The organism is Streptomyces sp. NPDC027185, assembly GCF_055567035.1.
In genome coordinates this window covers 225,765-451,994 of the sequence record NZ_JBVHRF010000006.1, presented here as the reverse complement: position 1 = coordinate 451,994, position 226,230 = coordinate 225,765, and the positions used below count along the sequence as shown (strand labels likewise).

The window sequence follows — 226,230 nt, the reverse complement described above, 5'->3', positions numbered from 1 at the left end:
GGGGAAAAGGGGTCGGGGAACATACCGGGCACAGGGCTGGTCGGCTGCCGATGGGGTTCGGGGGGCGGGCGCTCACGGTGATCGAACTGGGACCGGATACGCTGGCGGGCGGTGGAGACAGCGACAGATCGACATTCCGTTTGATCGTCAGCAGACAGGAGTACCCCTCGTGACCGTCGTCGGGCCCTTCGGGCTGAGCGTGCGGGACCAGGCTCTTGAGGCCGATGTCCAGGCCGGGTTGGCGGCTGTCGAGGAGGGCCTGCTGGAGGCCACCAAAAGCGACGTGCCGTTCATCACCGAGTCCGCACAGCATCTCGTCCGCGCGGGCGGCAAGCGGTTCCGGCCGCTGCTCGTCACGCTCGCCGCGCAGTTCGGCGACCCGTACGCGCCCGGTGTGGTGCCCTCGGCCGTCGTCGTGGAGCTGACGCATCTGGCGACGCTGTACCACGACGACGTGATGGACGAGGCGGACGTACGCCGCGGCGTGGCCAGCGCCAACGCCCGCTGGGGCAACTCCCTCGCCGTCCTGACCGGCGACTTCCTCTTCGCGCGGGCCTCGCACATCCTCGCCGACCTCGGGCCCGAGGCGGTCCGGATCCAGGCCGAGGCGTTCGAGCGGCTGGTGACGGGCCAGATCCTGGAGACCGCGGGGCCGCGCGACGGGCACGACCCGGTGGAGCACTACCTCGACGTCCTCGCCGGGAAGACCGGTTCGCTGGTCGCCGTGGCCTGCCGTTTCGGCGCGATGATGTCCGGTGCCGACGAGAACACCGTCGACATCCTCACCCAGTACGGCGAGCGGCTCGGCACCGCTTTCCAGCTGGCCGATGACGTCCTCGACATCGCCAGCGACTCCCACGAGTCAGGCAAGACACCCGGCACCGACCTGCGGGAAGGCGTCGCCACCCTGCCGGTGCTGCACCTGCGGGCCCGCGCCGAGAGCCCGTCCGGCACCGCCGAGGACCGCGCCCTGTGCGAGCTGCTCGCCGGTGACCTCACCGACGACGCCCGCCACGCCGAGGCGCTCGCCGGGCTCCGTGCCCACCCCGCGCTGGAGCAGGCCCGCCGCGACACCGTCCGCCACGCGCAGGAGGCCCGCGCCGTGCTGGCGCCGCTGCCGGACTGCATGGCGAAGACGGCGCTGGAGAGCCTCTGCGACGCGGTGGTCCACCGCGCGGGCTGACCCGGAACGGATGCTTCCCCGGGGTACGGCCACTACCGGTCCCGCTCCTGGTCGTGGACGGTCCCCGGGCGCCGGACGGCGCCGGGTGCGGGCCGTCTGCCACCACGGTCCCAGGGGCCGTGTCACCCTCCTGGTGTAGGAGGGCCGTTCCGCGCTGACCGGATGTCATACCCCAGCAGGAGGACGGGTTGGCTCTGCGGGTTGACGCGGTACCACGGCCGGTTTGATGGGATGAGAGTCACCACAACGCGGCGGGTACGGCCACGATGGGGCCCGGGGGGACCGGTGCGCAGCGCGGGTCCGCCGCTCACGACGGAGGTAGGCACATGCCACGGAACGAACCGACAGACGCCACCGCGGGCGCCCCGGACCTGGCGGGGGACGTCCCGGTGAAGCGCAGCAAGGCCGTCCGGTACGGAATCCCGGCCGCGGTGGTGGGGGTGGTGGCGACGGTCGGCCTGGTCCCGGCGTTCGCCGGCGTGGGCTCCCCCGATCTGCCGAAGATCACGGCGCAGCAGCTTCTCACCAAGATGGCCGGGTCCGAGACCCAGCAGCTGTCCGGCACGGTCCGCGTCACCACGGACCTGGGCCTGCCGTCGCTGCCGGGCGCGGACGGCGCCTTCCCGGGCTTCGGCGGCGCGGACGGCCCCGGAGCGGGCGACGGCGGCGCCTCGAAGTCGCCGCGGAACAAGCTGATGGAGCTGGCCTCCGGCTCCCACACCCTGCGCGTCGCGGCCGACGGCCCCGCCAAGCAGCGCGTCACCTTCGTCGACGGCGGTTCCGAGTACAGCCTGATTCACGACGGTGCCCACGCCTGGGCGTACGACAGCGGCACCCACACCGCCGTCCGCTCCGAGCGGCCCGCGGACGCCGCGCACGGTCCGCGGCACGGCGCGAAGCCGCCGCGTGACCTGGCCGGGGCCACCCCGCAGGAGCTGGCCCGGCAGGTGCTGGAGGCCGCCGGGGACAGCACCTCCGTCACCGTCGGTGACACCGCGAAGGTCGCCGGGCGGGACGCGTACCAGCTGGTGCTGACGCCGAAGCAGAAGGGATCGACGGTCGGGTCGGTGCGGATCGCGGTGGATGCCGCCAACGGCGTGCCGCTGAAGTTCTCGCTGCTGCCCCGCGGCGGGGGCGCCCCCCTCGTGGACGCGGGTTTCACCACCGTCGACTTCGCCCGCCCGGCCGCCTCGTCGTTCGCCCCGCCCCGCGGCGCGAAGATCACCGATGCCCCGCGGACGCACCCGGGGAAGGACGGTCTCCACGGCACCGAGGGGTTCAAGGGGTTCAAGGAGTTCCGTGACGGTAAGGGCGCGCGGAACACCAAGGGCCCGGAGAACATCACGGTCCTCGGCAAGGGCTGGGACCGCGTCGCCGTGCTGAAGGGCGCAGGTGGTCAGCTGCCGACCGGTAAGGGCGGGGTGGGCTCCTTCCTCGACAGCCTCGGCGACAAGGTCCACGGCGACTTCGGCACCGGCCGGGTCTTCACCACCCGCCTGGTCAACGCCCTGATCACCGACGACGGCACGGTCTACGTCGGCGCCGTCGACCGCCGGACCCTGGTCAACACGGCGAACACCGCCCACGCCGCCGAGTAGGCCCTCCGGCCCCAGGGACGCCCGGCACCGACCGGCGCGCCCCTGGGGCGGGGGCGTCCGGGCCGCGCAGCACCGGCGGCCTCGGCACCCGTCGCCGCAGCCGCCGCCCGACCCTGATCGGTCCGGCCCTGACCGGCGCCGGGCGGCGCCCCCCGGGGCTGCCGGGCCCGCCGCCGTCAGTTCGTACGAGCCCGCGGGGCGCCTCAGCTCCCCGGGGAACACCTCGGGGTGCTGAGGTCTCAGTGCTGAGCGGCTTCAGAGCCGCACCGAAGCCACAGCATCCCGGAAGCCGCAACATCCCCGAAGCCGAACGCCTCCCCGAAGCCGCAGCGACCCCGGCCCTCAGGCCACCCGTTCAGGCCATCGGTTCCTCCCCGGCCCCCGCCGCAAGCGGAGCCCCGGGCTCCCGGGCAGCGGGGCTCCCGGCCGCCCCGTTCTCGACCGCACTGCGACTGACCGCACCGCCACCGGCCGCACCGCCACCGGCCGCACCGCCGCCGACCGCGCTCTCCCGGGCCGCCGTCGCGGCGGCGGCGCGGCGTCCGGCGGCCGCCACGGCCGCTCGGGCCGTACGGGCGGTCCGCAGCGCGTCCCAGGTCAGCAGGGCCAACGCCAGCCACACCAGGGCGAAACCGGCCCACCGCTCCGGCGGCATCGACTCGTGGAACACCAGCAGGCCCAGTGCGAACTGGAACGTCGGCGCCAGGTACTGGAGCATCCCGATCGTCGTCAGCGGCAGCCGGACCGCCGCGGCGCCGAAGCAGATCAGCGGCACCGCCGTCGCGACCCCGCAGCCCACGAGCAGCAGCGCCGTGCCGGTGCCGCCGCTCACGAACGCCGAGTCGCCACGGACGCCGAGGAAGATCAGGAAGCCCACCGCGGGTACGAACTGCACCGCTGTCTCCGCGGCGAACCCGTCCACACCGTCGAGCTTGATGCCCTTCTTGAGCAGGCCGTACGTGGCGAACGAGAAGGCCAGGACCAGCGAGATCCATGGCACCCGGCCGTAGGCGACGGCCATCACCAGCACCGCGAGGGTGCCCACACCCACCGCCGTCCACTGCAACGGCCGTAGCCGCTCGCGCAGCACCAGCACCCCGAAGGCGATGCTGACCAGCGGATTGATGAAGTACCCGAGCGACGCCTCCAGCACGTGTCCGGCGTTCACCGCCCAGATGTACAGGAACCAGTTGACGGAGATGACCGCCGCGCACGCCGCGACCAGTGCCATCCGGCGCGGCTGCCGCAGCAGCGGACGCACCCACGACCAGCGCCGCAGCACCACCAGGATGAGCCCGGCGACCGGCAGCGACCACGCCATGCGGTGCGCCAGGATCTCGGCCGGCGCCGCGGCGTCCAGCAGATGCCAGTAGAGCGGCAGCAGCCCCCACATGCCGTACGCGGCGAGACCGTACGCGAGCCCTGTGCGCTGCGTGTTCCCAGAGTCCAAGGAGCCCTCCCGATGCTGCCCGGCCTACCCCGGGCGGGCGATGCCGACCCTGCGACGGTAGCGCCGCACCGCCCGCCTGTCATGTGCGTACCGGCATACGGTCATGACCATCGGACGGTCCGGCGACGTACCACCCCGCACCGCCGGAACGCCCTGGTCACAGCCGTGGAACGCACCGGTGCCCCCACCGGACGAGCCAGGTGGGGGCACCGGGAGGAGCGTGCGGGGGCGGTGCTCAGCCGACGACCGTCCAGGTGTCGTTGCCGGCCAGGAGGGCGCCGAGGTCACCCTTGCCCTTCTGCTCGACGGCGGCGTCGAGCTGCTCGGCCATGAGGGTGTCGTAGACCGGGCGCCGGACGTCCCGCAGCACACCGATGGGGGTGTGGTGGAGGGTGTCGGGGTCGGCGAGGCGGGTGAGGGCGAAGGCGGTGGTCGGCGACGGGCTGTGGGCGTCGTGGACGAGGACCGCGTCGGTGCCCTCCTCGGTCACGTCGATGATCTTCAGATCGCCGGTGGCCGGGTCGCGGACGACGCCCTGGGAGCCGAGGCCGTCGGGAGCGGGGGTGCCGAAGCGGATCGGCTGTCCGTGCTCCAGCCGGATGACGGCCTGCTGGGCGCGGTCCTTGTCCTTGAGCGCTTCGAAGGCGCCGTCGTTGAAGATGTTGCAGTTCTGGTAGATCTCCACCAGCGCGGTGCCCGGGTGGTCGGCGGCGGCACGCAGCACCGAGGTGAGGTGTTTGCGGTCGGAGTCGACGGTGCGGGCGACGAACGACGCCTCCGCCCCCAGCGCCAGCGACAGGGGGTTGAACGGCGCGTCCAGCGACCCCATCGGCGTCGACTTGGTGATCTTGCCGACCTCGGACGTCGGCGAGTACTGGCCCTTGGTCAGACCGTAGATCCGGTTGTTGAACAGCAGGATCTTGAGGTTGACGTTGCGGCGCAGCGCGTGGATGAGGTGGTTGCCGCCGATGGACAGCGCGTCGCCGTCACCGGTGACGACCCACACCGACAGGTCGCGGCGGGCGGAGGCCAGGCCGGTGGCGATGGCGGGGGCGCGGCCGTGGATGGAGTGCATCCCGTAGGTGTTCATGTAGTACGGGAAGCGGGACGAGCAGCCGATGCCGGAGACGAAGACGATGTTCTCCTTCGCCAGGCCCAGGTCGGGCATGAAGCCCTGGACGGCGGCGAGGACGGCGTAGTCACCGCAGCCGGGGCACCAGCGGACCTCCTGGTCCGATTTGAAGTCCTTCATGGACTGCTTGGCCTCGGCCTTGGGGACCAGCGCCAGTGCCTGCGGCCCGGAGGCGGCGGGGCCGGGGATCGTCTCAGTCATCGATGGCCTCCTTGAGAGCCGTGGCGAGCTGCTCGGCCTTGAACGGCATGCCGTTGACCTGGGTGTAGGAGCGGGCGTCGACCAGGTACTTCGCCCGGACGAGGGTGGCGAGCTGGCCGAGGTTCATCTCGGGGATGACCACCTTGCCGTAGGCGCTCAGGACGTCGCCGAGGTTCTTGGGGAAGGGGTTGAGGTGGCGCAGATGGGCCTGGGCGATCGGGGTGCCGGCGGCGCGCAGCCGGCGGACGGCCGCGGTGATGGGGCCGTAGGTGGAGCCCCAGCCCAGCACGAGGGTGGTGGCGGTGCCGGTGGGGTCGTCGACCTCCAGGTCGGCCACCTCGATGCCGTCGACCTTGGCCTGGCGGGTGCGGACCATGAAGTCGTGGTTGGCCGGGTCGTAGGAGATGTTGCCCGTGCCGTCCTGCTTCTCGATGCCGCCGATCCGGTGCTCCAGCCCCGGCGTGCCCGGCACCGCCCACGGACGCGCGCGGGTGTGCTCGTCGCGCTTGTAGGGCCAGAACACCTCGGTGCCGTCGGCCAGGGTGTGGTTGGGGCCGGTCGCGAAGTCGACGCGCAGATCGGGCAGTTCACCGGTCTCCGGGACGCGCCACGGCTCGGAGCCGTTGGCGAGGTAGCCGTCGGACAGCAGGAACACCGGGGTGCGGTAGGTCAGCGCGATCCGGGCCGCGTCCAGCGCCGCGTCGAAGCAGTCGGCGGGGGTCTTCGGCGCCACGATCGGCACCGGCGCCTCACCGTTGCGCCCGTACATCGCCTGCAGCAGATCGGCCTGCTCGGTCTTGGTCGGCAGCCCCGTCGACGGCCCGCCGCGCTGGATGTCGACGATGACCAGCGGCAGTTCGAGGCTGACGGCGAGTCCGATGGTCTCCGACTTCAGCGCCACACCGGGGCCGGACGTCGTCGTCACCGCCAGCGAGCCGCCGAACGCCGCGCCCAGCGCCGCGCCGATACCGGCGATCTCGTCCTCCGCCTGGAAGGTGCGCACACCGAAATTCTTGTGCTTCGACAGTTCGTGCAGGATGTCGGAAGCCGGCGTGATCGGATACGAGCCCAGATATACCGGCAGCTCCGCCTGCACACCGGCGGCGACCAGTCCGTAGGACAGGGCCAGGTTTCCGGAGATGTTGCGGTACGTCCCCGTCGGGAACGCCTTCGTGGCGGGGGCGACCTCGTAGGAGACCGCGAAATCCTCGGTCGTCTCCCCGAAATTCCAGCCCGCCCGGAAAGCCGCGACATTCGCCTTGGCGATATCCGGCTTCTTCGCGAACTTCGCCGCCAGGAACTTCTCCGTGCCCTCCGTCGGACGGTGGTACATCCACGAGAGCAGACCCAGCGCGAACATGTTCTTGCTGCGCTCGGCCTCCTTGCGGGAGAGCCCGAAGTCCTTCAGCGCCTCGATCGTCAGCGTCGTCAGCGGCACCGGATGGACGCGGTACGCCTCCAGCGAACCGTCCTCCAGCGGGCTGGTCGCATAACCGACCTTCGCCATCGGCCGTTTGGTGAATTCATCGGTGTTGACGATGATTTCCGCACCGTGCGGCACGTCCGCCAGATTCGCCTTGAGGGCGGCGGGGTTCATCGCCACCAGCACATCGGGAGCGTCGCCCGGGGTGAGGATGTCGTGATCGGCGAAATGCAGCTGGAAACTCGAAACGCCCGGGAGGGTTCCGGCAGGAGCACGGATCTCGGCGGGGAAGTTCGGCAGCGTCGACAGGTCATTACCGAAAGTCGCGGTCTCGGACGTGAACCGGTCACCCGTGAGCTGCATGCCATCGCCCGAGTCGCCCGCGAAACGGATGATCACCCGGTCCAGGCGCCGGACCTCCTTGCCTGTGCCTCCGTCACCGAAGGAGCGCTGTTCCCCGACGTGTGCTCCGTCGGCCTGTTCGGCTGTGCTGCTGACCTGGCTGGTCACTGCTTCGGACCTCCCTAGAGGGGTACGGCTCCCCGCCGGAGGCGGGCTCGGGACGTGTCATGCCGACCGGACGGTCCCCTCACCATCGTACGGGGGTAAGGGTCACCTTCCCTGGGCCGATCACATGATGGACGCTCTCGTGAGACGGCTGCTGCTTGCGAATTGTCATGAAAACACTGGTTACATCCCTGCTCTCCCGAGGCGCTCCGGACTCTGTAGGTGCTCCGGCAATGGTGCTAGGGCTCCGGACCTACGTCCCCCGGGGTGCACGGCGTGCGCCTGGGCCGGAGGAGAGCGGTGCGGTCGTTCTGGGAAGAGTGGGGCACGACTGACGGGTGGGGAAAGGTGATCCCTGTCACTCCGGGGCGGGGTGGCCGCCTCGGGCGGAGGCGCCGGCCGGAGGGTTCGGTGCCGGGCGCGGGCGCTTGCCGGGCGCGCTACCGGGGGCGGAGGCGGAGCGGCCGCGGGCTCCGGGATTCGCGGGGTGCGGCCCCGGGCTCGTCGGTGGTGTTCGCGCCCGGATGTACCCGTCACCGTCGGGGCCCCTTCGGGGTGACCGTTCCGCGGGGCCCGGGGTGGCCGCCCTCGGGTGCGCCGGGGTGTCCGAGACCCCCTCGTGCCGACTTGCCCCTGTGCGGGACGCTCGCCCCGCTACCGGCTCTGACCTGCCCTTTTGTCGGTTCCGGCGGGGTCCACGATCGGGGTGTCCGGGGCCGGTGCGCGCGGGAGTGACCGTAGGGTGTCGCCGTGCGTACAGGGGAGGGGTGACGGGCGATGACGCGGGACGAGGGTGGTCGGTCGCCGGAAAGGGGCGCCGCTCGGTCGCGGCAAACCCGGCATGTATCCCTGGACGGGGGCAAAGCGCTGACGGTTGAGGGCTGTTGGGCGGGTCGCCGCCGGACGGAGGTCCCGGCGTGAGCGCGACCGTGAGCGCCCCCGAGGGGCGGTGCACCCCCCTGGGCCGGGCCGCCCTCATCACCGAAGGGGATCGGCGCACCGGCCTGGTCGTCCCGTCCGGGGAACCTGTAGGGGCGCCCCTGCCGGAGCTGCTGCGGCTGCTCGGCGCGCGCCCGGCCGGGCCCGGGGCGCGATGGCCGGTCACCGACGACGGCACCGTCCGCGCACCGATCGTCCCCCTCGCCGCCGGGAGAGGCGTCGACGACGTCGAACTCCACCTGATCCAGGACCCGTTCATGCCCGGCGTCCGCCCGGACGACGGCCGTGCCGCCGAGGTCGCCGCCCCACGGGAGATGCGGAGCCGGCGCGCGCGGAGCGCCGTGGTGACGGCGGGCGCGGCGAGCGGTCCGCGCGGCGCCGTCGCGGGCCCCGGCGCCGGTCGCCGGTACGGCGGTGGGGTGAGCGCCGCGCTGTGGCCGGGCGTCGCCGGGGTGCTGTCCGGCGTCGCGGGCGCCGCCCTGGCCGCGCCTCGGGCCGCCCGACGCGCCACCGGAGCGGCCCTGTCGCTCCCCGGCTGCACGCTCGGGGCGCACGCCTCCCGGTACGCGCCCCCGGGCGGCGCGCCCCGCCTCGCCGGGACCGCCGCCCTCCGCGCCCTGCGCACCACGGCCCCGCAACCCGGCCCGGGGTGCGCCGCCGTCCGCGCCGAGTCGGTGGCGGTCGTGCCCCTGACCCCGGCGACGGCGGGCGCCCCGGGCGCGTACGCCCTGCCCGGGAACGCGTTCTGACGCGCGGCGGCGGAGGAGGAACGGACCAGCGGATGAACGGTACGGAGCGGACGCCCGGGGCGCGGCGGCCACCGGCGGCGGAGACGGCCGCGCAGGGCGCGTCCGCTCTCCCGGAACCGCCGGACACCTTTGAGCGGTCGGAAGAGTCGACGGCGTCCGAACGGCCGGGACGGTCGGTCCCGGAGGAACGGCCGGAGGAGAGGGAGCGGCCGGTCCGGCCGGAGACACCGGGGACACCGGAGGAAGAGGGGCGGCGGAGCGTGGCGGCAGGGGAAGGGATGAGGGACGCATCGGAGGCTCCCGGAGCGGACGCCCCCGAGGGATCCGACGCGAACGTCCCGGGGGCGCCCGGAGCGGATGCCGCGGGGGCGCCCGCGGCGGAACCGGGGGCGCCCGCGCAGACGGCGCGCGCCGGGGGTGAGGCGGGGCCCGCGACGGTCCCGGGCCCACCGCCTGGCGGTCCCCACCCGCGGCCGGGCGCCGGTGCGGACCCGGCGCCGGGCGGAGCGCCGTCCCCGCCCGATGCCGCGCCCGCACCCCCGGGGCAGGGCCGTGCCCCCGCCGCTCCCGCGCCTTTGGACGAGGTACGGGAGCCGGCCGCTCCGATGGCTTCCGCCGCAGGTCAGGCCCTGCCCGCACCCGCCGCCGACGCGGCACCGGACCCGGCTGCTCCTGCGGCCCCCGGCCCGGCCGCGGGCCCGCCCGTATCCGCCGGCCCGGCCCCGGGCCCGGCCGCTCCCGGCGCTCCCGGTGAGGCGCGGCCCCCGGCCGCACCGGCCCCGGCCCGGACCGCGCCCGCACCCGTCGACGGTTCGGCGCGGGCCTTGCCCGCACCCGTCGCGCCTACGGACGCGGCGCCCGTCCCCGCGCGGTACGGACGTCCCGGGGTTCCGTCGCGGACGCCCGTGTCCGTACCGCTGCTGCCGCCCGAACTGGCCGGCGGGCGGCGCGAGCCGCGGCGTGGTGATCCGCTCGGGCGGCGGGCCGGGCGGGCGCTGCGGAAGGTGTTCGCGTCGTCGCCCGCCTCCGGGACGGCGGCGGACACGAAGGAGGCATCCGCCATCGGGCAACCGGTCGTCACCGGGCGGCAGATCGCGGTCTCCAGCATCCGGGGCGGCGCGGGCAAGTCCACCGTCGCGGCGCTGCTCGCGCTGATCTACGCCCAGCACCGGCCCGATCCGGTGCTGGCCGTCGAGGCCGATCCGGCGCTCGGCACGCTGCCGCACCGGCTGGGCGCGCGCGAGGTGCGCTGGTCGGGCAGCGATCTGGCGGAGATCGTCGACCCGGCGATGCCGATCACCGACCTGACCGGCTATCTCCTGCCGTTCGCGGGCGGCGGCTGGCTGCTGCCCGGCAGTCAGGGCGCGATCGGCACCCGGCTGGACCTCGACACGTACCGCACCGTCATGACCTCGCTGCGGCGGCACTTCGCGGCCACCGTCGTCGACTGCGAGACCCTGCCCGCCGAGGTGGCCCGTACCGCGCTGGTCACCACGCAGGCCCGGGTGCTGGTCACCCCGGCCACCCGGGAGGGCGTCGCGGCCACCCGTTCCGTACTGGACTGGGTCGGCGGGCTGCACCCGGGGCTGCTGCCGACCACCGTCGTCGTCCTCACCCATCCGGCGCCCGACAGCGGCGTCGACGCCCGTACGGCCACCACCCACCTCGGCGCGGGCGGCGCGGCGGTGCTGCCGCTGCCCTACGACCGCCATCTGGCCGCGGGCGGCGCGATCCGTACGGAGCTGCTGGGCGCCCGGACCCTGGCGGCCGCCGCCCGGATCGCCGCCGAGGTGATGAACCGCGCGGTCTCCCGCGAACCCGGCCGCCGCCCCTCCGACCGGCCCGCGCCCGGCGGCGCACCGTACGTCGCCCACGGCGTCGTCCGCCCCGCCGGTTCCGCCGCCGCCCACCCGCGCCCGGTGCCGACGGTCGTCCCCGGCACCGCCGACCCTGCCGGGCCGGTCGCGGGGCCCGCCACGGTGGTTCCCGCCGGGCCCGCCACGGGCGCGCCCGCCGGATCGGCCGCGGTCCTTCCCGCCGGGCCGGTCGCCGCCTCCGCCGCGGGGGCGCAGCCGCCCGCCCCGGCCGGTTCGCCGCAGCCGCAGGGACAGCCCGCGCACCAGCCGAACCTTCAGCACCCCCTGCCGCACCAGGGCCTGCCTCCGCACCAGGTGCAGGCGCCCCAGCAGCCCCACGGGCCGTATCAGGGGCATGTACCGCACCAGACCCAGCTCACCCACCAAGGACAACCGACGCAGCAGAGCCGGGCAGCTCAGCAGAGCCAGGCATCCCAGCAGGCCCACACTCCACAGGGCACCTACGCACCGCAGCAACCCCTCACTCCCCAGCAGCCCCTGCCTCTCCCGCATCCCCTGCCGCCGCAGGCACCCGGTGCGGCTCCTCTTCCCCCGCAGCCCGGTCCCGCACCGCAGCACCCCGTATCGCCGTACGACAACCCGTACATGCAGCCCCGTCCACCACAGGAGACGCAGCCGCCGCCTTCGTCGCCGCACCCCCAGGCGGCCCCGTACGGACAGCCGCAGCAGCCCGGCGCCGTCCCGCCGGGGCAGCCGGAACCGCTGCGTGCCACCCGGCACCCCCAGGCGGCGTCCCCGGAGGCGGGGCGGCCGGGCGGTGGCGAGCGGAGCCCCTTCGATCCGCCTCCCGACGAGCGGAGCCCCTTCGACGGCGGTCCGCTGCCCCGTCCGGACGGCGCCGGGGGCTGACCGCCGGGTACGGCTCCCGGCCGGACGCCGTACGGACAGGGCCGCGCCGCTTCCCGGCCCTGTCCGTATGGCGGGCAGGACCGTCCGGCAGGCGGCCGCGGAGCCGGGACGAAGTGGGGTCAACCCCACCGGCGGCGCGACGCGGCTGCTCAGCGCGGGAAGAGCAGGGCCTAGACTCCGTGCGTACAGATCGTCGAAGTCGTTGAACAAGCGCAGTCAGGGAGCGAGGGGCGGACGTGCCGGACGACACGACCGTGCGCACCATCACCAGCGCCGCGGAGTACTTCCAGGGGTATTCCTTCGTCGGCCTGGTCGCCGTCGTCGGTGTCCTCTTCGTGGCCGTGGCCTTCGGCGCCGGGCGGCTGCTGCGGCCCGTGGTGCCGACGCCCGAGAAGCTGCTGACGTACGAATGCGGTGTGGACCCGGTCGGCGAGGGCTGGGCGCACACCCAGGTCCGCTACTACGTCTACGCGTTCCTCTACGTGATCTTCGCCGTCGACTCGATCTTCCTGTTCCCCTGGGCGACGGTCTTCGCCGCCCCCGGCTTCGGCGGCGTCACGCTCGTGGAGATGTTCATCTTCCTGGGCTTCCTCACCGTCGGCCTGCTCTACGCATGGAAGAAGGGCGTCCTGGAATGGACGTGACCCCCGCCCCCGACGGCGCGTCGGCAGCGGCCGAGGGCTCCGCCCCCGCCGATCTGCCGATGCCGCGCCGCCTGGGCACGCTCGCCCGCCTGGCGCCCGAACCGATGAAGGTGGTCCTCAACTGGGGCCGCCGCTACAGCCTCTGGGTCTTCAACTTCGGCCTCGCCTGCTGCGCCATCGAGTTCATCGCCGCGTCCATGGCGCGCCACGACTTCATCCGGCTCGGCGTCATCCCGTTCGCGCCCGGCCCGCGCCAGGCCGACCTGATGGTCGTCTCGGGCACGGTCACCGACAAGATGGCCCCGGCCGTCAAGCGCCTCTACGAGCAGATGCCCGAGCCGAAGTACGTCATCTCCTTCGGCGCCTGCTCCAACTGCGGCGGCCCGTACTGGGACTCGTACTCGGTGACCAAGGGCGTGGACCAGATCATTCCGGTGGACGTGTACGTACCGGGCTGCCCGCCCCGCCCGGAGGCGCTGCTCCAGGGCATCCTCAAGCTCCAGGAGAAGATCGCCCGCGAGTCGCTGGGCGAGCGGTACGGGACCGCCAAGACGCCCGCGGCGCCGGTGAACGCGCTGCGCAGCGGCCTGGTGGCGCCCCCGGCGCCCGGCACGTCCGCCGCGCCGGAACCCGGCGGCCCGGGGGAGGAGCCCCGATGAGCGAGCCGACGAACGAGCCGACGGGCGAGCCGGTGGACACGTCGGCGGAGGCACCGGCGGACGAGGCGGCCGAGCCTGTCGTCGGCTGGCTGCCCGGCCCGGCGAGCGCTCTCTTCGGCGCGGGCGCCACCGCGGAGAGCGCCTACGACCTGCTGACTGTCGACGTACCGGCCGACCGCTGGGTCGAGGCCCTGACCGCCGCCCGCACCGCCCTGAACTGCACCTACTTCGACTGGCTGAGCGCCGTCGACGAGCCCGGCACCGGCTTTAGGATCTGCGCGCACCTCGCCGACGTCTCCCGCCCCGGCACCGTGCGGCGGCTGCTGGTCCGTACGACCGTGCCGCACGACGCGCCGGTGCTGCCCACCGCCACCGGCGTGTACGCGGGCGCCGCCTGGCACGAACGCGAGACGCACGAGATGTTCGGCGTGGACTTCACCGGCCATCCGCACCTCGCCCCGCTGCTGCTCCCGGAGAACTTCGAAGGCCACCCGCTGCGCAAGGACTTCGTCCTCGCCGCGCGGGTCGCCAAGGCGTGGCCGGGCGCCAAGGAACCGGGCGAGTCCGAGCACGGCGGCCCCAAGCGCCGTCAGATGCTGCCGCCCGGTGTCCCCGACCCGAACGAATGGGGCCCGCTCAAGGGTCAGCTGCCTCCGGCCCCGGCCCGCCCGGCGCGCGGCGCCCGCGCGGCCGGCGGGGCGCGGGCCGCCGGTGCGGGGCGGGCGGCCGGTGCCGGCCGCGCCGCCGCGGAGCGCCCGGCGGCGGGCGAACGCCCCGCCCGCCGCACCCGCTCGGCGAGCGCCGGCTCGGCCAGCCAGCGCACGACCCCGGCCACGGATTCCGCGCCTGCGGGAGGCGAGACACCGACTGCTCCGGTCGCCCCGGCCACACCGCCCGGACCGGCCGGGCACGAGGCCCCGGCCGCTCCGGCCGGACCTGCGACTCCGGCCGGGTCCGCTGCTTCGGCCGAGCCGGGGGCGTCCGCGGGAACGGCAGCGTCCGCCGAGCCTGAGACGTCCGCGAAGCCTGAGACGGCGGTCAGGCCCGAGGCCGCGGCGAAGCCCGGGGCGACGGCCGGACCGGAGACGTCCGCCGGACCCGAGGCGTCCGCCGAGCCCGAGGCGCCCGCGAAGCCGGACACGTCGGCGGGCGGCGCGGCCTCCCGCCCGTCCAGGCCCACCGCCACCTCCTCGGACGCCCCCTGGCACCACGCCCGCCCGGCCTTCGAGGAGCCCGGCCCCGCCCCGGCGGACGCGGCTCCCGACGGCACCGGATCCGGTACGGACGACAGGACCGGCCCCGGCGGGGAAACCGGCCCGGAGGAGAAACCCGGCCCCGCCGAATCCGCCGGCACCGGCGAGGAATCCGGCCCCGGCCAGGATCTGGCCACCGGCGGAACCGCCGGCACCGGCGAGGCCACCCCCCACCAGGACCCGGCAGGAGGCGACACCCCATGAGCGACGCTCTCGACATCGTGGTGCGCCTGCTCGCCGTCTTCGTCGCCTTCCTCGTCCTCCCGCTGGTCGTCGGCCAGACCGAACACAAGGTCATGGCCCATATGCAGGGCCGTCTCGGACCGATGTACGCGGGCGGGTTCCACGGCTGGGCGCAGCTCGTCGCGGACGGGGTGAAGTTCGCGCAGAAGGAGGACATCGTCCCGGCCGGTGCCGACCGGCGGATCTTCCAGCTCGCGCCCGCCGTCGGCCTGCTGCCGTACCTGCTGGTCCTCGCCGCCGTCCCGATCGGACCGGGCGACGCCGTGGGCCAGAGCCTCGACGCGGGCCTCTTCTTCGTCCTCGCGGTGATGGGCGTCGGCGTCCTCGGCTCGATCATGGCGGGCTGGGCGTCGGCCAACAAGTTCTCCCTGCTCGGCGGCTTGCGCACGGCCGCCCAGCTGCTCGCCTACGAACTGCCGATGCTGCTCGCCGCCGCCTCCGTCGCGATGGCGGCCGGCACCCTCTCGCTGCCCGGGATCCTCGACTCCTTCCACTGGTGGTGGGTGCCGTGGCAGCTCATCGGCGGTGTGGTCTTCTTCGTGGCCGGCCTCGCCGAGCTGCAACGGCCGCCGTTCGACATGCCGGTCGCCGACTCGGAGATCATCTTCGGTGCGTACACCGAGTACACCGGCCTGCGGTTCGCGCTCTTCCTGCTCGCCGAGTACGCGGGCATCGTCGTGCTCTGCGCGCTGACCTCCGTCCTCTTCCTCGGCGGCTGGCACGGCCCGTTCGGCGCCGACGGCCTCGGCTGGCTGTGGACGCTGCTCAAGACCGCCGTCCTCGCCTTCGTCATCATCTGGCTGCGGGTCACCTATCCGCGGCTGCGCGAGGACCAGCTGCAGAAGCTCGCCTGGACCGTCCTCATCCCGCTCGCCCTCGTCCAGATCGCCCTCACCGGCGTCGTCAAGGTGGTGACCTCCTGAGATGGCCGCCGACAAGAAGTCCAAGCCGTCCGGCTTCCCCGGCTCCGGGCTCGCCAAGGGCCTCGCCGTCACCCTCCGGACGATGACGAAGCGCACCACCACCGCGCAGTACCCCGACGCCCAGCCCGACCTCGCGCCGCGCACCCGCGGCGTCATCGGACTGTTCGAGGAGAACTGCACCGTCTGCATGCTCTGCGCCCGCGAATGCCCCGACTGGTGCATCTACATCGACTCCCACAAGGAGACGGTGCCGCCCGCCGCCCCGGGAGGCCGCGAGCGCAGCCGTAACGTCCTCGACCGGTTCGCCATCGACTTCTCCCTCTGCATGTACTGCGGTATCTGCATCGAGGTCTGCCCCTTCGACGCCCTCTTCTGGTCACCGGAGTTCGAGTACGCCGAGACCGACATCCGCGAGCTGACCCACGAGCGCGACAAACTCCGCGAGTGGATGTGGACCGTGCCCGAACCGCCCGCCCTCGACCCCGCCGCCGAGGAGCCGAAGGAGATCGCCGCCGCCCGTAAGGCGGCCGACAAGCTCGCCGCCCAGCAGGCCGCGGCCGACACCGAGGCCCCCGGGGAGGACGCGTGACGCTCGCCGCCGCGAACCACGGCTTCCTCACCCCCACCGGCGTCGAGATCGCCTTTCTCCTCGTCGGTCTCGTCACCCTCGGCGCCGCGGTCGTCACCGTCACCACCCGGCAGCTCGTGCACGCCGCGCTCTGGCTGGTCGTCGCCCTCGGCGGCACCGCCGTCGAGTACCTGCTGCTGACCGCGGAGTTCATCGCCTGGGTCCAGGTCCTGATCTACGTCGGCTCCGTCGTCGTCCTCCTGCTCTTCGGGCTGATGCTCACCAGGGCGCCCATCGGCCGGTCGCCGGACGCCGACTCCGGCAACCGCTGGGCCGCCGTCGCCGTGGCCGCCGCCTCCGCCGTCGCCCTGGTCTGGGTCGTCGTCGACGCCTTCCGCGCCACCTGGATCGAGCTGGGCACCCCGCAGGGCACCACCGAGACCACCGGCCGCAGCCTCTTCCAGTACTGGGTCCTTCCCTTCGAAGCCCTCTCCGTCCTGCTGCTCGCCGCCCTGGTCGGCGCGATCGTCCTTTCCCGCAAGGGCACCGGCACGGCCGGCCCCGGCGGGGGCGGTACGGCCACGGCCACGGCACCGGGCACGTCGGGTACCCCGGTCGGCGCGGCCCCCGCGGACGTCTCCGAAGGCCCCGGCCCCGCCCCGCGGGAGGAGCAGCGCTGATGCATCTCGTCTATCCGGCCGTCCTCGCCGCCCTCCTCTTCTGCACCGGGCTGTACGGCGTGCTCGCCCGCCGCAACGCGATCCTGGTGCTGATGTCCGTCGAGCTGATGCTCAACGCCGTCAACCTCAACCTCGTCGCCTTCGACGCCTGGCTGCGCGACACCCTCCACGCCGGTCAGGCACTGACCCTCTTCACCATCGCCGTCGCCGCCGCCGAGATCGGCATCGGCCTGGCGATCGTGCTGCTCGTCCACCGCCACCGCGGCACCTCCGACATCGACCGGCTGCGCGAACTCGCCGACACGCCGGACGCCCCGGACGCCGACGGCACCACGGACCCGCAGCCGGACACCAAGGCGGAGGCCACCGCGTGACACCCACGACCACCGCCGTCCTCGTCCCCCTCCTGCCGTTCCTCGGCGCGGTCGCGGGGTTCTTCCTGGGCCGCCGCGCCCCCGGCTTCGTCCGGCCGCTCGCCGTGCTGCCCACGCTCGCCGCCGCCGTGCTCGCCGTCGTCACCGCCGCCGGGGTGGGCACCGGGCCCGCCACCGACGTCGCCACCCGGCTCACCCCGACCGGCTCCGTCCCCATCGACCTGGCCCTGCACCTCGACGGTTTCGCCGTCCTCATCGCCGTCCTCGTCGGCGTGGTCGCGACCTGCGTGCAGATCTACTCCACCGGCTATCTGCGCGACGACCCGCGCTACCCCTCCTACGCCGCGCTGGTCTCGCTCTTCACCTCCGCGATGCTGCTCGTCGTCTACACCGGCGACCTGATGGTGCTGCTCGTCGGCTGGGAGATCATGGGCATCTGCTCGTACTTCCTCGTCGGCCACTACTGGGAGACCGAGGCCGCCCGCGCCGCCTCCCTCAAGGCGTTCCTCGTCACCAAGCTCGGCGACGTCCCCTTCCTCTTCGGTATCTTCGCGCTCGCCGCCGACACCGGGACGTTCCGCATCACCGGCATCCTCGGCTCCGTCGCCCGCGACGGTCTCGACCACCCGACGCTGATCGCGCTGCTGCTGCTCGCCGGTGTCGCGGGCAAGTCCGCGCAGTTCCCGCTGCACACCTGGCTGCCCGACGCGATGGCCGGCCCCACCCCCGTCTCGGCGCTCATCCACGCCGCGACGATGGTCGCCGCCGGTGTCTACGTCGTCGCCCGGCTCCTCCCCGTCTTCGCCGCCTCCGCCGCGGCGCTGGTCGTCCTCGCCGTCATGGCGGCGGTCACGATGATCGGCTCCGGTCTGGCCGCGCTCGCCCAGGACGACGTCAAACGCGTCCTCGCCTACTCGACCATCGGCCAGCTCGGCTACATGACCGGCGCGCTGGCCGTCGGCGACCGCGGCGCCGCCGTCTTCCACCTCCTCTCCCACGGCGCCTTCAAGGCGCTCCTCTTCCTGGGCGCCGGGGCGCTCATCCACGCCGCCGGCACCAACTCGCTCTCCGCCATGTCCCGGATGAGCGGCCTCGACCGGCGCGTCCCGGACGCCTTCTGGACCGTCACCGTGGCGCTCCTCGCGCTCGCCGCGATCCCGCCGTTCTCCGGTTTCTTCTCCAAGGAGGCCGTCCTCGGCGCCGCCGAACACGCCGCCACCGGCGGGGCCGCGGGCATCCCCGGCGCGGCCGGCTGGACCGTCCTGGTCTCCGGACTGATCGCCGCCCTCCTCACCGCCGGATACGCCACCCGGCTGTGGCTGCTCGCCTTCCGCGGCAGCGGGCCCGAGGCCCCCGACCACGGCCCGCAGCCCCTCGCCATGAAGGCCGTGCTGTGGGTCCTCTTCGTCCCCACCGCCGCCTTCGGCCTGGCCGCTCCGCTCCTGCCCGACCGGTTCGACGGACGCTCCCTCACCCCGGCCCTCACCACCTCCGTCCTGGGCACCGGCATCGCCCTCGTCGGCGGCCTCGTCACCTACGCGACCTGGCGCCACACCACCGCCCCGGCCACCCGCACCGCGGCGGACGACGCCGCCACCGACCCCGGCCGGGTGCTGCTCGGACCGCTGTACCGCCCCGCGGCCGCGGGCTTCCATCTCGACGCCGTATACACCGCGCTGTTCGTGCGGCCCGTCCGCGCCGCCGCGGTCCTCGTCCGCTTCCTCGACCGTGAGGTCGTCGACGCCTACGTCCGCGCCGCCGGAACCGGGCCCCGCTGGCTGGGCGCCGCCGTCCGCCGCGCCCAGACCTGCAATGTGCAGACCTACCTCGGCGCACTGCTCGCGGGCGCGCTCGTCCTGGCCGTCGCCGCCGTCCTCGTCGCCACGGGCACCGGAGCCTGACCATGAATCACACCGCTATGCAGCTGCTCCTCGCGGCCGTCGTCGTGCTCCCGCTGCTGGGCGCCGCCGCCGCGCTGCTCCCGGCCCCGCCCGGCCTCCGCGGCCGCGGCCCGGACCAGGCCGTCCTGCGCCACGGCGTGACCGTCACCGGTGTCGTCCTCGCCGCGGCCGTGGCCCTGGCCATCGGCTTCGACCACGGCCACCCGGCCACGATGCAGGCCACCACGGACCTCAGCTGGATCCCCGCGCTGGACATCCGTGTCCACCTCGGCATCGACGGCATTTCGCTCCCCCTCGTCGTCCTGACCGCGCTGCTGACCTTCCTCTGCGCGCTCTACAGCTACTTCTCGATGCCCAAGGGGCCGTCCCCCAAGGCGTTCGTCGCGCTGCTCCTCCTGCTGGAGTCCGGCACCCTCGCCACCTTCGCCGTCCTCGATCTCGTGCTGTTCTTCCTCGCGTTCGAGATGGTGCTCATCCCGATGTACTTCCTCATCGCCCGCTGGGGCGGCAATGCCGGCGGCGCGGTGTCCGGCGCTCCGTCCGGCCGGGAGCCGGGCGGCCGGCAGGCGGCCGCCTGGAAGTTCATCCTCTACACGCTGCTCGGTTCCGTCGTCATGCTGCTCGGCCTGCTCCTCGTGGGTGTGAAGAGCGGCACGTTCGACATGGTGGCACTCGCCACTGACAACGGCCCGAAAGCCCAGCTCAGCCACACCGTTCAGCTTGTCGCGGTGCTCGCGATCGGCATCGGTCTGGCCGTGAAGTCGCCGCTGTGGCCGCTGCACAGCTGGCTGCCGGACGCTCACACCGCCGCCCCGACCGTCGGCTCGGTGCTGCTCGCCGGCGTCCTGCTGAAGATGGGCACGTACGGCTTCGTACGGATCGCGCTGCCGATCGCGCCCGAGGGCATGCACACCTTCGCGCCCTACCTCGCGGCCCTCGCCGCCGTCGGCATCGTCTACGGCTCGCTCGCCTGCCTCGCACTGGTCCGCAAGGGCGCCAAGGGCGATCTGAAGCGCCTGATCGCGTACAGCTCCGTCGGCCACATGGGCTTCGTGCTGCTCGGCATCGCCTCCATGACGCCCACCGGCGTCAACGGCGCGCTCTTCGCCAACATCGCCCACGGTCTCATCACCGGCCTGCTCTTCTTCCTGGTCGGCGCCCTCAGGGACCGCACCGGTACCACCGACCTCGACACCCTCGCCGGAGCCACCGGCGCCGCCCTCTACGGGCGCGCGCCCCGCTTCGGCGCCTTCCTCGCCTTCGCCGCCGTGGCCTCCCTGGGCATCCCCGGGCTGGCCGGGTTCTGGGGCGAGATGCTCGCCATGTTCGGCGCGTTCCACCCGGCCCCCGGGCTCAGCCGCCCCGCGTTCCTCACCTTCATGGCGCTGGCCGGACTCGGCACCCTGCTGACCGCCGCGTACCTGCTGCTCGTCGTCCGCCGCGTCTGCATGGGCGCCACCCCGGGGGCCGACGAGCCCGCCGCCGCGGTCGAGGAGGGCACCGCCTCCCCGGAGGAGGCCGCGCACCGCGCTGCCCCGGGCAGGCGGCCCGCCACCGGGCGGCCCGCGGGCGGCGCCGTGCTCCCCGACATCGCCCGTCACGAATACGCGGCCTGGTTCCCCCTCGCCGCCCTCACCGTCCTCGCCGGACTGTGGCCCGCGGCCCTCCTCGGCCTCACCGACCCGGCCGTCCAGCAGCTCCTCGGAGGCGGCAAGTGACCAGCCCGATGATCCCGACGGCCGCGAGCGGTGCGGCCTCCCTGGTGCAGTCCGTCGACTGGGCCGCCCTGGCGCCGCCGGTCATCACCGCCGCCGTCGCCCTGGTGGTGCTCGTCGCGGACCTGTTCCTCCCGGTGGCCCGTAAGCCGCTCCTGGGGTGGCTCGCCACTGGGGGTCTCGCCCTGGCCGGGCTCTCGCTGCTGCCGCTGATCGGCGGCGACCGCCGTACCTTCTGCATCGGCGGCGGGGACGTCTGCAGCTATGTCGCGGACCCGTTCGCCCTGGTCATCCAGTTCCTGGTGCTGGCCGGCGCGCTGCTGACCGCGCTGCTGTCCATCGACACCGTGCGGGACGGCGGCCTGCCCGCGGGCGAGTACTGGTTCCTGCTGCTCTCCTCGGCCGCCGGCGCCGCCCTGCTGCCCGCCTCCCGCGACCTGGCGACCCTCGTCCTGGCCCTGGAGGTGGCCTCGCTGCCCGCCTTCGCCCTGGTCGGCCTGCGCCGCGGCGACCGGCTCTCCTCCGAGGCGGCCCTGAAGTTCTTCCTCTCCTCGGTGGCCGCCACCGCCGTGATGCTCCTGGGCGTCAGCTTCCTGTACGCCGCCACCGGGAGCCTGCACCTGACCCGCGTCGCCCACGGGCTGGCCCACCTCCCGGACCCGCGCCTGGCCACCCTCGCGAGCGCCGGCGTCGCCCTCACCCTCGTCGGCTTCGCCTTCAAGACCGCCGCCGCGCCGTTCCACTTCTGGGTCCCCGACACCTATGTGGGCGCCCCGCTGCCCATCGCCGCGTACCTCTCCGTCATCGGCAAGGCCGTCGGCTTCTCCGGCCTGATCCTCGTCACGGTCGAGGGCTTCCCGTCGTACGCGCACGTCTGGGGCCCGGCGCTGGCGGTGCTGGCCGCGCTGACCATGACCGTCGGCAACGTCGCGGCCCTGCGCCAGGACCCGGACCGTGCCCACAGCGCCGTCCGGCTGCTGGCCTGGTCCTCCGTCGGCCAGGCCGGGTACCTGCTGGTGCCGATCGCCGCCGCCGCGTACGCCGACGCCCCCGGGCGCGCCATCGGGTCGACCGTCGCGTACGCCCTGATGTACGCCGCGGTGAACCTCGGCGCGTTCGCCGTCGCCGCCCTGGTGGCGCGCACCAGCCCGGCCAACCGCCTCACCGACTACCGCGGTCTCGCCGCCCGCCGCCCCGTGGTGGCACTGGCCCTCGGCTTCTTCCTGCTCTGCCTGGCGGGGCTGCCGCCGGGCGTCATCGGCCTGTTCGCCAAGGTCACGGTCTTCTCCGCGGCCGTCGACGCGGGCCTGGGCTGGCTCGCCGTCGTCATGGCCGTCAACGTGGTGATCGCGCTCTACTACTACCTGCGCTGGACGGCGGTGCTCTTCCGCGGCGCCCCCGAGGACACCGCGGCTTCCGTGGAGGTCACGGCCGGGGGAGCGGCCGCGGCGCGTCCTGCGGCGGCCCGGATCCCCGTCCCGCTCGCCGCCGCGCTCACCCTGGCCACCGTCCTCGGTGTGGCCCTCTCCGGCGCCCCGCAGCTCGTCCTGCGCTTCGCCGCGAGCACCCTCCTGTAGCTGCGGCCCGGCGCCGCTCCCCGGCCGGAACCCACCGCTCCGCGCCCGCCGTACGGACCCGCCCGGCACCCCGCGGCCACCCCGACCGGCCCTCCCCGGGTGCGGAGGGCCGGGGAACCTGCCTTCCTCATCCCGCGTTGACCAGTGAGGAAGGATCCACCGAAGGGTGGAACGCGCAGCACAGGGTTCCCCTGCCGGATCGCTTGGAGGGCGTACGGTGCACCGCCGGCACAACGGGCTCAGAACCGCCGTACTCCTCGGCGGCCTGTCCGCCCTCATCCTCGTCATCGGCGGCTTCTTCGGGCGTACGGGCCTGATTGTCGCCGTGCTCGTCGCGGTGGGGACGAACGCCTACGCCTACTGGAACAGCGACAAGCTCGCGCTGCGGGCCATGCGGGCCCGCCCGGTGAGCGAGTTCGAGGCGCCCGGTCTGTACCGCATGGTCCGTGAGCTGTCGACCGCCGCCCGCCAGCCCATGCCGCGCCTCTACCTCTCCCCGACCCAGGCGCCGAACGCCTTCGCCACCGGCCGTAACCCCCGTAACGCCGCGGTCTGCTGCACCGACGGCATCCTCCAGCTGCTGGACGAACGGGAGCTGCGCGGGGTGATCGGCCATGAGCTGAGCCATGTCCACAACCGCGACATCCTCATCTCCTCGGTGGCCGGGGCGCTGGCCTCCGTGGTGATGTTCCTGGTGAATTTCGCCTGGCTGCTCCCGGCCGGCCGCTCGGACGACGACGACCGCCCCGGGGCGTTCGGCATGCTGCTGATCATGATCCTGGGGCCGCTCGCCGCCTCCCTGATCCAGCTCGCCGTCAGCCGCTCCCGTGAGTACCAGGCCGACGCGTCGGGCGCCCGGCTCACCGGCGATCCACTCGCCCTGGCCTCCGCGCTCCGTAAGCTGGAGGCGGGCACCCAGCAGCTGCCGCTGCCACCGGAGCCCCGGCTGGAGACCGCGGGGCACATGATGATCGCCAACCCGTTCCGCGCGGGCGAGGGCATGTCACGCTTCTTCGCCACCCACCCGCCGATGCGCGAGCGCATCAGCCGTCTGGAGCGGATGGCCGGCCCTCACATATGACCGCCGGGCCGCCCCCGCACCCCGGGGAGGCCGCCTCGCAACGTTCCCCACCGGCCGCCGCGTCTACGAGGGCGTACGCACCCGTCGTCCCGCCCGTGGAAGGCTGTCGATCATGAAGCTCCTCCTCAATGTCATCTGGTTGGTCCTCAGCGGCTTCTGGATGGCGCTCGGCTATGTCCTCGCGGGCATCATCTGCTGCGTCCTGATCGTCACGATCCCGTTCGGTATCGCGTCCTTCCGCATCGCGGGCTACGCGCTCTGGCCCTTCGGCCGCACCACCGTCGAACGCCGGGACGCGGGCGCCGGATCCACGATCGGCAACATCGTCTGGATCATCTTCGCGGGCTGGTGGCTGGCGCTGGGCCACATCTTCACCGGCATCGCGCTCTGCATCACGATCATCGGCATCCCGTTCGGCATCGCCAACTTCAAGATGATCCCGATCTCCCTGATGCCGCTCGGCCGCGAGATCGTGCCCACGGACGAGCCGTTCGCCACCCGCTGACCACCTACGGGCCACGGAGTGGGAGCGACGGGCCCGCACACGCCGGTGGGGCGGCGCGCCCACGGCCCGCCGCCCCACCCGGTCGTCGCGTCTGCCCGCGGCGCGGTGCCGCTCCGCGGGCCCGCACCGCCGTACGCCGGTGACTACCGGTAGTTCACGAACTGGATCGCGAAGTCCAGGTCCTTGCCCTTCAGCAGCTGCTGGACGGCCTGAAGGTCGTCGCGGCTCTTGGAGCTGACCCGCAGCTCGTCGCCCTGCACCTGCGCCTTGACGCCCTTCGGGCCCTCGTCGCGGATGGTCTTGGCGACCTTCTTGGCGTTCTCCTGCGAGATGCCCTCCTGGATGGAGGCGAAGATCTTGTACATCTTGCCGGAGAGCTGCGGCTCGCCCGCGTCCAGCGCCTTCAGCGACACCCCGCGCTTGACCAGCTTGGACTGGAAGATGTCGAGGACGGCGGCCACCCGGCTCTCGGCGTTGGCCTTCATCTCGATCTTCTCGCCCGACCACGCGATCGACGCGTCCACGCCCTTGAAGTCGTAGCGCTGCGAGATCTCCTTGGCGGTCTGGTTGAGGGCGTTGTCGACCTCCTGCCGCTCGACCTTCGAGACGATGTCGAAACTGGAGTCGGCCATGGTGAGTTGGCTCCTCGTGGATAGGTCCGTCAGGGAAACGGCCCGTCCCGGACCGCCCCGCCAGCCTAGAGGAGGCGCCCCCGCCACCTGCGACCCCGGCCACGGAACCGAGTGGCGGAGCACCCCCTGCCATCAGGTATGGTTTACGTCGTTGCCACGGAGCGCCGCAGCAAGCGGATCTCCCGGCAGCAAACCCTGGCGGTGTGCCCGAGCGGCCAAAGGGAGCAGACTGTAAATCTGCCGGCTTCGCCTTCCCAGGTTCGAATCCTGGCGCCGCCACAGTTGGGGAACGGCCCGTGATCAGCGGAAACGCGATCACGGGCCGTTTTCGTTGCCCGGGTGAAGCGGCCCCGGGGTGGCTGTTCACCCGGCGGGCGGCCGGGGCCCCACCGCTTTCACCTGGGCGCGGAACCAGCGGTGCGCCGGGTCGGCGGCGTGGCGTGGGTGCCAGGCCATGCCGAGGTCGAGCGACGGCAGGTCGAGCGGGATGGGGAAGGTACGCAGGCCCAGCGCGCCGGTGGTGTCCGGGAGCCAGCCGGGGAGCGTCAGGGCGACGAGGTCGGTGTCGCGGGCCAGGTGCATCGCGCTCATGTGGCTGGGCACGACGGCGGCGACGCGACGGCGCAGGCCCAGGTCGGCGAGGGCGCGGTCGATGGGGCCGTGGCGCCGTCCGCGCCGGGAGATGCCGATGTGGTCCGCCGCGGCGAACCGGCGGGCGGTCAGCGGCCCGTCGAAGAGCGGGTGACCGGCGCGGGCGACGCCGACCAGGGTCACCCGCGCGAGCGGTTCCGTACGGGTCTCCGGGTCCAGGTGGTCGAGGACGCCCAGCTCCACGTCGACCCGGCCCTCGCGGAGCGCCGGGCCGTCCTCCACCGCCTCGGGCAGGAAGACGAGATCGACGTGCGGGGCGGCCGTGCGCAGCCGGTCGGTCAGCGGGCCGGCCAGCCCGGCCAGCAGGATGTCGCTGGCCTGGAGTGTGAAGGTGCGGTCCAGGTCGGCGGCGCGGAACGGCGCCGACGGGCGGAACAGCCGCTCGCAGTCGCGCAGGACGCCGCCGACCTGGTCCCGCAGTTCCAGGGCGCGCGGCGTCGGCACCATCGTCTGCCCGGCGCGGACCAGCAGCGGATCGCCGACGGCGCGCCGCAGCCGGGCCAGCGTGCGGCTGACCGCGGCGGGTGAGGTGCCGAGCCGTTCGGCTGCCCGGGTCACGCTGTTCTCCTGGAGCAGCGCGTCGAGAGTGTGCAGCAGATTGAGATCCATAACCCCCGGAACCTTCCTGACCTGCATTTTTGCTCATTGCGTCAATGAGGTGGTGCCTATTTTTGCATTGCTGCGTAACGCTGTCGGCGCCGAGAGTGAGGGGGTCGCCGCGTCCGCGGGGACACCTCTTCGCCAAGGAGCGCGTCATGCCGCAGTCCGCCCGTGCCGGTCGTGAAGGTGACGTCCTGGCCGTGGTCAGCCAGACCGGGCCCACCGTCTCGTTCCACGACGCCGCCACCGACCGGCACCTCGGGACCACCGAACTCGCCGCCGAACCGCACGAGTTGTGCTTCGACCCCTCCCAGCGCCTGCTGTGGTGCACCACGCCGTACCTCTCCGGCGTCTACCACGACAACAGCGGGCGGCGGACCGAGGTGACCGTCCTCGATGCCGACACCCGCCGCGTCGTCGAGACCGTCGATCTTGCTCCGGAGCACGGGCCGCACGGTCTGGCGCTGGACGCGGCGCGCGGGCGGCTCTACGTCAGCGTCGAGGGCTCCGCGGACCGGCCGGGCGGCGTCGTGGTGATCGACACCGCGACCCGGCGCCCCCTCGGGCGCATCGACACAGGCGCGCCCGGCCCGCACTGGTTCGTCCTCTCCCCGGACGGCACGACCGGTTACGCCACCAACAAGGAGGCGCCGTTCGTCTCCGTCGTGGACCTCGGCAGCGGCGCGCTCACCGCGAAGATCGAGGTACCGGGGAGCGAGGGGCTGGCGGTCTCACCGGACGGGTCGCGTCTCTACGTCGCCGCGCCCTACGGAGCGTTCGGCGCGCCCTCCGCACCCGGGGCGGAGCGGCCGGAGCCCGGGGTGCGGGTGATCGACACCCGTACGCTGCGGGTGACCGCCACCCTGCCGGCCGGGGATGTCGTCCTGCCGGTGCACACCACGGCGGACGGAACGCTGCTCGTGGGGGAGACCCGCCGGGGGCCCGGGGGCGAGCCGGCGCCGGGGCGCCTCACCGTGTTCGCCGCCGGCGACCACCGCCGGCTGGGTGAGGTGGAGGTGGGGGCGCTGCCGCTGAGCCTCACCTCGTCGCCCGACGGCCGGATCGGCTACGTGGCCGCCACCGGCTCCTCCACCGTCGACCTCGTCGATCTGGTGACGCTGGAGCGGCTGGCCCGGCTCGACGTGCCGCGCCGCGGCGGACCGGGCGCCCACGGGCTGGCGTACCTGCCGCGGGCCGCCTGAGCGCCCGGGGCCCGGCGGGCTCCCGTCAGGTCAGCCAGAACGCCGCCCGGTCCCGCCACAGGGTGAGCAGGCCCCGGTCGCCGGTGATGCTCAGGGCGCCGTCGGGGACCGGGCGTCCGTAGAGGAAGAGCAGCAGGGCCGTCGGGGTGGCGCGGACGGTGACGGTGGCCGGGGCGGCGGTGCGGTGGAGGACGGGGGTGTCGCCGGTCAGGTCGACGAGCCAGCGGGCGGGGGCGACCGGTGCCGGATCGCCGCAGGCCAGAGACCGGTCGACGGGGGAGGGGGCGCTGACGGGGGAGGGGCTGCCGCTTGCTGTGGGGGCGCCGTCCGCCGGGGAGGTGCCGCGCGTGGGGCGGTCGCCGTCCGCCGGGGCGTCCGGTGCCGTGTCGAAGGCCAGGGTGCGCCCCGGGCCGAGGACGGCGGGGGAGCCGGGCAGCGGTGCGTACGCCTCCGGGTGGTCGCAGAAGGACAGCCACTCGTCGACCGCGTCGCGGACCGCGTCGTCGTCGGCGGTGAACTCCGCGCCGACGGCGAGCGCCGCGTCCGCGCGGTGGACGAGGGTCTCACCCGCCATCCGCCGGGCCCAGAACGCCGGGGACGTCACCCCGGGCAGCACCGTCCACACCCGGGCGCCGGGCCCGGCCGCGCGCAACTCCGCGACCAGGCGCCCGGCGCCCTCGTCCAGCCAGGCGCCCAGGGCGGCCATGTCCTCGGCCCGGCGCGGCGCGACCTCGTTCACCGCGTCGTCCGGGACCTCCCGGGCGGCACGGGTCCGGACGATCTCCTCGACCCAGCGGTGCGCGCCCCCGACGTGCCGCACCAACTGCCCCAGATGCCACCCCGGGCAGCCGGGTACGGGCGCCAGCGCGTCGGCCCCCTCGACGAGGTCCCGCAACTGCGCGCTCTGACGGGCGATTTCGGCGCATCGGCGCTCGAAGTCCGGTGTCGTCATGGCCGGATCGTACGGCGGGCCGGAGAGGGACGCCACGCGGTTACGGGGCGGTGCGGCGCCCCGGAAGCGGCGGGGCGCCGGGTCTGTTCCGGGGCCAGGCGCGCCGGGGCGCGGTGGTGTAGGGGGGCGGGGCGCGGCGACGGCCCCCGGCGGGCCTGGGGGCCGTCGCCGCCCCGGACGCCACGGACGCCCGGGGCGGAAGTTCCGGGGCCCGGAACGCACGGCTCCGGGACTCGGTGGGTGGCGCGTACGCGCTGGGCCCGGGGCGGTGTCCGTACGGTCCTGGGTGGGTCCCGCCCGCTCCGGCGTCCGGGCCGCTGCCGCCGGGCACGTCCGCCGCCCCGTGCGGCGGCGGTCGCCCGTCAGCCGCCGCGTACGTCCGCCGTACCCGCGCGGCACGTACGCGGCCGCACCTCACCGCGCGTCCGCGTACACCCGCCCCGCGAACTCGGCGACCTGGGCGTCGCTGAGGTTCTTGGCGAGATCCGCCTCGGTGATCATCCCGATGAGGCGGTGGCCGCCGCGGACGTCGATCACCGGGAGACGCTTGATCCGGTGCTGTTCCATGGTGTCGAGGACCTGCCGGGCGTCCGCCGCCGCGTCGATCCAGTGAAGCGGGCCGTCCAACGTGCCGGCCTGCACCGTCGCCGGGTCGATGCCCTCGGCGCAGCAGCGGATCACGATGTCGCGGTCGGTGACCATGCCGATCAGGCGGTTGTTGTCACCGCAGATGGGCAGGCAGCCGACGCCGAGATCGCGCATCATCCGCGCCGCCGCGCGCAGCGAATCGTGGGCCCCGATGCAGTGTGCCCCGCCGGTCATGATGTCCTGGGCGCGCAGCGGGCCGGCCGTGCCGGATGTGCCGGGCATGACAGTCTCCTTCCGGATGGCGGAGCGCCACGACACCCCCCGGCGGCGCCCCGGGAACGGCTCCCCTTCCGCCCCTTTCGTGCCGTCTTCTCTCCCTCCATCACACCACCGATGTCCGGGCCCCGCCGCCCGCCCCGGACGTGCCCCGCGAGCGGGCCGCGACCCCTCGGGGAAAACCCTGGGAATTCCCTGAACTTCACATAAAGTGTGTGGCTTTCGCGCGCCGCGCCTTATCGTCGGAGGAAGCCGTGAGCGACGTTCCGGGGGAACGCGTCGAGCCAGCGAAGGGGGGCGGCCGGCCGTGCGACCGAGCCGTGGGTCCGAGGCAGAAGTGGAAGCGCGCCGCAGGACGGTGCTGCGTCACGTCGCCGACGAGGGCGAAATACGGATAGCCGATCTCGCCGAGCGGCTCGGCGTCAGCGTGATGACGATGCACCGCGACCTCGACAACCTCACCGAACGCCAACTCCTCCACAAAGGACGCGGAGTGGCCACCGCCTTCCCCGTCGTCACCATGGAGAGCGCGGTCCGCTTCCGTGAGCACGCCGACCTCGACATCAAGACGGCGCTCGCCGACGCGCTCGTCGCGGAGGTCACCCCCGGCAGCACCGTTCTCGTCGACTGCGGCTCCACCCTCTTCCCGCTCGCCCGCCGCCTGGCCGCCGTCGAGGGCGTCCACGTCATCACCAACTCCCTGCGCGTCGCCTACCTCCTGACCGGCTCGTCCGCCGAAGTCACCCTGCTGGGCGGCCGGTTCCACGAGGACTTCGAATCCTGTGCGGGCCCCCGCTCCCGGCGTGAGCTGCGCGCGCTGCGCGCCGACCTCGCCTTCGTCACCGCCACCTCGATCAGCGCCGGGCAGCTCTACCACCCGGTCCGCCAGTACGCCGACAACAAACGCGCCTACGCCCAGGCCGCCGACCGGTCCGTACTCGCCGTGGGCCACCGCAAGTTCGGCCGCACCGCCACTCACTGCTACGGCGACGTCGGCGCGTACGACCTGCTGCTCACCGACGACCGCGCGCCCGCCGACGAACTGCGCGCCGCCCGGGAGCTGGGCACCGAGGTCCGCACCGTCACCCCCGCCGCCCCACGGACCTGAAAGCCCCGCACCCACTTGCCACCCACGCACCACCGCACCCGGAACCGCAACGAGAAAGGCCGATCCATGCGCGCCGTCGTCGTCGAAAAGCCCGGCACCCACACCCTCACCACCGTCGCGGACCCGACCCCCGGGCCCGGTGAGGTCGTCGTGGCGCCCGCGGCGGTCGGGATCTGCGGGACCGATGTGCACATCGTCGAGGGCGAGTTCGCCCCCACGCCGTACCCGATCATCCCCGGGCACGAGTTCACCGGCGAGGTCGTCGCCCTGGGTGAGGGGGTGACCGGACTGCCCGCGGGCACACAGGTCGCCGTCGACCCCTCACTCTTCTGCGGCGCCTGCCACTTCTGCGCCATCGGCCGCGGCAACCTCTGCGAGCGGTGGGGCGCCATCGGCGACACCGTCGACGGCGCGATGGCCGAGTACGTCACGGTGCCCGCCGCCAACTGCCACCGCCTCCCGGAGAACGTCGACACCGTCCAGGGCACCCTCATCGAACCGCTGTCCTGCGCGGTCCGCGGCTTCGACGTCCTGCCGCGCCGCCTCGGCGACCACTACCTGATCTACGGCGCCGGGACCATGGGCCTGCTGATGCTCCAGCTCGCCCGCACCGCCGGAGCCGCCTCCCTCTCGGTCGTCGATGTCAACGAGGACCGCCTCGCCGTCGCCGCCCGCCTCGGCGCCGACGCCACCGCCACCGCCGCCGACGCGCTGGAGCGCCCCGGCGGCTGGGAAACGGTCATCGACTGCACCGGCGCCGTCCCCGCCATCGAGGACGGCCTCACCCGGGTGCGCCGCGGCGGTACGTTCCAGCAGTTCGGCGTCGCGCCGTCGGCGGCCAAGGCGTCCATCTCCCCGTTCCAGATCTACAACGACGAGATCACCATCGTCGGCTCGATGGCCGTCCTGCACAGCTTCGGCCGCGCCGTCGACCTCATGGCCAAGGGCGTCATCGACGCCGGCACGATGCTCACCCACCGCTTCCCCCTGGCCGATTTCACCACCGCCCTGAACACCTTCCGCGCGGGAACGGGCCGGAAGATACAGCTCCTTCCGGGAGCCTGACCGGGGAAGGGGCGCCTCGGCGTCCGGCGGCGGGCCGGGCCGCCGGGGCGCGACGGCCCGGCCCGCAGGCGCGGGAGCGGGGCCCCGGCAGTGCCTGTTCCGGCCGTCCGGGGCCACGGCCCGGTGATGCTCCCCGATCGCCGCCGCCGCTCCGGCCGGGCTCCGACCAGGCCGGACACGGCTCGGCCGGACAGAGCGACGGCTTCGTACGACACCCGGCCCGACGGCTTGCCCGGCCCTGGCCCGACGTCTGCGGACGTCCCGCTCCGGTGCCCGCCCCGGAGAGGTGGCCCGACGCCGGGAGCGGGGCGGGCACGGGCCGGGCGGGACGGTCCGCCCGAGGACCCGCCCGACGGCGCGGCGGCCCGCCCCGGAGCCGGCAGCGCGGAACCAGCCACCCACGCACCCGGGCGGACCTTCCACCGACCGGCCCCGCCGAAGGCCGCCGGATCAGCCCCCGGCCACCGCCCGTACCGCCTCGTCCACCGGCGTCCCGCCGTTGATCAGCTCCAGCGTGCGGCCCGCGGTGGCCGGGGTGTCCAGCAGGGCCAGCAGCGTGGCCGCCACGTCGTCGCGGGTCACCTCGGCCCGGCCCGTCGCCTCCGCCAGCGTCACCAGGCCCGTGCCCGCGTCGTCGGTCAGCCGCCCGGGGCGCAGGACCGTCCAGTCGAGCCCGGCCCGCGCCCGTACGTCCGCGTCCGCGGCGCCCTTGGCCCGCAGATACGCGGCGAACACCGGGTCGGTGCCCTCCGACGGCTCCCGGTCCGCGCCCATCGAGGACACCACCACGAACCGCCGGACGCCCGCCGCCTCCGCCGCGTCGGCGAACAGCGACGCCGCGCCGCGGTCCACCGTGTCCTTCCGGGCGGCGCCGCTGCCCGGCCCCGCGCCCGCGGCGAACACCGCGGCGTCCGCGCCCTCCAGATGCCGCGCCACATCCGCGACGGACGCCGACTCCAGATCGCACACCACCGGCTCGGCACCCGCCGCCAGCAGGTCACCCGCCTGCTCCGGCCGGCGGATGACGCCGGCCACCTCGTCCCCGCGCGCGGCGAGCAACCGCTCCAGCCGCAGCGCGATCTGACCATGTCCACCTGCGATGACAATGCGCATGCCGCCGACCGTAGACGACCCCGCCCCGAATCCCGCCCGCCGCGACGGACCCACTCCCGCCCCGGGCCCGCACGGCCGACACCACGCCCGCTACCCGCCCCCCGGCCCCCGCCAACGCGCCCCGACCCGCAGCCACCCCGAAACCGCCCCTTACGGGCCCGCCCGGCGCACCCACGCCCCCACCGGGATCAACCCCGCACCGCACCGCCGAACCCCCGGCTCCCCGCCCCCGCGGCCGCCTCCGACCAGCCCCGCGAACCCTGCCCCGAGCGGCCGGGGCGTCCCGGTGTCCCACGGACCGCCCCGCTCACCGCTGCGACTGCCGCGGCAGATCCAGCGCCACCGCCACCGCCGCGTCGCAGTACTCCCGCACCGCGCTGGTCCGCGCCACCACCCGCCCCCGGTGGATCACCACCCGGCTGTACGCCAGCGACAGCACCCCCGCGATCCGCTCACCCCGCACCGCCAGCAGCTCCGCCGGGAAACCCGCCTCGACGCGCACCTCCGGCAGCCCCTGGACCGCCCGCGCCGCCCCGCTCACCGCCTCGTACGCGGCCTCCGGCGTGGCCTCCCCCAGGGACGCCAGCAGGTACGCCGCCTCCAGCGGGTCACCGCGGCCCACCGGGTTCGCCGCGTCCCGCAGCGCCCCGCTGCCCGCCGCCACCCGTACGCCCGCGTCCCGCAGCAGCCGCACCGGCGCGGGCCTGGCCACCCGGGACCCGTACCGCTCCAGCGCCGCGCAGTCGCCCTGGGGCAGACAGACGACGGTCACGTCCGCCGCCGCGAGCTGCTCGGCGACCCGGCCCGCCACACTCCGCGGCATCCGGGCCATCCCGGCGCACGGCCCGATCGCCACCCCGGGCCGCAGCCCGCCCGCCATCGCCGCCAACCGGGCCAGCCGGGCCGGATCGTCCCCGTCCGTGTGCAGATCCACCGGGGCGCCGTGCTCCGCGGCCACCGCGAGCACCGCCTCGACGTGCCCGGCGGGGTCCGGGTCCAGGTCCGGGCAGCCGCCGACCACGGACGCACCCATCGCGACCGCGTCCCGCAGCATCGCCAGCCCGTCCGCGCCCGCCACCCCGGTCAGCACCCGCGGCACCGCCACCGCCGACAGATCCGCCAGCCCCCGCAGCGACCGCCGCGCCTTGAGCACCGCCTCCAGCGCCCGCAGCCCCCGCACCCCGCCGACCCGCACATGGGTGCGCGAGGCGGTCGCCCCGTGCCCGAGCTGGAGCAGCGCCGCCTCGGTGGTGCGCCGCTGGACGTCGTCGGGGGAGTCGGACGCCGGACCCGCCGCGTCCGCGGTCAGCGCCGTGTCGCAGTGCGCGTGCGGCTCCGCGGGCGCCGGCAGCAGCAGATAGCCGGAGAGGTCCACCCGGGTGCCCTGCCAGGCCAGCGCCCCGGCCGTCCCGACCGCCTCGATACGGCCACCGCCGAGCCGTACGTCCACCGCGCGGCCGTCCGCGAGCCGTGCGCCGCACAGCGCCAGCGAGCCCGCTTCGGAATGCGCGGACGCGCCGCCGTCCGGCCTGCCCGGCCGCGGGGGCGGCTGCGGTGAACTGCTGTCGGACATCGCGCTCCTCGAAGCCACGGGCGTGCAAGATCACGCAGCGTGCTCCGAGCCTAGGACGCGCCCCCGGGCGCCCCGCGCAGGCGCGGAATAGTCGTACCGGCGTGGTGCGGACCGCCACGGCGGGCGCCACCCGGATACGGATTTCACGTTTGGCGGCGGGCCGTGTAATGTCTTCATCGCTCGCCCCAATAGCTCAGTCGGCAGAGCGTCTCCATGGTAAGGAGAAGGTCTACGGTTCGATTCCGTATTGGGGCTCTGGTGTGAGGATTCCTCGCCTTCGGGCGAGGTTCCCCCGCATCGCAGCGGTGTAGCTCAGTCGGTAGAGCAAGCGGCTCATAATCGCTGTGTCACCGGTTCAAGTCCGGTCACCGCTACTGACAGTAGCCGATTGTGGGGTCGGTCCTTCGATCGGCTACTCTTTTATGCGTTCATCCGTCCGTCCGTCCGTCAAGGAGCACTCACGTGGCTGCCACCGACGTCCGCCCGAAGATCACGCTGGCCTGCGTGGAGTGCAAGGAGCGGAACTACATCACCAAGAAGAACCGGCGTAACAACCCGGACCGTCTTGAGATGCAGAAGCACTGCCCTCGTTGCAACTCGCACACCGCGCACCGCGAGACGCGATAACTCAGGCTCGTTCGTGAGGCCGTCCCCAGATAATGGGGGCGGCCTCACGGCGTTATCACCCCAGTAGTCAGGGAGGTTGCGAGCCAATGGCGCTCGACCCGTCATTCATCGGTCGTACGTACCCGCCCACCGACCCGTATGAGGTCGGCCGGGAAAAGATCCGGGAATTCGCCGAGGCGATCGGTGATCCGAATCCTGTGTACACCGATACCGAAGCGGCCAAGGCGCTCGGCCACCCCGAGGTGATCGCCCCGCCGACCTTTGTGTTCGCGATCACTTTCCGGGCCGCGGGCCGGGTGATCGAGGACCCGCAACTGGGCCTGGATTACAGCCGCGTGGTGCACGGCGATCAGAAATTCGCCTACTCGCGCCCGGTGCGCGCCGGTGACCGGCTCAGCATCACCTCCACCATCGAGGCGATCAAGACGATGGCCGGCAACGACATCATCGACATCCGCGGCGACGTCCACGACGAGAATGGCGAGCACGTCGTGACCGCGACCACCAAGCTCGTCGCCCGCGCCGTCGAGGAGGCGTCCTGACATGACCGCGAAGATCTCCTACGACGACGTCGAGGTCGGCACCGAACTCCCGGCGCAGTCCTTCCCGGTGACCCGCGCCACCCTCGTCCGCTACGCGGGCGCCTCCGGCGACTTCAACCCGATCCACTGGAACGAGAAGTTCGCCAAGGAGGTCGGACTGCCGGACGTCATCGCGCACGGCATGTTCACCATGGCCGAGGCCGCCCGCGTCATCACCGACTGGGCCGGTGACCCGGCGGCCGTCGCCGAGTACGGCGTCCGCTTCACCAAGCCCGTCGTCGTCCCCAACGACGACACCGGCGCGCTCATCGAGGTCAGCGGCAAGGTCTCGGCCAAGCTCGACGACGAGGCCCGCACCGTCCGCGTGGACCTCACCGCGAAGAGCGGCGGCCAGAAGGTGCTGGGCATGTCCCGCGCCGTCGTCCGCCTCGCCTGAGCGGACACCCGCCGAGCGGGCACCTGCGGGGGCGGCCGGTTCCGGCCGCCCCCGTACCCTTGGGCGCGTGCAGGAACGCCACGAGGAAACCCAAGCCCCGCTCGCCCCGCTGACCACCTTCCGGCTCGGCGGCCCGGCGAACCGACTGATCACGGCCGTCACGGACGACGAGGTGATCGCCGCCGTCCGGGAGGCCGACACCGCCGGGACCCCGCTGCTGATCATCGGCGGCGGCTCCAACCTCGTCATCGGCGACAAGGGCTTCGACGGCACCGCCCTGCGGATCGCGACCCGCGGCCTCACCCTCGACGGCACCCGCCTGGAACTGGCCGCCGGCGAGAACTGGTCCGACGCCGTCGCCCGCACCGTCGAGGCCGGACTCGCCGGCATCGAATGCCTCGCCGGCATCCCCGGTTCGGCCGGCGCCACCCCGATCCAGAACGTCGGCGCGTACGGCCAGGAGGTCTCCGCGACGATCACCGAGGTCGTCGCCTACGACCGGCGCGCCGAGGAGACGGTCACCCTCACCAACGCCGAGTGCGGCTTCGCCTACCGGCACAGCCGCTTCAAGGTCGAGCCGGACCGCTACGTCGTGCTGCGCGTCCGCTTCGCGCTGGAGGACGCGGGCGGCCTCTCCGCCCCGCTGAAGTACCCCGAGACGGCCCGAGTGCTCGGCGTCGAGGCAGGTCAGCGCGTTCCCGCGGCCACCGCCCGCGCCACCGTCCTCGCCCTGCGCGCCGGTAAGGGCATGGTCCTCGACCCGGACGACCACGACACCTGGTCCGCCGGTTCCTTCTTCACCAACCCCGTCCTCACCGAGGCCGAGCACACCGCGTTCGTCGCCCGCGTCCACGACCGCCTCGGTCCGGACACCGCCCCGCCCGCCTTCCCCGCCGGCGACGGCCTGGTCAAGACCTCCGCGGCCTGGCTGATCGACAAGGCCGGTTTCACCAAGGGCTACGGCACCGGCCCCGCCCGCATCTCCACCAAGCACACCCTCGCCCTCACCAACCGCGGCGCGGCCACCACCGAGGACCTCCTCGCCCTCGCCCGCGAGGTCCGCGACGGCGTCCACGCCGCCTTCGGCATCACCCTCGTCAACGAGCCGGTGACGGTCGGCGTCAGCCTCTAGCCCGTACGCTCCGGCCCTTACGCCGGCTTCCGGCCCTTACGGCATCGGTTTCCGGGCCGTACGGCGCCGACTCCCGGCCCGTACGGCGCCGGCCGTCCGGACCCGGGAAACCCGGCACCGGACGGCCGGGCCCAAGGCGCCGACGCATCCGCAGCCGTTACGACGCCACCGGCCTCCGGCACACCATGGACGGGCCGCGCGCCCGGCCCCGCGCCCCGTACGCCCTCAGCCCGCCAGCCAGGCGTCGATCCCCGCCAGCAGCCGTCCGCGCTCCGGCTCCGGCGCCCGGGAGCCGCGGACCGACTGCCGGGCCAGCTCCGCCAGCTCCGCGTCGGTGAAGCCGTGCACGCGCCGCGCGATGTCGTACTGCGCGGCCAGCCGCGAGCCGAACAGCAGCGGGTCGTCGGCGCCCAGCGCCACCGGCACCCCGGCCTCGAAGAGCGTCCGCAGCGGCACGTCCTCCTGCTTCTCGTACACGCCCAGCGCGACGTTGGACGCCGGACACACCTCGCAGGTCACGCCGCGCTCCGCCAGCCGCCGCAGCAGCGCCGGATCCTCCGCGGCGCGCACCCCGTGGCCGACCCGCCCGGCGTGCAGATCGTCCAGACAGTCCCGCACACTCGCCGGCCCCGACAGCTCCCCGCCGTGCGGCGCCGCCAGCAGCCCGCCCTCCCGCGCGATGGCGAAGGCCCGGTCGAAGTCCCGTGCGAACCCCCGGCGTTCGTCGTTGGAGAGCCCGAACCCGACGACGCCCTGCCCCGCGTAGCGCACCGCGAGCCGGGCCAGCGTCCGGGCGTCCAGCGGATGCTTCATACGGTTCGCCGCGATCACCACCCGCATCCCCAGACCGGTCTCCCGCGAGGCGGCCCGCACCGCGTCCAGGATGATCTCCAGCGCCGGGATCAGCCCGCCCAGCCGGGGCGCGTACGACGTCGGGTCGACCTGGATCTCCAGCCACCCCGACCCGTCCGCGACGTCCTCCTGGGCGGCCTCGCGCACCAGCCGCTGGATGTCCTCGGGGGACCGCAGACAGGACCGGGCGATGTCGTACAGCCGCTGGAAGCGGAACCAGCCCCGCTCATCCGTCGCCCGCAGTTTCGGCGGCTCCCCGCCGCGCAGCGCCTCGGGCAGATGGACGCCGTACTTGTCGGCCAGCTCCAGCAGGGTCGTGCTCCGCATCGACCCCGTGAAGTGCAGGTGCAGATGGGCCTTCGGCAACAGACGCACGTCACGAACGCTCTCCATTCACCGATCTTGCCGCACACACCCGCCACGCCGGTAGCCCGGCCCCCGAACGAGCTGACCGGGGAAAACGCGTACGGGCCACCGGGAGGACCCCGATGACCCGCACGGACGTTCCGCGGACGGCTACCGCGCCTCGGCCAGCAGCCGCTGGATCCGCGTCACGCCCTCGGCCAGATCGTCGTCACCGAGCGCGTACGACAGCCGCAGATAGCCGGGCGTACCGAACGCCTCGCCCGGCACGACCGCGACCTCCGCCTCCTCCAGGATCAGCTCCGCCAGCTCCGCACTGCTGCCCGGCCGCCGCCCGCGGATCTCCTTGCCCAGCACACCCTTCACCGACGGGTAGGCGTAGAACGCGCCCTCCGGCTCCGGGCACACCACCCCGTCGATCTCGTTGAGCATCCGCACGATGGTGCGCCGCCGCCGGTCGAAGGCGGTCCGCATCTCCTCGACGGCCGTCAGATCACCGCTCAGCGCCGCCACCGCCGCCGCCTGCGCGACGTTCGCGACGTTGGACGTGGCGTGCGACTGGAGGTTGGTCGCCGCCTTGACCACGTCCTTCGGCCCGAGCACCCACCCCACCCGCCAGCCGGTCATCGCGTACGTTTTCGCCACGCCGTTGACCACCACGCACCGGTCCCGCAGCTCCGGCACGACCACCGGCAGCGAACAGAACTCCGCGTCGCCGTAGACCAGATGCTCGTAGATCTCGTCGGTCAGCACCCACAGTCCGTGCCGCGCCGCCCACCGGCCGATCGCCTCGACCTGCTCACGCGGGTACACCGCCCCGGTCGGGTTCGACGGCGAGACGAACACCAGCACCTTGGTCCGCTCCGTACGCGCCGCCTCCAACTGCTCGACGCCCACCCGGTACCCGGTCGTCTCATCGGCGACCACCGGCACGGGCACGCCCCCGGCCAGCCGCACGGACTCCGGGTACGTCGTCCAGTACGGCGCCGGGACGATCACCTCGTCGCCCGGGTCGAGCAGCGCCGCGAACGCCTCGTAGATCGCCTGCTTGCCGCCGTTGGTCACCAGGACCTGGGCCGGTTCGACCTCGTACCCCGAATCGCGCCGGGTCTTCTCGACGATCGCCGCCTTCAGTTCGGGCAGCCCGCCGGCCGGGCTGTAGCGGTGGTACTTCGGCAGACGGCAGGCGGCGACGGCCGCCTCCACGATGTAGTCGGGTGTGGGGAAATCGGGCTCCCCGGCGCCGAACCCGATCACCGGGCGGCCGGCGGCCCGCAGGGCCTTGGCCTTGGCGTCGACGGCGAGCGTGGCGGACTCGGAGATGGCCCCGACGCGGGCGGAGACCCGGCGGGACCCGCCCGCGGAACCGGTCGTTTCTGAGTAGGAGACAGCGCTCATGACGGCATCGTCGCAGACCCCGGGCGGCCCGGCCGGGGGCTTTCCCGGCGCCGCCCGGGACGTTTCTGTTCGACGCCCGGCCTCGGAACACGTACACTCGCTGACCGTTGGCTCCCAACCGGGCAGCGCGTTCCACGCACTTGGTGCGCCGGACACATGAGGTAGGTTGGGGGACGCACAAAGGGTCGTAGCTCAATTGGTAGAGCACTGGTCTCCAAAACCAGCGGTTGGGGGTTCAAGTCCCTCCGGCCCTGCTACACGCACTTCTTCACCGCAGTGCGTGCACGCGTACGTACTGAAATGCACCGCCGTGCGGCCGGGCCGGACGCTGTACGGCCACGACCCGGATTCAGGTGAGGACGAGTGACGGACGCCCTGGGCTCCATCGACATGCCTGAGCGCGGTCGTTCCGAGGACGACACCGCGGAGTCGAAGAAGAAGCCCCGTCGCGGCGGTAAGCGCGGCAAGAAGGGCCCGCTCGCACGTATGGCGCTCTTCTACCGCCAGATCGTCGCGGAGCTCCGCAAGGTCGTCTGGCCCTCCCGCAGCCAGCTGTCGACGTACACCACCGTGGTGATCGTCTTCGTCGTCATCATCATCGGTCTCGTAACCGTGATTGACTTGGGGATCAACCGAGTCGTCGGGTACGTCTTCGGCTGATCCCGCGGAGGGCACCTCAGCGGGGTGCCCTTTCGCATGTTCAACCCCTTGAAGCCAGGAAGAAGCAGCCACGTGTCTGACCCGAACCTGAACGACGCCGCCGAGCCCGTCACGGCCGCTGAGGCCGACGTGGACGCGGCCGTCCCGGCCGAGGTCGAGGGCGACGCTGCCGCCGTCTCCGATGGCGAGGGCGCCGTCGACATCGTCGAGGACGCCGACGGCGCCGACGAGATCGACGCCGAGGACACCGAGGCCGGCGAGCCCGCCGAATCCGCCGCCGTCCACGTCGAGGACGAGGCCGAGGAGACCGCCGAGGACGAGGCGGAGCCGGTCGACCCGATCACCGCCCTCCGCGACGAGCTGCGCGGCCTGCCCGGTGAGTGGTACGTCATCCACACCTACGCGGGCTACGAGAAGCGCGTGAAGGCCAACCTGGAGCAGCGCGCCGTCTCGCTCAACGTCGAGGACTTCATCTACCAGGCCGAGGTCCCCGAGGAAGAGATCGTCCAGATCAAGAACGGCGAGCGGAAGAACGTCCGCCAGAACAAGCTCCCGGGCTACGTGCTCGTGCGCATGGATCTGACGAACGAGTCCTGGGGCGTCGTCCGCAACACCCCCGGCGTCACCGGCTTCGTGGGCAACGCCTACGACCCGTACCCGCTCACGCTGGACGAGATCGTCAAGATGCTCGCCCCGGAGGCCGAGGAGAAGGCCGCCAAGGAAGCCGCCGCGGCCGAGGGCAAGCCGGCGCCGCAGCGGAAGGTCGAGGTCCAGGTGCTGGACTTCGAGGTGGGCGACTCCGTCACCGTCACCGACGGCCCGTTCGCGACGCTCCAGGCCACGATCAACGAGATCAACGCCGACTCGAAGAAGGTCAAGGGCCTCGTCGAGATCTTCGGCCGCGAGACCCCGGTCGAGCTGAGCTTCGACCAGATCCAGAAGAACTGACGCTCTTCCGGACACCCGCTTCCGATCAGGTCAGACCGGCTCTCGCAGCCTGTCTGACCTGCTCGGTTTTCGGCCGCGCGACTATACCCGTTATCGTTGTGCGGTATGCCTCCATCCGGATGACCGGATAGCGGGGCGAACCACCTCTCACTAGGACCCGGAGAGAGCATGCCTCCCAAGAAGAAGAAGGTCACGGGGCTCATCAAGCTCCAGATCCAGGCCGGTGCCGCGAACCCGGCCCCGCCGGTCGGCCCCGCGCTGGGTCAGCACGGCGTGAACATCATGGAGTTCTGCAAGGCCTACAACGCCGCGACCGAGTCGCAGCGCGGCATGGTCGTGCCGGTGGAGATCACGGTCTACGAAGACCGTTCCTTCACCTTCGTGACCAAGACCCCGCCGGCCGCGAAGCTGATCCTTAAGGCCGCCGGTGTGGACAAGGGCTCCGGCGAGCCCCACACCAAGAAGGTCGCGAAGATCACCGACGCCCAGGTGCGCGAGATCGCCACGACCAAGATGCCCGACCTCAACGCCAACGACCTGGACGCCGCCGCGAAGATCATCGCGGGCACCGCCCGGTCCATGGGCGTCACCGTCGAGGGCTGACAGCTCGTACCGGCGTAACCGCCACCCGTGGCAGGGCCAGGCGCTGGCCCGCACCACGACTCCATCCTCCGCGCGGTGAGAACCGCACGGTCGCACCTGTTCAGGAGCAGCAGTGAAGCGCAGCAAGACTCTTCGCAACGCGGACGCGAAGATCGACCGGGAGCGTCTGTACGCCCCGCTCGAGGCCGTCCGTCTCGCCAAGGACACCTCGTCCGCCAAGTTCGACGCGACCGTCGAGGTTGCCATGCGTCTGGGTGTCGACCCGCGCAAGGCCGACCAGATGGTCCGCGGCACCGTGAACCTCCCGCACGGCACCGGTAAGACCGCCCGGGTCCTGGTCTTCGCGACCGGTGACCGTGCTGCGGCCGCGGAGGCCGCGGGCGCCGACATCGTCGGCTCCGACGAACTGATCGACGAGGTCTCCAAGGGCCGTCTGGACTTCGACGCCGTCGTCGCCACCCCGGACCTCATGGGCAAGGTCGGCCGCCTCGGCCGCGTGCTCGGTCCCCGTGGTCTGATGCCGAACCCGAAGACCGGCACCGTCACCCCGGACGTCGCCAAGGCTGTCACCGACATCAAGGGCGGCAAGATCGAGTTCCGCGTGGACAAGCACGCGAACCTCCACTTCATCATCGGCAAGGTCTCCTTCGACGAGTCCAAGCTGGTGGAGAACTACGCCGCGGCGCTCGAGGAGATCAACCGCCTCAAGCCGTCCGCCGCGAAGGGCCGCTACATCAAGAAGGCGACCATCACCACCACGATGGGCCCCGGCATCCCGCTGGACGCCAACCGCACCCGCAACCTCCTCGTGGAGGAAGAGGCCGTCTGATCCGCGTGATCGACGTGCCTCCAGCGCGCGCAGCATGACGCAGGCCCCGTGTCCGGAACCGGACACGGGGCCTGTTGCGTGCTGTGTCGGTGGGGTGCATTAGAGTCACCTCCGCATTCCGCACAGCGATTTCCTAGGGGGAGCCTCAGATGCGTAGCACGCGAATCACCGCCGCAGTGGCGGGGGTTGTTCTGCTGGTGGGCGGTCTCAGCGCCTGTAACAACGGCGCCAAGGGGTCCGGCAGCGGCGGCGGTGACGCCGCGGGCGGCGACAAGGCGGCGCAGGGCCCGGCGGACGCCCTGAAGGCGGCCAAGGAGGCCACGGCGGCCAAGAACTCCGCGAAGTTCGACGGCACGACGGAGACCACCAACGCCAACGGCCGGTTCAAGCAGACCACCAAGGGCGGTCTCGACTGGTCGCAGGGCATGCAGATGAACGTCGAGAACACCCTCTCCGGTGCCAAGAGCCCCACCGGCGGCAAGCCGATCAAGGCGCTCTACACCCAGGACGCGGTGTACATGAACATGGGCTCGGCCATGCCCGGCGCGGGCGGCAAGCCCTGGGTCAAGTACTCCTACGAGGCCCTGTCGAAGCAGATGGGCGCGTCCGGCACCGCCGTCAAGGACGTCCTCAACAACGCCAACCCGAGCATGCCGATCGAGCTGCTGATGGCCTCCGGCACCGCCAAGGTCGTCGGCAAGGAGCAGGTCAACGGCGTCGAGGCGACGCACTACACCGGCACCGTCACCATGGCCGACCTGAGCAAGAACCTCAGCAAGGAGATCCGCGACGCCGTCCAGAAGCAGCTGGAGCAGGGCGGGGCGAAGAGCGAGAAGCTCGACCTCTGGATCGACGGTGACAACCTCCTGGTGAAGAAGGAGGAGCACGTCTCCGGCAAGATGCCCACCGACGCGACGGCGTTCTACACCGACTACGGCACCAAGGTCACCGTCGAGCCGCCGCCGGCGAGCCAGACGATGACCGCCCCCGGCGCCTGACCGAGGCGCGGAACCGCAGGCGAGGGGCGTGACGGCGCCCCTCGCGGCGGATTTGCCTGCGCGTGGGCCGTTCGCGTACCGTACCGAGGAAGCCAAAGACCGCTGGTTGTCTCTGCGCGTCCTTCTCGGGGCGCGTGGTGGCCGAAGGATCCGCTAGCTGCGGACGGCCTGCGCAGGTATGTGTGGATGAACTCCCGGACGCTCCGTCGGACGGTTGAGTCACGCCCCGTGCGCCTGCGCCGGGGCGTTTGTTTTGCCCAGCCCCTTCTGCGCGGTCCTCATCACCCGGAAGGAGGCCGAGGCTCATGGCAAGTCCCGACAAGGTCGCAGCTGTCGAGGAGATCACGGACAAGTTCCGTAACTCCAACGCTGCTGTCGTCACCGCGTACACCGGACTTACCGTCGCGCAGATCAAGGATCTGCGCCGTTCGCTCGGTGACAACGCTCAGTACCGTGTGGTGAAGAACACGCTGACCAAGATCGCGGCCCAGGAGGCCGGGATCTCCGTGCTGGACGAGCACCTTCAGGGCTCGACGGCCGTCGCCTTCGTCACCGGTGACCCGGTCGAGGCGGCGAAGGGTCTTCGTGACTTCGCCAAGGAGAACCAGAACCTCGTCATCAAGGGCGGTGTCTTCGAAGGGAAGGCGCTCTCTGCTGACGACATCAAGAAGCTTGCGGACCTCGAGTCCCGCGAGGTTCTGCTCAGCAAGCTGGCCGGTGCCATGAAGGGCAAGCAGTCGCAGGCTGCCTCTGTCTTCCAGGCGCTGCCGTCGAAGCTCGTCCGCACCGTGGACGCGCTCCGTGCCCAGCAGGCCGAGCAGGGCGGTGCCGAGTAATTCGGCTCGCACATTGGCGGCTTCCGTCTAGGCGTGCCTAGGCGGAGCGGCCACAGCGGGCCCGACGTACGCCCGCCTGACATGTACATCCGGCACCAGCCGAATTAGTGGAAGGACCGCCACCATGGCGAAGCTCAGCCAGGAAGACCTGCTCGCGCAGTTCGAGGAGATGACCCTCATCGAGCTCTCCGAGTTCGTGAAGGCGTTCGAGGAGAAGTTCGACGTCACCGCCGCCGCTGCCGCGCCGGTCGTCGTTGCCGGTGGCGCCGCCGCCGGTGGCGACGCTGCCGCCGCCGAGGAGCAGGACGAGTTCGACGTCATCCTCACCGGTGCCGGCGACAAGAAGATCCAGGTCATCAAGGTCGTGCGTGAGCTGACCTCCCTGGGTCTGAAGGAGGCCAAGGACCTCGTGGACGGCACCCCGAAGCCGGTCCTGGAGAAGGTCGACAAGGCTGCCGCCGACAAGGCCGCCGAGGCCCTCAAGGGCGCCGGCGCCTCCGTCGAGGTCAAGTGACCTCACTGAGTCTCCGACTCGCGTCCTGAACGCCCTCGCGGCGTAGCGGGACCAGCGAAGGGCGATCACCCAAGCGGGTGGTCGCCCTTCGGCGTGCTCGTCACGGCTGCGGCGCCCCCGCCGACGTGCGAGTATGGTGATCTTCGTCGTCCGGACGTGGGCCGTGTGACGTTCCCGCCGGGGCAGGGGGCCTTGACGAACCGCACGTGGCGCGCAATTCTCGGGACGCGATGCGAAGCGGTCCGAGCTCCGAGGCATGGATCGCGGGCGAAGAGGGAAGCATCGATGTGCGCCACAGGCGCGGGGCTTTCGGCAGGCGCAGGGCATTGAACGCACAGCAGAACAACGAGGGGTTCCTCCGGTGTGGAGGTGCCACCTCCCGGAGGGAGAAGAGCGGTATCACGGCGTTGAACCGGTCTTCCGGAAACTCGCTCTGGACATCAGTGGGCCAAGTGGCTACACTGACCCTTTGCGCTGCCTGTTAGCTGCTCCCTGCCCGTCACCAGGGGCATACCCGAAGTAGAACATCACTGATCGAACCGCTCTGACCTGGGCTTTCCCTCAGTCTGTTCCTCTCGGGACCGGTACGCGCGTAGTGAGTCCGAGCCCTCGGAAGGACCCCCTCTTGGCCGCCTCGCGCAACGCCTCGACTGCCAATACGAACAACGGCGACAGCACCGCCCCGCTGCGCATCTCCTTTGCGAAGATCAAGGAGCCCCTCGGGGTTCCGAACCTCCTTGCGCTGCAGACCGAAAGCTTCGACTGGCTGCTCGGCAACGCCGCATGGAAGGGTCGCGTCGAGGCTGCGCTGGAGAGTGGGCAGGAAGTTCCCACCAAGTCCGGTCTGGAAGAGATCTTCGAAGAGATCTCCCCGATCGAGGACTTCTCCGGGTCGATGTCGCTGACGTTCCGCGACCACCGCTTCGAGCCCCCGAAGAACAGCATCGACGAGTGCAAGGAGCGCGACTTCACGTACGCGGCTCCGCTCTTCGTCACCGCCGAGTTCACCAACAACGAGACCGGCGAGATCAAGTCCCAGACGGTCTTCATGGGCGACTTCCCGCTCATGACCAACAAGGGCACCTTCTGCATCAACGGCACCGAGCGTGTCGTCGTCTCGCAGCTGGTCCGCTCGCCGGGTGTCTACTTCGACAGCTCCATCGACAAGACGTCCGACAAGGACATCTTCTCCGCCAAGGTCATCCCCTCCCGTGGTGCCTGGCTGGAGCTGGAGATCGACAAGCGCGACATGGTCGGTGTGCGCATCGACCGTAAGCGCAAGCAGTCCGTGACCGTCCTGCTCAAGGCGCTCGGTTGGACGACCGAGCAGATCCTTGAGGAGTTCGGCGAGTACGAGTCCATGCGCGCCACCCTGGAGAAGGACCACACCCAGGGCCAGGACGACGCGCTGCTCGACATCTACCGCAAGCTGCGTCCGGGCGAGCCGCCGACGCGCGAGGCCGCGCAGACGCTGCTGGAGAACCTCTACTTCAACCCCAAGCGCTACGACCTCGCGAAGGTCGGCCGCTACAAGGTCAACAAGAAGCTCGGCGGCGACGAGCCGCTCGACGCCGGTGTGCTCACCACCGACGACATCATCGCCACGATCAAGTACCTGGTGAAGCTGCACGCCGGTGAGACCGAGACGATCGGTGAGAACGGCACGGAGATCGTCGTCGAGACCGACGACATCGACCACTTCGGCAACCGCCGTCTGCGCAACGTCGGCGAGCTGATCCAGAACCAGGTCCGTACGGGTCTCGCCCGTATGGAGCGCGTCGTGCGTGAGCGTATGACCACCCAGGACGTCGAGGCGATCACGCCGCAGACCCTGATCAACATCCGGCCGGTCGTCGCCTCCATCAAGGAGTTCTTCGGCACCAGCCAGCTGTCGCAGTTCATGGACCAGACGAACCCGCTGTCGGGCCTGACCCACAAGCGCCGTCTGTCCGCGCTGGGCCCCGGCGGTCTCTCCCGTGAGCGGGCCGGTCTGGACGTCCGTGACGTGCACCCCTCGCACTACGGCCGTATGTGCCCGATCGAGACGCCCGAAGGCCCGAACATCGGTCTGATCGGCTCGCTCGCCTCCTACGGACGGGTCAACGTCTTCGGCTTCATCGAGACGCCGTACCGCAAGGTCGTCGACGGCCAGGTCACGGAGGAGGTGGACTACCTCACCGCGGATGAGGAGGACCGCTTCCTGATCGCGCAGGCCAACGCGAAGCTCACCGATGACATGCGCTTCGCCGAGCAGCGTGTGCTGGTCCGCCGCCGTGGCGGCGAGGTCGACCTCGTCCCCGCCGACGAGGTGGACTTCATGGACGTCTCGCCGCGCCAGATGGTGTCGGCCGCGACCGCCATGATCCCGTTCCTGGAGCACGACGACGCCAACCGCGCGCTCATGGGATCGAACATGATGCGCCAGGCCGTTCCGCTGATCAAGGCGGAGTCGCCGCTGGTCGGCACCGGCATGGAGTACCGCTGCGCGGTCGACGCCGGCGACGTCATCAAGGCGGAGAAGGACGGTGTGGTCCAGGAGGTCTCCGCGGACTACATCACCGTCGCCAACGACGACGGCACGTACACCACGTACCGCGTCGCCAAGTTCACCCGTTCCAACCAGGGCACCTCCTTCAACCAGAAGGTCGTCGTGGACGAGGGCGCGCGGGTCATCGAGGGCCAGGTCCTCGCCGACGGTCCGTCCACGGACGAAGGCGAGATGGCGCTCGGCAAGAACCTGCTCGTGGCGTTCATGCCCTGGGAGGGTCACAACTACGAGGACGCGATCATCCTGTCGCAGCGCCTCGTGCAGGACGACGTCCTCTCCTCGATCCACATCGAGGAGCACGAGGTCGACGCCCGTGACACCAAGCTCGGCCCGGAGGAGATCACCCGGGACATCCCGAACGTCTCCGAAGAGGTCCTCTCCGACCTCGACGAGCGCGGCATCATCCGGATCGGTGCCGAGGTCGTCGCCGGCGACATCCTCGTCGGCAAGGTCACGCCCAAGGGTGAGACCGAGCTGACCCCCGAGGAGCGTCTGCTCCGCGCGATCTTCGGTGAGAAGGCGCGCGAGGTCCGTGACACCTCGCTGAAGGTGCCGCACGGTGAGATCGGCAAGGTCATCGGCGTCCGCGTCTTCGACCGCGAGGAGGGCGACGAGCTGCCCCCGGGCGTGAACCAGCTGGTCCGCGTCTACGTCGCGCAGAAGCGCAAGATCACCGACGGTGACAAGCTCGCCGGCCGCCACGGCAACAAGGGCGTCATCTCGAAGATCCTGCCGGTCGAGGACATGCCGTTCCTGGAGGACGGCACCCCGGTCGACATCATCCTCAACCCGCTGGGTGTCCCGTCCCGAATGAACCCGGGTCAGGTCCTGGAGATCCACCTCGGCTGGCTCGCCAGCCAGGGCTGGAAGGTCGAGGGCAGCGAGGACTGGCAGCAGCGGCTGCAGGCGATCGGCGCCGACGACGTCGCGCCGCGCACCAACGTCGCCACCCCGGTCTTCGACGGTGCGCGCGAGGACGAGCTGGCGGGTCTCTTCGACTCGACGCTCCCCAACCGCGACGGCGAGCGGATGGTGAAGTCCTCCGGCAAGGCCCAGCTGTTCGACGGCCGCTCCGGCGAGCCGTTCCCGGACCCGATCTCGGTCGGGTACATGTACATCCTCAAGCTGCACCACCTGGTCGACGACAAGCTGCACGCCCGCTCGACCGGTCCGTACTCGATGATCACCCAGCAGCCGCTGGGTGGTAAGGCCCAGTTCGGTGGCCAGCGCTTCGGTGAGATGGAGGTGTGGGCGCTGGAGGCGTACGGCGCCGCGTACGCCCTCCAGGAGCTGCTCACGATCAAGTCCGACGACGTCACCGGCCGCGTGAAGGTCTACGAGGCCATCGTCAAGGGCGAGAACATCCCCGAGCCCGGCATTCCCGAGTCCTTCAAGGTGCTCATCAAGGAAATGCAGTCGCTCTGCCTCAACGTGGAGGTGCTGTCCTCGGACGGTATGTCCATCGAGATGCGCGACACCGACGAGGACGTCTTCCGCGCGGCGGAAGAGCTCGGTATCGACCTGTCCCGGCGCGAGCCGAGCAGCGTCGAAGAGGTCTGACGGGTCTGGCCGGGGCCTCCTTGCGGGGCCCCGGCCAACCCCGGACCCCGTCAGACCAAGATTGAGACTCGTCCCTGACAGCAACAATTGTCGGGGCAACCCCCGAAGGTGGGATTGACGACAGTGCTCGACGTCAACTTCTTCGACGAGCTGCGGATCGGCCTCGCCACCGCTGACGACATCCGTCAGTGGTCGCACGGTGAGGTCAAGAAGCCGGAGACCATCAACTACCGCACCCTCAAGCCCGAAAAGGACGGACTCTTCTGCGAGAAGATCTTCGGTCCGACGCGGGACTGGGAGTGCTACTGCGGTAAGTACAAGCGCGTCCGCTTCAAGGGCATCATCTGCGAGCGCTGCGGCGTCGAGGTCACTCGCGCCAAGGTGCGCCGTGAGCGGATGGGCCACATCGAGCTGGCCGCTCCCGTGACCCACATCTGGTACTTCAAGGGCGTGCCGAGCCGGCTGGGCTACCTGCTGGACCTCGCGCCGAAGGACCTCGAAAAGGTCATCTACTTCGCCGCCTACATGATCACCTGGGTGGACGAGGAGCGTCGTACGCGCGACCTGCCCTCGCTGGAGGCGCACGTCTCCGTCGAGCGCCAGCAGATCGAGCAGCGCCGCGACTCCGACCTGGAGGCCCGCGCCAAGAAGCTCGAGACCGACCTGGCCGAGCTGGAGGCCGAGGGCGCCAAGGCCGATGTGCGCCGCAAGGTGCGCGAGGGTGCCGAGCGCGAGATGAAGCAGCTGCGCGACCGCGCGCAGCGCGAGATCGACCGTCTCGACGAGGTCTGGAACCGCTTCAAGAACCTCAAGGTCCAGGACCTGGAGGGCGACGAGCTGCTCTACCGCGAGCTGCGTGACCGCTTCGGCACGTACTTCGACGGTTCGATGGGCGCCGCCTCGCTGCAGAAGCGTCTGGAGACCTTCGACCTCGACGAGGAGGCCGAGCGCCTCCGCGAGATCATCCGTACCGGCAAGGGCCAGAAGAAGACCCGTGCGCTCAAGCGCCTCAAGGTCGTCTCCGCCTTCCTGCAGACCCGCAACAGCCCCAAGGGCATGGTGCTGGACTGCATCCCGGTCATCCCCCCGGACCTGCGTCCGATGGTGCAGCTGGACGGTGGCCGCTTCGCGACCTCCGACCTGAACGACCTGTACCGCCGCGTGATCAACCGCAACAACCGCCTGAAGCGGCTTCTCGACCTCGGCGCCCCCGAGATCATCGTGAACAACGAGAAGCGCATGCTCCAGGAGGCCGTCGACGCGCTCTTCGACAACGGCCGCCGCGGCCGCCCGGTGACGGGCCCCGGCAACCGTCCGCTGAAGTCGCTGTCCGACATGCTCAAGGGCAAGCAGGGCCGCTTCCGTCAGAACCTGCTCGGTAAGCGTGTGGACTACTCCGCGCGTTCCGTCATCGTCGTCGGCCCGCAGCTCAAGCTGCACCAGTGCGGTCTGCCGAAGGCCATGGCGCTGGAGCTCTTCAAGCCGTTCGTGATGAAGCGCCTGGTGGACCTGAACCACGCGCAGAACATCAAGTCGGCGAAGCGGATGGTCGAGCGCGGCCGCACGGTCGTGTACGACGTCCTCGAAGAGGTCATCGCCGAGCACCCGGTGCTGCTGAACCGTGCGCCCACCCTGCACCGCCTCGGCATCCAGGCCTTCGAGCCGCAGCTGGTCGAGGGCAAGGCCATCCAGATCCACCCGCTCGTCTGCACCGCGTTCAACGCGGACTTCGACGGTGACCAGATGGCCGTCCACCTGCCGCTCTCCGCGGAGGCGCAGGCCGAGGCCCGCATCCTGATGCTGTCCTCGAACAACATCCTCAAGCCGGCCGACGGCCGTCCGGTCACCATGCCGACGCAGGACATGGTCCTGGGTCTGTTCTTCCTCACCACCGACGAGGAGGAGCGCAAGGTCATCGGTGAGGGCCGCGCGTTCGGTTCGGTCGCCGAGGCGATCATGGCGTTCGACGCCAAGGAGCTGTCGCTCCAGGCGAAGGTCGACATCCGCTTCCCGATCGGTACGGTCCCGCCGCGGGGCTTCGTCCCGCCGGTCGCCGAAGAGGGCGAGCCGGAGTGGCAGCAGGGTGACTCGTTCCGTCTGCGGACGACCCTGGGCCGCGCGCTCTTCAACGAGCTGCTGCCCGAGGACTACCCGTTCGTCGACTACTCGGTGGGCAAGAAGCAGCTCTCCGCGATCGTCAACGACCTCGCCGAGCGCTACCCCAAGGTGATCGTGGCGGCGACGCTCGACAACCTGAAGGCGGCCGGCTTCCACTGGGCGACCCGTTCCGGCGTCACCGTCGCCGTCTCGGACATCGTCGTCCCGGAGGCCAAGAAGGGCATCGTCGCGGGCTACGAGGCCCAGGACGAGAAGGTCCAGAAGCAGTACGAGCGCGGTCTGATCACCAAGGACGAGCGCACTCAGGAACTGATCAACATCTGGACCAAGGCGACCAACGAGGTCGCCGAGGCGATGAACGAGAACTTCCCCAAGACGAACCCCATCTTCATGATGGTTGACTCGGGTGCCCGAGGAAACATGATGCAGATGCGGCAGATCGCCGGTATGCGTGGTCTGGTGTCGAACGCGAAGAACGAGACCATCCCGCGTCCCATCAAGGCCTCGTTCCGCGAGGGTCTGTCCGTGCTGGAGTACTTCATCTCCACGCACGGTGCCCGTAAGGGTCTGGCGGACACCGCCCTGCGTACCGCCGACTCGGGTTACCTGACCCGTCGTCTGGTGGACGTCTCGCAGGACGTGATCATCCGCGAGGAGGACTGCGGCACCGAGCGTGGCCTCAAGCTGAAGATCGCGACCCGCGGCGCCGACGGCTCCCTGCGCAAGACGGACGACGTGGAGTCGAGCGTCTACGCCCGGATGCTGGCCGAGGACGTCGTCGTCGACGGCAAGGTCATCGCCTCCGCCAACGTCGACCTCGGCGACGTGCTCATCGACCAGCTGGTCGCGCACGGCGTCGAGGAGGTCAAGACCCGCTCGGTCCTGACTTGTGAGTCGGCGGTCGGCACCTGCGCCTTCTGCTACGGCCGCTCGCTGGCCACCGGCAAGCTGGTCGACATCGGTGAGGCGGTCGGCATCATCGCCGCCCAGTCCATCGGTGAGCCCGGCACCCAGCTGACGATGCGTACCTTCCACACCGGTGGTGTGGCCGGTGACGACATCACCCTGGGTCTGCCGCGTGTCGTCGAGCTCTTCGAGGCGCGTACCCCCAAGGGTGTCGCCCCGATCTCGGAGGCGGCCGGCCGCGTCCGCATCGAGGAGACCGAGAAGACCAAGAAGGTTGTCGTCACCCCGGACGACGGCAGTGACGAGACGGCGTACGGCGTCTCCAAGCGCGCCCGTCTGCTGGTGGGCGAGGGCGACCACGTCGAGGTCGGCCAGCCGCTGACCCTGGGTGCCATCAACCCGCACGACGTGCTGCGGATCCTCGGCCAGCGTGCCGTCCAGGTCCACCTCGTCGGCGAGGTCCAGAAGGTCTACAACAGCCAGGGCGTGGCGATCCACGACAAGCACATCGAGATCATCATCCGGCAGATGCTGCGCCGCGTGACGATCATCGAGTCCGGCGACGCGGAGCTGCTGCCGGGCGAGCTGGTGGAGCGCTCGAAGTTCGAGGGCGAGAACCGTCGCGTCGTGGCGGAAGGCGGCCACCCGGCCTCCGGCCGTCCGCAGCTGATGGGTATCACCAAGGCTTCGCTGGCGACGGAATCCTGGCTGTCGGCCGCCTCCTTCCAGGAGACGACCCGAGTGCTGACGGACGCGGCGATCAACGCCAAGTCCGACAGCCTCATCGGCCTCAAGGAGAACGTCATCATCGGTAAGCTCATCCCGGCCGGTACGGGCCTGTCCCGCTACCGCAACATCCGGGTGGAGCCCACCGAGGAGGCCAAGGCCGCGATGTACTCGGCCGTCGGTTACGACGACATCGACTACTCGCCCTTCGGCACCGGCTCCGGCCAGGCGGTCCCGCTGGAGGACTACGACTACGGTCCGTACAACCAGTAAGGGCCCGGTCCGCACGACGCCACAGGGCGGTCATCCCGTACGGGGTGGCCGCCCTGCGGCGTTGCCGGCGGATGCGCCGCGGACCACGGAACTCGCGCTCCCATTGCTGCGTCTGTGATGAGAAGATGGGCATCAACTGTCGAGCGGGGGAGGATCGCGCATGGCATTCCAGCCCTGGCAGGGTGGGCAGCCCGCTCAGCCGCATCAGGTACCGGCGATGCGTGCCTCGCACGCGGACCGTGAGCGTACGGTCGACGTGCTGAAGGCCGGGTTCGCCGAGGGGCGGCTCGCGCAGGGGGAGTACGAGCAGCGGATCGGCCGTGCCTACCAGGCGCAGACCCACGCCGAGCTGCAGATGCTGGTGGCGGACCTGCCGACGGGCCCGGTGGCCCCGTCGCAGTTCGAGCCGCGGCCGGTCCCGGCGACGTTCATGCCGGTCGCACCGATGCCGGTGCCGCCGCAGACCAACAGTTCCGCCACCGCCGCGCTGGTGTGCGGCATCCTGACGCCGGTGACGTGGGGGGTGACCGCGATCCCCGCGGTGATCCTCGGCCACAAGGCGCGCGCGGAGGTGCGGCGGACCGGTGAGCGCGGCGACGGCCAGGCGCTGGCCGGGCTGGTCCTGGGCTGGCTGGGCATCGGCGGCTGGGCGCTCTTCATCGGGCTCATGATGATCGCGTTGGTGGCCGGCGGCTGATCCGCCGGCCCGTGCGGCCCCGCGGAGGGTGACGGGCGGGTGACGCCCGTTGAACCGTATGGGTGACGTTCCGTGAGCACTCCGACCGGTTGCGCCCGGCGTGTCGGCCGCGGAGCATTTGTTTTGACCGGAGTCGGTGAGGTAGGTACGCTCAGACCTTGTGCCTGGGGTGTGCCCTGGCTGCCATGCGTGTCTTCAACCGTATGGAGCCACTACCGGCCACGCCGCAATCTGTGCCCGTTTTCCGCCTCGCGGAGAGTGCTGCAGTGTTCGACACACCCGACCTCGTGGGTCGGTAGGTGTTCCAGGTTAGCTTTACCGTGATCGGCACACAGAAACCGGAGAAGTAGTGCCTACGATCCAGCAGCTGGTCCGTAAGGGCCGGCAGGACAAGGTCGAGAAGAACAAGACGCCCGCACTTGAGGGTTCGCCCCAGCGCCGTGGCGTCTGCACGCGTGTGTTCACGACCACCCCGAAGAAGCCGAACTCGGCCCTGCGTAAGGTCGCGCGTGTGCGTCTGACCAGCGGGATCGAGGTCACTGCTTACATTCCGGGTGAGGGCCACAACCTCCAGGAGCACTCGATCGTGCTCGTGCGTGGCGGCCGTGTGAAGGACCTGCCGGGTGTTCGGTACAAGATCATCCGCGGCTCCCTCGACACGCAGGGCGTCAAGAACCGCAAGCAGGCTCGCAGCCGCTACGGCGCCAAGAAGGAGAAGTAAGAATGCCTCGTAAGGGCCCCGCCCCGAAGCGCCCGGTCATCATCGACCCGGTTTACGGTTCTCCTCTGGTGACCTCCCTCATCAACAAGGTTCTGCTGAACGGCAAGCGCTCCACCGCTGAGCGCATCGTTTACGGCGCCATGGAGGGCCTGCGCGAGAAGACCGGCAACGACCCGGTCATCACGCTCAAGCGCGCGCTCGAGAACATCAAGCCGACCCTCGAGGTCAAGTCCCGCCGTGTCGGTGGCGCGACCTACCAGGTCCCGGTCGAGGTCAAGCCCGGCCGCGCCGCCACCCTCTCGCTCCGCTGGCTCGTGGGCTACTCCCGCGCCCGTCGCGAGAAGACCATGACCGAGCGCCTCATGAACGAACTGCTCGACGCCTCCAACGGCCTCGGCGCTTCGGTCAAGAAGCGTGAGGACACGCACAAGATGGCCGAGTCCAACAAGGCCTTCGCGCACTACCGCTGGTAGTCGCAACCCCCATCGAGACCGAGAGAAGACTGAGCCGATATGGCTACCACTTCGCTTGACCTGGCCAAGGTGCGCAACATCGGCATCATGGCCCACATCGACGCGGGCAAGACGACCACCACCGAGCGGATCCTGTTCTACACCGGTGTCTCGTACAAGATCGGTGAAGTCCACGACGGCGCTGCCACGATGGACTGGATGGAGCAGGAGCAGGAGCGTGGTATCACCATCACCTCCGCTGCCACCACCTGTCACTGGCCGCTCGAGAACGTCGACCACACGATCAACATCATCGACACCCCTGGGCACGTCGACTTCACCGTCGAGGTGGAGCGGTCCCTGCGTGTGCTCGACGGTGCTGTGACCGTGTTCGACGGCGTGGCCGGCGTTGAGCCCCAGTCCGAGACCGTTTGGCGCCAGGCGGACCGCTACGGCGTGCCGCGCATCTGCTTCGTCAACAAGCTCGACCGCACCGGCGCCGAGTTCCTGCGCTGCGTCGACATGATCGTGGACCGCCTGGGCGCGGTGCCGATCGTGATGCAGTTGCCGATCGGTGCCGAGGCCGACTTCGAGGGCGTCATCGACCTGGTGCGCATGAAGGCCCTGGTCTGGTCCGCCGAGGCGGCCAAGGGCGAGATGTACGACGTCGTCGACATCCCGGCCGACAAGGCCGAGCTGGCCGAGGAGTACCGCGGCAAGCTGCTCGAGACCGTCGCCGAGAACGACGAAGAGATCATGGAGCTGTACCTGGAGGGCCAGGAGCCCACCGAGGAGCAGCTGTACGCCGCGATCCGTCGTATCACGATCGCCGCCGGCAAGGCCGAGAACACCACCGTCACCCCGGTGTTCTGCGGTACCGCGTTCAAGAACAAGGGCGTGCAGCCCCTGCTCGACGCCGTGGTCCGTTACCTGCCGTCGCCGCTCGACGTCGAGGCCATCGAGGGCCACGCGGTCAACGACCCGGAGACGGTCGTCACCCGCAAGCCCTCCGAGGACGAGCCGCTCGCGGCCCTGGCGTTCAAGATCGCCAGCGACCCGCACCTGGGCAAGCTCACCTTCATCCGTGTGTACTCGGGCCGCCTCGAGGCCGGCTCGCAGGTGCAGAACTCGGTGAAGGGCAAGAAGGAACGCATCGGCAAGATCTACCGGATGCACGCGAACAAGCGTGAGGAGATCGAGTCGGTGGGCGCCGGTGACATCGTCGCCGTCATGGGTCTGAAGCAGACCACCACCGGTGAGACCCTCTGCGACGCGGGCAGCCCCGTGATCCTTGAGTCGATGGAGTTCCCGGCCCCGGTCATCCAGGTCGCCATCGAGCCCAAGTCCAAGGGCGACCAGGAGAAGCTGGGTGTCGCCATCCAGCGTCTCGCCGAGGAAGACCCCTCGTTCCAGGTGCACACCGACGAGGAGACCGGCCAGACCATCATCGCGGGTATGGGCGAGCTGCACCTCGACGTGCTGGTCGACCGTATGAAGCGTGAGTTCCGCGTCGAGGCCAACGTCGGTAAGCCGCAGGTCGCGTACCGCGAGACGCTGCGCAAGCCGGTGGAGCGTCTGGACTACACGCACAAGAAGCAGACCGGTGGTTCCGGTCAGTTCGCGAAGGTCCAGATCGCCATCGAGCCGCTTGAGGGCGACGGCTACGAGTTCGAGAACAAGGTCACCGGTGGCCGTATCCCGCGGGAGTACATCCCGTCCGTGGACGCGGGCTGCCAGGAGGCCATGGAGTTCGGCGTGCTCGCCGGCTACCCGCTGACCGGCGTCAAGGTCACCCTTCTCGACGGTGCCTTCCACGACGTGGACTCCTCCGAGATGGCGTTCAAGATCGCCGGTTCGATGGCCTTCAAGGAGGCCGCCCGCAAGGCCAGCCCGGCCCTGCTGGAGCCGATGATGAAGGTCGAGGTGACGACGCCCGAGGACTACATGGGTGACGTCATCGGCGACATCAACTCGCGTCGTGGTCAGATCCAGTCCATGGAGGACCGCGCCGGCGCCAAGCTCGTCACGGGCCTGGTTCCGCTTTCGGAGATGTTCGGCTACGTCGGAGACCTCCGCAGCAAGACTTCGGGTCGCGCAAGCTACTCGATGCAGTTCGACTCCTACGCCGAGGTTCCCCGGAACGTCGCCGAGGAGATCATCGCGAAGGCCAAGGGCGAGTAGCTCCGTTAGCCGGAACACGCTTTAGGCTTGACACCGTCTGCCGGGGCAAACCCCGCAATCCGTGAGGAATGCCCCGGCGGTCGGCATCCCAGCAAAGATCACCTGGCGCCGATGAGTAAGGCGTACAGAACCACTTCAGGAGGACCCAGTGGCGAAGGCGAAGTTCGAGCGGACTAAGCCGCACGTCAACATCGGCACCATCGGTCACATTGACCACGGTAAGACGACCCTCACGGCCGCCATTACCAAGGTGCTGCACGACGAGTACCCCGACCTGAACGAGGCCTCGGCCTTCGACCAGATCGACAAGGCTCCCGAGGAGCGTCAGCGCGGTATCACGATCTCCATCGCGCACGTCGAGTACCAGACGGAGAACCGTCACTACGCCCACGTCGACTGCCCCGGTCACGCGGACTACATCAAGAACATGATCACCGGTGCCGCCCAGATGGACGGCGCGATCCTCGTGGTCGCCGCGACCGACGGTCCGATGCCGCAGACCAAGGAGCACGTGCTCCTGGCCCGCCAGGTCGGCGTTCCCTACATCGTTGTCGCCCTGAACAAGGCCGACATGGTGGACGACGAGGAGATCCTGGAGCTCGTCGAGCTCGAGGTCCGTGAGCTCCTCTCCGAGTACGAGTTCCCGGGCGACGACGTCCCGGTCGTCAAGGTCTCGGCGCTGAAGGCGCTCGAGGGCGACGCCGAGTGGGGCAAGTCGGTCGTGGACCTGATGAAGGCCGTCGACGAGGCGATCCCGCAGCCCGAGCGTGACGTCGACAAGCCGTTCCTGATGCCGATCGAGGACGTCTTCACGATCACCGGCCGTGGCACCGTTGTCACCGGTCGTATCGAGCGTGGTGTCCTCAAGGTCAACGAGACCGTCGACATCATCGGCATCAAGCCGGAGAAGACCACCACCACGGTCACCGGCATCGAGATGTTCCGCAAGCTGCTCGACGAGGGCCAGGCCGGTGAGAACGTCGGTCTGCTGCTCCGCGGCATCAAGCGCGAGGACGTCGAGCGCGGCCAGGTCATCATCAAGCCGGGCTCGGTCACGCCGCACACCTCCTTCGAGGGCCAGGCGTACATCCTGTCGAAGGACGAGGGTGGCCGCCACACCCCGTTCTTCAACAACTACCGCCCGCAGTTCTACTTCCGCACCACGGACGTGACCGGCGTCGTGACCCTCCCCGAGGGCACCGAGATGGTCATGCCGGGCGACAACACCGAGATGAGCGTCGAGCTCATCCAGCCCGTCGCCATGGAGGAGGGCCTGAAGTTCGCCATCCGTGAGGGTGGCCGGACCGTCGGCGCCGGCCAGGTCACCAAGATCAACAAGTAAGTCGTTGATCGGGGTAACCCGGTAGCTCCCTGCGAGCGTTCGAGCCTCGGCTCACGGAAGCGCCCGTACGGCTTCGGCCGTGCGGGCGCTTTCCGCTGCCCGGAATCGGGCCGGCGCGGGCCGGATGGCGCGCCCGCCCGCGCGGCGGCAGGTGTAAGTGATCGTCGCGTGGGATAGGCTCTACGGCTCGATTGGCCTCGGCCCTCGGCCGTATGGCACACTGTCCAGGTTGCTCGGTTGAGTGCCGATGCTGCGCGCCTCCCGCCGGGGGGACCGGAAGCGAGTCCTAGGTATTCGTCGCCTCTTATCAGGGGCGGAAGTACGGGAATCTTCCGGGAAGCGTCAGCGGGGTGCCTCAGCCAGGCGCTCGGTGGGTGTTCTGCCCCCCACGTCTCCTTCTCGAAGGATTTCCGTACGGAAATTTCTCCGGTGGGAGTGCGACACGCCCGACCGCGTGGGTCGGAGGCGGAACGCGTACGCACCGAGTCCCAGAGCGTTACGAGAGACAGGACTACGAAGTAGCCATGGCGGGACAGAAGATCCGCATCCGGCTCAAGGCCTACGACCACGAGGTCATCGACAGCTCGGCGAAGAAGATCGTCGAGACGGTGACCCGCACTGGTGCGTCGGTCGCGGGCCCGGTGCCGCTGCCCACTGAGAAGAACGTGTACTGCGTCATCAAGTCGCCGCACAAGTACAAGGACTCGCGCGAGCACTTCGAGATGCGCACGCACAAGCGCCTGATCGACATTCTCGACCCGACGCCCAAGACCGTTGACTCGCTGATGCGCCTGGACCTTCCGGCCGGCGTTGACATCGAGATCAAGCTCTGAGAGGCGCGGAAGAGATGGCTAAGCAGATCAAGGGCATCCTGGGCGAGAAGCTCGGCATGACCCAGGTCTGGGACGACAACAACCGTGTCGTTCCGGTGACCGTGGTGAAGGCCGGCCCCTGTGTCGTTACCCAGGTGCGCACCAATGACCAGGACGGCTACGACTCCGTCCAGATCGCCTTCGGCGAGATCGACCCGCGCAAGGTGAACAAGCCCCTCAAGGGCCACTTCGCGAAGGCCGACGTCACCCCCCGCCGTCACCTCGTCGAGGTCCGTACCGCCGACGCCGGCGAGTACACCCTCGGCCAGGAGCTGACCGCTGAGACCTTCGAGTCCGGCGTCAAGGTGGACGTGACCGGCAAGAGCAAGGGCAAGGGCTTCGCCGGCGTCATGAAGCGTCACGGCTTCCACGGCGGCAAGGCGTCCCACGGTGCCCACCGCGTGCACCGTAAGCCGGGCTCCATCGGTGGCTGCGCCACCCCGGGCCGCGTGTTCAAGGGCATGCGGATGGCCGGTCGTATGGGCAACGAGCGGGTCACCACCCAGAACCTGACCGTCCATGCCGTTGACGCGGAGAAGGGTCTGCTGCTCATCAAGGGCGCAGTTCCTGGTCCGAACGGCGGCCTCGTCCTGGTCCGTACCGCGGCCAAGGGGGCCTGAGGTAACCGATGAGCACCATTGACATCCTTTCGCCGGCAGGCGACAAGGCCGGGACCGTCGAGCTCCCCGCGGAGATCTTCGACGCGAAGGTCAGCATTCCGCTGATCCACCAGGTCGTTGTCGCGCAGCTGGCCGCTGCCCGTCAGGGCACGCACAAGACCAAGACCCGTGGCGAGGTCCGCGGCGGTGGCAAGAAGCCGTACCGCCAGAAGGGCACCGGCCGCGCGCGCCAGGGTTCGACCCGTGCGCCGCAGTTCGCCGGCGGTGGCGTCGTCCACGGCCCGGTGCCGCGTGACTACTCGCAGCGGACGCCCAAGAAGATGAAGGCCGCCGCCCTGCGCGGTGCCCTCACCGACCGGGCGCGCAACAGCCGTATCCACGTCGTCTCCGGCGTGGTCGACGGCGCGATCTCCACCAAGGCCGCCAAGGGTCTCCTCGGCAAGGTCAGCGAGCGGAAGAACCTGCTCCTGGTCGCCGAGCGCTCCGACGAGGCCGCGTGGCTGTCCGCCCGCAACCTGCCCCAGGTGCACATCCTGGAGCCGGGCCAGCTGAACACGTACGACGTGCTCGTCTCCGACGACGTGGTCTTCACCACCGCCGCTCTGGAGTCCTTCGTGTCCGGCCGGAACGCTGAGACCGAAGGGAGCGACGCCTGATGACTGAGGCCGTCGTCACCAGCAAGACCTTCTCGGACCCGCGCGACGTTCTCGTCAAGCCCGTGGTCTCGGAGAAGAGCTACGCGCTGCTGGACGAGAACAAGTACACGTTCATCGTCGCGCCCGGCGCGAACAAGACCCAGATCAAGCAGGCCGTCGAGGCGGTCTTCTCGGTCAAGGTCACCGGGGTCAACACGATCAACCGCCAGGGCAAGCGCAAGCGCACCCGCACCGGTTTCGGCAAGCGTGCCGACACCAAGCGCGCCATCGTGACCCTCGCCGAGGGCGACCGTATCGACATCTTCGGCGGTCCGACCGCCTAAGGGCGGTCTGGATCGTCCGGAATCGGACGAGGACTGAGAAATGGGTATCCGCAAGTACAAGCCGACGACCCCGGGCCGTCGTGGCTCCAGCGTCGCCGACTTTGTCGAGATCACGCGGTCCACGCCGGAGAAGTCGCTGGTCCGCCCGCTGCACAGCAAGGGCGGCCGTAACAACGCCGGTCGTGTGACCGTTCGCCACCAGGGCGGTGGCCACAAGCGCGCCTACCGAGTGATCGACTTCCGTCGTCACGACAAGGACGGCGTGCCGGCCAAGGTCGCGCACATCGAGTACGACCCCAACCGCACCGCGCGCATCGCGCTGCTGCACTACGCAGACGGCGAGAAGCGCTACATCATCGCGCCCCGTGGCCTGTCGCAGGGTGACCGGATTGAGAACGGCCCCGGCGCCGACATCAAGCCCGGCAACAACCTGCCGCTGCGCCACATCCCCGTGGGTACGACGATCCACGCGATCGAGCTGCGTCCGGGCGGCGGTGCGAAGTTCGCCCGCTCGGCCGGTGCCTCCGTGCAGCTGCTGGCGCGTGAGGGCTCCATGGCCCACCTGCGTATGCCGTCCGGTGAGATCCGCCTGGTCGACGTCCGCTGCCGCGCCACCGTCGGCGAGGTCGGCAACGCCGAGCAGTCGAACATCAACTGGGGCAAGGCCGGCCGTATGCGCTGGAAGGGCGTCCGCCCGACCGTGCGTGGTGTCGTGATGAACCCGGTCGACCACCCGCACGGTGGTGGTGAGGGCAAGACCTCCGGTGGTCGCCACCCGGTCTCGCCGTGGGGTCAGAAGGAGGGTCGTACGCGTTCGCCGAAGAAGGCTTCGAACAAGTACATCGTCCGCCGCCGCAAGACGAACAAGAAGCGCTAGGAGCGGGTTTAGATGCCGCGCAGTCTCAAGAAGGGGCCCTTCGTCGACGACCACCTCGCCAAGAAGGTGGATGTTCAGAACGAAGCCGGCACCAAGAACGTCATCAAGACCTGGTCCCGCCGCTCCATGATCGTCCCGGCCATGCTCGGCCACACGATCGCGGTGCACGACGGCCGCAAGCACGTCCCGGTGTTCGTCACCGAGTCGATGGTTGGCCACAAGCTCGGCGAGTTTGCGCCGACCCGCACCTTCCGCGGCCACGAGAAGGACGACCGCAAGTCGCGGCGTCGTTGATCGGCGGAGTGCGAAGACTATGACTGACACCGAAGGGACAACCATGGAAGCCAGGGCCCAGGCGCGGTACATCCGCGTCACGCCCATGAAGGCCCGCCGCGTGGTGGACCTTATCCGTGGCATGGATGCCACGGAGGCTCAGGCGGTCCTGCGTTTCGCCCCGCAGGCCGCGAGCGTGCCGGTGGGCAAGGTGCTGGACAGCGCCATTGCCAACGCCGCGCACAACTACGACCACACCGACGCCGACAGCCTCTACATCTCCGAGGCGTATGTCGACGAGGGCCCGACCCTGAAGCGGTTCCGTCCGCGTGCCCAGGGCCGTGCCTACCGGATCCGCAAGCGGACCAGCCACATCACCGTGGTCGTCAGCAGCAAGGAAGGAACCCGGTAATGGGCCAGAAGGTAAACCCGCACGGGTTCCGGCTCGGCGTCACGACGGACTTCAAGTCCCGCTGGTACGCCGACAAGCTGTACAAGGACTACGTCAAGGAAGACGTCGCCATTCGTCGCATGATGACGAAGGGCATGGAGCGCGCCGGTATCTCCAAGGTGGAGATCGAGCGCACCCGTGAGCGCGTCCGCGTTGACATCCACACCGCTCGTCCGGGCATCGTCATCGGCCGCCGTGGCGCCGAGGCCGACCGCATCCGCGGCGAACTGGAGAAGCTGACCGGCAAGCAGGTCCAGCTGAACATCCTCGAGGTCAAGAACCCCGAGACCGATGCTCAGCTCGTGGCCCAGGCCGTCGCCGAGCAGCTGTCCTCCCGCGTCTCCTTCCGTCGCGCCATGCGTAAGAGCATGCAGTCGACGATGAAGGCCGGCGCCAAGGGCATCAAGATCCAGTGCGGTGGCCGTCTCGGCGGTGCCGAGATGTCCCGCTCGGAGTTCTACCGCGAGGGCCGTGTGCCCCTGCACACCCTCCGGGCCAACGTCGACTACGGCTTCTTCGAGGCCAAGACCACCTTCGGCCGCATCGGCGTGAAGGTCTGGATCTACAAGGGCGACGTCAAGAACATCGCCGAGGTCCGTGCGGAGAACGCCGCCGCCCGTGCGGGTAACCGCCCGGCCCGCGGTGGCAACGACCGCCCGCGCCGCGGTGGCGAGCGTGGCGGCCGCGGCCGCAAGCCGCAGCAGCAGAACGCCGCTGCCGAGGCCCCCAAGGCCGAGGCCGCAGCAGCTGCTCCGGCTGAGAGCACCGGACAGGAGGCCTGACCGACATGCTGATCCCTCGCAGGGTCAAGCACCGTAAGCAGCACCACCCGAAGCGCAACGGCATGGCCAAGGGTGGCACCGAGCTGGCCTTCGGTGAGTACGGCATCCAGGCCGTCACCCCGGCGTACGTGACGAACCGTCAGATCGAGTCGGCTCGTATCGCCATGACCCGTCACATCAAGCGTGGCGGCAAGGTCTGGATCAACATTTACCCGGACCGCCCGCTCACGAAGAAGCCGGCCGAGACCCGCATGGGTTCCGGTAAGGGTTCTCCGGAGTGGTGGGTCGCGAACGTCAAGCCCGGTCGGGTGATGTTCGAGCTGTCCTTCCCGAACGAAAAGGTTGCCAAGGAGGCGCTGACCCGCGCCGCCCACAAGCTTCCGATGAAGTGCCGCATCGTGCGGCGCGAGGCAGGTGAGTCGTGATGGCGGCCGGTACCAAGGCGACCGAGCTGCGCGAGCTGAACAACGAGGACCTCGTTGCCAAGCTTCGTGAGGCCAAGGAGGAGCTGTTCAACCTCCGCTTCCAGGCGGCGACCGGACAGCTTGAGAACCACGGTCGGCTCAAGTCCGTCCGTAAGGACATCGCCCGGATCTACACCCTGATGCGTGAGCGTGAGCTGGGCATCGAGACGGTGGAGAGCGCCTGATGAGCGAGAAGAATGTGACTGAGACGAACGACCGCGGCTTCCGCAAGACCCGTGAGGGTCTCGTCGTCAGCGACAAGATGGACAAGACCGTCGTCGTCGCCGTCGAGGACCGCGTCAAGCACGCGCTGTACGGCAAGGTCATCCGCCGTACCAACAAGCTCAAGGCGCACGACGAGCAGAACGCCGCGGGTGTCGGCGACCGCGTCCTCCTCATGGAGACCCGGCCGCTGTCCTCCTCGAAGCGCTGGCGCATCGTCGAGATCCTCGAGAAGGCCAAGTAGGCAGTTCCCGTAAGGGAACGCCACGAAATACCGCCTGAGGGTTCCCCCTCAGGTCAGTTCCGCCAGGCTCGGCGGGGCCCCGCCTCACCGCGGGGCCCCGCCGGGAACCGGCAGACGATCAGGAGATAGACGTGATCCAGCAGGAGTCTCGGCTTCGCGTCGCCGACAACACGGGTGCGAAGGAAATTCTCACCATCCGTGTTCTCGGTGGCTCGGGCCGGCGCTACGCGGGCATCGGTGACGTCATCGTCGCCACCGTGAAGGACGCGATCCCCGGTGGCAACGTGAAGAAGGGTGACGTCGTCAAGGCCGTCATCGTTCGCACCGTCAAGGAGCGCCGCCGTCCGGACGGCTCGTACATCCGCTTCGACGAGAACGCGGCCGTCATCCTCAAGAACGATGGCGACCCCCGCGGCACCCGTATCTTCGGCCCCGTGGGCCGTGAGCTGCGCGAGAAGAAGTTCATGAAGATCATCTCGCTCGCGCCGGAGGTGCTGTAACCGATGAAGATCAAGAAGGGCGACCTGGTCCAGGTCATCACCGGTAAGGACAAGGGCAAGCAGGGCAAGGTCATCGCGGCCTTCCCCCGCGAGGACCGTGTCCTGGTCGAGGGTGTCAACCGGGTCAAGAAGCACACCAAGGCCGGCCAGACCGCGCGCGGCTCGCAGACCGGCGGCATCGTCACCACCGAGGCCCCGGTGCACGTGAGCAACGTGCAGCTCGTCGTGGAGAAGGACGGCAAGAAGGTCGTCACCCGCGTCGGCTACCGCTTCGACGACGAAGGCAACAAGATCCGCGTTGCCAAGCGGACCGGTGAGGACATCTGATGACTGCCACCACCAACGCGCCGCGTCTCAAGCAGCGCTACCGCGAAGAGATCGCCGGGAAGCTGAAGGACGAGTTCTCGTACGAGAACGTCATGCAGATCCCCGGTCTGACCAAGATCGTGGTCAACATGGGTGTGGGCGACGCCGCCCGCGACTCCAAGCTGATCGACGGTGCCATCAAGGACCTCACCACGATCACCGGCCAGAAGCCGGCCGTCACCAAGGCCCGGAAGTCCATCGCGCAGTTCAAGCTGCGTGAGGGTCAGCCGATCGGTGCCCACGTCACCCTCCGCGGTGACCGCATGTGGGAGTTCCTGGACCGCCTGCTGTCGCTCGCGCTGCCGCGCATCCGCGACTTCCGTGGTCTGTCGCCGAAGCAGTTCGACGGCCGGGGCAACTACACCTTCGGTCTCACGGAGCAGGTCATGTTCCACGAGATCGACCAGGACAAGATCGACCGTACCCGGGGTATGGACATCACCGTGGTCACCACGGCGACCAACGACGATGAGGGCCGTGCCCTTCTCCGTCACCTCGGCTTCCCGTTCAAGGAGGCGTGAGCGAGATGGCGAAGAAGGCTCTGATCGCGAAGGCTGCTCGCAAGCCCAAGTTCGGTGTGCGCGCCTACACCCGCTGCCAGCGTTGTGGCCGCCCGCACTCCGTGTACCGCAAGTTCGGCCTCTGCCGCGTGTGCCTTCGTGAGATGGCTCACCGTGGCGAGCTGCCGGGCGTGACCAAGAGCTCCTGGTAATCCCCTAGTTGGGATGACCTGGAAGCTCTCGGTAAGCATCCGGTCGGCAGGCGCCCCGCCCTTCGTCCCGTAGGGTAGAAGGGTTGGGCGCCCCGCCGCCCGAGACCGACCGCGGGCAGCTCGTCCGCATAACGTCGCTTACTACGCCGTAGGTCCCCGTGCCGCACCCGTCCCGACTCTGATCGGGGAGAGGGATGGCGCATATAGGAAACCCCGGCGAGAGAGGCCGAAGGCCAATTCATGACCATGACTGATCCCATCGCAGACATGCTGACCCGTCTGCGGAACGCGAACTCGGCGTACCACGACACCGTCGTGATGCCGCACAGCAAGATCAAGTCTCACATCGCGGAGATCCTCCAGCAGGAGGGCTACATCACCGGCTGGAAGGTTGAGGACGCCGAGGTCGGCAAGAACCTCATCCTCGAGCTGAAGTTCGGCCCGAACCGCGAGCGCTCGATCGCCGGCATCAAGCGCATCTCGAAGCCGGGCCTGCGGGTCTACGCAAAGTCCACCAACCTGCCGAAGGTCCTCGGCGGCCTGGGCGTGGCGATCATCTCCACGTCCCACGGTCTCCTGACCGGCCAGCAGGCCAGCAAGAAGGGCGTGGGTGGGGAAGTCCTCGCCTACGTCTGGTAATCAGGGAACGGAGGAAAAGCTAATGTCGCGTATTGGCAAGCTGCCCATCCAGGTTCCCGCTGGTGTGGACGTCACCATCGAGGGCCGCACGGTCAACGTGAAGGGTCCCAAGGGCTCCCTTTCGCACACCGTCGCCGCGCCCATCGAGGTCGCCAAGGGTGAGGACGGCGTCATCAACGTCTCCCGCCCGAACGACGAGCGTCAGAACAAGGCCCTTCACGGCCTGTCCCGCACGCTGGTGGCGAACATGATCACCGGCGTGACCGCGGGCTACAGCAAGGCGCTCGAAATCAGCGGTGTCGGCTACCGCGTCCAGGCCAAGGGCTCCAACCTGGAGTTCTCCCTGGGCTACAGCCACCCGATCCTCGTCGAGGCGCCCGAAGGTATCTCCTTCAAGGTCGAGTCCCCGACGAAGCTCAGCGTCGAGGGCATCGACAAGCAGAAGGTCGGCGAGGTTGCGGCGAACATCCGCAAGCTGCGCAAGCCTGACCCGTACAAGGCCAAGGGCGTCAAGTACGCCGGCGAGGTCATCCGCCGCAAGGTCGGAAAGGCTGGTAAGTAAGCCATGGCATACGGTGTGAAGATCGCGAAGGGTAACGCCCGTAAGGGTGCCGCCCTCAAGCGGCGCCACATCCGCATCCGTAAGCGGATTTCGGGTACGCCGGAGCGTCCGCGTCTGGTCGTGACGCGCTCCAACCGCGGTATCACCGCTCAGGTCATCGACGACATCGCGGGCCACACGCTCGCGTCGGCGTCGCACCTGGACGCGTCGATCCGTGGCGGCGACGGCAGCAAGGGCGACCAGGCCAAGCAGGTCGGTTCCCTGGTTGCCGAGCGCGCCAAGGCCGCCGGCGTCGAGGCCGTCGTGTTCGACCGCGGTGGCAACCAGTACGCCGGGCGCATTGCCGCTCTGGCGGACGCCGCCCGCGAAGCCGGGCTGAAGTTCTAAGCCCCGGTTCCGGAGCTAGCGGACGTAACAGAGAGAGGTAAATCCAATGGCTGGACCCCAGCGCCGCGGAAGCGGTGCCGGTGGCGGCGAGCGGCGGGACCGGAAGGGTCGCGACGGTGGCGCTGCCGCCGAGAAGACCGCATACGTTGAGCGCGTTGTCGCGATCAACCGTGTCGCCAAGGTTGTCAAGGGTGGTCGTCGCTTCAGCTTCACCGCGCTCGTCGTGGTGGGTGACGGTGACGGCACCGTAGGTGTCGGTTACGGCAAGGCCAAGGAAGTTCCGGCTGCCATCGCCAAGGGCGTGGAAGAGGCCAAGAAGAACTTCTTCAAGGTTCCCCGTATCCAGGGCACCATCCCGCACCCCATCCAGGGCGAGAAGGCTGCGGGCGTCGTCCTGCTCAAGCCGGCTTCCCCCGGTACCGGTGTGATCGCCGGTGGCCCGGTGCGCGCCGTTCTGGAGTGCGCGGGCATCCACGACGTCCTGAGCAAGTCGCTCGGCTCGTCGAACCCGATCAACATCGTGCACGCCACGGTGACCGCGCTTCAGGGCCTTCAGCGCCCCGAGGAGATCGCGGCCCGTCGTGGCCTGCCGCTGGAGGACGTTGCTCCCGCAGCTCTGCTGCGTGCGCGTGCCGGGGTGACTGCGTAATGCGCATCAAGATCACCCAGACCAAGTCCTACATCGGTAGCAAGCAGAACCACCGTGACACGCTCCGTACGCTCGGCCTCAAGCGGCTGAACGACAGCGTCGTCCGGGAGGCCCGTCCCGAGGTCGTCGGCATGGTGCACACCGTGCGTCACCTCGTGACGGTCGAGGAGGTCGACTGACATGGCGGAGCAGAACCCGCTGAAGGTCCACAACCTCCGTCCTGCCCCGGGTGCCAAGACCGCCAAGACCCGTGTCGGTCGTGGTGAGGCGTCCAAGGGTAAGACCGCTGGTCGTGGTACCAAGGGCACCAAGGCCCGTTACCAGGTTCCGGAGCGCTTCGAGGGTGGGCAGATGCCCCTCCACATGCGTCTCCCGAAGCTGAAGGGCTTCAAGAACCCCGCTCACAAGCAGTTCCAGGTCGTGAACCTGGAGAAGCTGGCCGCGCTCTACCCGCAGGGTGGCGAGGTCACGGTGGCCGACCTGGTCGCCAAGGGCGCGGTGCGCAAGAACGAGCTCGTCAAGGTCCTGGGCCAGGGCGAGGTCTCCGTGGCGCTGCAGGTGACGGTTGACTCCGTCTCCGGCTCCGCCAAGGAGAAGATTGCCGCTGCCGGCGGCACCGTCACCGAACTCCTCTGAGTTCGTTGGTTCAACTGACCGGGGATGCCCATCGTTTGGGGCATCCCCGGTCGGTCGTTCCACGGGGGTACGGTCGCCGGTAAGGTGGCCTGCCGGTGCAACTTTTCAAGGGGGATGCACCGGGACCCCCGCCGCACGGCTCGCCCGTGCGGCGTTTCAGGCCGCTTTTATTCGTCGATCCTCAAGACCGTCACCTCTCGCCCGTCCGGCGGGGGGCGCAGGAGGCACCGTGCTCACCGCGTTCGCCCGAGCGTTCAAGACGCCCGACCTGCGCAAAAAGCTGCTGTTCACGTTGGGCATCGTGGTGCTCTACCGGATCGGTGCCCACGTCCCGATCCCCGGGGTGAACTACACGAACGTCGAGACCTGCATGAAGAGTCTCGGCGGGAACAACGGATTGTTCGCCCTGGTGAACATGTTCAGCGGTGGTGCGCTGCTGCAGGTCACGATTTTCGCGCTGGGGATCATGCCGTACATCACGGCGAGCATCATTCTCCAGCTGCTGACCGTGGTGATTCCCCGGCTGGAGGCCCTCAAGAAGGAGGGCCAGACCGGCCAGGCGAAGATCACCCAGTACACCCGTTATCTGACCATCGCGCTGGCGATCCTGCAGGGCACCGGCCTGGTGGCCACGGCCCGCAGCGGTGCGCTCTTCAACGGCTGCCCGGTCGCCGGCGAGATCGTGCCGAGCGACTCGATCTTCACCACCATCACCATGGTCATCACGATGACCGCCGGTACCGCGGTCGTCATGTGGCTCGGTGAACTGGTCACCGACCGCGGCATCGGCAACGGCATGTCGATCCTCATGTTCATCTCGATCGCCGCCGGTTTCCCGGGCGCGCTGTGGCAGATCAAGACCACGGGCAAGCTCGCGGACGGCTGGGTCGAGTTCTTCGCGGTGATCGCCGTCGGACTCGCGATGGTGGGTCTGGTGGTCTTCGTCGAGCAGGCGCAGCGCCGCATTCCGGTGCAGTACGCGAAGCGCATGATCGGCCGCCGTTCTTATGGCGGTACGTCCACGTACATCCCGCTCAAGGTGAATCAGGCGGGTGTGATTCCCGTCATCTTCGCGTCGTCGTTGCTCTACATTCCGGCCCTGGTCGCACAGTTCAGCGGGTCGAATGCCGAGTGGGCCCGGTGGATCGAAACGAACTTCACCAAGGGAAACCACCCGGTTTACATCGTTACGTACTTCCTGCTGATCGTCTTCTTCGCCTTCTTCTACGTCGCGATCTCCTTCAACCCCGAAGAAGTTGCCGACAACATGAAGAAGTATGGTGGCTTCATCCCGGGTATCCGGGCTGGTCGCCCGACGGCCGAGTACCTCAGCTACGTGCTCAACCGGATCACGTGGCCGGGCTCGCTGTATCTGGGTCTGATCGCACTCGTGCCAACAGTGGCGTTGGTGCTGTTCAACGCGAACCAGAACTTCCCGTTCGGCGGGACGAGCATCCTGATCATCGTGGGTGTGGGCCTGGAGACCGTGAAGCAGATCGAGAGCCAGCTTCAGCAGCGCAACTACGAAGGGTTCCTCCGCTGATGCGAATCGTCCTCGTCGGACCCCCGGGAGCCGGTAAGGGTACGCAGGCCGCGTACCTCGCCCGGAACCTTGAGATCCCGCACATCTCCACGGGCGACCTGTTCCGCGCCAACATCAGCCAGGGGACGCCCCTGGGTGTGCAGGCGAAGTCCTACATGGACGCCGGCAACCTGGTCCCCGACGAGGTCACGATCGGCATGGCCGAGGACCGTCTGGAGCAGGCGGATGCCGCCGGCGGCTTCCTGCTCGACGGCTTCCCGCGCAACCTCAAGCAGGCCGAGGCGCTCGACGTCTACCTCAAGGGCAAGGGCATCACGCTGGACGCGGTGCTCGACCTGGAGGTCCCCGAGGACGAGGTGGTCAAGCGGATCGCCGGCCGCCGTATCTGCCGGAAGAACTCCGCGCACGTCTTCCACGCCGAGTACAGCAAGCCGAAGACCGAGGGCGTCTGCGACGTCTGCGGCGGCGAGCTGTACCAGCGCGACGACGACCACGAGGACACGGTGCGCAAGCGCCTGGAGGTCTACCACTCGGAGACCGAGCCGATCATCGACTACTACAAGGCGCAGGAACTCGTCGTGACGATTCCCGCCCTCGGCAAGGTCGAAGAGGTCACGCAGCGGGCGATGTCCGCTCTCGGACGCGGCGAGTAACTTCCGCGTACGCTTCGCATACGGCCGCGGTGCCCGCCCTGGGCACCGCGGCCGTATCGTATGGAGGGGCGGGCGCGCCCGCGCGGTGGTCGGCCGTGCGAATGACGCGGTTGTCGGCACAGTCGGTTCAGGAAGGCGTTACCCGCCATGGTGGAGATCAAGACCCCTCAGCAGATCGCGAAGATGCGCGAGGCGGGGCTGGTGGTCGCCGCCATCCACGCCGCGACCCGCGAGGCGGCGGTGCCGGGCGCGACCACCCGTGATCTGGACCAGGTGGCCCGTAAGGTCCTCGCCGACCACGGCGCGAAGTCGAACTTCCTCGGGTACGGCGGCTTCCCCGCCACGATCTGCACGTCGGTGAACGACGTCGTCGTCCACGGCATCCCGGACGACGAAACGGTCCTCCGCGACGGCGACATCATCTCCATCGACTGCGGCGCGATCATCGACGGCTGGCACGGCGACGCCGCGTACACCGCGTTCGTCGGGTCCGGGCACTCCGCGGAGCTGGTCGAGCTGAGCCGGGTGACCGAGGAGTCCATGTGGGCCGGGATCGCCGCGGTCGCGAAGGGCAACCGGTTGATCGACATCTCCAAGGCGATCGAGGGTTACATCCGCCGCCAGCCGCGCCCGTCGTGCGGCAAGTACGGCATCGTCGAGGAGTACGGCGGCCACGGCATCGGCTCGCAGATGCACATGGACCCGCACCTGCTGAACTACGTCGACCGCAAGCGCGGCCGCGGCCCGAAGCTGGTGCCGGGCTTCTGCATCGCGATCGAGCCGATGGTCAACCTCGGCACGCACAAGACGCACGTCCTCGACGACGAGTGGACGGTCAAGACGAACGACGGCGGCTGGTCCTCGCACTGGGAGCACTCGGTGGCGCTGACCGAGGAGGGGCCGCTGGTGCTGACCGCGGTCGACGGCGGCCGAGCGAAGCTCGCCGAGCTGGGTGTGACGGTGGCGCCGGATCCGGCCGCGGGCGCCTGACGGCCCGCGCGCCGGCTGCCGTCGTGCGGTGCCGGTGAGGCGCCCGTGCGGAGGAACGGTGACGGGCCGCGGGGTGGGGGAGTAAGGATCTCCCCGGGTGGGCAATAATCGTGGATTCGTCTTTTCGGGGCCTCTGACGTAGACTGACGCGTCGGCTCTCGTGCATCCGCCTGCCCTTGGCGTGGTGGCTCTCGCGGGAGAGCCGATCAAGGTAGCCGATTCGAAAGGCGAAGCGTGGCCAAGAAGCAAGGTGCCATCGAGATCGAGGGCACCGTGATCGAGTCTCTGCCGAACGCGATGTTCAAGGTGGAGCTCCAGAACGGTCACAAGGTCCTCGCGCACATCAGCGGCAAGATGCGGATGCACTACATCCGTATTCTCCCGGATGACCGGGTCGTGGTGGAGCTCTCTCCGTACGACCTGACGCGTGGCCGGATCGTCTACCGCTACAAGTAGATCTTGTCGGCGCCCCGCTCCGCCGGGGTGACGGCACTGACCCGGAGAACCTCACACCCATGAAGGTCAAGCCGAGCGTCAAGAAGATCTGCGACAAGTGCAAGGTGATCCGCCGCCACGGCCGGGTCATGGTCATCTGCGACAACCTGCGCCACAAGCAGCGCCAGGGCTGACGCACGACCACCTGCATTTCGCAGTTCGCGCGACGCACGTAATTCGTACATACGCAGACACCCGACCCCGCGTCTTTCGCGTGGGACGAAACCCCCGGCTCGGAGGCCGGGGCCCGGCTCGTAATTCAGCTGAGTCTTACGGGAACGGTGCTGCGGAAGACCTCCGAATAGCCATCAGGAGCCACATCAATGGCACGCCTCGCAGGCGTTGATCTCCCGCGCGAAAAGCGCGTGGAGGTCGCCCTCACCTACGTCTTCGGTATCGGGCGCACGCTGTCGCAGCAGACCCTCGCCGCCACCGGCGTGAACCCCAACACGCGGGTTCGCGACCTGGCCGAGGAAGACCTGGTCAAGATCCGCGAGTACGTGGACAACAACCTCAAGACCGAGGGTGACCTCCGTCGCGAGATCCAGGCCGACATCCGCCGCAAGGTCGAGATCGGCTGCTACCAGGGTCTGCGTCACCGCCGCGGCCTTCCGGTCCACGGCCAGCGCACCAGCACGAACGCCCGCACCCGCAAGGGCCCGCGTCGCGCGATCGCCGGCAAGAAGAAGCCGGGCAAGAAGTAGTCCTCAGCAGGACGCACTGCGGTTCCGTTTTCCCGGGCCGCGGAAGTCAGCGGTCTTCGCTGTAGGACCGACCACCTCCATTAGGAGAATTTCATGCCTCCGAAGGGCCGTACGGCCGGCGCCAAGAAGGTGCGCCGCAAGGAGAAGAAGAACGTCGCCCACGGGCACGCTCACATCAAGAGCACGTTCAACAACACGATCGTTTCGATCACCGACCCGACCGGCAACGTGATTTCCTGGGCCTCGGCCGGTCACGTGGGCTTCAAGGGTTCGCGTAAGTCGACTCCGTTCGCCGCGCAGATGGCCGCCGAGTCGGCTGCCCGCCGCGCGCAGGAGCACGGCATGCGCAAGGTCGACGTGTTCGTCAAGGGTCCCGGCTCCGGCCGTGAGACCGCGATCCGCTCCCTCCAGGCCACCGGCCTCGAGGTGGGTTCGATCCAGGACGTCACCCCGACCCCGCACAACGGCTGCCGCCCTCCCAAGCGCCGCCGCGTCTGACCCACTGAAGTAGGAGACAACTAGACAATGGCGCGTTACACCGGGGCCGACTGCAAGCGTTGCCGTCGGGAGAAGCAGAAGCTCTTCCTCAAGGGGAGCAAGTGCGAGAGCGCGAAGTGCCCGATCGAGATCCGTCCTTACCCCCCGGGTGAGCACGGTCGCGGGCGCACCAAGGACAGCGAGTACCTGCTCCAGCTTCGTGAGAAGCAGAAGTGCAGCCGTATCTACGGTGTCCTTGAGAAGCAGTTCGTGAACTACTACAAGGAAGCGAACCAGAAGACCGGCAAGACCGGTGAGAACCTTCTGCGCATCCTTGAGACCCGCCTCGACAACGTGGTCTACCGGGCCGGCTTCGCCAAGTCCCGCGACCACGCCCGTCAGCTGGTGCGTCACGGACACATCAACGTGAACGGCCGCAAGACCGACATCCCGTCGGCCCGCGTCTCCGTGAACGACATCATCGAGGTCCGCGAGGGCTCCCGGAACCTGACCCCCTTCGAGGTGGCCAAGGCCGAGGCCGGCGAGAAGACCGTTCCGGCGTGGCTGGAAGCGATCCCGTCGAACCTCCGGATCCTCGTGCACAGCATGCCTGAGCGCCAGGTGATCGACACCCAGGTGCAGGAGCAGCTGATCGTTGAGCTCTACTCCAAGTAAGTAGGGCGACGGGCTCGGGCGGCACAGGTTCTCCGGAACCGCGTGCCGCCCGTACCCTTGTCAGCAGAGGGCGTCAAATAGCGGGCGCCCACGACTGAAGGAACACACATGCTTATCGCTCAGCGTCCGTCGCTGACCGAAGAGGTCGTCGACGAGTACCGCTCCCGGTTCGTGATCGAGCCCCTGGAGCCGGGCTTCGGTTACACCCTCGGTAACTCCCTCCGCCGTACGCTCCTCTCCTCGATCCCGGGTGCGGCGGTCACGTCGATCCGTATCGACGGTGTCCTGCACGAGTTCACCACCGTGCCGGGCGTCAAGGAGGACGTCACCGACCTCATCCTCAACATCAAGCAGCTGGTCGTCTCCTCGGAGCACGACGAGCCGGTCGTGATGTACCTGCGCAAGCAGGGCCCGGGTCTGGTCACCGCCGCCGACATCGCGCCCCCGGCCGGTGTCGAGGTCCACAACCCGGACCTGGTCCTGGCGACCCTGAACGCCAAGGGCAAGCTGGAGATGGAGCTGACCGTCGAGCGCGGTCGCGGCTACGTCTCCGCGGTGCAGAACAAGCAGGTCGGCCAGGAGATCGGCCGGATCCCGGTCGACTCGATCTACTCGCCGGTCCTCAAGGTCACCTACAAGGTCGAGGCGACCCGTGTCGAGCAGCGCACCGACTTCGACAAGCTGATCGTCGACGTCGAGACCAAGCAGGCCATGCGGCCGCGCGACGCCATGGCGTCCGCCGGTAAGACCCTGGTCGAGCTGTTCGGTCTGGCGCGTGAGCTGAACATCGACGCCGAGGGCATCGACATGGGCCCGTCCCCGACGGACGCCGCCCTCGCCGCCGACCTGGCGCTGCCGATCGAGGAGCTGGAGCTCACCGTTCGGTCGTACAACTGCCTCAAGCGTGAGGGCATCCACTCGGTGGGCGAGCTGGTGGCCCGCTCCGAGGCGGACCTGCTCGACATCCGCAACTTCGGTGCGAAGTCGATCGACGAGGTCAAGGCCAAGCTCGCCGGCATGGGCCTGGCGCTGAAGGACTCGCCCCCCGGGTTCGACCCGACCGCCGCCGCGGACGCCTTCGGCGCGGACGACGACGCGGACGCCGGTTTCGTGGAGACCGAGCAGTACTGAGTTTCACCGGCCGGGCCCGGGGCGCACCCCGGGCCCGGCCGTGCGTGATCTTCCGCGGGGCGTCCGCCTCGCGGGAACTGACACCGGTACCTGATACGGCCGGTGCAGCGATGGAGGAGAAACACCATGCCGAAGCCCACCAAGGGTGCCCGTCTGGGCGGTAGCGCGGCGCACGAGCGTCTCATGCTGCGCAACCTGGCCACCGCGCTCTTCGAGCACGGCCGCATCACGACGACCGAGGCCAAGGCCCGCCGTCTGCGCCCGTACGCCGAGCGACTCGTGACCAAGGCGAAGAAGGGTGACCTGCACAACCGTCGTCAGGTCATGCAGCTGATCTCGGACAAGAGCGTCGTGCACACGCTGTTCACCGAGATCGGTCCGCGGTTCGAGAACCGCCCGGGTGGTTACACCCGCATCACCAAGATCGGTGCGCGCCGTGGCGACAACGCCCCCATGGCCGTCATCGAGCTGGTGGAGGCGCTGACCGTGGCCCAGCAGGCCACCGGTGAGGCCGAGGCCGCCACCAAGCGTGCGGTCAAGGAAGACGCGCTGAAGAAGGACGCCGCCGAGGCGACCGAGGTGCCGGCCGAGGAGTCCAAGGACGCCTGAGGCCGCTGAAGCCCAAGCGGTCGGGCCCGTTCCCTCCGGGGAGCGGGCCCGTTCCGTTTGCCGCGCTCTGAGAGGATCGACGGGTGAGCGATGAGGTGGAGCCCGGGTTCGTCCGGGTGCGGCTGGATCTTTCGTACGACGGCGCGGAGTTCTCCGGCTGGGCGAAGCAGCGCGAACGGCGCACCGTCCAGGGCGAGTTGGAGCAGGCGCTGCGGACGGTGACCCGTTCCGGAGAGACGTACGAGCTGACCGTGGCGGGGCGGACGGACGCCGGGGTGCACGCGCGCGGGCAGGTGGCGCACGTGGATCTGCCCGAGGAGCTGTGGGCCGAGCACGGGGAGCGGCTGCTGCGGCGGCTGGCGGGCCGGCTGCCGAAGGACGTCCGGGTGTGGCGCGCCGCCGAGGCGCCGTACGGCTTCAACGCGCGGTTCTCGGCGATCTGGCGGCGGTACGCGTACCGGGTCACCGATCACCCCGGGGGTGTGGATCCGCTGCTGCGCGGCCATGTGCTGTGGCACGACTGGGCGCTCGACGTGGACGCGATGAACGCGGCGTCGCGGGCGCTGCTGGGGGAGCACGACTTCGCGGCGTACTGCAAGCGGCGTGAAGGGGCGACGACGATCCGTACGCTCCAGGAGCTGAGCTGGGTGCGGGGCGCGGACGGGATCGTCACGGCGACGGTGCGGGCGGACGCGTTCTGCCACAACATGGTGCGCTCGCTGGTGGGCGCGCTGCTCTTCGTCGGGGACGGGCACCGGCCGGTCGACTGGCCGGGGAAGGTGCTGGCCGCGGGCGTGCGGGACTCGGCGGTGCATGTGGTGCGGCCGCACGGGCTGACGCTGGAGGAGGTCGGCTATCCGGCCGACGACCGGCTGATGGCGCGGAATCTCCAGGCACGGAACCGGCGGACGCTGCCGGGGGCCGGGTGCTGCTGAGGACGGAGCGGGTGGGCGCGGGCGGGGCCGTCGCCCCGCCCGCGCCTGCCGTCAGGACTGCTGCTCCCGCGCGGCCTTCGCCGCCTGGTCCTTGCCGCGCTGGATGATGCGGGCGAAGGCGTAGGACTCGCCGTCGCGGCCGATCTGGAGGGCGGGGACGGACTTCTCGGTGACGCGCTCGCCGTCGAGGTAGCCGGCGATGGTGAAGTACGCGTACCGGCCGGTGGCGTTGGCGGTCATCCGGCAGGCGGTGCCGCGGCAGAACTCCGCGCCGACGTGGCCGCCGGCGAGCGGCGCGAGGTTGCCCTTGGCCTTGGCCTTGACGCGTTCGGCGGCGTCGGCGGAGTCCAGCGCGGCGATGCCGACGGTGACCGCGACGCCGCCCTTGGCGTAGGTGGCGCGCAGCAGCGCCTGGCAGCCGTTGTGCTTCAGCAGGGAGCCGAGCGCGCCCTGGGTGCCGGCGGTGCAGTCCTTCGTCGCGGACTGCGCGGTGCGCGGGTAGGTGTGCTCGCCGATGACCATGGCCTTGTCGGGGAAGAGGGTGGCCGTGGTCAGGGGGGCGCGGTCCTTCGCCGGGTCGGTGATGTAGTCCCGCGGGTCGGGCGGCGGGGGGACCGAGACGTCGGAGAACGACGGGTGCGGTTCGGGGGCGGCGGAGCCCGAGGCGGCGATGCCCTTGGGCGGCTTGTTGTCGCTGCCGCCGCTGACGACCATGGCGGTCGCGACGATGCCCGCGACGACGAGGGCGGCCACCGCCCCGCCGCCGATCATCAGCCAGCGCTTGCGCCGGGCGCCCGCCTCGCTCTGCTCGGCGAGTGCCTCCCAGTCCGGGGTGGAAGAGGTTCCCCCTGGGCCGTCGAACGGCCCCCCATGCCCAAAGCTCATGCCGCGCATCCTAACGACCGCGGGTAGCCGCGCGGCCACTGCTCCGGGCCGTGATCGGGTTGGGGAATGCGGCGTCGGGCGGCGACAATCCGGTCCATGGGACATGTGGAGGCCGGTCATCTGGAGTACTACCTGCCGGACGGGAGGGTGCTGCTCGGGGATGTCTCCTTCCGCGTCGGCGAGGGCTCGTCGGTCGCGCTGGCGGGGGCCAACGGCGCGGGGAAGACGACGTTGCTGCGGCTGCTCGCCGGGGAGCTGACGCCGCACGGCGGCGCGGTCACGGTCAGCGGCGGCCTCGGCGTGATGCCGCAGTTCGTGGGCTCGGTGCGGGATGAGCGGACCGTGCGTGACCTGCTGGTCTCCGTCGCGCCGCCGCGGCTGCGGACGGCCGCGGCGGCGGTGGACGCGGCCGAGGAGGCCGTGATGACGGTCGACGACGAGGCCGCGCAGATGGCGTACGCGCAGGCGCTCAGCGACTGGGCGGAGGCGCGCGGCTACGAGGCCGAGACGGTCTGGGACATGTGCACCACCGCCGCGCTGGGGATGCCGTACGAGAAGGCGCAGTGGCGGCTGGTGCGGACGCTCTCCGGCGGGGAGCAGAAGCGGCTGGTGCTGGAGTCGCTGCTGCGCGGCGGCGACGAGGTGCTGCTGCTGGACGAGCCGGACAACTATCTGGACGTGCCGGGCAAGCGGTGGCTGGAGGAGCAGCTGCGGCAGACGAAGAAGACGGTGCTCTTCGTCAGCCACGACCGGGAGCTGCTGGCGCGCGCCGCCGACAAGATCGTCAGCGTGGAGCCGGGGCCCGCCGGGTCGGACGTGTGGGTGCACGGCGGCGGCTTCGCGACGTACCACGCGGCGCGCAAGGAGCGCTTCGCCCGCTTCGAGGAGCTGCGGCGGCGCTGGGACGAGAAGCACGAGCAGCTGAAGAAGCTGGTGCGGAACCTGCGGCAGGCGGCGGAGAACAGCCACGACATGGCCTCGCGCTACCACGCGGCGCAGACCCGGCTGCGGAAGTTCGAGGAGGCAGGTCCCCCGCCGGAGCCGCCGCGGGAGCAGGAGATCACCATGCGGCTGCGCGGTGGCCGCACCGGCGTCCGGGCCGTGACCTGCGCGGACCTGGAGCTGACGGGGCTGATGAAGCCGTTCTCGCTGGAGGTCTTCTACGGCGAGCGGGTCGCGGTGCTGGGCTCGAACGGCTCCGGCAAGTCGCACTTCCTGCGGCTGCTGGCCCAGGACACTGAACGGCCGGTCGCGCACACCGGGCAGGTCAAGCTGGGCGCCCGGGTGGTGCCGGGGTATTTCGCGCAGACCCACGCCCATCCGGAGCTGACCGGCCGCACCCTCCTCGACATCCTGTGGACGGAGCACGCCAAGGACCGGGGCGCGGCGATGAGCGCGCTGCGCCGGTACGAGCTGGAGCGCCAGGCGGAGCAGCGGTTCGAGCGGCTGTCGGGCGGGCAGCAGGCGCGGTTGCAGATCCTGCTCCTGGAGCTGGCGGGCGCCACGGCGCTGCTGCTGGACGAGCCGACCGACAACCTCGACCTGGAGAGCGCCGAGGCGCTCCAGGAGGGGCTGGAGGCGTTCGACGGCACGGTGCTGGCGGTGACGCACGACCGCTGGTTCGCCCGTGCCTTCGACCGCTTCCTGGTCTTCGGCGCGGACGGCGTGGTCCGCGAGACGACGGAGCCGGTGTGGGACGAGGGGCGCGTGGCGCGGGAGCGGTGAGCCGGCGCGGGCCCGGCGCGTACGGGCGCGGGCACCGCGCGGCCGGCCGGTCCGCAGGGCGCCGGTCGGGTACGGATCCGGGCCTTCGCGGGGCCGGGACCGTCCCCGGTCGGGGCGGTGGTCCGGGGCTCGCGGGTTCGTCCACCGGTTCGAGGCGCGTTTTGACCCGGCCGGGGGCGGGCCGGTATTCTGCCAGTTCGTTATGCGTATTGGCTTGCTCTATCTCACGTGAGGGGCCCTTACGCCGGCCACCGGGCCGATGAACCGGCGGCGGACGATCGGGTTGCGTCACCCGTAGCGCCGCACTGCCGGTCCGATCGACCGAGGTGCCAGTACAGGACCCCGTCTCCTGCGTCTCCTCCGGGAGGCATGGGTGACCCCATCACTGAAGAAGCGAAGGCTACGACCGTGCGTACGTTCAGCCCCAAGCCCGGCGATGTCCAGCGCCAGTGGCACGTCATTGACGCGCAGGACGTTGTCCTGGGCCGTCTGGCCTCTCAGGCCGCGTCCCTTCTGAGGGGCAAGCACAAGCCGGTGTACGCGCCGCACGTTGACACCGGTGACTTCGTCATCATCGTCAACGCCGACAAGGTGCACCTCTCCGGCAACAAGCGCAGCCAGAAGCTGGCCTACCGCCACTCCGGTTTCCCCGGTGGTCTGCGCTCCGTCCGGTACGACGAGCTGCTCGACAAGAACCCCGAGAAGGCTGTCGAGAAGGCCATCAAGGGCATGCTCCCCAAGAACACCCTCGGCCGTCAGATGCTCTCGAAGCTGAAGGTCTACGCGGGCGCCGAGCACCCGCACGCTGCGCAGCAGCCGGTCCCGTTCGAGATCACCCAGGTCGCGCAGTAAGTCCGGCCACCCCCTAAGACGAAGAGAATCTGAGGAGCATCGTGGCCGAGACCACTCCCGAGAACGTCATCGAGAACGAGGACGTCGTCGAGGAATACACCACCGAGACCGAGGTCGTGGAGGGTGAGTACACCTCCGAGTCCCTCGCCTCCCGCTTCGGCGACCCGCAGCCGGCCGCCGGCCTGGGCCGTCGCAAGAACGCCATCGCCCGCGTCCGGATCGTTCCGGGCACCGGTCAGTGGAAGATCAACGGTCGCACCCTTGAGGGCTACTTCCCCAACAAGGTGCACCAGCAGGAAGTCAACGAGCCCTTCAAGGTGCTCGAGCTCGACAACCGCTACGACGTGGTCGCCCGCATCTCCGGCGGCGGCATCTCCGGTCAGGCCGGTGCGCTGCGTCTGGGCGTCGCCCGTGCGCTGAACGAGGCGGACGTCGAGAACAACCGCGGCACCCTGAAGAAGGCCGGGTTCCTCAAGCGTGACGACCGTGCGGTCGAGCGCAAGAAGGCCGGTCTCAAGAAGGCCCGCAAGGCGCCGCAGTACAGCAAGCGCTGATCGCGCTCGCTGCGCTCGCAGCACCTTCCCGTACGCCCCGGTGGCACTTTCCGTGCAGCCGGGGCGTTCGGCTATCCGGGACCGGTGCGTTATTCGGGCGTCCGGGAGGCGTATACCTGGACGCAATGCCTGGTTCAAGCTCATCTATGCGGAGGACACCAGTGGGACGACTCTTCGGAACGGACGGGGTGCGCGGTGTCGCCAATGCGGATCTGACGGCGGAGCTGGCGCTCGGTCTGTCGGTCGCTGCGGCGCACGTACTCGCAGAGGAGGAGTCGGGGCACGGCCGCGCCCTGGAGGGACGCAGGCCGGTGGCGGTCGTCGGGCGTGATCCGCGGGCCTCGGGTGAGTTCCTGGAGGCGGCGGTCGTCGCGGGGCTGGCGAGCGCCGGGGTGGATGTGCTGCGGGTGGGCGTGCTGCCGACCCCGGCGGTGGCGTATCTGACGGGGTCGCTCGGCGCGGACCTCGGGGTGATGCTCTCCGCGAGCCACAATCCGATGCCCGACAACGGCATCAAGTTCTTCGCCCGCGGTGGCCACAAGCTCGCCGACGAGCTGGAGGACCGTATCGAGCGGACGTACCGGGCGCACGCCTCGGGCGAGCCGTGGGAGCGGCCGACCGGCGCCGGGGTGGGCCGGGTCACCGTCTACGACGAGGGGTTCGACAACTACGTCGCGCATCTCGTCGGGGTGCTGCCCAACCGGCTCGACGGGCTGAAGATCGTCATCGACGGGGCGCACGGCGCGGCGGCGCGGGTCTCGCCGGAGGCGTTCGCGCGGGCGGGGGCGGACGTCGTCACCATCGGTGCGGACCCGGACGGCCTCAACATCAACGACGGCTGCGGGTCGACGCATCTGGGGCTGCTGCGCGCGGCGGTCGTCGAGCACGGCGCCGATCTGGGTGTGGCGCACGACGGCGACGCGGACCGCTGCCTGGCCGTGGACCGGGCGGGCAACGAGATCGACGGGGACCAGATCCTCGCCGTGCTGGCGCTGGGGATGCGCGAGGCGGGGACGCTGCGGAAGAACACCGTCGTCGCGACCGTCATGTCCAATCTCGGCTTCAAGCTGGCGATGGAGCGGGCCGGGATCGACATGGTGGCGACCGCGGTCGGCGACCGGTACGTGCTGGAGGAGATGAAGGCGCAGGGCTTCGCGCTCGGCGGTGAGCAGTCCGGGCACGTCATCGTGCTGGACCACGCCACCACCGGCGACGGCACGCTCACCGGTCTGATGCTGGCCGCGCGGGTCGCCGCGACGGGCCGGGGACTCCACGAGCTGGCCGCCGTGATGGAGCGGCTGCCGCAGGTGCTGATCAACGTCCCGGACGTCGACAAGTCGAAGGTCGCGACGTCCCCGGCGCTGTCCGCGGCGGTCGCCGAGGCGGAGCGGGAGCTGGGGTCGACCGGCCGGGTGCTGCTGCGGCCGTCCGGTACGGAGCCGCTGGTGCGGGTGATGGTGGAGGCGGCCGACATCGAGCAGGCGCGGGCGGTCGCGGAGCGGCTGGCCGACGCGGTGAAGTCGGCGCTGGGCTGAGCCCGCCGCGTACGCATGACGTGCCCCCGGTCGCGAGTCGCGGCCGGGGGCACGGACGTTGGTGGGTCAGAGGGCCGGGCCGTAGTCGCGGCACTCGGGGGTGAAGTGCGGGTCGTTCGGGCCGAGGGCGTTGACGACGTTCTGGAGGGTGGGGCTGTCGAGGAAGAGGCCGACGTGGCCGGCCTTGTCGTCGGGGCACTGGTCCTGGAGCGTGATGTTGGTGACGCCGTCGCCGTGCAGGAAGCCGTTGGTGTACGGGGTGACGACCTTGTCCTGAGTGGTGCCGATGACGACGTAGCGCACGCCGGGCACGGTGTCGCCGTCCTTCCACAGGTCCTTCTGGAAGTCGGAGTCGACCTCCTGCTGCTTGAGTCCGGTGAGCCCGGCGAAGTCGAAGAAGTTGTTGACGAAGCCGAGGGCGTTCATCTGTTTGCCGAGGCCGACCAGACCGTCGAGGGTGGTGCCGTGGTTGCTGGGGGCGATGCCGACGAGGGTGCGGATCTTCGCGGCGCCGCCCAGCCGCTTGAGGTAGTGGTTGGGCATCATGCCGCCCTGGGAGTGGCCGACGATGTCGGCCTTCTGCGCGCCGGTGGCGGCGAGGACCTTGTCGACGAAGGCGCTGAGCTGACCGGCGGAGTCGCCGATGTCGGTGAGGCCGCCGACCCGGCCCGCCGACAGATGGTTCATGCCGTAGTTGAACGCGTAGACGCAGTAGCCCTGGTTGGCGAGGGTGGGGGCGAGGGCGACCCAGTTGGCGCCGGCGTTGGCGAAGGTGCCGTGGGAGAGGATCACCGGGTAGGGGTGCTCGGCGCTCGGTTTGCAGCTCCAGTCGTTGGCGCCGGCGACGGCGTCCGGGCTGGTCAGGAAGTTGTGGACGGCGGTGCCGAGGTCGCCGACGGGCAGGTCGGCGGCGCGTGCGGGGGCCGTGGCGGCGGGCGCCGGGGCAGGTGCGGCCTCGGCGGGGGCGGTGAGGGCGAGGCCGGCCGCGCCGAGGCAGAGCGCGGCGGCGGCAGCGGCCAGGCGGCGCCGCGGGCGGCGGTGGCGGACGGGCCGACGGGGTGCGGGTGTCATGGGGGCTCCTGGTGAGAGGGCAGGCCGGATCCGGGCAGGCCGGACCGGTCGGCGGACTGTCAACGAGGGGGGAGCGCGCGGGGCATGCCGCGGCGCGGCCGGCGGGGCCGGACGGGGTACGGACGGCGGGGGCCGGACGCGGGCGGGTGCGCCCCGGTGGTGCGGGTGACGGGACGGGTCAGGGGCCCCGGCGGCCGGGGTCGGGGGGACGCGCCATGGCACCTGCCTGCCTCGTCAGGGACGCGGTCCGGGTTCGGGGTGCCGGTACGGGCCGCGTGCATCGCCGGTGTACGTCGTGCGGGACGCGGCCCGGAAAGCTCTGTGCCCGGACCGCGTGTTACCTGACGGTAGGGGGGCGGTAACGCCGGCGACAAGACGTGGGACGCGGGCAAATTACGGGGCGTGCGGGTGGCGTGCGGCCCGTGGGTCCGGGCGGGGCGGGCGCGGATCGGGGGTGCACGGAGGGTTTTCGGGGAGACGCGGGCCCGCCGGGCGGGGGCCGCGGGCGGGGTGGCCGGGCGGCGGTCCGGCCCGGTGCGCGCGGGGGCGGTGGCGGAGGTGCCGGGCGCGGGGCGGGCCGTCGCGCCGGGCCGGGCTCAGGGGTGTCCGGCCAAGGCGGCAGGGAGTTCCGTCGCGCCGGGCCCGGGGGCGTCCCTGCCGGGCCCGGGGGGGCAACCGGGCCGGACACGTGGGTGTCCGGCCGGGCCGGGCGTGCGTCAGAGCTTGCGCAGGGAGAGGCGCTGGACCTTGTGGTCGGGGCCCTTGCGCAGGACGAGGCCCGCGCGGCCGCGGGTGGGGGCGACATTCTGTTCCAGGTTGGGCCGGTTGACGGTGCGCCAGATCTGCCGGGCGTAGTCCAGGGCCTCCTCCTCGGAGACCTGGGTGTAGCGGCGGAAGTACGAGGACGGGTCCTGGAACGCGGTCGCCCGCAGTTTGCGGAAGCGGCCGAGGTACCACTTCTCGATGTCCTCGGTGCGCGCGTCGACGTAGACGGAGAAGTCGAAGAAGTCGGCGAGGCCGAGGCGGGTGCGGCCGTCCTTGCCGGGCAGCGCCGGCTGGAGGACGTTGAGGCCCTCGACGATGAGGATGTCGGGGCGGTGCACGGTGAGCCGTTCGCCCGGCACGATGTCGTAGATCAGGTGCGAGTAGACCGGTGCGGTGACCTCGGCGCGGCCGGACTTCACATCGGCGACGAAGCGGGTCAGCGCCCGCCGGTCGAACGACTCGGGGAACCCCTTACGGGACATCAGCCCGCGGCGGTGCAGCTCGGCGTTGGGGTACAGGAAGCCGTCGGTGGTGACCAGTTCGACCCGGGGGTGTTCGGGCCAGCGGGCCAGCAGCGCCTGGAGCAGGCGCGCGGTGGTGGACTTGCCGACCGCGACGCTGCCCGCCACGCCTATGACGAACGGGGTGCCCGGCTGTGAGCCGTGGCCGCCGCCCGCGTCGCCGAGGAAGGTGTTGAGCGCACCGCGCAGATTGCTGGTGGCGCCGACGTAGAGGTTGAGCAGCCGGGAGAGCGGGAGGTAGACGTCGCGGACCTCGTCGAGGTCGATGACGTCGCCCAGTCCGCGCATCCGCTCGACCTCTTCGGCGGTGAGCGGCAGCGGGGTCTTCTCCCGCAGCGCGCTCCATTCCGTACGCGTCAGATCGACGTACGGGGAGCGCTCGGCGCGGCGTCGTTGCTGCGGATCGGTCGTCGGGGCCACGGGTTCATTGTGCGCGGGCCTCCCGGGGCGGCGACCCCGGGGTCGGCCGGGGGCGCGGGTGGCCGGAAGTGGGCGGGCGGGGCGGGAACGGCTGGGAGCCTTGCGCCGTCTTCGACCGTGGACCGGGGTACCCGGGGCGGACCGTGCAGGGCCCGGGAGCGGGCCGGGGAGGGGTGGTCGGAATGGGCGGACGGCAGAGCAGGGGCGTACTGCGGCGGCGCCGGGGCGGGACGGCGCTGGCGGAGCGGGAGTCGTTCGCCGCCCTGGTCCACGCCGAGCTGGCCGAGGAGCTGCCGGACGTGGACCTGGACCTGGACGAGGACCTCGACGGTTTCCTGGAGCGGTACGCCTCCCCGGCCTGCACGGACGCGGAGGCCGAGGAGGAGTTCCTGGAGACGGTCCGGCAGGCGGCGGAGCGGCTGGAGCGCGGGTACTGAGAGCGGGGCGCGGCGGGCGCGGGGCCGTCCGGGAGCTGTCCCGGGGGCAACATCTGTCGTCCCGCGGGGCGCCGCGACGGCTCCGCCGGGGCCTTGCGGGGCGCGGCCGGTCCGGTGCTGGAGGGGCGCACGCGCGCCGTTGTGCGCCGGGCCCGGACCCGTTCGCGCGGGCCGGATCCGGCCGCGGCGCGCCGGATGCGGCCCGGCGGCTGCCGGGCACAGGGGCGCGCGGCACCGGCGCGTACGCTGCCCCCATGTGCGGAATCGTGGGTTATGTGGGCGGGCAGAGCGCCCTGGACGTCGTACTGGCCGGGCTGCGCCGACTGGAGTACCGCGGGTACGACTCGGCGGGCGTCGCGGTGCTGGCCGACGGCGGACTGGCGTCGGCGAAGAAGGCCGGCAAGCTCGCCAATCTGGAGAAGGAGCTGGCGGCGCGGCCGCTGCCGGCGGGGTCGACGGGCATCGGGCACACCCGGTGGGCCACCCACGGCGGGCCCACGGACGCCAACGCCCACCCCCACCTGGACAACGCCGGGCGGGTCTCGGTCGTCCACAACGGCATCATCGAGAACTTCGCCGCGCTCCGCGCCGAGCTGACCGACCGCGGCCACGAGCTGACCTCCGAGACGGACACCGAGGCCGTCGCCCATCTACTGGCCGAGGCGTACTCGTCCTGCGGTGAGCTGGCTGAGGCGATGCGGCAGGTGTGCCGCCGCCTGGAGGGCGCGTTCACCCTCGTCGCGGTGCACGCGGACGCGCCGGACGTGGTCGTCGGGGCGCGCCGCAACTCCCCGCTGGTGGTCGGCGTCGGCGAGGACGAGGCGTTCCTGGCGTCCGATGTGGCGGCGTTCATCGCGCACACCCGTGAGGCGATCGAGCTGGGCCAGGACCAGGTCGTCGAGGTGCGCCGGGACGGGGTGACCGTCACCGACTTCGACGGGGCGCCGGCGCAGGTGCGCGCGTACCACGTCGACTGGGACGCCTCCGCCGCCGAGAAGGACGGCTACGACTACTTCATGCTCAAGGAGATCGCCGAGCAGCCGAAGGCGGTCGCCGACACCCTGCTGGGCCGGATCGACGGCTCCGGGGAGCTGTCGCTGGACGAGGTGCGGATCCCGCCGGAGGTGCTGCGGGAGGTCGACAAGGTCGTCATCGTCGCCTGCGGGACGGCGTACCACGCGGGCATGATCGCGAAGTACGCCATCGAGCACTGGACACGGATCCCCTGCGAGACCGAGCTGGCCAGCGAGTTCCGCTACCGCGACCCGATCATGGGGCCGCGGACGCTGGTCATCGCGATCAGCCAGTCCGGCGAGACGATGGACACGCTGATGGCGCTGCGGCACGCCCGTGAGCAGGGCGCCAAGGTCCTCGCCATCTGCAACACCAACGGCTCGACCATCCCGCGCGAGTCGGACGCGGTGCTCTACACGCACGCCGGTCCCGAGGTCGCGGTCGCCTCGACGAAGGCGTTCTTGACGCAGCTGGTCGCCTGCTACCTGGTGGCGCTCTATCTCGGGCAGGTCCGCGGGACGAAGTGGGGCGACGAGGTCCAGGACGTGGTCCGGGAGCTGGCCGCGATCGGTACGCAGGTCGAGCAGGTGCTCGGCACGATGGAGCCGGTGCGGGAGCTGGCGCGGAGCCTGGCGGACAAGAACACCGTGCTGTTCCTGGGGCGGCACGTCGGCTACCCGGTGGCGCTGGAGGGCGCGCTCAAGCTGAAGGAGCTGGCGTACATGCACGCCGAGGGCTTCGCGGCGGGTGAGCTGAAGCACGGTCCGATCGCGCTGATCGAGCAGGACGTGCCGGTCGTGGTGGTCGTCCCGTCGCCGCGCGGCCGTTCCGTACTGCACGACAAGATCGTCTCCAACATCCAGGAGATCCGGGCCCGCGGCGCCCGCACCATCGTCGTCGCGGAGGAGGGCGACGAGACGGTGGTGCCCTACGCCGACCACCTCGTGCGGATCCCGCGCACCCCGGTGTTGCTCCAGCCGCTGGTGTCGGCCGTCCCGCTCCAGGTCTTCGCCTGCGAGCTGGCGACCGCCCGCGGCAACGAGGTCGACCAGCCGCGCAACCTCGCCAAGTCGGTGACGGTGGAGTGAGCGGACGTCAGCGGTGGGCGGCGCGCCCCGGGGGCGGGGGGCGCCGGTGATCATCGGGGTGGGGATCGACGTCGCCGAGATCGACCGGTTCGCGGCGGCGCTGGAGCGTACGCCGGAGCTGGCGCGGCGGCTGTTCATCGACGCGGAGCTGGTGCTGCCGAGCGGGGAGCGGCGCGGCACCGCCTCGCTGGCGGCCCGTTTCGCCGCGAAGGAGGCGGTGGCCAAGGCGCTCGGCGCGCCCGGCGGGCTGCACTGGACCGACGCCGAGGTGTACGTCGAGGACAGCGGCCAGCCCCGGCTGCGGGTCCGCGGCACCGTCGCCGCCCGCGCCGCCGAACTGGGCGTCCGCGCCTGGCACGTCTCGCTCAGCCATGACGCGGGCGTGGCGTCGGCGGTGGTGGTGGCGGAGGGCTGAGCGCCGGGGCGCGCGGGCCGGAGGCGGCGCGCCCGGGGGGGGGATCTCGCGTACGGGGACCGGCTCCCTCCCGTAGCGGCGGCCGGACTCCCGGGCGGTGCTGACGATCGGTGACACCGGCGCGGCGGGCGGGCCCGTCCCTCCCGCGCTTCCCTCATGAGGGCCGGGCCGTCCCTTACGGGGCGGGACCGGCCCTTACGGGTTCCGGCCTCCCTCAGGGGGCTGTCCCTCACGGGGCTGTCCCTTACGGGTTCGGCCCTTCCTCTGCGGGCCCCACGCCCTCGACAAGCCCCATGCCCTCCACGGGCCCGGTCTCCCCTACGGGCCCGGCCTCCCCTACGTACGGGCACGCGTCCCGTACGGGCCGGGCCGGCCCGCACCGTCCGTGCCCGCTCCGTCCCCCGGGCCGCCCCGTAGCCCGTGCCGCGTCGGCGGGCCGGTGTGAGACTGGGGCGCATGAGGACTGCGTACAGCGTGGCGGACGTGCGGGCGGCGGAGCGGGAGTTGATGGCGCGGGTGCCCGAAGGGGCGCTGATGCAGCGGGCGGCCGCGGGGCTCGCGGCGGTCTGCGCGCGGCTGCTGAGCGGGGGGCGCGGGGTGTACGGCTCCCGGGTCGTGCTGCTGGTCGGCAGCGGTGACAACGGGGGTGACGCCCTGTACGCCGGGGCGCGGCTGGCGCGCCGGGGCGCCGGGGTCGGCGCGGTCCTGCTGACGCCGGAGCGGGCGCACGCCGGGGGACTGGCGGCGCTGCGGGCGGCCGGCGGCACCGTCGCCGACGACGCGGAGCGCGCCGTGGCCCGCGCCGATCTGGTGGTCGACGGCATCGTCGGGATCGGTGGCCGCGGCGGGCTCCGCCCCCGCGCCGCCCAACTCGCCGCGCTGGCCGCCGGATCGGCCACCGTCGTCGCCGTGGATCTGCCGAGCGGTGTGGACGCGGACACCGGCGAGGTCGCGGGGGAGGCGGTCCGGGCCGATGTGACGGTGACGTTCGGGGCGTACAAGCCGGGGCTGCTGGTCGATCCGGCGCGGGAGCGGGCCGGAGTGGTGCACCACGTCGACATCGGGCTGGCGCCGTCCGCGTCGCCCGCCGCCGAGGCGCTGCAACACGCGGACGTGGCGCGGCTGCTGCCGGTGCCGTCGCCGGAGAGCGACAAGTACCGGCGCGGGGTGGTCGGCGTGGTCGCCGGCTCCGCGCGCTACCCGGGCGCGGCGGTGCTGGCGGTGGCCGGTGCGCTGCGCGGCGGCGCGGGCGCCGTCCGGTACGTCGGTCCGGCCGCCGACGCGGTCCTCGCGCGTTTCCCGGAGACGCTGGTGCACGCCGGGCCGCCGCACCGCGCGGGCCGGGTCCAGTCCTGGGTGATCGGCCCCGGCATCGGCGACGAGTCCGGCGCCCTGGACGACGTCCTCGCCGCCGACGTACCGGTGCTGGTGGACGCCGACGGGCTGCGGTTCCTGACGCCGGAGCGGGTACGGGCCAGGACCGCGGGCACGCTGCTGACCCCGCACGCCGGGGAGGCCGCCGCGCTGCTGGGCACCGACCGCGCCGAGGTCGAGGCGGGCCGCTGGCGGGCGGTCGCCGAACTGGCCGCGAGGTTCGGCGCGACGGCGCTCCTCAAGGGCTCGACGACGCTGGTCGCGGACGGCTTCGGACCCGTACGGGTCAACCCCACCGGGACCGGCTGGCTGGCGACCGCCGGCAGTGGCGATGTGCTGTCGGGCCTGGCCGGATCGCTGCTCGCCGCGGGGCTCGTCCCGCGTGACGCGGCGTCGGCGGGCGCCTATCTGCACGGTCTCGCGGCCCGCTTCGCCGCCGGTCCGGACGGTGCGCCCATCACCGCCGCGCAGGTCGCCGCCCGCCTCGCGGCCGCCTGGCGGGACGTCGGACGGCACACCCCGCACCCCGGCGGGACGGCACGCTGAAACGCCGCCGTGGACCGCTGCCCGCCCGCCGCGCGGCCACCGTCCCCGGGGCCGGACCGGTCCCCGCGTACCGGCCCGCGTCCCGGCGGCACGGCGCGCCGAACGCCCGCCGCGGGCCCGGCACCGTGCCCCGCGTGGGCGCCGTCCCCGGGCCCGGGGCGGGCCCCGGGGACGGCGTCCGTCCGGGTATGCCCCGGGTCCGCCGGGCGGCGCCTGAGACACTGAGGGGGATGAACGAGAGAGCAACGCGGGCCCGCGCCGTCATCGACCTTGCCGCCGTGCGGTCGAATGTCCGAGCGCTGCGCGGCCGCGCACCCGGGGCAGAGCTGATGGCCGTGGTCAAGGCCGACGGTTACGGACACGGCGCGGTGCCCTGTGCGCGCGCCGCCCGCGAGGCCGGCGCGAGCTGGCTGGGCACCGCGCTGCCCGAGGAGGCGTTCGCGCTGCGCGCCGCCGGGGACACCGGGCGGCTGATGTGCTGGCTGTGGACGCCGGGCGGCCCCTGGCGCACCGCCGTCGAGCAGGACATCGACGTCTCCGTCAGCGCGCTGTGGGCGCTGCGCGAGGTCAGCGAGGCGGCCCGCGCCGCCGGGCGTCCGGCCCGCGTCCAGCTCAAGGCCGACACGGGCCTGGGCCGCAGCGGCTGCCAGCCCGCCGACTGGCCGGAGCTGACCGCCGCCGCCCGCGAGGCCGAGCGCGCCGGACTGCTCACCGTCACCGGTGTCTGGTCCCACTTCGCCTGCGCCGACGAGCCGGGCCACCCCTCGATCGCCGCGCAGCTGACCGCCTACCACGCGGCGCTGGCCGTCGCCGAGGCCGCGGGGCTGCGCCCCCAGGTGCGGCACATCGCCAACACCCCGGCGCTGCTGACCCTGCCCGAGTCCCACTTCGACCTGGTCCGCGCCGGCATCGGCATCTACGGCGTCTCGCCCGCGCCCGAGGTCGGCACCGCCGGGGAGCTGGGGCTGCGCCCCGCGATGACGCTCCAGGCGTCGCTCGCCTCGGTCAAGGGCGTCCCGGCCGGCCACGGCGTCTCGTACGGCCACCACCACACGACGGCGGCCGAGACCACGCTCGCGCTGGTGCCGCTCGGCTACGCGGACGGCATCCCGCGCCACGCCTCCGGCAGCGGCCCGGTGCTCGTCGCCGGGAAGCGGCGGACGATCGCCGGGCGGGTCGCGATGGACCAGTTCGTCGTCGACCTGGACGGTGACACCGCGCTGCCGGGCGACACCGCGGTGCTCTTCGGGCCGGGCGATGACGGGGAGCCCACCGCCGAGGACTGGGCGCGGGCCACCGGCACCATCGCGTACGAGATCGTCACGCGGATCGGCGGCCGGGTCGCCCGCGTCCACCGCGACGGCGCGGCGGAGCCGGGTGTGCCCGCGGCGCTGGCCAGCCGCGGCGTCGGGGGTACCGGATGACGGACGGCCGGGACGCGGCGGCCGGGGCCACGGCCGTCGGCAACTGGGCGAAGGCCGGGCGCCACGCGGGTCTGGCGGGTGCCGCGATCGGCGTCGTCGCCGCGGGCGCCGCCGCCGGGGTGGCGATGGAGCGGATGACGGTCGGCCGCGGGATGCGCCGCCGCGCCCGCGCCGCGCTGGACGCCGTAGGCCCCTACGGCACGCTGCGCGGCGTCCCGGGCACCGCCGTCGCCGAGGACGGCACCCCGCTGTACTACGAGATCGACGAGGCCGGGGACGCGGCGCCGCGCCCCCGGAGGGCCAAGGGCGCGGAAGGGTCGGGCAGCGCCGAGCGGGCCGCCGCGCGGCAGGCCGCCGAGATCCGCCGCCGGCTGGCCGGACCGCGCCGCCGCTCGCCCGCCCCCACCGTCGTCTTCTGCCACGGCTACTGCCTCAACCAGGACTCCTGGCACTTCCAGCGCGCCGCGCTGCGCGGCGCGGTCCGCACCGTCCACTGGGACCAGCGCAGCCATGGCCGCTCCGGCCGCTCCCGTCCGCCCGCCGACGGCGGTGCGCCGGTCACCATCGATCTGCTGGGCCGCGATCTGAAGGCGGTGCTGGACGCGGCGGCGCCCGAGGGGCCGCTGGTGCTGGTCGGGCACTCCATGGGCGGGATGACGGTGATGGCCCTCGCCGATCAGTACCCGGAGTTCGTCGCCGAACGGGTCGCGGGCGTCGCGCTGATCGGCACGTCCGCCGGGCGGCTGAGCGAGGTGGCGTTCGGCCTGCCGTCGTTCGGCGTGAAGGCGTTCCACCGGCTCGCCCCCGGTCTGCTGAAGGTGCTGGGCGCGCAGAGCGACGTCGTCGAGCGGGGCCGCCGCGCCACCGCCGATCTCTTCGCCGGGATCATCAAGCGGTACTCCTTCGGCACCCCGCAGGACGTCGACCCGGGCGTCGCCCGCTTCGCCGAGCGGCTCATCGAGGCCACCCCCATCGACGTCGTCGCGGAGTTCTACCCGGCCTTCGCCACCCACGACAAGGCGGCGGCGCTGGTGGCGTACGACACGGTCGCCTCGCTGGTGCTCGCCGGGGAACGCGATCTGATCACCCCCGCCGACCACAGCGAGGCCATCGCCGAACTGCTGCCCGCCACCCGCCTGCTGAAGGTGGACGGCGCCGGCCATCTGGTGATGCTGGAGCGTCCCGAGCTGGTCACCGAGGAAGTGGTGACGCTGATCGAACGGGCCGCGTCGGCCGGCCGGAAGGGCCGCCCGGCCCGGCCCTGACCGTCGCGCCCGTACCATTTGCGGCATGAGTGCCACCGCCACACAGACCCGTGTCACCGTCGAAACGCCCGAGCGGATGCAGGAGTTGGGACGCCGGCTGGCCGCGCTGCTGCGCCCCGGCGACCTGGTGCTGCTCACCGGCGAGCTGGGCGCGGGCAAGACGACGCTCACCCGCGGCCTCGGCGAGGGCCTGGGCGTACGCGGCGCCGTCACCTCTCCGACCTTCGTCATCGCCCGGGTGCATCCGTCGCTGACCGGCGGCCCCGCGCTGGTCCACGTCGACGCGTACCGCCTGGCCGGCGGGCTCGACGAGATGGAGGACCTGGATCTCGACGTCTCGCTGCCGGAGTCGGTGGTGGTCGTGGAGTGGGGCGACGGCAAGGTCGAGGAGCTGTCCGACGACCGGCTGCACGTCGTGATCGAGCGCGCGGTGGGCGCGGACGCCCCCGCGGACGCCGGGTGGGAGAGCGACGCCGCCGACGTCCGCACGGTGACGGTCACCGGGATCGGCGCCCGCTGGACGGACGCGGGCGTCGCGGAGCTGACCGCGGGCTGACCGGTCCGGCGGGCATCCGCCGAAGGCGCGGGGCCACGGGTGCGTGTGCGTTTTCCGACAGGCCGTCGGTAACGTGTTGCGCCGGTGGCCTCTGCCGTGGTGACATGGGAGGAGGGGAAGAACTTAGGCTTGCCTAAGTTCGCTCTCGTCCGCCGCTTGCCCCAGGAACCCGGGAGGCGACCATGACAGCCCACGAGCCCGCCGCCGTACCGCCCGCCCACGAGCCGTGCGACGCGCCGCCCACCATGCGCCAGCTCCTCGCCTCCTGCGCCGCCGCGAGCGCCGTCTCCACACCCCCCGAGCCCCCGGTCACCGCACCGGCGGCCGAGCCCGACCACCCCGCCCCGTCAGCCCCGGAGCGCGACGCGGCATAGCCCGTACGGGGGAGCGGCCGGACCTGTGACACGTACGGGCCGGCCGTCACTCGTGTACGCGGCACTGAACCCCGGTGCCGTGGTGAGGGGGAAGCGGGAGCCCCGCGGGCGCGGCGGAGCCCGGCCGGACGGGAGCCGACCCGGGAGAGCGCCGCACGCCGTGCGCGGGCGGCGCCGTCAGGCGACCACGACCACCTTCGTGCCGTTGACCGCGAAGTTCCACATCGCGGCGCCGTCGGCGCGCGATTCGCGGATACCGCCGGTGCGCTGCGAGGCGTCCGGGTTGGGTGACGAGCCGTCGACCGCCGCGCTGAAGCCGATGACCACACCGTCCACACCGGCGAACCGCACGACGTGCTCGATGGCGATGCCGTCCGACCCGGTCACGCTCACCGACCGCGAGGACACCGCGTAGGTGCCCATCGGCGGGGAGACCGTGCTCGGCGCGACGGTGAAGGTACGAAGGGCGGTGTCGTCCGCGCCGACCAGCCAGACCCGCTTGGCGCCGAGCGCGTACACGACCCGCTTGCCGGTGCCGGACGCCTCGGGCACCTTCGGCGCCGCCGGGCGGTGCTCCTTCTTACCGCCCCCGGGCTGCGCGGGGTGCTTGCCGGCGGTGTCTGCGCCCTTGTGGTGCGGGCGCAGATCGGCGGGGGCGGACGCCGACGCCTGGTAGCCCAGGAAACCGACCGCGACCAGCGCCGCCGCGGTGAGCGCGGTGACGATCGTGCTGCTCCTGGCGGGCATCGCTGTGCCACCTTCCGCTGTGCGCGCTTCCGTTGTGCTCGCCCGCCGGGGCGGGACGGGCCGCCGTCCTCGCGGTCCGATTGCCGTACAAAGGGCGACCGTAGCACCGGAAGGGGCACCGTCCGGCGCGCCGTACGCTTGAGGGCGTGCTGCTCCTAGCCCTAGACACCGCCACGCCCGCCGTCACCGTCGCCCTCCACGACGGTGAGCGGGTCCTCGCCGAGTCCCGCCAGGTGGACGCGCGCCGCCACGGTGAGCTGCTGCTGCCCGCCGTCGACCGGGTGCTGGCCGAGGCGGGCGTGAAGCTCGACGCGGTCACCGATCTGGTGGTCGGCGTCGGCCCCGGCCCCTACACCGGCCTGCGCGTCGGCCTGGTCACCGCCGCCTCCTTCGGCGCCGCGCTCGGCATCCCGGTGCACGGCCTGTGCTCCCTGGACGGCCTCGCCCACGCCGCCGGTCTGGACACCCCCTTCGTCGTGGCGACCGACGCCCGCCGCAAGGAGGTCTACTGGGCCCGCTACGACGCCGACGGCCGCCGCCTGACCGAACCGGCCGTCGACCGCCCCGCCGACCTCGCCGAGCAGGTCGCCGGTGTCCCCGCCGTCGGCGCCGGCGCGCTCCTGTACGACACGGTCTTCACCGGCGTCCGGCGCGACGGGCCCGAGCACCAGTCCGGCGCCGCACTCGCCTCCGCCGCCGCCGCGCGGCTCGCCGCCGGTGCGGAACTCCTGGAGCCCCGGCCGCTCTACCTGCGCCGCCCCGACGCCCAGGTCCCGGCCAACTACAAGGTGGTCACGCCCCGGTGAGCGCGACCGCCCCCGCGGACGCCCCCGTCCTGCGCGAGATGCGCTGGTGGGACCTGGACGCGGTGCTCGACCTGGAGCGGGCGCTCTTCCCGGAGGACGCCTGGTCGCCCGGGATGTTCTGGTCCGAGCTGGCGTACGCCCGCGGTCCGGCAGCCAATCGCCGCTACCTCGTCGCCGAGAGCGGCGGGCGGATCGTCGGCTACGGCGGGCTCGCCGCCGTCGACGGCACCGGCGACATCCAGACCATCGCCGTCGCCCGCGCGCACTGGGGCACCGGCCTCGGCGCCCGGCTGCTGACCGCGCTGCTGACCGCCGCCACCGCCTTCGAGTGCCACGAGGTACTGCTGGAGGTCCGTGTCGACAACCACCGCGCCCAGCGCCTGTACGAACGCTTCGGCTTCGTCCCGCTCGGCTTCCGCCGCGGCTACTACCAGCCCGGCAACGTCGACGCCCTGGTCATGCGGCGCGCCGCGACCGACCCGGACACCGAGGCCCCGGACCCCCCTCCGGCCACCGTTCCCGCCCCCGAAGCCCCCCGTTCCAAGGAATCCGATCACCATGGCTGACTCCCGCGGCGGACCGCTGGTCCTCGGCATCGAGACCTCCTGCGACGAGACCGGCGTCGGCATCGTCCAGGGCCACACCCTGCTCGCCGACGCCGTCGCCTCCAGCGTCGACGAACACGCCCGCTTCGGCGGCGTCGTCCCCGAGGTCGCCTCCCGCGCGCACCTGGAGGCGATGGTCCCCACCATCCAGCGCGCCCTGAAGGACGCCGGTGTCGCGGCGAGCGACCTCGACGGCATCGCCGTCACCGCAGGTCCCGGCCTCGCCGGCGCCCTGCTCGTCGGCGTCTCGGCGGCGAAGGCGTACGCGTACGCCCTCGGCAAGCCGCTGTACGGCGTCAACCACCTCGCCTCGCACATCTGCGTCGACCAACTGGAGCACGGCGCGCTCCCGGAGCCGACGATGGCGCTGCTGGTCTCCGGCGGCCACTCCTCGCTGCTGCTGGCGCCCGACATCACCTCCGACGTCCGGCCGCTCGGCGCGACCATCGACGACGCGGCGGGCGAGGCGTTCGACAAGGTCGCGCGGGTGCTGCACCTCGGCTTCCCCGGCGGCCCGGTCATCGACCGCTACGCCCGCGAGGGCGATCCGGAGGCGATCCGCTTCCCGCGCGGTCTGACGGGGCCGCGCGACGCCGCGTACGACTTCTCGTTCTCCGGTTTGAAGACCGCGGTGGCGCGCTGGATCGAGGCGAAGCGGGCGGCCGGTGAGGAGGTGCCGGTGGCGGACGTCGCGGCGTCCTTCCAGGAGGCGGTGGTGGACGTGCTGACCCGCAAGGCCGTCCGTGCCTGCAAGGACAACGGCGTCGACCACCTGATGATCGGCGGCGGTGTCGCGGCCAACTCCCGGCTGCGGGCGATGGCCGCCCGCCGCTGCGAGGACGCGGGGATCACCCTGCGGGTGCCGCGGCCCAAGCTGTGCACCGACAACGGCGCGATGGTCGCGGCGCTCGGCGCGGAGATGGTGGCCCGCGGCCGCGCCGCCTCCGACTGGGACCTCCCCGCCGACTCCTCCCTCCCGGTCACCGAACCCCACGTCCCCGGCGCGCACGCCCACGGCCACGGTCACACCCATGACCACGACCACGTCCACGAGCTGAGCAAGGAGAACCTCTACGGCTGACCGGACGGGCGGGGGCCCTCGCTACCCTGGCAGCGGCCGAACGACCGGCGGCGCGCGGGGAGGCGGGCATGGACTGGTTCTGGTGGGTCTTCATCTTTTTCCTGGCGGGTGGCTTCGCGAAGGTCGCCGACCTGGCGCGCGGTGCGCTGCGCACCCGCCACGAGCGCCGGATGGAGCGCCTGGAGACCGACCGCGCCCGCCGCGCCGAACTGGCCGCCGCCCAGGAGCCGCCCAAGCCGGTCTGCGGCTGCACCCACCATCTCGCCAAGCACGACAAGAGCGGCAAATGCCACGAGCCGGTGGAGCGGCCGGTCGCCTGGGACGCCGACCACCGGCCGGTGCGCTACGAGGCCGGCCCCTGCGCCTGCCAGCAGTACATCGGCCCGCAGCCGCTCGCCCAGATCTACGCCGAGGACCTCACCGACCGGGCGTGACCTGCGCGTTCGCCGGGTGCCCGAGCAGCATCGCGGGCGCCCCGGCGACCCGGGTGAGGAAGACCGTGCAGCTGTTCCGTCCGCTGAGCTTGAGCTTCTTGCGCAGCTCCTCCGGCTCCACCGCCGACCCGCGCTTCTTGATCACCGCGACGCCGACCTCCCGCTCCCGCAGCAGCGCCCGCAGCTTCTTGACGTGGAACGGCAGGACGTCCGTGATCGCGTAGGAGGTGGCGTACGGCGTCGGGACCAGGGTGTCCGCGGTGATGTAGGCGATCGTCGGGTCGATGAGCCGTCCGCCGACCTGCCGGGCGACGTCCGCGACGAGATGGGCGCGGATCACCGCGCCGTCCGGTTCGTGGAGCCAGCCGCCGACCGGTCCCGGCTCCGGGTCGGGCAGGCCCGCGCCGAGCAGTGACTCCCCGGCGGGCAGCAGCGTCGCCCGGCGGCCGCCGGGCCGGACCGCCCCGGGCGCGGTGTCCCCGGCGGGCCCGAACCACAGCACCGCCTCCTTCACGTCGCCGCCGTCGGAGATCCACTCGGTCTCGGCGTCCTCGGGCAGTGCCTCGTGCGGTACGCCCGGCGCGATCTTCAGCGCCGCGTACGGGGCGGTGCGGGCCGCGCCGATCGCCCAGGACAGCGGCGGCGAGTACGCCTCGGGGTCGAAGATCCGCCCGCCGCGCGCCTTGGTGCGCCGTGCCGGATCGACGAAGACCGCGTCGTAGCCGGCGGTGTCGGTCCCCGTGACGTCCGCGCAGCGGACCTCGATCAGCCCGTCGAGCCCGAGCGCCGCGGCGTTGGCGCGGGCCGCGGCGCAGGCCAGCGGGTCCCGGTCGACGGCCAGCACCCGGATCCCGGCGCGGGCCAGCGCGAGCGCGTCCCCGCCGATGCCCGCGCACAGGTCGGCGACGGAGCGGACGCCGAGCGCCGCGAGGCGGGCGGCGCGGTGCTCCGCGACGGCGGTCCGGGTGGACTGCTCGACACCGTTCGGCGTGAAGTACATCCGCCGGGCATCGTCCCCGAACTTGGCCGCGGCGCGCTGGCGCAGCCGCGCCTGCCCCAGCGCGGCGGAGACCAGCTCCGCCGGATGCTCCCGGCGCAGCCGGGTCGCGGTGGCCAGCTCATCGGCCGGGTCGTGGTCGTGCAGGGCGTCCAGCAGCGCCTGCCCCTCGGAGGTCAGCAGCGCGGCGAAGGAGTCGGGATCGGTCACACCCCCATCATTCCTCGCCGCGCCGGGAGGCCGGCGAACGGGCGGGGGAGCCCCGTACGGGAGCTTCTACGCGAGCCCTCACGGGGTGTTCCCCGGGTCCTTACGGGCCGGCCGGGCCCGGAGGGGGCAGAACCGGAACCCGTACGGGGCGAGCCGGAGTCCGCACGAGCCGGGCATGGAGCCGGCCGAGCCGGGCCCGGAACCCGTACGGGAGCGGCCGTGGCCCGCACGAGCCGGGTGCGGAGCCCGTACGGGAGGGACCAGGACCCGTACGGGACGTGAGCGGAGCCCCTACGGGACCGCCAGGACCCGTAGGGGACGGAACCCGGGCCCGTACGGAACCGGTGATACGCCCCTGGTCTGCCCTGACCCGCTCGGCGTACGGCGGGTGGGGCCGTCGGGCGGACGGCGCGCCGGGGGGCGTGGGCCGGTCGCCTGACTCTGCCGCGTGGCGGGCGGCGGCGCGGCGGAGGGCGCTGCCACGATCCGGCGTTATGCAGCTAATCAGACTTTTCTCGCGATCCGGGTGTCCCGGGCCGGTCCGGCCGGCGCCCCGCCCGGTGGCGCACCGCACCCGTTCCCTGGCCGCGTTCGGCGCCCTTGGCCTGCTCGCCGTCGGCTGCTCCGCCGCCGCGACGCCCTCCTCCCAGGACAACGTCCCCGCCCACGGCCGCCCCGCCGTGGCCCCCGCCGCCCGCGCCCTGCTCACCCAGGCCAAGCTGATCGAACGGGCCCAGGCCCGCCGCGACGCCGTGGCCGCCCGCTGGGGCCTGGACGAGGCGCCGCTGGAGCCCCCCGAGCCACCCGCCGCCAAACCGCACGTCACCACCGAGCCGGTCTTCTCCCGTGGTGACGACCCGAAGCTCCCGGTCGCCCTCTCCCGCGTCCCGACCGACCGGAAGATCGTCTTCCTGACCCTGGACGACGGCTACGACAAGGACCCCGAGTTCCTCCGGATGACGAAGGAGCTCCACATCCCCTACAGCGCGTTCCTCAGCGACTACCTCGCCAAGGACGGCAAGGGCTACGGCTTCTTCCGCACCGTCCAGCAGCAGGGCAACGGCGTGCACAACCACACGCTGCACCACCCCTACCTGCCCGGTCTCGGCGTCGAGGAGCAGCGCAAGGAGATCTGCGGCCAGCAGGAGAACCTCACCCGCGAGATGGGCCGCACCCCGCGGCTCTTCCGCCCGCCCTACGGCGACTACACCCGCGAAACCCTGGAGGTCGCCGCCTCGTGCGGGATCAGCGTGGTCCCGCTGTGGGCCGAGGAGTTCTTCCCCGACCGCATCGACTACAGCCGCGGCGACGGCAAGCTCCACCCCGGCGACATCATCCTGAGCCACTTCCGGGGCCGCGACGACTGGCAGGCCACCATGCCCGACCTGCTCCGCAACGTCCTGCGCACCGCCACCGAACAGGGCTTCGCCCTCGCCCGCCTGGAGGACTACGTCTGAGCCGGCCCCGTACGGACGGCGCCCGGCGCGCGCCGCTCCCGACCACCGCGTACGAGGCGGTCACCGGGTCCGTACCGTACGGGCGGCCACGGCGCGGCGCACCGCCCCGGTCGTCAGCGCCCCGGCGGCCGGGGCGCGCCCGTCAGCGTCCCGGCGCGCCCGCGCGCGGGGCGGGTACGCCGCCGCGCCGGGCCGCGCGCCGCCGGGTGCGCCGGGCGAAGGCGCCCACCGGCTCCCGGCGCCGCTGTGCCGCGTCGCTGATCCGGAGCAGGACGGCGACCATCATCCAGTTCGCGACCAGCGACGATCCGCCCTTGGCGAGGAACGGCAGCGCCTTGCCGGTCAGCGGGATCAGCCCCGTCACGCCCCCGGCGACCACGAAGACCTGGAGTATCAGCGCGCCCGACAGCCCCACGGCGAGCAGCTTGCCGAACGGGTCGCGGGCGCTCACCCCGACCCGGAACCCGCGCTGCGCGAGCAGGGTGTAGAGCAGCAGGACCGCCATCACCCCGGCCATGCCCAGCTCCTCGCCGACGGTGGTGAGGATGAAGTCGCTGTTGCCCGCGAACCCGACCAGCTCGGGGTGGCCCTGACCCAGCCCGGCGCCGCCCACGCCGCCGCTGCCGAAGCTGAACAGCGACTCCGCCGACTGCGCGGAGATCAGCCCCGGTGGCCGCTTCTCCGGCGGCAGGAAGATGTCCATCGGGTGCAGCCAGGCCATCACCCGGCCCTTGACGTGCGGCTCCGCCGACCCGACCACCGCCGCGCCGACCGCCGCCATCAGCAGACCGCAGACCACCCAGCCGGTCCGCTCGGTCGCCATGTACAGCATGATCACGAAGACGCCGAAGAAGATCAGCGACGTCCCCAGATCGCGTTCGAAGACCAGCACCAGCAGGCTGATCACCCAGATCGTGAAGATCGGCCCGAGCTGCCGGCCGGGCGGCAGCTGCACCCCCATCACCCGCCGCCCGGCCAGCGCCAGCGCGTTGCGGTTGACGGTGAGGTATCCGGCGAAGAACACCACGATCATCAGCTTCACGAACTCGCCGGGCTGCAACGACAGCGGCCCGATCAGGATCCACCGCTTGGCGCCGAACTGGTCCGCGCCGAAGAACGCCGGCGCCATCAGCAGCACCAGCCCGACCGCCATCGTCACGTACACGTACCGCTGGAGCACCCGGTGGTCGCGCAGCAGGAGCAGGATCGCCACGCAGACCGCCGCGCCGAGCCCCGTCCACAGCAGCTGCCCGTCGGCCGCCTGCGCGGTCTGCAGGCGCGGCAGCCGTTCGTAGGTGATGTCCAGCCGGTTCAGCAGGACGAGGCCGATGCCGGTGAGCAGGGTGGCCAGCGGCAGGATCAGCGGGTCGGCGCGCTCGGCGACGCGGCGGACGACGAGATGCGGGACGAACGCGATCAGCACCATCGCGCCGGCGAACCACGGCAGTCCGCCGGGCAGCCGACCCTCCATCGACAGGCCGGTGTAGACGTAACCGCCGACGGTGATGGCGACGGCGAAGGCGAGCATCCAGGCCTCGGTCCGGCGCCGGTCGGGCGCCTGGGCGAGCGCGGCGAACGTCATCGTGCGCTCGACGTCGCTCTCCTCCCGGGCGGCGCGCGCCGCACTCCTCGCTCCTCGCACCTGTTTCCTCCGTCGTCCGGGAAGCCGCCCGCCCCTGTGGCCTGCTCGGCAACCCTGAGGGAAGACCGGAGCCCGTGGTGCCAGGTTGCGGCGGCCGCCCCTGATGTGTCCGGTTCGGCACGGTATCCGGCCGGAGCGGCGCGGGGTATGGCGCACCGGGACCGGGCCCGGGGCCCGCCGTCCGCCGCGCCGACCCGTTTCCGGCACGACTGGCACTCCACTTGACCGAGTGCTAACCGCGTCATAGTGTCGGCGTTGGCACTCTCCGAAGGGGAGTGCTAAGCACGGCGATGGGCTGGTCCGGCACCCGCGACGACGGATCCATCTGCTCGCCACCTCAGACAGTTAACCCCGTGAGATCTCCGAAGGGGGAGGTCGGATCGTGACGACCGCCAGCACCAAGGTTGCCATCAAGCCGCTTGAGGACCGCATCGTGGTCCAGCCGCTCGACGCCGAGCAGACCACGGCCTCTGGCCTGGTCATCCCGGACACTGCCAAGGAGAAGCCCCAGGAGGGCGTCGTCCTGGCCGTCGGTCCGGGTCGCTTCGAGGAGGGCAACCGTCTTCCGCTCGACGTTTCCGTCGGCGACGTCGTGCTCTACAGCAAGTACGGCGGCACCGAGGTGAAGTACAACGGCGAGGAGTACCTCGTCCTCTCGGCTCGCGACGTTCTCGCGATCGTCGAGAAGTAAGTCACCCAGCATCCTGCTGTGATCTGCGCCCCTGGTTCCCGCGTCCAAGCACCGGGGCAGGGGCGCAGTTCGTTGAGAGCACGACGTTAAGGACACGTAACTCATGGCGAAGATCCTGAAGTTCGACGAGGACGCCCGTCGCGCCCTGGAGCGCGGCGTCAACAAGCTTGCCGACACGGTGAAGGTGACGATCGGCCCCAAGGGCCGCAACGTCGTCATCGACAAGAAGTTCGGCGCGCCGACCATCACCAACGACGGCGTCACCATCGCGCGTGAGGTCGAGGTCGACGACCCCTACGAGAACCTCGGCGCCCAGCTCGTCAAGGAGGTGGCGACCAAGACCAACGACATCGCGGGTGACGGCACCACCACCGCCACCGTGCTGGCCCAGGCGCTGGTCCGTGAGGGTCTGCGCAACGTCGCCGCCGGCGCCTCCCCCGCCGCCCTGAAGAAGGGCATCGACGCCGCCGTCAAGGCCGTCTCCGACGACCTGCTCGCGACCGCGCGTCCCATCGAGGACAAGACCGACATCGCCGCCGTCGCGGCCCTGTCCGCCCAGGACAAGCAGGTCGGCGAGCTGATCGCCGAGGCGATGGACAAGGTCGGCAAGGACGGTGTCATCACCGTCGAGGAGTCCAACACCTTCGGTCTGGAGCTGGACTTCACCGAGGGCATGGCCTTCGACAAGGGCTACCTCTCGCCCTACATGGTCACCGACCAGGAGCGGATGGAAGCGGTCCTGGAGGACCCGTACATCCTCATCCACCAGGGCAAGATCTCCTCGATCCAGGACCTGCTGCCGCTGCTGGAGAAGGTCATCCAGGCGGGTGGCTCCAAGCCGCTGCTGATCATCGCCGAGGACGTCGAGGGCGAGGCCCTGTCGACCCTGGTCGTCAACAAGATCCGTGGCACCTTCAACGCCGTCGCCGTCAAGGCGCCCGGCTTCGGCGACCGCCGCAAGGCGATGCTCGGCGACATGGCCACCCTCACCGGTGCCACCGTCATCGCCGAGGAGGTCGGCCTCAAGCTCGACCAGGCCGGTCTGGACGTGCTGGGCACCGCCCGCCGCGTGACCGTCACCAAGGACGACACCACCATCGTCGACGGTGGCGGCAACTCCGAGGACGTCCTCGGCCGCGTCAACCAGATCAAGGCCGAGATCGAGACCACCGACTCGGACTGGGACCGCGAGAAGCTCCAGGAGCGCCTCGCCAAGCTCGCCGGCGGCGTCTGCGTCATCCGCGTGGGTGCGGCCACCGAGGTCGAGCTGAAGGAGAAGAAGCACCGCCTGGAGGACGCCATCTCCGCGACCCGCGCCGCGGTCGAGGAGGGCATCGTCTCCGGTGGTGGCTCCGCGCTCGTCCACGCCGCCAAGGTGCTGGAGGGCGGCCTGGGCAAGGAGGGCGACGAGGCCACCGGTGTCGCCGTCGTCCGCCGCGCCGCCGTCGAGCCGCTGCGCTGGATCGCCGAGAACGCCGGCCTTGAGGGCTACGTCATCACCTCGAAGGTCGCCGAGCAGGACAAGGGCCAGGGCTTCAACGCCGCCACCGGCGAGTACGGCGACCTGGTCAAGGCCGGCGTCATCGACCCGGTCAAGGTCACCCGCTCCGCCCTGGAGAACGCCGCCTCCATCGCCTCGCTGCTCCTGACGACCGAGACCCTGGTCGTCGAGAAGCCCGCCGAGGAGGAGCCCGCCGAGGCCGGCCACGGCCACGGCCACGCCCACTGACCCGGCCCTCAACAGGCCGCGCCGGTAGCGCGACGCGAGGCCCGGTCCCCGATGGGGGGCCGGGCCTCGCGGTGTGTCCGGAGGCGCCGAGCGGGTACGGGATCGGGTCCCGCGTCAGGCAGCTGAAGCGCCGCCCCCGCCGCCGTCCTCCGCGTCGAGGTCGTCCGCCATCTGCCGCAAGCGGCCACCCCGGCTCTCCGACACCCGGTGCACCTTGGTCAGCGCATCGCTCAAGTCGTAGGCCAACAGGTGGATTTCGCCGGGCGTCCACGCACAGGAGCCGAGCGTGCGGCGGGCCTCCTCGATGAGCGCCGCCGCCGCCTCCATCTGCTCCGCCTCCATCCGGTCGGCGAGCCGCGAGACGTACCCGGTCCCCGTGCCGCCGATGAGGTAGGACGGCTTTCCGTCGGGACTGGTCCACGGCAGCAGCCGGGCGTGGTCCATGGAGTTCATCGGGCGGTCACCGCCCCTCCGCGGAGCAGGTTCGCTCCGACGGCACCGTGCGCCGTCGACCACAGCTGGCGCCGCCGTGTCCGCTGTACGCGGTGTTCCTGCCGCCGCTCCGAGGGAGTGAGGACGTAGGGGCGTACCAGGGGGACGTCCTCGCAGCGCGGTGCGGGGGAGGGTACGAGCGCAGGATGTGCGGGCGGAGCCTCAACCTGGTGCCTCACGGGACACGGGTCTGCGGCCCGGTGGCAGCCCTGGGCGGGCAGTAGTCGGGCCGTCAAGGTTTCGAAGATCGTTCGGATAAGGTGCAGCACTGTCGTCAACCTCCATGGGGTTGAGGGCCACGCCCCCGGACGGTCGCCGCTCAGCAGCGTCGCGGGGGTCTTCTCATGCGGCGAGTTCTGTTTCGCAGTGCTCGGAGGCGTCGCCGTTCTCTGGAAGCTTTACGGCGCCAGCCAGCGAGGGGGGAGGCGCCATGGTCACTGGCTGCTTTCCGGCCCGCACCCGCTGTGCTCCTTTTGGCGGTCTGAATGCAACAGTGGCGCACGCATTGCCAAAAGGGTGGAACATCTGTCTCAGTCGCCAGCGTGGTCAACGACGTGCCAAACTGCGACCATGGCGCAGAAGCGAGCGACACCGACTATCAAACGGCGCAGAGTTGGCGGTCAGTTGCGTCGCTGGCGTGGCTCCATGAAGTCCGGCGATGCGGCCAAGCTCATGGGTTGGGACACCACCCGCCTCAGTCGCATCGAGCGCGGCACGTACCGGATCTCGGGTGATGAAGTGCGGAGCCTGTGCGCCAAGTTGGGCGTCGGTGACCCGGCTGGTGTGGAGGAAGTCGCTAAGGCGGCTGAGGAGCCGATCGGCGGAGGCTGGTGGGCGGCCTACGCCGACCGCATCGGTCAGAACTACCTCGACTTCATCGAGCTGGAAGCCGAAGCGCAGACGATCCGCATCCAGCATCCGGTGGTCGTGCCCGGTCCGCTTCAGTCGCCCGGATACGTTCGGGAGATGATCACGCGGGCCCCTACCACGGAGTCCGCGGCGCACGCTGAGACGCTGGTTTCGATCCGGATGGCACGACAGGCCGTCCTCAGTAGTGCAACCAAGCTCCACGCGCTTGTTCCCGAGTCAGCGCTGCACGCTCAGTTCGAGTCAGGGCCTGCGGTCATGCGGGACCAGATTCGCAAGCTCCTCGATGCCTCGGAGATGTCGAACGTCGAGCTTCAGCTCATCCCGCTCACCGCGCACCCGACGTATGGGGCCAGCGGCATGGCCATCCTCTCGTACCGACACCCGTGGGCAACGGTGGCCAGCATCGACAGCACTTTGGGCGGTAGTCACACGGATGATGCGAAGCAAGTCGACCTGCTGAGTACGGAGTTCAACGCCATAGCTTCCATCGCGCTCTCCGTCGACAAGTCACGGGATCTCCTCAACGAATATCTGGAAGGACTGCACAAGTGACCACGAAGAACGGACGCGCCCTCATGGCCCTAGCGCTCGAAGGAGCCGTCTGGAAGAAGTCCTCCTACAGCGCAGGCGGCGAATCACAGTGTGTGGAGACCGCTGACCTGACCGGCACCGTGTACGCGGCCATCGCCGTCCGAGACTCCAAGGCTCCGCAGGGGCCCGCGTTGGTCTTCCCGGTCGGCGGTTGGTCGTCGTTCGTTTCCGCCGTCAGGGGTGGGGAGTTCCCGGTTATCTGACGGGCGTTGCGCAGTCACCCAAGCAGACGGGCGGTCCCCGGAAACGGGGGCCGTCGTCGTACTGTCGGGACCCATTCCCCAGCGATCAGCGAGGAGCGCGTATGACCGTCAACGGTGACGGCCGCCGGCCGGAGGGGCAGCGCGGCGCCGAGACACCCCGCTTCCGCCCCCTACGCCGCCGCGGCGTCCAGCGGCTCGCGCGGGAGCAGTGGGGTGAAGGGCGCTCCATCTGGTCGGCCGACGCCGAAGGGCGGGAGCTGGTCGTCGATCAGCTCGTCGTCGGCGAGGAACCGGCGCCCGCCGCCGTCACGGACGTGCTCGGGATCGAGTCGCACGAGGCGGTGTGCGTGCGCCGCCGCCGGTTCGTCCTCGACGGCAAACCGGTACTGCTGGCCACCAGCTATCTGCCCGCCGCTCCGGTGGCCGGTTCGGCGATCGTCCAGGAGGACACCGGGCCCGGCGGCGTCTACGCCCGCCTGGCCGAACTGGGCTGTGAACCGGTGCGCTTCCGGGAGGAGATCCGCAGCCGGATGCCGTCCCGGGACGAGGCGGACCGGCTGAGCCTCGGCGCCGGGACGCCCGTGATCGTCATCGTCCGCACCGCCTTCACGGACGGCGGCCGTCCCGTCGAGGTCAACGAGATGATCCTGGACTCGTCCGCGTACGTCCTGGAATACGACATCGAGGCGTAACGGCGACGCGCGGAACCGCGGTGCGCGGGGCCCGCTGATCCGGTGGCGGCCGCGCCCGCCGGGCCGGAGCGGCACGCACGCCCCCGCACCCGCCGGCCCGGCCGGAGCGCGAGCCGTCGCGGCGTACCCCGGTCCCGGCCCGCCGTGTCCGCTACTTCGGCCCGAACTTCCGGCCCGTACGCGAGGTCAGGCCGCTCAGGACGCTGCGCGGGGTCAGCTTCACGGCGCCCATCAGGGCCTTGTAGCGGGGGTCGGGGATGGAGAGAGCGCGGCCGCGGGCCAGGTCCTGCATCGCGGCGTCGACCAGCTTGTCCGCGTCCAGCCACATCCAGCCGGGGATGTTGTCGGTGCGCAGTTCGGCCCGCTGGTGGAACTCCGTCCGGACGAAGCCGGGGCACAGCGCCATCAGCCGCACCCCGGTGCCCGCCAGGTCCCGCGCCGCGCCCTGCGTGAACTGCACCACCCACGCCTTGCTCGCCCCGTAGGTGCCGCTCGGCACGAACGCCGCGACGGAGGCGACGTTGACGACCCCGCCGCGCCGCCGCTCCCGCATCCCGCGCACCGCCGTCGTGGTCAGCCGCAGCACCGCCTCGCAGTGCACCTTGAGCATCGCCAGCTCATCGGCCATCGGGACGTCCAGGTACTCGCCCTTGTTGCCGAAGCCCGCGTTGTTGATCAACAGGTCCACGGGGTGCGTCCGGTCGCCGAGCCGCTCCTCGACCGCGGCGATGCCGTCCTCCGTGGCCAGATCGGCGCTCAGTACGCTCGCCTCGATTCCGTGCAGGTCGTGCAGTTCGGTCGCCTGCCGGTGCAGCCGCTTCTCGTCGCGTGCCACCAGGACGAGGTTGTGGCCGTCGTGCGCGAGGCGCCGGGCGAACGCCGCCCCGATGCCCGAGGTCGCTCCCGTGATCAATGCAGTCGTCATGCGGGCACGCTATCCGCCCCGGATGACATGAACGCACCCGTCCGGCCACCCGTACGAATGCCTGTCACCCTCGCCCCGGACCCTTCCGCCCAAAGCCCTCGTACGGCATTTCCCGGGCCGGAACGGGAGCGGAGGGCGGGAACGGGCGCGGCGCACGCCTTCAAAGGCGCATCTCTTATTTTCCTCTTACCTCCAAGCGTGACTTATACTGGCTCCATGATCGAGGCTCGCCATCTCCGCGTGCTGCGGGAGGTCGCCCGTACCGGTTCGTTCTCCGCCGCCGCCCGTGAGCTGGGCTGCACCCAGCCGGCCGTCAGCCAGCAGATGAAGGCCCTGGAGCAGTCGGCGGGCACCCCGCTGCTGATCCGTACCGGCCGCGAGATGCGGCTGACCCAGGCGGGCGAGGCGCTCGTACGGCACGCCGTCGGCATCCTCGCCGGGCTCACCGCGGCGGAGGAGGAGGTCGCCGCCATCGCGGGGCTCCGCGCCGGCCGCGTCCGCCTGGTTTCCTTCCCCTCCGGCAGCTCGACGCTGGTGCCCACCGCGCTGGCCGCCATGCGCGCCGCCCACCCGCGCACCCGCGTCTCCCTGGACGAGGCCGAGCCGCCCCGCTCGATCGAGATGCTGCGCAACGGTGACTGCGAGATCGCGCTGACCTTCCGCTACCCGGAGGCGCGCGCCGCTGCCCCGGAGGGCTGCGCCGACTGGGACGACCTCGTCGTCCGCCCGGTCCTCACCGACCGCCTGGTGGGCCTGGTACCCGAGGGCCACCGCCTCGCCGCCACCGGCTCCGCCGCCTTCGGCGACCTCGCCGACGAGCCGTGGATCGCCGGCTGCCCCCGCTGCCGTACGCATCTGGTCGAGGTCTGCGAGAACGCCGGTTTCACCCCGCGCATCGACTTCGCCACCGATGACTACCCGGCGGTGATCGGCCTGGTCGGCGCGGGTCTCGGCGTCGCCGCCCTGCCCGAGCTGACCCTCGCCTCGGTCCGCCCCAAGGGCGCGCGCACCCTCCGCCTGGAGCCTGCCGTGCACCGCGAGATCGTCGCCCTCACCCTGCCGGACCTCGCACGGGTCCCGGCCGTCGGCGCGATGCTCGATCAGCTGGAGCGCGCTGCGGCCCGCTGACGGCACGGCGGTACGCGGCCGGGTTTCCGCCCTCCGGCCGCTGGTACGCGGCATGACCACACCCCTGGCCGAGGCGAGGCCACGCCCATGGAGGAACGTTTCTGCTGACCGGTTCCGCCGTCCGGTGTCAGCCGCTCCGGGTGCTCGCGTGGCCCACCAGCGTGGTCGCGGGGACCATCCGGTGCCGCGCCCGGCCCATCAGCTCCTCGCGTTCGTCCTCGGTCAGGCCGCCCCAGACCCCGTAGGGCTCGCGGACGGCCAGCGCATGCGCCGCGCATTCGGCCCGTACGGGGCAGCGCATGCAGACCTCCTTCGCCGATGTCTCACGCGCACTGCGGGCGGCACCGCGTTCCCCTTCGGGGTGGAAGAACAGCGAACTGTCCACGCCGCGGCAGGCTGCCAGCAGCTGCCAGTCCCAGAGGTCTGCGTTCGGGCCCGGGAGGCGGGAGAAATCTGCCATTGCGTGTCCCCTCGAAGCGATTGCTGTATCGGGCTCGGTGGTGACGACGGTACATCTACTGTGTAAGTAGATGTAAATATGACTCATTGCGAATCTAGCCGCAGATCGCCGGAAAATGGAAGGAAGAGAGCCAAATAGGGCATAGGGTTCATGCGGGGCGGATGGTCGCTCGCGAAGAACCGTGTCCGTCTGCGTATCCGGACCCTCACGCAGCGTGCCGAATTCGATGCTCGAACCCGTAACTCTTTCGAGTGACCGTCGTTGAGTGTGCGAAAGCGGTTGGCGGAGTAGTGGTCGGGCAGGTGTCCGAGCCCGTCAAGCGCACAGGTGACGATACGTACCAGCCTGGAGGCTCAAGGTGACGCGCAGCAGCTGTGAGAGCCGCGGGGGACAGTCATGACTTCTGTCCTCGTCTGCGACGACTCCCCGCTTGCCCGAGAAGCGCTCCGCCGGGCGGTTGCGACCGTTCCCGGCGTCGAGCGCGTGACGACGGCCGCCAACGGCGAGGAAGTCCTCCGCCGCTGGGGTGCCGATCGCTCGGATCTGATTCTGATGGACGTGCGCATGCCCGGTCTGGGCGGTGTGGAGACGGTGCGCCGGCTGCTGTCCGCCGACCCGGGCGCCCGCATCATCATGCTCACGGTGGCCGAGGACCTGGACGGTGTGGCCCTCGCGGTCGCCGCCGGTGCCCGCGGCTATCTGCACAAGGACGCCTCCCGCGCCGAGCTGCGGGCCACGGTCACCCAGGCGCTCGCGGACCCGACGTGGCGGCTCGCGCCGCGACGGCTGCGCTCCGCCGAGATGGGGGCCGCCCCGACGCTCACCGCCCGGGAGATCCAGGTGCTGGAGGGCATGAGCCACGGCCGGTCGAACGCCGAGATCGGCCGCGAGCTGTTCCTCTCCGAGGACACGGTCAAGACCCACGCCCGGCGGCTGTTCAAGAAGCTCGGCGCCTCGGACCGCGCCCATGCGGTGGCCCTGGGGTTCCGCTGGGGTCTGGTGCGCTGACCTACCGGTGATCGGGGTCACGGCGGCTTCTCCGGCAGGAGAGGTGAGCGCCGTGGCCCTCTTGCCACATGTGCGGCGGATGGCGCGGTGCGGGCCGTGCGGGGGAGCGCTGCCGTACGGGCGGCGGCTCGCGCCGGGCTTCGGGGGCGGTCGTCGGCCGGTGCCCTGTACCTCGGGCGGCGGGGTGGTCCGTGAGCGGTGTGGGCAACCCTTGGACGCCGAAACGTCACGGGATGCCGCATCCTTGACGTGTGACTCCTCCCCGGCGGAGGCCGGGGCTTCTCACTCGGCCAAGAAGAGACCTCATGACGGACAAGCCTTACCCGATGCCTCACGGCACGGATACACGCTACCGGCGAGGACTCGACGTCGGCATGGGCACAACCCGATCGGGGGAGGCGTGGGACGTGCGTGCTAACGCGGCGGCTCGTAACGGTTCAGTGCACAACGACGAGGGCGGTGCCAAGGGCGGTCCCGCGCCAGGGCACCATGGACCGATGCGCGATGACGGCAAGCAGGAGATCGGTGATCTCGTTGCACGCGCAGTCGAAGGGGACCAACGGGCCACGCACGATCTGCTGGCCCATGTGCATCCGCTGGCGCTGCGCTACTGCCGGACACGTCTCTCCCGGTTGCCCGGGGACGCCCGGCACTTCGTCGAGGATCTGGCGCAGGAGGTCTGTGTCGCGGTGCTCTGCGCGCTGCCGCGCTACCGCGACACCGGGAAGCCCTTCGAGGCGTTCGTCTTCGCCATCGCGGGGCACAAGGTCGCCGATCTCCAGCGGGCCGCGATGCGCGGGCCCGGGAGTACGGCGGTGCCGTCCGACGAGATGCCCGAGCAGCCGGACGATTCGCTGGGGCCCGAGGAGCGGGCGCTGCTGAGCAGTGATGCCGCCTGGGCGAAGAAGCTGCTGGCCAATCTGCCGGAGAATCAGCGGGAGCTGGTGTTGTTGCGGGTCGCCGTCGGGCTGACGGCGGAGGAGACCGGGCAGATGCTCGGGATGTCGCCGGGCGCGGTGCGCGTCGCGCAGCACCGGGCGCTGAGCCGGCTGCGGGCGCTCGCCGAGCAGTAGGCCCGTGCGCGGCGGGGCGAACCGTACGCCAATGGCCGGATGTGGACGTAGGAATGTACGGGTGACGAGGCCCTCATCTCTCGTGGAATGAGACACCACTCCAGGCCGTTAGCATGGACGTCCGCGCTGAGGCAAGAGCATTGGGGAAGGTGTCATGAGTGACAACGTCGACGGTATGCCCGCCAAATTCGCCATGCTGGGGCTGACGTACGACGACGTTCTGCTGCTGCCCGGCGCGTCGGAGGTGCTGCCCAACGCGGTCAGCACCGCCTCCCGGGTCTCGCGGAACGTACGCGTGAACATTCCGCTGCTCTCGGCGGCGATGGACAAGGTCACCGAGGCGCGGATGGCGATCGCCATGGCGCGTCAGGGCGGCGCCGGTGTGCTGCACCGCAATCTCTCCATCGAGGACCAGGCCAACCAGGTCGATCTGGTCAAGCGCTCCGAGTCCGGCATGGTCACCGACCCGATCACGGTCCGGCCCGACGCCACGCTCGCCGAGGCCGACGCGCTCTGTGCGAAGTTCCGGATCTCGGGTGTGCCGGTGACCGACGCGGCGGGGAAGCTGCTGGGCATCGTCACCAACCGCGACATGGCCTTCGAGATGGACCGCAGCCGTCAGGTCCGTGAGGTCATGACGCCGATGCCGCTGGTCACCGGCAAGGTCGGCATCTCGGGCGAGGACGCCGTCGAGCTGCTGCGCCGCCACAAGATCGAGAAGCTGCCGCTGGTCGACGACGCGGGCGTCCTCAAGGGCCTGATCACGGTCAAGGACTTCGTCAAGGCGGAGAAGTACCCGAACGCCGCGAAGGACGCCGAGGGCCGGCTGGTCGTCGGTGCGGCGGTCGGCGTGGGCGACGCCGCGTACGAGCGGGCGCAGGCGCTCGTCGAGGCCGGTGCGGACTTCCTCGTCATCGACAGCGCGCACGGTCACAGCCGCGGCATCCTCGACATGATCGCCAAGGTGAAGTCCAACATCAGCGTCGACGTCGTGGGCGGCAACGTCGCGACGCGGGACGGCGCGCAGGCGCTGATCGACGCGGGTGCGGACGGCATCAAGGTCGGTGTCGGCCCCGGTTCGATCTGCACCACCCGGGTGGTCGCCGGTGTCGGCGTGCCGCAGGTCACCGCGATCTACGAGGCGGCGCAGGCGGCGCACGCGGCCGGGGTGCCGCTGATCGGCGACGGCGGTCTGCAGTTCTCCGGTGACATCGCCAAGGCGATCGCGGCGGGCGCGGACACCGTGATGCTGGGCTCGCTGCTGGCCGGTTGCGAGGAGTCGCCCGGCGAGATGGTCTTCATCAACGGCAAGCAGTTCAAGTCGTACCGCGGTATGGGCTCGCTGGGTGCGATGCAGTCGCGTGGCCAGGCGCGTTCCTTCTCCAAGGACCGCTACTTCCAGGACAACGTCCTCTCCGAGGACAAGCTGGTGCCCGAGGGCATCGAGGGTCAGGTGCCCTACCGCGGCCCGCTCGCCTCGGTGGCCCACCAGCTCGTCGGCGGTCTGCGCGCCTCGATGGGCTACGTCGGCTCCGCCGACATCCAGGAGCTGAAGGACAAGGGCCACTTCGTCCGCATCACCGCCGCGGGCCTCAAGGAGAGCCACCCGCACGACATCCAGATGACGACGGAAGCGCCGAACTACTCGCGGCGCTGAGCGGGCCCCGGCCGGGGGTCCGGGGGTCGTCCCCCGGGGGATGGAGTCAGATGACGACGGAAGCGCCGAACTGCTCGCGGCGCTGACGCCCCTACCGTGAAACCCGCGGCCGGTGCCCCGGCCGCGGGTTTTGCCGTGTCGGGGATACTTGAACCGCATACGTAGAGGGAAAGGCCACACACGTGACTGAGATCGAGATCGGGCGCGGCAAGCGCGGCCGCCGGGCATACGCCTTCGACGACATCGCCGTCGTACCGAGTCGCCGCACCCGCGACCCGAAGGAGGTCTCGATCGCCTGGCAGATCGACGCCTACCGTTTCGAGCTGCCGTTCCTGGCGGCGCCGATGGACTCCGTGGTCTCGCCGCGGACCGCCATCCGCATCGGTGAGCTGGGTGGCCTGGGCGTGCTCAACCTGGAGGGTCTGTGGACCCGCTACGAGGACCCGGAGCCGCTGCTCGCCGAGATCGGTGAGCTGGACGGTGACGCGGCCACCAAGCGGATGCAGGAGATCTACGCCGCGCCGATCAAGGAGGAGCTGATCGGGCAGCGCATCAAGGAGGTGCGCGACTCCGGTGTCGTCACCGCCGCCGCGCTGTCGCCGCAGCGCACCGCGCAGTTCTCGCAGGCCGTGGTGGACGCCGGGGTCGACATCTTCGTGATCCGCGGGACGACGGTCTCCGCCGAGCACGTCTCGTCGGCGGCGGAGCCGCTCAACCTCAAGCAGTTCATCTACGAGCTGGACGTGCCGGTGATCGTCGGCGGCTGCGCCACGTACACCGCGGCGCTGCACCTGATGCGGACCGGCGCCGCCGGTGTGCTGGTCGGCTTCGGCGGCGGGGCGGCGCACACCACCCGTAACGTGCTGGGCATCCAGGTGCCGATGGCGACGGCGGTGGCGGATGTCGCGGCGGCGCGGCGGGACTACATGGATGAGTCCGGCGGCCGGTACGTGCACGTCATCGCCGACGGCGGGGTGGGTTTCTCCGGCGACCTGCCGAAGGCCATCGCCTGCGGTGCGGACGCCGTGATGATGGGCTCGCCGCTGGCCCGTGCGACGGACGCGCCCGGTCGCGGCCACCACTGGGGCATGGAGGCGGTCCACGAGGACGTGCCGCGCGGCAAGCGGGTGGACCTCGGTGCGGTCGGCACCACCGAGGAGGTGCTGCTCGGCCCGTCGACCACGCCCGACGGTTCGATGAACTTCTTCGGCGCGCTGCGCCGGGCGATGGCGACGACCGGCTACTCCGAGCTGAAGGAGTTCCAGCGGGTCGAGGTGACGGTCGATCCGTCGCAGCGCGGCCGGCGCTGACCCGTACGGCGGACGCGAAGGGCCCGGACCACCAGCACGGTGGGCCGGGCCCTTCCGCATGTCCGGGGGCGCGGCGCCGGCCCGGTCAGAGCCGGTGGGCCGCGCCGGCGGGGGTGGCGCCGCGGGTGTCGAGCAGGAGTTGCGCCTTCACGGACAGGCCCTGGAGGTCGTAGGTCCGGTGCGGCTGGAGCAGGACCGTCAGATCGGCCGCGGCGGCGGCCTCGTGGAGACAGCCGGCGCGGGGGACGGGGTGGTCGAGGACGGTCCAGTGGGGGACGTACGGGTCGTGGTACGTGAGGTGGGCGCCGAGTTCCCGCAGGCGGGCGGCGATCTCGCGGGCGGGGGCGCCTTCCTGGTCGCCGATGTCGGGTTTGTAGGTGACGCCGAGGAGCAGGACGCGGGCGCCGCGGGCGGATTTCCCGTGCTCGTTGAGGAGGGTGGCGCAGCGCCGGGCGATGTAGCCGGGCATGCGGTCGTTGACCTCCTGGGCCAGTTCCACCATACGGAGCGGGTAGCCGAGGGAACGGCCCTGGTAGGCGAGGTAGTTGGGGTCGACGGGGGCGGCGTGGCCGCCGACGCCGGGGCCGGGGCGGAACGCCTGGAAGCCGAACGGTTTGGTCTCGGCGCAGCGGATGACGTCCCAGAGGTCGACGCCGATGTCGTGGCAGAAGACGGCCATCTCGTTCATCAGGGCGATGTTGAGGTGGCGGTAGTTGGTCTCCAGCAGGCCGGTGGTCTCGGCCTCGCGGGGGCCGCGGGCACGGACGACCTTGTCGGTGAGGCGGCCGTAGAAGGCGGCGGCGGCTTCGGTGCAGGCGGGGGTGAGGCCGCCGATGACCTTGGGGATGTTGGCGTACCGGTGGGTGCGGTTGCCGGGGTCGTGGCGGGCGGGGGAGCAGGCGAGGTGGAAGTCGCGGCCGGCGGTGAGGCCGGAGCCGTCCTCCAGGAGGGGGCGCAGGACGTCCTCGGTGGTGCCGGGGTAGGCGGCGGATTCGAGGATGACGGTGGTGTGCGGGCGCAGGTGGGCGGCGAGGGTGCGGGCCGCGTCGGTGACGGCGGTGAGGTCGATGGCGCGGTCGGGGCCGAGCGGGGTGGGGGCGCAGATGACGGCGGTGCGGACCCGGCCGAGGGCGGCGGGGTCGGTGGTGGTGCGGAATCCGGCGGCGGTCAGCCGGCGGAGTTCGGTGGCGGTGAGCGGGCCGTCGGTGGTGGGCGGGGCGGTGCGCGGACCGGGGGTGTAGCCGACGGTGGTGACGCCGGCCGCGGTGGCGGCCTGGGCGAGGGGGAGTCCGAGGTGGCCGAGGCCGATGACGGCGAGGTCTGCGGGCATGCTGCTGCCGCCCTTCCCGAGCGATTCGGATTGACGCATAAGTAGACTAAGTGGACATTTGCCGCAGAATGGGAATTGGTGGATCAAGGTGGCGGGGTGTTGCCGCCGGTGGCGGCAGGGGCCGCGTCGGGATCCCGTCGTTCACCCGGACGCCGCGCGGCGTCCGGCCCTTCCGGTGCAGGCGCGCGAGGGGACAGCGGCGCGCCGCGCGGACAGAATCGACCGACGGGGGTGTGGCCCCGATCACAGTGGGAGGCAGTGGTGAAGACAGCGACCCTGGGACCGGTGCAGCGCGCCGAGGCGCTCGCCCGGATGGCCGAACGGGAACTCGACATTCTGGTGGTCGGCGGCGGCGTCGTCGGCGCCGGCACCGCGCTCGACGCGGCGACCCGCGGGCTCGCCACCGGGCTCGTCGAGGCACGCGACTGGGCGGCGGGCACCTCCAGCCGCTCCAGCAAGCTCATCCACGGCGGACTGCGGTATCTGGAGATGCTCGACTTCGCGCTGGTCCGCGAGGCGCTCAAGGAGCGCGGGCTGCTGCTGGAGCGGCTCGCCCCGCACCTGGTCAAACCCGTGCCGTTCCTCTACCCGCTCCAGCACCACGTCTGGGAGCGCTTCTACGCCGGCTCCGGTGTGGCGCTCTACGACGCGATGTCGCTCTCGTCCGGCCACGGTCGCGGGCTGCCCGTCCACCGGCACCTCTCCCACAAGCGGGCGCTGCGGGTCGCGCCCTGTCTGCGCAAGGACGCGCTGGTGGGGGCGTTGCAGTACTACGACGCGCAGATGGACGACGCACGGTTCGTCGAGACGCTGGTGCGTACCGCCGCGTCGTACGGCGCGGCGGTCGCCAACGGCGCGCGGGTGGTGGCCTTCCTGCGGGAGGGCGAGCGGGTGGTGGGCGCGCGGGTCGAGGACGTCGAGTCGGGCGGGACGTACGAGGTGCGGGCCCGGCAGGTCGTCAACGCCACCGGGGTGTGGACCGACGACACCCAGGGGCTGATCAACGAGCGCGGGCAGTTCCACGTCCGCGCCTCCAAGGGCATCCATCTGGTCGTCCCCAAGGACCGCATCCACTCCACGACCGGGCTGATCCTGCGCACCGAGAAGAGCGTGCTCTTCGTCATCCCCTGGGGGCGGCACTGGATCATCGGCACCACCGACACCGACTGGGACCTCGACAAGGCGCATCCGGCGGCCTCCAGCGCGGACATCGACTATCTGCTGGAGCATGTGAACTCCGTCCTCGCCACCCCGCTGACCAGGGACGACGTCGAGGGCGTCTACGCCGGTCTGCGGCCGCTGCTGGCCGGGGAGTCGGATGCGACGAGCAAGCTCTCGCGGGAGCACACCGTCGCGCACCCGGTGCCGGGGCTCGTCGTGGTGGCGGGCGGTAAGTACACGACGTACCGGGTGATGGCGAAGGACGCGGTGGACGAGGCGGTGCACGGGCTCGACCAGCGGGTGGCGGAGTGCGTCACCGAGGACGTGCCGCTGCTCGGCGCCGAGGGGTACAAGGCGCTGTGGAACGCGCGCGCCCGGATCGCGGCCCGCTCCGGACTGCACCCGGCCCGCGTCGAGCATCTGCTGAACCGTTACGGCTCGCTGACCGAGGAGGTCCTGGAGCTGGTGGTGGCCGATCCGACGCTGGGCGAGCCGCTGACCGGCGCGGAGGACTACCTCCGCGCCGAGGTGGTGTACGCCTGCACCCACGAGGGCGCCCGCCACCTCGACGACGTCCTCACCCGGCGCACCCGCATCTCCATCGAGACCTTCGACCGCGGCACCCGCTGTGCCCGCGAGGCGGCGGAGCTGATGGCCCCGGCGCTGGGTTGGGACGCCGCCCAGGTCGACAAGGAGGTCGCGCACTACGAGAAGCGGGTCGAGGCGGAGCGCGAATCGCAGCGTCAGCCCGACGATCTGACGGCCGACGCGGCGCGGCTGGGCGCACCGGACATCGTGCCGCTGTAGACGGCGTGCCGGGGCGCTCCCGGGGCGGTTCCCCGGGCGGTGGCTCTCCGGGCTCCGGCGGCGGGCGCGGCGGAGGGCCCAGGTACGGGCGCGGCGAGGGCGGCGGCCCGCGGCGCGCCCGTTGCCGCGCCGGGAGCTCTGTCCGCGCCGGGGGCCCTGTCCGTACCGGTGGCGGCGTCGTCCGCTGCCGTGCCCGGATCCTGACTCGGTGTCGGGCTCGGCTCCGCGCCGGAGCCCGGTCCCGTCCCGGAGCCGGCCCCCGCGCCCGGTTTCGGGCAGAACTCCGCGGACAGAACGGTGCCGTCGTCGGCCCGGGGGCCGAGGGCGTCGGTGTTGAGGTGGTAGCTGACGAGGTGGCGGCCGTCGGCCGAGGCGGCGGTGCGGGCGTACGAGCCGGGGATGTCGCCGCTGTGGCCCCAGACCGTCACCCCGCAGGGCAGCCGGGTGGGGTAGAGGCCCAGACCGTAGGCGCCCCGGGTGGCGCGCTCGTCGCGGAGTTCGGCCATCTCGCGGGCGGGGAGCAGCCGGCCGCCGAGGAGCGCGGCGAAGAAGAGGTTGAGGTCGTCGAGGGTGGTGACCATCTCCCCGGCGGGCCCGGCCCAGCTGGGGTTGAGGTCGGTGGCGTCCGTCCGCCGGGGGCCGGTGCCGGCGTAGCCGCGGCCGTGCGGGCGGGGCAGGGCGGTACGGGTACCGGGGAAGCTGGTGCCGGTCAGGCCGACGGGGACGAGGATCCGGCGGCGGATCTCGTCGGCGTAGCGGTGCCCGGTGACCGCCTCGACGATCAGGCCGAGGGCGAGGTAGTTGGTGTTGGAGTAGGCGTAGCGGGCGCCGGGGGCGGCGGTCGGCGGGTGGCGCAGGGCGCGGCGCAGCAGCTCGGCCGGGGTGTGGGTGTCGTAGCGGTGGGCGGCGAAGCCGGGGCCGCTCAGGTCGCGGGCGAGGGCCGGGTCGGCGGTGTAGTTGAACAGGCCGCTGGTGTGGGCGAGGAGCTGGCGGACCGTCACCCGGGAGAGCGGGGCCGGCGCAGAGCGGGGCAGGCCCGGCGGCGGTCCGTGGCCGGTCGTCAGCAGCCGGGCCGCGGTGTCGTCCAGGGCCAGCCGCCGCTCGGCGGCGAGCTGGAGGACGACGGTGGCGACCAGCGTCTTGGTGAGACTGCCCGCCCGGAAGCGGTCGTCGCGGTTCATGGGGCGGCGGGTGCGCAGGTCGGAGACGCCGGCGGTGGAGTAGCGGGCGGCGGCGAACGTCCCCCGCCGGGTGACCAGGGAGGCGGCGCCGGGGGCGCCCGCGGCGACCAGGGCACGCAGCGCCGGGCCCGTCGTGTCGGGCGGGCGGGGCACCGTGAGCGGCCCCAGCAGGTGGTAGTGGCGCGGCGTACAGGCGGTGAGCAGCAGACAGGCCAGGGCGAGCGCCGCCGCGAGGAGGGGGCGCGCGGCGGGCGGGCGGCGGCGCGCGGGGCGTGCGGGCGGGCGCCGGGCGGCGTCCACGGGGGTGGGGCGCGGCCGTCGCGTCGTCATCGGGACTCCCGTCCGTCGGGCCGTCAAGGCGGGTGCGCGCGGCACTGTACGTCACGGCCCCGGGCCTTCCGCACCCCCGCGGATGAGAGAGAATGAAGGCTCTGCCAGGGTGGGTTGTCCGAGTTGACCAGTTTGGCGCCGATGGGAATCGGGGCTGCCAACTCGGCTGGATTGCAGAGGGGATTCAGTGGGCGACGAGGTCGAGATGGACGGCAAGGAGGGCAGGCTGCTCGCCGGCCGGTACCGGCTCGCCGGAGTCCTCGGCCGCGGCGGCATGGGCACCGTCTGGCGGGCGCGCGACGAGGTGCTGGGCCGCACGGTCGCGGTCAAGGAGCTGCGCTTCCCCGGCGGCGTGGAGGAGGACGAGAAGCGCCGCCTGATCACCCGCACGTTGCGCGAGGCCAAGGCGATCGCCCGGATCCGCAACAACGGCGCGGTGACCGTCTACGACGTGGTCGACGAGGACGACCGGCCGTGGATCGTCATGGAGCTGGTCGAGGGGCGTTCCCTCGCCGAACTGGTGCGCGACGACGGTCCGCTCACCACCCGCCGCGCCGCCGAGGTGGGCCTCGCCGTCCTCGACGTGCTGCGCGCCGCGCACCGCGAGGGCATCCTGCACCGCGATGTGAAGCCCTCCAACGTCCTGATGTCGGACGACGGCCGGGTGGTGCTGACCGACTTCGGTATCGCGCAGGTCGAGGGCGACCCGTCGGTGACGTCCACCGGCATGCTCGTCGGCGCCCCCTCGTACATCTCACCGGAGCGGGCCCGCGGCCAGAAGCCGGGCCCGCCCGCCGACCTGTGGTCCCTGGGCGGTCTGCTGTACGCCTGCGTCGAGGGCGTACCGCCGTACGACAAGGGGTCGGCCATCGCGACGCTGACGGCGGTGATGACCGAGCCGGTCGAGCCGCCCAAGCACGCCGGCGCGCTGGCGGACGTGATCCTCGGACTGCTGGTCAAGGACCCGGACGGGCGGTTGGACGACGCCGGGGCGCGGGTGCTGCTGGAGAAGGTCGCGCACGGCCCGGAGGAGAGCGAGCCGCCGCTCGACGCGACGCGGGCGATGACGCTGCCGGTGGTGCCCGAGGAGGCGCCGCCGCGGCCGGTGGCGAAGCCGAAGGCGGCGCCGAAGCCGGCCCGTCCCAGGCCGAAGAAGCCGAAGGCCCCGCCGAAGGCGGCCGCGTCGCCCGCCTCGCCCGCGTCGGCTCCGGCCGCGGCGAAGCCGGCCGCCGGGAGCGGTACGGCCAAGGGCGGCGCGCCCGGGAAGACGGCGGGCGACCGGCCGGGCTTCGACAGCGAGGCGGCCAAGGAGCGGATGCGTGACGCGCTGAAGACGGTGCGCGCGGCCGCGGCGTCGGCGGCGTCCTCGGCTTCGTCGGCGGCTTCATCGGCGGCGTCGAAGGCGGCCGCGGCACGGAACGGCGCGGGGTCCGGCGCGGGTTCCGGTACCGGCGCGGGCGGCGGTCGGCCGCCGCGGGCCTCGGTCACCGATGTGGTGCCGCGCCGCACGCTCGTCATCATCGCGGTGGTCGTGGCGCTCGCCGTGCTGGCCGCGATCCTCGGGTTCGCGCTGTCCGGCGGCGACTCCGGCAAGGGCGCGGCCGCGGGCAAGGACATCGAGGCGACGGCGGCGCAGACGCACGCCTCGGGCGGCGGGACCCCGGACGGCGGCAAGGGCTCCCCGTCCGGTGACGCGCCGTCAACGCCCGGCTCCGGCGGCGCGAAGGACGACGGCAAGGACGGCGGCGGGAAGGACGCGCTGCCCGACGGGTACGCGAACGTCACCAACGGCGACTTCCACTTCCGGGTGGCGATGCCCGAGGGCTGGCGCCGTATCGCCACCGCGGGGCAGAACTCCGGCGCCATCTTCGGCAAGGACTCCGACGGCTTCCCGCGGATCCAGATCGACTACAACGCCTCGCCCGGCAAGGACGCGGCGGCCGCCTGGCGGAGCCAGGAGTCCGCGGTGCGCGGTTCGACGCCCGGCTACCACCGCATCGCCATCAAGCCGGTGGACTGGCGGGGTTACCCGACGGTCGCCGACTGGTCGTTCACCCGCAGCTCGCACGGGCAGAAGGTGCGGGTGCTCAACCGCGGTTTCCGCGCGGACGACGACCACGGCTACGCGATCATGATCACCTGCGAGGCGGACGCCTGGTCGGACGCGGAGTGCAAGAAGCTGCGGGACACCGCCTTCGCGACGTTCGCCATCAAGGACTGACGGCGCGGCGCGTTCGCCCGGAGCGGGCCGCGGCCCCCGCCCCGGGCACGTATCGTGAGATTCACAAGGCTGTTCGGGCCCGCGGGGTGCGGGCCCGGGGCGGGCGGTCCGGCGGGCGCCCGTGGGGGTACGCCGGGCCCGTGCGGGTCCGGCGCGGCACATACGCAGGGGAGGCGTCGTGGAGCGGTACGCGGGGCAGGTGCTCGCGGAGCGTTACCGCCTGCCGCCGCGGCCCGGGGGCGGCGACGGCGCCACGGCGTTCCGCGCCCTCGACACGCTCAGCTCGCAGGAGGTGCTGCTGCGTCAGGTGCCGCTGCCCGAGGTGGTGGAGGCGGAGTTCGCCGACGCGGGCTCGGGCGGGTGGCCGGGCCCCGGGCGGCCCGGCGCGGCGCGGGAGGCGCTGCGCGATCCGCGGGACCCGGTGGCGCGCCGCGCGTTCCTGGCGGCGCGGCGGGCCGCGGAGCTGCCCGACCATCCGCTGCTCGACCAGGTCTTCGACGTCTTCGTGGCGGACGGTTCGCTCTGGATCGCCGGTGAGCTGATCGCCGCCCGGCCGCTCGCCGCGCTGCTCGCCGAGGGACCGCTGCCGCCGCAGCGCGCCGCCGAGATCGGCGCGGACGTCCTCACCGCTCTGCGCGCCCTGCACGCCCGCGGCTGGGTGCACCGCAATGTCACCGACCGTACGGTCCTGATCTGCGACGACGGCCGCGCGGTGCTGAGCGGTCTGGCGGTGGGCGCGGCCCAGGAGGCGCTGTGCGGGACGGAGCCGATGCCGGCCGCGGCGCCGGCCGTGGCGGTGCCCCCGGCGCGGGGCCCGGAGCCGGAGGACGGCGCGGGGGAGACCGCCGGAGCGTCCACGGGTTCCGCCGAGGGCGGCGCGTCCCGTACGGCTGCGGCCCCCGCGGTGCTGACCAAGGGGGGCGCGGCCCCCGCGGATCCGGCCGGAGGCGGCCCGGCTCCGGTGGGCCCCGCCCCCGTCGGGTCCGCCCCCGCGCTCCCCGTCCCCGTGGACGCCGGTCCCGGGGCGGGCGGGCTGCTCGCGGAGCGGGTGCGGGAGATGAGATTGGCGGTCGTCGGGCCGGTCACCGAGCGGTGGGCGCCGGAGCAGGCGGCTCCGGCCGGGTGCTCCGGCGCCGTGGGCAGCGGTACCGACCTGTGGGCGCTCGGCGCGCTGCTGTTCCGGTGTGTGCAGGGCCGTCCGCCGTACCCGGAGGAGAGCGCGGCGGAGCTGGCGCGGATGGTGTGCGCGCACCGTCCGGCGCCCGCCGGGGCCTGCGGCCCGCTGCGGCCCGCCGTCGAGGCGCTGCTCGGCCCGGACCCGGCCGCCCGGCCCGCCCCCGGACCGCTGCTCGCGGTGTTGCGCGAGGTGACCCGCGGCGCGGCCGAACCGGAGCGGGACGGTGGCCTCGTCATCCTCCCCGCACGCGGTGCGGGCGCCGATCAGCGGCGCCTTCCGGTGGTCCGCCGCCGCGGTGAGCTGGTCCGCAAGGAGAAGAGGGGCCGGGGCGCCGCGCCGGCACGGACCGCTCCGGCACCGAAGCGTCCCGGGCGTACGCCCCGCGCGGTGGCGGCCGGGCAGGAACCGCCGGGCCTCGCGGCGCCCGCGCCGGGCCGGTCGCCGAAGCCGCCGCGCGCCCGTGGCCCGCGCCATCTGGGCCGGCTGCTGCTGGTGGCGATCTTGCTGTTGGTGGTGGGCGCGGTGGCGTTCGCCGTGCTGTTCCTGCCGAAGGCGGGGGAGGAGGGCCGTGGTCGTACGGGCGCGGGCGCCCCGTCGCCGTCGGCCACCGTCCCGGACGGCGGGCGTGGCGGGCCCGAGGCGGGCAGCCCGCAGACCACCACCCCCGCCGGGCTCGCCACGGGCTTCGCGGTCCGCAAGGACCCGGCCGGTTTCCAGGTCGCGGTGCGCGCGGACTGGCGGCGCCACGGGCGGGACGGCCACGGCCGGATCCGGTACACCGGCGGCGGCTACGCACTGCTGGTGGTGCCGGGCCGGGACACCGTCGCCGCGTTCGGCGCCGATCCGCTCGCCTACCAGCAGGACAAGGAGCCGGAGCTGGCGGCGTACCGCGCTTCCTCCTGGGCGACGGCGTCCGGGCTGCGGCGGATGGACGTCGGGCGGACGGCGATGGCCGAGGGCGGCTTCAGCTGGAAGGACGGCGGCGGCCGCGAGGTCTACGCCCGCAATTTCGTCATGATCCACCAGGGCCGCTACCACCTCGTCCAGGTGAGCGGCCCGAAGTCCGGCAGCCGCACCGTCGACCGTCTCTACGACCAGGCCACGGGCACCTACCGGCCCAACTGACCTTCCCGGCGGCCCTTTCACGGCCCGGCTCCCGTGCGCGGGGCCGGGCCGCCGTGCGTCCGCGCGCCCCGTCCTTGAGCCTTGTCGCCCTCGTACGGCCGGGGCTAGCCTCATATCTGACGGAGCATCAGATATGGCGGATCGGGCAGCGGATCCCGCCGGTCCGGGTGAGGGGATTTGGGTGGAACTACCGCGCATCATCAGCGTCGACGACCACGTGATCGAGCCCGCGCACCTCTTCGAGACCTGGCTGCCGCGCCGCTACCGCGAGCGCGGCCCCAAGCCGCACACCGCCGGCATCGGCGAACTGGCGTACACCGGCGGCAAGTACGTCATCACCATGGACCCCGACGGCCCGCCGACCGACTGGTGGCTCTACGAGGACCTCAAGTTCCCGTACAAGCGGAACATCGCCGCCGTCGGCTTCGACCGCGACGACATGACGCTGGAGGGCATCACCCGCGCCGAGATGCGGCGCGGCTGCTGGGACCCGAAGGCGCGGCTGGCGGACATGGACCTCAACCACGTCGAGGCGAGCCTGTGCTTCCCGACCTTCCCGCGCTTCTGTGGCCAGACCTTCGCCGAGGCACGTGACAAGGAGGTCGCCCTCGCCTGCGTACGGGCCTACAACGACTGGATGGTCGAGGAGTGGTGCGGGGACAGCGGCGGGCGGCTGATCCCGCTCTGCCTGATCCCGCTGTGGGACGTGGAGCTGGCGGTCGCCGAGATCCGGCGGAACGCGGCGCGCGGCGTCCGGGCCGTGACGTTCTCCGAGATCCCCACCCACCTCGGGCTGCCGTCGATCCACTCCGGGTACTGGGACCCGTTCTTCGCGGTGTGCGAGGAGACCGGGACCGTCGTCAACATGCACATCGGCTCGTCGTCCCAGATGCCCGCCGCCTCCCCGGACGCGCCCCCCGCCGTCCAGGCGTCGCTCTCCTTCAACAACGCCATGGCGTCGATGATGGACTTCCTCTTCAGCGGCGTCCTCGTGCGACACCCGCGGCTCAAGCTCGCCTACAGCGAGGGCCAGATGGGCTGGATCCCGTACGCCCTGGAGCGCGCCGACGACGTATGGGAGGAACACCGGGCCTGGGGCGGTGTGCGCGAGCTGATCCCCGAGCCGCCGTCCACGTACTACTACCGGCAGATCTTCTGCTGCTTCTTCCGCGACAGGCACGGCGTCGCCTCGCTGGACACCGTCGGCGTGGACAACGCGACCTTCGAGACCGACTACCCGCACGTCGACTCGACCTTCCCGCACACCAAGGAGGTCGCCCTCGACCATGTGAAGGGCCTCGACGACACGACCGTGTACAAGCTGATGCGCGGTAACGCCATCCGCATGCTCGGCCTGGACCTGGACCGGTAGGCCGCCCGTGGACCTCACGTACACGGACGAGGAGGAGGAGTTCCGCGCCGGACTGCGCCGCTGGCTGGCCACGGCGCTCCCGGCGCTCCCGCCGCCGGCGGACCCGCACGACTGGCCGGGCCGCCGCGCCTACGACACCACCTGGCAGCGGATGCTGTACGACGCCGGTTACGCCGGACTGCACTGGCCCGCCGACGCGGGCGGGCGCGGCGCCACCCCGACCCAGCACCTGATCTTCCTGGAGGAGACCGAACGCGCCGGGGCGCCGTACGTCGGGGCGAACTTCGTCGGGCTGCTGCACGCCGGGCCGACGCTCGCCGCCGAGGGCACCGCGGCCCAGCGCGCCCGCTGGCTGCCGCCGATCCTGCGCGGCGACGAGATCTGGTGCCAGGGCTTCAGTGAACCGGACGCCGGATCGGACCTGGCGGCACTGCGCACCCGAGCGGTCCGCGACGGCGACGCCTACGTGGTCACCGGCAGCAAGATCTGGACCTCGCACGCCGAGGTCGCCGACTGGTGCGAACTGCTGGTCCGCACCGACCCCGGCGCTCCCCGCCACCGCGGCATCACCTGGCTCGCCATGCCGATGGACGCGCCCGGGGTGACCGTCCGGCCGCTGCGCACCCTCGCCGGGTCCACCGAGTTCGCCGAGGTGTTCCTCGACGGTGTCCGCATCCCGGCGGCCCACCGGGTCGGGGCGGAGAACGACGGCTGGCGGGTCACGATGGTCACGCTCTCGTTCGAACGCGGCACCGCCTTCGTCGGCGAGGTCGTCGCCTGCCGGCGGGTGCTCGGCGAACTGGCCCGCACCGCACGGGAGAACGGCCGCTGGGACGACGCGGTGCTCCGCCGCCGGCTGGGGCGGCTCACCGCCGAGTTCACCGCGCTGTGGCGGCTGACCCAGTGGAACGTCAGCGCCGCCCAGCGCGGCGGCGGCGTCCCGGGCGCCGGCGCGTCCGTCTTCAAACTCCGCTACTCCCACGCCCGCCAGGAGCTGTACGACACGGCGGCCGAGGTGCTGGGCGCCGGGGCGCTCGACGCGGACCACGAATGGGTCGCGGCCCGCCTGGCGTCCCTCTCGTACACCATCGCGGCCGGCACCTCGCAGATTCAGCGGAACATCGTCGCCGAGCGGATCCTCGGCCTGCCGAAGGGGCGGTGAGACGGGCCGTGGACTTCCAACTCACTGCAGAACAAGGGGAGTTGCGGGACGGTATGCGGGCGCTGCTGGCCGGGCGGTTCGGCCCGGAGCGGCTGCGCGCGGCCGTCGCGGCACCGGCCCTGGACCGCGCGCTGTGGCGGGAGCTGGGCGCCGCCGGACTCTTCGCCCTCCGGCTCCCGGAGTCCGACGGCGGCGTCGGCCTCGGCCTGCCCGAGGCGGCCCTGCTCTTCGAGGAGACCGGCCGGGCCCTGCTCCCCGGCCCGCTGATCGCCTGCCATCTGCTCGCCGGCCACCTCGACGGCGTCGCCACCGGCGACCGGATCGCCGGCCTGACCGAGTCCCCGGGCGGCCCCGGACTCTGGGAACACCCAGACGACTGCACGGAGTTGGTGGTCCTGCCGGGCGCGGGGCGGCGCGGCGCGGACGGTGACGCGGACGCGGCTCGCGGTGGGCCGGGCGCGGGACCCGACGACGCGGGCGCGGTACGGAGCGGGCCGGGCGGGGCCGGAAGCGCCGGTGCCGCCGTGGCCGGCGCTCACCCGGCCCGCGTCGCAGAGGTGCGCGACCCCGCCCCGGTACGGGTGCTCCGCCCGGCCCCCGGCGCCGGGGGCCCGCGCCCCGCCTCCGTCGATCCGCTGACGCCGCTGGCGCCGGTGCCCGCGGACGGCGGGGAGCCGCTGCCGGGGCCCGCGGTGGACGTGCGCCGGATGCGCCGGGAGGCGGCGCTGCTCACCGCCGCGCAGCAGCTCGGGAGCGCGGCGCGCACGGTGGAGAAGGCCGTGGCGTACGCCCGCGTACGCCAGCAGTTCGGGGCGCCCATCGGCGCGTTCCAGGCGGTGAAGCATCTGTGCGCCGGGATGCTGGTCCGGGCCGAGACGGCGCGCGCCGCGGTGTACGCGGCGGCGGTCACCGAGAGCGAGGAGGAGGCGTACGCCGCGAAACTGCTCGCCGACGACGCGGCGGTGCGTAACGCCCGCGACTGCCTGCAAGTGCACGGCGGTATGGGATTCACCTGGGAGGCGGAGGTCCATCTGCACCTCAAGCGCGCGTGGTGGCGCGCGGAGTGCTGGGGCGACGCCCGCGAGACGGAGGAACGCCTGGCGGCGGGCCTGCTGACCGGATGATGTCCGCCGCAGCCGCAGGGGATGTCAGCTTCTTGCAGCCGATGCGCGAAATGTCTGTTCTGATACGCAGATTCGGTCACGGAGCGTCGATATCGGGTTGTGTCCTGAGCGTGACTCGTCACGCGGGGGAGTCGGCGGTCCGCTCGGGTACGCTCGCTCGGGTGCGAGTGGTTCTGTTGCGCAGCGATCACGGTGGCGTCGGTGAGACGGCTCCGGAAGACGGAGTGCGCCGGGCTCGTACTGGTCGCGGGGGTCGGTTTCCCCGTGTTCGACTCCCCCAAAAAGTGCGTCGCACAGTATGCGGTACGCATACTCCCTTGCGCTGGAATATGCCCGAAGCGCTTGTTGGGGTGACGGAACGTCAACCATGCTGGGCGTCGTTGGGGTCACGCACCGTGACCTCGTGGAGGCGCAAGGCGAAGTTTCCGCCGGTTCGGATGGTGTGAGCGGTGCAGGTGCTTCAGGTGCAGTTGGAGGTACGGCCCGACCCCGCTGAGGTGGGGCGGGCCCGGCGGTGGGCCCGGTCGCGGCTGGCGGGGTCGGGTATAGGCGCCGATGAGCCGCTGTCCGAGACGCTGATCCTGCTGATCTCGGAGCTGGTCACCAACGCCGTGGTCCACACGGGCACCGGTGCCGTGCTGCGGATGTGCTTCTCCGGATCCGGTGCCGTGGTGGGGACGGTGCGGGTGGAGGTGGCCGACGCCAGCGCCCGCCCGCCGTGCCACCGCCACGCCGACGGCGACGACACCCACGGCCGCGGTCTGGAGCTGGTCGACGGGCTCGCCGACCGCTGGGGCTGGCAGCCCGAGGGCACGGGCAAGCGCATCTGGTGCGAGGTGGACCGCGGGCAGCCGCTCCCGTTCGCCCCGGAGCGCCAGGGCGCCTCGTACGCGTCCGGTGGCCCCGCGGTGTCCGGTGTGTGCGGGACGCACCGCGTCACCCACCACGCCGTCTGACGCTCACCATGCCGTCCGGCGGTGCGCCGCCGGGCCCGCCGCGGACCGGACGGACGGTGGTCCGCGCCGCGTACGGGCGGGCGCGGGCCGGGGGCGGACGGGCCGGTCAGAGCAGGGCCACGGGGGCGACGGGGGCGCCCGCGCCGCCGGTGAAGGGTTCGGCGACGGCGGAGAGCAGGAAGGTGCGGCGGCCCAGCTCCGCGCAGGTCTCCGACAGCTCCTCCAGGTTCCAGTTCTGGCCCTGGAGCATGCCCATCTCCACCAGGTGCAGTGCGTGCACCGCCAGCCACAGCCCCTCGATCTCCGGCGGGAAGATCTCGAACGTCAGGGTGTCGTTGGCGACCGCCGCCACGTCCCGCTCGTGGAACCACCGCGGGGTACGCACCGACAGCCCCGGTGAGGGAAACGCGTACGCCTCCCGTTCGCCCGCCAGATAGCGCCTCATCTGGCCGGTGCGGACCAGCACCACATCGCCCGTCCGGACCCGGGCCCCGGCCAACTCCTCGGCCGCGTCGAGGTCTTCGGGCGTCACGGCGTGGCCCTCGGGCAGCCGGTCGGTGCCGTGGGCGCGGGCCACGTCCAGCAGGATGCCGCGGGAGACGACGGGCGGGAGTTTCTCGGTGCCCAGCGAGGTGGCCCCGGCATGGGCGGTGACGGCGCCGGCCGGCCGCCCGTTGTAGAGCCGCCCGGAGTGCGAGACGTGGCTCAGCCCGTCCCAGTGGGTGCCCGCCTGGAGCCCCATGGTGACTGCGTCGTCCGAGGTGGCGACGGTGCCGGGGCCGAACAGTTCCTGGTTGACGGCGGTCATGGTGTGCAGCGGGTTGATCCGGCCGGGGACGGCGCCGGTCTGGACGCCGTCGTGGCGCAGCGGCAGGGCGAGCGGGACGCGGTGGCCGCTGCGGACGCAGGCGGCGGCGGCCCGGACCGTCTCCGGAGTGATCAGGTTGAGGGTGCCGATCTCGTCGTCCGGGCCCCAGCGGCCCCAGTTGTTCACCTGGCGGGCGAGGTCGTGGAATTCCTGCGGCAGCGGCACGGGCCCTCCTGGGCTGGTCCGGGTCGGGGGGTTGTGTTCGTGGGGGGACTGCTCAAAAATCTAACGGTCCGTCAGAAACTCTGGGAGGGTCGCGGTATGGGCAACTTCTTGGCCGGCAAGGTGATCGCCGTCACGGGGGCGGGGCGCGGCATCGGCCGGGCGGTGGCCCTCGCCTGCGCCGCCCACGGGGCCCGTGTCGTCGTCAACGACTACGGCGTCTCCGTCGAGGGCGCCGAACCCAGCAGCGAGGTCGCGGCGGCGGTCGTCGAGGAGATCACCGCGGCGGGCGGCGAGGCGGTCGCGGTCGCCGACGACGTCGCCACCATGGCCGGCGGACAGCGGATCACCGACACCGCGCTGGAGCACTACGGGCGGCTCGACGGTGTGGTCTGCGTCGCCGGGATCCTGCGCGAGCGGATGCTCTTCAACATGACCGAGGAGGAGTGGGACCCGGTGGTCGCCACCCACCTCAAGGGCACCTTCACCCTTTTCCGCGCCGCCGCAGCCGTCATGCGCAAACAGGGCCACGGCACCCTCATCGGCTTCACCAGCGGCAACCACCAGGGCAGCGTGGCGCAGGCCAACTACGCCTCGGCGAAGGGCGGCATCATCTCGCTGGTACGCAGCGCCGCGCTGGGGCTGCACAAGTACGGCGTGACGGCCAACGCCGTGGCGCCCGTCGCCCGCACCCGGATGTCGGCCAACGTCCCCATGGAGCTGACGGAGATCGGCGAGCCCGAGGACGTCGCCGCGTTCGTCGTCTACCTGCTCAGCGACCACGCCCGGGAGCAGCGGATCACCGGGCAGGTCTACACCGTCGCCGGTCCCAAGATCGCCGTCTGGGCCCAGCCCCGCGAACTGCGCGCCGCCTACAGCGCCGACGGCTGGACCCCGGAGAAGCTCGCCGCGTCGCTGCCGGGCACCGTCGGTACGGATCCGATGCCGATGCTCGCGCAACTGGAGGCGATGGCCGCGGCGGCGGCCAAGGGGGAGCGGCCCAACCGCTGAGCCCGCCCCGTCCCCGGGCGGTGCGGCGGGGCCGCCGGGTGCGGACCGCGGCGCGGGGGCGGCGGGCCCGGCGCCCGGCCGGTTCCCGCCCGCGGGGCGGTGCACGGGGCGCCGCGTGGGGCGGCGTCCCTCCCGTCCGTCCCGTCCGGTCCGGGCGGCCGATCCACGGAGGTTGTGATGAGAGGCGTCATCTTCGACGGCGAGAAGCCCCGGGTCGTGGACGACCTGGAGGTGCGCGACCCCGGGCCCGGTGAGGTGCTGGTCGCCGTCCGGGCGGCCGGAGTGTGCCACAGCGACCTCTCGGTCATCGACGGCACGATCCCGTTCCCGGCGCCGCTGGTGCTCGGGCACGAGGGCGCCGGAGTGGTCGAGGCGGTCGGCGCGGGCGTCGGCCACGTCGGGCCGGGGGATCAGGTGGCGCTGTCCACGCTGGCCAACTGCGGGGCGTGCGTGGAGTGCGACCGGGGGCGGCCGACGATGTGCCGGAAGGCGATCGGGATGCCCGGCAGGCCGTTCCGGTGGCGGGGCGCACCGCTGTACCAGTTCGCGTCGAACTCGGCGTTCGCGGAGCGGACCGTCGTCAAGGCGGTGCAGGCGGTGAAGATCCCGCCCGGTGTCCCGGCGGCGTCCGCGGCGCTCATCGGCTGCTCGGTGCTGACCGGCGTCGGCGCGGTGCTCAACCGGGCGAAGGTGGACCGCGGTGACTCGGTGGTGGTCATCGGCGCCGGCGGAGTCGGCCTGAACGTCCTCCAGGGCGCCCGGCTGGCCGGCGCCTCGGTGATCCTCGCGGTGGACGCCAACCCGGCGAAGGAGGCGGTGGCCCGGCAGTTCGGCGCCACCCACTTCATCGACGCCTCCGCCGTCCCCGACAGTGTCAAGGCGGTGAAGGAGGTGCTGCCGACCGGCGCCGACCACGCCTTCGAGTGCGTGGGCTCCACCCGCCTCATCCGGCAGGCGGTGGACCTGCTCGACCGGCACGGCCAGGCGGTGCTGCTGGGCGTCCCGCCCGCCACCGCCGAGGCGTCGTTCCTGGTGTCGTCGATGTATCTCGACAAGTCGATACTGGGCTGCCGCTACGGCTCCGCCCGCCCCCAGCGCGACATCGCCCTCTACGCCCGCCTCTACCGCGAGGGCCGCCTCCTCCTCGACGAACTGGTCAGCGCCGAGTACCCGGTGGAGGACTTCGCCCGCGCGGCGGACGACGCCCACCACGGCCGGGTGGCACGCGCGGTGCTGGTCTTCCCGGAGTGAGCCCGGGTCCGTAGGGGGGCGGGCCGGGGTGCCGACCCGGCCCGTTCCTTCACGGGTGCGGAGAGGTGCGACGTACGGGTACGGGGAGGAGCGCACGTCCTCCGGGGGCGCGCCCCCGGCTCACGCCTCCCGGAAGGTCCCGAACGCTCCGCGGTGGAAGAGGAGCGGCCCGCCGTCCGCCGCCGCCGGGTCCGTGCCCAGGGCCTCGACCCGGCCGACGACGACGAGGTGGTCGCCCCCGGTGTGCACCGCGTGGACGGTGCAGTCGATCCAGGCGGGCACGGCGTCGAGCCGGGGCGCGCCGGTCACCGGCGCGTGCGAGTGCCGCACCCCGGCGAACTTGTCGGCCCCGCTGACCGCGAACGCCCGGCACAGCCCGGCCTGCCCGGCGCCCAGCACATTGACGCAGAAGACCCCGGCGCGGGCGATCCGCGGCCAGGTCGTCGACGTCCGGGCGACCATGAACGTCACCAGCGGCGGGTCCAGGGAGAGCGACGCGAAGGACTGGCAGGCGAATCCGGCGGGGCCGGTTCCGCCCTCCGCCGGGGCGGGCGCGGTGATGACCGTGACCCCGCTGGCGAAGTGCCCGAGGGCGGCGCGGAACGCGGCCGGATCGCACGGGGCACGTTCGCCGTCGCGGACCGCCCGCAGCGTCCGGCGGGGCGCCGGTGGCGCGGTGGGCGGTGCGTCCGCCGAGGTCGTGGCGGCGTTCGCGCGCAGATAGCGGACGGCCGCCGCCGCCATTCCCGCATGTCCCATCATGGCCCCCATTGAAGCTGACGGGACGTCAGATGTGAAGCGTTCTCGTCCGCCATGAGGGGCTGTGGAAAAGGGAGTTGACCCTCAAGGGTGGTTTACCGACCCGGGAGTATGGAACAGCGGGCATTTTCGGCCGACGCCCGTCAAGGGCCTGATTTGCTGCCCGTCGTGCGGGTAGCGTCCACCCCGGCCGCGACCGTAACCGAGTAACGGGGGAGGGTTCCGGTAGATGGCCGATGTGATGCCGTCATCCGCGTCCGCCGCGTCACCGACCTTCGACGAGGTCTTCTGCGGGCTGCTGCCGCGCCTCTACCGGCGCGCGGTGATGCTGGCGGGCTCGCGCCACTCCGCGGAGGACGTGGTGCACGAGACCTACCTCAAGCTCGCCGGGCGCCCGCAGCGCTTCCTCGCCCACCCGGAGCCGTACGCCTATGCGTTCACCACCGCGCTCAACGTCGCCCGTGACGCCTACCGCAAGGCCGGCCGTCAGGTGCTGGTCGACGCCGTCGACGGGTTCGACGAGGAGGCCGCACCGGCGGACGGCGGGTGGGACGGCGGTCTGGAGCACCGCCACGCCGAACTGGAGGCGGTACGGCTGCTGGGCATGCTCACCCACCGCCAGGCGGGCATCGTCATCCTCGTCGACCTCGACGGCTACACCCTCGACCAGGCGGCCAAGATCATGAAGGTGCACCGCGGGACGGCGGCCCGGCACCGGGCCCGCGCCCTGGACAGGCTCCGCGCCCACCTCGTTCAATCGGCGCAGGGACGGGCGGAGAGGTGACCGGCGCGGTGGACACGGGACGCGGAAACGACGGAGCACAGACCGTATCCGGCCACGGCGGTGGCGGCCCCGGCGCCGTGGACCGCGCCGGCGGACCGGGCGGCGAGGACGACGCCGTGGCGCTGCTGCGCGAGCGGCTGCACCGCGCCGACCAGGCGATCGGGACGCCCCCGGGCCTGTGGGAGCGGGTCCGCCGGACACCGTCCGAGCGGCGCGCGGTCGCCTTCATACCGCTCCGACGCAGGCCGCCGGCGACGGCGTTCGTGGTCGCCGCGGCGGTCGCGGCGGTCACGCTCGGGGTGTGGTGGGCGGTGCGCCCCGGTGGCGGGGAGCCGCGTCCGGCCGCGCCCCCGACCGTCCCGGTGGCCGTCTACAACACCGAACCGGTCTGCCGCGGCAGCCACACCCTGGAGTGCGGACTGCGGCTGGCCAAGGACCCGTACCGGCGCTACGCCGACGGTGCCAACGCCGCCGGGCGGGTCTGGCACGGCGACGTCCTGGCGGCCCGCTGCGTGGTCACCGACGGCGTCCTGGTCCGCGACGAGCAGGGGCTGACCTCCACCCGCTGGTACCGCGTCAGCACGGCGCGGGGCGAGACGGGCTGGCTGCCCGGGGTGCGGACCCGCAACACCCGCGAGGTGCCGGTGTGCACCGCGCGCGAGAGCAAGCTGTGACACGGCTCGCCCCGAGCGGTGTCCTACGGATCGGCGGGCCCGGCCGTACCGGTGCCGGGCCGCACTGCACGGGAGAGCGACGATGAAGGTACGCGCGATGTTCAACGGAGCCGTCGGCGCCGGGGTCCTCACCGTAGGGCTGCTGGGTGCGGCGGGCGCGGTCACGGCGTCCACGGCGGACGACGACGGGGCGCCCGCGGCCGTGGACCGGGTCGTACCGGACCGGTCGGGACCGCCGGGCGAGGGGCCGCCGGGCCCCGCCGTGCCCCGGGTCCCGGCCCAGCGCACCCGGTAGGGGGCGTCAGCGCCCCCGGTAGACGGGGGTGCGGCGGGCGACGAACGCGGCGACGCCCTCCTGGGCGTCCGCCGTGGTCATGGTCAGCTCCTGGGCGGTCGCCTCGGCCGCGAACGCCGCGCTCCGGTCACCGTCCAAGGACGCGTTGACCAGCTGTTTGGTGAAGGCGAGCGCCCTGGTGGGGGCGGCGGCGAGCCGGTCGGCCCACTCCCGGGCGCGGTGCGGCAGCTCCTCGTCCGGCACCACGCGGTTGACCAGCCCCAGCCGTTCGGCGTCGGCGGCGGGCAGCGCGTCGCCGAAGAACATCAGCTCCTTCGCCCGCTGCGGTCCGACCAGCCGCGGCAGCAGATACGCGCCGCCGCCGTCCGGCACCAGACCGCGGCGGACGAACACCTCGATGAACCGTGCCGATTCGGCGGCGAGCACCAGATCGCAGGCGAACGCCAGATGCGCGCCGAGCCCGGCGGCGGTGCCGTTGACGGCCGCGAGCACCGGCTTCTCGCAGTCCAGCACCGCGCCGATGAGCCGCTGCGCACCGCCCCGGATCAGCCGCGCCACATCCCCGGCCACCCGCTCCCCGGACCCGCCCGCACGCGGGGCCCGCAGGTCCGCTCCGGCGCAGAATCCCTTGCCCCGCGCGGTGATCAGCACGGCCCGCACCGCCGGGTCCGCGGAGGCTTCGGCGAGCTGGTCGATCAGCCGTTCGCGCTGGTCGGGGGTGAGGGCGTTATGGGCGTCGGGCCGGTTGAGGGTGAGTGTGGCGACGCCGTTGTCAGTGGTGTGCAGTATCAAGGAATCCGTCGCGTCGGCCGCCGGGCCGGGGGCGCCGTCCGCCGCCTGCGCGCGGTCCGGAGAGCTTGTGTCCGTACGGGGCCCGGGGCCGCCGGTAGGCCCGGGAGCCCCGGGCCCGGCCGGGCCGGACGCGGCGGACGTACCGGGGGAATCGGGGGAGAAGGGGGCGGAGGTCATGGGGGCGTGGCTCCTGACGGGGTGGGTGCGGTGGCTGCCGCGCTGGTGGGGGCGGCGCCTGGAGAGGGCGCGGATGCCGGGGCCGGCCGGGGGTGCGGGGCGGCCTGCGCCCGCGGGGTGTGCGGTGCGGTCGCCGGGTCCGGCGGGGTGCGAGGCGGGGTGGTCCGGGCCGGTGGGCGTGGTGCCGGGCCCGCCGAGTGGCCCGGTGGGCGGTGCGGCGGGTGGTCCGGGGCGTACGGTGCGGTCTCCTGGGCCGGCGGGAGTGGTGCCGGGGGCGGCGGGCGGCCCCGGGGGCGGGCCGGGGCCGGGCCGGTCAGTGGCAGACGGCGAGGGCGTCCAGGGCGACCGCGCCCTGGCCCCGGGGGAGCACCACGAGCGGGTTGATGTCCAGCTCCGCGAGGTCGCCGTCGAGTTCGAGCGCCATCCGCTGGACCCGCAGCACCACCTCCACCAGCGCGTCCACATCGGCCGGTGGTGCGCCCCGGACGCCCTCCAGCAGGGCGTGGCCGCGCAGTTCGCCGAGCATCGCGCGGGCCTGCTCCTCCCCGAAGGGCGGTACGCCGACCGCCACGTCCCGCAACACCTCCACCAGTACGCCGCCGAGCCCGACCGTCACCGTCGGCCCGAAGAGGCTGTCGCGGGTGACGCCGACGACCATCTCGACGCCCCGTTCGATCATCTGGCAGACGAGCACCCCGTCCAGCGGTATGCCCTCGCAGCGGGCGATCTCGGTCAGCTCGCGGTAGGCGTCGCGGACCTGGCTGGCGGAGGTCAGCCCCACCTTGACCAGGCCGAGTTCGCTCTTGTGCGCCAGCTGCGCCCCGGACGCCTTCATGACGACGGGGTAGCCGACCAGGCCCGCCGCCCGGACCGCCGCCGCCGCGCTGGTCACCAGCTGCTCGCGCGGTACACGGATGCCGTAGGCGCGCAGCAGCTGTTTCGCGGCGTGCTCGCTGAGCCGGGTGCCCGGTCGCATCAGGGCGCGGGCCTTGCGGGCGGAGGGCGAGAGGGTGCGCGGGGCGTCGTCGAAGGGGGAGCGGTAGCCGTCCGTGAAGCGGTGGTGGCCGAGGTAGGCGCGGACGGCGGTGACGCAGTTGCCGAAGGTACGGAAGGTCGCCACCCGCGAGGAGCCCAGCAGCGTGGTGCGGTACGCCTCCTCGGTGCCGACGGGCGAGCCCCACACCACGCACACCAGCTTGTCGGTGCGCTCGGCGGCGGCCACGAGGTCCTGGGCGAGTTTGTCGCTCATCGGCGGGAACGGTCCGGTGATCGGGCAGATCAGTACGCCGATGGACGGATCGTCGAGGATCGCGTCGATGATCTTCGGGCCACGGTGATCGCCGACGGGGTGGCCGCCGTTGTCGATCGGGTTGGCGACGTTCAGGTAGCCGGGTATCCACTGGTGCAGTTCGGTCTGCTTGGCGTCGGGGAGCACGGGCAGGTGCAGTCCGGCGGCGGTCGCCAGGTCCGCGAAGTGGGCGCCGGTGCCCCCGGAGATCGAATAGACCGCGACGCCGTCGGCGAGCGGTTTCCGGGCCCTGGCCAGCAGCGCCGCCGTGTCCTGGAGTTCGTCCAGACCGTCCACGCGGATGACGCCGAACTGCCGCATCGCCGCGTCGATGACACCGTCCGCGCCGGTGAGTTTGCCGGTGTGGGAGGCGGCCGTACGGGCGCCGGTCTCGGTGCGTCCCACCTTCACGGCGACGACCGGTACGCCCCGGCGGGCGGCGTGGTCGGCGGCGAGGAGGAAGCTGCGGCCGTCCTTGAGCCCTTCGACATACGCGGCGATGGCGCCGGTCTCCGGGCGGGAGGCGAAGTAGGAGAGGAAGTCGGCGGTCTCCAGATCGGCCTCGTTGCCGGTCGGGGCCCAGTGCGAGAGGCGGATGCCCAGCTCCTGGAGGGCGAATACCGGGCGGCCCTGGTGGCCTGACTGGGTGATCAGGGCGATGGCCGGTCCGTCGAGGTCGTCGCGGAACTTCTCGAAGGCGTTGAGATTGGTGTTGGGCCCGAGCAGCCGGATGCCGGAGCGCCGGACGGCGTCGGCGAGCCGTTCCTGCGCGGCGGCGCCGTCCTCACCGGTCTCGGCGAACCCGGAGGCGAACGCCACCGCGAACCGCGCTCCGGCCGCGGGCAGTTGCTCGATGACCGGCACCGGGTCGGCGACGAGCAGCACCGCGAGATCGACGGGTTCGGGCAGGTCGGCGACGGTCGGGCAGCAGGCGCGTCCGAAGACGGCCGCCCGTCCGGGGTTCACCGGGTGCAGCTGGGCGCCGACGCGGTCGGCCCAGGCGATGAGCTGCCGGGTGATGCCGGTGTTGGGGCGGCCTTCGCTGTCGGACGCGCCGACGACCGCGACCGAGGCGGGCCGGAAGAAGCGGTCCAGGTCGGGTACGGGGGCGCTCAGCGGCCGGCCGCTGACGTCGAGGTCGTCCGGGGTGCCGGGCGGGCCGCCACCGGCAGGGTTCACGGGGCCGCGCACGGTGTGGGGTGGTTGCTCCCCGCAGGCCACGACGCGGGCCGGGCGGGAGTGAGTGCTGAGGGTGCCGTGGGTCGATCCAAGCATCGCAGTCGCCCGCTCCTCTGTGACGGCGGCTCTCCTTGCTGACGCTGGGTCAGATTAGTGGAACTGACGGTCTGTCAGGAATGGGGGTGCACGGGAAAGGTTGGCAGGGGCGTTCGCGGTGGCCTGGGTCTGCGTACGGGCCGACCCCGCTCCCGGTCGGCCCGGACCGGCCTCCGGTTCGGACCCGCTCCCGGTCGGCCCGGACCGGCCTCCGGTTCGGACCCGTCCGGTCCTTTTGCGGGGTCAGGGGCGACCTCCCGCCCGGACCGGCCCTGGTGGGTTCCGGGCCGTCGGTCGCGTGGCCCCGGTGCGCTTCTCGCTCGGCCTGGAGCGACGGGGGTGACTCCTTGCGGGCCCGTGGCTCAGCTCCCATCCGTCCAGGTCGGGCCGGCCTCGGCGCGGCCGGGTCTGGCGGTGAGGGGCGCCCGCTCGTGCGGTCGAGTGCGGTCGAGTGCGGGCTCCGGCCCGGCCGGGCCCGCGTCCCGCACGCCTCGGATCGGTCCCCGCTCGACCCGCTCCGCCCCTTGCGTCCCGCCCCCGGATCAGCTGAACTGGCCCCGCCATTAACTGACGCTACGTCAGAAATTCCGATGGCTCGGCCGTCCCATGACACCCACCGGCCACGGCCTCTCCCCGCCCCTCCCGGTCGTGGCCGGAGCGGGGACGGCGCGCTCCGGGGCGGCCGGTGGGCGGCGACGGGGCATTTCGAAGGAGGACGCGCGCGATGGAGACGATCTGGCTCGGCGGGGCCGAATGGCTCGCCGTGCTCCGTATCGGCCTCGGCCTGTGGTGGCTGGAGAGCTGGCGGCACAAGGACAGGAAGGCGTGGTTCAGCCGCGGCACCGGTATCGCCTGGGCCGCGGGCGTGGCGGCCGAGCACCGCTGGCCCGTGGTGCGTCGCGGGTTCGACGCGGTCGTCCGGCCGCGCCCGAAGGTGATGGCGTACGTCGTCGTGTACGCGGAACTGGCCCTCGGGCTGGGGCTGGTGCTCGGCGTCCTCACCCCGGTCGCGCTGGTCGGCGGGGCGTTGCTGAACCTCCTCTACCTGGTGTTGATGATCCACGACTGGGCGGAGCAGGGGCAGAACGCGATGATGGCGCTGATCTCGCTGGTCGGACTGTTCACGATGTGCGGCCAGGTCTGGTCGGTGGACGCGGCGCTGGGGCTGTTCCGGTGACGGGCGGGACGGCGAAGGGGACGGGCACGGTCCGCTTCGATCTGCCGGAGACCGACGCGTTCACCCGCCCGTACTGGGAGGCCGCCGCGGCCGGCCGGTTGCTGCTGCGGCGGTGCCGGGCCGCGGGGTGCGGCGCGGCTCACCACTATCCGCGCGAGTTCTGCCCGTACTGCTGGAGCGAGGACGTGGTGTGGGAGCGGGCGGGGGGCCACGCCACGCTCTACACCTGGTCGGTCGTGCACCGGAACGACCTGCCGCCGTTCGGGGAGCGTGTCCCGTACGTCGCCGCCGTGGTGGACCTCGCCGAGGGGCCCCGGATGATGACCGAGATCGTCGGCTGCCCCGCGTCCGCGCTGCGTATCGGGATGGCGCTGCGGGTCACGTTCCGGGACGCCGGGGCCGGTGAGGGCGCGGAAGGGGTGGCGATTCCCGTGTTCCGGCCGGAGGGGTGAGGGCCGGGCCCTGGGCCGGCCGCCGCCGGGGCGTTCGGTGGCGGGTGGCGCCCACGGCGGCGGGCAGCCCCGCGACCGCTGCCGGGGGTGCCGAGGGGGGAGCGCCGGTGTCAGGGGCGATTCTCCACCGGCCGGGCGGCGGGGAAAAGCCGGTGCAGCCGCGACGGGCGCGCAGGCATCCTGGGGCGATGTGTAACGACAACGAGGATCACGGCCGGGAGCCGCTCCGGATCAGGGAAGCCACCGCGGCCGACTGGCCCGCCGTCTGGGCGTTCTTCCGGACGATCGTCGCCGCCGGTGAGACGTACACCTATCCGCGCGACATCGGCGAGCAGGAGGCGCGGGAGCTGTGGCTGCTGCGTCCGCCGGGGCGGACCGTCGTCGCCGTGGACGCGGCGGGTACGGTCCTCGGCTCGGCGAAGATGAACCCCAACCACATGGGCGCCGCCGATCACATCGCCGGCGCCAGCTTCATGGTGGACCCCCGCCACGGCGGCCGGGGTGTCGGGCGGGCTCTGGGCGAACACGTCCTGGCGTGGGCGCGCGCCGAGGGGTACCGCGCGATGCAGTTCAACGCCGTGGTGGAGACCAACACCGGCGCCGTGGCCCTGTGGCGGTCCCTCGGTTTCCGGATCATGGCCACTCTCCCCGAAGGCTTCCGGCACCCGTCCAAGGGCTACGTCGGACTGCACATCATGTTCCGGGAGCTGTGAGGACCGGCCGCGGTCGCCGCCCGTTCCGCGTCGAACCCCCTGGTGAAAGCCTTCCGTACGCCGGTGGAACCGTGCCTTCCGGGTCTGGGCCCGCCGGGCCGGCGCCGGACAGCCCGAGCCCCCGGCGTACCGGACCGGCCCCACGGCGGGCATACACCTCCCCCGCTCTCCGTACGGCCGCGGTGTCCGCCCGGTGACGGCGGCGGGGAAAGGGGCTGTGCTCCTGCAGGGCGTTCCGGCAGACTGCCGGTATGCCGACCATCGACGTACCGACCGGAGTGTCCCTCGCCTACGAAAGCTTCGGTGATCCGGGCGACCCTCCGGTGCTGATGGTGATGGGGCTCGGGGCGCAGATGCTCGGCTGGCCCGAGGGGCTCTGCCGGGCGCTCGCGGACCGCGGCCGCCATGTGATCCGGTACGACAATCGCGACTGCGGGCGGTCGACCACGTTCGACGACCACCCCCTGGACACGGCCCGGTTCATCGCCACCGTCAAGGCGAAGGATTTCCCCGCCGCCCTCGCGATGGCGCCCTACCGGCTGACGGACCTGGCCGACGACGGGTTCGCGCTGCTCACCGCGTTGGGTATCGAACGCGCCCATGTCGTCGGCGCCTCCATGGGCGGCATGATCGCCCAGCGGATGGCCCTGACCCACCCCGAGCGCGTCCTGACCCTGACGTCGATGATGTCCACGACCGGCGAGCCGGAGTACGGGCGCTCCACCCCCGAGGCGCGGGAGGTGCTGTTCGCCCCGCGGCCCGACGACCGCGAGGGGTACATCGCGACGGCCGACCGTGAGCTGGTGTGGGCCTCCCGGCGGTACGGCGACGCCGAGGAGCTGCGGCGGCTGGCCGCCGCGAGCTACGACCGCGGCCACCACCCGGGCGGGTACGGGCGGCAGCTCGCCGCGATGGTCCTCGACGGCTCCCGCGCGGACGCGCTGCGGGACCTGCGGGTGCCGACGCTGGTGCTGCACGGTCTGGACGACACGCTGATCGACCCCAGCGGCGGGCGGCGCACCGCGGAGCTGGTGCCCGGTGCCGAACTGCTGCTCCTGCCCGACATGGGCCACGACCGCCCGCGCCCGCTCTGGCCCGTACTCGTCGACGCGCTGGTACGCCACACGGCCTGAGCGGAGCCGCGGCGAGGGCATCGCCCCCCCGCCGACCGGCCTCTGAGCGGCAGGCTCAGCGCATCCACTCCGAGTAGAAGCGGCCGTGCTCCTTGACGCAGGTGGCCTGGTGGTATTTGGGGCTGAGCTTCAGGTCCTGCTGCATCTGGTGGTGGCAGGCGCGCCAGGACGTCCACTGTTCCTCGCCGACCTGGTGCCAGCCCTTGCCGGGCGGGGGCGTGGCGGCGAACGCCGCCGAGGCGGTCAGCGGGACGGTGATCACGGCAGCGCCGACGGCGAGGCCGAGGGCGATACGGGTGCGCAGGGGCGTCATGAGTTCCTTCATCGGGTGTCTTCGCGTCTTGCCGGCGCCCAGCACCCGGTGAGGCGTTGCGGTTCCCTGGAGGGGGAGCGCTGCTCAACTCCGGTGAAGGCGCGCGACGTTCACCCCTCTTGATGCGCGTGTCGGGGTGGAAGGTTCGCCGAGGGGTGCGTTTTTTCGAATCGGTGTCGTCCGAAGCGGGGGAGTGTCCAGGGGCGGTGCCCGGCACGGGAGGAGGCGCGTCGCCCTCGGGGGCGTGCCAGGGTCCACCGGAAATCTCCCGACCGGCCTTCGGCGCGCCCTACGGCCAGAGCAGTCCTCGGCGCCAAGCGCCGCCGTCCATGCGGTAGTTGAGACGTACGTGGCGGCGTCGGGCGTCGCCCTGGAAGAACTCGGCGGTGTCCGCGTGCAGGGTGTAGCGGGTCCAGTCGCCCACCGGGGCGTCCGGTTCGTGGACCGCCTGCTCCCAGGCGGCGTCGGCGGCGCGGTCGAGTTCGGCGGCCGAGCCGAGAGGCCGGCTCTGGCGTCCGACCAGCGCGGCGGCGAGGGAGCCGGTGGAGCGTGCGTGGAGCGCGGCGGCACTCTCCTCGGGCCCGGCTTCGGTCACCGTTCCCTCGATCCGGACCTGACGGGCGACGGCCGCCCAGTAGAAGAGGAGGGCGGCGCGGGGCCGGTCCGCCAGTTCGCGTCCCTTGCGGCTGCCCCGATGGGAGCCGAAGTGCCAGCCCCGCTCGTCGGCGTCGTGCAGCATCACGATGCGCGAGGAAGGGTTCCCGGCGGCGTCGGCGGTGGCCAGGGCCATCGTGTGCGGCTCGGGCTGTCCCGCCTCGGCGGCCTCGCGCAGCCAGCGGCGGAAGAGCGGAAGCGGCGCGTCCGGCGCCCGCGAGGCGTCGAACGGAGGCAGTGGATGGTCCCAGACCCGCAGTCCCCGCAGCAGCTCGCGGAAGGCGAGGTCCTCGTCGTGCGCGGCACCGGAGGGCGTCGCCCCGGAGCCGTCCCGGCGCTGATTCGTGGAGTCGTCGGCCATACCGGGAGCGTACGGGGGCGGCGTCGGCGAGGGGCGGGCGCGGGGCCGGTGCGCGTACGGGCGCCCGCCCGGAGGCGCGCGTGCGGGTCCGGCCCGGCGGGCCCGCGCCCGGTGCGGCCGGAATCCGGTGGCGTGCCGCCGCCCGGGGCCCGCCCCGCTCCCGCCGGGGGAAAGCCATGGCCCCCGCCGGAAAAACCCATGGCGCCCTCACGCACGGTTGTTCTACGGTCGGCGCATGCATCACTTCTGCCAGATCTACGGCTGACCGGGCCGGGCGCCTGCCGCCCGCCCCGCCCTCTCCCGGTCGACCGGCTCCGTGCCGGTCCGTGCCGCGTCGCTCCCGTGCCCTTCGTACGCCGGGACCGCGGCCGCTCCGTGACGTCCGGAACCGTCACCGCCGCGCGGTGACCGGAGCCGTGACCGCCGCGCGGCGCCCGGGGTGAGGCCCCGTCCGCGTGCCGCCGCGGTATCCCGCGCACGGCACCCCGTATGCGTAGATCACTGCAGAGGAATGTCATGCCTGACAGCAACACCCCGCGCCCGCACGCCCCGTCCCGCAGGTCGGCGCAGGCGCCGCCGGGGGCCGACGCGCCCGTGGGGCGGCGCGCGCACATCGCCATGGTGGGAACGCCGATGGTCAGCCATGTGCTGCCCGGTCTGGAGATCATCCGTGAGCTGGTGGCGCGCGGGCACCGCGTCACCTACGCCAACTCCGAGCACGCCGCCGAGCTGATCCGGCCGACCGGCGCCGAGTGGGTCCGCCACACCACGGTGTTGCCGGTGGTCACCAACCTCTGGCCCGAGGACCCGGTGGCCGCCGCGTCGCTCTTCCTCGACGAGGCCGTCGAGGTCCTGCCGCAGCTGCGGGCCTTCTACGACGAGGATCCGGCGGACCTCTACCTTCACGACATCGGCGCGTTCGCGGGCCGGGCGCTGGCCGAGGCGCAGGGGCGGGAGCTGGTGCAGCTGTCGCCGACCTTCGTCGGCTGGGACGGTGCGGAGGAGGAGGTGGGCGCCGCGTTCGCCGGGCTGCCGGGCGCCGAGGCGTACACCGCGCGGTTCGCGGCGTGGCTGGCCGCGTCCGGGGCGACGACCTGGGACGTGGCGGAGTTCAGCGGGCGGCCCCGGCGGGCGCTGGCGCTGATCCCGCGGGCCATGCAGCCGCACGCCGACCGGGTCGATCCCGGCCGGGTGACGTTCGTCGGGCCCTGCTCGCGGGCGCGCGCGGACCGGGAGAGCTGGCATCGCCCGGCCGGCGCCGAGAAGGTGCTGCTGGTCTCGCTGGGCAGCGCGTACACCCGGCAGCCGGAGTTCTACCGGCGGTGCGTCGCCGCCTTCGGTGAGCTGCCCGGCTGGCACGTGGTGCTCCAGATCGGCCGGTACGTCGATCCGGCGGAGCTGGGCGAGGTGCCCGGCAACGTCGAAGTCCGTTCGTGGGTACCGCAGTTGGCCATCCTTGAGCAGGCGGACGCGTTCGTCACCCATGCCGGGATGGGCAGCTGCGGGGAGGCGCTGGCCTGCGGGGTGCCGATGATCGCGGTGCCGCAGGGCGCCGAGCAGTTCATCAACGCCGACCGCCTCGTGGAGCTGGGCGTCGCCCGCCGGCTCGACACCGCCGACGCGACGCCCGACGCGCTCCGTACGGCGCTGCGGGAGCTGCTGGCCGATCCGGGGACGGCGGCCCGGACGGCCGCCCTCCGCGCCGACGCCCGCGCGGAGGGCGGCGCCCGGCGCGCCGCCGACCTGATCGAGGAACGGCTGGAGCGGATCACGGCCGGAGGGTGAGCCCCGGGGCGGGCGCCGGGCCCGGCTCGGCGCCCGCCCCCTACGGGTCCGCCCCGGGGACGCCGGTCCCCGTCCGGACGGCGCCCCGCCTACGCCGCCCCCAGCACGACCGTCCCCGACGAGCAGAACCACCCGCCGGTGCCGGAGACGGCCGCCAGCCGGGGCGGGCGGGTGCCCCCGGCGCCGTCCGGGCGGTGGACCTGGCGGCCCTCCCCGGCCGTGCCGCGTAGCTGCCGTACGGCCTCGACCAGCAGGAACAGGCCGCGCATCCCGGGATGGCAGGCGGCCAGACCGCCGCCGTCGGTGTTGACGGGCAGCGCCCCGTCCCGCAGCAGCCGGCCCCCCTCGACGAACGCGCCGCCCTCGCCCTTCGCACAGAAGCCCAGGTCCTCCAGGGTCACCAGGGTCATGTAGGTGAAGGCGTCGTAGAGCTGGGCGATCTCGATCTCGTCGGGGCGGACACCGGCGCGCTCGAAGGCGAGGCGTCCGGAGACGACGGCGGGGGAGACGGTGAAGTCCTCCCACTCCGACATCGTGGCGTGCGAGACGGCGGTGCCGGTGCCGAGCACCCACACCGGGGGCGCGGCGAGATCCGCGGCGAGCTCCTCGGCGACGAGCAGCACGGCACAGCCGCCGTCCGAGCGGACGCAGCAGTGCAGTGTGGTGAACGGGTCGGCGATCATCGGCCCGGCCAGCACCTCGTCGACGGTGACCGGATCGCGGTACAGGGCGTCCGGGTTGGTGGCCGCGTTGGCCCGTGCCTGGACGGCCACCTCGGCGAGCTGTTCCAGGGTCGTCCCGTACTGGTGCAGATGGCGGCGGGCGGCCATCGCGTACTTGGCGATCAGGGTGTGCCCGTAGGGGACCTCGAACTGGAGGGGGCCGCGGGAGCCGAAGGAGAGGTTGGCGGTGCGGCGCCCGGCCCGCAGGTCGGCACGGGCGGTGGAGCCGTAGACCAGCAGGACCGCGCGGGCGTGGCCGGCGGCGATGGCGTCGGCGGCGTGGGCGGCCATGACCTCCCAGGTCGCACCGCCCACCGAGGTCGAGTCCACCCAGGTGGGACGGAGCCCCAGGTACTCCGCGACCTCGACGGGCGCCAGCGTGCCGAGCCCCGCCGAGGCGAACCCGTCGATATCGCCCCGGTCGAGCCCGGAGTCGGCCAGCGCCCGGCGCGCGGCCTGCGCGTGCAGTGCGTACGGCGTGGCGTCCGGCACCCGTCCGCAGTCGGACAGGGCGACTCCGGCTATGGCGACCTTGCGCTTCCCGTAGGGGTTCCCCGGCGACGTCATGAATCTGACGGTACATCAGATACGGGAGGGCGCGGCAGGGGTCGGGGCTTCCCTGTGGGCGTGGGAGCGGCGCCGGCCCGCCTCTAGGAAAGTCCGTATCCCGTCCCTACCATGACGAGCCGTCAGATACCGCGACGGCCGCCCGCCGGTACGCGGCCGACGCCACGGGGCCGCGTCCCCGGCCGCCCGCCGCCGTACCGGAGGGCGCTGCCGCACGGCCGGGAGGAGCCCGCCGATGGACGCCGCGACCACCGAGGGACAGGAAGAGTTCCGCCGCACCCTGCGCGCCGGGTTGGGTGACGGCTCCCGCGCGGACGGGAGGCCGGACGGCGGCGGTGCGGACCCCGCGCCGGACGATCCCTTCTCCGGTGACGGCTGGCGGCGCCTCGCGGAACGGGCGGGGCTGGCCGGGATCGCCTTGCCGGCCGCGTACGGCGGAGGCGGCGGCGGGCCCGCCGCGCTCGCCGTGGCCTGCGAGGAGACGGGCCGGACGCTGCGGCCGTCCCCGCTCTTCGCCACCGCCGTGCTCACCGCGCCGCTGCTCCTCGCCCTCGGCACCGGACCGCAGCGCGCCGCACTCCTGCCGCGCTGTGCCGCCGGGGAGCTGACCTGCGCCACCGCCGTCCCCGCCGGACAACTGGCCACCGCGCTCGCCCTCACCGGCCCGAACGGCGGCGACTGGGCCGGAGGCGGCCGCGCCGGCGGCCTCCAGGCCCGCAGGGTCCCCGGCGGTCCCGGCCGGTCACCGGCGGACGGCGGCCGGTGGCTGCTCTACGGCGAGGCGGCGCGGGTCCCGGACGGACACACCGCCGGCCTCCTGCTGGTCGCCGCCCACACCGGCGGCTTCGCCCGCAGCCGCACCCGCCTCTTCCTGGTACCGGCGAAGGCGCCGGGGCTGCGCCGGACCGCGCTGCCCGCACCGCCCGGCGAACGCCCCTGCGCCCGCCTGGAACTCCGGCAGGTCGAGGGTGAGTTGCTGGGCCCGGAGGAGGACGCCCCGGGGGTGGCGCCGGAGGCCGCCGCGCTCGCCGCCGTCGGCGCGGTGGCCGCCGCGGCGCTGGCGGCGGAAACGGCGGGCGCGGCCGGTACGGTGCTCGCCCGCGCCGCCGCCCGGGTACGGAACGGGGGCGCCACGGCGGGCGACGGGGCGCGCCTGGCGGAGCTGTACGCCGCCGTACGTGCCGCCCGCGCCGCCGCGTACACCGCCGCGGGCTCGGCCGAACCGGGCGCGGGGGCGCTCGCCCTGGCTCAGGCGCTCCAGGTACAGCGGGCGGTGGCTTCCCAGGCGCCGCCGCCCGGGGAGGAGGGGGCGGCGTACGGCCGCCGGGCGGCCTGCGACGAACTGCTGCTGGGCCCCGTGCACCGGCTGCGCGAGCGCGCCGCCGAGGTGGCGGGCCTGTTCACCACCGGGGAGCCCGTACGGACCGGGCCGCCCGAAGGCGCCGTGACGGCCGCCCGGTGAAAGGGGTGCGGAGGCCCGGCGAGGCCCCGGCGTTCCGGCCGCCGGCCGCCGTGCGGCGGCCCCGGGCAGGGCGGCGGGCCGGTCCTGTCCGGTCGGCGCGGCGCTGACCGGGGAGGACGCGGGGAAGGCAAGGGGGGCGGCGCCGGGCGGGGCCCGGCGGCGGGGGGAACGGGTGGGGGGAGCGGGAGACCCTGGGTGGGGTCGGGGTCCGCGGTGGGGGTGGCGCCACAGGGGCGCGGCGGACCGGTGCGGTGCTCCCGGCGGCTGCGTCGGCGCCGGGTGGATCCGTACGGGCTTCCGCGGGCGGGCCCGGGGAGCGGGGCCGGCCGGTGGGCGGTTGCCCGTATTACTTCGTGGGCTTCTTTCCGGTGACGCCGAAATGGACCAACAGCGCGAGATTGGGCTTCAGTTCGGCCTGTTTGACGCCCCAGCTCTGGAATCCCTTCTGATGGCCCGCGACAGCCGCCAGCATGGCCACGATCGAACCGGCCATGGCCGCCGCACTCACCTCCTTGTCGACCTTGTTCCGGCTCTGCAGGTCCTCGATGGATTCCGTGAGTGAGTTGGTCACGGCATTGAGGATCTTCATGCGGATCTTGTAGAACCGCTTGTCGCCCTCGGCGGCCCCCAGATCGACGACACGGAGAATCGCGTCGTTCCGGCGCCAGAACGACAGGAAGCCGTCCACCAGCTCCTCCGCCGCCGCCCAACCGGACTTTCCGACCCAGGAACGCCCGGCGACGAGATCGGTCAGTTCCGCGCCCTCTTTCGCCATCCCCTCGGCGATTTCGAGGACGGCGCCCTCCACGTCGGGGAAGTACTGATAGAACGTAGCGGGTGAAGTGCCCGCTTTTCGGGCCACGTCAATGACCTTCACATCCCGGTACGGGGATGAACTGAGCATTTCACTGAGGCAGTCGAGAAGCTTCTGCCGCGTCGCCTGCCCGCGGCGGCCGGCAACTCTGCCGTCGACGGTTCGCACTTGTCCTGTCATGCCGTCAGCTTACCGAGGGGGGAACGGAGCGCGATTTGGCTGCCTGCAAATGGGGATGGGGGAGTTAGGGATATTCGGTCCCGGTTGATTCCGCCACCACGCGGTGCCGTACGGCCGCTCCGGAGTCGCCTCCCCCGAGCGGCTGCGGCGCGGGCACCTCCCGGGCCTGGGCGCGGCGTCCCGGAAACAGCCGATTGAGCCGAACCGGTGAATCCCCTTATCAACAGCCTGTGGACAAGTTCGGTGGACGGCCGCGCGTTAAGTCCCCTGTTCCGCAGCGCCGTTGAGTCCGCACGCCCGGACGGCTGACGCATGCGTTCGAATTCCTGGCGGGCGGTGCCCGGTGAACACCGCTAGCGTGCCCCTATGACGGCGATCACGGCATTCCCGGAGGGCGCACCCTGCTGGGTGGATGCGATGCTCCCCGATCTCGGCGCCGGAAAGCGTTTCTACGGAGAGCTGTTCGGCTGGACCTTCGACGAGGGCGCCGCCGAATTCGGCGGCTATACCGTCGCCTTCCGCGACGGCCGGAAAGCCGCCGCACTGATGCCGCGGCCGGATCCGTCGATGCCCGTATCCTGGGGCATTTCCTTCGCCACCCCCGATATCGCCCGCACCGAGCAGAGCGTCATCCGCTCCGGCGGGCGGATCGTGTGCGCCCCGATGCCCGTCGGCGACCTCGGCACCCTGATGGTCGCCACCGACCCCTCAGGCGCCGTCTTCAACGTCTGGCAGGCCGGCACGCACCGCGGCTTCGAGATCTCCGGCGAACCCGGCGGCTACGTCTGGATGGGCCTGAACACCCGCCTCCCGCACACCGCCGACGCCTTCTATTCCGAGGTCTTCGGCTTCACCGGCGTCCCCGGCGGCCCGACGGCGGGGCCCGGCTGCCTGCCGTGGCGGCTGCCCGGCGCGGACCGGGAGATCGGCTGCCGCGTCGCCCTCGGCCCCGACCGCCCGGACGTCCCCGACCACTTCACCGTCTGCTTCCTGACCGACACGATGGACGAGACGGTGCGCATCGCCACCGCCCTCGGCGGAACCGTCACGGGCGGACCGCACTCCTCCCCCGGGGGCCCGTTCGCGCTCCTCCGTGACAATCAGGGCGCCACGTTCGGTGTCATGGCCCCGAAACAGCCCGCGAGACCGCAGAATTGACGAGTACGGCAGCGAATGCGCATGGACAGCACGGCAGAGGGAACGGCAGGGCCGCCCGGCGTGACCGGAGACGGGCCGGGGCGGGCGACGACGGGGAACGCATGACCAGCAGGGATCGGCGCCGCGAGCGCACCGCACGGTGGACGCCGCGGCGGACCGCACGGCGGCCGGGGCCGGGCGCGGCACGGCGGCCGGGCGGCGCCCCGCGCACCCGCGCCCGCCGCCCGGCCCGAGGGGCGCACCGCGAGCGCCGCCCCGGGGCCCGGAGACCGGCGGCCCACCCGTCACGGAGCGTCGTTCCCGGCTGACGGGCGGCCCGCGGCGACCGGCCCGGACCGTCAGTTTCCGGACACCGCGCCATCGCCCGCGTCCGGTCCGTACGGGCGGGCCGCACCGGGTGCCGCAGCTCGGTCCCGTACCGGCCCGGAGGCCCGCGCCGCGGCCGGTCGGCGGGGGGCGGGCGGCGCCTTCGGGTGGATGCATCGGTGCACGTCAGACAGGGATTGATCACGTTGGGTGACGGCGTCGCCGCGTAGTGCGGGGGCGGCCCGGTGCAGCCGCGCGCGGGCCCCGGGTTCGCCACCGTCGCCTTCGCCAGGAAGAATCAGCTCGCATATGGCCGTTCAGGCCAGCGGTGAGACGCTGCACGGGGCAGTGGCTCTCGGCGGCGTGGTGCTTTGGAGAGTCTCTTTTACGCCCCACGGGGAGGTGGCAGGCAAGTGGTGGAGCAGCTGACGCAGCTGACGCAGCACGATCCCCGGCGGATCGGCCCGTTCGAGGTGCTCGGCCGTCTCGGGGCCGGCGGCATGGGACTGGTCTATCTGGCGCGTTCGGCGTCCGGCCGGCGCGTGGCGATCAAGACGGTGCGCACGGAGCTGGCCGAGGACCAGCTGTTCCGGGTCCGCTTCACGCGCGAGGTCGAGGCGGCCCGCGCGGTGTCCGGCTTCTACACCGCGGCGGTGGTCGACGCCGACCCGCGCGCCGCGGTGCCGTGGCTGGCGACCGCGTACGTCCCGGCGCCCTCCCTGGAGGAGATCGTCAACGAGTGCGGACCGCTGCCCGCCCAGGCGGTGCGCTGGCTGGCCGCGGGCATCGCCGAGGCGCTGCAGTCCATCCACGGCGCCGGACTCGTCCACCGGGACCTGAAGCCCTCCAACGTCCTCGTCGTCGAGGACGGCCCCCGGGTCATCGACTTCGGCATCGCCTCCGGCGTCTCCAACACCCGCCTGACCATGACCAACGTCGCCGTCGGCACGCCCGCCTACATGTCGCCCGAGCAGGCCCGCGACTCCCGCAGCGTCACCGGCGCCAGCGATGTCTTCTCGCTCGGCTCCACCCTCGTCTTCGCCGCCACCGGGCACGCGCCGTTCCACGGCGCCAACCCCGTCGAGACGGTCTTCATGCTGCTGCGCGAGGGCCCCGACCTCGCCGGGCTGCCGGACGAACTGCGGCCCCTGATGGAGTCCTGTATGCAGATGGAGGCGGCCCACCGGCCGTCCCCGGCCGACCTCCAGTCCCAGCTCGCCCCGCATCTCTTCGGCTCCGGTACGGACGACAGCGGCACCGCCTCCGCGTGGCTGCCGCCCGGTGCCGTCGCCCTCATCGAGGGGCGCCGCGGCGGGCGCTCCGGCCGCTCCGGCGGGGCCGACCGCGCCCCGGCCCGCCCGCCGGAGCCCCCGCGGCCCCCGCAGGACGCACCCCCGCGCCCGGTGGGCGCACCCCCGGCCGCCGCCCCCGCCACCGGCTGGCCCGGCCGGATCGGCGCCGGACCGGGCGCGCACCGCGGCGCCGACCCGCGCACCGGCGCCGGCCCGCTGCCCGCCCCGGGCCCCGACCCCGCCCCGGCCCGCGTCGCCCCGCCCCTGGACGCTCCGGCCGCGCCCGAGGCGGACGGCCACGGCGGGCCCGTACGCCTGGGCGCGTCGGCCGCGCCGATAGGGCCGGGCCCGCGCGCGTCCGACGCCCGGGAGACCCCGCGCGGCCACGCCAGGGCGACGGACTGGGTACGTCCCCCGGGCGGCACCACCCACGGGGTGCCCGCGCAGGCGGGCCGTCCGCCGGCCGACGCCCCGGCGCGCCCCGAGCAGCCGCCCGCGCCCGCCGACCCGCCCGGCGCGGAGCCGGGCCGCTGGCGCCCCTGGCGCTTCCGTATGTCGAACGACGTCTGGGGCACCCCGGCCGTCGCCGGTGACCTGCTGTACGTCACCTCCTTCGAGGTGCACGCCCTGGACGTGGGCAGCGGGCGGCGGAAGTTCAAGACCCGCGATGTGGCCTGGGCGATGGCGGTCGCCGACGGCCGGATCCACGCCTCCGACGGCCCGACGCTGTACGCGCTGGACGCCGTCGACGGCACCGAGCACTGGCGGCTGAACACCGACGGCTGGGTGTACGCGCTGTCCGCGGCGCACGGCACCGTCATCACCAGCACCCGGGGCGGCGGCGTCCAGGCGTGGGAGGCGGCCACCGGCGAGCTGCGGTGGGAGATCCGCGGGGCGCAGACCGACTTCGAGACCGCCGAGGCGGCCCCCGTGCTCCACGAGGGCACGGTCTTCGTCTGCGCCGATGGCTGCCTCAAGGCGCTGGACGTCCGCAGCGGCGCCGAGCGCTGGTCCTGCCGGGTCGGGGACGCCGCGGCCTGCGGCGGCGTCCCGGTGCGGCTGCTGCCCGCCCCGGACGGCATGGTGTACGTCGTCGCCGGCGCGCGGGCGCTCGCCGTCGACATCGCCCGCGGCGAGGTGCGCTGGCACTTCGAGGCGCCGGCGGTGTTCGTGAGCCCGCCTGCCTTCGCCCCGGGCCCGGCCGTCACCGGGGGCGGCGTCTACCTGGTGGACTACCTCGGCACGGTCTACGCCCTGGACGCGGCCGACGGCCGGGACCGCTGGCGCATCGCGACCGAGCCCCGGCAGGCCACCGAACCGGTCCTGGTCGCCCACGGCGCCGTCCACCTGGGCAGCGGCAAGGCGCTCTACACCCTCGACGCCGTCACCGGCACGCCGCGCTGGCGGTTCCAGGCGGGCGGCGAGGTCATCGGCGCCCCGGTCGTCGCCGAGGGCCGCGTCCACTTCGGCTCCGCCGACCACTGCCTCTACACCCTCGACGCGATGGGCGGCCAGCTCCGCTGGAAACTGGCGACCGGCGGCGAGATCACCGGTACGCCCGTCGCCGCCGGTGGCGTGGTGTACGCGTGCAGCAAGGACCGCTGCGTGTACGCCCTCGACGCGGCCCGGGGGACGGGCCAGGCCCGACGGGCCTGAGCACCCCGGTACGGGAAGGGAACGCGGGCGACGGCGCCCCGGGGCCAGGAGGCTCCGGGGCGCCGCCGCCGTTCCCGGGCGAGGCGCTCAGGGGGCGCCGTGCCCGTCGCCCCCCGGGCGGCGCGGGGACTCGCCGGGATCCGGTGGTTCGTCCGTGGGCGGAGGGTTGTCCGGAGCGGGGAGGGCGCCGGGGCCGGGTGGTTCCCCCGGGGAGGGCAGGTTCTGCGGGGGGTGTCGGTCGTCCGGTGCCGCCGCGGTGGGGGAGGGCGTTCCGGGAGGGCTGTACGCACCGGGTCCGCCAGGCCCGGTCGCCCCGGGAGCGCGGTGCGCACCGGTCGCCCCGGGGCCGGTCCCGCCCGGTGACCCGGCCCGGCCGCCCCCGGGCCCGCCGGGGCGTACGGCCCGCTGCCGCACCGTCTCGTCCAGGGGGCCGGCCGCACCGTCGCCCGCCGTGGTGGCGCGGTCGCCGGGGCGTACCGGGGGGAAGGGGACGGTCGCGTCGGGTGAGTCGCCCGGGGCGGGCCAGGTCCCAGGGCCTTTGGCGGAGCCCGTTTCCTCGGGCGGACCGGTGCCGTACCGGGGGGTGGCTCCTGTGGCGTGGGCGCCCGTGGGGGCGTGCGGCTCCTCGGCGCCTGCCTGCGGGCTGGTGCCGGGGTGCCGGCGCAGTTCCTCGGCCCACCGCACCGGGGGCGTGGGGGGCTGGGGCCGGCCGTTCTCCTCCGGGGGCGGGCCGGGCGCGAGGGGCGGGGGCGGGCGCCCCTCCTGTGCGGGTGGGCGCCCCGGATCCCAGGGCGGGGCCACCGGCGCGGGCGGCGCGTCGTGCGCCCCCGGCGAACTCCCGTACCCCTGCTCGTCGTAGGGCGTGACCGCGGGCTCCCGGGGCGCTCCGGTGCGGCGCGGCGCCGGTTCGTCGTCCCGTCCCCGGCTGTGGCGTCCGTGGGCGGGGCGGTGGCCGCTCATCACCACCGCGCCGAGGAGCAGCAGCAGACCGCCGCCGAACGCGAACGCCACCCCGTCGCCCAGTCCGCCCCGGGGTCCGGCGGTCAGACTGCCCGCCGCCTGGCCCTGCCGGACCATCCACAGGATGGTGAAGCCGAGCACCACCACACCGGCCACCGCCACCGGGGCGCGGCTGCGCAGCACCACGCCGGCCAGGGTGAGCAGCGCGGCGAAGGCCATCGGCAGGAAGAGGGAGCCGGGCAGTTCGGCGGCGGCGCGGGTGAGCCCGCCGAAGAGGTCCTCGATCCGGACGTCACGCGCGGGACGGCCGTCGTACCAGGGACGGAAGGGGCTCCATACGGCGGCCGTCGCTCCGATGAGGGCGATCAGGGAGCCGAACACGTTGCGCACCACCGGCGTCGCCTCGTTTCCGCGTCGTCCTGATGTCCTCCGTCCCGACGCTACGCCTGCCCGCCCGGGGCCGCGCGGCAGCCGCGGTGCCCGTAGGGCCCCGGCCCGTCCCCGTGCGGCGTCCGTCTGTCACCGGCCCTTGCTAGGGTGCCGTGCACGCGTCAGGCCCGGGGCCGCCGGGCGGCGCGGCCTGGTTTTCCGGCGAGTTCACAGGTGTCACGGGGGATGGACAGCGTTATGCAGCAGCGCACACGTACGCGCGCACGGGCCGCGGTCGCGGCCGCACTGGTCACGGTCACGGCCGCCGCGGTGGGCGGCTGCGCGCAGCTCAATCCGTTCAGCTACGCCCGCCCCACGGTGGCCCCGGGCCTGACCGCGAGCCCGTCCCCCGGGGCGACCTCGTCGTACGGCGCGGACCCCACCGACAGCTACTCGCCCAGCGACGCCTATTCGCCCTCGTACTCCCCGTCGCCGACGATGGAGACGTACGACCCCGACGGCCGCTCCGACGTGCGCGGCAGCGGGTGCAACTTCTCCAACTCGCTGCACGAGTTCACCTACCGGATCAGCGTCACCAACACCTCCCTGTCGGACACCTTCTCGTACGACATGGAGATCGACTGGATGAAGGCGCGCCCGGCGGACGGCACCAGTTACGGGCGGCACACCCGCAGCATCACGGTGGCGCCCGGCGCCACCGAGACGTACACCGCGCGCTACACCGTCAACGGCTCGTCGTTCGCCCGTTTCTGGTTCACCTGCGAGGTGACCCGGGCGCAGAAGTCCCGGATGTGACGGGGCGCCCCGGGGCGCGCTCGCGGGCCGCGAACAGCTCCGCCTGGCGCTCCGGGGGCAGATTTCCCAGCGCGATCAGGTGCGGCGCCTGGGCCAGCGCCCGCTCCCGGGTCGCCTCGTGGGCGGCCCACAGCGCCCGTACGGTGCCCTGCACGGCGTCGGTGGGCTGCGCGGCCAGTACCGCGGCGCGGCGCAGCGCGGTCGCCGTCGCCTCGCCCGGGGCGGTCAGCTCCGAGACCAGGCCCGTGCGGTGGGCGCGGACGGCGTCCAGCCGCTCCGCGGTGCCCATCAGGCACATCCGGGCGGCTTCTCCGTAGGGCATCCGCTGCGCCATGAGGATCGCCTCGTAGGCGCTGACCATCCCGTAGGTGGTGTGCGGGTCGAAGAAGGTGGAGTGCTCCGACGCGATGATGAACTCCGCCTCGCCCAGCAGGTAGCAGGCGCCGCCGCAGGCCATCCCGTCGACCGCGGCGATCACCGGTTTCCACAGGTCGTTGGTTTTCGGCCCGATGCGCAGCAGGGGGTCGTCGAGGGAGTACGGCGACGGCGGCTGCGCGACGGTGACGTCGCGGTCGATACCGGTGCAGAAGGCCCGGCCGCCCGCCCCGGTGACGACCGCGGCGCGTACGGAGGTGTCGAAGCGGAACGCCTGCCAGATCCCGGCGAGTTCGGCGGCGGCGGCCAGGTCCAGGGCGTTGAGCTTGCCGGGCCGGTCGAGGGTGACCAGCGCGACGCCGTCGTTGATCTCGGTGCGGACGCTCACGGCCGCTCCAGGACCCAGCGGGGCACCGTCACGCCCCCGGGCAGGGTGTGGAAGACGGCCCGTACGGGCGCGCCGATCCGCAACCGCGCCGGATCGACGGAGTCCAGGCGGGCACCGGCGTCCGCGACGACGTTGCCGACGAGCCGGATGCCGGGCGCGTCGGCCAGCTCCACGACGACGGCGTTGTACGGCGCCTGCGCCGCGTAGGCGGGCAGCAGCGGCGGGTGCGGGACGACGAACGACCAGACGCGGCCGCGGCCCGAGGTCGCGCACCAGTGGCTGTCGAAGGACTGGCAGTGCGGGCAGCAGGGGCGCGGCGGGAAGCGCCGGGCGGCGCACTCCGCGCAGGTCTGGACGCGCAGTTCGCCGCGTGCCGCGTACTCCCAGAACGGCGCGCCGTCCTCGTCGGGCACGGGAAGCAGCAGGTCAGCGGTGGTATCGGCGGGATTGTCAGTGGGGTGTGTCACGCTCTGTGACATGTCCTTACGCGAATGCATGTGCCGATCAACTCCTCAGCAGCAGGGCCGAGGTGGGGACTCCCTCGCCCGCGGTGACCAGACAGGTGGCGGCGCCGGGCACCTGCGCGGTGCTCGTGCCGCGCAGTTGCCTGACGCCTTCGGTGATGAGGTTGAAGCCGTGGACGTACGCCTCCGAGAGGCCGCCGCCGGAGGTGTTGACCGGCAGCCGCCCGCCGGTCTCCAGGGCGCCGCCCTCGGTGAAGGCCGCGCCCTCGCCGCGCCCGCAGAAGCCGTAGCCCTCCAGGGAGAGCGGGATCAGCGGGGTGAAGGCGTCGTAGATCTGCGCCACGTCGACGTCCTGCGGGCCGAGATCGGCGTGCTTCCACAGTTGGCGGGCGGCGGTCCAGGCGGGTCCGCTGAGCGGGTCGTCGTTCCAGTAGTTGACCATCCCGTGGTGCTGGGCGGGCAGCCCCTGGGCGGCGGCGTGGACGTACACGGGCGGGCGGCGGCAGTCGCGGGCGCGCTCGGCGGAGACCACGACGCAGGCCAGCGCGCCGTCCGTCTCCAGGCAGTTGTCGAAGAGGCAGAGGGGTTCGCTGATCCAGCGGGCGGTCATGTACATCTCGCGGGTCAGCGGCCGGTCGTACATCATCGCGGCCGGGTTCTGGTTGGCGCGGTTGCGGCAGGCGAGGGCGACGTTGAAGAAGTGGTCGCGGGTGGCGCCGTATTCGTGCATGTAGCGGCGGGCCAGCATGCCGATCTCGTCGGCGGGCCGCAGCAGTCCGAAGGGCCGCGTCCACTGCCCCGGGGTGGGCAGCTGCACCTGCGTGTTCTTCCACGGGCGGGGCCCGGAGCCGCGCTTGCGCGAGCGCCAGGCGATGCCGACATGCGCCTGTCCGGTGGCGATGGCGGCGGCCAGGTGGGCGACGGTCGCGCAGGAACCGCCGCCGCCGTAGCCGACCTTGGAGAAGTGGGTGACGTCCCCGGCGCCGATGGCCTTGGCGATCTCGACCTCGTCGGTCTCCTCCATCGTGTAAGAGGCGAAGGCGTCCACCTCCGAGGGGGCGATCCCGGCGTCGTCGAGCGCGGCGAGGATCGCCCGGCAGGCGAGGGTCTTCTCGGATTCCTCCAGCCTCTTGGCGAACGGAGTCTGCCCGATGCCGGCTATCGCCGTCGCGTCCTTGAGGGTCGCCCCCATGGCCACCTCCGTGGTCGGTCATCCGTACTGACAGCCGAGGAGGCTACCGCTAATCTGACGGGTAGTCAGCTCTTTCGCGGGAGGCGGTTCTCGATGCGCGACGACCTGGAAACGCGAGCCGATCTGCGGTACGGCTCCCTGCCCCGCCTGGTGCGCGAGGCCGCCGAGCGGTACGGCCCGCGCGAGGCCGTGGTCGGGGGCCGCACCCGCCTCACCTACGCCGAGCTGGGCGAACGCGTCGAGCGGGCCGCCGCCTCCTGCCTCGCCGCCGGCATCACCCCCGGCGACCGCATCGCCGTCTGGGCGCCCAACACCCCCGACTGGATCGTCTTCGCGCTCGGCGCCGTCACCGCCGGGGCCGTCCTGGTCCCCGTCAACACCCGCTTCAAGGGCGCCGAGGCGGCCGCCGTCCTGCGCCGCACCCGGGCCCGGCTCCTCTTCGTCACCGGCGCCTTCCTCGGCACCTCGTACGTCGCCGCGCTGCGTCGCGCCGCCGGGGAGGGAACCGGCGACGGCCCGCTGCCCGGTCTGCCGGATCTGGAGCGGGTGGTGGTCCTCGCCGACGATGCCCCGGCCGACTTCGACAGCCGTCCGGCGTTCCTCGCCGCCGGCGCCGCGGTCCCCTCCCGCGCGGTCCGCGAGCGCGCCGACGCCGTCCGCCCTGATGACCCCTCCGACATCCTCTTCACCTCCGGCACCACCGGGCACCCCAAGGGCGCGGTGCTCACCCATGCCCAGACGCTCCGCGCCTACGACACCTGGAGCGCCCTGGCCGGGCTGACGGAGGGGGACCGCTATCTCATCGTCAACCCCTTCTTCCACACGTTCGGTTACAAGGCGGGCATCGTCGCCTGTCTGCTGCGGGGCGCCACGATGGTGCCGCAGCCGGTCTTCGACGCCGAGGCCACGCTCGCCCGCATCGCCGCCGAGCGGATCTCCGTCCTGCCCGGCCCGCCCACTCTCCACCAGCAGATACTGGAGCACCCCGCCCGGTCCCGGCACGACCTGTCCGCGCTGCGGCTGGTGGTCACCGGCGCCGCCGTCGTCCCCCTTGAGCTGGTCGAACGGCTCCGCGGTGAGCTGGGCGTCGCCACCGTCCTGACGGCGTACGGCCTGTCGGAGGCGGGCGGCCTCGTCACGATGTGCCGCCGCGGCGATCCGCCCGGGACCGTCGCCGCGACCAGCGGCCGGGCCGTCCCCGGCACCGAGATCCGGGTGGCCGACCCCGCGGACCGGCCCCTGCCGTCCGGCACGCCCGGTGAGGTCCAGGTCCGCGGGTACCACGTCATGTCCGGCTACTTCGAGGATCCGGAGGCCACCGCCCGTACCCGCACCGCCGACGGCTGGCTGCGCACCGGCGACGTCGGCGTCCTCGACGCGGACGGCAACCTCCGCATCACCGACCGCCTCAAGGACATGTTCATCGTCGGTGGCTTCAACGCCTATCCGGCCGAGATCGAGCAACTCCTCGGCCGCCACCCGGACATCGCGGAGATAGCCGTCGTCGGGATACCCGACGCCCGGCTCGGCGAGGTCGGCAAGGCGTACGCCGTCCGCCGCTCCGGCGCGAGCCTGACCGCCGACGACCTCATCGCCTGGTCACGCCGCGAGATGGCCAACTACAAGGTGCCCCGCCAGGTCGAGTTCCTCTCCGAACTGCCCCGCAACGCGAGCGGAAAGGTACTGAAGACCCGGCTCCGGGAGTCGGCGGGGCGGTGACCTCGGGGGCGGGGACCGGGGCCTTGAGCTTGTGAGGGGCTGCGCCTGGGGGAGGGGATTGGTCCGGAGGGGACTTGGCCCGGTGAACGGTGCCGTACGTGAGCCGGGCCGGAGGGCCGCAAGGCGCTGAGGCCGGACCGGGGCCTGGGTCCGGAGTCTGGGCCCGGGGCCTGGGTCCGCGGCCTGGGTCCGGTGCTCGGTGGCCAGGGCACGGTTCCGGCGCCGACCCGGTGTCTGGACCCCGGACCCGTCGGATTCCCCGGGCGATCCGAGGCTCGGGCCCGGAGCGTCACCGGACGGTGGTGGTGCGGCTCTCTCCGGGGCGGAGCGGGTCCGGGGCGCCGGGTCCGGGCCGCCGGATCCCGGTCGAACCAGGCCCTGGCTGAGCGGGGCCTCGCCGATCGGGCCTCTCGGCGAGCGCGGCCCTCGCCGAGCCGGGCCCCTCGCCGAGCGGGCTCCTGGCCGGGGGGGGGAGGGCCGCGCCCTGCTCGGCCGTCACCCCCGGGGCGGGGTCCAGTCCGGGCGGCGGCCGCTCAGGGCGACGACGCGGTCCAGCAGCGGGGTGTCGTCCGATACGGGCACGGCCGGGCCGAACATCCCACCGCGTTCGGGGTCCTCGGCGGCGGGGGCGAGCAGCGCGTACGACACCCCGAGGCTCGCGGTGTCGGGGGCGTAGGGCTGGCCGGTGGCGCGGGCGAGGTCCCAGCCGTGCAGGATCAGTTCGTTGAGCGCGATCCTCCCGGCGAGGGCGGCGGGCAGGGCGAGGCCACCGGCCTGTGTCTCACCCTCCCAGGCGTCCGGGCGGTGCCAGGCGGCGGCCAGCGCGTCGAGGTTGGCGGCCAGTTCGTCGCGCCATCCGGGGGCGATGTCGGGCAGGACACTCCCCGGCGGGGTCGCGGTCGCGGGGCCCGTCTCCTTGGCCGCCGCGTCCCGGAAAGCCGAGGTCAGGCCGGTGAGATGCCCCAGCAGGTTCCGTACCGCGTACTCCGTGCACGGGGTGGGCGCCGCCAGCTGGTCGTCCCGGGTGCGGGCGGCGAGGTGGGCGATCAGCGCGGTCTGCGCACCGAAGTCGATGGTCTCCGTCATGTGCGGGCCTTCCTTCCGTCATCACCGGCACCGGCCGACACCACCGGCCCGGCCCTCAGTGAAGCGGCCACGCGCCCCGCACCCCGGCCGCCACACCGGGACGGTCACCGGGGAGACGGCGCCCAGCCGGATACGGGCACCCTTTCCGGCTTTCCGGCTACCGGCAGGCGCGGCCCCGCCTCACCGGTCCCCGCTCCCGGCCACCGCCTGCCCTCCGGCGCCCACCCGACTCTTGACCGTCCCTCCCCGCACGCGCTCTCCGGTGCCCACCCGGCTATCGCCCAGAGCCCAGCCACCTGCCGCCCAGAGCGACCTGCCGCCCAGCGACCTGGAACCCGGCGCCCCGGAACCCGTCACCCCGGCGGCAGACCCCGCACCTCACCCGTACCGTTCCCTGAGCACGTTCTTCAGGACCTTCGCCAGGGGGCCGCCCCGGGGCAGGGCGTCGGTGATCTCCAGCTGTTCCGGGAGTTTCTGGGTCATCAGGCCGGCCGCGCGCAGGTGGGTGGTGAGCGCGGCCAGGGTGGGCGGCGGGGCCGTGGGGGTGGTGAGGGTGACGACGGCGCAGACCCGTTCGCCGCGTGTCCGGTCGGGGAGCCCGATCACCGCCGCTTCGGCGACGCCCGGGTAGGTCAGGACCAGTTCCTCGATCTCCTGCGCCGAGATGTTCTCGCCCTTGCGGATGATGATGTCCTTGAGCCGCCCGGTGAGGACGAGATGCCCGTCGGGCCGCAGATACCCCAGGTCACCGGTGCGGAAGTAGCCGTCCGCGTCGAACGCGGCGGCGGTCAGCGCGGGATCGGTGTACCGCCGGAAGACCATCGGCCCCTTGACCGTCACCTCACCGCTCTCCCCGGTCGCGGCCTCGGAGCCGTCCGGCCGGACGATCCGCAGGGCCGCGCCCGTGACGGGCCGCCCGGCCGTCCGGGCCAGCTGTTCGTCCGTGTCGTACGGCGTGCCCATCGTGATCATGGGGCATTCCGTCATGCCGTAGCCGTGCACCAGCGCGCAGCCCAGTTCCGCGACGGTCTCGGCGTACAGCTCGGGCGGCAGCGGCGCCCCGCCGCCGGAGAGCAGCCGCAGCGACGGCAGGAGCCGTCCGGCGCCGGGCGACTCCTCCCGGTGCCGCCGCGAAGCATCGAGAAATGCCTGGTAGAACGCGGTGCTGCCACCCGCCATGGTGACGCCGTACCGCCGGTGGACGGCCGCCGCCTCCGCCGGCCGGAAGGTCTCCAGCACGACGGCGGGAAAGCCGCCGGCCAGCATCGCGACGAGGTAGTCCGGCCCGGCGATATGGGCGTACGGGAATGCGATCGAGCCGACGTCGTCCGCGGTCATGCCCAGCGCCGTGGCCAGCCCGAACCCTCCGGCGATCAGCGTCGCGTCGGTGTGCTCGACGCCCTTGGGGGCGGCGGTCGTGCCGGACGTGTAGTAGATCCAGGTCGTCACCGCCGGGACGCCCGGGAGCGGCGCCGCCGGAGGCGGGGGCAGCACCCCGGGATCACCGGTCGGCAGCCCGAACTCCCGTCCGTCACCACCGTCCGGCACGGTGCGTCCCGCACCCTGCCCCCCGGTGCTCTCCCCGGTGCGAGGGCCCTCACGCGGGCCCGCGCCGTTCCCGACCGTCAGCACCTGTACGCCGTCCCCGGCCGCCTTCCGCGCCATCGCCGTGAAGTCGACGTCCCGCCACACCCCGGGGACAAGGACGAATTCGGCGGCCGACTCCGCCAGGATGAAGCCGACCTCACGCTCCCGCAGCAGGTGGAGCACGGGTATCTGCACCGCCCCGAGCCGGGCCAGCGCGAGGGAGACGAGCACCGTCCCGATCCGGGTCGGCAACTGCCAGGCCACGCGCGAACCGGCCCGGACGCCCCGCCCCCACAGCCCGGCGGCGATCCGCAGGGCCGCGTTCCGCGCCTGCGCGAAGCCGACCCGCCGCCCCTCGGCGTCGAAGAACATCGGCGCCCCGGGGGAGGCCCTCGTGCGGTACTCGACCAGTTCCCAGAGCGTCTGCACCCGACCGGGCTCGAACACGGCGCCTCCTGACCACGAGGGAGCGGTGCGGGCCGCCAGAGTAGAACTGATGCTCCGTCAGGTCCAGGTCGGGGTCCCCGGTACGCGCCCCGGACCCGGCCCCGGAAGCGCCCGCGGCCGGCACCCGCAGGACCCTTACGGGTGCGGGGCCGGCCGCCGGGTGGTGCCGTACGGGTGCGCCCCTACGGGACGAGCGGGATGTGGCTGTCGCTCGTGGTGACGGTGCCGGGCGTGACCGGGATGTGGCTGTCGCTCGCGGAGACCCCACCGGGGGCGAACGGGATGTGACTGTCCGCCGGGGTGAACGGTATGTGGCTGTCGCCGGTGGTGGTGGGGGGCGACGGGATGTGGCTGTCGGCCAGGGCGGGGGAGGCCGCGATGCCGAGGGCGGAGACGCCGAGGGCGGCCGTGACCAGGGTGCGCGTGATGCGGTTCATGCCAGCTCCAAAAGGTGGGGTATGCGTAAGGGGGCGTTCCCTTGTGTGAACCGTGCCTGACCAGACGACGGTAGCCTCTTGTCAGCCAGATGTTCGAGCAAATCACGGGAAGTTGCCCAAAAAACACGCGAGTTGAAGCCTTCTTGGAAGAGCGGAAGCCCCCTCCGTAGCCCCGTCCGGCCGCCGCCATGAACGTTGCAACCGCATCGCCGCCACTGCCGGGAGACGACAACCGCTCGCCTCCGCACCGCTTTTCGGGCAGGTCCGGCAGGCACCGTGCCCCCATCCGCCCGCTGCGCCGCGCCACCTTCCGCACACCGGTGGACACGCGGCCGAGCGCGGTCTCACGAAGAGCGCCGGTTACCGGGACCGAGCCGCAGCACCGTGGTCTCACGACCGGCCCGGCCTCACGAACGGCTCGTTTCCTGACCGGTTCGGTTCCCTGCCCGCCCCGGCCGCCCGGATCGGCTCGCCTTCACGTCCCGGCCCCCGGCCCGGCCGCACCGGTTGTACTGTCCAGGCACCCCCGCCCCCCGTAAGGGCCGGGCCTCCACCCCGTAAGGGCCGCACGCACACCCGTAAGGGTCACATCTGCACCTGCACACGGATCGTGTGCGGGAGGCGTGCCGGGCGGCCCGCCCCCGTAAGGGTTCGGGCACGGGTACGGCCGGTTTCGATGGCTCCCCTGATTACGTCATCGAAACCGGCCGCCACGATCCCCCGATCGTGCCCGGCGCACGGTGGCGCCGGGCGCCCGGAACGGTCGGCCCCTCCCCAGGTGCCGCCCGCCCGGACGTCTTTCCCCCTCGGGCCTCACGGGCCCACGGACCTTCCGGCCCACGAGCCCCGGACCCCACGGCCTCGGCCCGGGGGAGCGATCCGTACGGAGCTCCGTACGGGCCGCCCCCCACGGGCGAGCCCTACGGGACACGAGCCGACAGACCCGGGCCCCGCCCCCCTCTTGCCACCGCGCCGCCGGTCCTGACGGCGCGGCCTCCCCCCCGTCAGCGGCAGCCGGGCCATCCCCCGGCCTGGCCGCCACCGACGTCCCGGGCCCTCCCCAGAGCCCGGCCCCCCCGGGCCGTTCCACCGGTGCCCCGATCCCCCCGGGGCCCGCGGAACGGACCATCCTCCCTGGTGCCGGTACGTCGGCACATACCCCCGGTCTTCCCCCGTCCGGGAGTACACCGTGCCGCCGTACCTGTGGCACCCGGGCCGTGTCCCCTACGGCACGCCGTGCGGGGACCGGCCCTCGGCGAGCGCGCCGTGGGCGCCGCGTCCGGTGGACGGTACGACGCGGCACCTACGGCGGCTCACCGGGTCTCAGTGCTTCGGCTCGGCGATCGGACGGTTGCTGTCCTTCGTCTCGATGCCGCCGCCGGTCGCGGCCGGACGGTCGGTCGCGGTGGCCGGGTCGATGATCGGACGGTTGCTGTCCCGGGTGTGGACGGTCCCCGCGGCGTCCGCCGGCTGGATGGGACGGTTGCTGTCCATGGGCCGGATGGGACGGTTGCTGTCCATCGGCTGGATCGGACGGTTGCTGTCCATCGGGCGGATCGGACGGTTGCTGTCCATCGGACGGATGGGGCGGTTGCTGTCCATCGGGCGCACGGTGTCGTTGCTGTCTCCGTGCTGCGGATGCTGCGTGGTCATGGTGGCTCAACTCCTGTGCGTGGGCGTTGATGGACCCGCCCGCCCGGCAACTCCCCCGTGGGTCGCCGGACGGGCGGACCAGGGCCGTCACCGCAGTGGTGGGGCCATGGACGCCGAGCCGCTTGCCCCCCGAGGCGGCGGACCGGCACCCATGAGAGTGCCGGTCCGCGATGAACGATCGATAAACGCCTGTGACGGCGCCTTTGACCTGCGGCTATGCGACGATCGCCGGGGAGATCAGCGGCTGCCCGGAGCCGTTCCCCGGCACCGGGTGCGGCACCGCGCCGTCCATGGGCAGGCCCAGCTGCTCATGGATGGAGACGACCTCCTGCCAGCAGACCTTCGCCCGGCCGGTGTGCCCGATCTGGTCGAGGGCGTGCCCCAGGGTGCGCAGGACGTCGGCACGCCAGCGTCCGCCGCCGATGCCGCGCAGCGCGGCCAGCGCCTGCTCGGCGTGGTCGGCGGCGCTGGTCGGGCGGTGCGCGGCGAGATCGACCTCGGCGAGCCGCAGATACGTCATCGCCTCCCAGAACCGCTGGCGGCTGTCTTGGAAGATGGCCAGCGCGGCGACCAGTTGCTCGGTCGCCTCGTCCAGCCGCTCGGCCAGGGTGAGCGCCATGCCCAGGGCGTACATGCCGTTGGCGAGGCGCCGGGTGGCCCCGGCCTCCCGGTAGCGGGCGATGCCCTTCTGGGCGAGGCGGATGGCGCTGTCGATGCGCCCGGTGTCCAGATGGACCCGGGAGAGGTTGCACAGCGCGCTGGCCTCGGACTGCTTGCTGTTGTTCTCCTGGAAGGCGAAGAGCGCCTGGTTGAGATACGCCTCCGCCTCCTCGTGCTGGTGGCGGATGCTGGCGATGATGCCGCGGTCGTTGGGGCCGTTGGACGAGGCGAACGGGTCGCCCGCGGCCAGCCCGAACAGCGTGGCCAGCTTGGCGTGGTCGTCGGCTTCGGTGAGCCGCCCGAACTGTGTGCAGATCGGCGTCAGCGACCAGTGGACCCGACCCGCCGCGTGCTGGTCGTCGGCCTCCAGCGCGGCCTCCAGCAGAACGTGGTTGGCCTGCTCGTACTGGCGGTTGTTGGCACCGGACTCGGCCATGTCCCGGGTGAGGAGCAGCAGGTCGACGGCGCGCCGCAGTCCGGCGGGGCCGGTGTGCTGGAGGGCGCAGGCGATGATGCAGCGGGTCTCGCTGAACAGCCAGGCCAGCGCCTCGGCGCGGTCGGCGAAGTGCAGGCCCGGGTAGTGCGGCGTCTCCATCTGTGTGACGAGGGCGTCGCCGGGCCGCTCCAGGGCGTACATCCGGGCGGCGGTCGCCAGGTAGAAGTCGAGCAGCCGGGAGAGCGCGGCGTCGCGCTCCTCGGGCGGCTGCTCGTCCCGTTCGGCGCAGGAACGCGCGTAGAGCCGGACCAGGTCGTGGAAGCGGTAGCGGCCCGGTGCCGCGGATTCCAGCAGGGAGGTGTCGACGAGGGATTCGAGCAGGTCCTCGGTGGTTTCGAGGTCCATGTCGAGCAGTGCGGCGGCAGCCGCGAGCGACAGGTCGGGGCCGTCGGCGAGGCCCAGCAGCCGGAAGGCGCGGGCCTGCTGCGGCTCCAGTTGGCCGTAGCCCAGCTCGAAGGTGGCCTTGACCGCGAGGTCCCCGGCGCGCAGTTCGTCCAGGCGGCGGCGCTCGTCGGCGAGCTTGCGGGCGAGGAAGGCGACCGTCCAGGTGCGGCGGGCGGCGAGCCGGGAGGCGGCGACGCGGATCGCCAGCGGCAGGAAGCCGCAGGCGCCGACGACGTCCATGGACGCCTCGCGTTCGGCGTTGACGCGCTCCTCGCCGACGATCCGGGTGAAGAGGGTGAACGCCTCCTCCGGGCTCATCACGTCCAGGTCGATGAGTTGCGCCCCGGCGAGGTCGATCATGCGGGTGCGGCTGGTGATCAGCGCGGCGCAGCCCTCGGTGCCGGGCAGCAGCGGACGGATCTGCGCGGCGTCGCGGGCGTTGTCGAGCAGCGCGAGGATGCGGCGTCCGGCGAGCGTGGAACGGTAGAGCGCGGCGCGCTCGTCGAGCCCGTCGGGGATGGACGTCTCCGGGGTGCCCAGGGCGCGCAGGAAGGCGCCGAGTACGGCTTCCGGTTCGGCCGGGGTGCTGCCGGCGCCCTGGAGGTCGACGTAGAGCTGGCCGTCCGGGAAGCGGCTGTGGGCGGCGTGCGCGACGTGCACGGCGAGGGTGGTCTTGCCGACGCCGCCGATCCCGGCCACCGCGGAGACCGCCATGATGTGGCCCTCGGCGCTGGCGAGCTGTTCGCTCAGCTCGGCGACGAAGGTGGCCCGGCCCGTGAAGTCCGGGACGGTCGCGGGCAGTTGCTGGGGGCGCAGCAGCACCGGCTCCCCGCCGCCGGGGGCGGTGCCGGGCGCCGCGGGCAGGTCCAGGTCCGGGTCGGCGCGCAGGATGCGCTGCTGGAGTTCGGAGAGGGAGGCGCGCGGGTCGACGCCCAGCTCCTCGGAGAGCAGGCGGCGGGTGTCGGCGTAGACGGCGAGGGCCTCGGCCTGCCGTCCGCTGCGGTAGAGCGCGAGCATCAGCAGCTCCCGCAGGCGCTCGCGGAGCGGGTGCGCGGCGGTCAGCGAGGTGAGTTCGGAGACCACCTCGGTGTGGTGGCCCAGCTCCATCTCCAGCTCGATACGGGACTCCAGCAGCGAGCGGCGCCATTCGTCGAGGCGGGTGCGCTGGTTCTCGGCGTACGGGCCGGCCAGTCCGGCGAGCGGTTCGCCGTCCCACAGCGCCAGGGCGGCGTCGAGGAGTTCCCGGGCGCGGCAGCGGTCGCCCGCCGCTTTGGCCTTCTCCGCCTCGGTGGCGTACCGCTCGGCGTGGTGGTGGTCGAGGTCGAGCGGCTGCCCGTCGGCGGTGCGGATCGCGTAGCCGCCGGATTCGCTGACGAGGAGGTCGGCGTCGTCCCCGAGGGTTTTGCGGATGCGGGAGGCGTAGGTGCGCAGGGCGGCGAGGGCGGCGTGCGGTGGCTCCTCGCCCCAGAGGGCGTCGACGAGTTCGGCGGCGGTGGCGGTGCGCCCGCCGCGCAGCAGCAGCGTGGCGAGCAGTGCCCGTTGTTGCGGTGATCCCACCGCCAGCTTGTGCTCACCGCGCCACGCCCGCACGGGACCGAGCACGGTGAAGCGCAGTCGCTCCCGCCTCTGTCCCGGACCGTCGTCCATGGTGAACCCCCTGCCCTGCCGTCTCTTCTGTGTGGTGATGGTGTTGTTCCGCTGGGTGCGCAACGGTCAGTCTGCCTTGTTCCGGCGGTTCGCGTCAGTAGGGGGCCGGACCGTCCACAAACCCTCCTCGGCCACCGGAGCCCGTGCCGGGCGGGCGCCCCCGGTGCGGAGCGGGACGCTCCGCCGGATGCGCCGTTCCGTGCGCGGGCGGCGTGCGCCGGACCGCCGTGCGCCCCTGCTCCACCCTCTCTCCGCCTCCGCCCCGCCTCGCCCGGTCTGTGCATGTCCATGCCGCTTCTTCACCGGTTGTTCGCGTGGTGTACGTGACGTCCCGGGAGCGCGGAGTCCGTTGCCTTACGGAACCGGTCCACGCGACCGCATAACGTAACCCGGCGCGGGGTGTGCGCGCACCCGCCGGTGGCGCGGGTCACGCCTCCACGGTTACTGACGATCCGTCAGATCGGCGTTAACGTACCCCTCATGGACACCCACGAGACCCTTCCGCAGATCATCTCGGTGGACGACCACACGGTGGAGCCGCCCCGGGTGTGGCAGGACCGGCTCCCCGCGAAGTACCGCGACACCGGGCCCCGGATCGTGCGCGCGCCCCTGAAGGACATGACCTTCGTCGGCGGGAAGTTCACCCCGAAGATGGGCGCCCCCGGTGACGACGGACCACTCGCCGACTGGTGGGTCTACGAGGACCTGCACCGCCCGCTGACCCGCCTCGACACCGCCGTCGGCTACTCCCGCGACGAGATACGCCTCGAAGGCATCACCTACGAGCAGATGCGCCCCGGGTCGTTCAGCGTCCCCGAGCGGCTGGCCGACATGGACGTCAACCATGTGCAGTCCGCGCTCTGCTTCCCCACCTTCCCGCGCTTTTGCGGGCAGACGTTCACCGAGGCCAAGGATCGTGAACTGGGGCTGCTGGGGGTGCGCGCGTACAACGACTGGATGGTGGAGGAGTGGTGCGGTCCGCTCTCCCGCGGACGGCTGATCCCGCTGACCCTCGTCCCCCTCTGGGACGCGGACCTCGCCGCCGCGGAGGTCCGCCGCAACGCCGCCCGCGGGGTCCGCGCCGTCTGCTTCAGCGAGATCCCGCCGCACCTCGGGCTGCCGAGCATCCACACCGACGCGTGGGATCCGTTCCTGCGCGCCTGCGACGAGACCGGCACGGTCATCGCCATGCACATCGGCTCCTCCTCGAAGATGCCGTCCACCTCCGCCGACGCCCCGCCCGCCGTCGGCTCCACCATCACCTTCGCCAACTGCTGCTTTTCGATGGTCGACTGGCTGATGAGCGGCAAGTTCGACCGCTTCCCCAACCTCCGGATCATGTACGCCGAGGGCCAGATCGGCTGGATCCCGTACATCCTCGAACGCGCCGACCTCGTCTGGCAGGAGAACCGCGCCTGGGGCGGCGTCGCCGACAAGGTCCTCCGCCCGCCCTCCGAACTCTTCGCCGACCACGTCCACGGCTGCTTCTTCGACGACGCCTTCGGCCTGCGCAACCTCGACGCCATCGGCGTCGGCAACGTCCTCTACGAGACCGACTACCCGCACTCCGACTCGACCTGGCCCCGCTCCCGTCAGGTCGCCGAGGAACAGATGGGCCACCTGCCGGGCGAGGTGATCGAACGGCTCGTACGGGGGAACGCCATCGAACTGCTGGGACTGACGGGGGAGGGGCTGTGGGGGCCGTCGGTGCCCAGGGGGTGAGGGGGCGGCGGGTGTCGGCGGAGCGTCCGCCGTGGCCCTCGCCGGTCATCCGATCGTCCTCTCGTAGCGGAGTCGCTGGCGCTCCGGGGGCATCACCATGCGGTCGACCTGGAACGGGTGGCCCCCGTCATCGAGGGTCACCCGGGTGAGGTGGAGTACGGGGGTGTCCGGGGCGAGGTCCAGGGTGGTGCGTTCGTCGGGGGTGGGCATGCGGGCGGTGATGTCCTCGCGGACGCGGGCGGCGGTGTGGCCCAGGTCGGCGAGGAGGGTGAGCGCGCCGCCGGGGATCTTGGCGGTGGCCGCGAGGCGGGTGCCGCGGGCGATCGAGGTCGGGTAGTAGGAGTCGGTCAGCTCGCAGGGGACGTCGTCGAGGTACATGATCCGGCGCCGTACGACGACCTCCTCGCCCGGGGCGAGGCCCAGCGGTTCGGCGATTTCCGGTGGTGCCGGGACCTCGCCGGCGTGGACGATCCGCTGCCGTCCGCGGCGGCCGGCGGCGGCGGTCTCGGCGGTCCACGGGTCGGGGGTGCCCTGCTCGCGAGGGGTGAGGTAGGGCGTGGAGGTGCTGGTCCAGGTGCCGGTGTCCATGGCGTACTCCTGAGCGGGGGTGGTCGCCGGTCGCGGGCACAGCGTAGGGCGCGTTCGCGGGGTGGTGTCCGGGGCGGGGCGTCCGGTGGGCGGGGCGCCGCCGGGCGGTGGCGCGGGCCTCCCGGGTGGACGGCCCGGATTCCGTTCGCGTCCGCCCCTCTTCGCCCGGTGGTGGGCCCCGTGCCCCTGTCCGGCCCGTCCGGCCCCTTGCCCGGTGCGGGCTCAGCGCTCACCATTGCCGCACATCTAGATATGACGAGTCGTCAGATTTGAGGTGCGGGATGGTGCGGGTGCTGCCCGGGGGGCGGTTGGCGTACGGGATGCAGTTGCCGGTGCAGGCGCAGAGCGGGGTGTTCGCGGAGGGGTGGGAGGCCGGGGCGGGGCCGGCGGAGCTGGTGGCGGTGGCGCGGGCGGCGGACGCGTACGGGTTCGCGTACGTGGCCTGCTGTGAGCATGTGGCGATCCCGCGGCGGCTGGCGGGGGCGATGGGGACGGTCTGGTACGACCCGGTGGCGACGTTGGCGCATCTGGCGGCGGTCACCGAGCGGGTGCGGCTGCTGAGTCATGTGGCGGTGGTCGGGCTGCGGCATCCGCTGCTGTCGGCGAAGCAGTTCGCGACGCTGGACCGGTTGTCGGGCGGGCGACTGATCATCGGGGTGGGGGCCGGGCACGTCCAGGAGGAGTTCGAGGCGCTCGGTGTGGACTTCGCGCGGCGCGGGGCGGTGCTGGACGAGACGGTGGACGCGCTGAAGGCGGCGCTGGGGCCCGAGGAGTTCGCGGCGTTCGAGGGGGAGCGGTTCGCGTTCTCCGGGCTGGGGCAGGCGCCGCGCCCGGTGCAGACGCCGCGGCCACCGATATGGGTGGGCGGCTCCTCGCCCGCGGCGGTGCGGCGGGCCGCGGAACGGGGGGACGGATGGCTTCCGCAGGGCGATCGGCGACAGCAACTCCGGGAGAAAATAGGGGTGTTGAAGGGTTTGCGGGAGGCCGCCGGGGTGGTGGAGCCCGCGGAGATCGGGGCCATCGCCGAGCCGCTGTACGTCGGCGAGCCCGGGTGGGACGTCGGGCGCCGGACGCTGAGCGGGACGCCCGAACGGATCGCCGCGTCGCTGCGGGAGTACCGGGAGATGGGCGTCGATCAGATCCAGGTGCGGTTCCGGTGCCGGGGTCCGGAGGAGCTGACGGAGCAGATGGCGGCGTTCGGCACGGAGGTCGCGCCGTTGCTGGAGGGGTGAGGCGGGGGCGCTCCGCGTGGGTGGTCCCTCGCGGGGGGATGTCGGGCGGGCGCGCGGCGGGCGGGCCGCGGAGCCGTACGGGACCGGGCGGCGGGCCGCACGTCGGACCACGTGGCGCCCGGTCCCGGTCCGCTCCGGGCGCCGGGCCGCGTCAGGCCCCGCCCCGGCCGGACCCCGGCTCGCCCCGGGTCTCGCCTCGTACACCGCACCAGGCGCCACGCCGCCCTGGGTCACCTCGGGCCCGCCCCGCCAGGAGACCGGCCGCCCCGGCGGCACCCCGCAGGCGCACCAGGCGCCGGAGCGGCGCCCCGTACACCGCACCACTCACCGGATCACTCACCGAATCATCCACGAATCCACGTCAGGAGAGCGGTATGGGCAAGTTGGACGGGCGGGTCGTCGTCATCACGGGGGCGGCGCGGGGGCAGGGGGAGCAGGAGGCCCGGCTGTTCGTGGCCGAGGGGGCGCGGGTGGTGATCGGGGATGTGCTGGATGAGCAGGGGGCGGCGCTCGCGGCGGAGTTGGGGGAGGACGTCGCGCGGTTCGTGCGGCTGGACGTGACGCGGGAGGAGGACTGGGCGGCGGCCGTCTCGGTGGCGAAGGACGCCTTCGGGAAGATCGACGGGCTGGTGGCCAACGCCGGCATCCTGCGGTTCAACGAGCTGACCGCCACGCCGCTGGCCGAGTTCATGCAGGTCGTGCAGGTCAATCAGGTGGGCTGTTTCCTCGGCATCCGTACCGTCGCGCCGGAGATCGCGGCGGCGGGCGGCGGCACCATCGTCAACACCGCCTCGTACACCGGCGTGACCGGCATGGCGTACGTCGGCGCCTACGCGGCGAGCAAGCACGCGGTGCTGGGGCTGACCCGGGTGGCCGCGCTGGAGCTGGCGGCCAAGGGGATACGGGTGAACGCGGTGTGCCCGGGGGCGGTGGACACCGCGATGACGAACCCGGCGGCGCTCGACCCGGACGCCGACCCGGAGGCGTCGGCGCGGGCGGTGGACGGGCTGTACCGCAAGCTCGTGCCGATGGGGCGGATCGGGCGGCCGGAGGAGGTGGCCCGGGTGGCGCTCTTCCTGACCTGCGACGACTCCTCGTACATCACCGGGCAGCCGTTCGTCGTGGACGGGGGCTGGCTGGCGGGCGTCGGCCTCGGCTGAGCAGGGCCGGGGCCGCGCCCGGGAGCATTACCTGACGGACCATCAGCTATTGACGCCTGGCGGTGCCGGTGGAACAGTCTGCGCAGGCTTTCAGATCTGACGGTACGTCAGAAAAAGTCTCCCGCACGGCCCGTCACCCAGCGGCGTCCTCGCGAAGCGGCGTCGGAAGAGACGTAAGGACGGTGAACCCCCGTGGAATTCGGGATCTTCGTACAGGGCTACGTCCCCGCCGCGCGCGCCGCGGCCGACCCCGAGGCCGAGCACCACGCGCTGATCGAGGAGACGGAGTACGTCATCCAGGCGGACCGCTCCGGCTTCAAATACGCCTGGGCCTCCGAACACCACTTCCTGGAGGAGTACTCCCACCTCTCCGCCAACGACGTCTTCCTCGGCTACCTCGCCCACGCCACGGAACGCATCCACCTCGGCTCGGGGATCTTCAACCCCCTCGCGCCCGTCAACCACCCGGTGAAGGTCGCCGAGAAGGTCGCCATGCTCGACCACCTCTCCGGCGGACGCTTCGAATTCGGCTCCGGACGCGGCGCGGGCAGCCACGAGATCCTCGGCTTCATACCGGGCGTCACCGACATGAACCACACCAAGGAGCTGTGGGAGGAGACCATCGCGGAATTCCCCAAGATGTGGCTCCAGGACGAGTACGAGGGCTTCCAGGGCAAACACTGGCAACTCCCGCCCCGCAAGGTCCTCCCCAAACCGTACGGCCCCTCCCACCCCGCCATGTGGTACGCCGCCGGCTCCCCCTCCTCGTACGCGATGGCCGGACGCAAGGGCCTCGGCGTCCTCGGCTTCAGCGTGCAGAAGGTCGCCGACATGGAGTGGGTCGTCGACTCGTACAAGAACGCCGTCAAGGACGCCGAACCCGTCGGGGACTTCGTCAACGACAACGTCATGGTGACCTCGACCGCGATCTGCGCCGAGACCCACGCCAAGGCGGTGGAGATCGCCGTCGGCGGCGGGCTCAACTACCTCCAGTCGCTGCTCTTCCGCTACCACGACACCTTCCCGCGGCCCGACGGCATCCCCGCCTGGCCCGCGCTCCTGCCCGACTACACCGAGGAACTGATCGAGTTGCTGATCGCCGAGGAGCTGATGATCTGCGGCGACCCGGACGAGGTCCTCGCCCAGTGCCGCCGCTGGGAGGCGGCCGGCGCCGACCAGCTCTCCTTCGGCCTGCCCATCGGCATCAGCCGCCAGGACACCCTCACCACGATCGAACTCATCGGTGAGCACGTCATCCCGCAGATCGACACGGACCCGGTGCACCGGACGACGCGCTTCCGGCAGGCGGGCGGGGCCTGACGGAACCGGCCGGGGCGGGCGGCGGCCGAACGGGACCGCCCGCCGCCCGCCCCGGCCCCCCGCCGGCCCGCCCGCAGACGAGAAGGGAACCCGCCATGCTCGACCACCTCATCCAGGGCGCCACCGTCGTGGACGGCACCGGCGCACCCCGCCACCTCGCCGACGTCGGCCTCACCGGCGGCCGCATCACCACCGTCGCCCCACCGGGCACCGTCACCGAACCCGCCCGCACCACCGAGGACGCCACCGGACTCGTCCTCACCCCCGGCTTCGTCGACCCGCACACCCACTACGACGCGCAGCTCTTCTGGGACCCGTACGCCACCCCGTCCCTCAACCACGGCGTCACCACCGTCGCCGGCGGCAACTGCGGCTTCACCCTCGCGCCCCTCAACCCCGACCGGCCCGGCGACGCCGACTACACCCGCCGCATGATGAGCAAGGTCGAAGGCATGTCCCTCGTCGCCCTCGAAGAAGGCGCACCCTGGGACTGGCACAGCTTCGGCGACTACCTCGACGCCCTCGAAGGCCGCACCGCCGTCAACGCCGGCTTCATGGTCGGCCACTGCGCCCTGCGCCGCCACGTCATGGGACCCGACGCCATCGGCGGCCGCGCCACCCCCGCCCAGCTCGACGCCATGACCGCCCTCCTCCACGACGCCATGGACGCCGGCGCCTGGGGCCTGTCCACCACCCGGTCCTCGACCCACTCCGACGGCGACGGCGCCCCCGTCGCCTCCCGCCACGCCGACCACACCGAACTCCTCGCCCTCTCCCGCGCCGTCGGCGACCACGAGGGCACCCAGCTCGAAGCCATCGTCTCCGGCTGCCTCGACCGCTTCGACGACGACGAGATCGACCTCCTCGTCGCCATGACCGCCGCCGCCGGACGCCCCCTGAACTGGAACGTCCTCACCATCGACGCCGCCGTCCCCGACCGCGTCCCCCGCCAGCTCCTGCCCAGCGCCCGCGCCCGCGCCGCCGGCGGCCGGATCGTCGCCCTCACCATGCCGATCCTCACCCCCATGAACATGTCCCTCGGCACCTTCTGCGCCCTCAACCTCATCCCCGGCTGGGGCGACGTCCTCGGCCTGCCCCGCCCCGAACGCCTCGCGAAACTCCGCGACCCCGACGTCCGCACCACCCTGCTGCGCCACGCCCGCAGCGAGGAGGCCGGCGTCTTCCGCCGCCTCACCGACTTCGACCGCTACGTCATCGGCGACACCTACTCCGCCGCCAACGACGGACTCAGCGGCCGCGTCGTGAGCGACATCGCCGCCGAACGCGGCCAGGACCCCTTCCACTGCCTCGTCGAGATCTGCGCCCACGACGACCTGCGCACCGTCCTGTGGCCGATGCCCACCGACAACGACCCCGCCAGCTGGGCCCTGCGCCGCGAGACCTGGGGCCACGAGGACGTCCTCCTCGGCGGCTCCGACGCCGGCGCCCACCTCGACCGGATGTGCGGCGCCCCCTACACCACCCGTTTCCTCGGCGACTGCCTGCGGGGCCGGAAACTCGTCGGCCTGGAGGAAGCCGTCCGGATGCTCACCGACGACCCGGCCCGCCTCTTCGGGCTGCGCGGACGCGGCCGCATCGCCGAGGGCCACCACGCCGACCTCGTCCTCCTCGACCCGGAGACCATCGACGCCGGGCCCGCCACCCTCGTCCACGACCTGCCCGGCGACAGCCCCCGCCTCGACTCGAAGGCCCGGGGCATCGTCAGCGTCCGCGTCAACGGCGTCGAGACGATCCGCGAGGACACCGTCACCGGCGCCGTCCCCGGCACCGTCCTGCGCTCCGGCCGCCACACCGCCACGGTGAGCACCCGGTGAGCGCCGGAACGGCCCCGGCGGACCCGAGCTTCGACCCGGACCGCGCCGAACGGCTCCTCATCGGCGGCGAGTGGACCGAGCCCGACGGCGGCCACCACGACGTCATCGACCCGGCCACCGAGGAGAGGGTCGGCCGGGCCCCCGAGGCGTCCACCGCGCAGGTCCGCGCCGCCACCGAGGCCGCCCGCGAAGCCTTCGGCCCCTGGTCGGCGACCACCCCCGAACTCCGCGCCCGCGTCCTCGACCACACCGCCCGGCTGCTGCGCGAACGCCTCGTCCCGTACGCGGACCTCGCCCAGCGGGAGAGCGGCGCCACCACCGCCACCGCCCGCGGCATGCAGGTCGGCGTGGCCGCGGCACGGTTCGCGCGGTACGCCCGCGGCGCCCTGGAACCGGTCGAGACCCCGCTGCCGCCGCAGGTCAACCCGGCCGGCCCGATGGGGAGGGCCGCCGTCATCGGCGCGTACGCGGCCCGCCGCCCGGTCGGCGTCGTCGCCTGCGTCACCTCGTACAACAACCCCTGGGCCAACCCCGCGGGCAAGATCGCCCCGGCGCTGGCCATGGGCAACACCGTCGTCGTCAAACCCGCCCCGCAGGACCCGCTCTCCGTCTACCGCATGGCCGAGGCGCTCCAGGAGGCGCTGGACGAGGCGGGTGCGCCGCCCGGGGTGGTCAACGTCGTCTCCGGCACCTCCCCGGAGGTCGGCGCCGCGGCCGTCGCGGCACCCGGGACCGACATGGTCAGCTTCACCGGCTCCACCGCCGTCGGCCGGGCCATCGCCGGGGAGTGCGGCCGCGGGATGAAACGCCAGCTCATGGAGTTGGGCGGCAAGGGCGCCGCGCTGGTCTTCGACGACCTCGACGACGCCGGGCTGGACGCCGCCGTCGCCGGTATCGGCACCACTTTCTCCTTCTACAGCGGCCAGATCTGCACCGCCCCGACCCGCGTCCTCGTCCAGCGTCCCCTGCACGACCGGCTGGTGGACCGCCTCGCCCGCTACGCGTCCCGGCTTCCCGTCGGCGACCCGCGGGCCCGCGGCACCGTCGTCGGTCCGGTCATCTCCGCCGCCCACCGCGCCCGCGTCGAGTCCTACCTCGACCTGGGCCGCGCCGAGGGCGCCCAGCTGGTCACCGGAGGGGCGCGCCCGGACGGCCCGGACACGGCGCGCGGTTTCTACGTCGCGCCCGCCCTCTTCACCGGCTGCACGCCCGGTATGCGGATCGTGCGGGAGGAGATCTTCGGCCCGGTCGTGGTGGTGCTGCCCTTCGACGACGAGGACGAGGCCGTCGCGCTCGCCGACGACAGCGACTACGGGCTGCTGGACTACGTCTGGTCCGGCGATGCGGCGCGGGCGTTCCGGGTGGCGGCGCGGCTGCGGGCCGGCGGGGTCGGGATCAACACCGTGGGCCGCAACATGGAGGCCCCGTTCGGCGGCTTCAAACAGAGCGGCGTCGGCCGCGACGTCGGCTCGTACGCGCTGCACGCCTACAGCGAGGTGCAGTCGGTGGTGTGGACGGGATGAGCGCGCGGTGAGGGCGGGGCGAGGGCGGCGCCGGATCGTTCGGGGCGCCCGCCGGGCGGTGTCCGGTGGGCGCCCGCGCGGTGACCGGCGGACGTCCGGAAGTCGGACGGGAAATTTTCGAAACGGGCAAAACGGGCGCGGCTGCGGTTACCGCACGGAGCGTCCGATCGCTTGTGGATCGTGAACTCGAAGGTGCTCGCTGGATTCACCATGCCATTACATGAGTGAAGTGCGGGACATGGTTTCGTAATGAAGGTTTCGTGGGGCGCCCGCTAAGCGGATTTCAGCCCTCCGGATGCGGAAACAGCAGCACTTAACGTCCTGTTCATGGTTCAGGTAGACCCCCGGCCCCAGACCGGAGACACGGTAACGAGCGTCGGCGCCACCGGCGGAGAAGCCCACGACGGCACCCGCGGCAAGGGACTGAGCGGCAACTCCGTCGGCCTGCTCGGCAGCGCCGTCATCGGCGTCTCCACCGTCGCCCCCGTCTACTGCCTCACCTCCACCCTCGGCCCCACCGCCGGCGAGGTGGGCCTGCAGATGCCGGCCGTCTTCCTCGCCGGATTCCTGCCGATGCTGCTCGTCGCCTTCGCCTACCGCGAGCTGAACAAGGCCGTCCCCGACTGCGGCACCTCCTTCACCTGGTCCGTGAAGGCGTTCGGCCCCCGCGTCGGCTGGATGTGCGGCTGGGGCCTGGTGATCGCGACGATCATCGTCCTCTCCAACCTCGCCGGCGTCGCCACCTCGTTCTTCTACCTGCTGCTCGGCGAACTCACCGGCAGCCGGGCCCTCGCCGACCTCGACGGCAACAAAGCCGCCCACATCCTCACCTGCCTCGCCTTCATCGCCGTCGCCACCGCCATCAGCTACCGCGGTATGACCGCCACCAAAGGCGTGCAGTACACCCTCGTCGGCCTCCAACTCGCCGTCCTCGCCGTCTTCGTCGCCATGGCCGTCGTCAAGGCACGCTCCGGCGACTTCGCCGGCTCCCTCCACTTCTCCTGGACCTGGCTGGACCCCTTCGCCGTCCGCTCCTTCTCCGCCTTCACCGCCGGACTCTCCCTCTCGATCTTCATGTTCTGGGGCTGGGACGCCTGCCTCACCGTCAACGAGGAAACCGCCGGCAGCGCCAAGACCCCCGGCCGCGCCGCCCTCCTCGCGATGCTCGTCCTCATCGGCTCCTACCTGCTGACCGCCGTCGCCGCCCAGATGTACTCCGGCGTCGGCGACAAGGGCCCCGGACTCGGCAACCCCCACACCGCCGACAACGTCTTCGCCGCCCTCGCCGACCCCGTCATGGGCACCGCCCTCGGCATCCTGCTGTTCGTCGCCGTCCTCGCCTCGGCCGCCGCCAGCCTCCAGACCACGTTCATCCCCGTGGCCCGCACCGTCCTCGCCATGAGCGCGTACGAAGCGCTGCCGCCGTCCTTCGCCCGCATCCACCCGCGCTTCAGGTCACCGGGCCGCGCCACCGTCGCCGCGGGCATCGCCACCGGCGTCTTCTACGCCGTGATGAGCCTCCTCAGCGAGAACGTCCTCATCGACACCATCTACGCCCTCGGCCTCATGATCTGCTTCTACTACGCGATCACGGCCTTCGCCTGCGCCTGGTACTTCCGCCGCGACCTGCGCACCTCCACCCGCGACCTGTTCTTCAAAGGCGTCTTCCCCGTCCTCGGCGGCATCCTCCTGACCGCCGTCTTCACCAAAACCCTCATCGACATGTGGAACCCGGCCTACGGATCGGGCAGCTCGGTGCTGGGCGTCGGTTCGGTGTTCGTCATCGGCGTGGGACTGCTCCTGCTCGGACTCGTCCTGATGCTGATCATGCAGCGGCGCAGCCCGGGGTTCTTCCGCGGGGAAGTGCTGACCCGGGGGACGCCGGCGTTGGTGGTGGAGGAGTAGGGGGCGGGGGCCCCTCCCCCCTCCCCACCCACCCCCGCGCCACCGCCCCCGAGCCCTCTCCTCCCCAAAGAACACCGGATCGTCCGGTGCCCCGGCCGCGCCGATGGCCGCGGAGAGCCCCCTTACCTCGCGCCGCTCTCCATTCCGCCCCCCCGGCGCCCAGTCTCCGTCATCCGCGCAGACCCGCCACCGGGCCCGCGCCCGGTGCCGCGATCACGCTGTGTGTCGCCGTGTGACAACTGTTCTACGCGGCTGTGACACGGCGGGGAAGGGCTGTGGATAACCCGCGGACGGTGAGGCACCATGCGCTCACCGACACGGTTCACACGGAGGTGCGCGCGGATGCGGATCGCGACCACGATCTTCCTTACCGACGAGACGATCCGGCCCGTCCGCCTGGCCAGAGAGCTGGAGCAGCGCGGCTTCCACGGCCTCTACCTCCCCGAGCACACCCACATCCCGGCGGCCCGCGAGACCCCCGCGCCCATGGGGGGCCCGCTGCCCGACGAGTACGGGCGCTGCCTCGACCCGTTCGTCGCGCTCGGGCAGGCGGCCGCCGTCACCGAGGGGCTGCGGCTGGGCACGGGCATCACGCTCGTCGCCCAGCACGACCCCATCGACCTGGCGAAGCGGATCGCCACCCTCGACTTCCTCTCCGGTGGCCGCTTCACCCTCGGTGTCGGCTTCGGCTGGAACGTCGAGGAGGCCGCCGACCACGGGGTGCGCTGGTCCACCCGCCGTGACCTGGTGCGCGACCGGATGGCCCTGATGCGGGCCCTGTGGTCGCCCGAACCCACCGCGTACGAGGGACGGTTCGGCTCGGTGCGTGCCTCGTACGCCCACCCCAAGCCGGCCGGTGGCGCGCCCCGGGTGTTGCTGGGCGGCGCCGCCGGGCCCCGGCTCTTCTCGGACCTGACGGCCTACGCCGACGGCTGGCTGCCCATCGGTGGTCACGGTCTCGGCGAGACGCTGCCCGCGCTGCGTACGGCGTGGGCGGCCGCCGGGCGCGCCGGTGAGCCCGCCGTGGTGCCGTTCGCGGTCCGCCCCACGCCCGGCAAACTGGCCCACTACCAGGACCTCGGCATCGACGAGGTGGTGCTGCAACTGCCGCCCGCCGACGAGCCGGAGGTGCTCCGGACCCTCGACGACTACGCGCAGTACCTCTGAGGCGCGCCGCCGGCGTCCCCGCGCCCCGGGGCCGTCACCGGCGCGTTCCCGTCCGGCCCCGGCATTTCGGGCCGCCACGGGGCGGACGCGTGACCACGGCACCCCGCCGGATCCCGCCACGCTGCCCCGGGCCCGCCCACCTGCCCCCTACGGGTTTGAAGCCTCCCGGCCTAGGCCCGAAGCCCGATCCGCCCGCCCCGCCGGCCCCCGACCGTGGACCGATCCGCCGCCGCGCGGCCGGGCGTACCGTCGAAGACACGGGGCGCTTCCGTACGGGGCGGGCACGACGGCTCTCCCCCTACGGGCGGCGGCCCCGGCCCGGTAGTCCGCGGCTCCTAGGAGATGACCATGCCGCAGCTCGACCACACGATCGTTCACAGCACCGACCGTTTCGCCTCCGCACGGTTCCTCGCCGAACTGCTCGGCGCCCCCGAGCCCCGCGCGTACGGACCGTTCGCCGCCCTCCCCTTGGACAACGGCGTCGTCCTGGACTTCGCGGAACACGTCGCACCCGACGGGGACTTCGCGCCGACTCACTACGCGTTCCTGGTGACGGAGGACGAGTTCGACGAGATCTTCACCCGGATAAAGGACAAGAATCTTCCCTATTGGGCCGATCCCCGGCACAAGAACCCGCAGAGCATCAATCACCACGACGGCGGCCGCGGCGTCTACATCGACGACCCCGACGGACACGCCCTGGAGTTCATAACGCGTAAGTACTCGGAAGCTCTGCTCACAGGTTTGTAGTGATCTTGTTCCGATGTCGGTACGCACTCGTATGCTCGGAGGATGACTTCCAGCGCGCACGTACCTGACCAGGGATCACACCGAGCGGACGCGCCGTCGGCGGGCGGCGGGCCGGAGGTTTCCGGGCCGCCCGCCGCGAACGCCGTACGGCGCGCACTGCGCCGGGCCCGCGACGGCGTCGCGCTGGACGTGGGCGAGGCGGCGGTCCTCCTCCAGCTCCGCGGCGACGACCTGAAGGACCTGTGCGCCAGCGCCGCCCGGGTACGCGACGCGGGCCTGGAGGCCGCGGGGCGGCCGGGGGTCATCACCTACTCCCGCAAGGTGTTCATCCCGCTCACCCGGTTGTGCCGCGACAAGTGCCACTACTGCACCTTCGTCACCGTCCCCGGCAAGCTGCGCCGCGAGGGCCGGAGCATGTTCCTCTCGCCCGACGAGGTGCTGGACATCGCGCGCCGCGGCGCCGAGATGGGCTGCAAGGAAGCGCTGTTCACGCTGGGGGACCGCCCCGAGGACCGTTGGCCAGAGGCCCGCGAATGGCTCGACGCCCACGGCTACGACGACACCCTCGCCTACGTACGTGCCATGGCGATCCGCGTTCTGGAGGAGACGGGCCTGCTGCCGCACCTCAACCCCGGGGTGCTGTCGTGGACGGACCTCGCGCGGCTCAAGCCCGTCGCGCCGTCCATGGGCATGATGCTGGAGACCACCGCGACGCGTCTGTGGAGCGAGCCCGGAGGCCCCCACCACGGCTCGCCCGACAAGGACCCCGCCGTGCGGCTGCGCGTCCTGGAGGACGCCGGGCGCTCCAACGTCCCCTTCACCACCGGCATCCTCATCGGCATCGGCGAGAACTACGAGGAGCGCGCCGACTCGATCTTCCAGCTGCGTAAGACGGCCCGTGCCTACCACGGCATCCAGGAAGTCATCGTGCAGAACTTCCGCGCCAAGCCGGACACCGCGATGCGCGGCATGCCCGACGCGGAGCTGGAGGAGCTGGCCGCCGCCATCGCCGTCACCCGCCTGCTGCTCGGCCCGTCGGCCCGTATCCAGGCGCCGCCGAACCTCGTGGACGCCGAGTACGCCCTGCTCATCGGCGCGGGCATCGACGACTGGGGCGGTGTCTCCCCGCTGACCCCGGACCACGTCAACCCCGAGCGCCCGTGGCCGCACATCGACGAGCTGGCCGAGAAGACCTCCGCCGCCGGCTTCACGCTCCGCGAACGGCTCACCATCTACCCCGAGTTCCTCCAGCGCGGCGAGCCCTGGCTCGACCCGCGCCTGCTGCCGCACGTCCGCGCGCTGGCCGACCCGGAGACCGGCCTCGCCGCCGAGGACGCCCCTGTCGTGGGCCGCCCCTGGCAGGAGCCCGACGAGGGCTTCTCGCTCGCCCCGTCCGGCCGCACCGACCTGCACCGCACCATCGACACCGAGGGCCGCACCGGCGACCGCCGCGACGACTTCGACGACGTCTACGGCGACTGGGAGGCGCTGCGCGAGGCCGCCGCCCCCGGCATGGCGCCCTCCCGCATCGACGCCGATGTCCGCGAGGCCCTGAAGCAGGCGGCCGACGACCCGACGAAACTCACCGACCCGCAGGCGCTGGCCCTGCTGCACGCCGACGGCCCGGCCCTCGACGCCCTCTGCGAGATCGCCGACGAGCTGCGCCGCGACACCGTCGGTGACGACGTCACGTACATCGTCACCAGGAACATCAACTTCACCAACGTCTGCTACACCGGCTGCCGGTTCTGCGCCTTCGCGCAGCGCCGCACCGACGCCGACGCCTACACCCTCTCCCTGGAGCAGGTCGCCGACCGCGCCCAGCAGGCGTGGGACGTCGGCGCGGTCGAGGTGTGCATGCAGGGCGGTATCCACCCCGACCTGCCCGGCACGGCGTACTTCGACATCGCGCGCGCCGTCAAGGAACGCGTCCCCGGGATGCACGTCCACGCCTTCTCGCCCATGGAGGTCGTCAACGGCGCGACGCGCACCGGCCTGTCGATCCGGGACTGGCTCGCCGAGGCGAAGGCCGCCGGGCTCGACACCATCCCCGGCACCGCCGCGGAGATCCTCGACGACGAGGTCCGCTGGGTCCTCACCAAGGGCAAACTGCCCACCGCCACCTGGGTCGAGGTCATCAAGACCGCCCATGAGCTGGGCATCCGTTCGTCCTCGACGATGATGTACGGCCATGTCGACCAGCCGCGCCACTGGCTGGGCCATCTGCGGCTGCTCGCCGACATCCAGAAGTCGGCGCTGGCCAAGGGCGTCGAAGGCTTCACGGAGTTCGTGACCCTGCCGTTCATCCACACCAACGCCCCGGTCTACCTCGCGGGCATCTCCCGCCCCGGCCCGACCACCCGCGACAACCGCGCGGTGACGGCCATGGCCCGGCTGCTGCTCCACCCGTACATCACCAACATCCAGACCAGCTGGGTCAAGCTCGGTACGGAGGGCGCCGCCGAGATGCTCCGCTCCGGCGCCAACGACCTGGGCGGCACTCTCATGGAGGAGACCATCTCCCGGATGGCGGGCTCCAGTTACGGCTCCTACCGCTCCATCCAGGACCTGCTGGCCATCGCGGACGCAGCGGGCCGTCCGGCCCGCGCCCGCACCACCACGTACGGACCGGTCCCCGAGGAGCGGCAGCGTGCCGCGCACGCCTCCGACGGCCACCTCCCGGAGCTGCTGCCGGTCCTCGACTGACAGCCGGACGACGGGTACGGGGCGCCCGGCACACGGCACGCGGGCGCCCCCGGGCCTGCCCGGGACCGCCCGCCCGGACGCTTCCGGGGCCGGGCAGCACAGGGGCGCGCGGCCGGGCACCGCGCGCCCTGGAGCCTCACCCCGCCGCCCTAGGGCGGCGCGCCCCCGTCGTACTCCGTCTCGTGCTGGAGGATGCACTGCTGCCACTGCGACAGGGCCTCCGCGCGGTCACCGCCGGAGTCCTGCGCGGCGGTGATCAGCGCATCGGCCGCCATGGCCGCCAGCCGGACCGCGACATGGCAGACGTCGCGCTGCGGGAGCGGCCGGAGGAGTTCCACCGCGCCGTCGCTGTCGCCGGAGAGCGCGGTGGCGACGACGGCCATCGTGGTGCGGTCCCACTCGTACTCGGACATGCCGGGAGCATGCCCATCCCAGGCCGCCGCCACCTTCGAACTCCCGCCTGAACACCGGCCCGAGGCCCGCCCCGCGCCCGGAGACCGGCCGCCACCCGCGCGTCCCCGCAGCCCAGCGGTCCACCGCGGCCGACCGGTTCGGAGGTCTCGGGCGGACACCCACCGATCGGGAGCGGACCGATCAAAAGCCGCCCTATGTGCGTCTTGTGGCATTCCGTTCCCGTCCCGAACCGATCAATCCCGGTCGATTACAGTGCTGCGCCAGAGGGTCCGTACGGGTCCGACGGGCGTTGTGGGGCTTCGGGAGGGCACAGTGAACGCAGCGGCAGGCACCACCGGCACCACCGCCATCTGGGGCCGTGCCGAACAGCAGGACTTCCGCAGCAGGGTCCGCGGCTGTCTGCTCGGCGGCGCGATCGGCGACGCACTCGGCGCCGGCATCGAGTTCGACTCCCTGGACGCCATCCGCGAGGCCCACGGCCAGGAGGGCGTCACCGACTTCGTCCCCGCCTTCGGGCGGCGCGGCGCCGTCACCGACGACACCCAGATGACGCTGTTCACCGTCGACGGCCTGATCCGCGCCCAGGTCCGCCGCGACACCGGCGCCTGGCACCCGCCCACCGACGTGCACCGCGCCTACCTGCGCTGGGCCGCCACCCAACGCGACTGGGGCCCCGACGAGCGCAAGGAGGACGACGGCTGGCTCGCCCGCGAGGAGTGGCTCTACTCCCGCCGCGCCCCGGGCCGCGCCTGCCTCACCGGACTCGGCGACACCACCATGGGCACCCTGGAGAAGCCGAAGAACCCCGACTCCAAGGGGTGCGGCGCCGTCATGCGCTCCGCACCGTTCGGCCTGCTCGTCGGCTGGGAGCCGCAACTCGTCTTCCAGCTCGCCGTCGAATGCGCCGCCCAGACCCACGGCCACCCCACCGGCTACCTCACGGCCGGCGCCTTCGCCGTCATCAGCCACTCCCTGGCCCGCGGCGACGACCTCGACAGCGCCGTCCAGAAGGCCCTCGCCCACCTCGCCACCCGCCCCGGCCACGAGGAGACCACCGAAGCCCTCAAGCGCGCGCTCGGCGCCGTACGGCAGGGCATGCCGACGCCCGCCCGCGTCGCATCGCTCGGTGAGGGCTGGACGGCGGAGGAGGCGCTCTCCATCGGCGTCTACTGCGCACTCGTCGCCGAGGACGTCCGCCACGGTCTGCTGCTCGCCGTCAACCACGGCGGCGACAGCGACTCCACCGGCGCCATCTGCGGCAACATCCTCGGCACCCTGCACGGCGAGACGGCGCTGCCGCCCGTCTGGCTGGTCGAACTCGAAGGCCGCGACACCATCCTCCAACTCGCCGACGACTTCGCCCTGGAGATGACCCAGGGCCCGGCCCTGCACGGCCCCGCCGGCTCCGCCCCGGGCTGGCTGGCCCGCTACCCGCGCGCCTGACGGCCACCGGGGAGGGCCGGACACACCGGGGCGGCGAAACGGCCCCCGCCCCGGCATCCGCCCAGCTCAGGCCGCGATCCGGGCGCCCCCGGGCTTGACCCCGTCCCGGCGCGCGCCCGGCCGCCTCACGCCTTCCCCGCGCGCCCCGTGGCGCCGTCCGCCCGCTGCCCGGGGAGCCGCCGGACCGGACCGAACCCGTCCGTACCGTCCCCGTCACCGTTGATCCGCTCCAGGACCGCGTCCCGCTCCGGGGTGTCCTCCGGCCTGACCAGGCCGATCAGCAGGAACAGCACCAACGAGGTGGCCACCGGCGCCACGATCTGGATCTGCAGCTGCACCCCGTCGATCCCGTAGTTCGTCAGCCAGAACGCGAACAGACCCGCCGCCCACGACACCAGCGCCGCCGTCGGTCCGGAGCGCCGGCACCACCGCACCGTGCCCAGCAGGAACGGGATGGAGATCGGCCCGACCAGACCGGCCACCCACTTGATGACCACGGTGATGATGTCCTTGAACGCCGGCGAGTTGACCTGCGTCGCGATGGCCATCGACAGCGCCAGGAACGTCACCGTCGACAGCCGCGCCGCCAGCAGCCCCGCCCGGTGCGACCAGCCGCGCACCCGCTCCCCGACCTTCGGCAGCGCCGGGGCGATGTCCCGGGTGAAGACCGCCGAGATGGCGTTCGCGTCCGACGAGCACATCGCCATCGTGTGGGAGAAGAACCCGACCACGACGAGCCCCAGCAGCCCGTGCGGCAGCAGCCGTTCGGTCAGCAGCGCGTACGCGTCCGACGCGTCGGGCTTCTGCGCCCGCACCAGCAGCGGCGCCATCCACATAGGGAAGAACAACACCGCCGGCCACACCAGCCACAGCGCCGCCGACAGCCGCGCCGACCGCACCGCCTCCCGCGCACTGCGCGTCGCCATGTACCGCTGCGCCTGGTTCCACATCCCGCCGCTGTACTCGAAGGTCTTGATGAAGAGGTACGCCAGCAGGAACGTCAGCGTGTACGGCCCCGCGGTCGGCGCGGTGTGCCCCGCCGGCAGCCGGTCCCACGCCGTCCACAGCGTGCTGACACCCCCGAGCTGCGCCAGGACCGTCACCAGCATCGCCACCCCGGCGAGTAACTGGATGACGAACTGCCCCAGTTCGGTCAGCGCGTCCGCCCACAGCCCGCCGACCGTGCAGTAGATCCCGGTGACCACACCGGTGATGAGGATGCCCTGGTTCAGCGACATGCCCGTGAACACCGACAGCAGCGTCGCGATCGCCGCCCACTTGGCACCCACGTCCACGATCTTCAGCAACACCCCCGACCAGGCGAGCGCCTGCTGCGTCGGCAGGTTGTAGCGGCTCTTGAGGTACTCCAGCGGCGAGGCGACGTGCAGCCGCGACCGCAGCCGGTTCAACCGCGGCGCGAACAGCCGCGCCCCGATGGCGATCCCCATCGCGATCGGGAACGACCAGGTCACGTACGAGGTGATGCCGTACTGGTACGAGATGCCGGCGTACCCGGTGAACATCACCGCGCTGTAGCCGGACATGTGGTGCGAGATGCCGGACAGCCACCACGGCATCCGGCCGCCCGCGGTGAAGAAGTCGCCGACATCGTCGACGCGCCGGTGCGACCACACGCCGATCGCGACCATCACACCGAAATAGCCGATGAGCACGGCCCAGTCGAGACTGTTCATGCCCCCTCCAGGGGTCCGCCGGGTGAACGTGGACCACTTCGCCGTGGCGTTCCGTCGGGGCGGTTCCCCGTACGGGAGCGGGGACTTGGGGATTGAACCGTTCGCCGCGCGGGCCGGTCAAGGCCCCACGGATCATGGATATGAACAACGGTCATCAAGGCGAACGATTTTGCCCGCTCTTGACCGGCTGGGGCGTTGTCCCCCGTCCGCCGCCGCCCGCACGATGTGCGGACACTTCGCCGGGCTCCGCAGGCCCGATCAGCACGCCCCACCGTCCCGCCCCGGCGGCACGGCGCCCGGCCGCACGGGAGCGGGACCCCGCGCGGCACCCCACCGACCGCCGGGAGGAACGCGCCTCACGACCCCCCCCCCGGCGGACGGCCCGCGGCTCACTCCCAGTCCGACCGCTCCGTGCCCTCGAAGCAGTAGGGGACCCACGTCCCGACCCGATGCGTACTGGTCGACGGCACCGCGCACAGCCGCACATGGAACGTCCTGCCCACCGAAGCCATATCGGTGAACTTGTCATGGTTGAAGTCGATGACCGCGCTCCGGGACGAGCCGCCCCGCACCCGGATCGTCACCATGTCCCCGGGCTCCCCGTTCACGATCCGCCCCCACACCGCACCGCAGGACGCGCTGTAGCGCAGATGGAGCCGTACGGGATTGCCCACCCGCGGCTCCCAGGTGACCGCGTCCGCGGAACACTGCCCGGCCGGACTCTTCCCGTCACAGCCCGCCCCGGGACACTTCGGCGGCGGCTCCTCGAACGCCTTCCGCACCGCCTCCACGGCGAGCGGCACCAACGCCCCCGCGACCGCCGCGGCCACCGCCACCACCAACGTGTGCCGCGCGTGTGCCCGGAGCCGCCGCCCGAGCGCGCGGATCCGCCCGCCAGGTTCCGGACGGGACGCGCCACCGGGTGCCGCACCGCCCTCGGAAGCATCCGCACCGCCGCCCGGCCCGCCCTCGGCGGCGCCATCGGGCCGAGCCGGGCCGGCGGCGTCCGGACCGGCATCAGGCGGACCGGCGGCGGGATCCGTGGCGGCCGGCGCCCCGGTGACCGGCGGCTCGGCGGTGCCCGGTCCGGCGGCGGCCCTGGTGTCACCGGGCCGATCCGGGGCGGGCGGTCCGCCGGCGGGCGAACCGGCCGCGGGCGGATCGACGGCATGGGGAACACCGCCCGGCTCCCCGTCGCCGGGCCGTTCCGCGGGATCGTTCGGGTGGGTGCTCATCCGGCCTCCTGAGAGGTCCCTGGCCTGCCCCGATTCTCCGTCGCCCGGGGCCCCGCCGGAAGCGCATTGTCGGGCCGTCCCCGGGGCGCACGGAAGGGCGCAAGGTCTCAACAGGCGTACAAACAAGGGGAGATGGGCGTCGCGCGACCCCGTACGCGCCGCCGTGGCACCTGCCCCTTCCGCCGCACGCCCCGGGGCGCGCCGCCGCACCCGCCCGTCGTCAGCCCGCCGGACGGGCGCCGCGCAGCGCCGTGCCCAGCCGCACCAGCCCCTCGCCGATCTCCTCCGGCGGATGCGTCACGAACGAGAGCCGCATCGCCGCCGTGTCGGGCGTCCCCGCGAAGAACGGCGCCCCCGGGACGTACGCCACGTCGTGCCGCACCACCTCACGCAGCAGCGCCGCCGCGTCGTACCCCTCGGGCAGCGTCGCCCAGACGAACATGCCGCCCGCCGGACGGTTCCACCGCGAGCCCTCGGGCAACGCGTCACCCAACCCGCCGAGCAGCGCGTCCCGCCGCGCGCGGTACGCCTCCCGCACCCGCGCCAGATGCGCGTCCAGGTCCGCCACCGTCAGATAGCGCGCGGCGGCCGCCTGATCGACGGTCGAGGAGTGCAGGTCGGCGGCCTGCTTCGCGATCACGCAGGCCCGCCGCAGCCCGGCCGGGGCCCGCAGCCACCCCAGCCGCAGCCCCGGCGCCATCACCTTCGAGAACGACCCCAGCAGCGCCGTACGGTCCTCCGCCCCCGGGAACGACGCGATCCACGGCACCGGCTCTCCCTCGAACCGCAGCTCCCCGTACGGATCGTCCTCGGCGATCCACAGCCCCCGCCGCGCCGCGACCGACGCCACCGCCGCCCGCCGCCGCGGCGACAGCGTCCGGCCCGTCGGATTCTGGAACGTCGGCACCAGATAGAGCAGTTTGGGCCCCACCCGCGCGGCGATCTCGTCCAGCGCGTCCGGGAGCAGCCCCCCGTCATCCGTCGGCACCGGCACCACCCGCACCCCCGCCAGCGCGAAGATCTGCAACGCCGCGAGGTAGCACGGGTCCTCGACGAGCACCACGTCCCCGGGCTCCAGCAACGCCGTCGCCAGCAGCGTCAGCCCCTGCTGCGACCCGGTGGTCACGAGCAGATCGTCCGCGGTGGTCGCCGGCCCCCGCGCGGTGACCCGTTCCGCGATGGCGGCCCGCAACCGCGGATCGCCGTGGGTCGGTGAGTACTGCAACGCCCGCCGCGGCTCCTCGGCCAGCACGTACCGGAACGCGTCGGCGATCCCCGCCGCGTCGAACAGCTCCGGCGCGGGCAGCCCGCCCGCGAACGAGATCACCTCGGGGCGCGCGGTCAGCGCCAGGATGTCGCGCACCGGGGAACTCCCCGCCCGCGCCGTCCGGGCCGCGGGCTCCGGCGCCGGAGCCGTGGGCGGTATCCGGTCCTGCTCCGTCATGACGGCTCCACTCCACTCGGGTACGGGCCGCCTCGTGCCCGGCGGCCGATCGCCGGAGCTTAAGCCGCCCACCCGGACCGGTACAGGGGGCCGGGCCCGGCCCCGGACAGGGGAGAGCCCCCTCGGCCAGGACAGGGGAATCCGGTCGAGAGGGCTCGTACGCCGCGCGCGGGACGCGCGGCGGAACGGCGGGCCGGTCAGGCCAGGTCGAAGGCGCCGCCGGCGACGTCCGACACGAAAGTGCTCCAGGCGGAGTTGTCGAAGGTGAGGCGCGGGCCCTCGGGGTCCTTGGAGTCGCGCACCGCAATGGCCGCGGCGGTCGGCACGGCGATTTCGACGCACGCGCCGCTGGCGGAGTACGACGACTTCGTCCAGGAGAACGCGGAATTGGGCTGCATGACCTTGTTCACTGTTCGCTCCGGCTACTGTGAGTTGCTGCGGATTCGGCAGTGCTGACGCTACGCGCCAACATCCCTTGCAGCAGGAGCAGTTCACCCTTCCGAATGGCGTGTTTCTTGATCCCTTTTCAAGCCGTCGGCCACCGGTGTACCTTGCCGAGCCCTTCGCCGGAGAACCGGTCCGTACCCCTTCCCACCGGCGCACACCGGCCCTCCGGCCACCCCGCCCCGTCCGGGCGGTAATTCCGCGACGGTGAGTTCAACTCACCGCATCCGCGTGCCGCTTCGCCGCAGCCGCGATGAATTCCCGGCTCTGATCGGCATTCAGCGCCTGCGCCCGAAGATGTTCATACATGATCGTGTACTTATTGACGTCGTTCGTCTTCTCCAGATACAGGTCACTCGTGACGCCCTCGATGTAGACCACGCTCGAATCGGAGGTGGCATCGAATTCGAGAATGGAGAACGTGCCCGACATTCCGGCGTGCGCACCCGTGTCGTACGGCAGCACCTGCACCGTCACATGCGGCAGGACGCTCATCTCGACCAGATGCTCCAACTGCTCGCGCATCACGTCGTGACCGCCGACCACCCGACGCAGCGCACTCTCGTCGAGCACCACCCACAGCCGCAGCGGACTCTCGGGATCCTCCACCCGCTCCTGACGCCGCAGCCGCACCTGGATCCGTTTCTCCAGCTGGTCGGGCGGCAGCTCCGGCAGCACCCCGGGGATCACCGCGCGGGCGTACCGCGGCGTCTGCAGCAGACCGGGCACCACCAGCGACTCGTACACCCGCAGCGAGGCGGCTTCGGTCTCCAGCCCGATGTAGACGCTGTACGGGATGTCGCCGAACGCGTGCCACCAGCCCTGCTGCCGGGAGTCCTTCGCCATCTGCATCAGCGATTCCACTATCCGGCGGTCCTCCACCTCGTACACGCCGCACAGATCGCGGACGTCACGCTGGCTGATGCTGCGGCGGCCGTTCTCCAGCCTGCTGATCTTCGACTGCGAGACCAGCAGCCGCTCGGCCACCTCCTCCGCCGTCATGCCCTTGAGCTCACGGAGCCGGCGCAGCTCCTGGCCCAACCGGCGCCGTCTGACGGTGGGGTTGACATGGGACGCCACGGGACGCGCACCTCCGGGGTCGTACTGCTGTAGTTCCGTGCCAGCAGAGTGCCACCCCGGATGGACGCCGCGCAGTCAAACGCCTACAGAAGGCGAGCACGGCAAGGCGCGGGGCGGCGGACCGGCCGTCGTCCGGAACGGCCGGCCCGCCGCCCCGCGCCACCTGCGGCTCCCGAACGGGCTCGTGGGGACGGTTCTGCAACCCGACGGCACCCCGCCCGGCGTACGGGACGCCGGAGCGGGGTGCCGTCCGGAAGCATCACCGGAGCGCGCGGACGGCGCGTGCACCGCCTCGCGCGCCCCTGGAATCAGCGGACGCCGGCCCGTGCCATGCTGCCGTGCCCACGCCGTGACGGGGCCGGGACTCCGGACGCGTTCGCCGCGCCCCGCCCGGCCGGCTGGCGCGCCGGGCCGTGGCCCGAGCCCGCCGCGGACGCCCGCCGCGGCTGCGCCGCGACGCCGTTCTGAACGTCCATGACCGCGTGCGCGACCAGGCCGCCCATGGGGTCGTGCCGGATCAGATCCCGGAGGCGGGAGCGCGATGAACGCCCTTCGTTCCCCGGGTAGAGGTGCTTGCCGAGACCGACCGCATGGGCCAGCGCGGCGAGCGCCGCGGTCCGCGGGTCCGGCGGTACGCCGGTGCGGATCGCGGTGTCGAGCCGGGCCCTGATCTCCCGGCTGATGGCCGTCTCCGTCGCCTGGTAGCGCGTCGTCGGCAGCACCCCGCACATCTGTCCCTCCACGGCATGGACCATGCCGCAGCGTTCGAGATGCGAGAGATACGTCTGGCGCAGCCCCAGCCGGGGCCCGCCGATCCAGTGGACGGCGCGCACCGGACTGCCGCGTCGGCGCAGCAGTTCGAGCGCGGAGTCCAGCGTCGGATCTCCGGTCGGCCGTGGCATCACCACGGCGATACGATCCCCGTCCGGGGCTATCCGTCCTGCCAGAGCCAGCTCCACTAGCTGGGCCCCGGCCAGGCCGAGGTCGAGCGACTGCGGCTGCGCTGTGGTGCCCGTTGCCGGGTCCAAAGCCAGCAGCAGAAGCTCCTCCGGAATTGTTCTGCGGCTCCTGCCCATCCATGCCTCCCCGCGTGGATGCATGACAGGGTGACCCCTCTCACATTCATCTGTCGAGAGTGCGTGGGGGGTTCGGCAGGGAACCTGTAGGTATGTCGTTCTCGTCTAGCACGGCGACGGCGTCCTCCGCGAGATACGGCGGGACGGGGCGGCAGGGGTCGGCGGAATGCGCGCCGCGCGGACACAGGACACTTGTGAACACTGGCCAGACAGTGCGACGTACGAAGGAGACATCGGTGGCGGGCGAGTCCCCCGACAAGTCGGACAAGAAGCAGGCGTCGGGGAAGGCGCAGGGCGCGAGCGACCCGCGCCTCGCCGTCCTCCGGGGGGAGCCGGCGGAGGCGGTGGAGAAGACCGCGGAGGCCGAGAACGCCGCACGCGGGGCCGCCGGGGCCGCTGGGACATCCGGGGACGCCGGGGCTCCGGAGAAGCCGGAGACGGCGACGGACGGGGCCTCTGGGGCCAAGGGAACCTCCGGGGACACCGAGCCTGCCGAGTCCGCCGGTGCGGACGGGGCCGCCGATGACGCCGACGGGGCGGAGGACGCGCCGGGCGAGGACCGGCTGCGGGCCGCCGTCGCCGCCTGGGTCGCGGGCAAGGACGACGAGAGCGAGACGGAGAGCCCGGACGCCACCGATGCCGTCGGCGGCATCGGTGCGGACGGTGACGTCACCGCTGTCGCCGATGGCGGTGGTGCAAAGAAGCCCGCAAAGGCCGCGGGGAAAACAGGGAACGCGAAGGAGTCGGGCGCCGGGGCCGAGGCGGCGTCCGGCGCGGATGCCGGGGACGGGTCCGCTGAGCGTTCCGGGGCCGACGGCGCGGGGGCGGGCAGTGGTGACACCGCCGGTGCCGGTGACGCCGACGAGGCGGGGGCGGACGGCGACGGGCCCACCGGCGAAGCGAAGGCCGCGGGCGACGCCGTCGAGGACAAGGACGGCGCAGCACTCCCGAAGGGCGGGGAAGCGAAGGCCGCGGACCGTGCGGCGGGAGGCTCGGACGCCGAGGGCGGGCCGGCCTCCGGGGCCGGTGCCGCGCGCGGTGGCGCCTTTGCCGCCGACGGTGAGGACGCCTCCGGTGAGGACGATGACGTGGACCGGCCGACGGCCGTTTTCACGGCCAAGGGCAAGAAGTCCGGCGCGGCCGAGGAGCCCGTCGACAACGCCACCCGCGTCTTCACCATCGCGAAGTCCGAGGGTGCGCGGAAGCAGGGGGAGAAGGCGGAGCCCGAGGGCGGGGCAGCGCCCGGAGGCCGGAAGGATTCCGCGGCGGAGCCGGCGGGCAAGGCCGACGCCGATGCCAAGGCCGACGCCAAGGGCGAGACCGGCGGGAAGAGCGCGGCGTCCGGCGGGAGCGAGGCCGGAGCCGGTGCCGCGGACAAGGCCGACGCCGGGGCCAGGACCGGTGCCAAGGCCAAGGCCGACGCCAAGGACGGGGCCGGGAGCGGGAAGAAGGGCGCCGACCTGGTCGATCCGCCCACCACTGCCTTCCGGCTGGCCCCGCCGGCCGACGGCAAGAGCGCCGCGTCCGGTGCCGCGTCGTCCAAGAGCGCGAAGGGTGCCGACGGTAGGACCGGAGACGCCGGGGACACCAAGTCCGGTGCGGAGGGGGAGAAGGAGCAGAAGGGCGCCGAGGGCGGGGCCAAGAGTGCGGGTAAGGCCGGGGGCGCGGAGCGGGACGCCGAGCGGACCAGCCAGTTCGTCGCGCTGAAGTCGGACGACACCGGCGCCGCCGGGCGTTCCCTCGGCAAGACGGCGGCCAAGTCGGGCGAGACCAAGTCGGGCGAGAAGGGCGCCGGGGCGACGGCCGCCCCGGGCGCGGCGAGCCTGCCGTCGGCCGACGGGACCGGAACGGAGAAGTCCGCGGCGGGCGCCGGAGCCGCCGCCGGACCGCAGCCGGGCGCGCTGCCCGAGGCCGAGCGGACGCGGCAGGAGCCGCTGCCGCCCCTCGATCTGCTCGCGCAGCTCACCAACACCCCGCCGCCGCCGGAGACCACGCTCCGTACCGTCGTCCGCCGGTTCAAGATCTGGACGCCGCTGGTGATCCTGCTGGCGATCATCTTCGTGGTCGTCCAGTCGGTGCGCCCGTTGCCGGATCCGACGCTGGCCCTCGGGAAGTCGACCGCGTTCACCTTCAAGGGCGGCAACCTCGCCATGCCGTGGCCCGGCCAGGGGCAGTCCGCGGCGGAGGTCGTCGGCGTCGGCAGCCTCGGTACGTCCGGACCGCAGAAGCCGGTACCGACGGCGAGCGTCGCCAAGGTCATGACCGCCTACGTCATCCTGCGCGACCACCCGCTGAAGAAGGGCGAGAAGGGCGAGTCGATCACCATCGACGCCAAGGCGGCGGCCGACTCGAAGAACAAGGACGAGTCGCGGGTGCCGTTGGAGGAGGGGCAGAAGTTCAGCGAGGTGCAGATGCTCCAGATGCTGATGATCCCCTCCGGCAACAACGCCGCCCGCCAGCTGGCCCGTTGGGACTCCGGGAGCGAGGAGGCGTTCGTGAAGAAGATGAACGCCGCCGCCGGCAAACTCGGCATGACGAAGACGACGTACACCGACCCCAGCGGTCTGGCGAAGACGACGGTGAGCACCGCCGTCGACCAGCTCAAGCTCGCCGGTGAGGTGATGAAGAACGACGCCTTCCGCGCCGTCGTCGCCACCGAGAACGTCCAGATCGACGGGCTGCCGGAGCGGCTGTTCAACAACAACAGCCTGCTCACGACGATGCCGTACGTGGTCCGCGGCATCAAAACCGGCTCCAGCACGCCCGCGGGCGGCGCCTTCATGTGGGCCGCGTACCGCACCGTCGGCGGCAAGGACCAGCTGCTGCTCGGCGTCACGATGGATCAGCGCACCAGCAGCAGCGACCCCAACGCCCACCTGAAGCTGGCGCTCGACAACAGCGCGAAGGTCATCACGGCGGCGCGGGAGGCGCTGGTCGCCGACACCGTCGTCAAGAAGGGGCAGGTCGTCGGCTATGTCGATGACGGTCTCGGCGGTGAGACGCCCGTCGTCGCCACCAAGGACCTCACCGCGGTGGGCTGGCCCGGTCTGAAGGCGACCTTCACCATCGACGGCGGCGGCAAGACCGTCCCGCACGAGGCCAAGGCCGGAACGGAGGTCGGTGTGCTGACCGTCGGCAGCGGCGACAGCACCCAGCGGGTCCCGGTCGCCCTCGCCGAGGACCTGACCGAACCCACCTTCGGAGCCAAGCTGACCCGCATCGGCTGAGCCCGGCTCCGTACGGGACGGGCCCGCCGGCCCCGTCCCGTACGGGGCTCGCCCCCGTCTCTTACGAGGCCGGCCCCGTCCCGTAAGGGACCGGCTCGATCCCTTACGGGGCCGGTGCGGTGCCCGTAGGGGGGAGCGCCGACTCCCGCAGGGCTCCCCATAACCCGTACGGGGAGCCCCTGAGCGCATGGCTGTCCGCCGACCGTGCCCCGCCGACACGCCCCGGACCTGCGGGTTCGTCCACGGGCGGCGGCCGGGCCGCGTGGCAGCCCCGGGGGCCGTACGTCATTTCCCCTGCGGGCCGCGCGTCCGGCCCGTAGGGTGCCCGAGCCGCCCGCCGGGGGAGCGAAGCCGTCCCGCCGTCCGGGGGGAACGGCCCGTAAGGGACGAGGCGCGGGGCCCCGAGGGGCGAGCATGGGTCCGGGCGGGCACCCCGGCCCCGGCAGGCACGGGCGGCCGGCGCCCCGCCGGACCGCCCGCACCGAACGCGACCGGAGTCCGCCATCGACGCCACCCGAACCGAACCGGCACCCAAGCCCCCGGCCCCCGCTCCGCCCGCGCCGCCCGTCCGGTGGCCGTGGCGCGCGGTGACACCGGTCCCCGCCGCGGTGATGTGCGCACTCGGCCTCTGGGGACTGCGCCGCGGCGGCGCCGTGTGGCGCGACGAGATCGTCACGTACGACATGGCGCACCGCACCCCCGCCGCGCTCTGGGCCACCCTCCGCCACATCGACGTGGTGCACGGCCTCTACTACGCGCTGATGCACCTCTGGTTCACCGCCTACGAAGCGGTCCTGGGGCCCGGCGGACTCCTCGGCCCGGCGTTCGGCGGCGCCGTCGGGCGGGCCCTCGGCGAGGAGGTCGTCGCCCTGCGCGTGCCGTCCCTCGCCGCCATGACCGCGGCCACCGCCGGCGTCGCCCTCCTCGGCGACCGCCTCGTCGGACGCCGCACCGGCCGCTGGGCCGGCATCGTGTTCGCACTGCTCCCGCCCGTACAGCAGTACGCGCAGGAAGGCCGCTCGTACGCGCTGGTCTGCGCCCTGGTCGTCTGGGCCTGCTACCTGCTCGTACGGATCGCGGTCCGGGTGCGGCGGGAGCCCGGCCGTTCGTGCCGCGCGCTGTGGGCCTGTTACGCGGCGCTGATGCTGACGGCGTGTCTGCTGCACGAGTTCGCCGTCCTGGCGCTGCCCGTGCACGGCGCCGCGCTCGTCCTCGGCCGGCTCCCGCGCCGCACCCTGCACACCTGGGCCCTGACCGCCGCCGGGGTCCTCGCCGGACTCGCCCCGCTCGTCCTCTACAGCACCCGCCAGTCCGGCCAGCTCAGTTGGCTGGTCTGGCCCGACCCGCTGCAACTGCTCACCTTCGCGGTCCTCGCCGTCACCGGCATCGCCTGCGCCCGCACCCGTATCCGCTCCCGTGGCCCCATCGGGCTGCGCGCCCTCGCTCTGCCCCTGCTTCTGCTCCCCACCCTTCTGCTCTTCCTGCTCTCCTCCGTCGAACCGGCCTACGTCGACCGCTACGTCCTCTACTGCACGGCGGGTTTCGCGCTGCTCGCCGGCGCCGCGCTGGCCCGGCTGCTGCGCCCGGTGGGGGAGGACGGCCAGAGCGGCGCCCGGCTGCGGCGGCGCGCGCTGGCGCTGACACTCGTCGTGGTGGGGCTGCTGCCTGTGCAGTTCCGGTTGCGGATGCCCGTCAGCCGGGTGGATGACGCGACGGCCGTAGCGCGCGCCGTACGTGCGCTCGCCGGTCCCGGTGACGGTCTCCTCTTCCTCCCGGCCCGCCGCCGCGTCTGGGTGGCCGCCCACCCCGACGCCTACCGTGACCTGCGCGATCTCGCGCTGCGCCGCGCTCCGTCCGCCTCCGGCACCCTCTACGGCACCGAACGCTCCGGCGACGCCGTCCGCGACCGGATGCTCACCACGCCCACCGGCCGCATCGTGGTCGTGGGCGACGGCCCCGCCGGGCCGGACGGCACCGACGACCAGGAGATCGCCAAACGGACGACGCTCCGAGAGGTCTTCACCTTCTGCCGCAGCCGCACGGTCCACGGCGGGTGGGTCGCGTTGTACGCACGGGCGGGTGCGGGGTGCGGGGATCAGGAGGGGGCGAGGGCGGGGCGGTAGGTGCCGGGGTGGTGGGGGACCGGGTGGTGGGGAGTTGGGCTGTCGGCCTGTCAGATCAGTGGGGTGGCAGGTCGGCAGGTCGGCAGGTCGGTGTGGGCGGGCGGCCCGGCGCGCCGACCGGTGTGATCAGCCCGTCAGCCCGTCAGCCCGTCAGCCCGTCAGCCCGTCAGCCCGTCAGCCCGTCAGCCCGTCAGCCCGTCAGCCCGTCAGCCCGTCAGCCCGTCACGCGGCTGCGGCGGTTGGCCGTGGTGCCCAGGGCGGAATCCTGGCGGCGTCGGCGCACCGCCAGGCCGACCATGCCGAACGCCATCAGCGCGCCGACGCCGGCGAGGAGGAGCGCGGTCGGCAGGTGGCCCACCTTCTCCGCCAGCCCGGCGAGACCGTCGTCCGGCAGCATGATCGATGTACGGTCGCCGGCGACCGGCCCGGTCATATCGGCGGCGACGGCCGCACCGGCGGGCAGCAGCAGCGAGATGAGCGCACCGGATGCGACGGCAACGGTGCGGATCACAGAGCGGCGCTGGTCGGACATCGGGTACTCCTCGGCAGGACGGTTCGGGCGGACACGGTCGGGTCGGTGCGATGCTCACGGCCGTGCGCTCTGGTGGAAAGCGCCCGAGGCCGGTCCGGCTACGGATCTCCACCGTTCACATGACCGTCGCCGGGCCCGGCCCCGGACCGATTCCGCGTCCCTACGCTACGGAGCTTGTTTCACGGGAAACCGTACGTCGTGTAACAGTCACCGCGATCTCTGCGTACGGTCCCGTCACGGAAGGCCCATCTGGACTCTCCGCCGCACGCCACCTTGGGTATTTTTACGAGGTATGTACCGATTCTTATGCGGTCATGCCGGAGTCGGCGGGGCCCGTGCTCCTGCCCGGTGGTGCCCGCCGATCAGGTAAGGCGGTGACCGATGCGGCAACGGGCCAGGGCGTCGCTCGCCGCGCTGCTCCCGCTGACCCTCGTGGCGGGGTGCGCCGGTTTCGAAGGGCTGGAGAGCGACGGGCGGGCCAGAGAGGTGAAGGCGCCGTTCGCGCTGTGGGCCACCCACTCGCCCGCACCGCCGAGCCGGAGCGACAACCCCGTGGCGCTCAAGCCCGTACCGCACATGCCGCACATCCCGAGCGGCAGTATGGCCGACGCCGACCCGAGCGCCGTCCTCGACGCCGACCTGACCGACGGCGGACAGAGGCCACCGGCACCGGGCTCCGTACGCACCCCGGTGCTCCACGACCTCACCGAGGACGGCAAACCCGAACTGATCATGGCCGTCGACCTCAACGAACGCACCAGTGACCTGCGCGTCTACAGCGTCCGGCACTCGACCGTCACCCGCGTGCTGGCGCTGCGCGGTGTCCTCGCCGGCGTCGAACTGGCCGCCGGGCACCTCGTCGTCCGCGAACCCACCAAGGATCCGCGCTACGTCAGCGTCACCGACTACCTGTGGGAGAAGGACCGGATGACGCTCTGGGACCTCACCCTCGACGACGCCCGCAAACCCCAACCCTCCCGCAGCGGCACGCCGGGACCGGTGCCGCCCGGGACGCCCGGGTCGCCCGCCGCCGCGCCGCTCCTCCGCGGAGAGCGGCGATGAGTACGGGCGGAGGCGGGCGATGAGGCGGCGCGGCTCTTCCGGGGGGCCTCCCCCCTCCCCCTCCACCCCTCCCCACCCCGCCCCCCTCCGCCGTGCCGCCTCACAGGGTGTGCGGGGCGTGCGTGGCGTGCCGGTGCGGCTTGTCGCGTTGGTGCGTCGTGCGGTGCGTCGTGCGGCGGTCTCCCTGCGGTGGAAGATCGCGCTGACGGTGACCGCGGTGTGTTGTGCGGTCGCGGCGGTGCTCGGTGTGCTGGTGCACAACGCGGTGGCCCGCCAGACCGTCGGTCAGGTGCGTAAGGAGACGCGTGCCGACCTCGACATCGCCTTGGACCTCTTCGAGTACGGCACGTCGGGCGAGGGCATCAACTCCGTTCTGGATCCGCCGCAACTCCCGGAGCCACTGAGGAAGTTGGCGCGCAGTGGTCAGCAGGGCAGCATGGTGGGGACGTATCGGGGGCGGCCCGTGATGTGGGCGGCGGCGCCCGCGGGGGATCAGGTCATGGCGGTGTGGTCGCCGTACGGCAACACCAGCCGGTCCTTGGAGAAGTTCGACACGGCCATTTTGGGCTCGGCGGTGCTGGCGGCGGTGGCGGTGGCGCTCGCCGGGCTGTTCCTCGCGCACCGGATCAGCCGTCGGTTGACCAGGACCGCGGCGGTCGCCCGGCGGATCACCGCGGGTGATCTGGACGCCCGGGTCGGTGCGGCACCGGGCGACGCCACCGGTGAGGAGGGCGGGCCCGGAGGGGGAGGGGCGGGACGTGGTGACGAGGTGGCGGCCGTCGCCGCGGCGCTGGATTCGGTGGCCGGTTCGCTGCAGAGCCGGCTCCAGGCGGAGCAGCGGTTCACCGCCGATGTCGCGCATGAGCTGCGCACACCGCTGACGGGCATTCTGGCCTCGGCCGCGCTTCTCCCGGAGGGCCGCCCCAAGGAGATGATCAACGACCGGTTGCGGGCTCTGCACCGGCTCACCGAGGACCTGCTGGAGATCTCCCGTCTCGACTCGGGCGCCGAACACGCCGACCTGGACTCCTACGATCTGGGCACGCTCGTCGAGCGCAGTGTGCACGCCACCGGGCTCGACACGGAGGTCCGGATCGTCTCCTCCGGTGTCGTCGAGACGGACCGGCGGCGGTTGGACCGCATTCTCGTCAACCTCGTCCTCAACGCGCACCGGCACGGCCGTCCGCCCGTCCAGGTCACCGTTGACGCGGCCCCCGGCGGGGTGCCGGGCGGGGCGCCGCGGATCGAGGTACGCGATCACGGTCCGGGCTACCCCGAGGATCTGCTGCACCACGGACCGCGGCGGTTCCGGACCGATGCGCCGGGGCGGGGCCGGGGGCACGGTCTGGGGCTGACCATCGCCGTCGGTCAGGCAGCGGTCCTCGGGATCGATATCCGCTTCTCCCAGGCGCCCGGTGGCGGTGCCCGTACGGTGCTGCGCCTTCCCCCGCCGTCCCCCGTTCATGAACACACCCCCTGATCTGCTGCTTTCCCGATTTCGTCTGCTGCTTTCCCGATTTCGGCGGGTGGCCCGGGTGGGTGCCGGGCCGCCGTGGCGCGCCGGTGCCGGGACCCGGCGGCCCCGGCACCCGGCCGTCACCAGTCGATGTCCTCCGGCGGCTCCGGTGCGTCCCAGTCCTCCGGCGGAGGCTCGGGCAGGTCCGCGGGGTGCGCCGGGCCGGGGGCGTGGGTGCCCAAAGTGCTCGCGTTCCGGGCGGCAAAGGCCGCGCGTGCCGCGGCGGCGGGCCGTGCGGGGTCCGCGGCGCCGGTCGGTGGCCCGGCGTCCGCCGCACCGCCCGTGCCGTCGCCGCCCGCGAGGACCTCAAGGATCTGGGCGCCGTACTTCGCCAGCTTGTTCTCGCCGACGCCGTTGACGGTGCCCAGCTCGGCGGTGGTGGCGGGGCGGGCGACGGCGATCTCCCGCAGCGTCGCGTCGTGGAAGATCACGTACGCCGGGACGCCCTGCTCCTTCGCCGTGCTGCCGCGCCAGGCGCGCAGCGCCTCGAAGACCGGCAGCGCCGCCTCCGGCAGATCGACGGGGGCCCGCTTGCCCTTCGACGTCTTCGCCTTCGCCGCGCGCGCCGTCTTCTCCGGCTCCCGCCGCATCGGCACCTCGCGTCCGCCGCGCAGCACCTCGCCGCTCGCCTCGGTCAGCACCAGCGTGCCGTAGTCCCCCTCGACGGCGAGCAGGCCCTGCGCCAGCAACTGCCGGACCACGCCCCGCCATTCGACGTCCCGCAGATCGGTGCCGATGCCGAAGACGCTCAGCGCGTCGTGGTCGAACTGGACGACCTTCGCGGTCTTGCGGCCCAGCAGGATGTCGATGATCTGGCCCGCGCCGAACTTCTGGCCGCGCTCCCGCTTCAGCCGCACGATCGTCGACAGGAGCTTCTGCGCCGGGACGGTGGCGTCCCAGGTCTGCGGCGGTGCCAGGCAGGTGTCGCAGTTGCCGCACGCGGTGCTCTCCTGGCCGAAGTAGGCCAGCAGCCGCACCCGGCGGCACTGCACCGTCTCGCACAGCGCGAGCATCGCGTCCAGATGCGCCGACAGCCGCCGCCGGTGCGCGTCGTCGCCCTCCGAACCGTCGATCATCTTCCGCTGCTGGACCACGTCCTGGAGCCCGTACGCCAGCCACGCCGTGGACGGCTGGCCGTCGCGCCCGGCACGGCCCGTCTCCTGGTAGTAGCCCTCCACGGATTTCGGCAGGTCGAGGTGGGCGACGAACCGTACGTCGGGCTTGTCGATGCCCATGCCGAACGCGATGGTGGCGACGACGACCAGGCCGTCCTCCCGCAGGAACCGTGACTGGTGCGCGGCGCGGGTGCGGGCGTCGAGCCCGGCGTGGTACGGCACCGCGGCGACGCCGTTGTCCGTGAGGAACTGGGCGGTCTTCTCCACCGAGGCGCGGGAGAGGCAGTAGACGATGCCGGCGTCCCCGGCGTGCTCGGTGCGCAGCAGTTCCAGCAGCTGGCGCTTGGGTTCGTTCTTCGGCGCGATGCGGTACTGGATGTTGGGCCGGTCGAAGCTGGCGACGAAGTGGCGGGCGCGGTCCATCCGCAGCCGGGAGGTGATCTCCTTGTGGGTGGCTTCGGTGGCCGTCGCGGTCAGCGCGATGCGGGGGACCTCGGGCCACCGCTCGTGCAGCATCGACAGGGCGAGGTAGTCGGGCCGGAAGTCGTGGCCCCACTGGGCGACGCAGTGCGCCTCGTCGATCGCGAAGAGGGAGATCTTGCCCCGGTCGAGCAGGCTCAGGGTCTGCTCGACGCGCAGCCGCTCGGGCGCGAGATACAGCAGATCCAGCTCCCCGGCCAGGAACTCCGCCTCGACCAGCCGCCGCTCCTCGACGTCCTGTGTGGAGTTGAGGAATCCGGCGCGGACGCCCAGCGCCCGCAACGCGTCGACCTGGTCCTGCATCAGCGCGATCAGCGGGGAGATCACGACGCCGACGCCCGGCCGCACCAGCGACGGGATCTGGTAGCACAGTGACTTGCCGCCGCCCGTCGGCATCAGCACGACGGCGTCCCCGCCGCCGATCACATGCTCGATGATCTCCTGCTGGCTGCCGCGGAACGCGTCGTAACCGAACACCCGGCGCAGGACCTGCACCGCCTCGCCCACATCCGGCCCGCCCGTCATCTCGCTGCCTGCGCTTTCTGCCACCTCGACCTCACACATGCATGAAGCGTACGAGGAATCCGCCCGGCCACGACGAGCCTGTGGATAACTCCGCTCCGTGCCCGCCACGGGTCTCGTGCCGGGCGGTTCACGGAGGCATCCGGGCCCCTTGAACGCCTCGCCGACCGCGTCGCGCGGCCGGACCGGCCGGACCGGCCGGTCGACCCCGCCGACCAAGCCGGGCCGGTCCGCCGGGACGGAACGCCGCGGCGCGGCCCCGGAGCCGCGCCGCTCAGGCGGCCAGGGACGCGGCGTCGCCCATGACGACGACCGGGTGGCGGGCCGGATCGAGGAGGCGGAGCAGCCTGCGTACATCCGGGCGGGCGAGTCCGATACAGCCGTGGGTGGGACCGCCGTGGTCGACGTGGATCCAGATGCCGCCGCCCCTCTCCTCCCCGAGCGGTCTGGCCGGATCGAGAGGGGAGACGCCCCGCCGGCGGTTGTAGTCGATGGCGATGACGTGGTCGAACGACCCGGCCAACTCCTCCCCGGCGAACCCCCTGCCCCCGACCTGGAACGCGGACGACCGGCTGTACGGAAGGCGGCTCCCCGGATCGGCCAGCCGTCCGCCCGCGTCGCTGAGGGTGAAGACACCGACGGGGGAGCGGAGGTCGCCCATCCGGTGATCGCGGGTCCAGCCCCGCAGGGCGTTGCGCGCCGGCCACTGCCCACCGGCCTGCCACCCGGCGTCCGTCCGCTCGTACAGCACCGCCTTCGACCTGGACGAATTCCGGCCCGACCCGGTGACGACGAGCGCCTGCCGGGTGCGCTCCGGAACGTCCGCGAGGGTCCGGGGCCCCAGGCCGGGCAGCCGGTCCGGCAACGGGGCGCGGGCGCCCGCGGTGTGTGCGGGGAAGGCCGCGCCCGCGTCCTGCGGGACGGACACGGGCGCGGCCCGGGGGCCCGCGGGGGCGCCGCAGCCACCGGTCGTCACGAGGGCTGTCAGTGCCGCGGCGGTCAGGAGGGTACGGCGGGAGCACTTGCGTACGGGGCGTCCTTTCCCTGGGGTGCGTGTACGGGGCGGGCGTCCGGTAGGGGCCCGGCCTGGGGCGATCTCCGGGACGCGGGGCGGCGGACGGCGCCGTGCCCGGAGGGGGCCGGTGGTGCTGGAGGCAGTCGGCGGGGCTCGGGCCGGGTGGCGGGCAGAGCCCAGAGCTGGGCGCGTCCGGCCCGTCGGGCAGGGCCGCGCGAGCCCCCCCCCAGGAGCGGCCGAGGTCGCTCGGCTCGGGGCGGGCACGCCCCGGAAAACGCCGGTCCGGCCCGGGATCGCCGGCTGGGCCCGGCCCCGGCAATCGCCCGCCCGGCCTGGAAAACACGGGGTCGGTCCGGCCCCGGGAATCGCCGGCCCGGACCGGGCCCGTGAGGAGCATCCGCCGCTCCCACGGGCCCCGGCCGTCAGCGCGCGGCGCCCGGCCCGCCCGTAGGGGGCCCGTCCCCGAGGCGGGCGGAGCCGAGGATGTCCTCGGCCGCGCCGCGGGCCCCCGTGGGGGCGTCGCGTGCGCAGAGCGAGGCGCGCACCGTCACCGGCGGCCGGTCGTCGCCCCGGGTGAGCGTGCGGGCGGCGTCCCACTGCCGTGTCGCCCCGAGCGACCGGCATACCGCGCCGGGCGCCTTGGCCTCCTGGAGCCGGGGCCCGGCGGCGTCCGGGGCGGTCCCCGTGCGGAGGACGAGCAGCGCGTCACCGCGGGCCAGCGCCACCGGGGGAGCGCACGGCGTGTCCTTCGGCCGGTTCTTCGCGCAGGTCAGCCCGTCGGGCAGGGGGCGCGTGGCGGCGACGCCGAACGTCTCGCCGGTGGCGGGGTCCGTCACGTCACCGGCCTGCCAGCCCGGCGCCAAGCGCACGGTCAGCCCGGACAGTGCGGGAAAGCGCGCGGCCCGGTCGTCGTACGTCGCCGCGGGGCGCGGTGCGGCGGGTGGGGCGGACGCGGCGGGCGGCCGGACGAGTGAGGCCACCGTCGCGGCACCGGCCACGGCCAGCGCCGCCGCACCGGCGGCCGCTCTGCGCCGCCGTCGCCGCCGGATCCGCCACCGGACCTGCCCGAGCCGGTCGCCGGGCGCCGGCAACGCCGGAACGGCCCGCTCCAGCAGGGCCCGCCACCGCTGTTCCTCGTCACCGTTCACGGCCCGCACCCGTCCGGAGCTGTGCCTCGGCCGCCCCCAACTCCGCCTGGAGCGTCCGCAGCGCCTTCGCCGCCTGACTCTTGACCGTTCCCGGCCGGCAGCCCAGCGTCGCGGCGGTCTGCTCGACGCTCAGATCCTCGAAGTAGCGCAGCACGACGACGGCCCGCTGCCGCGGCGGGAGCCGCCGCACCACAGCCCCCAGCGCCGTCTCCAGATCGACATCGCCGTACGGGTCCGACGCCGCGGGCCGGTCCGGCAAGTCCTCGTACGGCACCTCTCCGCGCCACCGCCGCTGCCACCACGACGCGTGCGTGTTCACCAGTGCCTTGCGGATGTACGCCTCCGGATGGCCGGCCGCGATCCGCCGCCACTTGGGCCACACCTTGGCGAGCACGGTCTGCAGCAGGTCCTCCGCCTGATGGGCGTCGCCCGTCAGCAGCCACGCGACCCGCAGCAGCCGCGGCCCGCGAGCGGCCACGAACTCCTCGAACCCCGGCGTCGCACCCGTCACTCTCGCGTCCTTGCCATGGCGTCCCCGTCGAATTCCTACCTGTCACACAAGGGGAACGGGGTGGGGGACGAACGGGGTTGCCCCGCCGGGCGCATTCCTTTCACCGCGTCCGCGCCGAACGGGAACGCACCGGGAACGGCGCCCGCCGTTCCCGGTGCCGGAGGTCAAGGCAGTTCGCGCCGGACCAACGCGCGCGCGAACGGCTCCCCGGAACTCCGGGCGTACGCCAGCCGCTCCCGTACCTCCCGCAGAGTCCGGGGACGGTAACCGGGGCCGCCGCAGCAACTCTTGTGAAAACGCACCCCCGAGTTGAGCAGTACGGAGAGCACCCGCCAGCCGGCGGCATCGCGCTTCTTGGGCGCCGCGAACGCGGAACCGGCGTGAATCAACGGTTTCGCACAGCGTGGGCAGATCCGTTCCGGGTCATAGCGCTCCCGGTGGGGCAACTTGTACGAGCCCCGGCAGGGCAGACAGATATAAGAGGTCTTTCCGGCTGGCATACCGGAAGCGTAGACCGGCCGTTCCCCCGGATTCGACGGAATTACCCGCCGCCCGCCGTACGTACCCGCCGTGCTCCGCGGGACGGGCCGGACCGTTACCGGCCGGGCGGGCCGGACCATCAGTCGACCAGCCAGCCGGCCCGCCGGGCGTAGCTGCCCGCCTGGAAGCGGCTCTGGGCGCCCAGTTCCACCAGGAGTTCGGAGACGTGGCGGCGGTAGGTGGTGGTGGACATGGACAGCCGGCGGGCGGCCATCTCGTCCTTCATGCCGGACTCCAGCATGCGCAGCACCTCCCTGCGGACATCGTCCTTCGGGGCTGCCGAGGGGTCGCCGTCCGATGCCGTGAACGGGCGTCCGGACTCCCACATGCTCTCCCAGGAGCGGTAGAGGAAGCGGGCGAGCGAGCGGTCCCGGATGACCAGGGCGCCCCGGTTCGCGGGCTGGTCGGGGTCGGCGACGACGGCCGTGTCCGCGTCGAAGAGGATGATCCGGTCGGTGATGTGGCCGACGGTGCGGAACTGCACGCCCGCCTCGGCCACCGTGCTCAGGTGCTGGCGCATGTAGGGGTGGGACAGCACGGAGTGGGGGTAGAGCGTGCGCATCCGGATGCCGCGCTCGGCGGCTTCGGTGGTGCGGCCCCGTCCCTCGTCTATCACCGGCTGGGCGGGGAGCGAGGGGTGCGCGGAGGCGATCTCGACGCTCGCGGTCAGCGTGAGCCGTTCCAGGACGCTGCGGATCGCGTCGATGCCGGTCAGCCGTTCCACGCCGGTGCGGGTGTAGTGGCTCTGCCGGGCCTCCTCGAACACCCCGCGCATAACCATGACGTGGTTGTTGACCTGGTCGGACCGTTGCCGTAACTGCCGGATCCGGGCGTCCACGGGGCCGTTGAGATGGGCCGTGGCGACGTCGGGGCTGTTGGCGGTGTACGTGGGAGAGGCGCCGGGGTCCTCGCCCGGTGCGTCGGCGCCGGCGGTCTGCGTGGGGTGCAGCAGACGGAGGGCGGCGAGGTCGCGTACCGCTTCGGTGATCTCGGCGGTCGGACGGTCGAGTTCCCGCGCCACGAGCGCGGTGTGCAGAACGCCGTTCTCCAGGGCGATGCGGTAAAGCGTCTGGTGCAGTTCGAGCAGTTGCGGCAGCTCCTGGTCCGCCCCCACCCCCGTGCTGGGGTCCATTTTGCCCACTTTTCTTCCACTTTGAGTGGATTAGCCGTGACGAGAACTTGTCAGTGACTTTTCACCATCAGCTTTCAGTGGTCATCGGCACCCCCGCTCCGGCAAGATTTCCGTCGGGCGAGGGAGAACCTTTCGCCCGATAAAACTGGGGGAGAAAACCGTGAGCACCAGAAGTTCCGCCGCCGCGTTCAGCGCCACCTTTTTCCTTGCCGCAATTCACGGAGTGGTGACGACGGTCACCGCGGATACCGCCGTGAGCAGTCATGTCGGTGCGGACGACGTCATCTGGGGCAGCGTCGAAAGGTGACGCGGCGCCCCTGCGTCCTCTCCCCCCTCTCCGCACTCGGTCACCCTTTTTGAAATCCCGGCCAATGGTGACCGGATAATCGGATGAACCATACCCGACAGGCTTGTGGAGCAGGAGGGTTTGCGCTGCGCTGCCCCGCTCGACGGCGAGCCCTGCAGCGGGACCACCCGAATTCCGTACAACAGCAGGCGAAATCTGAGTCAAAAGCGAGGAAAGAATCGTGAAGATCGCGATAGTCGGCGCGGGGGGCATCGGAGGGTTCTTCGGTGGCCGCTTAGCCGCCGCCGGACACGACGTGCGGTTCGTCGCCCGGGGCGCCCATCTGCAGGCGTTGCTCCGGGACGGGCTCACCGTCCGCGGGCCGGACGGCGACCTCGCCGTCGAGCGGGTACGGGCGACCTCCGACACCGCGGAGATCGGCGTGAGCGACTTCGTGCTCCTGTGCGTCAAAACCTGGCAACTGCCCGCCGCCATCAAGGCGTTGAAGCCTCTGGTGGGCCCGGAGACCGGCGTGGTGACGTTGCAGAACGGTGTCGAGGCACCGGCGCAGGTCGCCGAGGCCGTCGGCCGGGAAGCGGTGCTGCCGGGCGTCGCCAAGGTCATCGCGCGGCTGGCGGGGCCCGGCGTGATCCAGCACGTCGGCGGCGAGGGATCGCTGACCTTCGGGGAGTGGGACGACCGGGTCACCGACCGCGCCCAGCGGCTGCGGGACGCGCTCACCGAAGCCGGCGCGCGCGGCATCGTCGCCGGCCGGATCTGGTCCGAACTCTGGGCCAAATTCCTGTTCGTCGTCCCGTTCGGCTCCCTCGGCGCCGTGACGGACGCGGGCTTCGGTGAGCTGCGCTCCCGCCCCGGAACCCGCCGGCTGCTGGCCGACGCCATGGCCGAGGTGGCGCGCCTGGCCCACGCCGCGGACGTCGAACTGCCCGACGACATCGTCGACTCGACGCTCGCCTTCATCGACCGGCAGCCCGCCCAGGGCACCTCCTCGCTCCAGCGGGACATCCTGGCCGGTCTCCCCTCCGAACTCGACGCCTGGACCGGCGCGGTGGTGCGGCTCGGCGACCGCCTCGGTACGCCGACCCCCGTGCACGACACGCTGTACGAGGTGCTGAACCTGCGCGAGGAGCGCGCCCGGACGGCGCGTACGCAGGACGGCGACGAGGACGGCGAGGACGGCAGAACCGGGGGCGGCGGGCGATGACCGGAGCCTCCGGAACCGCCGCGGAGACGGCCGGCCCCACCCACACACCCGGCACGCCCGATCCGGCCGTCACCGTCGACATCGCCGTCATCGGCGCGGGCCCGGCCGGCCTCCACGCCGCCTACTACGCCGGATTCCGCGGCCTGACCTGCGCCGTCATCGACGCCCTCGACGAGCCGGGCGGCCAGGTGGCCGCGCTCTACCCGGAGAAGGCGCTCTACGACGTCGCCGGGCACCCGGCGGTCAAGGGACGCGAACTGATCGACAACCTCGTCGCGCAGGCCGCCGTCTTCACCCCGCGGTATCTGCTCGGCCACGCGGCGACGACGCTCACCCGGCGCGCCGGGGGCGGCTGGAGCGTCGGCACCGACCGCGGCCACACCGTGCACGCCGGGGCCGTCGTGCTCGCCGTGGGCCTGGGCCGCTTCACGCCCCGCCCCCTGACCTGCGCACTGCCGTACCTGGGCCGGGGCGCCGCCCACCACGTACCGCGCCCCGCGGACCACGCCGGACGGGACGTCGTCATCGTCGGCGGCGGCGACTCCGCCGTGGACTGGGCCCTGGCCCTCGCCCCGCTCGCCCGCAGCACCACTCTGGTGCACCGGCGCGCCGCCTTCCGCGCCCACGAGCACAGCGTGAAACAGCTCCACGACGCGCCCGTACGGGTCCTCACCGACGCCCAGGTCACGGCCTGCCACGGCGAGGGACGGCTCGAAGGCGTGACGATCACCCACGGCGGGGAATCGGCGCAGGTCCCGGCACAGACCCTGGTCGCCGCACTGGGCTTCACCGCCCACCTCGGCCCGCTCGCCGACTGGGGAGCGCGGCTGGAGCACCGGGCGTTCCTGGTGGACCCCGCCACCCAAGGCACCGACCTGCCGGAGGTGTACGCGGCCGGGGACGGCTGTGTCCGGCCCGGCCGGGTCCCGCTGATCTCCGTCGGCTTCGCCGAGGCGGCCACCGCGGTCAACCACGCCGCCGTGGCGCTGCGCCCCGGCAGCCGGCTGGCCCCCGAGCACTCCTCCGACGCCCCGCCCCCTGACCGCACCGCGCGGAAAGGTGTCTGACGCCGTGGAGTTGAAGAAGCTGACCGTACTCCCCGACGGGCTGGAGATCATGCTGCCCGCGGGCTCCCGCCTCACCGACATCGAGTACGAGACGCCCGAGCGCGTCATCCCCTTCGGCTGCCGCTCCGGAGCGTGCGGCGCCTGCGTCGTCGAGGTCCTCGAAGGCGCCGACGCGCTGGGCGGGAGCGACGACGACGAACGGGACTTCCTGGAGGACCTCGGCAGGTCCGAGGGCTCCTACCGCCTGGCGTGCCAGTGCCGGCTCCACGGTCCGGCGACCATCCGCCTCGCCGACTGACGCGCCCCTCTCCGCCTTCCTTTCACCGCGCGCACCGCACCGGCGGGACCTGCCGCCGTGGCCCGACGGCCCGCGGCGTCGCCCGTGCGCGCCCCGAACCATCTCCATTCCCGGAAGAAACCCGCCCGAACGGGCCCATCAGAGGGAGACCCATGTCCAACCGAGTCATCAACGTCGGCTACGACAACCGCCGGCCGTTCCTGAGCGCGTCCGCCTCCGCGAAGCTGCGCGCCGAGATCGATGTCCTCCTCGACCGGCAGGTCGAGGAGTGGTACGAGACCGTCCCCGCCGCCGCCCACCTGGAAGGCAAGGACGTCAACTCCGAGTACTACAAGCGGAATCTGATCGAGACCGCCTGGCGTATCCGCCTGCTGCGGGTGGCCGAGTCCAAGGCGCTCACCGAGATCGCCAAGCGGAGCCCGGAGGCGGCCCAGGTGTGGGCCAACTACGAGCAGGAGGAGATGCTCCACGACGAGCTGTTCATCGACGACCTCGCCAAGGTCGGCGTCAGCCGCGAGGAGTTCCTCTCGGTCGAGCCGTACCTGTCGACCAAGCTGCTCACCGGCTACTTCTCGTACCTGCTGGACCACGAGGGCCCGCTCGGCGTGGTCGCCTACTCGTACCTGGTCGAGTACGTGAACGTGAAGCTGGAGCCTCGCAAGCTCGTCGCGCTCAAGACTTCCGTCGGCGAGAAGAACATCGGCGGCCAGATCAGCCACTCGCACACCGACATCAACGACGACCACCCCGGCGAGGTGTGGGCGGCGCTGCGCCACCTGATCCGCGACGAGCAGGACATCGAGGCGCTCAAGCGCTACCTCCAGGAGCACCAGCGGCTGCTCGCCCAGTACTTCGAGGAGCTGTACGCCAACACCCTCGGCGCCGAGGCGAAGGCCACCACCGCGGCCTGACCGCACCAGACGCTCCCGCCTCCCCTCCCCCTTCCCCGTGCTCCCGGGGGAGTGGAGGCGGGAGCACCCCGCACCCCGTACCCACCGAAGGGACCGCAAGGTGAGCCACCCGGACACGGCACACGGCGAGGGCGTTCTGCTGCTCAGCCACGTCGGCTTCTCCTTCATGGAGGACCTGATCGCCGCGCTGGACGCCCGTGGACTGGCGTCCTACGTCCTCAGTTCACGGCCCGAGCCCGAGCACCTGCCCACCCGGCGGGCCGACCTGGAGGCGAAGGCCACCCGTGTCCGGTGCACCGACGACCCGGTGCTCACCCGCGCCGACGTCGAGTCGTACCTGACAAAGCTGCGCGGGCGCGGCGCACGCGTCAGGGCCTGCGTCACCGTGTGGGAGGGCTACCGCCATCTGATGGCGCACGCCAACGCCCTGCTCGGGGTGGCCGACCTCGCTCCGGACCAGGTCCTGGCGCTGCGCGACAAGCTGACCCTGCGGCAGACGCTGACGGCGGCCGGGCTCAGCCGGGTGCGCGCCGAGGCGCTCACCGAGGAGTCGCTCGCCGCCCACCAGCGGCGCCCGGGGAAGTTCTTCGTCAAGCCCGTCAGCGGGATCGCCTCCTACGGGACCTTCCCGCTGTCCGCCGCCACCACCTGGGCGGAGATCCGGCGGATCGCCGAGGAGTCCCGGGACGACAGCGTCTACGCCTCCGCCTTCGGCGACGACGGGATCGCCTTCCTGGTCGAGGACTACCTGCCGGGGCGCGAGTTCAGCTTCGAGGTGCTCGTCGCCGACGGTGAGGCGTTCGTCGTCGCCGTCCACGAGAAGTGCGAGGTCACCGAGACCGGCGGCGCCGTGCTGGAGAACGCCTGCACCAGCCCGCCCGTCTCCGCCGGCCCGGAGGAGACCGCCGCCGGTCTGGCCTGGGTCACCGGCCTCCTGGCCCACCTGGACCTGCGCTGGGGCTGCTTCCACGTCGAGGCCCGGTTCGACGGCGACCGATGGGACCTGATCGAGATCAACCCGCGCGTCGGCGGCAGCCTCATCTCGCCCAGCGTGCGCGAACTGAACGGCGAGGCCGGACTGCTCGACCTCTGGCTCGACCTGCTGCTGGAGCCCGTCGACCGGGACCGGCTGCGCCGCCTGTCCTACCGCCCCGACGGCACCGCGCCGACGCCGCACGCCACCTTCTTCCGCGTCTTCTTCGCCGAGCCCGGCCGCATCGAGCACCTCGGCGTCGCGGACGACCTGCCGCTCGCGCCCGTGCTCGCACAGATCCTCCTCGGCGAGGGCGACACCGTCGAACCCCGCTCCCGCGAGGTGTTCCTCGGACAGCTGCTGTGGCGCTTCCCGCTCGCCGGGCGCGACCGCCTCCTGCCGGAGCTGGAACGGGCCTCCGCCCACGCCGTCGACGTGCGCTACGGCCCCCTGCCGCGCTGACCGCCGGACCACCCATCCCAGGAGGCGACCCTCATGCCCACCGCACCGCCCAGATTCCTGATCGTCGACTACAACCTGAGCCGCGTCGACGACGTACGGCACATGCGCCGCTACGCCCGCGAGCGGCACGGCGCGCTGACCACCCTGGTCCGCGCCCGGCCCGGTGAGCAGGACACCCGCATCAGCGACGAGGTGATCGACCTCGACCCGCTCGACGCGGACTTCGCCGAGCGGGGCGAGAAGCTGCTGGGGCCGCGCCGCGCGGAGTTCGCGGCGGGCATCGTCTTCTCCGACAACGCGGTGCGCAGCGGCGCCGAACTGCTGCGCCGGCTGGGCCTGCGAGTGGACGCGCCGGAGCCGGCCGAAGCCGCGTTCTGCAAGCTCGCCTACCGCGAGGCGGAGCACGCCGGCGGCGCCCTGCTGAGCGCCCAGCGGGTCCTGGTGCCCGACTACACCCGCGTCGAAACCGTCGCCGACCTGCGGGAATTCGCCCGGCGTCACCCCGGCGGCTTCGTCGTCAAACCGGCCAAGGAGGGCAACAACCGCGGCGTCGTCCTCGTCCGCCCCGGCGACGACCTCGACGCGGCGTTCGCCGAGGTCCGCCCGTACGTCCGCGACGGGGTGCTGTGCGAGCAACTCATCCCTTACCGGCGTGAGTTCTCCTACGACGGCCTGGGCAGCCTGTCCTTCGTCACCGAGAAGATCAGCGCGGCCGGGCGGTACCCGGTGGAGGTGGCGCAGGTGCTGCCCGCCCGGGTGAGCCCCGCCGGACACGCCACGCTGCGCCGCGCCGGACGGCTCGCGAACTGGCTCGTCGGCCAGTGCGACGGCCCCTTCCACAACGAGATCAAGCTCAGCGACGACGACACCCACGCCGCCGTCGTCGAGCCCAACCGCCGCCCCGCCGGAATGCGGATCTGGTCGCTGGCGTCCTGGGTGCACGGCGTCGACCTGTACGAGAAGTGGGTCGACGCGGCCTTCGGCCTCCCGGCGGGCGGCGACCTGCCGGCCGCGGACCGCTCCGCCGCCACCGTGATGCTCGGCGTCGCCGCCGACCGCGGTTTCGCCCCGTCCGACGTCCGCCCCGGCGCGGCCCCCTTCGACGACGCCCTCGCCGCCACCCGCGCCCGCCACGGTCTCGCCGCCGACGAACTGACCGCCGCCGAGTTCGGCTGGCTGGCGCGCGAGCGCCGCGAGCTGCACGCCGTCCCCCGCGACAACGCCGACTTCGCCGCCCGGTGCTGTGTGCTGCTGCACTCCGCGCACGCCGACATCCGGGACGTCGTGCACACCCTGCGCGAGCTGTGGCCGGCCGCGCTGGACGCCGCCTGCGACGCACCGGACACCGACCGCCGTAGCACCTTGCTGGAGGTTTGCCGATGAGGATCCTGATACTCCACCGCATCCCCTACCCCAAGATCGAATATCACCGGGGCATCGACCACGACCACCACGACGTCACCTACCTCGGCACCGCCACCGCCCTCGCCACCCTCCCCGCCGGCCTGCGCGCCACCCGCGCCGTCCGCCCCGGCGAAGGATCCACCTACGACGAGGCCGTGGCCTGGCTCGGCGGACAGCACGGGCGCTTCGACCGGATCATCTCCATGTCCGAGTACGAACTGCTGGACGCGGCCCGGCTGCGGGAACGCCTCGGCGTGCCCGGCGCCCGGGTGGAGCGGGTCCTGCTCGCCCGCGACAAAGTGCTGATGAAGAGCGCCGTCGAACGGGCCGGGCTGCGCGTCCCGCGCTTCCTGCCCCTCGCCGACCTGCTCAAGCGCGGCGGCGCCGCCCCGTGGCAGGGCCGGACGGTACTGAAGCCGCACCGCGGCGCCTCCAGCGAGAACGTCGTCGTCTTCACCACCCCGCGCGAGGCGTACGAAGCCGTGACCGCCCGGCGCTCCTCCGCCGCCGACCTGGACACCCCGGCCGACAACGGTGAGGCGGTCGCCTCGTACCAGGTGGAGGAGTTCGTCGACGGGCCGGTGCTGCACTTCGACGGGCTGGTGCAAGGCGGCCGGGTGCTCGCCCTGACCGGCAGCGAGTACCTGGGCACCTGCCTCGGCTACGCCCAGGGCCGGCCGCTGGGCTCCTTCCAGATCCCGCTCACGGACGACGCCGAACGCTGGGCGGACCGCGCCCTGGCCGCCGTCGGCATCCGCGACGGCAGCTTCCACCTGGAGGCCATCCGGGACGGCGCGGGCGAGCTGGTGTTCCTGGAGGTCGGCAACCGGGTCGGCGGCGCCGACGTCGCCGACACCTTCGAACGGCGCACCGGCATCCACCTGCCGTCCTGGGAGCTGCGCGTCCTGCTCGGCGAGGACGTGGCCGCCCGGCTGCCCGGACCGCCCGCCGACCGCGCCTGGTACGGCTGGTTCGTCCACCCGGGACACCACCTCGGCGCCGGTGTCCTGGAACGCCTCGACGGCACGGACGGATTCCGCGCCGAGGCGCTGACCTGGCACGAACTCCCCGAAGGGACGCCGCTGCCCGACCACATCACCTACGGCGCGCACGAGACCGTCCTCACCGGGACCATCGGCGCCGCCTCACCGGACGGGACCAGGGACTGGCTGACCCGCCTGTTCGGTTCACTGCGCCTGCACGCCGCGGCGCACCCGCACGAAGGAGCACAGACATGAGCGCGTTGCGGTTCCACTGGGGATCGGCGCTGGACAGCGGCCAGCAGAAATCCACCGAGAAGTACCGCTCGGACGTCCTCGACCTCGACGGCGCCCTGGACTTCGCCCGCGAGGCGGACGCGCTGGGCGCCGAATCCCTGCTGATGGCGCAGAGCTACACACTGCCCGACCCGGTGCCGCTGCTCGGCGCGATGGCGCGCGAGACCCACCGCGTGAAGTTCATCCTGGCGTACCGCCCCGGTCTGCTGTCCCCGACCCTGTTCACCCAGCTCGTCAACACCCTCTCCTGGATGTCCGAGGGCCGTATCGCGCTGAACCTGGTCGCCGGTATCTCCCCCGTGGAGCAGGCGTACTACGGCGACTTCCTCGCCCACGACGACCGGTACGCGCGCGCCACGGAGTTCCTGGACGTCCTGCACCGCTTCTGGCGGGGCGAGACCCCGATGACGTACCAGGGCGCCCACTACCGCCTGCGCGACGCCCAATTGGGACTCGCCCCCTACGCCGGACGGCGCCCGGAGATCTACGTCAGCGGCGCCTCCGAGCCCGCCCAGCGGCTGGCGCTGGAGCACGGGGACTGCTGGTTCCGCTACGGCGACGTCCCCGAGAAGATCGCCGAGGTGACGGGGCCGTTCCTGGCACGCGACCGCGAGGTCGGCCTGCGCATGCAGATACTGGCCCGGCCCACCCGCGACGAGGCGCTGGCCGACCTGGCGGAGGTGATGAGCGAGACCGACGCGACCCACCGCGATTTCGTCGCCCGCTTCGTGGCCGCCGCCGACTCCGAGGCGGTACGCAACTCCTTCCGGCTCGCCGAGGAGGCGGACGGCGGCTGGCTCTCCCCGCTGCTGTACTCCGGCGCCGTCGCCTACCGCGGCGGCCCCGCCCTGTGCCTGGTGGGCAGCTACACCGAGGTCGCCGGCTACCTCATGGAGTACAAGGCCGCCGGGGTGGCCCAGTTCATCTTCTCCGGCTGGCCCGCGCGGGACGAGATGCGGCACTTCTTCACCGGCGTGCTGCCGCTGGTCCGCGAACGGGAGGCCGCGGACCGGCACGCCGTGGCGGCCGGAGGGGCGCGGTGAAGCGGAGCCGCCCCGAGCGCGTACGCCGCTTCCTGTTCGGCACCGGAGTGCTGGCCGGACTGCTGGCGGAACAACTCGTCCTCTTCGCCGTCCCGTTGCTCATCTACCAGGAGACCGGGAAGGTCACCACACTGGGCGCCTCCTTCGCACTGGAGTGGCTGCCCGCGCTGGTGATGTACCCGTTCGCCGGGCTGCTGGCCGACCGCGACGGCGGCACCCGGCTGTTCACCCGCGCCAACTCCGCCCGCGCCGCGGTCCTGGTGCTGACCCTCGTGCTGTGCCTGGCCGTCCCCTCCTGGACCGTCGGGGTGCTGATGGCCAACGGAGCGCTGCTGGCGTCGGTCATGCCCGCCGTCCGGATGTCCGTGGAGAAGGTCGTACCGCAGCTCGCCCAGGGGGACGACCTGCCGCGCACCCAGGCCCTCTTCCAGAACATGGAGCTGCTGGCCCAGGCCCTCGGACCGGGCCTCGCCGTGCTCGCCGCGGCCGCGCTCGGCAAGGTCTGGCTGCTGGGGATCGCCGCCACCCTGTTCGCCGCCGGCGCCGCCTGCTGGCTCGGACTGCCGCGGCCGGCCGGTTCGGGCGACGGCCCCGGCAGCGTCCGGGTGATCCTCGCCGATCTGCGGCTCGGCCGGCGGCTGCTGGTGACCAACCGCCCCGTCCTGCTGCTGGCCGGCCTGAACTTCGCCATCAACCTGGCCTTCGCGACGATGCTCAGCGCCAACGCCGCCGTCGTCACCGGCGAACTGCGCGCCCCCGAGTCGTCCTTCGCCCTGCTCAACACCCTCGTCGGCGTCGTCGGTCTGGCCAACCTCGCGCTCACCCCGCTGCTGGTACGGCGGTTCGGCGTGCCGTTCCTCGGCGTGGTCGGCTACATCGTCCAGTGCGCCGCGCTGCTGCTGCTCTCCTTCGCCCCGACCTTCGCGCTCTACGCCACCGGGTTCGTCGTCGCGATGGGCGGGGTGGCCTACTTCAACGTCTTCAACCGCACCCAACGCGTGAAGGTCATCCCCGGCGAACACCTGGGCAAGGTCATGGGCCCTTTCTTCCTCGTGGGCCTCACCCCCTACCCGGTCGCCGGGCTGCTCGTCAGCACCCTGGGCGCGTCGGTGGGCCCGCAAGCCCTGGTCGCCGGGCTCACGGTGCTGCTCGCCGCCGTCGGCGCCCTCGCCCTGCCGGTGACCCTGCGCAGCTTCCGCGCGGCGCTGCGGACGCCGCCGGAGCCGGACGCCCCCCTGACCACGCCCTCCACCCCGGCGGAGGCATGAGCATGAGCCCGACCCCCACCCGGGGCATCGACCGGTTCGCCGGGCACCCCTCCGAGGACCGGCCCGGCAGCCGGCTGCCCCGCCCCACCGGAGCCCGTCGGGCGCGGGCAGCAGGCCACCGGCGCCGGGCCGCCCTGCGCTGCCGCCTCGCGGACCGTGCCCCGGCCGGCGCCCACGACGTCCCCGTGGGCGAACCGGCCGGACCGCACTGCGGCCCACCGCCCCGCCCCCTCCTGCACCGGCGGAACTTCCGCACGGGCACCGAGACGACCTTCAGCGACGAACCGGAGAATCCGCTGCGATGAAAGCCCGACACGTACTCCTCGCGGTGGTGATCACCGCGATCTGGGGATTCAACTTCTCGGTGACGAAGATCGGCCTGGAGACGGTGGACCCGTTCCTGCTGACCGGTATCCGCTTCACCCTCACCGCCTTCCCCGCGGTCCTGGTGGTCCGGCGCCCCGACGTCCCCTGGCGCTACCTCGCCGGATACGGCCTGATCTTCGGCGTCGCCCTGTGGGGCGTGGTCAACCTCGCGGTGCAGGCGGGCGTCTCCGCGGGCATCGCCTCCCTGGTCCTGCAGCTCAGCGCGTTCCTGACGATCCTGCTCGGCGCGGTCGTCTTCCGGGAGAAGCTCGCCCGGCACCAGATCGCCGGCACCGTCATCGCCCTCGGCGGCCTCGCCTGCACCGCGTTCCTCACCGACGGCAGCGTCACCCTCGCCGGCCTCGCCCTGGTGGTCCTCGGCGCGTTCTCCTGGAGCGCGGCCAACGTCCTGATGAAGAAGGCGGCCCCGGACCGGGTCGGCGCGTTCCTGGTGTGGTCCTGCCTGTTCTCACCGATACCGCTGTTCCTGCTGGACCTCGCGGTGGGCGGCACCGCCGGCTTCGAGCACCTCGGCTCCGGGCTCGACCTCACCGCCGTGGCCTCGATCCTCTTCCAGGCGTACCCCAACACCCTCCTCGCGTACGCCATCTGGAACTGGCTGCTCAAGGAGTACCCGGTCTCCACCGTCGCCCCCCTCTCCCTCCTCGTCCCCCTCTTCGGCATCACCGGCTCCGTACTGATCTTCGGCGAGCAACTCCCCGCCCTCAAACTCCTCTCCGGCCTCCTGATCCTCGCCGGCCTGACCACCAGCCTCTACGGCGCCCGCATCCGAAACGCCCTCTCCACGCGCCGCGCCCCACAGCCGTCCACCCCCGGCCCCGAGACCGCTCCCGATCCGGCATCTGCGCCCACCTCCGCGTCCGAGCCCGCGTCTTCGTCCCCGTCCGAGGAGGCCACGAGATGACAGCGCCCGCGGTGATCCCCGGGGTGGTCGACGGAACGGTCACGGCATCGACAGAACCCGACGGCACGGTCTCCCTGCGCATCACCCTCGGCGACCACACCGCCGACGGCGACTACATAGAACTCCTCATCACCGCCGAACACGCCGCCCGCATCGCCACGACCCTGCTGCGCCCGACGAACACCTCCGCGCCCCCGCCGATCCCGACGAACACCTCCGCGCCCCCGCCGATCCCGGCGGCCCCCGTGACACCCCCGCCGATCCCGGCAGACGCACCCGGGACCACGACGGCACCCTGCTCGGTCGGGGTCCGGCTCACGGCGGGGGCTACGGGGGCTACGGGGGCGCTCCGGGGATGAGGGGGCAGGGGGCGCCGGAGCGCTGGGTCCCGGTCCCACACGTGCGCCTGCGCGCCCTACGCGCCGCAAAACCCAAGGCCCTGCCACCCATTCCGGTGGCAGGGCCTCTGACCTGCAATTCCCCTGTGCCCCCGGCAGGATTCGAACCTGCGACACCCGCTTTAGGAGTTTTCCCTGGGCGGGGCTGTGACCTGCGCAAAAGCCGACCGGAGGGTGTGTGACCAGGGGAAACGTCCCTCTCCAGCTCTCAGTGTCGTGGTGGGCATCTACCTCACCCGCCGGAGAACGCTCTGGTCCTGGCGGCAATTGGTCGAAGCCACCGCCCCGAGGATGTCAGTAGGGTGGGTTTATGCCGAAGCACGAACCGTTCATCATCGACGGAGTCACTTACGAGCGCGATTCAGCTCTGGGAGAGGGCGGTTCAGCCGTGGTGTGGAAGGCCCGCCGTAAGCCCGATGGTCAGGTGTTCGCAGTCAAACGGATTGAGAAGGACCGCAACGCGGACTCCGCTCGCAACAAGCGTTTCAAGCAGGAGATCGAGTACGGACAGACATCGAGCCACCCGAACGTCGTGAGCATCCATGCGCGCTCAGAGGACGCGAACTTCTTCTACTACGTCATGGACTTCTACCCGATGACGCTGCGAAACGTGATCAACGACGAAACCGATGCTGACATTCTTCTCGACTACGCGCGCCAGCTCTGCGATGCGCTCGCGTACGTGCATGGCGACGGCATAGTGCATCGTGACATCAAACCCGAGAATGTCCTCGTCGACCCTGATGCGCGACGGCTCGTCCTGGCCGACTTCGGCATCGCGCATTTCAAGGACTCCTCGCTCACGAAGCGCAGGGACTTTCTGGGGAACCGGAACTACCTCGCTCCCGAGCAGATGGTGAGGAACAACGCCCTCGATATCGGCAAGCCGGCGGACATCTTTGCGCTCGGCCTCGTCATAACCGAGATGTTCACGAAGCAGAACGCCCGAGGGCGACGACACGCGCTTGTACGCGACCGCTATCCCTTCCTGGCCGACCTCGACCTGATCGTTGAACAGATGCTGCTCCAAGACGAGGCACAGCGGCTCCGCATCGACGCCGTACGCGGCATGCTTCGGGTAACCCTTCAGCGGATCGACTCGACAATCGAGGAGATCTCCGATGATCTGCGCCCCAACGAAGCGTCCGCCGAGATCTCGTCCGGCGAGGTCGAGCGGGTCCTCGGCCGTGCCGCGAGAGACGTGCTGTCGGCGAAGTATGTCTTCGAGCGGGTCGCCGACGGAGAGCTCGACCGATTCAACCTCAACTATCACTGCGAGGTTGCGTACCGGGTGAGCACGGAGCTGTTCAATACGTGTGCTCAATCCGTTATATATGCCTCGTGCAAGGCGAAGTTCGACTATGAGGGCGCTGGGCGGTGGGGCGAGAACGACGACGCTTTCGTATTGTCGGCCGCCAAGCCGGAGCTCCAACGCGAGTTGGAGACGATTCTGGCTGATTTCCCCCTCCCTCGGTCTTCGCTCTGGGACGGTCTGCCACGGCGGTCGGCTCACTTGTTCCGGTTCTGCAAGGACTACCACTGCAAAGAGCTGCTGACGAGCATCCGCGAATCTGTCTACGGTGAAGGCCATGGCTCGTTGCGGATGAATCTGGTCAACGCCCCGATCCTCTGGATCACCCGCTGGATGCGTACGATTCTGGACACCGGCTACCTGGAGTTCGACAAAACAGTTCGCGAGGACATTGGTTTCGAGCGCCACCTCTCGGTGCTCTGGGACAAGACGCTTCCGTTGGATTCAGCCCGAGAAGCGGTGGGAGTGGATCTGTTGACCGAGCCGATCAACGCCGACGACGTCGCCGGCACACTGCAGGCGCTTGAAGCGAAGTGGGGTGTCTCCGTGGGAGAACTCGCAGACGGTGGGTACTCGGTCATGTTCCGGTCACGCAACATGTACCGCTGCTTCCGCGATGAGGCGCTCGCCCTCGCAGAACCGGGCTCGGTATTCGAGGCCGACGTCCTAGATCTGCTCCGCCCTGAGGCGGAGTTCGACGACCTCGTCGCGCTCACGTGGGATCGGGACTTCGACGTGGCCATCACGCTCGGGAAGGTCCTTGGCACCCGCACGCGCTAGTGTCCTGAGTTCGAAGTTCAAGGGCGGTCATAGGGTGGGTGGTGCCTGGTCCGAAGCCGTAGTCGCTGGAGTTGAATCGGCGGCAGCGGTTCTTCGTACCGGCGGTCGCCGAGGCGGACCTCGGCCACCTCAAGCTCACTCCACGCAAGCTGCGGCACACGGCGGCCGCCCTGGAGGGCGTTGTCGCAGTGTGATCGCTGCCTGATCCGTGCAGAGGTTCGCCGGGCGCTGCCCGAAAGATGGGGAGGGCGGAACCCGGCGCCAGGGCACGGCTCAGTCTTTGCCCGGAGTCCGGTTCATATGCGGTCGCATAACGGCTTCCACCGCCTCGGCAGCGTCCCGCATCGCCTGTCGGCTGATCTCTTCGGGGACCTCGCGGTCGTCGTAGACGAAGAGCCGTCCGTCCACGAGCTGGGTCTTCGGCTGCCAGTCGAGGCGACGGCCGGCCTCGCGGGCGGCACGCCGTACGTCCTTGAGCTCGCCCTCGCCCATCTCTTCGAGGTCGCTGCTGCTCAGGATCAGCTGCCCGTAGTAGCCCTGGTAGTCGGGCTTCAGCTCGGCCTCCATGAGGCTCCCCAGGCGGGCGACGAGGTTGTCGTGGCGGCGCTTGGCCAGTTCGTCCTTGGCGGGCATCGCGGTACAGCTCCCCCTCGGCGTACACCCCATGTGTGCCAAATCCGTGCCGGAAGCCGGAAGCCGGAAGCCGGAAGCCGGAAGCCGGAAGCCGGAAGCCGGAAGCCGGAAGCCCTGCCACCCACTCCGGTGACAGGGCCTCTGACCTGCAATTCCCCTGTGCCCCCGGCAGGATTCGAACCTGCGACACCCGCTTTAGGAGAGCGGTGCTCTATCCCCTGAGCTACGGAGGCGTGGGCCTGTGGGAGACCTTGGGGAAGACCCAGCGAGTGGATCTTCGGTCTCGTGTGCAAGCCCGCGGGTCAGTGGGGGCTGCGGATGATCGCGACGGTTTCCCGGGCGGACATCTTGTGTGACCTGGCCACTGACGTGAACAGCGTAGCGGATCGGGGTGGAGCGGTGGGTGAAGTACGGGGGCTTCAGCTGTCGCGAGGTATTTGACCTGCGGCTTCTTGCTTCTGGCTGTTGAGTGAGGGCTTGCTTGGCGGCCTGCGGTGGTGGCGGTTCCGTCCGCTGCGTCGGTGGTTTCGGGGTCGGGTCCGGGGTGGGTGGTCCGGATCTGCCGGGGAGCCCGTGACCAGATGCGCTACACCGTTGCGGACGGCTGGTGCCGGTCCGGCCCTGGCGGGCCGATGCCCAGGTGCGCGGCGATCTTCTCAGCCACCTCGGCGGCGCAGTCGGTTATGTAGAAGTGGTCCCCCGCGAAGGGCACCACCTCGCTGCCGGCTGTCGTGCTGAGCCGCCATCGGTCGAGTTGCTCGGCGGTGAGAATGTCGTCGGTGCCGTGGCACACCACGATCCGGCTGCCGGTCACGGTGTCGCTGTGCGTCCGTACGAATGAGTCGCACACCGAGAAGTCCGCGCGGAGCAGTTCGGCGGTCCGTTCTCGCAGCTGCTCATGGGCGAGAACCTGCGGCGGCAGGCCGCCGAACCGGGCGGCGGTGTCCAGGACCACGTCGTCGTCGGCTTCCCGCGGATCGCCGCCGAACAGCGGGGATGCGGCGCGCGGTCCTGCGTTGGCGGAGGCGAAGAGTGTTCCGCAGTACGCACCGCCCGGGGTGCCCTCGAAATGTGCGGCGAGGAGCAGTCCGAGATAGGCCCCCATGCTGTGTCCGAAGATCGCGAATTCCCCGGTGATTCCGGCCCGGGTGACCTGCTCGGCCAGGTCACCTACGGCTTCCCGGGCCGAGAGGGCGGGCTTCTCCCTCCATCTGCGCCCCCGGCCGGGAAGCTCCGGCACGAGGGCGTGGATCTGCTCGGGCAGCGCACGAAGGAGCGGGCCGAAGACCTGTGCGGATCCGCCGGAATGATGCAGGAGAACCACCGGGAAAGGGTTCACGAAATTTCCTCCGGACCGGGTTTCGGCTCACGGTGCCTGGCATCCAGCCAGCGGCCCGCCAGGGCGGCGAAGAGGATGAAACCTCCGCCGGCCAGCTGAGTGGGCCCCAGGTGTTCACCGAGCAGCACGACAGCGAAGACGGCGGCGAAGAAGGGCTCGGTGGAGAGGACCAGCCCCACCCGGGTGGGGCTGGAGACCCGCGCGGCGTGCAGTTGAACGAGGAACGCGAAGGCTGTGCCCAGCACGCCCAGGTACAGGATGACAAGCCAAGCGCCGACCGGCAGCCGGCCGATGTCCTGCAAGGTCTTTACGGGGTGTGCGAGGGACAGCACCAGGCCGCCGGCAGCCACCACCCACAGCTCGATCGCGGTGATCCGCAGGAGTGAGACGTCCTCTCCCTTGGCCCGGGAAGCGAAGAGCACGATTTGGCTCGCTCTGATCAGCGCGGCACCCAGGATGATCAGGTCGCCGCTGCGGACCGACAGGCCCTGCTCGAAGGTGAGGAGCGCGCAGCCCGCCAGGGAAAGCAGCGCCAGCAGGTAAATGCCGCGGGCGACCCTGCCTTTGAGGAACACCCGCTCGATGATCGGTACGAGCATGACGGACAGGGCGATCAGGAAACCCGCATTGGACGCCAGGGTGTAGCGCACCCCGAGGGTTTCCAGGAAGAGAATGCCGAACAGCAGGACCCCGAAAAGCACGCCCAGCTTCAGTTCGGTCCGGCTGGCGCTGCGCCAGGTCCGGAGGGACATCAGGGTGATGCACAGGGCGCCGAGGGCGAAGCGGAGAAACAGAAAGGCCGGTACGGACAGGAAATGGCCGACCCACTGCATGGCCACGTAGGTCGATCCCCACACGACGGCCACGGCGAGTACGCCAAGGTCCGCCGCCCACGTATTCCGCCGACCGGTTGCGGACTCCTTCGTTAATGTGACGCCGGGGCTTCCGGTGAGGCTTTCGCCGGCGACGTCAGGCGTGTTCAACGGTGTACCCCACCTTGAGAACGCCGCCCTTGACCTTGAGGGACCGCAGCGAAAAGCCGGTGAGCCGGCCCAGCGACGTCACGTGGGTTCCGCCGCAAGGGTCTTCATTCAGGCCGTCGATGACCACGACCCGCTGGTCACCACGGTCGATCGCGTACACCTTGTGATCGGATTCGATGGCCCGGAGCGTACGTTCCTCGACCGTGGCCGCGAGCTGGTCCAGATCGGGCCGCTCGGCGCCTGCTTGGAATTCGATGCGGGCCTGGCCGGGGAAGTGATTGCTGACTTTGTGCCGGAACCCCAGCTCGCGGATGAATCCGTCCACGACGTGGCCGCAGGTGTGCAGGGCGGCGTGCAGCCGGCGGGACTCGGGATCGACGGCGCAGCTGACCTGCTCGCCGATCCGGAACTCGCGGGTACTTGCGAGCCGGACAACATGGCCGTCCGCTTCGGGGGCCTTGAAGGGGTGAGCCTGCGCATCGGCGACCGTTCCCCGGTCGCTGGGCTGGCCGCCGCCCTGGGGGTGGAAAATATTTTCCTCCAGCTCCACCCAGGGTCCCTTATCACTTGTGCCGGCGCCGGTGACCCGGGTGTCGACGGTGAAGTGGTAGGTGTCCTCAAGGTAGATATGGCGTTGTGGCACCGGTTCCTCCGCGGTGTGCTGGGTTCTGCGCTTGGTGGCAGGGCATATGCGGCGCCCTGCCACCGCGTCACGCTGTGTCAGAAACGGCGAGGGGTGAACACATAACCCCGCCTGCTGTGTTCGGCGATGGTGTTGATTCCGTAGGTGTCCTCACCGGATACGAGCACCGCACCGTAGTTGTCGAGCGGGATGCCGCCACCGTATTCAGCCACCTGTGCCGTGTCGGGGTAGACCTTCACCTTGGTCGGCACATAGCGGGCGGCGAACCCCATGCGGTAGTCCTTCTTGCTGCCGGTGTGGGGAAGCGAGGCGTGCATCAGGGTGGACCAGAAGATGACGCATTCACCACGCTTCATCACCAGGGGAAAGGCCTGCGATTCGTCCGGCTTCCAGTTCGGATCCTTCTGCAACTGCCGATAGTCGTAGCCGAAGAAGCCGCGCCGGATCCCCTCCTTCTCGCGGGAGTTGATCGCGTTCGGATCGTAGTCCATGGCTTTGGACTCGTCGTAGTTCATCTCCCGGTGAGTGCCCGGCATGAGCTGGAGGCAGCCGTTCTCCTTGGTGGAGTCCGTGAACGCGGTCCATACGGTGATCGTGCCGCCGAAGGGGGTCTCGCCGTCCTCGGCGGGCCACTTGATCTGCGGCTTCTTGCTGGCATTGGCGAAGGTGGCCGCCTGGTGCCAGTCGGTGCCCTCATCGCCGGGGTACTTGGGGAAGAACTCGGTCCGCCAGCAGAGCACATCGGGTCCGAGTATGGAGGCCACCCGGTCGACGATCTTTCGGTTCATGATGTGCTCGGAGAGCAGATCCACATCGAGGTGGCGGTCGTAGTTCGAGATGTTCGTGCCGCCGCTGAGCGCGTCATCGGGGTAGACGGCCTTGGAACGGTCGGGGAGCCGGCGCCGGATGGTGTCCCACCGCTCCTCCATCTCCTCCGGCTCGAAGATCTTGACCGGGCCGATGAAGCCGTCCCGTTCGAACTGCGCGAGCTCCTCGGCACTGAGCCGGAAGTCCCTCTCCTCGCTGGCCGTCATGTGAGCCGTCCCTTCTGAGCTGTCACGGTGTTCCGTACGAGGGTGGTGCGTGCGGCGTCGCTCATCTCTCGGCCAGGCGGGAGGCCAGTTCGGCCGCGGCCGAGGCGAGGCTTCCTTCGAACAGCGTCTTGAGGTCGTAGTCGGCGCCGAAGGCGGCCTTGGCGTGCTCTCCCAGCTGCAGGGCGAGCATCGAATGCCCGCCCAGGTCGAGGAAGTTGTCCTCCGCGTGGACCTCCGGCTCCTCAAGAAGCTCGGCGACCCACTCCAGCGTGCGGCGCTGGATCTCCGCCGCCTCACGTTCGGTGTGTGCTTGGGACATCACGTACCTTCTCCTGTCGTTGCTGTTCCCAGATCCGGGCCACGGCGGCCCGGTCCACCTTTCCGTTGACGGTTCGTGGCAGGCCGGGCAGCGGTTCGTAGCTCGCGGGCCGCATGTAGGAGGGCAGCAGTCCCTGGACGTGGCGGCGCAGGGCCCGCGCGTCCGGTGAGGCGCCTCCCGTCACCTCACCCGCGACGAAGGCGCAGACCAGCCGCTCGTCACCGGGTTTGAACTCCCGCACCCACACGACCGCGTCGACGACGCCGTTGTACGAACGCACGGAGGCTTCGATGTCGCTGAGCTCGATGCGGTGACCGCGCAGCTTGACCTGGAGGTCGGCGCGGCCGTGGTAGATCAGGTCGCCCCGCTGCCGACGGCTTACGAGATCACCGGATCGGTAGTAATGGGAGGGCCCCAGGCCGTCGCCGTCCGGTACCGGAGCGCGGGGGAACCGTTCCGCGGTGAGCTGGGGCCGGTTCAGATAGCCCTCGGCCACTTGCGGCCCTGCCAGCCACAGCTCGCCCGGCTCGTCGGCACCGGCCTCCCGGCCGTCCTCCGTCATGATCCGCGCGGTGAACCCGGGGAGCGGGCGGCCGATGCACGAGACGTCCTCGCGCAGGCCCTCCTCCGTGTACTCGTGGAACGTGGAGTGGACGGTGGTTTCGGTGATCCCGTACATATTGACCAGTCGTGGCTGGTCAAGGCCGAAGCGCCGGGCCCAGGGCCGCAGTATCGGTGGTGTGAGCTTCTCGCCGCCGAAGACGACGTAGCGAAGGTCGGGCAGGTC

General features: G+C 72.3%; 209 protein-coding genes and 5 tRNA genes (1 of these 214 cut by a window edge). 152 read left to right on the top strand and 62 right to left on the bottom strand.

The window, feature by feature from the left end; genetic code table 11:
* Positions 1-169: 169 nt before the first annotated feature.
* Both ACZ4M8_RS22035 and ACZ4M8_RS22030 read left to right on the top strand, forming a co-directional pair.
* Positions 170-1,183, top strand: a complete 1,014-nt coding sequence (locus tag ACZ4M8_RS22035) for a polyprenyl synthetase family protein (protein WP_467609785.1) — start codon at positions 170-172, stop codon at positions 1,181-1,183.
* A gap of 326 nt (positions 1,184-1,509) precedes the next feature.
* Positions 1,510-2,781, top strand: coding sequence for a LolA family protein (locus ACZ4M8_RS22030; protein WP_467609783.1), 1,272 nt, complete (start codon positions 1,510-1,512; stop codon positions 2,779-2,781).
* 355 nt (positions 2,782-3,136) lie between these two features.
* Here ACZ4M8_RS22030 and rarD read toward each other — a convergent pair whose 3' ends face one another.
* The 3 genes from rarD to ACZ4M8_RS22015 all read right to left on the bottom strand — a co-directional run bounded on the left by rarD (position 3,137) and on the right by ACZ4M8_RS22015 (position 7,497).
* Positions 3,137-4,174 carry an EamA family transporter RarD gene (rarD, locus tag ACZ4M8_RS22025; RefSeq protein WP_467610013.1) on the bottom strand — a complete coding sequence of 346 codons (1,038 nt, stop codon included), beginning with the start codon at positions 4,172-4,174 and terminating at the stop codon, positions 3,137-3,139.
* Positions 4,175-4,466: 292 nt separating this feature from the next.
* On the bottom strand, positions 4,467-5,564 hold the full coding sequence (locus ACZ4M8_RS22020; RefSeq protein ID WP_467609781.1) for a 2-oxoacid:ferredoxin oxidoreductase subunit beta: 1,098 nt from the start codon (positions 5,562-5,564) through the stop codon (positions 4,467-4,469).
* Positions 5,557-7,497: a 2-oxoacid:acceptor oxidoreductase subunit alpha gene (locus ACZ4M8_RS22015; RefSeq protein ID WP_467609779.1), complete on the bottom strand. Its 1,941-nt coding sequence runs from the start codon at positions 7,495-7,497 to the stop codon at positions 5,557-5,559. The genes ACZ4M8_RS22020 and ACZ4M8_RS22015 overlap by 8 nt, the downstream gene beginning before the upstream one ends.
* A 914-nt stretch (positions 7,498-8,411) precedes the next feature.
* On the opposite strand from ACZ4M8_RS22015, the gene ACZ4M8_RS22010 reads away from it, so the two are divergent.
* The 14 genes from ACZ4M8_RS22010 (at position 8,412) to ACZ4M8_RS21945 (ending at position 24,031) form a co-directional block, all read left to right on the top strand.
* Entirely contained in the window at positions 8,412-9,182 is a 771-nt protein-coding gene (locus tag ACZ4M8_RS22010) for a hypothetical protein (RefSeq protein ID WP_467609777.1), read from the top strand.
* Between the two features lie 905 nt (positions 9,183-10,087).
* Positions 10,088-11,908: a hypothetical protein gene (locus ACZ4M8_RS22005; RefSeq protein ID WP_467609775.1), complete on the top strand. Its 1,821-nt coding sequence runs from the start codon at positions 10,088-10,090 to the stop codon at positions 11,906-11,908.
* A 236-nt stretch (positions 11,909-12,144) separates the two neighbouring features.
* Complete coding sequence (locus tag ACZ4M8_RS22000) at positions 12,145-12,552, top strand: NADH-quinone oxidoreductase subunit A (RefSeq protein ID WP_399089112.1); 408 nt, start codon at positions 12,145-12,147, stop codon at positions 12,550-12,552.
* The gene (locus ACZ4M8_RS21995; protein ID WP_467609773.1) at positions 12,543-13,211 is read left to right on the top strand and encodes an NADH-quinone oxidoreductase subunit B; all 669 of its coding nucleotides are present in this window, start codon (positions 12,543-12,545) and stop codon (positions 13,209-13,211) included. The genes ACZ4M8_RS22000 and ACZ4M8_RS21995 overlap by 10 nt, the downstream gene beginning before the upstream one ends.
* Entirely contained in the window at positions 13,208-14,668 is a 1,461-nt protein-coding gene (locus ACZ4M8_RS21990; RefSeq protein ID WP_467609771.1) for an NADH-quinone oxidoreductase subunit C, read from the top strand. Before ACZ4M8_RS21995 ends, ACZ4M8_RS21990 begins: the two co-directional genes overlap by 4 nt.
* Positions 14,665-15,630, top strand: coding sequence for an NADH-quinone oxidoreductase subunit NuoH (gene nuoH, locus ACZ4M8_RS21985; RefSeq protein WP_467609769.1), 966 nt, complete (start codon positions 14,665-14,667; stop codon positions 15,628-15,630). The genes ACZ4M8_RS21990 and nuoH overlap by 4 nt, the downstream gene beginning before the upstream one ends.
* Before the next feature lies 1 nt (position 15,631).
* Complete coding sequence (locus ACZ4M8_RS21980; RefSeq protein WP_467609767.1) at positions 15,632-16,219, top strand: NuoI/complex I 23 kDa subunit family protein; 588 nt, start codon at positions 15,632-15,634, stop codon at positions 16,217-16,219.
* On the top strand, positions 16,216-16,878 hold the full coding sequence (locus tag ACZ4M8_RS21975) for an NADH-quinone oxidoreductase subunit J family protein (RefSeq protein WP_467609765.1): 663 nt from the start codon (positions 16,216-16,218) through the stop codon (positions 16,876-16,878). Before ACZ4M8_RS21980 ends, ACZ4M8_RS21975 begins: the two co-directional genes overlap by 4 nt.
* Positions 16,878-17,252: an NADH-quinone oxidoreductase subunit NuoK gene (gene nuoK / locus ACZ4M8_RS21970; protein WP_467609763.1), complete on the top strand. Its 375-nt coding sequence runs from the start codon at positions 16,878-16,880 to the stop codon at positions 17,250-17,252. Before ACZ4M8_RS21975 ends, nuoK begins: the two co-directional genes overlap by 1 nt.
* Positions 17,249-19,153 (top strand): NADH-quinone oxidoreductase subunit 5 family protein, encoded by a 1,905-nt coding sequence (locus ACZ4M8_RS21965; protein ID WP_467609761.1) that lies wholly within the window; start codon positions 17,249-17,251, stop codon positions 19,151-19,153. The genes nuoK and ACZ4M8_RS21965 overlap by 4 nt, the downstream gene beginning before the upstream one ends.
* Before the next feature lie 2 nt (positions 19,154-19,155).
* Positions 19,156-20,871, top strand: a complete 1,716-nt coding sequence (locus ACZ4M8_RS21960; RefSeq protein WP_467609759.1) for a complex I subunit 4 family protein — start codon at positions 19,156-19,158, stop codon at positions 20,869-20,871.
* 8 nt (positions 20,872-20,879) lie between these two features.
* Positions 20,880-22,445 carry an NADH-quinone oxidoreductase subunit N gene (locus ACZ4M8_RS21955; protein WP_467610011.1) on the top strand — a complete coding sequence of 522 codons (1,566 nt, stop codon included), beginning with the start codon at positions 20,880-20,882 and terminating at the stop codon, positions 22,443-22,445.
* Positions 22,446-22,662: 217 nt separating this feature from the next.
* On the top strand, positions 22,663-23,526 hold the full coding sequence (gene htpX, locus ACZ4M8_RS21950) for a zinc metalloprotease HtpX (protein WP_467609757.1): 864 nt from the start codon (positions 22,663-22,665) through the stop codon (positions 23,524-23,526).
* Between the two features lie 112 nt (positions 23,527-23,638).
* A complete protein-coding gene (locus ACZ4M8_RS21945) occupies positions 23,639-24,031 on the top strand; it encodes a YccF domain-containing protein (protein ID WP_467609755.1) in 393 nt (130 codons plus the stop codon).
* Positions 24,032-24,174: 143 nt separating this feature from the next.
* Here ACZ4M8_RS21945 and ACZ4M8_RS21940 read toward each other — a convergent pair whose 3' ends face one another.
* Positions 24,175-24,663, bottom strand: coding sequence for a YajQ family cyclic di-GMP-binding protein (locus ACZ4M8_RS21940; protein WP_399089144.1), 489 nt, complete (start codon positions 24,661-24,663; stop codon positions 24,175-24,177).
* Positions 24,664-24,860: 197 nt separating this feature from the next.
* Here ACZ4M8_RS21940 and ACZ4M8_RS21935 point away from each other — a divergent pair.
* Positions 24,861-24,942, top strand: a tRNA-Tyr gene (locus ACZ4M8_RS21935).
* An 84-nt stretch (positions 24,943-25,026) separates the two neighbouring features.
* Here ACZ4M8_RS21935 and ACZ4M8_RS21930 read toward each other — a convergent pair.
* A complete protein-coding gene (locus tag ACZ4M8_RS21930; RefSeq protein WP_467609753.1) occupies positions 25,027-25,923 on the bottom strand; it encodes a LysR family transcriptional regulator in 897 nt (298 codons plus the stop codon).
* Between the two features lie 146 nt (positions 25,924-26,069).
* Between ACZ4M8_RS21930 and ACZ4M8_RS21925 the strand changes: the two genes are divergently transcribed.
* Complete coding sequence (locus ACZ4M8_RS21925) at positions 26,070-27,116, top strand: YncE family protein (protein ID WP_467609751.1); 1,047 nt, start codon at positions 26,070-26,072, stop codon at positions 27,114-27,116.
* A gap of 25 nt (positions 27,117-27,141) precedes the next feature.
* Here the strand turns inward: ACZ4M8_RS21925 and ACZ4M8_RS21920 are convergent, their stop codons facing one another.
* Positions 27,142-28,068 (bottom strand): maleylpyruvate isomerase N-terminal domain-containing protein, encoded by a 927-nt coding sequence (locus ACZ4M8_RS21920; RefSeq protein WP_467609750.1) that lies wholly within the window; start codon positions 28,066-28,068, stop codon positions 27,142-27,144.
* A gap of 414 nt (positions 28,069-28,482) precedes the next feature.
* Positions 28,483-28,938, bottom strand: a complete 456-nt coding sequence (locus ACZ4M8_RS21915) for a CBS domain-containing protein (protein ID WP_467609748.1) — start codon at positions 28,936-28,938, stop codon at positions 28,483-28,485.
* Between the two features lie 301 nt (positions 28,939-29,239).
* On the opposite strand from ACZ4M8_RS21915, the gene ACZ4M8_RS21910 reads away from it, so the two are divergent.
* Positions 29,240-30,040, top strand: a complete 801-nt coding sequence (locus ACZ4M8_RS21910; RefSeq protein ID WP_467609747.1) for a DeoR/GlpR family DNA-binding transcription regulator — start codon at positions 29,240-29,242, stop codon at positions 30,038-30,040.
* 66 nt (positions 30,041-30,106) lie between these two features.
* Positions 30,107-31,105 carry a zinc-dependent alcohol dehydrogenase family protein gene (locus ACZ4M8_RS21905; RefSeq protein ID WP_467609745.1) on the top strand — a complete coding sequence of 333 codons (999 nt, stop codon included), beginning with the start codon at positions 30,107-30,109 and terminating at the stop codon, positions 31,103-31,105.
* Between the two features lie 450 nt (positions 31,106-31,555).
* Here the strand turns inward: ACZ4M8_RS21905 and ACZ4M8_RS21900 are convergent, their stop codons facing one another.
* Complete coding sequence (locus ACZ4M8_RS21900) at positions 31,556-32,218, bottom strand: NAD(P)H-binding protein (protein WP_467609743.1); 663 nt, start codon at positions 32,216-32,218, stop codon at positions 31,556-31,558.
* 307 nt (positions 32,219-32,525) lie between these two features.
* The gene (locus ACZ4M8_RS21895; RefSeq protein ID WP_467609741.1) at positions 32,526-33,791 is read right to left on the bottom strand and encodes an amidohydrolase family protein; all 1,266 of its coding nucleotides are present in this window, start codon (positions 33,789-33,791) and stop codon (positions 32,526-32,528) included.
* Positions 33,792-33,973: 182 nt separating this feature from the next.
* Here ACZ4M8_RS21895 and ACZ4M8_RS21890 point away from each other — a divergent pair.
* The 6 genes from ACZ4M8_RS21890 (at position 33,974) to ACZ4M8_RS21865 (ending at position 36,528) form a co-directional block, all read left to right on the top strand.
* Positions 33,974-34,046, top strand: a tRNA-Thr gene (locus ACZ4M8_RS21890).
* Positions 34,047-34,092: 46 nt separating this feature from the next.
* Positions 34,093-34,165, top strand: a tRNA-Met gene (locus tag ACZ4M8_RS21885).
* 88 nt (positions 34,166-34,253) lie between these two features.
* Entirely contained in the window at positions 34,254-34,418 is a 165-nt protein-coding gene (gene rpmG / locus ACZ4M8_RS21880; RefSeq protein ID WP_376682812.1) for a 50S ribosomal protein L33, read from the top strand.
* Positions 34,419-34,504: 86 nt separating this feature from the next.
* Entirely contained in the window at positions 34,505-34,960 is a 456-nt protein-coding gene (locus ACZ4M8_RS21875) for an FAS1-like dehydratase domain-containing protein (protein ID WP_399089171.1), read from the top strand.
* 1 nt (position 34,961) lies between these two features.
* On the top strand, positions 34,962-35,396 hold the full coding sequence (locus tag ACZ4M8_RS21870; RefSeq protein ID WP_399089174.1) for a MaoC family dehydratase: 435 nt from the start codon (positions 34,962-34,964) through the stop codon (positions 35,394-35,396).
* A gap of 67 nt (positions 35,397-35,463) precedes the next feature.
* The gene (locus ACZ4M8_RS21865) at positions 35,464-36,528 is read left to right on the top strand and encodes a UDP-N-acetylmuramate dehydrogenase (protein WP_467609738.1); all 1,065 of its coding nucleotides are present in this window, start codon (positions 35,464-35,466) and stop codon (positions 36,526-36,528) included.
* Positions 36,529-36,753: 225 nt separating this feature from the next.
* On the opposite strand, the gene ACZ4M8_RS21860 is transcribed toward ACZ4M8_RS21865, so the two are convergent.
* Both ACZ4M8_RS21860 and ACZ4M8_RS21855 read right to left on the bottom strand, forming a co-directional pair.
* Complete coding sequence (locus tag ACZ4M8_RS21860) at positions 36,754-37,773, bottom strand: adenosine deaminase (protein WP_467609736.1); 1,020 nt, start codon at positions 37,771-37,773, stop codon at positions 36,754-36,756.
* 123 nt (positions 37,774-37,896) lie between these two features.
* Complete coding sequence (locus ACZ4M8_RS21855; protein ID WP_467609734.1) at positions 37,897-39,141, bottom strand: pyridoxal phosphate-dependent aminotransferase; 1,245 nt, start codon at positions 39,139-39,141, stop codon at positions 37,897-37,899.
* 181 nt (positions 39,142-39,322) lie between these two features.
* On the opposite strand from ACZ4M8_RS21855, the gene ACZ4M8_RS21850 reads away from it, so the two are divergent.
* From ACZ4M8_RS21850 to truA, 47 genes are all read left to right on the top strand, one after another.
* Positions 39,323-39,395, top strand: a tRNA-Trp gene (locus ACZ4M8_RS21850).
* Positions 39,396-39,504: 109 nt separating this feature from the next.
* Positions 39,505-39,801, top strand: coding sequence for a preprotein translocase subunit SecE (secE, locus tag ACZ4M8_RS21845; protein WP_143940023.1), 297 nt, complete (start codon positions 39,505-39,507; stop codon positions 39,799-39,801).
* A gap of 72 nt (positions 39,802-39,873) precedes the next feature.
* The gene (gene nusG, locus ACZ4M8_RS21840; RefSeq protein ID WP_467609732.1) at positions 39,874-40,749 is read left to right on the top strand and encodes a transcription termination/antitermination protein NusG; all 876 of its coding nucleotides are present in this window, start codon (positions 39,874-39,876) and stop codon (positions 40,747-40,749) included.
* 168 nt (positions 40,750-40,917) lie between these two features.
* The gene (gene rplK, locus ACZ4M8_RS21835) at positions 40,918-41,352 is read left to right on the top strand and encodes a 50S ribosomal protein L11 (protein WP_030283474.1); all 435 of its coding nucleotides are present in this window, start codon (positions 40,918-40,920) and stop codon (positions 41,350-41,352) included.
* 112 nt (positions 41,353-41,464) lie between these two features.
* Positions 41,465-42,181 (top strand): 50S ribosomal protein L1, encoded by a 717-nt coding sequence (rplA, locus tag ACZ4M8_RS21830; protein WP_399089189.1) that lies wholly within the window; start codon positions 41,465-41,467, stop codon positions 42,179-42,181.
* 149 nt (positions 42,182-42,330) lie between these two features.
* On the top strand, positions 42,331-43,179 hold the full coding sequence (locus tag ACZ4M8_RS21825) for an SCO4651 family lipoprotein (protein ID WP_467609730.1): 849 nt from the start codon (positions 42,331-42,333) through the stop codon (positions 43,177-43,179).
* Positions 43,180-43,484: 305 nt separating this feature from the next.
* A complete protein-coding gene (gene rplJ / locus ACZ4M8_RS21820; protein ID WP_399089195.1) occupies positions 43,485-44,015 on the top strand; it encodes a 50S ribosomal protein L10 in 531 nt (176 codons plus the stop codon).
* A gap of 124 nt (positions 44,016-44,139) precedes the next feature.
* Positions 44,140-44,529 carry a 50S ribosomal protein L7/L12 gene (rplL, locus tag ACZ4M8_RS21815; RefSeq protein WP_030283468.1) on the top strand — a complete coding sequence of 130 codons (390 nt, stop codon included), beginning with the start codon at positions 44,140-44,142 and terminating at the stop codon, positions 44,527-44,529.
* 625 nt (positions 44,530-45,154) lie between these two features.
* The gene (rpoB, locus tag ACZ4M8_RS21810; protein WP_467609728.1) at positions 45,155-48,637 is read left to right on the top strand and encodes a DNA-directed RNA polymerase subunit beta; all 3,483 of its coding nucleotides are present in this window, start codon (positions 45,155-45,157) and stop codon (positions 48,635-48,637) included.
* 123 nt (positions 48,638-48,760) lie between these two features.
* Entirely contained in the window at positions 48,761-52,660 is a 3,900-nt protein-coding gene (locus ACZ4M8_RS21805; RefSeq protein ID WP_399097038.1) for a DNA-directed RNA polymerase subunit beta', read from the top strand.
* Between the two features lie 160 nt (positions 52,661-52,820).
* Positions 52,821-53,357 (top strand): DUF1707 and DUF4190 domain-containing protein, encoded by a 537-nt coding sequence (locus ACZ4M8_RS21800; protein ID WP_467609726.1) that lies wholly within the window; start codon positions 52,821-52,823, stop codon positions 53,355-53,357.
* Positions 53,358-53,706: 349 nt separating this feature from the next.
* A complete protein-coding gene (rpsL, locus tag ACZ4M8_RS21795) occupies positions 53,707-54,078 on the top strand; it encodes a 30S ribosomal protein S12 (protein WP_003948652.1) in 372 nt (123 codons plus the stop codon).
* A gap of 2 nt (positions 54,079-54,080) precedes the next feature.
* Positions 54,081-54,551 (top strand): 30S ribosomal protein S7, encoded by a 471-nt coding sequence (rpsG, locus tag ACZ4M8_RS21790; RefSeq protein ID WP_004571813.1) that lies wholly within the window; start codon positions 54,081-54,083, stop codon positions 54,549-54,551.
* 39 nt (positions 54,552-54,590) lie between these two features.
* Positions 54,591-56,711, top strand: coding sequence for an elongation factor G (fusA, locus tag ACZ4M8_RS21785; RefSeq protein ID WP_399089201.1), 2,121 nt, complete (start codon positions 54,591-54,593; stop codon positions 56,709-56,711).
* A gap of 148 nt (positions 56,712-56,859) precedes the next feature.
* Positions 56,860-58,053, top strand: coding sequence for an elongation factor Tu (gene tuf, locus ACZ4M8_RS21780; RefSeq protein ID WP_399089204.1), 1,194 nt, complete (start codon positions 56,860-56,862; stop codon positions 58,051-58,053).
* 524 nt (positions 58,054-58,577) lie between these two features.
* Positions 58,578-58,886, top strand: coding sequence for a 30S ribosomal protein S10 (gene rpsJ / locus ACZ4M8_RS21775; RefSeq protein ID WP_003948644.1), 309 nt, complete (start codon positions 58,578-58,580; stop codon positions 58,884-58,886).
* 14 nt (positions 58,887-58,900) lie between these two features.
* Positions 58,901-59,545, top strand: a complete 645-nt coding sequence (gene rplC / locus ACZ4M8_RS21770; RefSeq protein ID WP_391643521.1) for a 50S ribosomal protein L3 — start codon at positions 58,901-58,903, stop codon at positions 59,543-59,545.
* 8 nt (positions 59,546-59,553) lie between these two features.
* Positions 59,554-60,201 carry a 50S ribosomal protein L4 gene (gene rplD / locus ACZ4M8_RS21765; protein ID WP_467609724.1) on the top strand — a complete coding sequence of 216 codons (648 nt, stop codon included), beginning with the start codon at positions 59,554-59,556 and terminating at the stop codon, positions 60,199-60,201.
* Positions 60,201-60,524 (top strand): 50S ribosomal protein L23, encoded by a 324-nt coding sequence (gene rplW, locus ACZ4M8_RS21760; protein ID WP_399089211.1) that lies wholly within the window; start codon positions 60,201-60,203, stop codon positions 60,522-60,524. Before rplD ends, rplW begins: the two co-directional genes overlap by 1 nt.
* A gap of 40 nt (positions 60,525-60,564) precedes the next feature.
* The gene (gene rplB, locus ACZ4M8_RS21755) at positions 60,565-61,401 is read left to right on the top strand and encodes a 50S ribosomal protein L2 (RefSeq protein ID WP_030283452.1); all 837 of its coding nucleotides are present in this window, start codon (positions 60,565-60,567) and stop codon (positions 61,399-61,401) included.
* Between the two features lie 12 nt (positions 61,402-61,413).
* Positions 61,414-61,695, top strand: coding sequence for a 30S ribosomal protein S19 (rpsS, locus tag ACZ4M8_RS21750; protein ID WP_004571826.1), 282 nt, complete (start codon positions 61,414-61,416; stop codon positions 61,693-61,695).
* A 43-nt stretch (positions 61,696-61,738) separates the two neighbouring features.
* Positions 61,739-62,086 carry a 50S ribosomal protein L22 gene (gene rplV, locus ACZ4M8_RS21745; protein ID WP_019329637.1) on the top strand — a complete coding sequence of 116 codons (348 nt, stop codon included), beginning with the start codon at positions 61,739-61,741 and terminating at the stop codon, positions 62,084-62,086.
* A complete protein-coding gene (gene rpsC, locus ACZ4M8_RS21740; protein WP_030283450.1) occupies positions 62,086-62,907 on the top strand; it encodes a 30S ribosomal protein S3 in 822 nt (273 codons plus the stop codon). The genes rplV and rpsC overlap by 1 nt, the downstream gene beginning before the upstream one ends.
* A gap of 5 nt (positions 62,908-62,912) precedes the next feature.
* Entirely contained in the window at positions 62,913-63,332 is a 420-nt protein-coding gene (gene rplP / locus ACZ4M8_RS21735; RefSeq protein ID WP_004571829.1) for a 50S ribosomal protein L16, read from the top strand.
* Positions 63,332-63,556: a 50S ribosomal protein L29 gene (gene rpmC, locus ACZ4M8_RS21730; protein WP_030283449.1), complete on the top strand. Its 225-nt coding sequence runs from the start codon at positions 63,332-63,334 to the stop codon at positions 63,554-63,556. The genes rplP and rpmC overlap by 1 nt, the downstream gene beginning before the upstream one ends.
* Positions 63,556-63,837, top strand: a complete 282-nt coding sequence (rpsQ, locus tag ACZ4M8_RS21725; RefSeq protein ID WP_143940038.1) for a 30S ribosomal protein S17 — start codon at positions 63,556-63,558, stop codon at positions 63,835-63,837. The genes rpmC and rpsQ overlap by 1 nt, the downstream gene beginning before the upstream one ends.
* 131 nt (positions 63,838-63,968) lie before the next feature.
* The gene (gene rplN, locus ACZ4M8_RS21720; protein WP_003974257.1) at positions 63,969-64,337 is read left to right on the top strand and encodes a 50S ribosomal protein L14; all 369 of its coding nucleotides are present in this window, start codon (positions 63,969-63,971) and stop codon (positions 64,335-64,337) included.
* Between the two features lie 3 nt (positions 64,338-64,340).
* Positions 64,341-64,664: a 50S ribosomal protein L24 gene (gene rplX / locus ACZ4M8_RS21715; protein ID WP_018847498.1), complete on the top strand. Its 324-nt coding sequence runs from the start codon at positions 64,341-64,343 to the stop codon at positions 64,662-64,664.
* Complete coding sequence (rplE, locus tag ACZ4M8_RS21710; RefSeq protein WP_143940040.1) at positions 64,664-65,224, top strand: 50S ribosomal protein L5; 561 nt, start codon at positions 64,664-64,666, stop codon at positions 65,222-65,224. Before rplX ends, rplE begins: the two co-directional genes overlap by 1 nt.
* 5 nt (positions 65,225-65,229) lie before the next feature.
* Positions 65,230-65,415: a type Z 30S ribosomal protein S14 gene (locus ACZ4M8_RS21705; protein WP_003956452.1), complete on the top strand. Its 186-nt coding sequence runs from the start codon at positions 65,230-65,232 to the stop codon at positions 65,413-65,415.
* Positions 65,416-65,655: 240 nt separating this feature from the next.
* Positions 65,656-66,054, top strand: coding sequence for a 30S ribosomal protein S8 (rpsH, locus tag ACZ4M8_RS21700; protein ID WP_004571835.1), 399 nt, complete (start codon positions 65,656-65,658; stop codon positions 66,052-66,054).
* A gap of 22 nt (positions 66,055-66,076) precedes the next feature.
* On the top strand, positions 66,077-66,616 hold the full coding sequence (gene rplF, locus ACZ4M8_RS21695) for a 50S ribosomal protein L6 (RefSeq protein ID WP_399089222.1): 540 nt from the start codon (positions 66,077-66,079) through the stop codon (positions 66,614-66,616).
* Positions 66,617-66,619: 3 nt separating this feature from the next.
* Positions 66,620-67,003: a 50S ribosomal protein L18 gene (gene rplR, locus ACZ4M8_RS21690; RefSeq protein WP_399089225.1), complete on the top strand. Its 384-nt coding sequence runs from the start codon at positions 66,620-66,622 to the stop codon at positions 67,001-67,003.
* Positions 67,004-67,049: 46 nt separating this feature from the next.
* Positions 67,050-67,652, top strand: coding sequence for a 30S ribosomal protein S5 (rpsE, locus tag ACZ4M8_RS21685; protein WP_006604888.1), 603 nt, complete (start codon positions 67,050-67,052; stop codon positions 67,650-67,652).
* Positions 67,652-67,831 (top strand): 50S ribosomal protein L30, encoded by a 180-nt coding sequence (gene rpmD, locus ACZ4M8_RS21680; protein ID WP_030283440.1) that lies wholly within the window; start codon positions 67,652-67,654, stop codon positions 67,829-67,831. The genes rpsE and rpmD overlap by 1 nt, the downstream gene beginning before the upstream one ends.
* A gap of 1 nt (position 67,832) precedes the next feature.
* Complete coding sequence (gene rplO / locus ACZ4M8_RS21675; RefSeq protein WP_399089228.1) at positions 67,833-68,288, top strand: 50S ribosomal protein L15; 456 nt, start codon at positions 67,833-67,835, stop codon at positions 68,286-68,288.
* A gap of 229 nt (positions 68,289-68,517) precedes the next feature.
* Positions 68,518-69,831 (top strand): preprotein translocase subunit SecY, encoded by a 1,314-nt coding sequence (secY, locus tag ACZ4M8_RS21670; protein WP_399089231.1) that lies wholly within the window; start codon positions 68,518-68,520, stop codon positions 69,829-69,831.
* Positions 69,831-70,484, top strand: coding sequence for an adenylate kinase (locus ACZ4M8_RS21665; RefSeq protein WP_399089234.1), 654 nt, complete (start codon positions 69,831-69,833; stop codon positions 70,482-70,484). Before secY ends, ACZ4M8_RS21665 begins: the two co-directional genes overlap by 1 nt.
* 147 nt (positions 70,485-70,631) lie before the next feature.
* Entirely contained in the window at positions 70,632-71,474 is an 843-nt protein-coding gene (map, locus tag ACZ4M8_RS21660; RefSeq protein WP_450957740.1) for a type I methionyl aminopeptidase, read from the top strand.
* A gap of 234 nt (positions 71,475-71,708) precedes the next feature.
* Entirely contained in the window at positions 71,709-71,930 is a 222-nt protein-coding gene (gene infA, locus ACZ4M8_RS21655) for a translation initiation factor IF-1 (protein WP_003956442.1), read from the top strand.
* A 59-nt stretch (positions 71,931-71,989) separates the two neighbouring features.
* The gene (gene rpmJ / locus ACZ4M8_RS21650; protein ID WP_003956441.1) at positions 71,990-72,103 is read left to right on the top strand and encodes a 50S ribosomal protein L36; all 114 of its coding nucleotides are present in this window, start codon (positions 71,990-71,992) and stop codon (positions 72,101-72,103) included.
* 189 nt (positions 72,104-72,292) lie between these two features.
* Positions 72,293-72,673, top strand: a complete 381-nt coding sequence (rpsM, locus tag ACZ4M8_RS21645) for a 30S ribosomal protein S13 (protein WP_018090888.1) — start codon at positions 72,293-72,295, stop codon at positions 72,671-72,673.
* Positions 72,674-72,766: 93 nt separating this feature from the next.
* A complete protein-coding gene (gene rpsK / locus ACZ4M8_RS21640; RefSeq protein WP_004571845.1) occupies positions 72,767-73,171 on the top strand; it encodes a 30S ribosomal protein S11 in 405 nt (134 codons plus the stop codon).
* Between the two features lie 27 nt (positions 73,172-73,198).
* On the top strand, positions 73,199-73,825 hold the full coding sequence (rpsD, locus tag ACZ4M8_RS21635) for a 30S ribosomal protein S4 (protein ID WP_399089241.1): 627 nt from the start codon (positions 73,199-73,201) through the stop codon (positions 73,823-73,825).
* 108 nt (positions 73,826-73,933) lie between these two features.
* Positions 73,934-74,956, top strand: coding sequence for a DNA-directed RNA polymerase subunit alpha (locus ACZ4M8_RS21630; protein ID WP_143940049.1), 1,023 nt, complete (start codon positions 73,934-73,936; stop codon positions 74,954-74,956).
* Positions 74,957-75,082: 126 nt separating this feature from the next.
* Positions 75,083-75,565, top strand: a complete 483-nt coding sequence (gene rplQ, locus ACZ4M8_RS21625) for a 50S ribosomal protein L17 (RefSeq protein ID WP_467609719.1) — start codon at positions 75,083-75,085, stop codon at positions 75,563-75,565.
* Positions 75,566-75,648: 83 nt separating this feature from the next.
* Entirely contained in the window at positions 75,649-76,500 is an 852-nt protein-coding gene (truA, locus tag ACZ4M8_RS21620) for a tRNA pseudouridine(38-40) synthase TruA (protein ID WP_467609717.1), read from the top strand.
* A 51-nt stretch (positions 76,501-76,551) separates the two neighbouring features.
* On the opposite strand, the gene ACZ4M8_RS21615 is transcribed toward truA, so the two are convergent.
* Positions 76,552-77,385, bottom strand: coding sequence for a hypothetical protein (locus ACZ4M8_RS21615; protein WP_467609715.1), 834 nt, complete (start codon positions 77,383-77,385; stop codon positions 76,552-76,554).
* 96 nt (positions 77,386-77,481) lie between these two features.
* Here ACZ4M8_RS21615 and ACZ4M8_RS21610 point away from each other — a divergent pair, with 96 nt between their 5' ends.
* The 4 genes from ACZ4M8_RS21610 to glmM all read left to right on the top strand — a co-directional run bounded on the left by ACZ4M8_RS21610 (position 77,482) and on the right by glmM (position 82,051).
* Positions 77,482-79,110: an ABC-F family ATP-binding cassette domain-containing protein gene (locus tag ACZ4M8_RS21610; RefSeq protein ID WP_467609713.1), complete on the top strand. Its 1,629-nt coding sequence runs from the start codon at positions 77,482-77,484 to the stop codon at positions 79,108-79,110.
* A gap of 408 nt (positions 79,111-79,518) precedes the next feature.
* Positions 79,519-79,962: a 50S ribosomal protein L13 gene (rplM, locus tag ACZ4M8_RS21605; RefSeq protein WP_030283422.1), complete on the top strand. Its 444-nt coding sequence runs from the start codon at positions 79,519-79,521 to the stop codon at positions 79,960-79,962.
* A gap of 41 nt (positions 79,963-80,003) precedes the next feature.
* Positions 80,004-80,516: a 30S ribosomal protein S9 gene (rpsI, locus tag ACZ4M8_RS21600; RefSeq protein WP_030283420.1), complete on the top strand. Its 513-nt coding sequence runs from the start codon at positions 80,004-80,006 to the stop codon at positions 80,514-80,516.
* A gap of 161 nt (positions 80,517-80,677) precedes the next feature.
* Positions 80,678-82,051 (top strand): phosphoglucosamine mutase, encoded by a 1,374-nt coding sequence (gene glmM / locus ACZ4M8_RS21595; RefSeq protein WP_467609711.1) that lies wholly within the window; start codon positions 80,678-80,680, stop codon positions 82,049-82,051.
* A gap of 66 nt (positions 82,052-82,117) precedes the next feature.
* Here glmM and ACZ4M8_RS21590 read toward each other — a convergent pair whose 3' ends face one another.
* Both ACZ4M8_RS21590 and coaA read right to left on the bottom strand, forming a co-directional pair.
* Positions 82,118-83,122: an esterase/lipase family protein gene (locus tag ACZ4M8_RS21590; RefSeq protein WP_467609709.1), complete on the bottom strand. Its 1,005-nt coding sequence runs from the start codon at positions 83,120-83,122 to the stop codon at positions 82,118-82,120.
* Between the two features lie 716 nt (positions 83,123-83,838).
* The gene (gene coaA, locus ACZ4M8_RS21585) at positions 83,839-84,828 is read right to left on the bottom strand and encodes a type I pantothenate kinase (protein ID WP_467609707.1); all 990 of its coding nucleotides are present in this window, start codon (positions 84,826-84,828) and stop codon (positions 83,839-83,841) included.
* 182 nt (positions 84,829-85,010) lie between these two features.
* On the opposite strand from coaA, the gene ACZ4M8_RS21580 reads away from it, so the two are divergent.
* The 8 genes from ACZ4M8_RS21580 (at position 85,011) to ACZ4M8_RS21545 (ending at position 93,321) form a co-directional block, all read left to right on the top strand.
* Positions 85,011-85,265 carry a hypothetical protein gene (locus ACZ4M8_RS21580; RefSeq protein ID WP_467609705.1) on the top strand — a complete coding sequence of 85 codons (255 nt, stop codon included), beginning with the start codon at positions 85,011-85,013 and terminating at the stop codon, positions 85,263-85,265.
* Between the two features lie 254 nt (positions 85,266-85,519).
* On the top strand, positions 85,520-87,367 hold the full coding sequence (gene glmS, locus ACZ4M8_RS21575) for a glutamine--fructose-6-phosphate transaminase (isomerizing) (RefSeq protein ID WP_467609703.1): 1,848 nt from the start codon (positions 85,520-85,522) through the stop codon (positions 87,365-87,367).
* Between the two features lie 46 nt (positions 87,368-87,413).
* Positions 87,414-87,782, top strand: coding sequence for a holo-ACP synthase (locus tag ACZ4M8_RS21570; protein ID WP_467609701.1), 369 nt, complete (start codon positions 87,414-87,416; stop codon positions 87,780-87,782).
* Positions 87,783-88,238: 456 nt separating this feature from the next.
* Positions 88,239-89,702, top strand: coding sequence for an NAD(P)H-hydrate dehydratase (locus ACZ4M8_RS21565; RefSeq protein ID WP_467609699.1), 1,464 nt, complete (start codon positions 88,239-88,241; stop codon positions 89,700-89,702).
* 230 nt (positions 89,703-89,932) lie between these two features.
* Positions 89,933-91,126, top strand: a complete 1,194-nt coding sequence (gene alr, locus ACZ4M8_RS21560) for an alanine racemase (protein WP_467609697.1) — start codon at positions 89,933-89,935, stop codon at positions 91,124-91,126.
* Positions 91,123-92,391 carry an alpha/beta fold hydrolase gene (locus ACZ4M8_RS21555; RefSeq protein WP_467609695.1) on the top strand — a complete coding sequence of 423 codons (1,269 nt, stop codon included), beginning with the start codon at positions 91,123-91,125 and terminating at the stop codon, positions 92,389-92,391. Before alr ends, ACZ4M8_RS21555 begins: the two co-directional genes overlap by 4 nt.
* A gap of 25 nt (positions 92,392-92,416) precedes the next feature.
* Entirely contained in the window at positions 92,417-92,947 is a 531-nt protein-coding gene (tsaE, locus tag ACZ4M8_RS21550; protein WP_467609693.1) for a tRNA (adenosine(37)-N6)-threonylcarbamoyltransferase complex ATPase subunit type 1 TsaE, read from the top strand.
* A 182-nt stretch (positions 92,948-93,129) separates the two neighbouring features.
* Complete coding sequence (locus ACZ4M8_RS21545) at positions 93,130-93,321, top strand: hypothetical protein (RefSeq protein WP_467609691.1); 192 nt, start codon at positions 93,130-93,132, stop codon at positions 93,319-93,321.
* A 177-nt stretch (positions 93,322-93,498) separates the two neighbouring features.
* Here the strand turns inward: ACZ4M8_RS21545 and ACZ4M8_RS21540 are convergent, their stop codons facing one another.
* Positions 93,499-94,068 carry a hypothetical protein gene (locus tag ACZ4M8_RS21540; protein WP_467609689.1) on the bottom strand — a complete coding sequence of 190 codons (570 nt, stop codon included), beginning with the start codon at positions 94,066-94,068 and terminating at the stop codon, positions 93,499-93,501.
* A 146-nt stretch (positions 94,069-94,214) separates the two neighbouring features.
* Here ACZ4M8_RS21540 and tsaB point away from each other — a divergent pair, with 146 nt between their 5' ends.
* The 4 genes from tsaB to ACZ4M8_RS21520 all read left to right on the top strand — a co-directional run bounded on the left by tsaB (position 94,215) and on the right by ACZ4M8_RS21520 (position 96,994).
* Entirely contained in the window at positions 94,215-94,874 is a 660-nt protein-coding gene (gene tsaB, locus ACZ4M8_RS21535) for a tRNA (adenosine(37)-N6)-threonylcarbamoyltransferase complex dimerization subunit type 1 TsaB (protein WP_467609687.1), read from the top strand.
* 38 nt (positions 94,875-94,912) lie between these two features.
* Entirely contained in the window at positions 94,913-95,440 is a 528-nt protein-coding gene (rimI, locus tag ACZ4M8_RS21530) for a ribosomal protein S18-alanine N-acetyltransferase (RefSeq protein ID WP_467610008.1), read from the top strand.
* Entirely contained in the window at positions 95,433-96,560 is a 1,128-nt protein-coding gene (gene tsaD, locus ACZ4M8_RS21525; RefSeq protein ID WP_467609685.1) for a tRNA (adenosine(37)-N6)-threonylcarbamoyltransferase complex transferase subunit TsaD, read from the top strand. The genes rimI and tsaD overlap by 8 nt, the downstream gene beginning before the upstream one ends.
* Before the next feature lie 68 nt (positions 96,561-96,628).
* Positions 96,629-96,994, top strand: a complete 366-nt coding sequence (locus ACZ4M8_RS21520) for a hypothetical protein (RefSeq protein WP_467609683.1) — start codon at positions 96,629-96,631, stop codon at positions 96,992-96,994.
* Here ACZ4M8_RS21520 and ACZ4M8_RS21515 read toward each other — a convergent pair.
* Entirely contained in the window at positions 96,978-98,201 is a 1,224-nt protein-coding gene (locus ACZ4M8_RS21515) for a THUMP-like domain-containing protein (RefSeq protein WP_467609682.1), read from the bottom strand. The genes ACZ4M8_RS21520 and ACZ4M8_RS21515 overlap by 17 nt on opposite strands.
* 560 nt (positions 98,202-98,761) lie before the next feature.
* Between ACZ4M8_RS21515 and ACZ4M8_RS21510 the strand changes: the two genes are divergently transcribed.
* Positions 98,762-99,658 carry a polysaccharide deacetylase family protein gene (locus ACZ4M8_RS21510; RefSeq protein ID WP_467609680.1) on the top strand — a complete coding sequence of 299 codons (897 nt, stop codon included), beginning with the start codon at positions 98,762-98,764 and terminating at the stop codon, positions 99,656-99,658.
* A gap of 142 nt (positions 99,659-99,800) precedes the next feature.
* Here ACZ4M8_RS21510 and ACZ4M8_RS21505 read toward each other — a convergent pair whose 3' ends face one another.
* Positions 99,801-101,240 (bottom strand): FtsW/RodA/SpoVE family cell cycle protein, encoded by a 1,440-nt coding sequence (locus ACZ4M8_RS21505; RefSeq protein ID WP_467610006.1) that lies wholly within the window; start codon positions 101,238-101,240, stop codon positions 99,801-99,803.
* Between the two features lie 442 nt (positions 101,241-101,682).
* On the opposite strand from ACZ4M8_RS21505, the gene groES reads away from it, so the two are divergent.
* Both groES and groL read left to right on the top strand, forming a co-directional pair.
* Positions 101,683-101,991: a co-chaperone GroES gene (groES, locus tag ACZ4M8_RS21500; protein WP_030287454.1), complete on the top strand. Its 309-nt coding sequence runs from the start codon at positions 101,683-101,685 to the stop codon at positions 101,989-101,991.
* Between the two features lie 103 nt (positions 101,992-102,094).
* Positions 102,095-103,720, top strand: a complete 1,626-nt coding sequence (groL, locus tag ACZ4M8_RS21495; RefSeq protein ID WP_467609678.1) for a chaperonin GroEL — start codon at positions 102,095-102,097, stop codon at positions 103,718-103,720.
* Between the two features lie 114 nt (positions 103,721-103,834).
* Here groL and ACZ4M8_RS21490 read toward each other — a convergent pair whose 3' ends face one another.
* Positions 103,835-104,173 carry a hypothetical protein gene (locus ACZ4M8_RS21490; RefSeq protein WP_467609676.1) on the bottom strand — a complete coding sequence of 113 codons (339 nt, stop codon included), beginning with the start codon at positions 104,171-104,173 and terminating at the stop codon, positions 103,835-103,837.
* Positions 104,174-104,782: 609 nt separating this feature from the next.
* Between ACZ4M8_RS21490 and ACZ4M8_RS21485 the strand changes: the two genes are divergently transcribed.
* The 3 genes from ACZ4M8_RS21485 to ACZ4M8_RS21475 all read left to right on the top strand — a co-directional run bounded on the left by ACZ4M8_RS21485 (position 104,783) and on the right by ACZ4M8_RS21475 (position 106,568).
* Entirely contained in the window at positions 104,783-105,634 is an 852-nt protein-coding gene (locus ACZ4M8_RS21485; RefSeq protein ID WP_467609674.1) for a helix-turn-helix domain-containing protein, read from the top strand.
* Positions 105,631-105,876, top strand: a complete 246-nt coding sequence (locus ACZ4M8_RS21480; RefSeq protein ID WP_467609673.1) for a DUF397 domain-containing protein — start codon at positions 105,631-105,633, stop codon at positions 105,874-105,876. Before ACZ4M8_RS21485 ends, ACZ4M8_RS21480 begins: the two co-directional genes overlap by 4 nt.
* A gap of 101 nt (positions 105,877-105,977) precedes the next feature.
* Entirely contained in the window at positions 105,978-106,568 is a 591-nt protein-coding gene (locus ACZ4M8_RS21475; protein ID WP_467609671.1) for a GntR family transcriptional regulator, read from the top strand.
* 151 nt (positions 106,569-106,719) lie between these two features.
* Here ACZ4M8_RS21475 and ACZ4M8_RS21470 read toward each other — a convergent pair whose 3' ends face one another.
* Complete coding sequence (locus tag ACZ4M8_RS21470; RefSeq protein ID WP_467609670.1) at positions 106,720-107,493, bottom strand: SDR family NAD(P)-dependent oxidoreductase; 774 nt, start codon at positions 107,491-107,493, stop codon at positions 106,720-106,722.
* 216 nt (positions 107,494-107,709) lie between these two features.
* Between ACZ4M8_RS21470 and ACZ4M8_RS21465 the strand changes: the two genes are divergently transcribed.
* Positions 107,710-108,621, top strand: coding sequence for a LysR family transcriptional regulator (locus tag ACZ4M8_RS21465; protein WP_467609668.1), 912 nt, complete (start codon positions 107,710-107,712; stop codon positions 108,619-108,621).
* Positions 108,622-108,748: 127 nt separating this feature from the next.
* On the opposite strand, the gene ACZ4M8_RS21460 is transcribed toward ACZ4M8_RS21465, so the two are convergent.
* Positions 108,749-109,081, bottom strand: coding sequence for a WhiB family transcriptional regulator (locus ACZ4M8_RS21460; RefSeq protein ID WP_467609666.1), 333 nt, complete (start codon positions 109,079-109,081; stop codon positions 108,749-108,751).
* Between the two features lie 396 nt (positions 109,082-109,477).
* Here ACZ4M8_RS21460 and ACZ4M8_RS21455 point away from each other — a divergent pair, with 396 nt between their 5' ends.
* The 4 genes from ACZ4M8_RS21455 to ACZ4M8_RS21440 all read left to right on the top strand — a co-directional run bounded on the left by ACZ4M8_RS21455 (position 109,478) and on the right by ACZ4M8_RS21440 (position 114,129).
* The gene (locus tag ACZ4M8_RS21455; protein ID WP_003948568.1) at positions 109,478-110,089 is read left to right on the top strand and encodes a response regulator transcription factor; all 612 of its coding nucleotides are present in this window, start codon (positions 109,478-109,480) and stop codon (positions 110,087-110,089) included.
* Between the two features lie 497 nt (positions 110,090-110,586).
* A complete protein-coding gene (locus ACZ4M8_RS21450) occupies positions 110,587-111,162 on the top strand; it encodes a sigma-70 family RNA polymerase sigma factor (RefSeq protein ID WP_285229389.1) in 576 nt (191 codons plus the stop codon).
* Between the two features lie 154 nt (positions 111,163-111,316).
* Positions 111,317-112,819 carry an IMP dehydrogenase gene (gene guaB / locus ACZ4M8_RS21445; RefSeq protein ID WP_467609664.1) on the top strand — a complete coding sequence of 501 codons (1,503 nt, stop codon included), beginning with the start codon at positions 111,317-111,319 and terminating at the stop codon, positions 112,817-112,819.
* A gap of 182 nt (positions 112,820-113,001) precedes the next feature.
* Positions 113,002-114,129 carry a GuaB3 family IMP dehydrogenase-related protein gene (locus tag ACZ4M8_RS21440; protein ID WP_467609662.1) on the top strand — a complete coding sequence of 376 codons (1,128 nt, stop codon included), beginning with the start codon at positions 113,002-113,004 and terminating at the stop codon, positions 114,127-114,129.
* Positions 114,130-114,214: 85 nt separating this feature from the next.
* Here ACZ4M8_RS21440 and ACZ4M8_RS21435 read toward each other — a convergent pair whose 3' ends face one another.
* Positions 114,215-115,459, bottom strand: coding sequence for a nucleotide sugar dehydrogenase (locus tag ACZ4M8_RS21435; RefSeq protein WP_467610004.1), 1,245 nt, complete (start codon positions 115,457-115,459; stop codon positions 114,215-114,217).
* Positions 115,460-115,720: 261 nt separating this feature from the next.
* Between ACZ4M8_RS21435 and ACZ4M8_RS21430 the strand changes: the two genes are divergently transcribed.
* Complete coding sequence (locus tag ACZ4M8_RS21430; RefSeq protein ID WP_467609660.1) at positions 115,721-117,427, top strand: glycerol-3-phosphate dehydrogenase/oxidase; 1,707 nt, start codon at positions 115,721-115,723, stop codon at positions 117,425-117,427.
* On the opposite strand, the gene ACZ4M8_RS21425 is transcribed toward ACZ4M8_RS21430, so the two are convergent.
* On the bottom strand, positions 117,364-118,938 hold the full coding sequence (locus ACZ4M8_RS21425) for a serine hydrolase domain-containing protein (protein ID WP_467609658.1): 1,575 nt from the start codon (positions 118,936-118,938) through the stop codon (positions 117,364-117,366). The two genes, ACZ4M8_RS21430 and ACZ4M8_RS21425, sit on opposite strands and share 64 nt — an antisense overlap.
* A 187-nt stretch (positions 118,939-119,125) precedes the next feature.
* On the opposite strand from ACZ4M8_RS21425, the gene ACZ4M8_RS21420 reads away from it, so the two are divergent.
* The 6 genes from ACZ4M8_RS21420 (at position 119,126) to ACZ4M8_RS21395 (ending at position 128,075) form a co-directional block, all read left to right on the top strand.
* On the top strand, positions 119,126-121,159 hold the full coding sequence (locus ACZ4M8_RS21420; RefSeq protein ID WP_467609656.1) for a serine/threonine-protein kinase: 2,034 nt from the start codon (positions 119,126-119,128) through the stop codon (positions 121,157-121,159).
* 178 nt (positions 121,160-121,337) lie between these two features.
* Positions 121,338-123,461 carry a protein kinase family protein gene (locus tag ACZ4M8_RS21415; RefSeq protein ID WP_467609654.1) on the top strand — a complete coding sequence of 708 codons (2,124 nt, stop codon included), beginning with the start codon at positions 121,338-121,340 and terminating at the stop codon, positions 123,459-123,461.
* A 133-nt stretch (positions 123,462-123,594) separates the two neighbouring features.
* The gene (locus ACZ4M8_RS21410; protein WP_467609652.1) at positions 123,595-124,833 is read left to right on the top strand and encodes an amidohydrolase family protein; all 1,239 of its coding nucleotides are present in this window, start codon (positions 123,595-123,597) and stop codon (positions 124,831-124,833) included.
* Between the two features lie 7 nt (positions 124,834-124,840).
* Positions 124,841-125,995 (top strand): acyl-CoA dehydrogenase family protein, encoded by a 1,155-nt coding sequence (locus ACZ4M8_RS21405; protein WP_467609650.1) that lies wholly within the window; start codon positions 124,841-124,843, stop codon positions 125,993-125,995.
* 8 nt (positions 125,996-126,003) lie between these two features.
* Positions 126,004-127,119: an acyl-CoA dehydrogenase family protein gene (locus tag ACZ4M8_RS21400; RefSeq protein ID WP_467609648.1), complete on the top strand. Its 1,116-nt coding sequence runs from the start codon at positions 126,004-126,006 to the stop codon at positions 127,117-127,119.
* Between the two features lie 449 nt (positions 127,120-127,568).
* Entirely contained in the window at positions 127,569-128,075 is a 507-nt protein-coding gene (locus ACZ4M8_RS21395; RefSeq protein ID WP_467609646.1) for an ATP-binding protein, read from the top strand.
* Positions 128,076-128,181: 106 nt separating this feature from the next.
* Here ACZ4M8_RS21395 and ACZ4M8_RS21390 read toward each other — a convergent pair whose 3' ends face one another.
* The gene (locus ACZ4M8_RS21390; protein ID WP_467609644.1) at positions 128,182-129,108 is read right to left on the bottom strand and encodes a cyclase family protein; all 927 of its coding nucleotides are present in this window, start codon (positions 129,106-129,108) and stop codon (positions 128,182-128,184) included.
* 96 nt (positions 129,109-129,204) lie between these two features.
* Between ACZ4M8_RS21390 and ACZ4M8_RS21385 the strand changes: the two genes are divergently transcribed.
* A complete protein-coding gene (locus ACZ4M8_RS21385) occupies positions 129,205-130,116 on the top strand; it encodes an SDR family oxidoreductase (RefSeq protein ID WP_467609642.1) in 912 nt (303 codons plus the stop codon).
* 177 nt (positions 130,117-130,293) lie between these two features.
* Positions 130,294-131,367: an alcohol dehydrogenase catalytic domain-containing protein gene (locus tag ACZ4M8_RS21380; protein ID WP_467609640.1), complete on the top strand. Its 1,074-nt coding sequence runs from the start codon at positions 130,294-130,296 to the stop codon at positions 131,365-131,367.
* 120 nt (positions 131,368-131,487) lie between these two features.
* Here the strand turns inward: ACZ4M8_RS21380 and ACZ4M8_RS21375 are convergent, their stop codons facing one another.
* Positions 131,488-132,138 (bottom strand): flavin reductase family protein, encoded by a 651-nt coding sequence (locus ACZ4M8_RS21375; protein ID WP_467609638.1) that lies wholly within the window; start codon positions 132,136-132,138, stop codon positions 131,488-131,490.
* A 217-nt stretch (positions 132,139-132,355) separates the two neighbouring features.
* Between ACZ4M8_RS21375 and ACZ4M8_RS21370 the strand changes: the two genes are divergently transcribed.
* The 3 genes from ACZ4M8_RS21370 (at position 132,356) to ACZ4M8_RS21360 (ending at position 133,879) form a co-directional block, all read left to right on the top strand.
* A complete protein-coding gene (locus ACZ4M8_RS21370) occupies positions 132,356-132,910 on the top strand; it encodes an RNA polymerase sigma factor (RefSeq protein WP_467609636.1) in 555 nt (184 codons plus the stop codon).
* Between the two features lie 8 nt (positions 132,911-132,918).
* Positions 132,919-133,584, top strand: a complete 666-nt coding sequence (locus ACZ4M8_RS21365; protein WP_467609634.1) for a hypothetical protein — start codon at positions 132,919-132,921, stop codon at positions 133,582-133,584.
* A 97-nt stretch (positions 133,585-133,681) separates the two neighbouring features.
* On the top strand, positions 133,682-133,879 hold the full coding sequence (locus ACZ4M8_RS21360) for a hypothetical protein (RefSeq protein ID WP_467609632.1): 198 nt from the start codon (positions 133,682-133,684) through the stop codon (positions 133,877-133,879).
* A 6-nt stretch (positions 133,880-133,885) separates the two neighbouring features.
* On the opposite strand, the gene ACZ4M8_RS21355 is transcribed toward ACZ4M8_RS21360, so the two are convergent.
* Together ACZ4M8_RS21355 and ACZ4M8_RS21350 are read right to left on the bottom strand one after the other, a co-directional pair.
* Positions 133,886-134,848 carry an enoyl-CoA hydratase/isomerase family protein gene (locus ACZ4M8_RS21355; protein WP_467609630.1) on the bottom strand — a complete coding sequence of 321 codons (963 nt, stop codon included), beginning with the start codon at positions 134,846-134,848 and terminating at the stop codon, positions 133,886-133,888.
* A 313-nt stretch (positions 134,849-135,161) separates the two neighbouring features.
* The gene (locus tag ACZ4M8_RS21350) at positions 135,162-137,411 is read right to left on the bottom strand and encodes an acetate--CoA ligase family protein (protein ID WP_467609628.1); all 2,250 of its coding nucleotides are present in this window, start codon (positions 137,409-137,411) and stop codon (positions 135,162-135,164) included.
* Positions 137,412-138,135: 724 nt separating this feature from the next.
* Here ACZ4M8_RS21350 and ACZ4M8_RS21345 point away from each other — a divergent pair.
* The 4 genes from ACZ4M8_RS21345 (at position 138,136) to ACZ4M8_RS21330 (ending at position 140,886) form a co-directional block, all read left to right on the top strand.
* Positions 138,136-138,588, top strand: a complete 453-nt coding sequence (locus ACZ4M8_RS21345; RefSeq protein ID WP_467609626.1) for a DoxX family protein — start codon at positions 138,136-138,138, stop codon at positions 138,586-138,588.
* A complete protein-coding gene (locus ACZ4M8_RS21340; RefSeq protein ID WP_467609624.1) occupies positions 138,585-139,040 on the top strand; it encodes a Zn-ribbon domain-containing OB-fold protein in 456 nt (151 codons plus the stop codon). The genes ACZ4M8_RS21345 and ACZ4M8_RS21340 overlap by 4 nt, the downstream gene beginning before the upstream one ends.
* A gap of 188 nt (positions 139,041-139,228) precedes the next feature.
* A complete protein-coding gene (locus ACZ4M8_RS21335) occupies positions 139,229-139,753 on the top strand; it encodes a GNAT family N-acetyltransferase (protein ID WP_467609622.1) in 525 nt (174 codons plus the stop codon).
* A 251-nt stretch (positions 139,754-140,004) separates the two neighbouring features.
* Positions 140,005-140,886, top strand: a complete 882-nt coding sequence (locus tag ACZ4M8_RS21330; RefSeq protein WP_467609620.1) for an alpha/beta fold hydrolase — start codon at positions 140,005-140,007, stop codon at positions 140,884-140,886.
* A 55-nt stretch (positions 140,887-140,941) separates the two neighbouring features.
* On the opposite strand, the gene ACZ4M8_RS21325 is transcribed toward ACZ4M8_RS21330, so the two are convergent.
* Positions 140,942-141,211 (bottom strand): hypothetical protein, encoded by a 270-nt coding sequence (locus tag ACZ4M8_RS21325; protein WP_467609618.1) that lies wholly within the window; start codon positions 141,209-141,211, stop codon positions 140,942-140,944.
* 277 nt (positions 141,212-141,488) lie between these two features.
* Positions 141,489-142,214: a pyridoxine/pyridoxamine 5'-phosphate oxidase gene (locus tag ACZ4M8_RS21320; protein WP_467609616.1), complete on the bottom strand. Its 726-nt coding sequence runs from the start codon at positions 142,212-142,214 to the stop codon at positions 141,489-141,491.
* Positions 142,215-142,832: 618 nt separating this feature from the next.
* On the opposite strand from ACZ4M8_RS21320, the gene ACZ4M8_RS21315 reads away from it, so the two are divergent.
* A complete protein-coding gene (locus tag ACZ4M8_RS21315) occupies positions 142,833-143,999 on the top strand; it encodes a macrolide family glycosyltransferase (RefSeq protein ID WP_467610002.1) in 1,167 nt (388 codons plus the stop codon).
* An 89-nt stretch (positions 144,000-144,088) separates the two neighbouring features.
* Here the strand turns inward: ACZ4M8_RS21315 and ACZ4M8_RS21310 are convergent, their stop codons facing one another.
* Positions 144,089-145,288, bottom strand: a complete 1,200-nt coding sequence (locus ACZ4M8_RS21310) for a thiolase C-terminal domain-containing protein (RefSeq protein WP_467609614.1) — start codon at positions 145,286-145,288, stop codon at positions 144,089-144,091.
* A gap of 235 nt (positions 145,289-145,523) precedes the next feature.
* On the opposite strand from ACZ4M8_RS21310, the gene ACZ4M8_RS21305 reads away from it, so the two are divergent.
* Entirely contained in the window at positions 145,524-146,750 is a 1,227-nt protein-coding gene (locus ACZ4M8_RS21305) for an acyl-CoA dehydrogenase family protein (RefSeq protein ID WP_467609612.1), read from the top strand.
* Between the two features lie 346 nt (positions 146,751-147,096).
* Here ACZ4M8_RS21305 and ACZ4M8_RS21300 read toward each other — a convergent pair whose 3' ends face one another.
* On the bottom strand, positions 147,097-147,744 hold the full coding sequence (locus tag ACZ4M8_RS21300) for a TetR family transcriptional regulator (protein ID WP_399089404.1): 648 nt from the start codon (positions 147,742-147,744) through the stop codon (positions 147,097-147,099).
* Positions 147,745-148,110: 366 nt separating this feature from the next.
* Here ACZ4M8_RS21300 and ACZ4M8_RS21295 point away from each other — a divergent pair, with 366 nt between their 5' ends.
* Together ACZ4M8_RS21295 and afsK are read left to right on the top strand one after the other, a co-directional pair.
* Complete coding sequence (locus ACZ4M8_RS21295; protein WP_467609610.1) at positions 148,111-148,902, top strand: VOC family protein; 792 nt, start codon at positions 148,111-148,113, stop codon at positions 148,900-148,902.
* 719 nt (positions 148,903-149,621) lie between these two features.
* Positions 149,622-152,156, top strand: coding sequence for a protein serine/threonine kinase AfsK (gene afsK, locus ACZ4M8_RS21290; RefSeq protein ID WP_467609608.1), 2,535 nt, complete (start codon positions 149,622-149,624; stop codon positions 152,154-152,156).
* An 87-nt stretch (positions 152,157-152,243) separates the two neighbouring features.
* Here the strand turns inward: afsK and ACZ4M8_RS21285 are convergent, their stop codons facing one another.
* On the bottom strand, positions 152,244-153,509 hold the full coding sequence (locus tag ACZ4M8_RS21285) for a hypothetical protein (RefSeq protein WP_467609606.1): 1,266 nt from the start codon (positions 153,507-153,509) through the stop codon (positions 152,244-152,246).
* Between the two features lie 234 nt (positions 153,510-153,743).
* Here ACZ4M8_RS21285 and ACZ4M8_RS21280 point away from each other — a divergent pair, with 234 nt between their 5' ends.
* Entirely contained in the window at positions 153,744-154,301 is a 558-nt protein-coding gene (locus tag ACZ4M8_RS21280) for a hypothetical protein (RefSeq protein ID WP_467609604.1), read from the top strand.
* Here the strand turns inward: ACZ4M8_RS21280 and ACZ4M8_RS21275 are convergent.
* From ACZ4M8_RS21275 to ACZ4M8_RS21265, 3 genes are read right to left on the bottom strand one after another with little or no spacing between them, the layout of a single operon-like run.
* Positions 154,261-155,064, bottom strand: coding sequence for an enoyl-CoA hydratase/isomerase family protein (locus ACZ4M8_RS21275; RefSeq protein WP_467609602.1), 804 nt, complete (start codon positions 155,062-155,064; stop codon positions 154,261-154,263). The two genes, ACZ4M8_RS21280 and ACZ4M8_RS21275, sit on opposite strands and share 41 nt — an antisense overlap.
* On the bottom strand, positions 155,061-155,543 hold the full coding sequence (locus ACZ4M8_RS21270; RefSeq protein WP_467610000.1) for a Zn-ribbon domain-containing OB-fold protein: 483 nt from the start codon (positions 155,541-155,543) through the stop codon (positions 155,061-155,063). Before ACZ4M8_RS21270 ends, ACZ4M8_RS21275 begins: the two co-directional genes overlap by 4 nt.
* Positions 155,544-155,568: 25 nt before the next feature.
* The gene (locus tag ACZ4M8_RS21265; protein ID WP_467609600.1) at positions 155,569-156,720 is read right to left on the bottom strand and encodes a lipid-transfer protein; all 1,152 of its coding nucleotides are present in this window, start codon (positions 156,718-156,720) and stop codon (positions 155,569-155,571) included.
* Between the two features lie 93 nt (positions 156,721-156,813).
* Between ACZ4M8_RS21265 and ACZ4M8_RS21260 the strand changes: the two genes are divergently transcribed.
* Positions 156,814-158,439, top strand: a complete 1,626-nt coding sequence (locus ACZ4M8_RS21260; protein ID WP_467609598.1) for a FadD3 family acyl-CoA ligase — start codon at positions 156,814-156,816, stop codon at positions 158,437-158,439.
* A gap of 495 nt (positions 158,440-158,934) precedes the next feature.
* Here the strand turns inward: ACZ4M8_RS21260 and ACZ4M8_RS21255 are convergent, their stop codons facing one another.
* From ACZ4M8_RS21255 to afsR, 5 genes are all read right to left on the bottom strand, one after another.
* Positions 158,935-159,525 (bottom strand): TIGR03086 family metal-binding protein, encoded by a 591-nt coding sequence (locus ACZ4M8_RS21255; protein ID WP_467609596.1) that lies wholly within the window; start codon positions 159,523-159,525, stop codon positions 158,935-158,937.
* Positions 159,526-159,903: 378 nt separating this feature from the next.
* Complete coding sequence (locus ACZ4M8_RS21250) at positions 159,904-161,559, bottom strand: class I adenylate-forming enzyme family protein (protein ID WP_467609594.1); 1,656 nt, start codon at positions 161,557-161,559, stop codon at positions 159,904-159,906.
* Between the two features lie 182 nt (positions 161,560-161,741).
* Positions 161,742-161,996 carry a hypothetical protein gene (locus ACZ4M8_RS21245; protein ID WP_467609592.1) on the bottom strand — a complete coding sequence of 85 codons (255 nt, stop codon included), beginning with the start codon at positions 161,994-161,996 and terminating at the stop codon, positions 161,742-161,744.
* Positions 161,997-163,319: 1,323 nt separating this feature from the next.
* Complete coding sequence (locus tag ACZ4M8_RS21240; protein WP_467609590.1) at positions 163,320-163,649, bottom strand: laminin G; 330 nt, start codon at positions 163,647-163,649, stop codon at positions 163,320-163,322.
* Between the two features lie 214 nt (positions 163,650-163,863).
* Positions 163,864-166,836, bottom strand: coding sequence for an SARP-family global regulator AfsR (gene afsR / locus ACZ4M8_RS21235; protein ID WP_467609588.1), 2,973 nt, complete (start codon positions 166,834-166,836; stop codon positions 163,864-163,866).
* Between the two features lie 480 nt (positions 166,837-167,316).
* Here afsR and ACZ4M8_RS21230 point away from each other — a divergent pair, with 480 nt between their 5' ends.
* Positions 167,317-168,558: an amidohydrolase family protein gene (locus ACZ4M8_RS21230; RefSeq protein WP_467609586.1), complete on the top strand. Its 1,242-nt coding sequence runs from the start codon at positions 167,317-167,319 to the stop codon at positions 168,556-168,558.
* Positions 168,559-168,603: 45 nt separating this feature from the next.
* Here ACZ4M8_RS21230 and ACZ4M8_RS21225 read toward each other — a convergent pair whose 3' ends face one another.
* Positions 168,604-169,146 (bottom strand): GntR family transcriptional regulator, encoded by a 543-nt coding sequence (locus ACZ4M8_RS21225; RefSeq protein WP_467609584.1) that lies wholly within the window; start codon positions 169,144-169,146, stop codon positions 168,604-168,606.
* Between the two features lie 281 nt (positions 169,147-169,427).
* Here ACZ4M8_RS21225 and ACZ4M8_RS21220 point away from each other — a divergent pair, with 281 nt between their 5' ends.
* The 9 genes from ACZ4M8_RS21220 (at position 169,428) to ACZ4M8_RS21180 (ending at position 182,744) form a co-directional block, all read left to right on the top strand.
* A complete protein-coding gene (locus tag ACZ4M8_RS21220; RefSeq protein ID WP_467609582.1) occupies positions 169,428-170,378 on the top strand; it encodes a TIGR03619 family F420-dependent LLM class oxidoreductase in 951 nt (316 codons plus the stop codon).
* 374 nt (positions 170,379-170,752) lie between these two features.
* On the top strand, positions 170,753-171,538 hold the full coding sequence (locus ACZ4M8_RS21215; RefSeq protein ID WP_467609580.1) for an SDR family NAD(P)-dependent oxidoreductase: 786 nt from the start codon (positions 170,753-170,755) through the stop codon (positions 171,536-171,538).
* A 192-nt stretch (positions 171,539-171,730) separates the two neighbouring features.
* Positions 171,731-172,858 carry an LLM class flavin-dependent oxidoreductase gene (locus ACZ4M8_RS21210; RefSeq protein WP_467609578.1) on the top strand — a complete coding sequence of 376 codons (1,128 nt, stop codon included), beginning with the start codon at positions 171,731-171,733 and terminating at the stop codon, positions 172,856-172,858.
* Between the two features lie 95 nt (positions 172,859-172,953).
* The gene (locus tag ACZ4M8_RS21205) at positions 172,954-174,693 is read left to right on the top strand and encodes an N-acyl-D-amino-acid deacylase family protein (RefSeq protein WP_467609576.1); all 1,740 of its coding nucleotides are present in this window, start codon (positions 172,954-172,956) and stop codon (positions 174,691-174,693) included.
* Entirely contained in the window at positions 174,690-176,216 is a 1,527-nt protein-coding gene (locus tag ACZ4M8_RS21200; RefSeq protein ID WP_467609574.1) for an aldehyde dehydrogenase family protein, read from the top strand. Before ACZ4M8_RS21205 ends, ACZ4M8_RS21200 begins: the two co-directional genes overlap by 4 nt.
* A 327-nt stretch (positions 176,217-176,543) precedes the next feature.
* Positions 176,544-178,121, top strand: a complete 1,578-nt coding sequence (locus tag ACZ4M8_RS21195; RefSeq protein ID WP_467609572.1) for an APC family permease — start codon at positions 176,544-176,546, stop codon at positions 178,119-178,121.
* A 342-nt stretch (positions 178,122-178,463) separates the two neighbouring features.
* A complete protein-coding gene (locus ACZ4M8_RS21190; RefSeq protein ID WP_467609570.1) occupies positions 178,464-179,288 on the top strand; it encodes a TIGR03619 family F420-dependent LLM class oxidoreductase in 825 nt (274 codons plus the stop codon).
* A 348-nt stretch (positions 179,289-179,636) separates the two neighbouring features.
* Positions 179,637-180,038: a VOC family protein gene (locus ACZ4M8_RS21185; RefSeq protein WP_399089468.1), complete on the top strand. Its 402-nt coding sequence runs from the start codon at positions 179,637-179,639 to the stop codon at positions 180,036-180,038.
* Positions 180,039-180,080: 42 nt separating this feature from the next.
* Positions 180,081-182,744 carry a bifunctional FO biosynthesis protein CofGH gene (locus ACZ4M8_RS21180; RefSeq protein ID WP_467609568.1) on the top strand — a complete coding sequence of 888 codons (2,664 nt, stop codon included), beginning with the start codon at positions 180,081-180,083 and terminating at the stop codon, positions 182,742-182,744.
* A 149-nt stretch (positions 182,745-182,893) separates the two neighbouring features.
* Here the strand turns inward: ACZ4M8_RS21180 and ACZ4M8_RS21175 are convergent, their stop codons facing one another.
* The gene (locus tag ACZ4M8_RS21175; RefSeq protein WP_467609566.1) at positions 182,894-183,157 is read right to left on the bottom strand and encodes a hypothetical protein; all 264 of its coding nucleotides are present in this window, start codon (positions 183,155-183,157) and stop codon (positions 182,894-182,896) included.
* 313 nt (positions 183,158-183,470) lie between these two features.
* On the opposite strand from ACZ4M8_RS21175, the gene ACZ4M8_RS21170 reads away from it, so the two are divergent.
* Entirely contained in the window at positions 183,471-184,601 is a 1,131-nt protein-coding gene (locus ACZ4M8_RS21170) for an ADP-ribosylglycohydrolase family protein (protein WP_467609564.1), read from the top strand.
* A 125-nt stretch (positions 184,602-184,726) separates the two neighbouring features.
* On the opposite strand, the gene ACZ4M8_RS21165 is transcribed toward ACZ4M8_RS21170, so the two are convergent.
* The 6 genes from ACZ4M8_RS21165 to ACZ4M8_RS21140 form a co-directional block, all read right to left on the bottom strand.
* Positions 184,727-186,295, bottom strand: coding sequence for a sodium:solute symporter family protein (locus ACZ4M8_RS21165; RefSeq protein ID WP_467609562.1), 1,569 nt, complete (start codon positions 186,293-186,295; stop codon positions 184,727-184,729).
* Positions 186,296-186,684: 389 nt separating this feature from the next.
* The gene (locus tag ACZ4M8_RS21160) at positions 186,685-187,131 is read right to left on the bottom strand and encodes a DUF2690 domain-containing protein (RefSeq protein WP_467609560.1); all 447 of its coding nucleotides are present in this window, start codon (positions 187,129-187,131) and stop codon (positions 186,685-186,687) included.
* A 619-nt stretch (positions 187,132-187,750) separates the two neighbouring features.
* Positions 187,751-188,974 (bottom strand): aminotransferase-like domain-containing protein, encoded by a 1,224-nt coding sequence (locus tag ACZ4M8_RS21155; protein WP_467609558.1) that lies wholly within the window; start codon positions 188,972-188,974, stop codon positions 187,751-187,753.
* Between the two features lie 197 nt (positions 188,975-189,171).
* Complete coding sequence (locus ACZ4M8_RS21150) at positions 189,172-189,372, bottom strand: DUF397 domain-containing protein (RefSeq protein ID WP_399089489.1); 201 nt, start codon at positions 189,370-189,372, stop codon at positions 189,172-189,174.
* Positions 189,373-189,631: 259 nt separating this feature from the next.
* The gene (locus ACZ4M8_RS21145) at positions 189,632-190,498 is read right to left on the bottom strand and encodes a helix-turn-helix domain-containing protein (protein WP_467609556.1); all 867 of its coding nucleotides are present in this window, start codon (positions 190,496-190,498) and stop codon (positions 189,632-189,634) included.
* A gap of 308 nt (positions 190,499-190,806) precedes the next feature.
* A complete protein-coding gene (locus tag ACZ4M8_RS21140) occupies positions 190,807-191,574 on the bottom strand; it encodes a GOLPH3/VPS74 family protein (RefSeq protein ID WP_467609554.1) in 768 nt (255 codons plus the stop codon).
* A 236-nt stretch (positions 191,575-191,810) separates the two neighbouring features.
* On the opposite strand from ACZ4M8_RS21140, the gene ACZ4M8_RS21135 reads away from it, so the two are divergent.
* Entirely contained in the window at positions 191,811-194,801 is a 2,991-nt protein-coding gene (locus ACZ4M8_RS21135) for a D-alanyl-D-alanine carboxypeptidase (protein ID WP_467609552.1), read from the top strand.
* A gap of 587 nt (positions 194,802-195,388) precedes the next feature.
* On the top strand, positions 195,389-196,924 hold the full coding sequence (locus ACZ4M8_RS21130; protein WP_467609550.1) for a glycosyltransferase family 39 protein: 1,536 nt from the start codon (positions 195,389-195,391) through the stop codon (positions 196,922-196,924).
* 214 nt (positions 196,925-197,138) lie between these two features.
* On the opposite strand, the gene ACZ4M8_RS21125 is transcribed toward ACZ4M8_RS21130, so the two are convergent.
* Positions 197,139-197,456, bottom strand: a complete 318-nt coding sequence (locus ACZ4M8_RS21125) for a hypothetical protein (protein ID WP_467609548.1) — start codon at positions 197,454-197,456, stop codon at positions 197,139-197,141.
* A 381-nt stretch (positions 197,457-197,837) separates the two neighbouring features.
* Here ACZ4M8_RS21125 and ACZ4M8_RS21120 point away from each other — a divergent pair, with 381 nt between their 5' ends.
* Entirely contained in the window at positions 197,838-198,518 is a 681-nt protein-coding gene (locus ACZ4M8_RS21120) for a hypothetical protein (RefSeq protein WP_467609546.1), read from the top strand.
* Between the two features lie 163 nt (positions 198,519-198,681).
* A complete protein-coding gene (locus ACZ4M8_RS21115) occupies positions 198,682-199,998 on the top strand; it encodes a sensor histidine kinase (RefSeq protein WP_467609544.1) in 1,317 nt (438 codons plus the stop codon).
* A gap of 116 nt (positions 199,999-200,114) precedes the next feature.
* On the opposite strand, the gene recQ is transcribed toward ACZ4M8_RS21115, so the two are convergent.
* The 6 genes from recQ to ACZ4M8_RS21085 form a co-directional block, all read right to left on the bottom strand.
* The gene (gene recQ, locus ACZ4M8_RS21110) at positions 200,115-202,154 is read right to left on the bottom strand and encodes a DNA helicase RecQ (RefSeq protein WP_467609998.1); all 2,040 of its coding nucleotides are present in this window, start codon (positions 202,152-202,154) and stop codon (positions 200,115-200,117) included.
* A 271-nt stretch (positions 202,155-202,425) separates the two neighbouring features.
* Complete coding sequence (locus ACZ4M8_RS21105) at positions 202,426-203,079, bottom strand: L,D-transpeptidase family protein (protein WP_467609542.1); 654 nt, start codon at positions 203,077-203,079, stop codon at positions 202,426-202,428.
* A 509-nt stretch (positions 203,080-203,588) separates the two neighbouring features.
* A complete protein-coding gene (locus tag ACZ4M8_RS21100; protein WP_467609540.1) occupies positions 203,589-204,314 on the bottom strand; it encodes a hypothetical protein in 726 nt (241 codons plus the stop codon).
* The gene (locus tag ACZ4M8_RS21095; protein ID WP_467609538.1) at positions 204,304-204,825 is read right to left on the bottom strand and encodes a SigE family RNA polymerase sigma factor; all 522 of its coding nucleotides are present in this window, start codon (positions 204,823-204,825) and stop codon (positions 204,304-204,306) included. Before ACZ4M8_RS21095 ends, ACZ4M8_RS21100 begins: the two co-directional genes overlap by 11 nt.
* Positions 204,826-204,989: 164 nt before the next feature.
* Positions 204,990-205,325 (bottom strand): deoxyxylulose-5-phosphate synthase, encoded by a 336-nt coding sequence (locus tag ACZ4M8_RS21090; RefSeq protein ID WP_467609536.1) that lies wholly within the window; start codon positions 205,323-205,325, stop codon positions 204,990-204,992.
* 119 nt (positions 205,326-205,444) lie between these two features.
* The gene (locus ACZ4M8_RS21085; protein WP_467609534.1) at positions 205,445-206,497 is read right to left on the bottom strand and encodes a response regulator transcription factor; all 1,053 of its coding nucleotides are present in this window, start codon (positions 206,495-206,497) and stop codon (positions 205,445-205,447) included.
* A gap of 160 nt (positions 206,498-206,657) precedes the next feature.
* On the opposite strand from ACZ4M8_RS21085, the gene ACZ4M8_RS21080 reads away from it, so the two are divergent.
* The 15 genes from ACZ4M8_RS21080 (at position 206,658) to ACZ4M8_RS21010 (ending at position 220,686) form a co-directional block, all read left to right on the top strand.
* The gene (locus ACZ4M8_RS21080; protein WP_467609532.1) at positions 206,658-206,804 is read left to right on the top strand and encodes a hypothetical protein; all 147 of its coding nucleotides are present in this window, start codon (positions 206,658-206,660) and stop codon (positions 206,802-206,804) included.
* A gap of 220 nt (positions 206,805-207,024) precedes the next feature.
* Positions 207,025-208,008, top strand: coding sequence for a 2-dehydropantoate 2-reductase (locus ACZ4M8_RS21075; RefSeq protein WP_467609530.1), 984 nt, complete (start codon positions 207,025-207,027; stop codon positions 208,006-208,008).
* Complete coding sequence (locus ACZ4M8_RS21070; RefSeq protein WP_467609528.1) at positions 208,005-209,075, top strand: NAD(P)/FAD-dependent oxidoreductase; 1,071 nt, start codon at positions 208,005-208,007, stop codon at positions 209,073-209,075. The genes ACZ4M8_RS21075 and ACZ4M8_RS21070 overlap by 4 nt, the downstream gene beginning before the upstream one ends.
* A gap of 4 nt (positions 209,076-209,079) precedes the next feature.
* Positions 209,080-209,373: a 2Fe-2S iron-sulfur cluster-binding protein gene (locus tag ACZ4M8_RS21065; RefSeq protein WP_467609526.1), complete on the top strand. Its 294-nt coding sequence runs from the start codon at positions 209,080-209,082 to the stop codon at positions 209,371-209,373.
* Positions 209,374-209,525: 152 nt separating this feature from the next.
* Positions 209,526-210,284: a hypothetical protein gene (locus ACZ4M8_RS21060; protein ID WP_467609524.1), complete on the top strand. Its 759-nt coding sequence runs from the start codon at positions 209,526-209,528 to the stop codon at positions 210,282-210,284.
* A gap of 100 nt (positions 210,285-210,384) precedes the next feature.
* The gene (locus ACZ4M8_RS21055) at positions 210,385-211,719 is read left to right on the top strand and encodes an ATP-grasp domain-containing protein (protein WP_467609522.1); all 1,335 of its coding nucleotides are present in this window, start codon (positions 210,385-210,387) and stop codon (positions 211,717-211,719) included.
* A 33-nt stretch (positions 211,720-211,752) separates the two neighbouring features.
* Positions 211,753-213,102, top strand: coding sequence for an ATP-grasp domain-containing protein (locus tag ACZ4M8_RS21050; protein ID WP_467609520.1), 1,350 nt, complete (start codon positions 211,753-211,755; stop codon positions 213,100-213,102).
* Positions 213,099-214,361, top strand: coding sequence for an ATP-grasp domain-containing protein (locus ACZ4M8_RS21045; RefSeq protein ID WP_467609518.1), 1,263 nt, complete (start codon positions 213,099-213,101; stop codon positions 214,359-214,361). Before ACZ4M8_RS21050 ends, ACZ4M8_RS21045 begins: the two co-directional genes overlap by 4 nt.
* Complete coding sequence (locus ACZ4M8_RS21040) at positions 214,358-215,443, top strand: LLM class flavin-dependent oxidoreductase (protein ID WP_467609516.1); 1,086 nt, start codon at positions 214,358-214,360, stop codon at positions 215,441-215,443. The genes ACZ4M8_RS21045 and ACZ4M8_RS21040 overlap by 4 nt, the downstream gene beginning before the upstream one ends.
* Positions 215,440-216,711 (top strand): MFS transporter, encoded by a 1,272-nt coding sequence (locus tag ACZ4M8_RS21035; protein ID WP_467609514.1) that lies wholly within the window; start codon positions 215,440-215,442, stop codon positions 216,709-216,711. The genes ACZ4M8_RS21040 and ACZ4M8_RS21035 overlap by 4 nt, the downstream gene beginning before the upstream one ends.
* Positions 216,712-216,713: 2 nt before the next feature.
* Positions 216,714-217,016 carry a hypothetical protein gene (locus ACZ4M8_RS21030; RefSeq protein WP_467609512.1) on the top strand — a complete coding sequence of 101 codons (303 nt, stop codon included), beginning with the start codon at positions 216,714-216,716 and terminating at the stop codon, positions 217,014-217,016.
* Complete coding sequence (locus ACZ4M8_RS21025; protein WP_467609510.1) at positions 217,013-218,002, top strand: EamA family transporter; 990 nt, start codon at positions 217,013-217,015, stop codon at positions 218,000-218,002. Before ACZ4M8_RS21030 ends, ACZ4M8_RS21025 begins: the two co-directional genes overlap by 4 nt.
* The gene (locus tag ACZ4M8_RS21020) at positions 217,999-218,361 is read left to right on the top strand and encodes a hypothetical protein (protein ID WP_467609508.1); all 363 of its coding nucleotides are present in this window, start codon (positions 217,999-218,001) and stop codon (positions 218,359-218,361) included. The genes ACZ4M8_RS21025 and ACZ4M8_RS21020 overlap by 4 nt, the downstream gene beginning before the upstream one ends.
* A 349-nt stretch (positions 218,362-218,710) precedes the next feature.
* Positions 218,711-220,492, top strand: coding sequence for a serine/threonine-protein kinase (locus tag ACZ4M8_RS21015; protein ID WP_467609506.1), 1,782 nt, complete (start codon positions 218,711-218,713; stop codon positions 220,490-220,492).
* A gap of 71 nt (positions 220,493-220,563) precedes the next feature.
* Positions 220,564-220,686 carry a hypothetical protein gene (locus ACZ4M8_RS21010; protein ID WP_467609504.1) on the top strand — a complete coding sequence of 41 codons (123 nt, stop codon included), beginning with the start codon at positions 220,564-220,566 and terminating at the stop codon, positions 220,684-220,686.
* A 79-nt stretch (positions 220,687-220,765) separates the two neighbouring features.
* Here ACZ4M8_RS21010 and ACZ4M8_RS21005 read toward each other — a convergent pair whose 3' ends face one another.
* The 8 genes from ACZ4M8_RS21005 to ACZ4M8_RS20970 all read right to left on the bottom strand — a co-directional run.
* Complete coding sequence (locus ACZ4M8_RS21005; RefSeq protein ID WP_467609502.1) at positions 220,766-221,158, bottom strand: hypothetical protein; 393 nt, start codon at positions 221,156-221,158, stop codon at positions 220,766-220,768.
* Between the two features lie 127 nt (positions 221,159-221,285).
* Positions 221,286-221,358, bottom strand: a tRNA-Arg gene (locus ACZ4M8_RS21000).
* 353 nt (positions 221,359-221,711) lie between these two features.
* Entirely contained in the window at positions 221,712-222,464 is a 753-nt protein-coding gene (locus tag ACZ4M8_RS20995; protein WP_467609500.1) for a thioesterase II family protein, read from the bottom strand.
* On the bottom strand, positions 222,461-223,447 hold the full coding sequence (locus ACZ4M8_RS20990; RefSeq protein ID WP_467609498.1) for a DMT family transporter: 987 nt from the start codon (positions 223,445-223,447) through the stop codon (positions 222,461-222,463). Before ACZ4M8_RS20990 ends, ACZ4M8_RS20995 begins: the two co-directional genes overlap by 4 nt.
* Entirely contained in the window at positions 223,434-224,090 is a 657-nt protein-coding gene (locus ACZ4M8_RS20985) for an alanyl-tRNA editing protein (RefSeq protein WP_467609496.1), read from the bottom strand. Before ACZ4M8_RS20985 ends, ACZ4M8_RS20990 begins: the two co-directional genes overlap by 14 nt.
* Positions 224,091-224,167: 77 nt before the next feature.
* Positions 224,168-225,124 (bottom strand): chlorinating enzyme, encoded by a 957-nt coding sequence (locus ACZ4M8_RS20980; RefSeq protein WP_467609494.1) that lies wholly within the window; start codon positions 225,122-225,124, stop codon positions 224,168-224,170.
* A gap of 61 nt (positions 225,125-225,185) precedes the next feature.
* Positions 225,186-225,443, bottom strand: coding sequence for a phosphopantetheine-binding protein (locus ACZ4M8_RS20975; RefSeq protein ID WP_467609492.1), 258 nt, complete (start codon positions 225,441-225,443; stop codon positions 225,186-225,188).
* Positions 225,418-226,230, bottom strand: the end of a protein-coding gene (locus ACZ4M8_RS20970) for an amino acid adenylation domain-containing protein (RefSeq protein ID WP_467609490.1). 867 nt of this gene lie beyond the right edge of the window; 813 of the gene's 1,680 nt are visible here — the last part of the coding sequence; its start codon lies beyond the right edge, outside the window; its stop codon occupies positions 225,418-225,420. Before ACZ4M8_RS20970 ends, ACZ4M8_RS20975 begins: the two co-directional genes overlap by 26 nt.

What these genes read in the sequence shown, in the direction of transcription:
- ACZ4M8_RS21155 (WP_467609558.1), bottom strand. Translation starts at nt 188,974, where the DNA reads ATGACGGAGCAGGACCGGATACCGCCCACGGCTCCGGCGCCGGAGCCC.
- ACZ4M8_RS21260 (WP_467609598.1), top strand. Translation starts at nt 156,814, where the DNA reads ATGCGCGACGACCTGGAAACGCGAGCCGATCTGCGGTACGGCTCCCTG.
- ACZ4M8_RS21300 (WP_399089404.1), bottom strand. Translation starts at nt 147,744, where the DNA reads ATGACAGGACAAGTGCGAACCGTCGACGGCAGAGTTGCCGGCCGCCGC.
- rpsK (WP_004571845.1), top strand. Translation starts at nt 72,767, where the DNA reads ATGCCTCCGAAGGGCCGTACGGCCGGCGCCAAGAAGGTGCGCCGCAAG.
- rplC (WP_391643521.1), top strand. Translation starts at nt 58,901, where the DNA reads ATGGCTAAGCAGATCAAGGGCATCCTGGGCGAGAAGCTCGGCATGACC.
- ACZ4M8_RS21470 (WP_467609670.1), bottom strand. Translation starts at nt 107,493, where the DNA reads ATGACGACTGCATTGATCACGGGAGCGACCTCGGGCATCGGGGCGGCG.
- ACZ4M8_RS20980 (WP_467609494.1), bottom strand. Translation starts at nt 225,124, where the DNA reads ATGACGGCCAGCGAGGAGAGGGACTTCCGGCTCAGTGCCGAGGAGCTC.
- ACZ4M8_RS21220 (WP_467609582.1), top strand. Translation starts at nt 169,428, where the DNA reads ATGGTGCGGGTGCTGCCCGGGGGGCGGTTGGCGTACGGGATGCAGTTG.
- ACZ4M8_RS21305 (WP_467609612.1), top strand. Translation starts at nt 145,524, where the DNA reads ATGGACGCCGCGACCACCGAGGGACAGGAAGAGTTCCGCCGCACCCTG.
- ACZ4M8_RS21895 (WP_467609741.1), bottom strand. Translation starts at nt 33,791, where the DNA reads ATGTCCGACAGCAGTTCACCGCAGCCGCCCCCGCGGCCGGGCAGGCCG.
- fusA (WP_399089201.1), top strand. Translation starts at nt 54,591, where the DNA reads ATGGCTACCACTTCGCTTGACCTGGCCAAGGTGCGCAACATCGGCATC.
- ACZ4M8_RS21610 (WP_467609713.1), top strand. Translation starts at nt 77,482, where the DNA reads ATGGGACATGTGGAGGCCGGTCATCTGGAGTACTACCTGCCGGACGGG.
- rplW (WP_399089211.1), top strand. Translation starts at nt 60,201, where the DNA reads ATGACTGAGGCCGTCGTCACCAGCAAGACCTTCTCGGACCCGCGCGAC.
- ACZ4M8_RS21800 (WP_467609726.1), top strand. Translation starts at nt 52,821, where the DNA reads ATGGCATTCCAGCCCTGGCAGGGTGGGCAGCCCGCTCAGCCGCATCAG.
- ACZ4M8_RS21855 (WP_467609734.1), bottom strand. Translation starts at nt 39,141, where the DNA reads ATGAGCGCTGTCTCCTACTCAGAAACGACCGGTTCCGCGGGCGGGTCC.
- ACZ4M8_RS21590 (WP_467609709.1), bottom strand. Translation starts at nt 83,122, where the DNA reads ATGACACCCGCACCCCGTCGGCCCGTCCGCCACCGCCGCCCGCGGCGC.
- ACZ4M8_RS21990 (WP_467609771.1), top strand. Translation starts at nt 13,208, where the DNA reads ATGAGCGAGCCGACGAACGAGCCGACGGGCGAGCCGGTGGACACGTCG.
- ACZ4M8_RS21215 (WP_467609580.1), top strand. Translation starts at nt 170,753, where the DNA reads ATGGGCAAGTTGGACGGGCGGGTCGTCGTCATCACGGGGGCGGCGCGG.
- ACZ4M8_RS21545 (WP_467609691.1), top strand. Translation starts at nt 93,130, where the DNA reads ATGACAGCCCACGAGCCCGCCGCCGTACCGCCCGCCCACGAGCCGTGC.
- rplE (WP_143940040.1), top strand. Translation starts at nt 64,664, where the DNA reads ATGACTGCCACCACCAACGCGCCGCGTCTCAAGCAGCGCTACCGCGAA.
- ACZ4M8_RS21205 (WP_467609576.1), top strand. Translation starts at nt 172,954, where the DNA reads ATGCTCGACCACCTCATCCAGGGCGCCACCGTCGTGGACGGCACCGGC.
- ACZ4M8_RS21345 (WP_467609626.1), top strand. Translation starts at nt 138,136, where the DNA reads ATGGAGACGATCTGGCTCGGCGGGGCCGAATGGCTCGCCGTGCTCCGT.
- ACZ4M8_RS21925 (WP_467609751.1), top strand. Translation starts at nt 26,070, where the DNA reads ATGCCGCAGTCCGCCCGTGCCGGTCGTGAAGGTGACGTCCTGGCCGTG.
- ACZ4M8_RS21150 (WP_399089489.1), bottom strand. Translation starts at nt 189,372, where the DNA reads ATGCAGCCCAATTCCGCGTTCTCCTGGACGAAGTCGTCGTACTCCGCC.
- ACZ4M8_RS21475 (WP_467609671.1), top strand. Translation starts at nt 105,978, where the DNA reads ATGACCGTCAACGGTGACGGCCGCCGGCCGGAGGGGCAGCGCGGCGCC.
- ACZ4M8_RS21360 (WP_467609632.1), top strand. Translation starts at nt 133,682, where the DNA reads ATGTTCAACGGAGCCGTCGGCGCCGGGGTCCTCACCGTAGGGCTGCTG.
- rplQ (WP_467609719.1), top strand. Translation starts at nt 75,083, where the DNA reads ATGCCGAAGCCCACCAAGGGTGCCCGTCTGGGCGGTAGCGCGGCGCAC.
- ACZ4M8_RS21540 (WP_467609689.1), bottom strand. Translation starts at nt 94,068, where the DNA reads ATGCCCGCCAGGAGCAGCACGATCGTCACCGCGCTCACCGCGGCGGCG.
- ACZ4M8_RS21450 (WP_285229389.1), top strand. Translation starts at nt 110,587, where the DNA reads ATGCGCGATGACGGCAAGCAGGAGATCGGTGATCTCGTTGCACGCGCA.
- ACZ4M8_RS21385 (WP_467609642.1), top strand. Translation starts at nt 129,205, where the DNA reads ATGGGCAACTTCTTGGCCGGCAAGGTGATCGCCGTCACGGGGGCGGGG.
- rplD (WP_467609724.1), top strand. Translation starts at nt 59,554, where the DNA reads ATGAGCACCATTGACATCCTTTCGCCGGCAGGCGACAAGGCCGGGACC.
- ACZ4M8_RS21490 (WP_467609676.1), bottom strand. Translation starts at nt 104,173, where the DNA reads ATGAACTCCATGGACCACGCCCGGCTGCTGCCGTGGACCAGTCCCGAC.
- ACZ4M8_RS21460 (WP_467609666.1), bottom strand. Translation starts at nt 109,081, where the DNA reads ATGGCAGATTTCTCCCGCCTCCCGGGCCCGAACGCAGACCTCTGGGAC.
- ACZ4M8_RS21825 (WP_467609730.1), top strand. Translation starts at nt 42,331, where the DNA reads ATGCGTAGCACGCGAATCACCGCCGCAGTGGCGGGGGTTGTTCTGCTG.
- ACZ4M8_RS21370 (WP_467609636.1), top strand. Translation starts at nt 132,356, where the DNA reads ATGGCCGATGTGATGCCGTCATCCGCGTCCGCCGCGTCACCGACCTTC.
- ACZ4M8_RS21940 (WP_399089144.1), bottom strand. Translation starts at nt 24,663, where the DNA reads ATGGCCGACTCCAGTTTCGACATCGTCTCGAAGGTCGAGCGGCAGGAG.
- ACZ4M8_RS21930 (WP_467609753.1), bottom strand. Translation starts at nt 25,923, where the DNA reads ATGGATCTCAATCTGCTGCACACTCTCGACGCGCTGCTCCAGGAGAAC.
- rpmJ (WP_003956441.1), top strand. Translation starts at nt 71,990, where the DNA reads ATGAAGGTCAAGCCGAGCGTCAAGAAGATCTGCGACAAGTGCAAGGTG.
- ACZ4M8_RS21335 (WP_467609622.1), top strand. Translation starts at nt 139,229, where the DNA reads ATGTGTAACGACAACGAGGATCACGGCCGGGAGCCGCTCCGGATCAGG.
- ACZ4M8_RS21425 (WP_467609658.1), bottom strand. Translation starts at nt 118,938, where the DNA reads ATGACGACGCGACGGCCGCGCCCCACCCCCGTGGACGCCGCCCGGCGC.
- ACZ4M8_RS21270 (WP_467610000.1), bottom strand. Translation starts at nt 155,543, where the DNA reads ATGTCACAGAGCGTGACACACCCCACTGACAATCCCGCCGATACCACC.
- ACZ4M8_RS21090 (WP_467609536.1), bottom strand. Translation starts at nt 205,325, where the DNA reads ATGCCAGCCGGAAAGACCTCTTATATCTGTCTGCCCTGCCGGGGCTCG.
- rplV (WP_019329637.1), top strand. Translation starts at nt 61,739, where the DNA reads ATGGAAGCCAGGGCCCAGGCGCGGTACATCCGCGTCACGCCCATGAAG.
- ACZ4M8_RS21410 (WP_467609652.1), top strand. Translation starts at nt 123,595, where the DNA reads ATGGCGGATCGGGCAGCGGATCCCGCCGGTCCGGGTGAGGGGATTTGG.
- ACZ4M8_RS21665 (WP_399089234.1), top strand. Translation starts at nt 69,831, where the DNA reads ATGCGAATCGTCCTCGTCGGACCCCCGGGAGCCGGTAAGGGTACGCAG.
- rpmD (WP_030283440.1), top strand. Translation starts at nt 67,652, where the DNA reads ATGCGCATCAAGATCACCCAGACCAAGTCCTACATCGGTAGCAAGCAG.
- ACZ4M8_RS21960 (WP_467609759.1), top strand. Translation starts at nt 19,156, where the DNA reads ATGAATCACACCGCTATGCAGCTGCTCCTCGCGGCCGTCGTCGTGCTC.
- ACZ4M8_RS21520 (WP_467609683.1), top strand. Translation starts at nt 96,629, where the DNA reads ATGGACTGGTTCTGGTGGGTCTTCATCTTTTTCCTGGCGGGTGGCTTC.
- ACZ4M8_RS21295 (WP_467609610.1), top strand. Translation starts at nt 148,111, where the DNA reads ATGACGGCGATCACGGCATTCCCGGAGGGCGCACCCTGCTGGGTGGAT.
- ACZ4M8_RS21580 (WP_467609705.1), top strand. Translation starts at nt 85,011, where the DNA reads ATGGGCGGACGGCAGAGCAGGGGCGTACTGCGGCGGCGCCGGGGCGGG.
- rplX (WP_018847498.1), top strand. Translation starts at nt 64,341, where the DNA reads ATGAAGATCAAGAAGGGCGACCTGGTCCAGGTCATCACCGGTAAGGAC.
- rpsC (WP_030283450.1), top strand. Translation starts at nt 62,086, where the DNA reads ATGGGCCAGAAGGTAAACCCGCACGGGTTCCGGCTCGGCGTCACGACG.
- ACZ4M8_RS21240 (WP_467609590.1), bottom strand. Translation starts at nt 163,649, where the DNA reads ATGACCACGCAGCATCCGCAGCACGGAGACAGCAACGACACCGTGCGC.
- ACZ4M8_RS21505 (WP_467610006.1), bottom strand. Translation starts at nt 101,240, where the DNA reads ATGACGTTCGCCGCGCTCGCCCAGGCGCCCGACCGGCGCCGGACCGAG.
- ACZ4M8_RS22020 (WP_467609781.1), bottom strand. Translation starts at nt 5,564, where the DNA reads ATGACTGAGACGATCCCCGGCCCCGCCGCCTCCGGGCCGCAGGCACTG.
- rpsM (WP_018090888.1), top strand. Translation starts at nt 72,293, where the DNA reads ATGGCACGCCTCGCAGGCGTTGATCTCCCGCGCGAAAAGCGCGTGGAG.
- ACZ4M8_RS21860 (WP_467609736.1), bottom strand. Translation starts at nt 37,773, where the DNA reads ATGGAGAGCGTTCGTGACGTGCGTCTGTTGCCGAAGGCCCATCTGCAC.
- ACZ4M8_RS21875 (WP_399089171.1), top strand. Translation starts at nt 34,505, where the DNA reads ATGGCGCTCGACCCGTCATTCATCGGTCGTACGTACCCGCCCACCGAC.
- ACZ4M8_RS21435 (WP_467610004.1), bottom strand. Translation starts at nt 115,459, where the DNA reads ATGCCCGCAGACCTCGCCGTCATCGGCCTCGGCCACCTCGGACTCCCC.
- rpsD (WP_399089241.1), top strand. Translation starts at nt 73,199, where the DNA reads ATGGCGCGTTACACCGGGGCCGACTGCAAGCGTTGCCGTCGGGAGAAG.
- nuoH (WP_467609769.1), top strand. Translation starts at nt 14,665, where the DNA reads ATGAGCGACGCTCTCGACATCGTGGTGCGCCTGCTCGCCGTCTTCGTC.
- rpsJ (WP_003948644.1), top strand. Translation starts at nt 58,578, where the DNA reads ATGGCGGGACAGAAGATCCGCATCCGGCTCAAGGCCTACGACCACGAG.
- rplR (WP_399089225.1), top strand. Translation starts at nt 66,620, where the DNA reads ATGGCATACGGTGTGAAGATCGCGAAGGGTAACGCCCGTAAGGGTGCC.
- rpsS (WP_004571826.1), top strand. Translation starts at nt 61,414, where the DNA reads ATGCCGCGCAGTCTCAAGAAGGGGCCCTTCGTCGACGACCACCTCGCC.
- ACZ4M8_RS21995 (WP_467609773.1), top strand. Translation starts at nt 12,543, where the DNA reads ATGGACGTGACCCCCGCCCCCGACGGCGCGTCGGCAGCGGCCGAGGGC.
- ACZ4M8_RS21225 (WP_467609584.1), bottom strand. Translation starts at nt 169,146, where the DNA reads ATGGACACCGGCACCTGGACCAGCACCTCCACGCCCTACCTCACCCCT.
- rplP (WP_004571829.1), top strand. Translation starts at nt 62,913, where the DNA reads ATGCTGATCCCTCGCAGGGTCAAGCACCGTAAGCAGCACCACCCGAAG.
- ACZ4M8_RS21190 (WP_467609570.1), top strand. Translation starts at nt 178,464, where the DNA reads ATGCGGATCGCGACCACGATCTTCCTTACCGACGAGACGATCCGGCCC.
- ACZ4M8_RS21455 (WP_003948568.1), top strand. Translation starts at nt 109,478, where the DNA reads ATGACTTCTGTCCTCGTCTGCGACGACTCCCCGCTTGCCCGAGAAGCG.
- map (WP_450957740.1), top strand. Translation starts at nt 70,632, where the DNA reads ATGGTGGAGATCAAGACCCCTCAGCAGATCGCGAAGATGCGCGAGGCG.
- rplL (WP_030283468.1), top strand. Translation starts at nt 44,140, where the DNA reads ATGGCGAAGCTCAGCCAGGAAGACCTGCTCGCGCAGTTCGAGGAGATG.
- ACZ4M8_RS21085 (WP_467609534.1), bottom strand. Translation starts at nt 206,497, where the DNA reads ATGGACCCCAGCACGGGGGTGGGGGCGGACCAGGAGCTGCCGCAACTG.
- ACZ4M8_RS21565 (WP_467609699.1), top strand. Translation starts at nt 88,239, where the DNA reads ATGAGGACTGCGTACAGCGTGGCGGACGTGCGGGCGGCGGAGCGGGAG.
- ACZ4M8_RS21350 (WP_467609628.1), bottom strand. Translation starts at nt 137,411, where the DNA reads ATGCTTGGATCGACCCACGGCACCCTCAGCACTCACTCCCGCCCGGCC.
- afsR (WP_467609588.1), bottom strand. Translation starts at nt 166,836, where the DNA reads ATGGACGACGGTCCGGGACAGAGGCGGGAGCGACTGCGCTTCACCGTG.
- ACZ4M8_RS21355 (WP_467609630.1), bottom strand. Translation starts at nt 134,848, where the DNA reads ATGACCTCCGCCCCCTTCTCCCCCGATTCCCCCGGTACGTCCGCCGCG.
- rpmC (WP_030283449.1), top strand. Translation starts at nt 63,332, where the DNA reads ATGGCGGCCGGTACCAAGGCGACCGAGCTGCGCGAGCTGAACAACGAG.
- ACZ4M8_RS21315 (WP_467610002.1), top strand. Translation starts at nt 142,833, where the DNA reads ATGGTGGGAACGCCGATGGTCAGCCATGTGCTGCCCGGTCTGGAGATC.
- ACZ4M8_RS21045 (WP_467609518.1), top strand. Translation starts at nt 213,099, where the DNA reads ATGAGGATCCTGATACTCCACCGCATCCCCTACCCCAAGATCGAATAT.
- ACZ4M8_RS21920 (WP_467609750.1), bottom strand. Translation starts at nt 28,068, where the DNA reads ATGACGACACCGGACTTCGAGCGCCGATGCGCCGAAATCGCCCGTCAG.
- rpsQ (WP_143940038.1), top strand. Translation starts at nt 63,556, where the DNA reads ATGAGCGAGAAGAATGTGACTGAGACGAACGACCGCGGCTTCCGCAAG.
- ACZ4M8_RS21555 (WP_467609695.1), top strand. Translation starts at nt 91,123, where the DNA reads ATGACGGACGGCCGGGACGCGGCGGCCGGGGCCACGGCCGTCGGCAAC.
- ACZ4M8_RS21320 (WP_467609616.1), bottom strand. Translation starts at nt 142,214, where the DNA reads ATGGCCGACGACTCCACGAATCAGCGCCGGGACGGCTCCGGGGCGACG.
- rplO (WP_399089228.1), top strand. Translation starts at nt 67,833, where the DNA reads ATGGCGGAGCAGAACCCGCTGAAGGTCCACAACCTCCGTCCTGCCCCG.
- alr (WP_467609697.1), top strand. Translation starts at nt 89,933, where the DNA reads ATGAACGAGAGAGCAACGCGGGCCCGCGCCGTCATCGACCTTGCCGCC.
- rpsG (WP_004571813.1), top strand. Translation starts at nt 54,081, where the DNA reads ATGCCTCGTAAGGGCCCCGCCCCGAAGCGCCCGGTCATCATCGACCCG.
- ACZ4M8_RS21180 (WP_467609568.1), top strand. Translation starts at nt 180,081, where the DNA reads ATGACTTCCAGCGCGCACGTACCTGACCAGGGATCACACCGAGCGGAC.
- ACZ4M8_RS21230 (WP_467609586.1), top strand. Translation starts at nt 167,317, where the DNA reads ATGGACACCCACGAGACCCTTCCGCAGATCATCTCGGTGGACGACCAC.
- ACZ4M8_RS21980 (WP_467609767.1), top strand. Translation starts at nt 15,632, where the DNA reads ATGGCCGCCGACAAGAAGTCCAAGCCGTCCGGCTTCCCCGGCTCCGGG.
- rpsE (WP_006604888.1), top strand. Translation starts at nt 67,050, where the DNA reads ATGGCTGGACCCCAGCGCCGCGGAAGCGGTGCCGGTGGCGGCGAGCGG.
- ACZ4M8_RS22030 (WP_467609783.1), top strand. Translation starts at nt 1,510, where the DNA reads ATGCCACGGAACGAACCGACAGACGCCACCGCGGGCGCCCCGGACCTG.
- ACZ4M8_RS21140 (WP_467609554.1), bottom strand. Translation starts at nt 191,574, where the DNA reads ATGGGCAGGAGCCGCAGAACAATTCCGGAGGAGCTTCTGCTGCTGGCT.
- rplB (WP_030283452.1), top strand. Translation starts at nt 60,565, where the DNA reads ATGGGTATCCGCAAGTACAAGCCGACGACCCCGGGCCGTCGTGGCTCC.
- nuoK (WP_467609763.1), top strand. Translation starts at nt 16,878, where the DNA reads ATGCATCTCGTCTATCCGGCCGTCCTCGCCGCCCTCCTCTTCTGCACC.
- ACZ4M8_RS21280 (WP_467609604.1), top strand. Translation starts at nt 153,744, where the DNA reads ATGCAGCAGCGCACACGTACGCGCGCACGGGCCGCGGTCGCGGCCGCA.
- ACZ4M8_RS21005 (WP_467609502.1), bottom strand. Translation starts at nt 221,158, where the DNA reads ATGGGGTGTACGCCGAGGGGGAGCTGTACCGCGATGCCCGCCAAGGAC.
- ACZ4M8_RS21900 (WP_467609743.1), bottom strand. Translation starts at nt 32,218, where the DNA reads ATGCGCATTGTCATCGCAGGTGGACATGGTCAGATCGCGCTGCGGCTG.
- ACZ4M8_RS21330 (WP_467609620.1), top strand. Translation starts at nt 140,005, where the DNA reads ATGCCGACCATCGACGTACCGACCGGAGTGTCCCTCGCCTACGAAAGC.
- groL (WP_467609678.1), top strand. Translation starts at nt 102,095, where the DNA reads ATGGCGAAGATCCTGAAGTTCGACGAGGACGCCCGTCGCGCCCTGGAG.
- ACZ4M8_RS21070 (WP_467609528.1), top strand. Translation starts at nt 208,005, where the DNA reads ATGACCGGAGCCTCCGGAACCGCCGCGGAGACGGCCGGCCCCACCCAC.
- ACZ4M8_RS21245 (WP_467609592.1), bottom strand. Translation starts at nt 161,996, where the DNA reads ATGAACCGCATCACGCGCACCCTGGTCACGGCCGCCCTCGGCGTCTCC.
- ACZ4M8_RS21485 (WP_467609674.1), top strand. Translation starts at nt 104,783, where the DNA reads ATGGCGCAGAAGCGAGCGACACCGACTATCAAACGGCGCAGAGTTGGC.
- recQ (WP_467609998.1), bottom strand. Translation starts at nt 202,154, where the DNA reads ATGACGGGCGGGCCGGATGTGGGCGAGGCGGTGCAGGTCCTGCGCCGG.
- ACZ4M8_RS21465 (WP_467609668.1), top strand. Translation starts at nt 107,710, where the DNA reads ATGATCGAGGCTCGCCATCTCCGCGTGCTGCGGGAGGTCGCCCGTACC.
- ACZ4M8_RS21255 (WP_467609596.1), bottom strand. Translation starts at nt 159,525, where the DNA reads ATGACGGAGACCATCGACTTCGGTGCGCAGACCGCGCTGATCGCCCAC.
- ACZ4M8_RS21325 (WP_467609618.1), bottom strand. Translation starts at nt 141,211, where the DNA reads ATGAAGGAACTCATGACGCCCCTGCGCACCCGTATCGCCCTCGGCCTC.
- ACZ4M8_RS21050 (WP_467609520.1), top strand. Translation starts at nt 211,753, where the DNA reads ATGCCCACCGCACCGCCCAGATTCCTGATCGTCGACTACAACCTGAGC.
- ACZ4M8_RS21905 (WP_467609745.1), top strand. Translation starts at nt 30,107, where the DNA reads ATGCGCGCCGTCGTCGTCGAAAAGCCCGGCACCCACACCCTCACCACC.
- ACZ4M8_RS21630 (WP_143940049.1), top strand. Translation starts at nt 73,934, where the DNA reads ATGCTTATCGCTCAGCGTCCGTCGCTGACCGAAGAGGTCGTCGACGAG.
- ACZ4M8_RS21125 (WP_467609548.1), bottom strand. Translation starts at nt 197,456, where the DNA reads ATGTCCGACCAGCGCCGCTCTGTGATCCGCACCGTTGCCGTCGCATCC.
- ACZ4M8_RS21165 (WP_467609562.1), bottom strand. Translation starts at nt 186,295, where the DNA reads ATGAACAGTCTCGACTGGGCCGTGCTCATCGGCTATTTCGGTGTGATG.
- ACZ4M8_RS21915 (WP_467609748.1), bottom strand. Translation starts at nt 28,938, where the DNA reads ATGCCCGGCACATCCGGCACGGCCGGCCCGCTGCGCGCCCAGGACATC.
- ACZ4M8_RS21945 (WP_467609755.1), top strand. Translation starts at nt 23,639, where the DNA reads ATGAAGCTCCTCCTCAATGTCATCTGGTTGGTCCTCAGCGGCTTCTGG.
- ACZ4M8_RS21060 (WP_467609524.1), top strand. Translation starts at nt 209,526, where the DNA reads ATGTCCAACCGAGTCATCAACGTCGGCTACGACAACCGCCGGCCGTTC.
- ACZ4M8_RS21375 (WP_467609638.1), bottom strand. Translation starts at nt 132,138, where the DNA reads ATGGGGGCCATGATGGGACATGCGGGAATGGCGGCGGCGGCCGTCCGC.
- ACZ4M8_RS21030 (WP_467609512.1), top strand. Translation starts at nt 216,714, where the DNA reads ATGAGCCCGACCCCCACCCGGGGCATCGACCGGTTCGCCGGGCACCCC.
- rimI (WP_467610008.1), top strand. Translation starts at nt 94,913, where the DNA reads ATGCGCTGGTGGGACCTGGACGCGGTGCTCGACCTGGAGCGGGCGCTC.
- tsaD (WP_467609685.1), top strand. Translation starts at nt 95,433, where the DNA reads ATGGCTGACTCCCGCGGCGGACCGCTGGTCCTCGGCATCGAGACCTCC.
- glmS (WP_467609703.1), top strand. Translation starts at nt 85,520, where the DNA reads ATGTGCGGAATCGTGGGTTATGTGGGCGGGCAGAGCGCCCTGGACGTC.
- rplK (WP_030283474.1), top strand. Translation starts at nt 40,918, where the DNA reads ATGCCTCCCAAGAAGAAGAAGGTCACGGGGCTCATCAAGCTCCAGATC.
- ACZ4M8_RS21310 (WP_467609614.1), bottom strand. Translation starts at nt 145,288, where the DNA reads ATGACGTCGCCGGGGAACCCCTACGGGAAGCGCAAGGTCGCCATAGCC.
- ACZ4M8_RS21040 (WP_467609516.1), top strand. Translation starts at nt 214,358, where the DNA reads ATGAGCGCGTTGCGGTTCCACTGGGGATCGGCGCTGGACAGCGGCCAG.
- ACZ4M8_RS21615 (WP_467609715.1), bottom strand. Translation starts at nt 77,385, where the DNA reads ATGAGCTTTGGGCATGGGGGGCCGTTCGACGGCCCAGGGGGAACCTCT.
- tsaE (WP_467609693.1), top strand. Translation starts at nt 92,417, where the DNA reads ATGAGTGCCACCGCCACACAGACCCGTGTCACCGTCGAAACGCCCGAG.
- ACZ4M8_RS21185 (WP_399089468.1), top strand. Translation starts at nt 179,637, where the DNA reads ATGCCGCAGCTCGACCACACGATCGTTCACAGCACCGACCGTTTCGCC.
- ACZ4M8_RS21175 (WP_467609566.1), bottom strand. Translation starts at nt 183,157, where the DNA reads ATGTCCGAGTACGAGTGGGACCGCACCACGATGGCCGTCGTCGCCACC.
- ACZ4M8_RS21955 (WP_467610011.1), top strand. Translation starts at nt 20,880, where the DNA reads ATGATCCCGACGGCCGCGAGCGGTGCGGCCTCCCTGGTGCAGTCCGTC.
- rpsH (WP_004571835.1), top strand. Translation starts at nt 65,656, where the DNA reads ATGACCATGACTGATCCCATCGCAGACATGCTGACCCGTCTGCGGAAC.
- ACZ4M8_RS21120 (WP_467609546.1), top strand. Translation starts at nt 197,838, where the DNA reads ATGCGGCAACGGGCCAGGGCGTCGCTCGCCGCGCTGCTCCCGCTGACC.
- ACZ4M8_RS21380 (WP_467609640.1), top strand. Translation starts at nt 130,294, where the DNA reads ATGAGAGGCGTCATCTTCGACGGCGAGAAGCCCCGGGTCGTGGACGAC.
- ACZ4M8_RS21870 (WP_399089174.1), top strand. Translation starts at nt 34,962, where the DNA reads ATGACCGCGAAGATCTCCTACGACGACGTCGAGGTCGGCACCGAACTC.
- ACZ4M8_RS21015 (WP_467609506.1), top strand. Translation starts at nt 218,711, where the DNA reads ATGCCGAAGCACGAACCGTTCATCATCGACGGAGTCACTTACGAGCGC.
- ACZ4M8_RS21195 (WP_467609572.1), top strand. Translation starts at nt 176,544, where the DNA reads ATGGTTCAGGTAGACCCCCGGCCCCAGACCGGAGACACGGTAACGAGC.
- rarD (WP_467610013.1), bottom strand. Translation starts at nt 4,174, where the DNA reads ATGTGGGGGCTGCTGCCGCTCTACTGGCATCTGCTGGACGCCGCGGCG.
- ACZ4M8_RS21020 (WP_467609508.1), top strand. Translation starts at nt 217,999, where the DNA reads ATGACAGCGCCCGCGGTGATCCCCGGGGTGGTCGACGGAACGGTCACG.
- rplJ (WP_399089195.1), top strand. Translation starts at nt 43,485, where the DNA reads ATGGCAAGTCCCGACAAGGTCGCAGCTGTCGAGGAGATCACGGACAAG.
- ACZ4M8_RS21265 (WP_467609600.1), bottom strand. Translation starts at nt 156,720, where the DNA reads ATGGGGGCGACCCTCAAGGACGCGACGGCGATAGCCGGCATCGGGCAG.
- ACZ4M8_RS21025 (WP_467609510.1), top strand. Translation starts at nt 217,013, where the DNA reads ATGAAAGCCCGACACGTACTCCTCGCGGTGGTGATCACCGCGATCTGG.
- guaB (WP_467609664.1), top strand. Translation starts at nt 111,317, where the DNA reads ATGAGTGACAACGTCGACGGTATGCCCGCCAAATTCGCCATGCTGGGG.
- ACZ4M8_RS20975 (WP_467609492.1), bottom strand. Translation starts at nt 225,443, where the DNA reads ATGTCCCAAGCACACACCGAACGTGAGGCGGCGGAGATCCAGCGCCGC.
- rplF (WP_399089222.1), top strand. Translation starts at nt 66,077, where the DNA reads ATGTCGCGTATTGGCAAGCTGCCCATCCAGGTTCCCGCTGGTGTGGAC.
- ACZ4M8_RS21705 (WP_003956452.1), top strand. Translation starts at nt 65,230, where the DNA reads ATGGCGAAGAAGGCTCTGATCGCGAAGGCTGCTCGCAAGCCCAAGTTC.